211 protein-coding genes, 1 tRNA gene and 2 pseudogenes (2 of these 214 only partly in view) are annotated in these 221,535 nt (G+C 62.5%); 108 read left to right on the top strand and 106 right to left on the bottom strand.

Features of this window, described 5'->3' with window-relative positions; all coding sequences use genetic code 11:
- The 4 genes from AC1DU8_RS00865 to AC1DU8_RS00880 all read left to right on the top strand — a co-directional run.
- Positions 1 to 367, top strand: partial view of a MotA/TolQ/ExbB proton channel family protein gene (locus AC1DU8_RS00865; RefSeq protein ID WP_457281491.1) — the 3' portion only. The gene continues 284 nt to the left of window position 1, outside the view; the window shows 367 of its 651 coding nt (coding positions 285-651); the start codon falls outside the window, past its left edge; the stop codon is at positions 365 to 367.
- 106 nt (positions 368 to 473) lie between these two features.
- Positions 474 to 920 carry an ExbD/TolR family protein gene (locus AC1DU8_RS00870; RefSeq protein WP_477689510.1) on the top strand — a complete coding sequence of 149 codons (447 nt, stop codon included), beginning with the start codon at positions 474 to 476 and terminating at the stop codon, positions 918 to 920.
- Positions 921 to 1,045: 125 nt separating this feature from the next.
- Entirely contained in the window at positions 1,046 to 3,688 is a 2,643-nt protein-coding gene (gene leuS, locus AC1DU8_RS00875; RefSeq protein ID WP_477689511.1) for a leucine--tRNA ligase, read from the top strand.
- A 37-nt stretch (positions 3,689 to 3,725) separates the two neighbouring features.
- Positions 3,726 to 4,232 carry an LPS-assembly lipoprotein LptE gene (locus tag AC1DU8_RS00880; protein ID WP_477689512.1) on the top strand — a complete coding sequence of 169 codons (507 nt, stop codon included), beginning with the start codon at positions 3,726 to 3,728 and terminating at the stop codon, positions 4,230 to 4,232.
- A 13-nt stretch (positions 4,233 to 4,245) separates the two neighbouring features.
- On the opposite strand, the gene rocF is transcribed toward AC1DU8_RS00880, so the two are convergent.
- Positions 4,246 to 5,160, bottom strand: coding sequence for an arginase (gene rocF, locus AC1DU8_RS00885; RefSeq protein ID WP_477689513.1), 915 nt, complete (start codon positions 5,158 to 5,160; stop codon positions 4,246 to 4,248).
- Positions 5,160 to 6,248, bottom strand: coding sequence for an ornithine cyclodeaminase (locus AC1DU8_RS00890; protein WP_457281658.1), 1,089 nt, complete (start codon positions 6,246 to 6,248; stop codon positions 5,160 to 5,162). The genes rocF and AC1DU8_RS00890 overlap by 1 nt, the downstream gene beginning before the upstream one ends.
- A 138-nt stretch (positions 6,249 to 6,386) precedes the next feature.
- Between AC1DU8_RS00890 and AC1DU8_RS00895 the strand changes: the two genes are divergently transcribed.
- The 6 genes from AC1DU8_RS00895 (at position 6,387) to AC1DU8_RS00920 (ending at position 13,980) form a co-directional block, all read left to right on the top strand.
- Complete coding sequence (locus AC1DU8_RS00895) at positions 6,387 to 6,809, top strand: Lrp/AsnC family transcriptional regulator (protein WP_457281486.1); 423 nt, start codon at positions 6,387 to 6,389, stop codon at positions 6,807 to 6,809.
- Between the two features lie 9 nt (positions 6,810 to 6,818).
- The gene (gene holA / locus AC1DU8_RS00900) at positions 6,819 to 7,904 is read left to right on the top strand and encodes a DNA polymerase III subunit delta (RefSeq protein ID WP_457281485.1); all 1,086 of its coding nucleotides are present in this window, start codon (positions 6,819 to 6,821) and stop codon (positions 7,902 to 7,904) included.
- 44 nt (positions 7,905 to 7,948) lie between these two features.
- A complete protein-coding gene (locus AC1DU8_RS00905) occupies positions 7,949 to 9,271 on the top strand; it encodes a glutamate-5-semialdehyde dehydrogenase (RefSeq protein ID WP_477726352.1) in 1,323 nt (440 codons plus the stop codon).
- 86 nt (positions 9,272 to 9,357) lie between these two features.
- Complete coding sequence (locus tag AC1DU8_RS00910) at positions 9,358 to 10,101, top strand: FkbM family methyltransferase (RefSeq protein ID WP_457281483.1); 744 nt, start codon at positions 9,358 to 9,360, stop codon at positions 10,099 to 10,101.
- Between the two features lie 293 nt (positions 10,102 to 10,394).
- Positions 10,395 to 11,690 carry a glutamate--cysteine ligase gene (gshA, locus tag AC1DU8_RS00915; protein ID WP_457281482.1) on the top strand — a complete coding sequence of 432 codons (1,296 nt, stop codon included), beginning with the start codon at positions 10,395 to 10,397 and terminating at the stop codon, positions 11,688 to 11,690.
- Between the two features lie 421 nt (positions 11,691 to 12,111).
- Positions 12,112 to 13,980, top strand: a complete 1,869-nt coding sequence (locus AC1DU8_RS00920; protein ID WP_457281481.1) for a potassium transporter Kup — start codon at positions 12,112 to 12,114, stop codon at positions 13,978 to 13,980.
- Positions 13,981 to 14,148: 168 nt separating this feature from the next.
- On the opposite strand, the gene fusA is transcribed toward AC1DU8_RS00920, so the two are convergent.
- The 3 genes from fusA to AC1DU8_RS00935 form a co-directional block, all read right to left on the bottom strand.
- Entirely contained in the window at positions 14,149 to 16,254 is a 2,106-nt protein-coding gene (gene fusA / locus AC1DU8_RS00925) for an elongation factor G (RefSeq protein WP_457281480.1), read from the bottom strand.
- A gap of 128 nt (positions 16,255 to 16,382) precedes the next feature.
- The gene (locus AC1DU8_RS00930; protein ID WP_457281479.1) at positions 16,383 to 17,087 is read right to left on the bottom strand and encodes a glutathione S-transferase family protein; all 705 of its coding nucleotides are present in this window, start codon (positions 17,085 to 17,087) and stop codon (positions 16,383 to 16,385) included.
- Positions 17,088 to 17,127: 40 nt separating this feature from the next.
- On the bottom strand, positions 17,128 to 17,706 hold the full coding sequence (locus AC1DU8_RS00935) for a methylated-DNA--[protein]-cysteine S-methyltransferase (RefSeq protein WP_457281478.1): 579 nt from the start codon (positions 17,704 to 17,706) through the stop codon (positions 17,128 to 17,130).
- A gap of 315 nt (positions 17,707 to 18,021) precedes the next feature.
- Here AC1DU8_RS00935 and AC1DU8_RS00940 point away from each other — a divergent pair, with 315 nt between their 5' ends.
- Positions 18,022 to 18,585 (top strand): bactofilin family protein, encoded by a 564-nt coding sequence (locus tag AC1DU8_RS00940; protein WP_457281477.1) that lies wholly within the window; start codon positions 18,022 to 18,024, stop codon positions 18,583 to 18,585.
- A 114-nt stretch (positions 18,586 to 18,699) separates the two neighbouring features.
- On the opposite strand, the gene AC1DU8_RS00945 is transcribed toward AC1DU8_RS00940, so the two are convergent.
- From AC1DU8_RS00945 to purU, 7 genes and pseudogenes are all read right to left on the bottom strand, one after another.
- Positions 18,700 to 19,236: an LrgB family protein gene (locus AC1DU8_RS00945; protein WP_477726353.1), complete on the bottom strand. Its 537-nt coding sequence runs from the start codon at positions 19,234 to 19,236 to the stop codon at positions 18,700 to 18,702.
- 109 nt (positions 19,237 to 19,345) lie between these two features.
- Positions 19,346 to 19,645: pseudogene (locus AC1DU8_RS00950) on the bottom strand (CidA/LrgA family protein); the annotation flags it as partial.
- A gap of 46 nt (positions 19,646 to 19,691) precedes the next feature.
- Positions 19,692 to 20,972, bottom strand: coding sequence for a serine hydrolase domain-containing protein (locus AC1DU8_RS00955; protein WP_477726354.1), 1,281 nt, complete (start codon positions 20,970 to 20,972; stop codon positions 19,692 to 19,694).
- A gap of 60 nt (positions 20,973 to 21,032) precedes the next feature.
- Complete coding sequence (locus tag AC1DU8_RS00960; protein WP_477666443.1) at positions 21,033 to 22,535, bottom strand: FAD-linked oxidase C-terminal domain-containing protein; 1,503 nt, start codon at positions 22,533 to 22,535, stop codon at positions 21,033 to 21,035.
- Positions 22,536 to 22,656: 121 nt separating this feature from the next.
- Positions 22,657 to 23,442: a carbonic anhydrase family protein gene (locus tag AC1DU8_RS00965; protein WP_457281473.1), complete on the bottom strand. Its 786-nt coding sequence runs from the start codon at positions 23,440 to 23,442 to the stop codon at positions 22,657 to 22,659.
- Positions 23,443 to 23,708: 266 nt separating this feature from the next.
- Positions 23,709 to 24,608: a LysR substrate-binding domain-containing protein gene (locus tag AC1DU8_RS00970; RefSeq protein ID WP_457281472.1), complete on the bottom strand. Its 900-nt coding sequence runs from the start codon at positions 24,606 to 24,608 to the stop codon at positions 23,709 to 23,711.
- A gap of 142 nt (positions 24,609 to 24,750) precedes the next feature.
- Positions 24,751 to 25,599 carry a formyltetrahydrofolate deformylase gene (gene purU / locus AC1DU8_RS00975; RefSeq protein ID WP_457281471.1) on the bottom strand — a complete coding sequence of 283 codons (849 nt, stop codon included), beginning with the start codon at positions 25,597 to 25,599 and terminating at the stop codon, positions 24,751 to 24,753.
- A 144-nt stretch (positions 25,600 to 25,743) separates the two neighbouring features.
- Here purU and aptA point away from each other — a divergent pair, with 144 nt between their 5' ends.
- A complete protein-coding gene (aptA, locus tag AC1DU8_RS00980) occupies positions 25,744 to 27,084 on the top strand; it encodes an omega-aminotransferase AptA (RefSeq protein WP_457281470.1) in 1,341 nt (446 codons plus the stop codon).
- 30 nt (positions 27,085 to 27,114) lie between these two features.
- Here aptA and AC1DU8_RS00985 read toward each other — a convergent pair whose 3' ends face one another.
- Positions 27,115 to 27,924 (bottom strand): ChaN family lipoprotein, encoded by an 810-nt coding sequence (locus AC1DU8_RS00985; protein ID WP_477707211.1) that lies wholly within the window; start codon positions 27,922 to 27,924, stop codon positions 27,115 to 27,117.
- Between the two features lie 107 nt (positions 27,925 to 28,031).
- Here AC1DU8_RS00985 and AC1DU8_RS00990 point away from each other — a divergent pair, with 107 nt between their 5' ends.
- Complete coding sequence (locus AC1DU8_RS00990) at positions 28,032 to 29,117, top strand: AbrB family transcriptional regulator (RefSeq protein WP_477726355.1); 1,086 nt, start codon at positions 28,032 to 28,034, stop codon at positions 29,115 to 29,117.
- Positions 29,118 to 29,257: 140 nt separating this feature from the next.
- On the opposite strand, the gene AC1DU8_RS00995 is transcribed toward AC1DU8_RS00990, so the two are convergent.
- The 3 genes from AC1DU8_RS00995 to AC1DU8_RS01005 all read right to left on the bottom strand — a co-directional run bounded on the left by AC1DU8_RS00995 (position 29,258) and on the right by AC1DU8_RS01005 (position 31,584).
- Positions 29,258 to 29,539 (bottom strand): BTH_I0359 family protein, encoded by a 282-nt coding sequence (locus AC1DU8_RS00995; protein ID WP_457281467.1) that lies wholly within the window; start codon positions 29,537 to 29,539, stop codon positions 29,258 to 29,260.
- Between the two features lie 156 nt (positions 29,540 to 29,695).
- Positions 29,696 to 30,775: a DUF3108 domain-containing protein gene (locus AC1DU8_RS01000; RefSeq protein ID WP_477666447.1), complete on the bottom strand. Its 1,080-nt coding sequence runs from the start codon at positions 30,773 to 30,775 to the stop codon at positions 29,696 to 29,698.
- Positions 30,772 to 31,584, bottom strand: coding sequence for an IclR family transcriptional regulator (locus tag AC1DU8_RS01005; protein WP_477689653.1), 813 nt, complete (start codon positions 31,582 to 31,584; stop codon positions 30,772 to 30,774). Before AC1DU8_RS01005 ends, AC1DU8_RS01000 begins: the two co-directional genes overlap by 4 nt.
- A gap of 180 nt (positions 31,585 to 31,764) precedes the next feature.
- On the opposite strand from AC1DU8_RS01005, the gene AC1DU8_RS01010 reads away from it, so the two are divergent.
- Complete coding sequence (locus AC1DU8_RS01010; protein ID WP_477689524.1) at positions 31,765 to 32,748, top strand: fumarylacetoacetate hydrolase family protein; 984 nt, start codon at positions 31,765 to 31,767, stop codon at positions 32,746 to 32,748.
- Between the two features lie 100 nt (positions 32,749 to 32,848).
- Here the strand turns inward: AC1DU8_RS01010 and AC1DU8_RS01015 are convergent, their stop codons facing one another.
- The 3 genes from AC1DU8_RS01015 to AC1DU8_RS01025 are packed head-to-tail and all read right to left on the bottom strand — an operon-like array spanning position 32,849 to position 35,056.
- Positions 32,849 to 34,024, bottom strand: coding sequence for a toxin-antitoxin system YwqK family antitoxin (locus tag AC1DU8_RS01015; RefSeq protein ID WP_457281464.1), 1,176 nt, complete (start codon positions 34,022 to 34,024; stop codon positions 32,849 to 32,851).
- Positions 34,021 to 34,626, bottom strand: coding sequence for a MarC family protein (locus AC1DU8_RS01020; RefSeq protein WP_457281463.1), 606 nt, complete (start codon positions 34,624 to 34,626; stop codon positions 34,021 to 34,023). Before AC1DU8_RS01020 ends, AC1DU8_RS01015 begins: the two co-directional genes overlap by 4 nt.
- 7 nt (positions 34,627 to 34,633) lie before the next feature.
- Positions 34,634 to 35,056 (bottom strand): VOC family protein, encoded by a 423-nt coding sequence (locus AC1DU8_RS01025; protein WP_457281462.1) that lies wholly within the window; start codon positions 35,054 to 35,056, stop codon positions 34,634 to 34,636.
- Between the two features lie 297 nt (positions 35,057 to 35,353).
- Between AC1DU8_RS01025 and AC1DU8_RS01030 the strand changes: the two genes are divergently transcribed.
- Together AC1DU8_RS01030 and AC1DU8_RS01035 are read left to right on the top strand one after the other, a co-directional pair.
- Positions 35,354 to 36,205: a PhaM family polyhydroxyalkanoate granule multifunctional regulatory protein gene (locus AC1DU8_RS01030; RefSeq protein WP_457281461.1), complete on the top strand. Its 852-nt coding sequence runs from the start codon at positions 35,354 to 35,356 to the stop codon at positions 36,203 to 36,205.
- Positions 36,206 to 36,242: 37 nt separating this feature from the next.
- Positions 36,243 to 37,520, top strand: coding sequence for an FIST signal transduction protein (locus AC1DU8_RS01035; RefSeq protein WP_477726356.1), 1,278 nt, complete (start codon positions 36,243 to 36,245; stop codon positions 37,518 to 37,520).
- A gap of 114 nt (positions 37,521 to 37,634) precedes the next feature.
- On the opposite strand, the gene AC1DU8_RS01040 is transcribed toward AC1DU8_RS01035, so the two are convergent.
- Positions 37,635 to 38,792, bottom strand: a complete 1,158-nt coding sequence (locus AC1DU8_RS01040) for a hypothetical protein (RefSeq protein WP_477726357.1) — start codon at positions 38,790 to 38,792, stop codon at positions 37,635 to 37,637.
- Positions 38,793 to 39,000: 208 nt separating this feature from the next.
- Positions 39,001 to 39,759 carry a helix-turn-helix domain-containing protein gene (locus AC1DU8_RS01045; protein WP_477701541.1) on the bottom strand — a complete coding sequence of 253 codons (759 nt, stop codon included), beginning with the start codon at positions 39,757 to 39,759 and terminating at the stop codon, positions 39,001 to 39,003.
- 113 nt (positions 39,760 to 39,872) lie between these two features.
- On the opposite strand from AC1DU8_RS01045, the gene AC1DU8_RS01050 reads away from it, so the two are divergent.
- From AC1DU8_RS01050 to AC1DU8_RS01105, 12 genes are all read left to right on the top strand, one after another.
- Entirely contained in the window at positions 39,873 to 40,784 is a 912-nt protein-coding gene (locus AC1DU8_RS01050) for a hypothetical protein (RefSeq protein WP_457281457.1), read from the top strand.
- Positions 40,785 to 40,799: 15 nt separating this feature from the next.
- Entirely contained in the window at positions 40,800 to 42,758 is a 1,959-nt protein-coding gene (locus AC1DU8_RS01055) for an MFS transporter (RefSeq protein WP_457281456.1), read from the top strand.
- Positions 42,755 to 43,111 (top strand): DUF805 domain-containing protein, encoded by a 357-nt coding sequence (locus AC1DU8_RS01060; protein ID WP_457281455.1) that lies wholly within the window; start codon positions 42,755 to 42,757, stop codon positions 43,109 to 43,111. Before AC1DU8_RS01055 ends, AC1DU8_RS01060 begins: the two co-directional genes overlap by 4 nt.
- A 21-nt stretch (positions 43,112 to 43,132) precedes the next feature.
- Positions 43,133 to 44,509, top strand: coding sequence for an FAD-binding oxidoreductase (locus AC1DU8_RS01065; protein WP_477726358.1), 1,377 nt, complete (start codon positions 43,133 to 43,135; stop codon positions 44,507 to 44,509).
- A gap of 15 nt (positions 44,510 to 44,524) precedes the next feature.
- The gene (locus tag AC1DU8_RS01070; protein ID WP_477726359.1) at positions 44,525 to 45,403 is read left to right on the top strand and encodes a methyltransferase domain-containing protein; all 879 of its coding nucleotides are present in this window, start codon (positions 44,525 to 44,527) and stop codon (positions 45,401 to 45,403) included.
- Positions 45,400 to 46,437, top strand: coding sequence for a hypothetical protein (locus AC1DU8_RS01075; RefSeq protein ID WP_457281452.1), 1,038 nt, complete (start codon positions 45,400 to 45,402; stop codon positions 46,435 to 46,437). Before AC1DU8_RS01070 ends, AC1DU8_RS01075 begins: the two co-directional genes overlap by 4 nt.
- Positions 46,438 to 46,492: 55 nt before the next feature.
- A complete protein-coding gene (locus AC1DU8_RS01080) occupies positions 46,493 to 47,446 on the top strand; it encodes an alpha/beta fold hydrolase (protein ID WP_477726360.1) in 954 nt (317 codons plus the stop codon).
- 128 nt (positions 47,447 to 47,574) lie between these two features.
- Positions 47,575 to 48,039 carry a YiaA/YiaB family inner membrane protein gene (locus AC1DU8_RS01085; protein WP_457281450.1) on the top strand — a complete coding sequence of 155 codons (465 nt, stop codon included), beginning with the start codon at positions 47,575 to 47,577 and terminating at the stop codon, positions 48,037 to 48,039.
- A 30-nt stretch (positions 48,040 to 48,069) separates the two neighbouring features.
- Entirely contained in the window at positions 48,070 to 48,528 is a 459-nt protein-coding gene (locus tag AC1DU8_RS01090; RefSeq protein WP_477689529.1) for a hypothetical protein, read from the top strand.
- 13 nt (positions 48,529 to 48,541) lie between these two features.
- Positions 48,542 to 49,357 (top strand): DUF2145 domain-containing protein, encoded by an 816-nt coding sequence (locus AC1DU8_RS01095; protein WP_477689530.1) that lies wholly within the window; start codon positions 48,542 to 48,544, stop codon positions 49,355 to 49,357.
- Between the two features lie 30 nt (positions 49,358 to 49,387).
- Complete coding sequence (locus tag AC1DU8_RS01100; RefSeq protein WP_457281447.1) at positions 49,388 to 50,416, top strand: serine endopeptidase; 1,029 nt, start codon at positions 49,388 to 49,390, stop codon at positions 50,414 to 50,416.
- Positions 50,416 to 51,834, top strand: a complete 1,419-nt coding sequence (locus AC1DU8_RS01105) for an FAD-binding oxidoreductase (RefSeq protein ID WP_477726361.1) — start codon at positions 50,416 to 50,418, stop codon at positions 51,832 to 51,834. The genes AC1DU8_RS01100 and AC1DU8_RS01105 overlap by 1 nt, the downstream gene beginning before the upstream one ends.
- 47 nt (positions 51,835 to 51,881) lie before the next feature.
- Here the strand turns inward: AC1DU8_RS01105 and AC1DU8_RS01110 are convergent, their stop codons facing one another.
- Positions 51,882 to 52,886: an aldo/keto reductase gene (locus tag AC1DU8_RS01110; RefSeq protein ID WP_457281445.1), complete on the bottom strand. Its 1,005-nt coding sequence runs from the start codon at positions 52,884 to 52,886 to the stop codon at positions 51,882 to 51,884.
- A 253-nt stretch (positions 52,887 to 53,139) separates the two neighbouring features.
- Here AC1DU8_RS01110 and AC1DU8_RS01115 point away from each other — a divergent pair, with 253 nt between their 5' ends.
- The gene (locus tag AC1DU8_RS01115; RefSeq protein ID WP_457281444.1) at positions 53,140 to 53,613 is read left to right on the top strand and encodes a hypothetical protein; all 474 of its coding nucleotides are present in this window, start codon (positions 53,140 to 53,142) and stop codon (positions 53,611 to 53,613) included.
- Between the two features lie 47 nt (positions 53,614 to 53,660).
- Here the strand turns inward: AC1DU8_RS01115 and AC1DU8_RS01120 are convergent, their stop codons facing one another.
- From AC1DU8_RS01120 to queA, 6 genes are read right to left on the bottom strand one after another with little or no spacing between them, the layout of a single operon-like run.
- Positions 53,661 to 54,473: a YiiX/YebB-like N1pC/P60 family cysteine hydrolase gene (locus tag AC1DU8_RS01120; protein WP_457281443.1), complete on the bottom strand. Its 813-nt coding sequence runs from the start codon at positions 54,471 to 54,473 to the stop codon at positions 53,661 to 53,663.
- 55 nt (positions 54,474 to 54,528) lie between these two features.
- Positions 54,529 to 56,328 carry an ArnT family glycosyltransferase gene (locus AC1DU8_RS01125; protein ID WP_477689532.1) on the bottom strand — a complete coding sequence of 600 codons (1,800 nt, stop codon included), beginning with the start codon at positions 56,326 to 56,328 and terminating at the stop codon, positions 54,529 to 54,531.
- Positions 56,315 to 56,854, bottom strand: a complete 540-nt coding sequence (locus tag AC1DU8_RS01130) for a GtrA family protein (RefSeq protein WP_457281441.1) — start codon at positions 56,852 to 56,854, stop codon at positions 56,315 to 56,317. The genes AC1DU8_RS01125 and AC1DU8_RS01130 overlap by 14 nt, the downstream gene beginning before the upstream one ends.
- Positions 56,855 to 56,864: 10 nt before the next feature.
- Entirely contained in the window at positions 56,865 to 58,097 is a 1,233-nt protein-coding gene (locus AC1DU8_RS01135; protein WP_477689533.1) for a glycosyltransferase family 9 protein, read from the bottom strand.
- 3 nt (positions 58,098 to 58,100) lie between these two features.
- Complete coding sequence (gene tgt / locus AC1DU8_RS01140; protein WP_457281439.1) at positions 58,101 to 59,264, bottom strand: tRNA guanosine(34) transglycosylase Tgt; 1,164 nt, start codon at positions 59,262 to 59,264, stop codon at positions 58,101 to 58,103.
- Between the two features lie 31 nt (positions 59,265 to 59,295).
- Entirely contained in the window at positions 59,296 to 60,357 is a 1,062-nt protein-coding gene (queA, locus tag AC1DU8_RS01145) for a tRNA preQ1(34) S-adenosylmethionine ribosyltransferase-isomerase QueA (RefSeq protein ID WP_457281438.1), read from the bottom strand.
- A 256-nt stretch (positions 60,358 to 60,613) separates the two neighbouring features.
- Here queA and recG point away from each other — a divergent pair, with 256 nt between their 5' ends.
- From recG to ubiA, 4 genes are all read left to right on the top strand, one after another.
- Positions 60,614 to 62,764, top strand: a complete 2,151-nt coding sequence (gene recG / locus AC1DU8_RS01150) for an ATP-dependent DNA helicase RecG (protein WP_477666455.1) — start codon at positions 60,614 to 60,616, stop codon at positions 62,762 to 62,764.
- Between the two features lie 47 nt (positions 62,765 to 62,811).
- Positions 62,812 to 63,813 carry a LysR substrate-binding domain-containing protein gene (locus AC1DU8_RS01155; RefSeq protein ID WP_477666456.1) on the top strand — a complete coding sequence of 334 codons (1,002 nt, stop codon included), beginning with the start codon at positions 62,812 to 62,814 and terminating at the stop codon, positions 63,811 to 63,813.
- Positions 63,814 to 63,904: 91 nt separating this feature from the next.
- Positions 63,905 to 64,429 (top strand): Dps family protein, encoded by a 525-nt coding sequence (locus AC1DU8_RS01160; protein ID WP_477666457.1) that lies wholly within the window; start codon positions 63,905 to 63,907, stop codon positions 64,427 to 64,429.
- Positions 64,430 to 64,595: 166 nt separating this feature from the next.
- Positions 64,596 to 65,444, top strand: coding sequence for a 4-hydroxybenzoate octaprenyltransferase (gene ubiA / locus AC1DU8_RS01165; protein ID WP_477666458.1), 849 nt, complete (start codon positions 64,596 to 64,598; stop codon positions 65,442 to 65,444).
- A gap of 98 nt (positions 65,445 to 65,542) precedes the next feature.
- On the opposite strand, the gene AC1DU8_RS01170 is transcribed toward ubiA, so the two are convergent.
- Positions 65,543 to 65,755 carry a hypothetical protein gene (locus tag AC1DU8_RS01170; RefSeq protein ID WP_477666459.1) on the bottom strand — a complete coding sequence of 71 codons (213 nt, stop codon included), beginning with the start codon at positions 65,753 to 65,755 and terminating at the stop codon, positions 65,543 to 65,545.
- A 228-nt stretch (positions 65,756 to 65,983) separates the two neighbouring features.
- Between AC1DU8_RS01170 and AC1DU8_RS01175 the strand changes: the two are divergent.
- Both AC1DU8_RS01175 and AC1DU8_RS01180 read left to right on the top strand, forming a co-directional pair.
- Positions 65,984 to 66,211 (top strand): annotated as a pseudogene (locus tag AC1DU8_RS01175) (IS1595 family transposase); the annotation flags it as partial.
- A 167-nt stretch (positions 66,212 to 66,378) separates the two neighbouring features.
- Positions 66,379 to 67,221, top strand: a complete 843-nt coding sequence (locus AC1DU8_RS01180; RefSeq protein WP_477666460.1) for a creatininase family protein — start codon at positions 66,379 to 66,381, stop codon at positions 67,219 to 67,221.
- Between the two features lie 19 nt (positions 67,222 to 67,240).
- Here AC1DU8_RS01180 and AC1DU8_RS01185 read toward each other — a convergent pair whose 3' ends face one another.
- Both AC1DU8_RS01185 and AC1DU8_RS01190 read right to left on the bottom strand, forming a co-directional pair.
- Complete coding sequence (locus AC1DU8_RS01185) at positions 67,241 to 68,665, bottom strand: hypothetical protein (protein WP_457281431.1); 1,425 nt, start codon at positions 68,663 to 68,665, stop codon at positions 67,241 to 67,243.
- Positions 68,665 to 69,948, bottom strand: a complete 1,284-nt coding sequence (locus AC1DU8_RS01190; protein WP_457281430.1) for an SPFH domain-containing protein — start codon at positions 69,946 to 69,948, stop codon at positions 68,665 to 68,667. Before AC1DU8_RS01190 ends, AC1DU8_RS01185 begins: the two co-directional genes overlap by 1 nt.
- Before the next feature lie 208 nt (positions 69,949 to 70,156).
- On the opposite strand from AC1DU8_RS01190, the gene AC1DU8_RS01195 reads away from it, so the two are divergent.
- From AC1DU8_RS01195 to AC1DU8_RS01210, 4 genes are all read left to right on the top strand, one after another.
- On the top strand, positions 70,157 to 70,882 hold the full coding sequence (locus AC1DU8_RS01195; RefSeq protein ID WP_477666461.1) for a response regulator transcription factor: 726 nt from the start codon (positions 70,157 to 70,159) through the stop codon (positions 70,880 to 70,882).
- Positions 70,879 to 73,011, top strand: coding sequence for a sensor histidine kinase (locus AC1DU8_RS01200; protein ID WP_477701548.1), 2,133 nt, complete (start codon positions 70,879 to 70,881; stop codon positions 73,009 to 73,011). Before AC1DU8_RS01195 ends, AC1DU8_RS01200 begins: the two co-directional genes overlap by 4 nt.
- Before the next feature lie 560 nt (positions 73,012 to 73,571).
- Complete coding sequence (locus AC1DU8_RS01205; protein ID WP_457281426.1) at positions 73,572 to 74,030, top strand: Lrp/AsnC family transcriptional regulator; 459 nt, start codon at positions 73,572 to 73,574, stop codon at positions 74,028 to 74,030.
- Positions 74,031 to 74,163: 133 nt separating this feature from the next.
- Positions 74,164 to 75,504, top strand: a complete 1,341-nt coding sequence (locus AC1DU8_RS01210) for a PQQ-dependent sugar dehydrogenase (protein ID WP_477701985.1) — start codon at positions 74,164 to 74,166, stop codon at positions 75,502 to 75,504.
- A 97-nt stretch (positions 75,505 to 75,601) separates the two neighbouring features.
- Here AC1DU8_RS01210 and AC1DU8_RS01215 read toward each other — a convergent pair whose 3' ends face one another.
- The 15 genes from AC1DU8_RS01215 to AC1DU8_RS01285 form a co-directional block, all read right to left on the bottom strand.
- Positions 75,602 to 76,732, bottom strand: coding sequence for a hypothetical protein (locus tag AC1DU8_RS01215; protein WP_477701986.1), 1,131 nt, complete (start codon positions 76,730 to 76,732; stop codon positions 75,602 to 75,604).
- A 93-nt stretch (positions 76,733 to 76,825) separates the two neighbouring features.
- Positions 76,826 to 77,494 carry a histidine phosphatase family protein gene (locus tag AC1DU8_RS01220; RefSeq protein WP_477701961.1) on the bottom strand — a complete coding sequence of 223 codons (669 nt, stop codon included), beginning with the start codon at positions 77,492 to 77,494 and terminating at the stop codon, positions 76,826 to 76,828.
- A gap of 139 nt (positions 77,495 to 77,633) precedes the next feature.
- Positions 77,634 to 78,656, bottom strand: a complete 1,023-nt coding sequence (locus AC1DU8_RS01225) for a threonine dehydratase (protein ID WP_477666463.1) — start codon at positions 78,654 to 78,656, stop codon at positions 77,634 to 77,636.
- Positions 78,657 to 78,711: 55 nt separating this feature from the next.
- On the bottom strand, positions 78,712 to 79,350 hold the full coding sequence (locus tag AC1DU8_RS01230; RefSeq protein ID WP_457281423.1) for a LysE family translocator: 639 nt from the start codon (positions 79,348 to 79,350) through the stop codon (positions 78,712 to 78,714).
- A 1-nt stretch (position 79,351) separates the two neighbouring features.
- Positions 79,352 to 80,065 carry a VOC family protein gene (locus tag AC1DU8_RS01235; RefSeq protein ID WP_477666464.1) on the bottom strand — a complete coding sequence of 238 codons (714 nt, stop codon included), beginning with the start codon at positions 80,063 to 80,065 and terminating at the stop codon, positions 79,352 to 79,354.
- Between the two features lie 15 nt (positions 80,066 to 80,080).
- Positions 80,081 to 80,995, bottom strand: coding sequence for a PhzF family phenazine biosynthesis protein (locus AC1DU8_RS01240; protein WP_457281421.1), 915 nt, complete (start codon positions 80,993 to 80,995; stop codon positions 80,081 to 80,083).
- Positions 80,996 to 81,030: 35 nt separating this feature from the next.
- Positions 81,031 to 81,651: a glutathione S-transferase family protein gene (locus AC1DU8_RS01245; RefSeq protein ID WP_457281420.1), complete on the bottom strand. Its 621-nt coding sequence runs from the start codon at positions 81,649 to 81,651 to the stop codon at positions 81,031 to 81,033.
- Positions 81,652 to 81,672: 21 nt separating this feature from the next.
- A complete protein-coding gene (locus AC1DU8_RS01250) occupies positions 81,673 to 82,866 on the bottom strand; it encodes an aminotransferase-like domain-containing protein (RefSeq protein WP_477726362.1) in 1,194 nt (397 codons plus the stop codon).
- 114 nt (positions 82,867 to 82,980) lie between these two features.
- Entirely contained in the window at positions 82,981 to 83,442 is a 462-nt protein-coding gene (locus AC1DU8_RS01255; RefSeq protein WP_477726363.1) for a DUF6196 family protein, read from the bottom strand.
- Between the two features lie 19 nt (positions 83,443 to 83,461).
- The gene (locus AC1DU8_RS01260; RefSeq protein ID WP_457281417.1) at positions 83,462 to 84,109 is read right to left on the bottom strand and encodes a DJ-1/PfpI family protein; all 648 of its coding nucleotides are present in this window, start codon (positions 84,107 to 84,109) and stop codon (positions 83,462 to 83,464) included.
- Positions 84,110 to 84,216: 107 nt separating this feature from the next.
- The gene (locus AC1DU8_RS01265) at positions 84,217 to 84,546 is read right to left on the bottom strand and encodes a DHCW motif cupin fold protein (protein ID WP_457281416.1); all 330 of its coding nucleotides are present in this window, start codon (positions 84,544 to 84,546) and stop codon (positions 84,217 to 84,219) included.
- Between the two features lie 5 nt (positions 84,547 to 84,551).
- On the bottom strand, positions 84,552 to 85,013 hold the full coding sequence (locus AC1DU8_RS01270) for a RidA family protein (protein ID WP_457281415.1): 462 nt from the start codon (positions 85,011 to 85,013) through the stop codon (positions 84,552 to 84,554).
- 69 nt (positions 85,014 to 85,082) lie between these two features.
- On the bottom strand, positions 85,083 to 85,415 hold the full coding sequence (locus tag AC1DU8_RS01275) for an antibiotic biosynthesis monooxygenase family protein (RefSeq protein ID WP_457281414.1): 333 nt from the start codon (positions 85,413 to 85,415) through the stop codon (positions 85,083 to 85,085).
- On the bottom strand, positions 85,415 to 86,371 hold the full coding sequence (locus AC1DU8_RS01280; protein WP_457281413.1) for a DMT family transporter: 957 nt from the start codon (positions 86,369 to 86,371) through the stop codon (positions 85,415 to 85,417). Before AC1DU8_RS01280 ends, AC1DU8_RS01275 begins: the two co-directional genes overlap by 1 nt.
- Positions 86,368 to 86,979: a LysE family translocator gene (locus AC1DU8_RS01285; protein ID WP_457281412.1), complete on the bottom strand. Its 612-nt coding sequence runs from the start codon at positions 86,977 to 86,979 to the stop codon at positions 86,368 to 86,370. The genes AC1DU8_RS01280 and AC1DU8_RS01285 overlap by 4 nt, the downstream gene beginning before the upstream one ends.
- Before the next feature lie 121 nt (positions 86,980 to 87,100).
- Here AC1DU8_RS01285 and AC1DU8_RS01290 point away from each other — a divergent pair, with 121 nt between their 5' ends.
- The 5 genes from AC1DU8_RS01290 to AC1DU8_RS01310 all read left to right on the top strand — a co-directional run bounded on the left by AC1DU8_RS01290 (position 87,101) and on the right by AC1DU8_RS01310 (position 101,440).
- On the top strand, positions 87,101 to 88,591 hold the full coding sequence (locus AC1DU8_RS01290; RefSeq protein ID WP_477689536.1) for an aminotransferase-like domain-containing protein: 1,491 nt from the start codon (positions 87,101 to 87,103) through the stop codon (positions 88,589 to 88,591).
- A 676-nt stretch (positions 88,592 to 89,267) separates the two neighbouring features.
- Positions 89,268 to 89,768: a hypothetical protein gene (locus tag AC1DU8_RS01295; protein ID WP_477666468.1), complete on the top strand. Its 501-nt coding sequence runs from the start codon at positions 89,268 to 89,270 to the stop codon at positions 89,766 to 89,768.
- 118 nt (positions 89,769 to 89,886) lie between these two features.
- Positions 89,887 to 92,529, top strand: a complete 2,643-nt coding sequence (locus AC1DU8_RS01300) for a beta strand repeat-containing protein (protein WP_457281409.1) — start codon at positions 89,887 to 89,889, stop codon at positions 92,527 to 92,529.
- A 116-nt stretch (positions 92,530 to 92,645) separates the two neighbouring features.
- On the top strand, positions 92,646 to 98,684 hold the full coding sequence (locus tag AC1DU8_RS01305; protein ID WP_457281408.1) for an SdrD B-like domain-containing protein: 6,039 nt from the start codon (positions 92,646 to 92,648) through the stop codon (positions 98,682 to 98,684).
- A 71-nt stretch (positions 98,685 to 98,755) separates the two neighbouring features.
- Positions 98,756 to 101,440, top strand: coding sequence for a hypothetical protein (locus tag AC1DU8_RS01310; RefSeq protein WP_457281407.1), 2,685 nt, complete (start codon positions 98,756 to 98,758; stop codon positions 101,438 to 101,440).
- Between the two features lie 213 nt (positions 101,441 to 101,653).
- Here AC1DU8_RS01310 and proC read toward each other — a convergent pair whose 3' ends face one another.
- The 4 genes from proC to AC1DU8_RS01330 form a co-directional block, all read right to left on the bottom strand.
- Positions 101,654 to 102,490 carry a pyrroline-5-carboxylate reductase gene (gene proC, locus AC1DU8_RS01315; RefSeq protein WP_457281406.1) on the bottom strand — a complete coding sequence of 279 codons (837 nt, stop codon included), beginning with the start codon at positions 102,488 to 102,490 and terminating at the stop codon, positions 101,654 to 101,656.
- A 6-nt stretch (positions 102,491 to 102,496) separates the two neighbouring features.
- Positions 102,497 to 103,681 (bottom strand): esterase-like activity of phytase family protein, encoded by a 1,185-nt coding sequence (locus AC1DU8_RS01320; protein ID WP_457281405.1) that lies wholly within the window; start codon positions 103,679 to 103,681, stop codon positions 102,497 to 102,499.
- A 77-nt stretch (positions 103,682 to 103,758) separates the two neighbouring features.
- Positions 103,759 to 105,252: a glycerol kinase GlpK gene (gene glpK / locus AC1DU8_RS01325; protein WP_457281404.1), complete on the bottom strand. Its 1,494-nt coding sequence runs from the start codon at positions 105,250 to 105,252 to the stop codon at positions 103,759 to 103,761.
- 48 nt (positions 105,253 to 105,300) lie between these two features.
- Entirely contained in the window at positions 105,301 to 106,068 is a 768-nt protein-coding gene (locus AC1DU8_RS01330) for a DeoR/GlpR family DNA-binding transcription regulator (RefSeq protein ID WP_457281403.1), read from the bottom strand.
- 267 nt (positions 106,069 to 106,335) lie between these two features.
- On the opposite strand from AC1DU8_RS01330, the gene AC1DU8_RS01335 reads away from it, so the two are divergent.
- The 26 genes from AC1DU8_RS01335 to AC1DU8_RS01460 all read left to right on the top strand — a co-directional run bounded on the left by AC1DU8_RS01335 (position 106,336) and on the right by AC1DU8_RS01460 (position 123,688).
- Positions 106,336 to 107,421: an ABC transporter ATP-binding protein gene (locus tag AC1DU8_RS01335; protein ID WP_477726364.1), complete on the top strand. Its 1,086-nt coding sequence runs from the start codon at positions 106,336 to 106,338 to the stop codon at positions 107,419 to 107,421.
- A gap of 39 nt (positions 107,422 to 107,460) precedes the next feature.
- On the top strand, positions 107,461 to 108,540 hold the full coding sequence (locus AC1DU8_RS01340; RefSeq protein WP_477689540.1) for an ABC transporter ATP-binding protein: 1,080 nt from the start codon (positions 107,461 to 107,463) through the stop codon (positions 108,538 to 108,540).
- Positions 108,537 to 109,427: a carbohydrate ABC transporter permease gene (locus AC1DU8_RS01345; protein WP_457281401.1), complete on the top strand. Its 891-nt coding sequence runs from the start codon at positions 108,537 to 108,539 to the stop codon at positions 109,425 to 109,427. Before AC1DU8_RS01340 ends, AC1DU8_RS01345 begins: the two co-directional genes overlap by 4 nt.
- Positions 109,424 to 110,245: a carbohydrate ABC transporter permease gene (locus tag AC1DU8_RS01350; protein WP_457281400.1), complete on the top strand. Its 822-nt coding sequence runs from the start codon at positions 109,424 to 109,426 to the stop codon at positions 110,243 to 110,245. Before AC1DU8_RS01345 ends, AC1DU8_RS01350 begins: the two co-directional genes overlap by 4 nt.
- Positions 110,246 to 110,379: 134 nt before the next feature.
- Entirely contained in the window at positions 110,380 to 110,688 is a 309-nt protein-coding gene (locus AC1DU8_RS01355; RefSeq protein WP_457281399.1) for a DUF2160 domain-containing protein, read from the top strand.
- A gap of 85 nt (positions 110,689 to 110,773) precedes the next feature.
- Positions 110,774 to 112,504 (top strand): ABC transporter substrate-binding protein, encoded by a 1,731-nt coding sequence (locus tag AC1DU8_RS01360; protein ID WP_457281398.1) that lies wholly within the window; start codon positions 110,774 to 110,776, stop codon positions 112,502 to 112,504.
- A 128-nt stretch (positions 112,505 to 112,632) separates the two neighbouring features.
- Positions 112,633 to 114,219 carry a glycerol-3-phosphate dehydrogenase/oxidase gene (locus AC1DU8_RS01365; RefSeq protein ID WP_457281397.1) on the top strand — a complete coding sequence of 529 codons (1,587 nt, stop codon included), beginning with the start codon at positions 112,633 to 112,635 and terminating at the stop codon, positions 114,217 to 114,219.
- A gap of 406 nt (positions 114,220 to 114,625) precedes the next feature.
- Entirely contained in the window at positions 114,626 to 114,994 is a 369-nt protein-coding gene (gene rplN / locus AC1DU8_RS01370) for a 50S ribosomal protein L14 (protein WP_007869247.1), read from the top strand.
- A gap of 9 nt (positions 114,995 to 115,003) precedes the next feature.
- Positions 115,004 to 115,324 carry a 50S ribosomal protein L24 gene (gene rplX, locus AC1DU8_RS01375; protein WP_348045257.1) on the top strand — a complete coding sequence of 107 codons (321 nt, stop codon included), beginning with the start codon at positions 115,004 to 115,006 and terminating at the stop codon, positions 115,322 to 115,324.
- Position 115,325: 1 nt separating this feature from the next.
- Complete coding sequence (gene rplE / locus AC1DU8_RS01380) at positions 115,326 to 115,898, top strand: 50S ribosomal protein L5 (protein ID WP_092130238.1); 573 nt, start codon at positions 115,326 to 115,328, stop codon at positions 115,896 to 115,898.
- Between the two features lie 8 nt (positions 115,899 to 115,906).
- Positions 115,907 to 116,212, top strand: coding sequence for a 30S ribosomal protein S14 (gene rpsN, locus AC1DU8_RS01385; protein WP_188709725.1), 306 nt, complete (start codon positions 115,907 to 115,909; stop codon positions 116,210 to 116,212).
- A gap of 18 nt (positions 116,213 to 116,230) precedes the next feature.
- Positions 116,231 to 116,626, top strand: a complete 396-nt coding sequence (gene rpsH, locus AC1DU8_RS01390) for a 30S ribosomal protein S8 (RefSeq protein WP_371436766.1) — start codon at positions 116,231 to 116,233, stop codon at positions 116,624 to 116,626.
- Positions 116,627 to 116,650: 24 nt separating this feature from the next.
- Positions 116,651 to 117,184 (top strand): 50S ribosomal protein L6, encoded by a 534-nt coding sequence (gene rplF, locus AC1DU8_RS01395; protein WP_457281396.1) that lies wholly within the window; start codon positions 116,651 to 116,653, stop codon positions 117,182 to 117,184.
- Between the two features lie 11 nt (positions 117,185 to 117,195).
- The gene (gene rplR, locus AC1DU8_RS01400; RefSeq protein ID WP_457281395.1) at positions 117,196 to 117,561 is read left to right on the top strand and encodes a 50S ribosomal protein L18; all 366 of its coding nucleotides are present in this window, start codon (positions 117,196 to 117,198) and stop codon (positions 117,559 to 117,561) included.
- Positions 117,562 to 117,578: 17 nt separating this feature from the next.
- Positions 117,579 to 118,097 (top strand): 30S ribosomal protein S5, encoded by a 519-nt coding sequence (gene rpsE / locus AC1DU8_RS01405; protein WP_457281394.1) that lies wholly within the window; start codon positions 117,579 to 117,581, stop codon positions 118,095 to 118,097.
- Between the two features lie 12 nt (positions 118,098 to 118,109).
- On the top strand, positions 118,110 to 118,292 hold the full coding sequence (gene rpmD / locus AC1DU8_RS01410) for a 50S ribosomal protein L30 (RefSeq protein WP_122954340.1): 183 nt from the start codon (positions 118,110 to 118,112) through the stop codon (positions 118,290 to 118,292).
- Between the two features lie 13 nt (positions 118,293 to 118,305).
- Positions 118,306 to 118,737 (top strand): 50S ribosomal protein L15, encoded by a 432-nt coding sequence (rplO, locus tag AC1DU8_RS01415; protein ID WP_122954339.1) that lies wholly within the window; start codon positions 118,306 to 118,308, stop codon positions 118,735 to 118,737.
- A gap of 19 nt (positions 118,738 to 118,756) precedes the next feature.
- Positions 118,757 to 120,076, top strand: a complete 1,320-nt coding sequence (gene secY / locus AC1DU8_RS01420; protein WP_457281393.1) for a preprotein translocase subunit SecY — start codon at positions 118,757 to 118,759, stop codon at positions 120,074 to 120,076.
- An 18-nt stretch (positions 120,077 to 120,094) separates the two neighbouring features.
- Positions 120,095 to 120,313 carry a translation initiation factor IF-1 gene (infA, locus tag AC1DU8_RS01425; RefSeq protein ID WP_007869286.1) on the top strand — a complete coding sequence of 73 codons (219 nt, stop codon included), beginning with the start codon at positions 120,095 to 120,097 and terminating at the stop codon, positions 120,311 to 120,313.
- A gap of 30 nt (positions 120,314 to 120,343) precedes the next feature.
- Complete coding sequence (gene rpmJ / locus AC1DU8_RS01430) at positions 120,344 to 120,457, top strand: 50S ribosomal protein L36 (RefSeq protein ID WP_028820150.1); 114 nt, start codon at positions 120,344 to 120,346, stop codon at positions 120,455 to 120,457.
- Positions 120,458 to 120,481: 24 nt separating this feature from the next.
- A complete protein-coding gene (gene rpsM, locus AC1DU8_RS01435; protein WP_074579313.1) occupies positions 120,482 to 120,847 on the top strand; it encodes a 30S ribosomal protein S13 in 366 nt (121 codons plus the stop codon).
- 13 nt (positions 120,848 to 120,860) lie between these two features.
- Positions 120,861 to 121,265 carry a 30S ribosomal protein S11 gene (gene rpsK / locus AC1DU8_RS01440; protein WP_007869288.1) on the top strand — a complete coding sequence of 135 codons (405 nt, stop codon included), beginning with the start codon at positions 120,861 to 120,863 and terminating at the stop codon, positions 121,263 to 121,265.
- 132 nt (positions 121,266 to 121,397) lie between these two features.
- The gene (gene rpsD / locus AC1DU8_RS01445; RefSeq protein WP_457281392.1) at positions 121,398 to 122,021 is read left to right on the top strand and encodes a 30S ribosomal protein S4; all 624 of its coding nucleotides are present in this window, start codon (positions 121,398 to 121,400) and stop codon (positions 122,019 to 122,021) included.
- A gap of 95 nt (positions 122,022 to 122,116) precedes the next feature.
- Positions 122,117 to 123,106, top strand: a complete 990-nt coding sequence (locus AC1DU8_RS01450; protein ID WP_122954336.1) for a DNA-directed RNA polymerase subunit alpha — start codon at positions 122,117 to 122,119, stop codon at positions 123,104 to 123,106.
- 85 nt (positions 123,107 to 123,191) lie between these two features.
- Entirely contained in the window at positions 123,192 to 123,593 is a 402-nt protein-coding gene (gene rplQ, locus AC1DU8_RS01455) for a 50S ribosomal protein L17 (RefSeq protein ID WP_122954335.1), read from the top strand.
- Between the two features lie 18 nt (positions 123,594 to 123,611).
- A tRNA-Met gene (locus AC1DU8_RS01460) sits at positions 123,612 to 123,688 on the top strand.
- Between the two features lie 143 nt (positions 123,689 to 123,831).
- Here the strand turns inward: AC1DU8_RS01460 and AC1DU8_RS01465 are convergent.
- The 8 genes from AC1DU8_RS01465 to AC1DU8_RS01500 form a co-directional block, all read right to left on the bottom strand.
- Positions 123,832 to 124,227 carry a RidA family protein gene (locus AC1DU8_RS01465; RefSeq protein ID WP_457281391.1) on the bottom strand — a complete coding sequence of 132 codons (396 nt, stop codon included), beginning with the start codon at positions 124,225 to 124,227 and terminating at the stop codon, positions 123,832 to 123,834.
- Positions 124,224 to 124,664, bottom strand: a complete 441-nt coding sequence (locus AC1DU8_RS01470) for an acyl-CoA thioesterase (RefSeq protein ID WP_457281390.1) — start codon at positions 124,662 to 124,664, stop codon at positions 124,224 to 124,226. Before AC1DU8_RS01470 ends, AC1DU8_RS01465 begins: the two co-directional genes overlap by 4 nt.
- Entirely contained in the window at positions 124,661 to 126,316 is a 1,656-nt protein-coding gene (locus AC1DU8_RS01475) for a benzoate-CoA ligase family protein (RefSeq protein WP_457281389.1), read from the bottom strand. Before AC1DU8_RS01475 ends, AC1DU8_RS01470 begins: the two co-directional genes overlap by 4 nt.
- Complete coding sequence (locus AC1DU8_RS01480; RefSeq protein WP_477726365.1) at positions 126,313 to 127,494, bottom strand: acyl-CoA dehydrogenase family protein; 1,182 nt, start codon at positions 127,492 to 127,494, stop codon at positions 126,313 to 126,315. The genes AC1DU8_RS01475 and AC1DU8_RS01480 overlap by 4 nt, the downstream gene beginning before the upstream one ends.
- Positions 127,495 to 127,520: 26 nt before the next feature.
- Positions 127,521 to 128,375: an enoyl-CoA hydratase family protein gene (locus AC1DU8_RS01485; protein WP_477701973.1), complete on the bottom strand. Its 855-nt coding sequence runs from the start codon at positions 128,373 to 128,375 to the stop codon at positions 127,521 to 127,523.
- Positions 128,372 to 128,860 carry a MarR family winged helix-turn-helix transcriptional regulator gene (locus tag AC1DU8_RS01490; RefSeq protein ID WP_457281386.1) on the bottom strand — a complete coding sequence of 163 codons (489 nt, stop codon included), beginning with the start codon at positions 128,858 to 128,860 and terminating at the stop codon, positions 128,372 to 128,374. Before AC1DU8_RS01490 ends, AC1DU8_RS01485 begins: the two co-directional genes overlap by 4 nt.
- 37 nt (positions 128,861 to 128,897) lie before the next feature.
- Positions 128,898 to 131,234 (bottom strand): bifunctional salicylyl-CoA 5-hydroxylase/oxidoreductase, encoded by a 2,337-nt coding sequence (locus AC1DU8_RS01495; protein WP_477701974.1) that lies wholly within the window; start codon positions 131,232 to 131,234, stop codon positions 128,898 to 128,900.
- A gap of 156 nt (positions 131,235 to 131,390) precedes the next feature.
- Positions 131,391 to 132,140, bottom strand: a complete 750-nt coding sequence (locus AC1DU8_RS01500; protein ID WP_457281384.1) for a 2OG-Fe dioxygenase family protein — start codon at positions 132,138 to 132,140, stop codon at positions 131,391 to 131,393.
- A gap of 140 nt (positions 132,141 to 132,280) precedes the next feature.
- Here AC1DU8_RS01500 and AC1DU8_RS01505 point away from each other — a divergent pair, with 140 nt between their 5' ends.
- Positions 132,281 to 132,583: a DUF1840 domain-containing protein gene (locus AC1DU8_RS01505; protein ID WP_436156923.1), complete on the top strand. Its 303-nt coding sequence runs from the start codon at positions 132,281 to 132,283 to the stop codon at positions 132,581 to 132,583.
- Positions 132,584 to 132,666: 83 nt separating this feature from the next.
- Here the strand turns inward: AC1DU8_RS01505 and AC1DU8_RS01510 are convergent, their stop codons facing one another.
- The 10 genes from AC1DU8_RS01510 to AC1DU8_RS01555 all read right to left on the bottom strand — a co-directional run bounded on the left by AC1DU8_RS01510 (position 132,667) and on the right by AC1DU8_RS01555 (position 145,304).
- Positions 132,667 to 133,620, bottom strand: coding sequence for a Bug family tripartite tricarboxylate transporter substrate binding protein (locus tag AC1DU8_RS01510; RefSeq protein ID WP_457281653.1), 954 nt, complete (start codon positions 133,618 to 133,620; stop codon positions 132,667 to 132,669).
- Between the two features lie 231 nt (positions 133,621 to 133,851).
- Positions 133,852 to 134,847 carry a tripartite tricarboxylate transporter substrate-binding protein gene (locus AC1DU8_RS01515; RefSeq protein ID WP_457281383.1) on the bottom strand — a complete coding sequence of 332 codons (996 nt, stop codon included), beginning with the start codon at positions 134,845 to 134,847 and terminating at the stop codon, positions 133,852 to 133,854.
- A gap of 190 nt (positions 134,848 to 135,037) precedes the next feature.
- Positions 135,038 to 136,297, bottom strand: a complete 1,260-nt coding sequence (locus AC1DU8_RS01520) for a phenylacetate--CoA ligase family protein (RefSeq protein WP_477701976.1) — start codon at positions 136,295 to 136,297, stop codon at positions 135,038 to 135,040.
- 131 nt (positions 136,298 to 136,428) lie between these two features.
- Complete coding sequence (locus AC1DU8_RS01525) at positions 136,429 to 137,238, bottom strand: ABC transporter ATP-binding protein (protein ID WP_457281381.1); 810 nt, start codon at positions 137,236 to 137,238, stop codon at positions 136,429 to 136,431.
- Between the two features lie 182 nt (positions 137,239 to 137,420).
- The gene (locus tag AC1DU8_RS01530; RefSeq protein ID WP_457281380.1) at positions 137,421 to 138,755 is read right to left on the bottom strand and encodes an ABC transporter substrate-binding protein; all 1,335 of its coding nucleotides are present in this window, start codon (positions 138,753 to 138,755) and stop codon (positions 137,421 to 137,423) included.
- A gap of 126 nt (positions 138,756 to 138,881) precedes the next feature.
- Positions 138,882 to 139,958, bottom strand: coding sequence for a branched-chain amino acid ABC transporter permease (locus AC1DU8_RS01535; RefSeq protein WP_457281379.1), 1,077 nt, complete (start codon positions 139,956 to 139,958; stop codon positions 138,882 to 138,884).
- 137 nt (positions 139,959 to 140,095) lie between these two features.
- Complete coding sequence (locus tag AC1DU8_RS01540) at positions 140,096 to 141,025, bottom strand: branched-chain amino acid ABC transporter permease (protein WP_457281378.1); 930 nt, start codon at positions 141,023 to 141,025, stop codon at positions 140,096 to 140,098.
- A 78-nt stretch (positions 141,026 to 141,103) separates the two neighbouring features.
- On the bottom strand, positions 141,104 to 141,886 hold the full coding sequence (locus tag AC1DU8_RS01545) for an ABC transporter ATP-binding protein (RefSeq protein WP_457281377.1): 783 nt from the start codon (positions 141,884 to 141,886) through the stop codon (positions 141,104 to 141,106).
- A gap of 124 nt (positions 141,887 to 142,010) precedes the next feature.
- Positions 142,011 to 143,957, bottom strand: a complete 1,947-nt coding sequence (locus tag AC1DU8_RS01550) for an AMP-dependent synthetase/ligase (protein ID WP_477726366.1) — start codon at positions 143,955 to 143,957, stop codon at positions 142,011 to 142,013.
- Between the two features lie 147 nt (positions 143,958 to 144,104).
- Positions 144,105 to 145,304, bottom strand: coding sequence for an ABC transporter substrate-binding protein (locus AC1DU8_RS01555; protein WP_457281375.1), 1,200 nt, complete (start codon positions 145,302 to 145,304; stop codon positions 144,105 to 144,107).
- Positions 145,305 to 145,464: 160 nt separating this feature from the next.
- Here AC1DU8_RS01555 and AC1DU8_RS01560 point away from each other — a divergent pair, with 160 nt between their 5' ends.
- Positions 145,465 to 146,181, top strand: coding sequence for a Crp/Fnr family transcriptional regulator (locus tag AC1DU8_RS01560; protein WP_457281374.1), 717 nt, complete (start codon positions 145,465 to 145,467; stop codon positions 146,179 to 146,181).
- Between the two features lie 210 nt (positions 146,182 to 146,391).
- On the opposite strand, the gene AC1DU8_RS01565 is transcribed toward AC1DU8_RS01560, so the two are convergent.
- The 3 genes from AC1DU8_RS01565 to AC1DU8_RS01575 are packed head-to-tail and all read right to left on the bottom strand — an operon-like array spanning position 146,392 to position 148,359.
- Entirely contained in the window at positions 146,392 to 146,748 is a 357-nt protein-coding gene (locus AC1DU8_RS01565) for a hypothetical protein (RefSeq protein WP_477666482.1), read from the bottom strand.
- Positions 146,745 to 147,413, bottom strand: coding sequence for an HD domain-containing protein (locus AC1DU8_RS01570; protein ID WP_477701978.1), 669 nt, complete (start codon positions 147,411 to 147,413; stop codon positions 146,745 to 146,747). The genes AC1DU8_RS01565 and AC1DU8_RS01570 overlap by 4 nt, the downstream gene beginning before the upstream one ends.
- A gap of 4 nt (positions 147,414 to 147,417) precedes the next feature.
- Positions 147,418 to 148,359, bottom strand: a complete 942-nt coding sequence (locus AC1DU8_RS01575; protein ID WP_477666484.1) for a LysR substrate-binding domain-containing protein — start codon at positions 148,357 to 148,359, stop codon at positions 147,418 to 147,420.
- 93 nt (positions 148,360 to 148,452) lie between these two features.
- On the opposite strand from AC1DU8_RS01575, the gene AC1DU8_RS01580 reads away from it, so the two are divergent.
- The 12 genes from AC1DU8_RS01580 to AC1DU8_RS01635 all read left to right on the top strand — a co-directional run bounded on the left by AC1DU8_RS01580 (position 148,453) and on the right by AC1DU8_RS01635 (position 160,911).
- A complete protein-coding gene (locus tag AC1DU8_RS01580; protein ID WP_477701979.1) occupies positions 148,453 to 149,238 on the top strand; it encodes a sulfite exporter TauE/SafE family protein in 786 nt (261 codons plus the stop codon).
- A gap of 13 nt (positions 149,239 to 149,251) precedes the next feature.
- A complete protein-coding gene (locus AC1DU8_RS01585; protein ID WP_477649103.1) occupies positions 149,252 to 149,446 on the top strand; it encodes a hypothetical protein in 195 nt (64 codons plus the stop codon).
- 216 nt (positions 149,447 to 149,662) lie between these two features.
- Positions 149,663 to 149,761, top strand: coding sequence for a potassium-transporting ATPase subunit F (locus tag AC1DU8_RS01590; protein ID WP_457281368.1), 99 nt, complete (start codon positions 149,663 to 149,665; stop codon positions 149,759 to 149,761).
- Positions 149,761 to 151,560, top strand: coding sequence for a potassium-transporting ATPase subunit KdpA (gene kdpA, locus AC1DU8_RS01595; protein WP_477701980.1), 1,800 nt, complete (start codon positions 149,761 to 149,763; stop codon positions 151,558 to 151,560). The genes AC1DU8_RS01590 and kdpA overlap by 1 nt, the downstream gene beginning before the upstream one ends.
- Before the next feature lie 25 nt (positions 151,561 to 151,585).
- A complete protein-coding gene (gene kdpB, locus AC1DU8_RS01600) occupies positions 151,586 to 153,661 on the top strand; it encodes a potassium-transporting ATPase subunit KdpB (protein ID WP_457281366.1) in 2,076 nt (691 codons plus the stop codon).
- 24 nt (positions 153,662 to 153,685) lie between these two features.
- Positions 153,686 to 154,258 carry a potassium-transporting ATPase subunit KdpC gene (gene kdpC / locus AC1DU8_RS01605; RefSeq protein ID WP_457281365.1) on the top strand — a complete coding sequence of 191 codons (573 nt, stop codon included), beginning with the start codon at positions 153,686 to 153,688 and terminating at the stop codon, positions 154,256 to 154,258.
- Positions 154,259 to 154,269: 11 nt separating this feature from the next.
- Positions 154,270 to 154,446 (top strand): hypothetical protein, encoded by a 177-nt coding sequence (locus AC1DU8_RS01610; RefSeq protein ID WP_457281364.1) that lies wholly within the window; start codon positions 154,270 to 154,272, stop codon positions 154,444 to 154,446.
- A gap of 33 nt (positions 154,447 to 154,479) precedes the next feature.
- The gene (locus AC1DU8_RS01615) at positions 154,480 to 157,188 is read left to right on the top strand and encodes a DUF4118 domain-containing protein (RefSeq protein ID WP_477726367.1); all 2,709 of its coding nucleotides are present in this window, start codon (positions 154,480 to 154,482) and stop codon (positions 157,186 to 157,188) included.
- A gap of 19 nt (positions 157,189 to 157,207) precedes the next feature.
- Positions 157,208 to 157,912, top strand: coding sequence for a two-component system response regulator KdpE (gene kdpE / locus AC1DU8_RS01620; protein ID WP_477668642.1), 705 nt, complete (start codon positions 157,208 to 157,210; stop codon positions 157,910 to 157,912).
- A gap of 84 nt (positions 157,913 to 157,996) precedes the next feature.
- Positions 157,997 to 158,857: a pseudouridine synthase gene (locus AC1DU8_RS01625; protein WP_477726368.1), complete on the top strand. Its 861-nt coding sequence runs from the start codon at positions 157,997 to 157,999 to the stop codon at positions 158,855 to 158,857.
- Positions 158,858 to 158,967: 110 nt separating this feature from the next.
- Positions 158,968 to 159,345, top strand: a complete 378-nt coding sequence (locus tag AC1DU8_RS01630; protein ID WP_457281360.1) for a response regulator — start codon at positions 158,968 to 158,970, stop codon at positions 159,343 to 159,345.
- Positions 159,346 to 159,576: 231 nt separating this feature from the next.
- A complete protein-coding gene (locus tag AC1DU8_RS01635; RefSeq protein WP_477726369.1) occupies positions 159,577 to 160,911 on the top strand; it encodes an esterase/lipase family protein in 1,335 nt (444 codons plus the stop codon).
- A gap of 34 nt (positions 160,912 to 160,945) precedes the next feature.
- Here AC1DU8_RS01635 and AC1DU8_RS01640 read toward each other — a convergent pair whose 3' ends face one another.
- The 14 genes from AC1DU8_RS01640 to AC1DU8_RS01705 all read right to left on the bottom strand — a co-directional run bounded on the left by AC1DU8_RS01640 (position 160,946) and on the right by AC1DU8_RS01705 (position 174,883).
- A complete protein-coding gene (locus AC1DU8_RS01640) occupies positions 160,946 to 161,443 on the bottom strand; it encodes a hypothetical protein (protein WP_477726370.1) in 498 nt (165 codons plus the stop codon).
- Between the two features lie 314 nt (positions 161,444 to 161,757).
- Entirely contained in the window at positions 161,758 to 163,851 is a 2,094-nt protein-coding gene (locus AC1DU8_RS01645) for an SdrD B-like domain-containing protein (protein ID WP_457281357.1), read from the bottom strand.
- On the bottom strand, positions 163,848 to 164,675 hold the full coding sequence (locus AC1DU8_RS01650) for a COG1470 family protein (RefSeq protein ID WP_457281356.1): 828 nt from the start codon (positions 164,673 to 164,675) through the stop codon (positions 163,848 to 163,850). Before AC1DU8_RS01650 ends, AC1DU8_RS01645 begins: the two co-directional genes overlap by 4 nt.
- Positions 164,672 to 165,163, bottom strand: a complete 492-nt coding sequence (locus AC1DU8_RS01655) for a hypothetical protein (protein ID WP_457281355.1) — start codon at positions 165,161 to 165,163, stop codon at positions 164,672 to 164,674. The genes AC1DU8_RS01650 and AC1DU8_RS01655 overlap by 4 nt, the downstream gene beginning before the upstream one ends.
- Positions 165,160 to 165,822, bottom strand: coding sequence for a hypothetical protein (locus tag AC1DU8_RS01660; RefSeq protein WP_457281354.1), 663 nt, complete (start codon positions 165,820 to 165,822; stop codon positions 165,160 to 165,162). Before AC1DU8_RS01660 ends, AC1DU8_RS01655 begins: the two co-directional genes overlap by 4 nt.
- Before the next feature lie 86 nt (positions 165,823 to 165,908).
- The gene (locus AC1DU8_RS01665) at positions 165,909 to 166,547 is read right to left on the bottom strand and encodes a hypothetical protein (RefSeq protein ID WP_457281353.1); all 639 of its coding nucleotides are present in this window, start codon (positions 166,545 to 166,547) and stop codon (positions 165,909 to 165,911) included.
- A 35-nt stretch (positions 166,548 to 166,582) separates the two neighbouring features.
- Positions 166,583 to 167,218: a hypothetical protein gene (locus tag AC1DU8_RS01670; protein ID WP_457281352.1), complete on the bottom strand. Its 636-nt coding sequence runs from the start codon at positions 167,216 to 167,218 to the stop codon at positions 166,583 to 166,585.
- 848 nt (positions 167,219 to 168,066) lie between these two features.
- Positions 168,067 to 168,441: a Csu type fimbrial protein gene (locus tag AC1DU8_RS01675; protein WP_477726371.1), complete on the bottom strand. Its 375-nt coding sequence runs from the start codon at positions 168,439 to 168,441 to the stop codon at positions 168,067 to 168,069.
- Between the two features lie 312 nt (positions 168,442 to 168,753).
- On the bottom strand, positions 168,754 to 169,650 hold the full coding sequence (locus tag AC1DU8_RS01680) for a hypothetical protein (protein WP_457281350.1): 897 nt from the start codon (positions 169,648 to 169,650) through the stop codon (positions 168,754 to 168,756).
- A 168-nt stretch (positions 169,651 to 169,818) separates the two neighbouring features.
- A complete protein-coding gene (locus AC1DU8_RS01685; protein ID WP_457281349.1) occupies positions 169,819 to 170,685 on the bottom strand; it encodes a spore coat protein U domain-containing protein in 867 nt (288 codons plus the stop codon).
- The gene (locus AC1DU8_RS01690; protein ID WP_457281348.1) at positions 170,682 to 173,072 is read right to left on the bottom strand and encodes a fimbria/pilus outer membrane usher protein; all 2,391 of its coding nucleotides are present in this window, start codon (positions 173,070 to 173,072) and stop codon (positions 170,682 to 170,684) included. The genes AC1DU8_RS01685 and AC1DU8_RS01690 overlap by 4 nt, the downstream gene beginning before the upstream one ends.
- Positions 173,073 to 173,089: 17 nt before the next feature.
- Positions 173,090 to 173,821 carry a fimbrial biogenesis chaperone gene (locus tag AC1DU8_RS01695; protein ID WP_457281347.1) on the bottom strand — a complete coding sequence of 244 codons (732 nt, stop codon included), beginning with the start codon at positions 173,819 to 173,821 and terminating at the stop codon, positions 173,090 to 173,092.
- A 2-nt stretch (positions 173,822 to 173,823) separates the two neighbouring features.
- A complete protein-coding gene (locus AC1DU8_RS01700) occupies positions 173,824 to 174,378 on the bottom strand; it encodes a hypothetical protein (RefSeq protein WP_477666491.1) in 555 nt (184 codons plus the stop codon).
- Positions 174,379 to 174,415: 37 nt separating this feature from the next.
- Positions 174,416 to 174,883, bottom strand: a complete 468-nt coding sequence (locus tag AC1DU8_RS01705; RefSeq protein WP_348044688.1) for a Csu type fimbrial protein — start codon at positions 174,881 to 174,883, stop codon at positions 174,416 to 174,418.
- Positions 174,884 to 175,157: 274 nt separating this feature from the next.
- Between AC1DU8_RS01705 and htpG the strand changes: the two genes are divergently transcribed.
- Positions 175,158 to 177,047, top strand: coding sequence for a molecular chaperone HtpG (gene htpG, locus AC1DU8_RS01710; RefSeq protein ID WP_477726372.1), 1,890 nt, complete (start codon positions 175,158 to 175,160; stop codon positions 177,045 to 177,047).
- 165 nt (positions 177,048 to 177,212) lie between these two features.
- Here htpG and AC1DU8_RS01715 read toward each other — a convergent pair whose 3' ends face one another.
- From AC1DU8_RS01715 to AC1DU8_RS01730, 4 genes are all read right to left on the bottom strand, one after another.
- Complete coding sequence (locus tag AC1DU8_RS01715) at positions 177,213 to 178,286, bottom strand: serine/threonine protein kinase (RefSeq protein WP_477726373.1); 1,074 nt, start codon at positions 178,284 to 178,286, stop codon at positions 177,213 to 177,215.
- Between the two features lie 146 nt (positions 178,287 to 178,432).
- Complete coding sequence (locus AC1DU8_RS01720; RefSeq protein WP_477666493.1) at positions 178,433 to 179,536, bottom strand: DUF2855 family protein; 1,104 nt, start codon at positions 179,534 to 179,536, stop codon at positions 178,433 to 178,435.
- 156 nt (positions 179,537 to 179,692) lie between these two features.
- Positions 179,693 to 180,109: an organic hydroperoxide resistance protein gene (locus AC1DU8_RS01725; protein WP_477647553.1), complete on the bottom strand. Its 417-nt coding sequence runs from the start codon at positions 180,107 to 180,109 to the stop codon at positions 179,693 to 179,695.
- Between the two features lie 67 nt (positions 180,110 to 180,176).
- Positions 180,177 to 180,635 (bottom strand): MarR family winged helix-turn-helix transcriptional regulator, encoded by a 459-nt coding sequence (locus tag AC1DU8_RS01730; protein WP_477726374.1) that lies wholly within the window; start codon positions 180,633 to 180,635, stop codon positions 180,177 to 180,179.
- 125 nt (positions 180,636 to 180,760) lie between these two features.
- Between AC1DU8_RS01730 and AC1DU8_RS01735 the strand changes: the two genes are divergently transcribed.
- On the top strand, positions 180,761 to 181,690 hold the full coding sequence (locus tag AC1DU8_RS01735) for a class I SAM-dependent methyltransferase (RefSeq protein WP_477726375.1): 930 nt from the start codon (positions 180,761 to 180,763) through the stop codon (positions 181,688 to 181,690).
- Here AC1DU8_RS01735 and pcaQ read toward each other — a convergent pair.
- The gene (gene pcaQ, locus AC1DU8_RS01740) at positions 181,687 to 182,643 is read right to left on the bottom strand and encodes a pca operon transcription factor PcaQ (RefSeq protein ID WP_477666496.1); all 957 of its coding nucleotides are present in this window, start codon (positions 182,641 to 182,643) and stop codon (positions 181,687 to 181,689) included. The two genes, AC1DU8_RS01735 and pcaQ, sit on opposite strands and share 4 nt — an antisense overlap.
- A 140-nt stretch (positions 182,644 to 182,783) precedes the next feature.
- Between pcaQ and pcaH the strand changes: the two genes are divergently transcribed.
- The 3 genes from pcaH to AC1DU8_RS01755 all read left to right on the top strand — a co-directional run bounded on the left by pcaH (position 182,784) and on the right by AC1DU8_RS01755 (position 184,729).
- Positions 182,784 to 183,497: a protocatechuate 3,4-dioxygenase subunit beta gene (pcaH, locus tag AC1DU8_RS01745; protein ID WP_477666497.1), complete on the top strand. Its 714-nt coding sequence runs from the start codon at positions 182,784 to 182,786 to the stop codon at positions 183,495 to 183,497.
- Positions 183,498 to 183,516: 19 nt separating this feature from the next.
- Complete coding sequence (pcaG, locus tag AC1DU8_RS01750; RefSeq protein ID WP_477666498.1) at positions 183,517 to 184,122, top strand: protocatechuate 3,4-dioxygenase subunit alpha; 606 nt, start codon at positions 183,517 to 183,519, stop codon at positions 184,120 to 184,122.
- A 223-nt stretch (positions 184,123 to 184,345) separates the two neighbouring features.
- On the top strand, positions 184,346 to 184,729 hold the full coding sequence (locus AC1DU8_RS01755) for a VOC family protein (protein WP_477666499.1): 384 nt from the start codon (positions 184,346 to 184,348) through the stop codon (positions 184,727 to 184,729).
- A gap of 228 nt (positions 184,730 to 184,957) precedes the next feature.
- Here the strand turns inward: AC1DU8_RS01755 and AC1DU8_RS01760 are convergent, their stop codons facing one another.
- Entirely contained in the window at positions 184,958 to 185,773 is an 816-nt protein-coding gene (locus AC1DU8_RS01760) for a siderophore-interacting protein (protein WP_477666500.1), read from the bottom strand.
- A 367-nt stretch (positions 185,774 to 186,140) separates the two neighbouring features.
- On the opposite strand from AC1DU8_RS01760, the gene AC1DU8_RS01765 reads away from it, so the two are divergent.
- A complete protein-coding gene (locus tag AC1DU8_RS01765; protein ID WP_457281334.1) occupies positions 186,141 to 187,250 on the top strand; it encodes a mechanosensitive ion channel family protein in 1,110 nt (369 codons plus the stop codon).
- On the opposite strand, the gene ddpX is transcribed toward AC1DU8_RS01765, so the two are convergent.
- Complete coding sequence (gene ddpX / locus AC1DU8_RS01770) at positions 187,237 to 187,833, bottom strand: D-alanyl-D-alanine dipeptidase (protein ID WP_457281333.1); 597 nt, start codon at positions 187,831 to 187,833, stop codon at positions 187,237 to 187,239. The two genes, AC1DU8_RS01765 and ddpX, sit on opposite strands and share 14 nt — an antisense overlap.
- Positions 187,834 to 187,918: 85 nt before the next feature.
- Positions 187,919 to 189,418: an AMP nucleosidase gene (locus tag AC1DU8_RS01775; RefSeq protein ID WP_457281652.1), complete on the bottom strand. Its 1,500-nt coding sequence runs from the start codon at positions 189,416 to 189,418 to the stop codon at positions 187,919 to 187,921.
- Positions 189,419 to 189,534: 116 nt separating this feature from the next.
- Between AC1DU8_RS01775 and AC1DU8_RS01780 the strand changes: the two genes are divergently transcribed.
- The 3 genes from AC1DU8_RS01780 to AC1DU8_RS01790 are packed head-to-tail and all read left to right on the top strand — an operon-like array spanning position 189,535 to position 193,571.
- Entirely contained in the window at positions 189,535 to 190,893 is a 1,359-nt protein-coding gene (locus AC1DU8_RS01780) for a S1 family peptidase (RefSeq protein ID WP_457281332.1), read from the top strand.
- Entirely contained in the window at positions 190,890 to 191,888 is a 999-nt protein-coding gene (locus tag AC1DU8_RS01785; RefSeq protein ID WP_457281331.1) for an FHA domain-containing protein, read from the top strand. The genes AC1DU8_RS01780 and AC1DU8_RS01785 overlap by 4 nt, the downstream gene beginning before the upstream one ends.
- A 54-nt stretch (positions 191,889 to 191,942) precedes the next feature.
- The gene (locus AC1DU8_RS01790; RefSeq protein WP_477666503.1) at positions 191,943 to 193,571 is read left to right on the top strand and encodes an alpha/beta hydrolase family protein; all 1,629 of its coding nucleotides are present in this window, start codon (positions 191,943 to 191,945) and stop codon (positions 193,569 to 193,571) included.
- A 127-nt stretch (positions 193,572 to 193,698) separates the two neighbouring features.
- On the opposite strand, the gene gorA is transcribed toward AC1DU8_RS01790, so the two are convergent.
- Positions 193,699 to 195,066, bottom strand: coding sequence for a glutathione-disulfide reductase (gorA, locus tag AC1DU8_RS01795; RefSeq protein WP_457281329.1), 1,368 nt, complete (start codon positions 195,064 to 195,066; stop codon positions 193,699 to 193,701).
- A gap of 60 nt (positions 195,067 to 195,126) precedes the next feature.
- Positions 195,127 to 196,017, bottom strand: coding sequence for a LysR family transcriptional regulator (locus tag AC1DU8_RS01800; protein WP_477666504.1), 891 nt, complete (start codon positions 196,015 to 196,017; stop codon positions 195,127 to 195,129).
- Positions 196,018 to 196,157: 140 nt separating this feature from the next.
- Between AC1DU8_RS01800 and AC1DU8_RS01805 the strand changes: the two genes are divergently transcribed.
- Positions 196,158 to 196,811, top strand: coding sequence for a glutathione S-transferase family protein (locus AC1DU8_RS01805; RefSeq protein ID WP_477647537.1), 654 nt, complete (start codon positions 196,158 to 196,160; stop codon positions 196,809 to 196,811).
- A complete protein-coding gene (locus AC1DU8_RS01810; RefSeq protein WP_457281326.1) occupies positions 196,808 to 197,767 on the top strand; it encodes a pyridoxamine 5'-phosphate oxidase family protein in 960 nt (319 codons plus the stop codon). Before AC1DU8_RS01805 ends, AC1DU8_RS01810 begins: the two co-directional genes overlap by 4 nt.
- On the opposite strand, the gene AC1DU8_RS01815 is transcribed toward AC1DU8_RS01810, so the two are convergent.
- A complete protein-coding gene (locus tag AC1DU8_RS01815) occupies positions 197,764 to 198,687 on the bottom strand; it encodes a LysR substrate-binding domain-containing protein (protein WP_477726376.1) in 924 nt (307 codons plus the stop codon). The two genes, AC1DU8_RS01810 and AC1DU8_RS01815, sit on opposite strands and share 4 nt — an antisense overlap.
- Before the next feature lie 95 nt (positions 198,688 to 198,782).
- Between AC1DU8_RS01815 and AC1DU8_RS01820 the strand changes: the two genes are divergently transcribed.
- Positions 198,783 to 199,076, top strand: coding sequence for a DUF2917 domain-containing protein (locus AC1DU8_RS01820; protein ID WP_477689559.1), 294 nt, complete (start codon positions 198,783 to 198,785; stop codon positions 199,074 to 199,076).
- Positions 199,070 to 199,855 carry a crotonase/enoyl-CoA hydratase family protein gene (locus AC1DU8_RS01825; protein WP_477726377.1) on the top strand — a complete coding sequence of 262 codons (786 nt, stop codon included), beginning with the start codon at positions 199,070 to 199,072 and terminating at the stop codon, positions 199,853 to 199,855. The genes AC1DU8_RS01820 and AC1DU8_RS01825 overlap by 7 nt, the downstream gene beginning before the upstream one ends.
- A 90-nt stretch (positions 199,856 to 199,945) precedes the next feature.
- On the opposite strand, the gene AC1DU8_RS01830 is transcribed toward AC1DU8_RS01825, so the two are convergent.
- Positions 199,946 to 200,746: an IclR family transcriptional regulator gene (locus AC1DU8_RS01830; protein WP_477727025.1), complete on the bottom strand. Its 801-nt coding sequence runs from the start codon at positions 200,744 to 200,746 to the stop codon at positions 199,946 to 199,948.
- Positions 200,747 to 200,852: 106 nt separating this feature from the next.
- Here AC1DU8_RS01830 and AC1DU8_RS01835 point away from each other — a divergent pair, with 106 nt between their 5' ends.
- From AC1DU8_RS01835 to AC1DU8_RS01850, 4 genes are all read left to right on the top strand, one after another.
- A complete protein-coding gene (locus AC1DU8_RS01835) occupies positions 200,853 to 201,824 on the top strand; it encodes a Bug family tripartite tricarboxylate transporter substrate binding protein (protein WP_477726378.1) in 972 nt (323 codons plus the stop codon).
- A gap of 7 nt (positions 201,825 to 201,831) precedes the next feature.
- Positions 201,832 to 203,112: an alpha-hydroxy acid oxidase gene (locus tag AC1DU8_RS01840; protein ID WP_477726379.1), complete on the top strand. Its 1,281-nt coding sequence runs from the start codon at positions 201,832 to 201,834 to the stop codon at positions 203,110 to 203,112.
- A gap of 23 nt (positions 203,113 to 203,135) precedes the next feature.
- A complete protein-coding gene (gene dbpA / locus AC1DU8_RS01845; RefSeq protein ID WP_457281320.1) occupies positions 203,136 to 204,584 on the top strand; it encodes an ATP-dependent RNA helicase DbpA in 1,449 nt (482 codons plus the stop codon).
- 358 nt (positions 204,585 to 204,942) lie between these two features.
- Positions 204,943 to 205,809 (top strand): transglutaminase-like domain-containing protein, encoded by an 867-nt coding sequence (locus tag AC1DU8_RS01850; protein ID WP_457281319.1) that lies wholly within the window; start codon positions 204,943 to 204,945, stop codon positions 205,807 to 205,809.
- A gap of 28 nt (positions 205,810 to 205,837) precedes the next feature.
- Here the strand turns inward: AC1DU8_RS01850 and AC1DU8_RS01855 are convergent, their stop codons facing one another.
- Positions 205,838 to 206,485 (bottom strand): cysteine hydrolase family protein, encoded by a 648-nt coding sequence (locus tag AC1DU8_RS01855; RefSeq protein ID WP_477666505.1) that lies wholly within the window; start codon positions 206,483 to 206,485, stop codon positions 205,838 to 205,840.
- A gap of 121 nt (positions 206,486 to 206,606) precedes the next feature.
- Between AC1DU8_RS01855 and AC1DU8_RS01860 the strand changes: the two genes are divergently transcribed.
- Positions 206,607 to 207,629, top strand: a complete 1,023-nt coding sequence (locus AC1DU8_RS01860; RefSeq protein ID WP_477666506.1) for a GlxA family transcriptional regulator — start codon at positions 206,607 to 206,609, stop codon at positions 207,627 to 207,629.
- 114 nt (positions 207,630 to 207,743) lie between these two features.
- Here the strand turns inward: AC1DU8_RS01860 and AC1DU8_RS01865 are convergent, their stop codons facing one another.
- From AC1DU8_RS01865 to AC1DU8_RS01890, 6 genes are all read right to left on the bottom strand, one after another.
- A complete protein-coding gene (locus AC1DU8_RS01865) occupies positions 207,744 to 208,724 on the bottom strand; it encodes a branched-chain amino acid ABC transporter permease (protein ID WP_457281316.1) in 981 nt (326 codons plus the stop codon).
- A 2-nt stretch (positions 208,725 to 208,726) separates the two neighbouring features.
- Positions 208,727 to 209,611 carry a branched-chain amino acid ABC transporter permease gene (locus AC1DU8_RS01870; protein ID WP_457281315.1) on the bottom strand — a complete coding sequence of 295 codons (885 nt, stop codon included), beginning with the start codon at positions 209,609 to 209,611 and terminating at the stop codon, positions 208,727 to 208,729.
- 172 nt (positions 209,612 to 209,783) lie between these two features.
- Positions 209,784 to 210,977, bottom strand: a complete 1,194-nt coding sequence (locus AC1DU8_RS01875; protein WP_477701686.1) for an ABC transporter substrate-binding protein — start codon at positions 210,975 to 210,977, stop codon at positions 209,784 to 209,786.
- A 77-nt stretch (positions 210,978 to 211,054) separates the two neighbouring features.
- The gene (locus AC1DU8_RS01880) at positions 211,055 to 211,759 is read right to left on the bottom strand and encodes an ABC transporter ATP-binding protein (RefSeq protein WP_457281313.1); all 705 of its coding nucleotides are present in this window, start codon (positions 211,757 to 211,759) and stop codon (positions 211,055 to 211,057) included.
- 142 nt (positions 211,760 to 211,901) lie between these two features.
- Positions 211,902 to 212,675, bottom strand: a complete 774-nt coding sequence (locus AC1DU8_RS01885; RefSeq protein ID WP_477666507.1) for an ABC transporter ATP-binding protein — start codon at positions 212,673 to 212,675, stop codon at positions 211,902 to 211,904.
- Positions 212,676 to 213,220: 545 nt separating this feature from the next.
- A complete protein-coding gene (locus tag AC1DU8_RS01890) occupies positions 213,221 to 215,608 on the bottom strand; it encodes a DUF6600 domain-containing protein (RefSeq protein ID WP_477701685.1) in 2,388 nt (795 codons plus the stop codon).
- A gap of 174 nt (positions 215,609 to 215,782) precedes the next feature.
- Here AC1DU8_RS01890 and AC1DU8_RS01895 point away from each other — a divergent pair, with 174 nt between their 5' ends.
- The gene (locus AC1DU8_RS01895) at positions 215,783 to 215,935 is read left to right on the top strand and encodes a hypothetical protein (protein WP_457281310.1); all 153 of its coding nucleotides are present in this window, start codon (positions 215,783 to 215,785) and stop codon (positions 215,933 to 215,935) included.
- 12 nt (positions 215,936 to 215,947) lie between these two features.
- Positions 215,948 to 217,021: a DUF6352 family protein gene (locus AC1DU8_RS01900; RefSeq protein ID WP_477666509.1), complete on the top strand. Its 1,074-nt coding sequence runs from the start codon at positions 215,948 to 215,950 to the stop codon at positions 217,019 to 217,021.
- Between the two features lie 28 nt (positions 217,022 to 217,049).
- Here the strand turns inward: AC1DU8_RS01900 and AC1DU8_RS01905 are convergent, their stop codons facing one another.
- Complete coding sequence (locus tag AC1DU8_RS01905; protein ID WP_457281308.1) at positions 217,050 to 217,361, bottom strand: cupin domain-containing protein; 312 nt, start codon at positions 217,359 to 217,361, stop codon at positions 217,050 to 217,052.
- 156 nt (positions 217,362 to 217,517) lie between these two features.
- Between AC1DU8_RS01905 and AC1DU8_RS01910 the strand changes: the two genes are divergently transcribed.
- Complete coding sequence (locus AC1DU8_RS01910; protein WP_457281307.1) at positions 217,518 to 218,351, top strand: aldo/keto reductase; 834 nt, start codon at positions 217,518 to 217,520, stop codon at positions 218,349 to 218,351.
- 23 nt (positions 218,352 to 218,374) lie between these two features.
- Here the strand turns inward: AC1DU8_RS01910 and AC1DU8_RS01915 are convergent, their stop codons facing one another.
- Entirely contained in the window at positions 218,375 to 219,103 is a 729-nt protein-coding gene (locus AC1DU8_RS01915; RefSeq protein ID WP_477666510.1) for a hypothetical protein, read from the bottom strand.
- Positions 219,104 to 219,362: 259 nt separating this feature from the next.
- Here AC1DU8_RS01915 and AC1DU8_RS01920 point away from each other — a divergent pair, with 259 nt between their 5' ends.
- From AC1DU8_RS01920 to AC1DU8_RS01930, 3 genes are all read left to right on the top strand, one after another.
- Positions 219,363 to 220,325 carry a Bug family tripartite tricarboxylate transporter substrate binding protein gene (locus AC1DU8_RS01920; protein ID WP_477666511.1) on the top strand — a complete coding sequence of 321 codons (963 nt, stop codon included), beginning with the start codon at positions 219,363 to 219,365 and terminating at the stop codon, positions 220,323 to 220,325.
- A 158-nt stretch (positions 220,326 to 220,483) separates the two neighbouring features.
- The gene (locus AC1DU8_RS01925; RefSeq protein ID WP_457281304.1) at positions 220,484 to 221,224 is read left to right on the top strand and encodes a GntR family transcriptional regulator; all 741 of its coding nucleotides are present in this window, start codon (positions 220,484 to 220,486) and stop codon (positions 221,222 to 221,224) included.
- 36 nt (positions 221,225 to 221,260) lie between these two features.
- Positions 221,261 to 221,535: the beginning of a tripartite tricarboxylate transporter substrate binding protein gene (locus AC1DU8_RS01930; RefSeq protein ID WP_457281303.1), read on the top strand. The gene runs 754 nt beyond the window's last position; 275 of the gene's 1,029 nt are visible here — the first part of the coding sequence; the start codon lies at positions 221,261 to 221,263; the stop codon falls past the right edge of the window.

Consider the following 221,535-nt stretch of genomic DNA (forward strand, 5'->3'; position numbering starts at 1 on the left):
CAAGTCCCAGCAACTCACCCGCGTGTTGCGCGACGCCCTTCATGACATCCTGGACAAGCTGCAGTTCGGTCAGGTGCTGCTGGCTACCGTCGGTTCTACGGCTCCCTTTGTGGGGCTGCTGGGTACGGTCTGGGGCATCTACCACGCACTTGTCGGCATCGCTTCAGCCGGCCAGATCACCATCGACAAAGTCTCCGGCCCCGTCGGCGAAGCGCTCATCATGACGGCGGCAGGCCTGGCGGTAGCGATTCCAGCCGTGCTGGCGTACAACATTTTCGGCCGTCGCGTCGGCCGTATCGAGGCCGACCTCGAAGGCTTTGCACGCGATTTGCGCGAACTGTTTTTATCAACAGCGTCATCAAAATGAAAAGCACATTTTTTCGACGGGCCGCCCCTGGAAAAAATGGCCCCAAAATTTGGGGAAAGGGGCAGCGTACCGCCGCAGGCCCACGAAGTGAAAAGCGTGGGGGCTCATGAGTTTCGGCCGCCTCGAACGTACCCAGGGCCCGCAGCCCATGAGTGACATCAACGTCACGCCGCTGGTCGACGTGATGCTGGTGCTGGTGGTCATTTTCATCATTACAGCTCCGCTGCTGGCCAGCACCATCCGGCTCGACCTGCCAAAAACCGAGGCGGCCAAGCCGGCAGATGCGCCGAAATTCGTCACGCTGGTGGTCGACAGGGCCGGCCAGGCTTTCCTGAATGACAAGCCCTTGGGCCTGGATGAACTTGCCCGCCGGTTGGCGGAAACTGCCGGCCAGAATCCCGACACCGAAGTGCAGTTGCGCGCGGACGAAGCCGTGCCTTACGGGAAAGTCGTGGAAGTCATGGGCGTGGCGCAAAAAGCCGGGCTCAACCGCATCGGCTTTGTGGCAGATCCTGTTCCGTCCGCGGCTGCCAGCCCTGCGGCGGCCCGGTAACCTGCGCAGAGCCGCCCAGCATCTAAAATCGGGGATCGCCCTTTGGCCGCGTGGCCCCGTATGGCGGGGCCGGAGCCTTTCACGGCCTCCATTTTGTTATCCCGTTTTCGCCTTTCCGGTTCTCCATGCAAGACAAATACAACCACCTCGACGTTGAGCGCGACGCTCAAGCCCACTGGACCGCAGCCGACGCCTACCGCGTGACGGAAGACGCCAGCCGCAAGAAGTACTACGCCTGCTCCATGCTGCCCTACCCCAGCGGCAAGCTGCACATGGGCCACGTGCGCAACTACACCATCAACGACATGCTCACGCGCCACCTGCGCATGAAGGGCTACAACGTATTGATGCCCATGGGCTGGGACGCCTTCGGCCTGCCGGCCGAAAACGCCGCCATGAAGAACGGCGTGCCGCCGGCGCAGTGGACCTACGACAACATCGCCTACATGAAAAAGCAGATGCAGGCGATGGGGCTGGCCATCGACTGGAGCCGCGAAGTTGCCACCTGCGACGCGAGCTACTACAAGTGGAACCAGTGGCTCTTTCTGAAGATGTTGGAAAAAGGCATTGCCTACCGCAAGACCCAGGTCGTGAACTGGGACCCGGTCGACCAGACTGTGCTGGCCAATGAGCAGGTGATCGACGGCAAGGGCTGGCGCACCGGCGCCGTGGTGGAAAAGCGCGAGATCCCGGGCTACTACCTCAAGATCACCCAGTACGCCGACGAACTGCTCGACAGCGTCAGCAACAAATTGCCCGGCTGGCCCGAGCGCGTCAAGCTGATGCAGGAAAACTGGATCGGCAAGAGCGAAGGCGTGCGCTTTGCGTTCACGCACGACATCCAGGACGCCTTCGGCAAGCTGATCGGCGAGGGGAAGATGTATGTCTTCACCACGCGCGCCGACACCATCATGGGCGTGACCTTCTGCGCCGTGGCGCCGGAGCACCCGCTGGCGCAGCACGCCGCCGTGTCCAATCCAAAAATCGCCGCCTTCATTGAAGAATGCAAGGCCGGCGGCACGACCGAAGCCGAGCTGGCCACGCAAGAGAAAAAAGGCGCGCCCACCGGCCTCTTCGTCACGCATCCGCTCACTGGCGACAAGGTGGAAGTCTGGGTCGGCAACTACGTGCTCATGAGCTACGGCGACGGCGCCGTGATGGGCGTGCCCGCACATGACGAGCGCGATTTCGAGTTCGCCAAAAAATACAAACTGCCGATCAAGCAGGTGGTCGACGTCAAGGGCCAGGCCTACAGCCTGGACGCCTGGGCCGACTGGTATGGCGACAAGCAGCTGGGCGTGACCATCAATTCCGGCAAATACGACGGACTCCATTTCAAAGCTGCGGTAGACGCCGTGGCCGCCGACCTGGCGGCCAAAGGCCTGGGCGAGAAGAAAACCACCTGGCGCCTGCGCGACTGGGGCGTGAGCCGCCAGCGCTATTGGGGCACGCCCATTCCCATCATCCACTGCGAAGAGCACGGCGCCGTGCCGGTGCCTGAAAAAGACCTGCCCGTGGTCTTGCCGCAAGACTGCGTGCCCGACGGCTCGGGCAACCCACTGCACAAGCACGCGGGCTTTCATGCCGGCGTGGTCTGCCCCGTCTGCGGCAAGCCCGGCCGCCGCGAGACCGACACCATGGACACCTTTGTCGACTCGTCCTGGTACTTCATGCGCTACTGCGACCCGAAGAACGGCGACAAGATGGTGGCCGAAGGCGCCAACTACTGGATGCCGATGGACCAGTACATCGGCGGTATCGAGCACGCCATCCTGCATTTGCTTTACGCCCGCTTCTGGACCAAGGTGATGCGTGACCTGGGCCTGGTGAAGGTCGACGAGCCTTTCACCAAGCTGCTCACGCAGGGCATGGTGCTCAACGAGGCCTTCTCGCGCGTGACCACCGGCAAGCAGTATTTCTGGGCGCACGAGCTCGATATCGTGCGCGACGAGCACGCCAAGGTGATCTCCGCCACTTCCAGGGCCGACGGCTTGCCGGTGCCTTACGAGGGCTGGACCACGATGTCCAAGTCCAAGAACAACGGCGTCGACCCGCAGGACCTGATCGAAAAGTACGGCGCGGACACCGCCCGGCTCTACACCATGTTCACCGCGCCGCCCGACACCACGCTGGAGTGGAACGATGCGGCGCTCGAAGGCTCCTACCGCTTCCTGCGCCGTGTCTGGAACTTCGGCGTCAAGCTCCATGCTATGAATTCAGGAGCTGAGGGCGCAGAGCCATCGGGTGCTACAGCCTCTTTTGACAAGGAAACCAAAGCGCTGCGCCTGGAAATTCACACAGTGCTCAAACAGATTGACTACGACTACCAGCGCATGCAGTACAACACGGTAGTGTCGGGCAACATGAAGTTGCTGAACGCGATGGAGGACTTTAAAGGTGCCTCGTCTGCAGGTGCAAACGCTGCGCTGCGCGAAGGCTTCAGCATCCTGCTGCGCTGCCTCTACCCGGCCACGCCGCATCTGGCGCATGCGCTCTGGTCACAGCTCGGCTACGCGGCGCGGCACGGTGAACTGCTCGACGCCCCCTGGCCCGAAGTCGACGCAGTCGCGCTGCAGCAGGATGAGATCGAGCTGGTGTTGCAGATCAACGGCAAGCTGCGCGGTTCTGTCACCGTTCCCGCCGGTGCCGACAAGGCTGCGATTGAAGCGGCTGCGCTGGCATCCGAGGCATTCGTCAAACAGGCCGCAGGTGCGCCCGCCAAGAAGGTGATCGTGGTGCCAGGCCGGCTGGTCAACATCGTCATCTGAGTCATTTGAGACCGCATCAACCCAAAGAAGGCAGCCCATGCAGCGTCGCACATTCTTTTCCCTGTCGGCTTCTGTTGCCGCCCTGAGCCTGAGCGGATGCGGCTTCGCGCTGCGCAAGGCCCCCACCTTTGCCTTCACCACACTCTATTCGGGCCTGGCTGAAACCTCACCGCTGGGCGTGGAACTCAGGCGTTCGCTGCAGGCGACCCGCAAAGTGGAGGTGATCACGGATGGCCGCAGGATCAATGAGGCGCAAGTCGTCCTCGATGCACTGGGCGATCAGCGCGAAAAAGTTATCCTGAGCCGCAATGCTTCGGGCCAGGTACGCGAGTTTCAGCTGCGCCTGCGTTTTCGCTTCAAGCTGCGTACCCTGGCGGGCAAGGAACTCATCCCCGACACTGAAATCATGCAGCAGCGCGACATCAGCTTCAATGAGTCCGCGGTATTGGCAAAGGAGGCCGAAGAAGCCCTGCTGTACCGCGATATGCAGAGCGATGTCGTCCAGCAGATCATGCGCCGCCTGGCGGCGGTGACGGAACTCTGAAACCTCTATCCTGTCAAGCCCGCATCAGCGTGCTCTTGCCAAATAAACTCTCAATGAGATCCACAGCCACCTCGGCCGTGCCGTTGCGCACATCCAGCGCCGGGTTGAGCTCCATCACGTCGAGTGAGCCGAGCAGGCCTGTGTCGGCAATCATTTCCATGCAGAGCTGCGCCTCCCGGTAGGTGGGGCCGCCTTTGATGGCGGTGTCCACACCTGGTGCGATCGACGGGTCGAGGAAGTCCACGTCAAAGCTCACATGCAGGTGGGTGTTGGCGTCCATGCCCGAGAGCGCTTTTTCCATGGTGTGGCGCATGCCCATCTCGTCGATGTAGCGCATGTCGAACACCTCCAGGCCCTCTTGCCGCACAAAGCGCTTTTCGCCCTCGTCCACGCTGCGGATGCCGATTTGCCGTATCGCCTTGGCGCTCATGGCAGGCACCGAGCCGCCGATGCTGGTGAGCTCGGCCGGGCCGTGTCCGCAGAGCACCGCCACCGGCATACCGTGCACATTGCCGGTGGGTGTGAGCGCGTTGGTGTTGAAGTCGGTGTGTGCGTCCAGCCAGAGCACGCGCAAGGTCTTGCCGGTATCGCGGCAGTGGCGCGCCACCGCGCTGATCGAGCCAATCCCCAGGCAGTGGTCGCCGCCCAGCAAGATGGGCAGGTGGCCGTCCGCCAGGCTTTGGTACATCGCTTCGTGCACCGCCTTGTTCCAGGCGACCACCTCGTCCAGGTGCCGGTAGCCCTCCTCGGGCGGCAGCCATGGGTTGGTGGGGCCGGCCAGGTTGCCGGTGTCGAACACTTCCAGCCCGCGGCCGTGCAGCGCTTCGCGGATGCCCGCCACGCGCAAGGCTTCAGGGCCCATCGAGGCGCCGCGGCTGCCCGCGCCGATGTCGGTGGGAGCGCCAATCAGGTCAACAGACTTGGTCATCAACGTGCCATTTCAGGGATGGGGGAAATGCGGGGCGCCTTGACGGTCGGCGCTGTGGCAGATGCCAGCAGGCCGAACAGGTTTTTGGGGTCGTCAAGATGAGGCACCAGGTCGATCTGGCGGCGGTTGGCGGCGTCGGCCAGTTGCAGCTTGTGCAGATAGCGCAGGGCGGAATAGTCTTCCAGCGCAAAACCGACCGAATCAAAAATGGTGACTTCTTCCGGCGACGCGCGGCCTTGGGCAGTGCCCTTGAGCACATCGGCAAATTCCGCCACCTTGAAGTCTTCCGGCATTTGCTGGATCTCACCCTCAATGCGCGACTGAGGTTCAAATTCGACCACCACACGCGCATCTTTGCGCAGCAGGATGTCGGCGTGCAGCTCGGTCTTGCCCGGGCAGTCACCGCCCACGGCGTTCAGGTGCATGCCGGGCCGGATCATCTCCGGCGTCAGGATGACGGCGTTGCGTTTGTCGGCAGTGATGGTGGTCACGATGTCGGCTCCTTGCACGGCTTGGTCGGCGGACTGGCAAATCGTCACGCTCAGGCCCTGCAGCCCCATCGCATGCAGGTTACGGGCCAGTTTATCGCTGGCGGCCGCGTCAATGTCAAACAGGCGCATCTCGCGTATACCCAGCATGTGGTGAAAGGCGATCGCCTGGAAGTCGCTTTGCGCGCCGTTGCCGATGATCGCCATCACGCGGCTCCCGGGCCGGGCCATCCACTTGGCGGCCAGTGCCGACATGGCTGCCGTGCGCAATGCGGTGGTGATGGTGAGCTCTGACAGCAGCAAGGGGTAGCCGGTGTCCACATCAGCCAGTACGCCGAAGGCGGTCACAGTCAGCAAACCCAGTTCGGTGTTTTTGGGATGGCCGTTGACGTATTTGAAGGAGTACTGGTGCCCGTCGCTGGTGGGCATGAGCTCAATCACACCGTCGGGGGAGTGGATGGCGTGGCGCGCCGACTTGTCAAAGTCGTTCCAGCGCCGGTAGTCGTGCTCTATTTCGCCGGCCAGGCCTTCAATAAAGGCGGCGGCGCCGCGCTGGCGCACGATTTTCTGAATGCTTTCAATGCCAATGTAGTCAACCATCATGGGGCTCCCGGTCTTGTGTTGTTTTCCATTGTCCGCAGGGGCTGTGCCAAATAAAAGTCAGTAAGTTGATCAAATTAATGGCTTAGTTGAGCAAATCAACAGACTAAATTGGCGATTCGACAATAAAATGACGCCATGGACGACACCGACCGCCAACTCCTTTCCCTGTTGCGGGACGACGCCCGAGCCTCGGTCGCCTCCATCGCCAAGGTTTTGCGCGTCTCGCGCGGCACGGTGCAAAACCGGCTGGCCAAATTGGAGGCCGACGGCACCATCACCGGCTACACCGTCCGCCTCAAACCCCAGGCCGAGGGCCACCGCATCCGCGCCTTCATGACCGTGGCCGTCGAAGGCAACCGCACGGACGCGGTGCTGGCCGCCCTGCGCGGCGATCCGGCCGTGAGCGCCCTGCACACCACCAACGGCCGCTGGGACATGGTGGCCGAGTTGCAGGCCGACACCCTGGAGGCCTTTGACCGAGTGCTGAGCCGTATCCGCCTGCTCGAAGGCATTGCCAACACCGAGACCAGCCTGCTACTGTCGACCACCAAGCTTTAAACTCCCCTCATGAATCTGGCCCCCGCCCAACTCCAGGAACACCTCAAGCGCGGTTTGAAAAGCCTGTATACCCTGCACGGCGACGAGCCGCTGCTGGTGCAGGAGTTTGCCGACGCGCTGCGCGGTGCGGCGCGCGAACAGGGCTACACCGAGCGCACGGTGCACACCGTGGCCGGCGCGCATTTCGACTGGAGCGAGGTGCTGGCCAGCGGCGGTTCGCTCAGCCTTTTCGCCGACAAGCAGGTCGTCGAGATCCGCATCCCCAGCGGCAAACCCGGCAAAGATGGCTCCGTCGCGTTGCAGCAAATCGCCGAACGCGCACAGGGCGACGACTCCACCCTCACCCTCGTCATGCTGCCGCGGCTGGACAGCATGACGGCCAAGGGCGCGTGGTTCGGCGCGCTCGAAAGCTTCGGCGTCACCGTCAAATTCGACCCGATAGACCGGCGCAGCCTGCCGCAGTGGATTGCCCAGCGCCTGCAACAGCAGGGCCAGCGCGTGGCCGCCGGCGAAGAAGGCCAGCGCACGCTGCAGTTCTTTGCCGATCGGGTGGAAGGCAACCTGCTGGCCGCGCACCAGGAAATCCAGAAGCTGGGACTGCTGTACCCGGCCCAACCCGACAGCGCCCTGAGCTTTGAGCAGGTGGAAAACGCCGTGCTCAATGTGGCGCGCTACGACGTGTTCAAGCTCTCCGAGGCCGTGCTGGGCGGCCAGTCCGTACGTGTGGCGCGCATGCTCGACGGCCTGCAGTCCGAGGGGGAGTCCGAAGTGCTGGTGCACTGGGCGCTCAGCGAAGACATTCGCAGCATGAAGCGCGTGAAAGACGCTATTCAAGCAGGGCGCCCCATGCCGATGGCGCTGCGCGAAAACCGCGTCTGGGGCGTCAAGGAAAAGTTGTTTGAACGCGTGCTGCCGCAGATCGGCGACACCACGTTGTCAAATCTGCTGCACGCTGCACACAAGGTTGACGGCATTGTCAAAGGTCTGAAGCAGCCCGACTGGCCAGCCGATGGCTGGCAGGCGCTGCACCGGCTGGCCGGTATGGTGTGTGAGCAATGCGCCATGCAGGGGCAGGGCCGCCCCAGGCAGGCATAGTCCCCGCGCACCCAGGCGCGCGTTGAGAAGCCTAAAATGGTGCGATGAACGCGCCTGACTCCCACAAAGCCCTTTCTTCTTCCAGCGACCTCGCCGGCGATGTCCCTGGTCTGATGGAAGCGCTCGGATCCAAGGCAAAAGTGGCTTCAGCCCAGGTAGCACGCGCGCAAGCAGCTATAAAAAACAGAGCACTCCTGAATCTGGCCGCCCTGCTGCGTCAGAACCTGGCGGCGCTGGAAGCCGCCAACCAGCGCGATATCGAGCGCGCCACGGCCTCTGGCCTGGCCGGGCCCATGCTGGACCGCCTCAAGCTCACCCCCAAAATCATCGAGACCGTGGCGGTTGGCTGCGAGCAATTGGCTGTGATGCCCGACGTGATTGGCGACATCGTCGGCATGAAGGAGCAGCCCAGCGGGATTCGCGTGGGGCAGATGCGCGTACCGATTGGCGTGTTCGGCATGATTTACGAGAGCCGTCCCAATGTGACGATTGAAGCCGCGTCACTGGCGATCAAGAGCGGCAACGCCTGTATTTTGCGCGGCGGCTCCGAAGCGATTGAATCGAACAAGGCGCTGGCTGCGCTGGTGCAGCAGGCGCTGGTGGCCGCCGGCCTGCCCGCCGATGCCGTGCAGCTGGTGCCCACCACTGACCGCGAAGCCGTGGGCCATTTGATCGCCATGCCGCAGTATGTGGACGTGATCATCCCGCGCGGCGGCAAAGGTTTGATCGAGCGCATCAGCCGCGATGCCAAGGTGCCGGTCATCAAGCATCTGGACGGCAACTGCCATGTGTATGTCGACGACCCTTGCGACATCGAGATGGCGGTGAAAGTGGCCGACAACGCCAAAACCCAAAAATACAGCCCCTGCAATGCCAGCGAAGGTTTGCTGGTCGCGCGCGGCGTGGCGGCGCAGTTTCTGCCCAAAATCGGCGCCATCTACGCCGCCAAGGGCGTTGAAATGCGCTGCGATGCCGAATCGCAGGCCATTCTGGCTAGCATTAAAGGCGCCAACCTCAAAGCTGCCACTGAGCAGGACTGGTACGAGGAGTACCTCGCGCCCATCATCAGCATCAAGGTGGTGGCGGGCATTGATGAAGCAATCGCCCACATCAACCAGTACTCCAGCCACCACACCGACGCTATTCTCACGCGCGACCACATCAATGCCCAGCGCTTTTTGCGCGAGGTGGATTCGGCCAGCGTCATGGTGAATGCGAGCACCCGCTTCGCCGATGGATTCGAGTTTGGGCTGGGTGCCGAAATTGGCATCAGCACCGACAAATTCCATGCGCGCGGGCCGGTCGGGATTGAGGGGCTCACTTCCCTTAAGTACGTGGTACTGGGGCAGGGCGAAGTCAGGACCTGATTCGTTAACCTGACAAATAGGAATCTGTATTCATGATACTTACGCGCCGCCCATTGCCGTTTGTACTGGCAGCGTCTCACCACGGGATGATGATCGTCAATCGCAATGATTACCAGGATACCCCTGAAGGCAGGTACGGTGTCGGCCACCAGGTGCTTGAATATGCCTCCTTTGATCCTGCTGAAGTTGATGACGTGCTTCAGTTGCTGGACATGCGACACGAATTCTTCGGGGATGGTCTCGTAGCGATCGATGGGGGAGCCAATATTGGCGTGCACACCCTCGAATGGGCCCGGCACATGCAGGGATGGGGCAAAGTAGTTGCATTCGAAGCGCAGGAGCGGGTGTTTTATGCACTCGCCGGAAATATCGCCCTGAACAACTGCTTTAACGCCAACGCCCATTACGCGGCTTTAGGATCGCAGGAAGGCAGCATCACTGTGCCTATGCTGGATTACAGCCAGCCTTCCAGTTTTGGGTCACTTGAACTTCGCAAGAAGAGCCAGAACGAGTTCATCGGCCAGGACATAGATTATTCCGAAGCTGCTGGCAAAAAAGTACGGATGATGACTATTGACGGCCTTGATTTGCCACGCCTTGACTTCATCAAGCTTGACATTGAAGGCATGGAGATCGAAGCGTTGACGGGGGCACTGCAGGCCTTGCAAAAGCACAAACCCATGATGGTGATCGAAGTCATCAAGACCAATCGCTCGGACTTGACGCAACTTCTGGAGCGTTATGGCTACACGACCCGCCCTATGGGCGTCAACATCATCGCGCTCCATTTGACAGATCCCGCCTTGGCCCGTCTGGATTCGACCTCCTGACCTGGGTGGATTTTTCTGTTTTGAAGGTTCCAGTCACGCCTTGTAACCCGCCGGCCCGTCCCAATATCCCTAGAATCCGGTCAGATATAACCGAACACGGGCCTGCCGGGTTCAGGTCTTAAAAGCGAAAATCGACCCTTGGCGAGGACAATTTTTGACGATTTTGCAGGCCCATCTCTGCACATGGGTCAAGAAAGCGGCGAAAAAAATACCGCTGCAGCTGATTTGCAGACGACGACTTTTGAGCCCCGGCAGACTATTGACAACAACATCCCGCAGCAGAAAGTGGCCGCATGGTTCCGCACCTCATCACCGCCCTGAACGGCCCTATCAACGAACTCGAACAACGGGTCCTGGACTCCACGCCGGCGATTGAGCGCTGGTTCCGGCTGGAGTGGATGGAGCACACGCCGCCGTTTTACAGCTCGGTCGACATCCGCAACGCCGGCTTCAAGCTCGCCCCGGTTGACACCAACCTCTACCCCGGCGGCTGGAACAACCTGACGCCCGAAATGCTGCCGCTGGCGGTGCAGGCCGCCATGGCCGCGATCGAAAAAATCTGCCCCGAGGCGCGCAACCTGCTGGTCGTGCCCGAGAACCACACGCGCAACAGCTTTTACCTGTCCAACGTGCTGCAGCTCAAGCGCATTTTTCACCAGGCCGGCCTCAATGTGCGTTTCGGCTCGCTGAGCTCCGACATCAAGGAGCCCACCACGCTGAACCTGCCGACCGGAGAGACCATCACGATCGAGCCGCTGATCCGGACCGACCGCCGCTTGGGCCTGAAAGACTTCGACCCCTGCACCATTTTGCTGAACAATGACCTGTCGGCCGGCATCCCCGGCATCCTGGAAGACCTCAACGAGCAGTACCTGTTGCCGCCGCTGCATGCCGGCTGGTCGGTGCGCCGCAAGTCGCGGCACTTCAAGGCCTACGAAGAAGTTTCCAAGCGTTTCGGCAAGCTGCTGGGCATAGACCCCTGGCTTATCAACCCCATGTACGCCCAGTGCGGTGAAGTCAACTTTGCCGAAGAAACCGGCATGGACTGCCTGACCACCAACGTCGATGCGCTGCTCACCAAAATCAAGCGCAAGTACAAGGAATACGGCATCAACGAAAAGCCTTTTGTCGTCGTCAAGGCGGACAACGGCACCTACGGCATGGGCATCATGACGGTGCGCGACGTGAAAGACCTGGACGCGCTGAACCGCAAGACGAAAAACAAGATGAGCACGACAAAAGACGGCCAGCCGCTGTCCGAAGTGATCATCCAGGAAGGCGTGCTGACCAACGAGCGCGTCAACGACGCCGTGGCCGAGCCCGTGGTCTACATGATGGACCGCTACGTGGTGGGCGGCTTTTACCGCGTGCATGCGGAGCGCGGTGTGGACGAAAACCTCAATGCGCCCGGCGCCAGCTTTGTGCCGCTGGCCTTTGCCGACAGCGGCCGCCTGCCGCAGCCCGGCGAGAAGCCCGGCTCCAGCAGCCCCAACCGCTTCTATATGTATGGCGTGATCGCCCGACTGGCGATGCTTGCTGCGAGTTATGAACTCGAAGCCACCGACCCGGACGCCGAGGTTTACGACTAACACCCCTATCGTTCTCACTTCGCTACGCTTTGTGTAGTGCCGTTTCCCCTTGCAGGGGACGCCGCAAGGCATCCGGCAAAGCCGGCCTGCCCGCGGCCGCTTTCGAAAGTCAGGGAGCTTATGTGTCCGCGGCGGCTCGAATTAGGAGTCTTTTAGGCGTCTGGCCCAAGCAGGCCGTGCGCAAGCAGCTATTAAAAAAGTAGCGCCCAGAATTCACCTGCCTGCGCTGGCTTCCCCGGCATCGGCGGGGCCGGTTTGTTACAAGTTGTTGCGGTGCAACAAAATCGGGATTAGTTGGATTTAGGGGTGTTCGCCGACTTGCAAGCAGGGCACCCGGGCGCAAAATAGCGTTCCCAAAGGTAACCATTCCCGCCGCTTTGGACCCGCTTGAACGGGCCGAGTGCAAAGACGGGAAGTTTTTGTGTCCAGTAAAAAATCATCACTCGCGGCGCTCACCCTGGGCGCCATTGGTGTCGTCTACGGCGACATCGGAACCAGCGTCCTGTATGCCGTCAAGGAAGTTTTCGGTTCCGGGCATGTTCCCTTTACCCCAGACAACGTCTACGGCATCCTGTCCATCTTCTTCTGGACGCTGACCGTCATTGTCTCGATCAAGTATGTGGCGCTGGTGCTGCGCGCCGACAACAACGGCGAAGGCGGCCTGATCGCCATGCTGGCGCTGGCCTCCACCGCGGTGAAAGACAAGCCCCAGCTGCGCAAGACCTTGCTGATCGTTGGCATCTTCGGCACTTCCCTGTTTTATGGCGATGGCGTCATCACGCCGGCGATTTCGGTGCTGTCGGCCGTCGAAGGCCTGGAAGTCGTCTCGCCTGCCTTCAAGCAGGGCGTGATCCCTATCACCCTGGTCATTTTGTTTGCCCTTTTTGCGGTGCAAAAGCACGGCACGGCGGGCATAGGCAAATTTTTCGGCCCCATCACGCTGATCTGGTTTGCCGTGCTGGCGTTGCTGGGCATTTCGCAGATCGTGACCCATCCCGAAATCCTGGTGGCAGTCAGCCCGCACTACGCGGTGATGTTCATGTGGGCCAACCCCGGTACCACCTTCATCATTCTGGGCGCCGTCGTGCTGTGCGTAACCGGCGCCGAGGCGCTTTACGCCGACCTTGGCCACTTCGGCAAAAAACCGATTCGCCTGGCGTGGTTTTCCGTGGTCATGCCTTCGCTGGTGCTCAATTACTTCGGCCAGGGCGCGCTGCTCATCGGCAACCCTGCCGCAGTGAAGAACCCGTTTTTCCTGATGGCGCCCGAGTGGGCGCTGCTGCCGCTGGTGGGCCTGGCCACCATGGCCACCGTCATTGCCTCGCAGGCGCTGATCACCGGCGCCTTCAGCGTGACCAAGCAGGCCATCCAGATGGGCTACCTGCCGCGCCTCAATATCCAGCACACCAGCGTGCGCGACACCGGCCAGATCTACATGCCCTTCGTCAACTGGGGCCTCTTCATCACCATCGTGCTCGCGGTGGTGATGTTTCGCTCGTCCAGCAACCTGGCGGCCGCGTACGGCATTGCGGTATGCACCGACATGCTGATCACCACCATCCTGACTTTCTACGTGATCCGCTACGGCTGGAAGTACCCACTGAGTTTGTGCATTGCGGCGACCGGTGTCTTCTTTGTCGTCGACTTCGCGTTCTTCGCCTCCAACCTCATGAAACTGTTCGCCGGCGGCTGGTTCCCGCTGGTGATTGGGGGTGCGGTCTTCACGCTGATGATTACCTGGAAGGAAGGCCGCCACCTGCTCAATGAAAAGCTGCGAGCCGATGCGATCGATTTACCGAGCTTCCTGGACGCCGTCTTCGTCAGCCCGCCGGCCCGTGTCGAAGGCACCGCCGTATTCCTGACAGCCGAGCCTGGCAGTGTGCCCAACGCGCTGCTGCACAACCTCAAGCACAACAAGGTGCTGCATGAGCAGAATCTGTTCGTGACGGTGCGCAACCATGAGATCCCCTGGATCGGCATGAACAAGCGCCTGGAGATCGAATCACTGGGTCACGACTGCTGGCAGGTCAACGTGCACTACGGCTTCAAGAACGACCTGGACCTGCCCAAGGCCCTGCAGCAGATCAAGGGCCGGGGCTGCGAGCTGGAGTCGATGACGACCAGCTATTTCCTCTCGCGCGACACGGTGATCCCGACCATCGGCAGCGGCATGGCACCCTGGCGCGAGAAACTGTTTGCTCAGATGCACCACAACGCCAGCGGTGCGGCAGACTTCCTGAACCTGCCAAACAACTCGGTGGTGGAACTGGGCAGCAAGATCGAGATCTGAGGGTTTCTGGCCGCTCCGGCTTTGCCAGAGGACTCGTTTTAAATATCTGGCACGCGTATTCCTGCCTGCGTTGAATTGTTGATGCCAATCCATAGCTGCTCGCGCCTGGCCGTATGGGCAAGCCGCATAAAGCATGCTGGTGAAATTGTTAGAGCTTCATGCGCGGAGCTACGTGCCCTTGCCGCGCATGATGGCAGCGGATACATCCGGGGTTGTTTCGGCATAGCGCCTGAACTCCATGGTGTAGGTAGCCCGGCCCTGCGTGAGTGAGCGCAAGGTGGTCGAGTAGCCGAACATTTCCGACAGCGGCACCTCGGCGCGCACCAGCTTGCCGCCGCCGCCCGCAATGTCTTCCATGCCCTGCACCATGCCGCGCCGCGATGAGAGGTCGCCCATCACATTGCCCATGAAGTCTTCGGGCATTTCAACCTCGACCGCCATCACGGGCTCCAGCAGCACCGGCTTGGCACGGCGCATGGCTTCCTTGAAGGCGAGCGAACCGGCCATGCGAAACGCGTTCTCGTTCGAATCGACATCATGGTAGGAGCCAAACACCAGCGTGGCCTTCACATCGACCACCGGGTAGCCCGCAAGCACGCCGGCCTTGAGTGTTTCCACAATGCCCTTGTTGACCGCCGGAATGTATTCACGTGGAATTACGCCGCCCTTGATGGCATCGACGAACTCAAAGCCCTTGCCAGAAGGCTGCGGCTCCAGGTTGAGTACCGCGTGTCCGTACTGCCCGCGACCGCCCGACTGCTTGATGAACTTGCCTTCAACATCGTTCACCGCCTGCCGGATCGTTTCACGGTAGGCCACCTGCGGTTTGCCCACATTGGCCTCTACGCTGAACTCGCGCTTCATGCGGTCGACCAATATCTCCAGGTGCAATTCCCCCATGCCCGAGATGATGGTCTGGCCCGACTCTTCGTCGGTGTGTACACGAAACGAAGGGTCCTCCTGCGCCAAGCGGTGCAGCGCAATACCCATTTTTTCCTGGTCCGCCTGGGTCTTGGGTTCAACGGCCTGTGAAATCACAGGCTCGGGGAAGACCATCTTTTCCAGGATGATGACGTGGGCCGGGTCGCACAGCGTGTCGCCGGTGGTTGCTTCTTTCAGGCCCACGGCGGCGGCGATGTCGCCGGCGTACACCTCCTTGACCTCGTTGCGCTCATTGGCATGCATCTGCAAAATGCGGCCCAGGCGCTCGCGCTTGCCCTTGACGGGGTTGTAGACCGTGTCTCCGGCTTTGACCACACCGGAGTACACACGAAAGAAAATCAGCTGCCCGACATAGGGGTCGGTCATGATTTTGAAAGCCAGCGCCGAGAAGGGTTCATCGTCTTTCGGGTGGCGTTCCGCTTCCCCGTCGTCTTCGGTGTGACCCAGGATGGCCGGCACGTCCACCGGCGAAGGCAGGTAGTCGATCACCGCGTCCAGCATCGCCTGCACGCCCTTGTTCTTGAAGGCGCTACCGCAGAGCATGGGCACGATCTCGTTGGCCACTGTGCGCTGGCGCAGCCCCTGTTTGATCTCGTCTTCGCTCAACGGCTCGCCCGCGAGGTACTTGTTGAGCAACTCGTCATTGGCTTCAGCGGCCGCCTCAATCATCTTGGTGCGCCACTCGTTGGCGGTCTCCACCAGGTCTGCCGGAATGTCGCCATACTCGAAATGCAGGCCCTGGCTGGTGTCGTCCCAGATGATGGCCTTCATCTTGACGAGGTCTACCACGCCTTGAAAATGGTCTTCCGCGCCCACCGGAATCTGCACCGGCACAGCCACGCCTTTGAGACGCTCGCTGATCTGGCGTTGCACGCGAAAAAAATCGGCACCGACCCGGTCCATCTTGTTGACGAATGCCAGGCGCGGCACCTTGTATTTGTTGGCCTGGCGCCAGACGGTTTCTGACTGCGGCTGCACGCCGCCCACGGCGTCATATACCATCACCGCGCCGTCGAGCACACGCATGGAGCGCTCCACCTCGATGGTGAAGTCCACGTGGCCGGGCGTGTCGATGATGTTGATGCGGTGCTCGGGGTAGTTGCCGGCCATGCCTTTCCAGAAGGCGGTGGTCGCTGCCGAGGTGATGGTGATGCCGCGCTCCTGCTCCTGCTCCATCCAGTCCATGGTGGCCGTACCTTCATGGACTTCGCCGATCTTGTAGTTCACACCTGTGTAGAACAGGATGCGTTCGGTCGTGGTGGTCTTGCCGGCATCGATGTGCGCGCTGATGCCAATGTTGCGATAACGCTCGATAGGGGTGTGGCGGGGCATGGCGAACTCCTTTTTTGCCGGTCCGCGCTTGTTGGATTTGTTTGCACGGCCAGTTCACCAGTTTGCGCCAAAGCGCCGGTCTTTGCTCGGTTTTCCCCGAGCACCCACGTCGGGTGTGGGCCCTGGCGTCAGGCCGCTTGCAGCATTTCGGCCATGAAGGCAGGCAGAGGCCTGCCGTCCGACAACAGGTATTTCGCCATGGGGATCACCGCGCTCTGCACCGAAGGCCGCGCACTCATCCTGTCGCGCCATGCCAGCAGCAACGGCGTAGCCGGTGTAAGGGGCGCGCCCAGGCGTTCGCCAAACAGCATCGCCATGTACAGCGCGATATCGGCAAACGAGAAGCTCTCCATCACGAACTCCCGCCCTTGCAGGAGATTTTCAAGCCGCGTGTAGAAGGCCCGCGCACCATCAATTGCGGCTACCGCTTGCGGATCGTCCAGGCTGTGCTGCAGGCCCATGAGCCGGATGATGTGAGGAAAGTAAACCTCGTCCGACATGTGCTCCATCTGGCGGGCGCGGGCGCGGGCGGCGATGCCGGCCGGCCACAGCGCGGGCTGGGGCTGCAGGTCTTCAAGGTATTCCAGGATCTGCGTCGAGTCAAACAGCTCCAGGTCGCCGTTGATCAGTACGGGCACCTGTTTTTTCGGGTTGATTCGCACGACCTCCGGATGCTTGGGTGAGTAGCCCTCGGTCTGCGAGAAGGGCACCATGACGATATTGAGCGGTATGCCTTTTTCAAACGCGGCGATCTGCACCTTGGCGCCGAACATGCTGAGGCGGGCTGAATAGAGACGAATTGCGGGCGTTTTGTCTGTAAAGGTGTGCGGCATGGGTGGGTGAGTTTCGTAGTGATGGGCGTTTGTTCAATGACTATGACGTGGAGGGCGGCGGCTCACGGTCAAACAAGCCGGGCGCGCCGCCGATTTCCGCGCCTTCAATCAGCAGCATGCGCAACTTGGTCGAGACGCCACCCGGCGCTGAGAAGCCGCCCGACTGCGCGCCTGCGGCCAGCACGCGGTGGCAAGGCACGATGATGGGAAACGGGTTATGCCCCAACGCCTGACCCACGGCACGCGCCGAGCCGGGTTCGCCAAGCTCGGTGGCGATATCGCCGTATGTGCATGTTTTGCCCGGAAGGACTTCCTGTGCAATCGCATAAACCCGGCGGTGAAACGGGGGAATGCGGCGCAGATCCAGTATGCAGAACCGCAAATCGCGGGCGTCACCTGCCAGCAGGGCTGTCATGGCGTCTATGGCCAGCTGCATGTCCTGTGGTGGCGTGGCGGGCGCGAGCGGCGCAAACTCTCCCCGCAGACGGGACAACATGCGGCGCTCCGATGTTTCGGGCAAGCGCACGGCTGCAATGCCGTGTGCGTTCCATACCAGCGCGCACTGCCCAACAGCAGTGTCAAAAAGCGCGAATGTGTGGAGTTCATTGTCAGCGGCCATGGTGCCCGACATGCTACACGCGACCGGTATCCGAGGTTTGAGGCATTTCGACATTGGAAGATCGGCGCTGCCACTGCGTCAAAAAAATCCATCGCATGTACCGAAACGAAGTGAGCGAATCTCCAGCGCCAATTGGATGGAGTTTTCCTCATGTGTTGCTGGCCGGACGTAGGCGCACGTAAGGTCTGTTGTTCTTGCCGCATCGTCAATGCAAACTGGTGAATGTAAGAATTAATTTCGTTACCTATCTTGCACACCACTGAAGCTTTTAATTTTCTGCAGACGTACCATGCGTTCTTTTTGAAGGAACTCACAATGGCAACACCGTTCTTTGGCAAGCGAGAAAACGAGACACCAACGGGCTTGCGTCATGGCCCGGGAAATGGTTATGGGACCACGGGCACGTCCAGTGCTTCCGGCGCGCTGCAGTCGGGTGCATCGTCTTCAAATGTGAACCAGCAAAACACCGCCAAGGCGGTCAATGAAGCGCCTGCGAGCACGGGAAAAGAAGGCGGCAGCAAGTTGACGGTCGGCCCCAATATCAAACTGAAGGGCGTGGAGATCACGGACTGCGATACGCTGGTGGTCGAAGGCCTGGTGGAAGCCACCATGGATTCGCGAGTGATCCAGATTGCCGAGCAGGGTGCGTTCAAGGGCTCCGCAGAAATCGACGTGGCGGAAATCCGTGGGGAATTCAACGGCAACCTTACAGTGCGGCAGAAACTGGTGATTTACTCGACCGGGAAAGTCACGGGCATCATCCGCTACGGCAAGCTGGTGATTGAAGAAGGCGGCCAGCTCTCAGGCGAGATCCTGTTCGGTGCGCTGGCTGCGGCCAAGCCGGCGAGTGCGGTCAAACCAGGTTTGCAGGCGGTGTAGGAGACTTAAAGCAAAAACAGGGCGCGTTTCTAACGCGCCACCGAAACCTCCACATCACTTTCCTGCTGCTCGCGGCAGGAAAGTGATGCGGGGTTTTCGTGTTCGCCGTTCTGGCTACTGCCACCGGAACGCCAGCGGTACCAGCGCGGACGCCAGAACCACCTGCAGGCCCAGCGCCAACCCGGCGGAGCGCCCGCGTCGGCATTGACCTGCAAGGCCCGCGCGGCGCCCAGCCCGTGAGATGCCGTGCCCAGCGCAAAACCACGCGGCCCAGCCTGCAGCGTCAACGGGAATTCGCAAGGCGTCAAACAGGTATTTGCCGCTGAGCGCACCCACGAGGCCAGTAACCACGGCAAACATAGCCGCCAGCGCAGGGATTCCGCCGATCTTTTCCGCAATACCCATGGCGACTGGTGCGGTGACAGATTTGGGCGCAAGCGACAGGGTAACTTCGACGGGCAAGCCTGCGGCCCATCCCTGCAACAATGCCGATCCGCTGGCCGCAGCACCACCGGCTACGGCCGCAAGCAGCAGCCGACCCCGGCGCAGTTCTTCGCGCCGCAACCATAGTGGCCATGCCAGTGCCACCACCGCAGGGCCGAGCAGGAAATGGATGAACTGGGCGCCCGCAAAATAGGTGGGGTAAGGCACGCCGGTGGCCAGCAGGGCACCGGCCAGGCAGACGACCGTCCAGGTGCAGCATCAGCACGGTCACGAGCAAACCCGCCGAAGTGGACGCCACCACGACCAGCAGCATGCGTGCGCCGTACTGGCTGACCAGTGACGGACGGGTCATCATCCCGACGTCGACGGGTACAAAGAGTAACGAAAGGTGCGAGAGCAAGAAGTCTGCGCACACTGCCACAGGGCTGCGCACCGTGTCTGACTGGAGGCCCGGCAGAAGCAAAACCACGCCAATCGCAGGGCCCGAAAACGGCAGGGAAAACCGCGGGAAAGAAGTTCCCCTGCGGACTGAAAAACGAGTAACCAGGCCAAATTCCGCGATGCTGTCATGACATGATTTCCACGGCAGGTGGGTGCACTCTCGATGCGAGGGCATCGCCGGGAATTGCTGGGATGGTCATGGCAATACCCATCTGGAAAGTTTAAGGGCTGGAAAAAAGATCTCCTTGCGGCCACTCCCGCACCGCATTCGCCGCGCCCCACAGTGCCTGGTCGATGTCTTTGAAGAATGCGCGGCGCCCGGATGGGTCCGGCCTGGAATTGAAGGCTACCACCCATGCATAGCCTTGCCGGGTCCGAAGTGCCAGGGTCTGCAGGCCCGGCTGGCTGCCCGTGTGCCACCAGTTATCACCTTTGTCACTCCTGACGACGTGGATGCCTGCCGCATAAAAGCTGCGCGGATTGCCATCTTTTTCCAGCATCGGCTCGCTGCGCATGGTTTGCAACGATTCCTCATTCAGAAGCCGTTTCCCCCGTGCGCCGTCGATCGCCAGGAAAAACTTCAGCACATCTGTTGGCGTTGCAATCCAGGCGCCCAGCGCGTCCATGTTTTCGACGGAGTAGGAGCCGTAAGGGCTGGGCACATTCGCGTTCGTAACACCCGGTGCGCCGCGCTGCAGCGGCTCTCCGGGATACGCGTAGTACTTCGTCTCGCCCTGCCGGCTCTCGGTGCTGCTTGCGGCCTGAAAGCCTTTGCCGGTGGACGGCATCAGAAACTTCCGGCTGCTGAAGGTACGGTAGGACTCGCCGGTGACGACTTCCACAACCCTTCCGAGCATGCAGTAGCCGGTATTGGAATAGGCGAAGCGCTCGCCGGGCGCGAAATCCAGCTTGTCCTGAAGGGAATCCCGGATGATCGCATCGCAGCTGACGGGTGCCACGCCTTGCCGGCGGGCAACGGCTCCGAGCCGGGGCTGAAAAAACGGATCACCAGAGCGCTCCCGATCGAATCCGCCTGAATGCTGAAGCAGGTGCCGGATGCTGATGTCCTTGACGCGCGGGTCGGCGGGGGAGGAGGGTGCTATTCCGGCTTTTTCGAAAAGGGGCAGCACCGGGTCGTCCAGCTTCAGCTTTCCGTCCTCCGCCAGCTTGAGCACCATGACTGCTGTCAAGGTCTTGTTGATGCTTCCCATGCGGAACAGGGTTTGCGGCGTCATGGCTTCCTGCTTGTCCCTGTCGGCATAGCCGTAACCTTTGGCAAGGAGCAGCTTGCCGTCCTTGGCCACGACCAGGCTGGCGCCCGGGACATCGTATTTCTTCATGACTTCCAGCATGGCCTTGTCGAAGGGCTCGAGGTGGGGCAGTGACTGCCCCACCTCGAGGCACCAGCCCCACGGCGAAACGAACGCCAGCAAGGCGCCTGCCAGGCCACGGGAGACCTGGCGGCGCATGGTGGAAAAACCGATGGACAGCGTCGTATGCATTTTTTGGGCCGTGGGTTGCCCGCGCAGTCTATGAGGTTTTCATGCGGCTGCGTCTTTCGCCTAAAAGCGCGGTAAATCGGGGTGCTTGATCTGCCCGCCCCGTACCAGCATTTTTCCGTATTCGGCGCAGCGGTTCAGCGTCGGGATCACCTTGCCCGGGTTGAGCAGGCCTTTGCTGTCGAACGCGCGTTTGACACCGAACATCTGCTCGTTTTCCTCGGCGGAGAACTGCACGCACATGGAGTTGAGCTTTTCCACGCCCACGCCGTGTTCGCCCGTCACGGTGCCGCCCATCGCGACACTGGTTTCCAGGATGTCTGCGCCGAAGAGTTCACAGCGGTGCAATTGGTCGGGATCATTGGCATCAAACAAAATCAGCGGGTGCAGATTCCCGTCGCCCGCGTGGAACACATTGGCGCAGCGCAGCTGGTATTTCTTTTCCATCTCGGCGATAGCCAGCAGGATGTCGGCCAGGCGCTTGCGCGGGATGGTGGAGTCCATGCACATGTAGTCGGGGCTGATGCGTCCCGATGCGGGGAAGGCGTTTTTGCGGCCACTCCAGAAGCGCAGGCGTTCAGCCTCGTCCTGGCTCACCGCAATGGCCGTGGCGCCACAGCGGCGCAGCACGTCGGTCATGCGGCCGATTTCTTCTTCAACTTCCTCCGGCGTGCCGTCGCTTTCGCACAGCAAGATGGCTTCGGCGGTGAGGTCGTAGCCGGCGTGCACAAAGTCTTCCACTGCGGCCGTCATCGGCTTGTCCATCATCTCAAGGCCGGCGGGAATGATGCCCGCCGCAATTACGGCGGCTACGGCATCGCCGGCTTTGCGCAGGTCGTCAAAGCTGGCCATGATGCAACGCGCCAGCTGAGGCCTGGGTATCAGTTTCACCGTCACCTCTGTGGTCACGGCCAGCATGCCTTCGCTTCCGATGATGACGCTCAGCAGGTCATAGCCTGCTCCATCGAGTGCATCACTGCCGAATTCAACTTCCTCTCCTTCAATGGTGAAGCCTCTGACCTTGAGCACGTTGTGTACCGTCAGCCCGTACTTGAGGCAATGCACGCCACCCGAGTTCTCGGCCACGTTGCCGCCTATGGTGCAGGCTATTTGGCTGGAAGGGTCGGGCGCGTAATAAAGGCCCAGCGGCGCGGCCGCTTCGGAAATGGCGAGGTTGCGCACGCCGCCCTGCACCACGGCCGTGCGGCTGATGGCGTCGAGTTTGAGAATCTTGTTGAACTTGGCCAGCGATAGCGTGACGCCCAGCTTGTGCGGCATGGCGCCGCCGGAAAGCCCGGTGCCGGCGCCACGCGCGACCACCGGCACTTCCAGCGCATGGCAGCTCTTGAGCACGGCCTGCACCTGGTCATAGGTCTCGGGCAAAGCCACAACCAGCGGCCGCTGGCGGTAGGCGGTCAGGCCGTCGCACTCGTAAGGTGTGGTGTCTTCGTTGTTCCACAGCAGGGCATGAGCCGGCAACACCGCCCGCAGCGCTCGCACGACCTGCGACTGCCGTTCCGAGCGTTCAAGCTGGCTTTGCTGTTTGAGCGAGGCGGGGGCGTTCATGGTCTGTCTGGCTCCGGGGTTGAAACCAGACTGTAGGGCAAGCGGCGGCGGCCGGGTTGAAGAAATTTAATGCCGGGTGTGAAATGCCGGCCGCCAGAATCCGCTCAAAACGGGAAGAGCTTCAAGACTTCGTTCCCGGAGCCTTGCCGGCGCCGGGCGTGTCGTAAAACTTGACCTTGCCGGTCTTCACGTCGTACATGGCCCCCACGATCAGGATTTCTCCCTTTTGCTCCATCTCGCGCAGGATGGGGCTCTTCTCGCGAATCGTTTCCACTGTGAGATGCACATTGCTCTCCGCCACCATCTCGACAAAGGCATAGTTCTTGGACGTGCGATCCTTGATGTCGGCGGACACCAGGTTCGCGGCTGGCTTGATCTTGCCGATGAGTCCCGTCAGGTTGCCCAATTGGGCGTCGTCGCAAGCACCCTTGATGGCACCGCAGCTGGTGTGACCCATCACCACCAGCAGTTTGGCGCCCATGACTTTGTGTGCGAATTCCAGGCTACCCAGGATGTCTTCGTTGACGATGTTGCCTGCCACGCGTGCGTTGAAAAGGTCACCTATGCCCTGGTCAAACACAATCTCGGCCGGTGCGCGCGAATCAATGCACGACACTATGCTGGCCAGTGGGAACTGGCCGTCCGCGGTGGCCTTCACTTCCTTGAGGTAGTTTTGGTGGCGCGGCTTGCCGGAAACGAAACGCGTATTGCCGGCCTTGAAGCGCGACAGGATTTGCACGGGCGTCACAGCGGCCTGGCACTCCTTGGCGTCCTGGATGGGACAGAAGGTGCCGGGCTTGACGGCCTTGGCCGCGGCCGCCTTACCCTCGGCATGAACCGCAGGCGACAGGGCGAGCATGGAGAGCAGGACGCCGGCCACGCCGACGGCCAATTGATTTTTCCTCATAAGATTTTCCCTCGTTGAACGGGTTGGTTTTTTTGGCTATGTGCAGCCGGCCGGGCCCTCCCCCGGTGTCACGGCCAGCCCATCATAAGCATGAGCCGGTACGGACGCAAAACCACTTATCGGACGGCGTCAGGACCTGTTAGTGCTATTTGTTTACGCAGGATGCGCTGCATGTCAAAGGCCTTGAGCAAGGCACAAAACTCAGGGGCCCCGTCAAGGCTTTGCAACGCCGAGCGGCGGCCTTCTCATTAACAGGCCTTGGGGCCCTAACCCAGGCTTTTGCGCAGCCAGTCGGCAAAAGCCGCGCATTCCCAGCGGTCCATGGTGCCGGTGCGCCAGCACAGGTAATGTGCGTGCGGGCTGGGAATATTACCGGCGAACACTTCGTTGCTGCCCAGCCGCACCAGCGAGCCGTTTTCCAGCCAGGGCGCGCCCAGCTTGAGACGTATCAACGCGATGCCCATGCCGGCCGCGGCGGCATCGCACATCAGGCCGATGTCGTTGAACTGGGAGCCGTCGGTGGGTTCGGGCCAATCAAGTTTGTGGGCGGCAAACCACGTGCGCCATGGCTCCAGCGGCGAGCGCAACAGGCTTTCGCCTTCGAGATCTTCAGCCGCCTCAAAGGGGCCGTGTTCGCGCACAAAAGCCGGTGAGGCGAGCGGCGCGACTTCGTCCTTGCTGAGGCAGACGTGCTCCAGGTCCGCATAGCGGCCGGTGCCGAAGCGCACGATGAGGTCGGCATCCTCGGCCACCACGTCCAGCAGGGGGATGGACACCTGCAGCGTCAGGTCGATTTCAGGATAGGCATCGGTGAACTGGCGCAGGCGTGGAATCAGGATGGAGCGTGCGAACGTGGGCGTGACCGCCAGCCGTAACTTGCGCTTGCCGGGGGCGGCGCTTTGCCCGGCAGCGCCGGGAAATTTCTGCAGTGTGGCCAGGCCTTCGCGCACATGCGCCAGGTATTCGCTGCCTTCGGTGGTCAATGAAAAATCGGCACGGCCAAACAGCTTGGTGCCGATGATCTGCTCCAGCTGCTTGACGCGGTGGCTGACCGCACTGGGCGTGACGCAGAGTTCTTCGGCCGCCTGGGTCACGCTACGCAGCCGCGCCAGCGCCTCAAAGGTCAGCAGGCATTGAATGGGTGGGATTCGGGCAGGAGTAGCCATGTCTACTAGTGAACGCTACGCGTCGTTTGCGACGCTTCTTTGCAAGCAGGAGCCGCGGAACCGGCTTTGCCGGGCCGCAGGCGCAGCGGCCCCCGAGGGGGGCAGGAAGCTACACGCAGTGAGCGACCGTGGGGGCTCATGGCTATTTAAAGATGACAGTCTTGTGGCCGTTCAAAAGCACACGATGTTCACTGTGCCACTTGACGGCGCGTGCAAGTACCCGGCTTTCGGTGTCCTTGCCGCGGGCGGTCAGGTGTTCGACTGTGTCCTTGTGATCAACCCGGGTCACATCCTGTTCGATGATCGGGCCTTCATCAAGGTCTGCCGTAACGTAATGCGCCGTCGCGCCTATCACCTTCACACCGCGTTCATGTGCCTGGTAATACGGTCTGGCGCCCTTGAAGCTCGGAAGCATGCTGTGGTGGATATTGATGGCACGTCCCGAGAGCGAGTTGCACATGTCGTTGCTGAGCACTTGCATGTAGCGCGCCAGCACGACCAGTTCGGCACCCTCTGCCTCGATGATTTCAAGTTGCTTTGCTTCGACCTGCGCCTTGGTGGCCGCCGTCACCGGGATGTGGTGGAAAGGAACGTTGTAGCTTGCCGCCAGCTGGTAAAAATCGCGGTGGTTGCTGATGATGGCGCGCACATCCAGCGGCACCATGCCGGACTTCCAGCGAAACAGCAGGTCGTTGAGGCAATGGCCGTCGCGGCTGACCATGATCACGGTACGCATGGCAGCTTCTGTCGAGTGAAGCTTCCACTTCATGCTGAAAGGTGAGGCGAATGCTTCGAGCTGCACCTTCAGTTCTTCCTGGGTCAGCTGGTCGCAGGCAAACTGAACCCGCATGAAGAAGAGTCCGGTGTCGTGGTCGTTGTACTGCGCAGCTTCCTCAATATTGCCGCCGTTCTGCAACAGGAAGCCAGAGACCGCGTGAACAATGCCCATACGGTCCGGGCAGGACAGGGTAAGGATATAAGCGTGATTCATAGGGGGTGAATTGTCGCAGGTGAAGACTGTGTCTGCCCGGCCGGCGGGCAATTGACGGTGCAGGGCGGCGGCAAGAGTGCCAGAATGCAAGATCAAGCGCTGCTATCCCAGCTTCACTCCTTTCGACGCAGGAAAGAAATCACCATGGCCTACCAGAATTTCAACATGGAGCACCAGTGGCTCCCGTTCACGCCCAACCGCAGCTTCAAAAAAGACCCGCGCGTGTTTGTGGCCGCAGACGGCATGCATTTCACGACGCACGACGGGCGCCAGGTGATCGACGGTATTTCCAGCCTGTGGTGCGTGGGCGCCGGCCACAATCGCAAGCCCATCAACGACGCCATAAAGAAGCAGCTCGATACGCTGGACTACGCGACCGCTTTCCAGGCCAGCAACGACCAGGCCTTCAAGGCCGCCGAGATCATCGCAGGCATGGCGCCCGGCGACCTCAACAAGGTGCTGTTTTGCAATTCGGGCTCAGAAGCCGCGGACACGTCGTTGAAGGTCGCGCTGGCTTACCACCGTGCGCGGGGCGAAGGCCACCGTAATGTATTCATCGGCCGTGAAAAGGGCTACCACGGCGTTGGTTTCGGCGGCATGAGCGTGGGCGGCATTCCGGCCAATCGCAAGGTGTATGGCGCCGCGTTGCTGCCTCGCGTGGACCACATGCGTTTCATCCATGACCCGGTCAACCACGCCTACATCAACGGTACTGAGCCCGTATGGCAGGAAGACCTGCTGCTGGAGCTGGAAAATCGCATCCTGCCGCTGCACGACCCGAGCAACGTGGCTGCCGTCATCGTCGAGCCGGTATCAGGAAGCGCCGGATGGTACCTGCCGCCCAAGGGCTACCTGAAACGCCTGCGCGAAATTTGCGACAAGCACGGCATCCTGCTGATTTTTGATGAAGTTATCACGGGTTTCGGCCGCCTGGGCACCGGTTTCGGGGCGGACTATTACGGTGTGGTGCCCGACATGCTAAATTTCGCCAAATGCGTGACCAACGGTGTCATCCCGCTGGGCGGTGTGATCTGCTCCGACCGCATCTATGACGGCATGATGAATGCCAATGCCGGTGCGCCCGAGCATGCCGTGGAGTTCTTTCACGGCTATACCTACTCCGGCCACCCGGTCGCTTGCGCGGCCGCAATCGCGACGCTGGAGCTGTTCAAGGAAGAACAGTTGTATGAACGTGCCGGCCAGATGGGCAAGGTATTGGGCGACGCGATGCACAGCGGCCTGAAGGGCCTGCCCAATGTGATCGGTATTCGCAGCCTGGGGCTGGCCGGCGCGGTCGAGCTGGCGCCGGTGGCGGGTGTGCCGGGCAAGCGTGCCTATGACATCTTCATGGACTGCTTCCACAACGGTGTGCTGGTGAGGCCGGCGGCTGACAACGTCGTGGTCTGCCCACCCTACATCGTCGAAAAAGAACATATCGACCGCATCGTCAATGTGGTTGCCGACGCCATCCGCAAAAACGCTTGATTCACCGATGGAGGAGCCTCAAAAGGCTCTTCAGGGTTTGGGTACCAGCTGCTTCTGCAGGCCCGCGCAATAGTCGGTCTCCGGGAGCGGGGCCGTTGCCCACACCGCATCGAAAGCGTCTGCCCTCTCGGCATTCGCAGGGTTCCCGGCAAGCAGGCGCACTACTTTGGCTTTTATGTCCGTCGGCAGATGCAGCGGTACGCCCAATTGCCGGTTCGCATGGCCGCTTCCGGCCAGCAGCAGCACTGTCTTGCCGGGCAGCACGGCCTGCCCCAGGGTGTTGGCCATGGTGATGTCCTTGGCAATCTGGATACGTGTCATGGGCGTGATCTGGCTCTCGGGCAACAGGTTGCAGTGGCCGAGACGGATCAACTGCTGTTGGGCTTTGAGGGCGGGGCCTGGCAAGCGGGCGTCAAGCCGGCTGTCAGCCATGCTGTCTGGCATCTGCACCCGGGGCAGATTGGCGCCCATCACGGGGACACCGGCGCGCACCGCGGTCATCACGGCAGGACCGTAGGCTGTCCAGGGCCAGCCCTTGTCGTTCCAGTTGAGCGCATTGCGGGCCTGCTGCTCGGTGGCACTGGGCCTGAGCGCGGAAGTGCTTGCACCCGTGTCGGCCATCTCAAGGGCTACGGCAGCCAGCACCCCTTTGGCCGCCAGGGCGGCGACCACCTGTTGTTCGATTGTCTGGTGCTCAACGGCATCGTGCTGCTCCCCGAGGATCAGGACGTCGGCAGGGAGCAGCGCCTCCAGCCGGGTGGATGTTTGTGCGGCTTCGCTGCCCTGCGCCTGCAGAATGGGTGCTTCAGGCCGGCCCGCGCAACCGCCCGCCAAAGCCATCGTGGCAGTGCAGACAAGGCATGCCAAAGCACGAGGGGTGAAGAAATGGCGCATCGGTGGATACTACCGCTTCCAGCGGCTTCTGTTCCGCGCCGTTACGCTCTGCCATGCCTTCCTTGCCCCACCGCGCCGCCCAGTCCCCGCCCGTGCGTGTCGTCCTGACCTTGTTGCTGGCCTGGGGTGCCGCTTCTTTGTGTATTGCGCTGCGCACGCCTTTGCCCTGGATGATCGGCCCCTTGCTGGTGACGGCGGTGGTCTCCATGCTGGGCGGACCCACGGCCAGCTGGACGCCGCTGCGCAACGTCGGGCAATGGATCATCGGTTGTGCATTGGGGTTGTACTTCACGCCGCAGGTGGTGGCGTTGCTGGGGGGCCTGTGGTGGGCGATTGCGCTGAACATTGTGTGGGCACTGGCACTGGGCCTTGTTTTTGGGGCATGGCTCTACCGTGTGCATCACGGCCCGGGTCGCCTGCATGTTGCTGGCCTGTCACGCATCACCACCTATTTCGCGGCGCCTATCGGTGCCGCATCGGAAATGACGCTGATGGCAGAGCGCCACGGTGCGCAAACCGATCTGGTGGCGTCGGCGCACAGCCTGCGGGTGTTGCTGGTCACATTGGTCATTCCTTTCGGATTTCAATGGGCGGGGCTGCATGGGTTGGACGCTACTTTGCCGGGTGCGCGCGTGGTTCAACTGCCGGGCCTTGTCCTGCTGGCCTTGTTGACGGGTGCCGGTTGTTGGGTCATGCTGAAACTCGATCGCACCAACCCCTGGTTTATCGGTGCGCTACTGGTGTCGCTGCTGCTCACGGCCTGCGGCGTCACGCTGTCGGCCTTGCCGCAAGGCATGACCAATGCAGCGCAGCTGGTCATCGGCATCAGCCTGGGCGTGCGGTTCACCCGCAGGTTTGTGCACGTGGCGCCGCGCTGGCTGGGTTCGGTGGCGCTGGCGACGGTGGGAATGATTGGGTTGTGCGCCGCTTTTGCATGGGGGCTGGCTCAGTTTGCCGATCTTCACTGGGCCACCTTGCTGTTGGGCACCTCACCCGGCGGTATCGCCGAGATGGCCATTACGGCCAAAGTGCTGCAACTGGGTGTGCCAGTGGTCACGGCATTTCATGTCACCAGGCTGGCCGCCGTGCTGGTGCTGGCCGAGCCTATGTACCGTTGGTTTTACCAAGCCGAGTCATAAGCTCGCCCCGTCCAGGCTCACTGCGTGTAGCCCGTTCCCCCTTCCAGGGGCGGCGCCTGCGGTCTGGCAAAGCCAGTCCCGCAGCACCCACTGGTCGTTCTTGCAGAGTTCTTTAAGCCAGAAGTGAGCGACTGCGGGGCTTAATGAAGTGAAATTGGGGTGTTGGCCAGCCCGCTGTAGCCTTCCAGCGTGTCTTCGATTTCTTCTTGCGTGGGGGTGTTTTGCGCCCAGGCGCTCAAGCGCTGCTGGAACATTTCAGCCCAGGATCCATCCAGATAGACCTCTTTGCCCGAACGTTTGTCGACGATTTCGAAGCCATGCCGGGCCAGTTGCGGAACGGCCGGGACAGGCGCGGATTCTTCCGGCGCATTGGCGTGAATCTGCATGACAGCAAAAGATTCCGAGTCGTAAAGCATTTGCATGGTGTAGGTCCTTTAGCTTCAGATAGCAACGATGAGGCCAAGTTCAAGGGCTCGGGGGGTTAAGTGCGAAAGCATGCGGTAAAGGCGCGTAGTGCGTGTAAAACCGCACATAAAACGGGCACCTCCGTGCGGCATAACAACGCCGGTTGGTTGAACTCAGCTCTTGGTGATCGCGCTGAGCTGCTGGTCAATGAAATCCCCGTTCTGCTGGGTGATCCTGCTGCGAACGGGAAGATACCCCAGTGACGGGGCATACCATAGTTCCACTTTCTGATCGAACTCACGCCGGGGCTGACGAGTGAGTTTGAGCGTATTCAGCTCGCCATAGGGAAGTGCCATTTTCTCTTCGCCTTCCACCCGGAAAGTCCAGGTGTCTGCATCCCGCGGTCCCACGGTGTAAATCGAAATGGTGGAGCCCGCCGGAAAGCCGGTGGGGTTGCCCGCGAGCATGGCAGCCAGCTGGATGAAGACGCTGACCCGGTCCTGCGCACCCTTGATCCAGGGGGCCGCCGGCGTATTGGCGCTGAAGATGATCTGCCCCTTGTCTGCTTCAAAATGCGCGGCCACTTCGCTTCTTGATTTGTCCGAAAAACGGGTCGGCGCCAGGCCTTCCGGACCCACCTGCCCGGTGCTTGCCATGCTGCGTGAGCCCAGAAACAGTGCGCTGACGCGCATGGAGGCGCTGTAGTTGTTGCCTGAATAGCGCCATCCCAGTTCTGCGTCTGCGTGGTAGTTCAGGCCTTTTGCGCTGCCGGTCATTTTGTATTCCAGTCGCGCGCTTTCCGGCAAGACCACCGCCGTCACCGCCGACTGGCCTGGTTCGGCTATCGCGGGGGCGCTGGCAGCCGCAATTGTGGGCGTCGCCTGCGCGGGCAGGCTTTCCGGATTTTTTGCCTCGGGTGCGCTGGATGTCATCACCTCGGAAGAGGGCGTTGCTATTAAATCAGTAGCAGGTTGCGCTGGATTTTCCTGGGCTTCAACGGGTTTCTTCCTAAAAATCCTGGGTTTTGGAGGCGGCGTGGAGGGCGCGGGTGCCAGCGCTGTCGGTGCAGGAGACGGTGCGATGCTGCGCGTTGCGAAGGCCGGGCTGCGAGGGGAGGTGGCAGTTTGCTCGGGGCCGAATCGTACCGGCGACGACTTCAGCATCAGCGTGTGGACAGCCAGCACCCCTGCAGCCAGCGCTGCAAGCACACGCCAGCGAGGCGCCGAAGGATAGCGGTCGGTGGACGTGGTCACGCCTGTGTGAATCCAAGATCACCGGAAAGTTGCCGGGCGGCGGCGGCCAGCGGCCGTGCCACCGCGCCGTCCCAGTCCGGATCAAACGTTGCAAGCGAACCCAGCGCCACAATGCCGAGCGCGAGGTGGCCGTCGGCATCGAACACCGGCGCACAGAAGCCGGCTACGCCGGGCAGCAGGGTATTGACTGCCCGCGCCATGCCGCGGCGGCGGATATCTTCCAGCAAGGCATTCAGCTCGGCCATGGTGGCGGGAACATCTTTTCGCGCCAGCTTCTGGTTGCGTGTCAGTTCAGCCCTGACCAGCAGCGCCAGCCGCCCCTGTGGTTTGGCTTTAGCCTTGGGCCGGCTGGAAGACAAAAATGCGGCAAAGCACAAGCCCGTGGCGGACGACAGCAGCGGCATGACATCGCCCAGCCGCAGATTAACCGTCACAGACTGCGGCGATTCTTCCCAGTGGACGAGGGTCGGTCCCTGGTTGCCCCAGACCGCCAGTGCCAGGGTCTGGCCGGTTTGCACCATCAGGCGCGGCATGAGCTGGCGGGCCAGCTTCACGCTGTCCAATCTCGAAAGGGCAGCGAGTCCTAACTTGAGCGCAGCCGGGCCGAGGTCGTATCGGGCGGTTGCCTCGTCCTGGACGACCAGTGCCAGCCGCTGAAAACTGACGAGATAACGGTGCGCCTTGGCCGCGCTCATGCCCGCTGCGGCTGCCAGGTCGCGAAGCATCAGCGGGCCGGGTGAGGTAGAGAGTGCCTCCAGTAAGCTGAAGCCAACCTCGACCGACTGGATACCCGCGCGTTGCGGCGGCAGGCTGCTGCGTGCTGTGGCGGGTGTGCCTGGGCTTGCTTTCATGGCTTGTCTAGAATTTCGGGTTAGCCGTCGGTCAATGAATGCAGGGATCGTAACGCGAGGGGGCGCAATGTCGGCCGGTCGCCAGCCACGGCACAATTGACCCTTCGGTAACACCGACAGCCACCAATCAGGATATTGATGAAACTTGCCACTTACAAAGACTCTTCACGCGACGGCCAGCTGGTCGTGGTGTCGCGCGATCTTTCAACAGCCCATTATGCGACGGGCATCGCGGGCAAATTGCAGCAGGTGCTGGACGACTGGAACTTCATGTCGCCGCAGTTGCAGGACTTGTACGAAGCATTGAACCAAGGCAAGGCACGGCACGCTTTCCCGTTTGAGCCGTCGCGCTGCATGGCGCCATTACCGCGCGCCTACCAGTGGGCAGACGGCTCGGCCTACATCAACCATGTGGAACTGGTGCGCAAGGCGCGCAACGCCGAAGTGCCGGAAAGTTTTTACACCAACCCGCTGATGTACCAGGGCGGCAGCGACGATTTCATTGGGCCCTGCGACGATGTGGTGGTGGCGAGCGAGGAGTTCGGCATTGACTTCGAGGCCGAGATCGCCGTGATCACCGGCGATGTGCCCATGCGCGCCACCCCCGAGCAGGCGCTGGAAGGCGTGCGCCTGCTGATGCTGGCCAACGACGTGTCCTTGCGCAACCTGATTCCCGATGAGCTGGCCAAGGGCTTCGGTTTCTTCCAGAGCAAACCGGCAACCGCTTTCAGCCCGGTTGCCGTTACGCTGGACGAAGTCGGCGACGCCTGGGACAAGGGCCGCCTGCACATGACGCTGCAAAGCACCTGGAACGGCCGCAAGGTCGGTATGTGCGAAGCCGGCCCCGAGATGACATTCAGTTTCGGCCAGCTGATTGCCCATATCTGCAAGACCCGCAACGTCCGTGCCGGCAGCATCATCGGTTCAGGCACCGTCAGCAACAAGGACTGGAGCCACGGCTACAGCTGCATCGCCGAAAAGCGCGCGATCGAAACCATCGAGGATGGCAAGCCCAAAACCGAGTTCATGAAATTCGGCGACACCATTCGCATTGAAGCCAAAGGCAAAGACGGGCAATCGGTGTTTGGCGCGATTGACCAGAAGGTTGTAGCCTTGGTCTGAGCTGCGCAAAGGGGCCTTCCCTGCCAGCATGAGCCGCGGAACCGGCTTTGCCGGGCCGCAGGCGGGCGGCCCCCTCGGGGAGCGTGGGGGCTCTATTTTTTTATCTGGAATACGCTTTTCTTGAGCCGTCTTCAAAGACGGCATCGTCGCGCAGCAGCTTGCCGTCATCGTCCCAGGCCTTTTCGCGCGTGATGCGGCCGCGCTCGTCGTAGCTCGATTCGGCTACCAGCCTGCCGGCTTCGTTAAAACGCTGATGCGTACCCTGGGGCAGTTGCCGGTAGCGGTTGGAGGCTGTGTAGCGGCCGGTGGCGGCGATTTTTCCGCTGTCGAAGAAGTCGGTAGTCTGCAGCCAGGCGGTGTCGCCTTCACCACCGTACTCGGTTTTGCTGCGCGGCTGGCCGTTCAGGTAGTAAGTCTGGTCGCTGACCGGCTTGCCGGCCGACCAGCGCCTGTCGCGCGTCAGCGCGCCGCTGTCGGCGAACTCCTGCTCGCGTTCCTTGAACGAGGTTTTTGACGGGTTGGCTTCCAGCAGCCACTGGACTTCGCGGCGTTTCACGCCGGCATTGTTGAAATAGCGTTCAGTGCGAATGTTGCCCGATACTTCATCCAGGTAATCTGGTTTTCCACCGTCACCCAGCGTTTCATGGCGAATTCGTTTACCGGCCAGGTAACTGCTGCTGCCGTTCAATATCCCCTTGCCGCTGAACAGTTCGACCTTCGAGGTACCCCCCGAAAAACCGCACCAGCGGGCATCGTCTGCCGCCGGCGCGAGCAATGGCTTGTCGCCGCAACGCAAAGCCTGCAACTGGCCGCGGTCATTAAATTCGGCATACGCCTGCTCTACGCTACCGCCTGCGCGTGGCCCGTAAAACACGATGCGCCGCAATTGTCCATTGGTGTGAAAGCTGCGCGCCAGGCCGGCCTCGGTGCCGTTTTCGTAGACGGAGTCGCGCAGCACCTGGCCGTCCGGTGCGAATTCGCGCGCGCGGCCATGGCGGTTGCCACGCTCGTTTTCGCTGTATTCCCGCTGCAGTTTGCCGTTCTGGTAGTAGCGCATCAAGCCCATGAACTTGCCGCCCTGCAGCTCCTGCTCGCGCACCAGCTGTCCGGAGTCGCGGTCCTTGCAGCGCATGATGCCGGTCTTGCCGGCGGTGGTGCCGCCGTGGTTTGGGTTGACGCTTTCGCCGCTGACTTCACAATCCTGCACGGCATGCACCGAGGCTGAGGCCAGCGCGCAGGCACAAAGAAGGGCCAGGCGCTGCGCGGCGTTCTTCATGACGTGGCTCCGGTCTGGGTGATGAACAGCCGTATACCGCGCAGGAACATTTCAACTGAAATGGCCACAAGGATCAGGCCCATCAGGCGCTCGAAAGCCATCATGACGCGGTCGCCCGCCACCCGCTGGATCCGCTCGGACAGCACCAGCACCACGGCGCACACCGCCATGGTCACGCACAGCGCCGCGATCCATTCGAGCCGCCGTGCCGGCGCCTGGGACACCAGCAGCATGACCGTGGCCAGCGCCGAAGGGCCGGCCAGTGCGGGAATCGCCAGCGGCACAATCAGCGGCTCGCCCTGCAGCGGCGCGGCCTCGGGCTGGTCCGACGGGAAAATCATGCGCAGCGCGATCAGGAACATGACCACCGCGCCGGCAATCTGCAGCGACAAATCGCTGAGGTTCATCAGGCGCAGGAAGCCGTCGCCGACAAACATGAAGGCCAGCAGCAGCAAAAACGCGATCAGCACCTCACGCAGGATGACGCGCATGCGCCGCTCCGGCGCCACACCCTTCAGGGCATTGACAAAAATCGGAATGTTGCCGAACGGATCGGTGATCAGCAGGAGCAGCACCGTGGCGGAAGCAAAGGTATAGGCCATATATATCTCAGGCCGGGTTGGCCGAGTAAAGGGCTTCAAGTGATTGGAAACCCTTGATCTCGATGGGGTTGCCGAAGGGGTCGCAGAAAAACATGGTCCATTGCTCGCCGGCTTCGCCGGCAAAGCGCACTTGCGGCTCCAGCACAAACTCCATGCGGGCCGCCTGCAGGCGCTGCGCCAGGGCCTGCCAGTCGGCCAGGGCAAGCACCAGGCCGAAATGCGGCATGGGAACGAGCTTGTCGCCGACATGGCCGGTGCGCTCCGTCTTGAACGGTTCGCCCAGGTGGAGCGACAGCTGGTGGCCGAAAAAGTCGTAGTCGACCCAGGTAGGGGCCGAGCGGCCTTCCGCGCATCCCAGGATCCCGCCATAAAACTGGCGGGCCACGTTGAGGTCTCTGACATTGAAGGCAAAGTGAAAGAGGCTTTTCATGGTGCAAGCTTATCAGGGCATTGTCCGAAAGAGACGCTTTTGCAGCCTGGCCGGCAACAGGCATGGCGCCAGGTCTGCCGATGAATGCTATGAAATAGATAGCTGCTTGCGCTTGTCAATAAAGGTCTGTGGGTGTTTTTTGCTTGAATCCGTATCGAGACCGGTTCGACCCTGGTGTTTGCCTGGTGAAAACACAAAAAGCGGTTGACGCGCTGCTGCGGCGTTGCACAATGAAGGCGTGCGCTGGATCATCCAGCCGCCCGATGCAAATCGTGCACAACCTGCCAGGAGACATTCATGAGTGACGCGGACAACCCTTCTTTCCCCGGTTTCGGCAAGCTGGTGCCCGGCTTTGACTTTTTGCAGAACCTGGCCAAACAGGCGGCAGGCAGCGCCACACAAAGCATTCCGCAGCTGCCCAATCTGGGCAACTGGGTAGCGCCCACGCTGAATGTCGAAGAGCTCGACAAGCGCATCGATGAACTCAAGGCCGTCCAGTTCTGGCTCGACCAGAACGCCACAGCGCTCAAGGCGACCATCCAGGCGCTGGAGGTGCAGAAAATGACGCTGGCTACCCTCAAAGGCATGAACTTCAACATGGGCGACGTGGCCAATGCCTTCAAGCTCAAGGTGGCCGACAGCGTGGCCGGTGGCGTGCAGCGTGTGGCCGACAAGGCCCGCACGTTTTCGGGGCTGGAGGTTCCGCCAACGAGCTTTGGCGCAGACAAGCCGGCCGCAAAATCCAAGCCACCCGCCGCGGCCAAGGCCGGCGCGCAGCCGGCCGGCGTGGTGGACCCGATGCAGTGGTGGGGCGCGCTGACCCAGCAGTTCCAGACGATTGCGGCAGATGCCATGAAGGATGCCGCCAAAAAAACGGCCATGGACACCACCAAAAGCCTGGCGACCGGCCTTGCCAAGGACGCGATGAAGACCGCCACCGGCATGGCAACGGGCATGGCCCGCAACATGGCGGAGTCCGCCGGTAAAACCGTGGCGGGCGGCGCACGCGCGGCCATGAACACGGCCCTGCGCAGCAGCCAGGCCTGGCCTACACCGGCCGCCGGCAAAACTGCCGCCAAAACGAAACCCAAGGCCAAGGCGCCAGCGCGCAAGGCTGCAACCAAAACCGCACGCAAAACCACGCGTTGATACAGGCTGACTTTTCACTGAATTTCACCAGGACCCCATGAAGCTTTTCCCCTACGGCCACGCCACCCATCCGCAATGGCAGATGGCGGCAGGCCTTGTGCTGGCGCAACTGCGCGCCTACCTCGCATTGCCCGGCTACGCCAAATCGCCCACGCTGGCGCTGCTCTACATCACCGATCACTATGCGGCACATGCGCAGGACATTCTTGACCACCTGAGCGCCGAATTGCCCGACATCACCGACTGGAGCGGCACGGTGGGTGTGGGTATCGCCTCCAACAACGTCGAGTACTTTGACGAGCCGGCGCTCACCGTCATGCTCTGCGAGCTTCCGCACGACCAGTACCGTGTGTTCTCCGGGGTGTCGCCCTTGCCCCCGGCCAGCCAGGGAAGGTTCAAGGCGCATACGGCGCTGGTGCATGCGGACGCCGGAACGCCCGACGTTGCCGAACTGATCGACGAAATGGCACAGCGCACCGGCAGCGGCTATGTGTTTGGCGGCCTGGCCTCCAGCCGCTCCAGTACGGTGCAGTTTGCCCTTAGCGGGCATGGCAATGTCAAGGGGCAGGGCGCGGCCGGCGGTGTCTTCACCGGGGGGCTCAGCGGTGTGGCTTTTGGCCAGGGCGCGGCACTGATGTCGCGCATTACCCAAGGGTGCCGGCCCGTGTCTGCGCATCATGAAATCACGGCCTGCGAGTCCAATGTGGTGACGGAGCTCGATGGCCAGCCGGCACTGGAGGTGATGCTGGCGGACCTGGACGTGTCGCTTGATGAGCCGCGGGAGGCCCTGGCCAAAGTGCGGACCACGCTGGTCGGCCTGAGCCGCCCGGCAGACGTTCCCCATGACGGCGCCGGCCGGCACGGCCAGTTTGGCGCAGAGGTACTGGTACGCCACCTGATCGGGCTGGATCCGGCGCGCAAGGGTATTGCCATTGCGGAGGTGCCCGTCGTGGGCATGAAGCTGGCTTTCTGCGAACGCAACATGGAAGCCGCGCGCGCCGACCTGGTGCGTGTGTGCGCCGAGATTCGTGAAGAGCTGGAACCGGAAGAAGTTACGCTGGAAGTTGCCAGCGCCTTGAGTGCGTCAGAGGCCGAATCCGCGCCGCACGCGGCCCGGCGCATAGCCGGCGCGGTGTATGTCAGTTGCTCCGGCCGTGGCGGCCCGCACTTTGGTGCGCCCAGTGCCGAACTGCAGATCGTGCGGCGGGCCCTGGGCGATGTGCCGCTGGTTGGCTTTTTCGCCGGCGGCGAGATCGCCCGGCACCACCTTTACGGCTACACCGGTGTGCTGACGGTGTTTACGTCGCCTGCCTAGGTTTACCCCTATCGGACGCTCACTGCGTGTAGCGCCTTTTCCCCTTCCAGGGGACGGGCTCCTTGCGGCCGGCAAAGCCGGACCGCGGCCCCCGCTTGCTCGACGGTAAGGGACTTACGAAACCTGGGCTTCAAGCAGCTCCACCGGATCGCCGTAACGCGCCGCCAGTGCCACCACCGACGGGTCGCGCAGCGCGCACAAGAAGCCGTCCTTGATCAGGGTGCGGTCCCCTGCAGTCACGGTGCCGTCCAGCGTGATCAGGTCCATGTGCACCGGCGGCTCTTCCCAGTCAGGCATGACGCGGCGTATGTAGTCGCTGGGTTGTGCCAGGTCGATGCCGAAGTGCAGCGCGCCGGGCGCGTTCGAGCCGGCTGGGTACACCGTGTGGCGCGGTGCCTTGGGGTTGAAACCGCAGCCGCCGCCTTCGATCATTCGGCCGCCGACCAGCATCTCGCGCAGGATCACCGCTTCTTCTGAAATTCCATCGACCGAGGAAATCGTGTCGCCTTCAAAATGCACGGCGATTTTTTCCTCAAACGGTTTGGCAAAACCGACCGCCCATTGCGGGTAAAGCACGCCCGCCATGGGCACCACGGCCTTGAAATCATTTTTGACCGAGTTGTGATCCCACAGATTGGGGCCGTGTGTCGGCAGGTAGTGCACATAACAGCCGTCTTCCTCGGCTGTCATCTGGCCGCGCCAGCGGTTGGTGGCCAGCTGGCTGGCGCGCATCGCCTGCGTGAAGCTGATGCGGAAGTCGCTGCCGCGAGAGTCGGTGAAGCGCAAGTCGAAATCGCCTTCGATCGGGTAACGGCTGGCCGTTTGGCGGATGATCTCGCCGATGAGGTCGACCGGAAAGCGCGCCTGCGGCGTGTGCAGCAGGTCCAGGTTGCGAAAGTAGGTGATCTTGACCCAGCGCTGGCCGGCGCGGCGCAGGTTGATGCACAAAGGGTCGAGGATGGAGCAGAACCAGGTAGACACCACAAAAGTGGCCTTCTTCAGCATGGCGTGCACTTCTTCAGGTACGGCGGTCACTTGCGTGCTCGGCTCCATATAAACGCGCGCCTCGGCGCCGCGCGATTTGGCAATACCGATCACGGCGTCGATCACACGCGGGTCCAGCAGAGGGTCGGCCAGCATCAGGACCCGGTCCCCGGGGCGTATCGCCATCACGCGCGAGAAGTTGTCCAGCGCCTGGAAGAAGTATTTGGTGTCGGTCAGATTTGCAGCGACCGGGATGGGCAGGCCAACGTAGGTGGAGGTGGGGTTCATCGTGCTTCTGATGGAAATTGCATGCATAAATCAGTCTTGCAGGTTGCAATTCGCTGAATATTATCAGTAAACTCCGAATTTTCTTAGTCAACTAATATAATTGCGTGCAATAGGCCGCGGGCGACGATCTGAACTGAATACCAGCAGGCCCCGCGGAACCGGCTTTGCCGGGCCGCGGGGGGGGCGCCCCTTTGAGGGGGGGGACGGGCTACACGAAGTGAGTCCCGGACGGGGGTGTTCGTCGTAAATTAGCGAAGGCCTCGAACTCCCAGCTCCGCATGGCCAGCAGCAAGGTGAATCCTTCGCGGTCCTTGTCGCCCAGCTTCTGGTCGGTCTGGTGCTGTTGGGCAAAGTCCTGCGCCACCCGCTGCATGCGCTCAAGGAACGAAGGCGCCAGGCCGCGGCTGATGGAGCCGTGCACCAGCAACAGGCCTTCGCCGTTGCCGTCAAATCCACCGGAAAAATAGTCAAGCAGGGCGTTTTCGCGGAAGTAGTCCATGACCGGCCCGTGTGGTCGCCAACGGAAGGTCTTGGCGAGCTTGAGCCGGTAGCGGTTCAGCGGCTTGAGCTCGATGATGCCGATACGGTCCAGTTGCGCAAGGTATTTGATGCACTCGGCTTCGGTCAGCCGGTAACTGGTGGTGATTTGCTCCAGCGTCCATTGCGACAGCACACAGATGGCGGCCAGCAACAGCTTCTTGTCGGCCACCACGGCTTTTTCCTGTGCTTCGGTCAGCTCCGCCAGCAGCGGCTGGGTGTCGGCGATGCGCCTGGCCAGGTCGGCAAAGTCCAGCTTGAGCGCGCGGCAGATCGCGTCGATACGCGAGAGGGGCATATCGCCCCTGGCCAGCATGCGCTTGACGCTTGACTCGGCCATGCCAAGTTTGACGGCCAGGTCGGCGTACGTCATGCGCGCAGCCTTGAGCTCTTTTTTGAGGACGGTGACAAGATCTGCGGTAGTGCTCATGAGTATCGATTATCGGTACTTTAAGGTTGAACGGTGAGAACTGGTTCTAATTTCGGTGCTTTTTTCGGGACATGGCCTGCACAGTGCGGCTTCATTCACACAGGAGCTGCCCCATGCCAATCAGCCTAAAAACCGCCCACCGCCGTGTTGTGCCACCGCCTTCCTGGTTCGCACAGATGAAGGTATCGGGCTGGAACGCACCGGCCTGCCGCCGCGAATCCGCGCTCGCCGGCGTGTTGCTTGCGATGCTGGCGGCGGCATTGCTGGGGCCGTCGGTGGCGCAGCCTTTGCACTATCACGACTTCGCCGACCAACGAGCCTGGGGATGGTTGCCGCATGCGATGGACGTCCTCAGCAACCTGCCGTTCGTGCTGTGGGGCATGGCGGGTGCCTGGGCCCTTGTGCGTGCCGTGAAGGCGCGGGCTGTCAGCGCCGCAGCCGCAGGTTTCGCAGGGCTGTTCTTTTCCGGCTTGGCCCTCACCTCCGTGGTTTCTGCGGCCTACCATCTGCAGCCGGGAGATGCCGGGCTGGTCTGGGATCGCGGCGGCATGGTGTTTGCCTTCGCCGGCCTGCTCGGGCTTGGCACCATGCAGGCCGTCAGCACCCGTGCCGGTATGGCGGTTGCTGCAATGGTCCTCGTTCTCGGACCGTTGTCCGTGCACCTGTGGTCGCAGACGGGCAATGTGCTGCCCTGGGCCGTTTTGCAACTCGGTGGCATGTTGCTGATTGTCGGCGTCGCCTGTTTGCGGCCCACGCTGGCAGGGCGGGTGTTGCCCATCCGCTGGATGCTGGTGGTGGCCATTTATGCGCTGGCCAAGCTGCTCGAGCTGGGTGACCACGCGGTGTTCGAATGGACGGGTCAGCTGGTTTCGGGCCACACCCTGAAGCACGTGGTGGCCAGTTGTGCTGCCTGGCCCGTCGTTGCGGCGCTTCTGGACGCCCGGAAATTCAAGGCAGAATCCACAGCAGCATTCAAAAACAGAGCAGGCAGGCCATCTCGCCACAGCTTGCCGCACAACAACTGAAAAGAGGAGTCAAGCATGCCTGTTGATATGGCCGCCGCGGTGTCGCCACCCCCCGTTCACGAGCATCCGAACCAGTTCGCGCTCCTCAAGCAGCGCCGCTTCGCCCCTTTCTTCTGGACGCAGTTTTCAGGCGCGGCCAACGACAACCTTTTCAAGTTTGCCTTCACCGTGATGGTGACCTACCAGCTCAGCGTGAGCTGGCTGCCTCCCGCGCTGGCGGGGCTGGCCATTGGAGCTTTGTTCATCCTGCCGTTTCTGCTGTTCTCGGCCACCAGCGGGCAGCTCACGGACAAGTTCGAGAAGACGCGCGTGATCCGTTTTGTCAAAAACCTGGAAGTGGTGATCATGCTGATCGCTGCGGTCGGCTTCATGAGCAGCAACGCCAATGTCCAGGTGCCCGTGCTTTTGGGGTGCACGTTTTTGATGGGGCTGCATTCCACGATATTCGGCCCGGTCAAATTTGCCTATCTGCCGCAGGCGCTCAACGAGCGCGAGCTGACCGGCGGCAACGGCATGGTTGAGATGGGCACCTTTGTGGCCATTTTGCTGGGCCAGGTGGTGGGTGGGCTGATGGTGGCCGTACCCCAGGTCGGGCCGGACTATGTGGCCATTGCATGCATCGGCCTCGCACTGGTTGGCCGGCTTGTCTCGCAGTTCATTCCGCTGACGCCTGCGACTGACCCGGGCCTGAAAATCAACTGGAACCCGGTGACAGAAACCTGGCGCAACCTCAAGCTTGCCAACGGCAACCTGGTGGTGTTCCGCTCCATGCTGGGTATCAGCTGGATGTGGTTTTTTGGTGCGGTATTTCTGAGCCAGTTTCCGAGTTTTGCCAAAGAGGTGCTGCACGGCAATGAACAGGTGGCGTCTTTGCTGCTGGTCGTTTTCTCCATCGGCATCGCGACCGGATCGCTGCTCTGTGAGGTGCTCAGCAAACGCCACGTCGAGATAGGGCTGGTTCCTGTGGGAGCCATCGGCATGAGCGTGTTTGCGGTTGACCTTTACTTCGCCTCGCGCGGCTTGCCGTCAGCGCCCGTCATGACCTTGGGCGCCTTCATGTCGCAGCCTGCGCATTGGCGCGTAATGATCGACCTGGCCTTGCTCAGCCTCTTTGCCGGCCTTTACAGCGTGCCGATGTACGCGCTGATCCAGTTGCGCAGCCAGTCCACGCACCGGGCGCGCATCATCGCGGCCAACAACATTCTCAATGCGCTGTTCATGATCGTCAGCGCCATCCTGGCCGGCGCCCTGCTCAAGGCCGGGTTCAGCATTCCGCAAATATTCCTGTTCGTTGGACTGGCCAATGCAGTGGTGGCGTTCTACATTTTCATGCTGGTGCCCGAGTACCTGCTGCGTTTTATCGCACTGATTGCTTCGCGCCTGGTCTACCGCTTCAAGATCACCGGTGACGACAACATCCCTGCCGCCGGCGCCGCCGTGCTGACCTGCAACCACGTCAGCTTTGTCGACCCGGTGCTGCTGATGGCCGCCAGCCCGCGCCCCATCTACTTTGTGATGGACCACCGCATCTTCAAAATGCCGGTTCTGGGCTGGCTGTTCCGGCTGGCCAAGGCGATCCCGATTGCACCGCGGACGGAAGACCCGGCGTTGTACGAGGCGGCTTTCGAAGCCGCCGCCAAGGTGCTGCGTGACGGCGATTTGCTCGCAATATTTCCCGAGGGCGGTATTACAAAAAATGGCGAACTGCAGGAGTTCAAAGGCGGCGTCATGAAGATTCTGGAGAATGCCCGGCGTGATGGTGTGCAGGTCAATGTGGTGCCGATGGCGCTGACCGACTTATGGGGTTCATTTTTCAGCCGCGCCGAAAAAGGAGTCGCCATGACCAGACCCTTTCGGCGCGGGCTCTTCAACCGGGTGGGCCTGAATGTAGGCATGCCAATTGCTGCGGACAAAGTGGAGCCTTCGGATCTGAGGGCGAAGGTGGAACAACTTCTGGGACAGGACAAGACATGACTGCGCTTCAATTTTTTAAAGCTGGCGGCAGGATTTCTCGCGGTGGCTTCTGGCTGCATGGCCTCATCGCGTGGGCGGTTTTGTACCTGGCCTGGGCAGCCGCAGGGCCGGCCCCTTCGGTGGTGCTGGCCTGGCTCATCAATGGTCCGGTACTGGCGGCGCTGATATTGCTCTGCATCCGGCGCCTGCATGACCGTAATCGTTCGGGCTGGTGGCTGCTGCTGGTCCTGGTGCCGGTGGCCGGTGCGTTGTGGCTGGCGTGGCAACTGGCCTTCAGGCGCGGCCTGCCGCAAGACAATCGCTGGGGCCCCGACCCGTTGGCGCCGCGCGGCGACTATCTGGTGGTGCGGTAGAGGATGACGCGGGACCACAACATGCACAACAACACTTTGATCGTGAACGATGTGACCGGCCTCAACCCGGTTGCCGTCTGGGCCATCAGCAAACCCAAAACCGTGGAAGAGGTGTGCGATGCCGTGCGCCGTACCGATGGCCCGCTGTCGGTGGGCGGTGGGCATTTCAGCATGGGCGGGCAGACTGCCAGCCCCGGCAGCCTGCACCTGGACATGCGTGAACTCAACCAGATCATCCGCTTTTCGCCGATGGAGAAAACCATACGCGTGCAGGCTGGCATTCGCTGGTGCGACATCCAGCGCTTTGTCGATCCGCACGACCTTGCTGTGAAAATCATGCAGACCTATGCCAATTTCACGGTAGGTGGCGCACTCAGTGTGAACTGCCATGGCCGCTACATGGGCCTGGGTGCAGTGGTGATGTCGGTGCGGGAGATCCGGGTGGTGCTGGCCGACGGTAGCGTGCAGGATGCTTCGCCTTCCGTCAATGCGGAACTCTTTTACGCTGTGATCGGCGGCTATGGCGGTGTGGCCGTGATCGTTGAGGCCGAACTGGACCTGGCGGACAACACCAAGGTCAAGCGGCTGGCCCGCAAGATGAGCGCGGCCGAATACATCAGCCACTTCAAGGCCAAGGTCAGGTATTTCCAGGACGCGGTCTTTCACAATGCCGACCTGTACCCGCCGCATTACCGCAAGGTGCGCTCCGTCACCTGGGCGCGCACTGACGAAGCCACCACCGAGCCAAGACGTTTGCAGCAAGGCGGCGAAACCTACTCTGTGAACCGCTACTTTGTATGGGCCGTGACCGAGACCCCCCTGGGTAAATGGCGGCGCGAATACCTGATCGACCCCCTCCTTTATTTTTTCCGCAAGGTGCACTGGCGCAACTTCGAGGCGGGTTACGACGTGGCGGAGCTTGAGCCGGCTTCGCGCAAGTACACGACCTATGTGCTGCAGGAATACTTCATTCCGGTGGAGCGGTTTGACAACTTCGTGCCGATCATGGCGGAAATCCTGCAGCGCTATCGCGTCAATGCGCTTAACGTGTCGGTGCGGCATGCGCGCCCCGACCCCGGCACCCTGCTGGCATGGGCCCGGGGTGAGACCTTTGCGTTTGTCCTCTATTACAAGCAGCGCACCCGGGACAACGCCATCAACCGCGTGTCGGTCTGGACGCGCGAGCTGATTGATGCGGCCATCAGTGTCGGCGGCAGCTACTACCTGCCCTACCAGCCGCATGCAACGCCGGAGCAGTTCCACGCCGCCTATCCGCGGGCCAAAGAGCTGTTCGCCCTGAAACGCAAGCTCGATCCGCAGTTCCGCTTGCGCAATGTGCTCTGGGACAAATACTACGCCCCCACATTGAACCCCACGCTGAACGATTCCAACACCTGAACGACAGGACCTGCCATGACCACCACCTCACCCGTCTCGGAATTTCGCGCCGTTTTCAGCGTCACCCGCTGGCACGACGGCTTTTACAAGTTCCTGCAGAACATCTACCGCCTTTATCCCGAGGACCGCTTTCACACACTGATAAAGAACACCTCGGCCGAGCTTGACAACGATGAAGCCATTTACCGCAGGCTCCAGCGTGAGCTGCCGAAGATCAAGCCCTTTATGGCGGACCTGACCCTGGCCTTGCCGGCGCTCTTCAAGCAGAAGAAGGAAATGGCCGACCAGACCCAGCGGCTCCTGGGCGACAAAAAGCAGATTGACGGTTATGTCGAGATCGGCTCCACCGGCCGCTATATCAGCGAGCTGAAAAAGCGCATCAAGGTGACGGGCCCCGTCACCCTGGTGAATGATGTGGCGCCCACTAACTCGCCGGTGGATATCGCAGAGCGCGGCGGCCTGTTCAAGATCGGCGGCTTTGTGCCCATGAACGACTATGACCCGCTGCCAGCGAGTCTTCCCGATGCCAGCGTGGACCTGGTGACCTGCTACATCGGCCTGCACCACTGCCCGCTGGACAAGCTCGATGCCTTTGTGGCTTCCGTCGTGCGCGTGCTCAAGCCGGGCGGCATGTTCATCCTGCGCGACCATGACGTCACGACACCCGAGATGTTCACGTTTGTCTCACTGGTGCACACCGTCTTCAATGCCGGTCTGAACGGCGCATGGGAAACCAATCAGCGAGAGCTGCGCTACTTCCGGCCTGTCGCCGAGTGGGTGGCTTACCTTGGCGAACGTGGACTGAAAGACAGCGGCAAGCGCGAGCTGCAGGCGCACGATCCCTCCGACAACGTGCTGCTGGCGTTCACAAAATCCGGCGAGGCTGCCGCGTGATGCGCTGGCTGCGCAATCTCACAGTTGCGGGCGCCTTCGCCGCGCTTGTCGGAATGGCGCCGGCCGCCGGCCCTGCGCCGGTGGCGGGGTCCGAGCATGTGCGCGGCGTCGAGCAGACGCTGCTGACTTATCCCGAGTGGTTCCTGGTATTCAGCCCCTATGAGTACGGCGAGTTCATAGGTGCCAGTGCGCCCAGCCGCTTTCCTTTTTATGGCCACATCGGCCAGTTCTGGGAAAGCTACAAAGCCGTCTTTGACGAGACGAGCCGCCGCGGGCTCGACCTCAACCCCGGCTATCACCTGATGATCATGGTGATAGGCACCAGCACGACGGTGGAATATGCGCTCAAGTCGGCCTATGAGACGCTCGTCGGACGGCTCGCCGAATCACTGGCCGGCCGGCCCACGCCCGAGGACAGGCATGCGGCCAGCGTTGCGCAGGACTATGTGCGGTTTATCCGCGTAGAGCCCTGGTACCTGTATGACTTCGACAAGGCGCTGGCAGGCCTTTGGCGCGATGTGCCTCTCACCGGGCCGGACATGGTCCGCAAGTGGGAACGCCGTTTTGCCCTCACGACCGAATACCTGGTCAAGGCGGGTTATGCCCGGCTGATCAAGTTGGGTACGCAGACGATCTACGATGCGCCCTTGCCGGTCACTGCCGTGGTGGCAAAGCCTGTGCCGCGGGCCGACGCCGCGCTGCCGGAACTCAAAGTGCTCTCACCGAAGCCCGACGGTTCGGCCCTGGTCACCATCCCCCGCTATGAGGCATTCATGCGCTATGCCCAGGCATTGGCGGTGCAAGGCGTCAATTTCAGCGAGATCGCAGGCAATGATTCATTCATCCTGGTCAGCGTACTGGCGCCAGGCACCTGGGAGCCCACCAGCCCCGCCACGCCACTGCTGAGGCAACCCATCCTCACCCGGCCCGGCATCCAGCGGGTGGTGTTGACGGTGCCCGTCAAACACCTGGCCGAGTCGTTGCGCCAGTGGCAAGCCGGCAATCTGCAGGTGGAGCACATTTTTGACTATTAAGCGGCGAGAGCAGAAGCCAGGGCGCACCTGGCTTATTTACCCGTGGCGCGTACTCATGGCGCTGGTGGCCTGCCTGTTGCTGGTCGTGGTTTTTTCCTGGGCCCGCATGCTGTGGGTTGAGGACCACAGCCCGCGTGAGGCGGCACCCAGGGAAGGGCGCTGGCTGCATGCGCATGACGTGGACCTGTATGTGCAGGAATTCGGCGACCCGGCCGCGCCGCCCCTGGTACTGACCCACGGCACCGGCGCATGGAGCGGCACCTGGGACCAGAACGTGAAGGCCATGGCGGCCGCCGGCTATCGCGTCATTGCGGTGGACCTGCCGCCCTTCGGCTTCAGCACGCGGCCTGCTGCGCGCGACTACAGTCGCAACGCACAGGCGCGCCGCATCATCGGCTTGATTGATGCGCTGAAGCTTGGCCCGGTGACACTGCTGGGCCACTCCTATGGCGGCGGGCCCGCGGCCGAAGCCGCCATGCTGCAACCCGACCGCGTGCGCCATCTCATCCTGGTCGACGCGGCAATCGGCCTGATGGAATATCCCGCACCAGCGAAAAGCGGTGGCGTGGCGGCGAGCCTCTTTGGCATTCGCCCGCTGCGCACGGCACTGATTGCCACGGTGGGCACTCAGCCCTTGTTCAGCGAATTCTGGTTGCGCCAGTTCGTGGCTCGCAAGGAGGTCGTCACGCCTTCGCGCACGGCAATTTATCGGCAGCCTTTCGTGCTGGACGGCTTCACCGCCAGCCTGGGCGACTGGGCCGCGCAATTTGCCGGCGAGAGCGGCAAGTCCTTGAGCGAGAAACCTGAAGGTTTCCGCGAGCTGCCCATGCCGCTGACCTTGGTCTGGGGGCAAGAGGACACGATCACGCCGCTGTCCCAGGCCGAAACCCTGCAGCGCCTGGTCGCCGGATCAAGACTGCTGGTATTGACTGGCGTCGGTCATATTCCGCAAATTGAGGATCCGGCCTTGTTCAATATGCGCATGACCGAGGCGCTAAGACATCCTTGAACCGGTTCCTTGGATAAGTATCAAAATTCGATACTCTTCGATCATTGCTGAGGATCTGTATCGTTACTCGCGTGATTTTGCAGCGTTGGCCCGCACAGTAGCGGCACCTCAACAACCGCAAGGTTTTTATGCAGACGCTGATACACCGTGACTCCAAACCCTGGCAGGTTCAGGTGTGGGCCTCGTTCGTGATTGCAGTTTTCCTTTGCGCTGTGGGCTTGTCCTGGCTGCCCGGCAAGGACCTGGACCGCGCTTTCATGATCATGGGGTATTTCTTCTGCCTGTCGGCCGCTTTCGTGCTGGCCAAGTATGTGCGTGACCAGGAGCAAAGCCGGGCCGAAGGCCGGCTGACGGACACCCCGATGTTCAAGCTGGTGGTGTGGGGTGGCTTCTTCCTGGCGATGTCGCTGACGGGCTGGGGTTTGTGGCGCATGGAGATCAATGAAACCTACAAGGCTTTCCTGGGCGTGAGCTGGCTCTACCTGATCACCTGCAGCTTTACCCTGGCCAAAACCCTGCGCGACCGGCACGAAGCCGACTTGAGCGAAGCCCGTATGGGCCGCGGGCCCCGCGGTCACGCGGCCAGCGACTAAGTAACAACACCTCTGCTTCTGGAACGCATCATGAAAAAGTCATTTGCTACATATTTAATAGCTGTTTGCGCAATATTGGCGGGTGCTACGGCATCTTTTAATGCGCAAGCCCAATCGGAGGCTTCCGCTCTCAGTGCCGTCTCGGCACTGCCGGTAGCCTCCGTCGTAGTCACGGCCAGCGCCGCGGTGGGTGCAGTCGTCGCTGTGCCTGTGGTTTTGTCTACGGCCGGTACGGTGCTGGTGGTCAAAACGGTGGAGAGCACGGCAAGGGGAACGGTGTACGTGCTGGAGCGCGCCTCCGACGGTGCCCGCGCCAGCATCGAGGTGGTCGGCCGGGGCGTTGCCGGCGTTTCCATGGTCGTCGGCACCGCCGTGGTGGTCAGTGTGGTAAGCGCCGGGGTGGTGCTGTCGGCGGCCGGAGAGGCCATTGCCTTTATTCCCAATGCGCTAGGCCGCGCGTTGCTGCACAACGAGCGGTTGACCCAATAAGGCGGAGTACCCCATGAAAATCACTCGAGTCTTCCTGCCGTTGTTGCTGGCGGCTTTTTTCCTGGGCGCCACCCCAACTGTCCATGCCGGGCGTTCCTGCGAAGCGCGCAAGACCAACCCTCAGACCGTTGAGCGCGGCATGACACTGGCCGAGAAGACGCTGGCGTCGCTCAATGCCAGCGGCGAGAAGGTGGTGGTGCTGGCGCGGGCAGGCCAAGACCTGGGCAAGTACGGCATTCGCTATTCGCATCTGGGCCTGGCCTATCAGCTGCCCGACGGTCAGGGCGGCATAACCTGGCGGGTGGTGCACAAGCTCAACACCTGCGGCACCGGCGACTCAGCGGTGTATCGCCAGGGACTGGGCGAGTTTTTCCTGGACGACCCGTGGCGTTACGAAGCCGCCTGGGTGGCGCCTGCGCCGGAAGTCCAGGCACGCCTCCTGGCGCTGCTGCAAGACCCGGGCCGGTTGACAGCCATGCACCACAAGCCTTACAGCATCGTGAGCTACGTGTGGGGCCGCAAGTACCAGCAGTCCAACCAATGGGCGATTGAAACCGTGGCCGCCGCGATGGAACCCGGGGTGACCACACGTGAGAAGGCTCAGGCCTGGCTGCAATTCAAGGGCTACGAGCCCACCACGCTCAAGCTGGGCCCTTTGACCCGCCTGGGCGGGCGCGTGACCGCGGCGAATATCGCGTTTGACGACCATCCCAACGACAAACGGTTTTCTGACCGCATTGAGACCGTCACGGTGGATTCGGTGTTTGACTGGCTGCAACGCGCACAAATGACGGTGCCCGGCAAGCCCGTGACGGTCATCAAACTGTGAAAACCTGTTTTCCAGAAAACGGAGATAACCATGGCCAACACTTTGCGATTGACGGAAAAATGGATGCACCGCGGCCTCTGGCTGGTGGCTTTGGTGTTTGCCGGTTTCCTGATCGGTTTGGGTGGCACGGTGGTCGGCGATTTGCCGAAAGTCGAGAAGCAGCTCTCGGTCGACGACTACATGGACGCCACGGCCAGCAATGCGCTGCGCGGCACCATCAAAACGGCCGAGCGGGCCGAGCGTGACGCGCAAACCGCGCTGGAGCAAGCCCAGCTTAAACGCCGGGCAGCCCAGGCGGATTCGGCCGCAGCGCGTGAAACCTTCGACAACTGGCTGTCTACACGGCGTGCCACGCAACTGGCTGAACAGGACACCGAGTTGCTGTCGCGTACGCGGGCGCTGGACGGGCTGAAAGACCGTGAACGCGCGGCGGGCGTCGCTGTAGAAGCTCAGCAGCAGGCGGCACTGGATGCCCGGCAGGGTGCGACGCGCGAACGCCGCAAGCTGGCGGAGATGGAAGAGGCTGCCCAGGTGCAACTCAACGCCGAATACCGGCGTGTGGAACTGCGCGTCTTTCTGTATCGCCTGGCCCTGACTCTCCCGTTGCTGGTGGCGGCCGGCTGGCTGTTTGCGAAAAAGCGCGAGACGACTTACTGGCCCTTTGTGTGGGGGTTTATCTTCTTTGCTGTGTTTGCCTTCTTCGTCGAGCTGGTGCCTTACCTGCCTAGCTACGGTGGTTATGTGCGTTATATCGTGGGCATTGTCGTCACGGCGCTGGTGGGCCGGCAGGCCATTGTTTCGCTGAACCGATACCTGGAAAAGCAGAAGCTGATCGAGCAGCTGCCGAACGTGCAACGCCGCGAGGAACTGAGCTACGACACGGCGCTGACAAGGCTTTCCAAAGGCGTGTGTCCGGGCTGTGAGCGGGTGGTGGATCTGAAAAATCCGGTGATTGACTTCTGTCCGCACTGCGGCATTGGCCTGTTCGACCATTGTGCGAAGTGCTCCACGCGCAAGAGCGCGTTCGCCAGGTTCTGCCATTCCTGCGGTGCCAGCTAATGCGCTTTGACCCATCGCGCAGGAGGGCGCTATCGGCAATCGCGGGTGGTGCTGCGCTGACGCAACTGAATGCCGAGGCGAAATGCCCGGTCGATCCGTTGAGTGTGTGCAATGTCACGCATCTGAGTTCTGTGACGGTGGCCGGGATCGCGGAAATTCGTGGGTCCGATGATGTCCGGCAGGCTTTAAAAAAATGGCAAGGCCGCGTGAGTGTCGGCGGCGGCAGATTCAGCATGGGTGGACAAACCGCAATTCAAGGCGGACTGCAACTGGATATGCGCTCCATGAATGCAGTGGTGAAATTCGACCCTGCCAAACGAACCGCCAGAGTCCAGGCCGGTATGCGGTGGCGCGACTTGCAAACAATCATCGACCCGCAGGGGCTGGCGGTCCAGACCATGCAGAGCTACGCCAGTTTCACGGTGGGAGGTTCGGTGTCGGTGAATTGCCATGGGCGTTATGTCGGGCACGGGCCTGTGAGCCGTTCCGTCAGGGCCCTGCAGATCGTTTTGCCTGACGGTGAGGTGGTTGAAGCCAGCAGGCAAATCAATTCAGAACTTTTTCATGCCGCCATGGGCGGATATGGAGGGGTTGGCGTCGTCACGGAGATTGAACTCAATCTCGATGAAAACTTTCGCATAGAAAGATCAACGAACCGCATTTCCATTGAAGACTATCCGGGCTGGTTCCGCGAGAAGATCCAGTCTGACCCGAACGTGTTGTTGCACAACGCCGATTTATTCCCGGACCGGTTTGGCTATCCGCATTGCGTCACGTGGTCACGCACCGACAAGCCCTTGACCATCCAGGAGCGGCTGACGCCGCCGGGTCGCCCCTACACGAAAGAGAAATTTTTCTTCTGGGCCATGACGGAGTTGCCTGGCGGAGCTTTGCTCCGGGGAAAAGCCGCTACTTCCATCGAAGATACCCCGGCCGTGGTGTGGCGCAATTATGAAGCCAGCCTTGACGTTGCGCAGCTGGAGCCAGCGAGCCGGGATTTTTCCACTTATGTTTTGCAAGAGTATTTTGTTCCGGAGCGCCACTTCACGAGCTTCGCGCGAAAGATGGCAGACATCTTGCAAACGATTCCTACGGGAACGGTGAATGTTTCAATACGCCACTCGCCGCCTGATCATGCGGTACTGATGGCTTGGGCGCGGCAAGATGTATTTTCTTTCGTGATTTACTATAAGCAGGGCATGTCGGTCTATGCGCAGCGACACGCTGCGCAATGGACTCGCTCAATGATCGATCTGGCCTTGGCACATGAAGGTACCTACTACCTGCCGTATCAGCTGCACGCGACAAAGGAACAATTTCTTCGTGCTTACCCTCAGGCGCCAAGGTTCAGCAAGTTGCGTGAGCATATTGGCGCGTCGCGGTTCACGAATGCTTTGTGGTCGCAGTACCAGATCTGATGTGAAGCCGTTCCCGAAAGGCCGACAGAAGCCGCAGGTTCCTCGACTCAGGCCATCGGCCGCCCAAAAAATGGGTAACCCGGGTCGTTGTAGCCGTGGCTGGACGCGTGGCCGGGCACGACCAGATCATCAATAAAGGTTTCGTCGTCCTTGTCCAGCACAAGTTCCACCGCACCATACACATCCTCCAGGTGCGACAGGGTGCGCGGGCCGACGATGACCGAACTGATCAGTGGATTGGCCAGCACCCAGGCTGCGGCGAACTGGCCGGGCACTTGTCCCCGGGCTTCGCAGCGCGCCTTGATCTTCTGCGCGATAACGAGTGACTCTTCGCGGAATTCGGTCTCAAGGATGCGCTTGTCGCCGCTGCCCGCGCGCGTGCCTTCGGCCGGCGGCTGGCCTGGCGGGTACTTGCCGGTCAGCACGCCGCGCGCCAGCGGGCTGTAAGGCACCACTCCCATGCCGTAGTGGCCGCAGGCCGGCAGGATTTCAACCTCCGGGCCGCGGTTGAGCAGGTTGTAGTACGGCTGGCACACCACGGGTTGCGGCACGCCCAGCGCTTTGCACAGGTGCACCACCTCGGCAATGCGCCATCCCCTGAAATTGGACAGGCCGAAGCTGCGGATCTTGCCCACGCGGATCAGGTCGCCCAGCGCACGCACCGCCTCCTCCAGGTTGGCGTCATGGTAGTCACGATGCAGGTAAAGAATGTCCAGGTAGTCGGTTTGCAACCTGGCCAGGATGGCCTCCGTTTCCTGCACCAGCCAGCGGCGGGAGTAGTGGCCTTCATTGATGGCCTCACTGACAGGGTTGCCCAGCTTGCTGGCCAACACCCAGTGGTTCCGCTGGCCCGCGAGCAGCTTGCCCAGGTCTTTTTCGGACTGGCCCTGGTTGTAGACATCGGCCGTGTCGATGAAGTTGAGCCCGTGCTCGCGCGCCGACGCCACGATGCGGCCTGCTTCTTCAAACGGCGTCTGCTTGCCGAACATCATGGTGCCCAGGCACAGGACGGAGACTTTGAGGTTGCTGTTTCCAAGGCGGCGGTATTGCATGGTCATCTTTGCAAAAAAAGTGGGCAGGATCGCTGATGGTGCCTGAGCCTGAATCTTTGCGCTGCACGTCGGCTATTTGGTGACTGCGGCCCCCGCCATGAAGACCTGCTGTTTATATGTCGGTTTTCGGTGAGGTATCCTTATTTGATGCTAATCGTACTAATTTAATGATCTTGTATCTTTAAACGAAACTTTTAGGGCATTCCGCTCCACACTGCCTCTACAAGCATGTGCTTGGGCCTTCGGGTTATTTATGAAGATCGATTCCTCCCTGTTCTCCCTGTCACGCCTGACGCGTCGCACGGCTTTGGCCGCTGCGGTGTTGGGTGCCACTGCCCTGACGGGCTGCTACGTCGTGCCGGTCCAACCCGGCCATCCGCCGGTTTCCTCCACGGTGTATGTCACACCGGCCATGCCGGCAAGCACGACCTTTGCGGCGCGGCTGTACCCGGCGAACGACACCGCCCAGGCCTACGGCATGGTGGGCGCGGTGGTGACCAATGACATGAACGGGCGCGGCACCTTCACCACCAACATCAACGGTGAAAGCTTTAACGGGGAAGCTACGCGCATCGCAGGCTCTTCAACGCGCGAAGGGGTGGCCAACGGCTCCGGCAGCCGGGGCAGCTATATCAGTTGCCGCTACCAGATGAACTCGTCAACGATGGGGACGGGGCAGTGCAAGCTCTCCAACGGCGCGCAGTTCACGATGCACATCGGCGGTTGAATCAACTGAAATGGCCGTCGCCATAACGACCGCAACAGCGGCGCCGGTTACTGCTGCATCTGCTCGACGGCGACGATCTGGGGCGCCGCCTTGAGGTGCCCCACGTACCTCAGCGGCTTGTGAATCATGATGGAGGGCACATCGCCCTCCCGCATGTGCAGCAGGTCGCCGGGGTTGATCAGCCGGGGGTCGGCGTCGGTCAGCGGCAGGCCGGCGCTGCGGTAGGCCTCCAGGATGAATTGCGAACAGAAGAACTGGTCATTGCGACCCAGCCCCAGCTGCACGGCTGCGATGCCGCGAATACAGAAGTCGCGCACCATGGAAGGTACCAGCGGCAGCTCGCACATGCGGCGCTCCAGCGCGAAAGGCGCCTGCAGCATCACGCCGACATAGTTGTATTTCTTGCCTTCATGGCTGGCAGCGAAGGTGTTGATCTTGATGGCCTGTTCGGCGGTGAGGTCGGGATGGCGAAACGCCACCACCGTCGCCTCATCATTGAGCAGCGCGTCCACGCTGCGCACGCGAATACCTGAGCCCACGGCTTCAGCGATCTGCCGGTTGCCCATATATATCGCAGCATGGCTGACCGGCGATAGCGTGATCAGGCGAATGCCCACCGAGTTGATGCCGTTTTCAGCGGTGAGGATGATGTCGCCCGGTAGCAGGACGTCGGGCCTGATCAGCTCTCCACCATTGCCCGGGTTCAGGGCCATGTTCTGAAAACCCAGCATAGGCGCACCCGTCTCCGCATGCGGCTTGATGGCCGTGGCGCAGCCGCCAAGCGCAAGGAGCAAGCTGCCCAGGACAGTCACCAGGGACAGCAGTCGGGCCATCGTGGCCTGCGGTGAGGTTTTCGGCATGCGCAGGGCTCCAGTCAAATACGGGGTTGGAATGAACAAAACAAGCAGCGGGCGCTCAGGGCGCGGCGCGCTCGACCAGGTATTCTCGGGCGTACCAGAAGGTTTCGGGCGACTTGAACGCGCCCAGCGTGCCTTCTTTTTCGTCCTGCCGTGAGCGCAGGTCCCAGCGCTGGTCGATGATGCGGCAACCGTCGCAGGGCTTTTGCCCGGCACGGCGCTGCACCAGGGCGTAGCGCGTGTTCTTGAACAGGGCATTCACGTCCTCGTAGTCCACCGGTTGCGCGGCAAAGTAGGGAACGATTTTGGCACCCGGAATGATGAACTCGTAGCGCTCAAAGTGCCCGTTGAAGTTGCTCGGCACCGACACGGACTGGCCTTTGAGCAATGCGTCGGTCTCGGGTCGGAAGTGGCCCATGTCGCCATTGAAGGGCAGGGTCACCCATGCCAGCGCAAAGAGTACGGCGAAGCTGCTCAGCGCAGCGACCGGGCGCGTCAGCTCACGTCTGATCATGCCCGCAATACAGGCCACGGCCAGAGCCCCAATAAAGAGCCAGTAGAGCGATGAGTACAGTCCGGCATTCTGTGTAGCCCGCACCCCGCCAAAGCCGATCAGTCCCATGGCCAGCGCGCCGCCCAGGCAGATCAGCAAGGTCAGGCTGAACCAGATACGCGAGATGCGCTCCCAGTACAACGCGATCAGTACGGCCAGCGCGGGCATGGCGGGGATCAGGTAGCGGGTGGAGCGCTGGGTGGGCACCATGAACACCAGCGCAAAGGCCAGCATCCAGAGCCACATGGTTTTTTCTGCATCGCTGATGGTCTTGCCAGTGCCCTTGCGCTGCCGCCAGGCGCGCCACGCCGCCACAAAGCAGCCCACGGCGACGGGTAGCAGGAAAAGGGCGTTGGAGAAGTAACCCGTCAATATCGTCAACACGCCGCTGCTGCCGCTGAACGCGATGGCGAAGTAGCCCTTGGACGAGTTCATCTTGCCGGCGTTTTCGCCGACGACGAACTCGCGCCAGACTTCTCCTGGTTGCGGGTCGATGGCAAACCACAATCCGAAGATTGCAAGTGCCAGCACGCAGATGGCTGTGACCTTGATGCCGTCGGCGACGATGCCGGGCCGGGAAATTGCCCAAGGGGCTTTTTGCGCACCCAGCATCTGGTAACACAAGGCCAGGCCGAACCCGACCGGCACCACCATGACAAACGATTTGTAGAGGCAGCCTATGCCGACGGCTAAGCCGGCGAGCAATGGAAATTTCCAGCGAGAGGCCAGCAACTTTGCCGGCGCCCAGGCAACGGCAAACAACACGCCAAACAGCCAAAAAGTTTCGGGTGCACTGGTGAGGTAGGGCCTGCCATAGCGGTAGGTGCTGAAGAACGACAGGTACACGATGGTCGCGATGGCGCCCATCGTCAGGGCATGGCGGCTGCTATCGGTTGAAGCGGCATGGCTGACCGACTCTTCAGCGACAGTGCCGGTAGCCGTGTTGCGAACGATCTTCCAGGTCAGCAGCCCGACCATGAGCGAAATTGCCCACGTATAGACCACACTCGGCAGGCGCAGGTTGAGCAGCGTCCAGTGCCCGCCCCATCCGCCGGCGACCATCGCCTGCCAAAACAGCACGGGTGGCTTGGTGTTGCGCATGAAATCGTAGGAGCTGACCAGCGGAAGCCACTTGCCGGTCGCAGCCGTCAGCCGGGCGATATGGGCATAGACCAGCTCATCGCCATTTCGCGGAATGTGGTCACCGGCAAGGCCAAACAGGTAAGCCAGCGCGACCAGCAGCGCCAGCGCTATCCAGATGCGGTGGGCCGGGACGCGGTTTTTCAGGGACTCAAGACTTGTCATGGATATCGGTGGATGGCGGCGCAGCGCCATCGGCATCAGGGGCCACGATTTTCGCGCGCCGGCGGCGAAATGTCATGCGGTCATTGGCCACAAAATTACACACGCTGGACAAGACAATCGCCAGCACATTGGCCAGCAGATAGTGCATGTACAGCGCCAGCCATTTGGTCAGTAGAGACTGCAGCACGATGGCCAGGCCAGCCGCCATCACGTACTTTGAAAAAAGGAAAAGTGCCGAGTGGTGCACCTCATGCTTGCGGTCGCGCCAGGTCAGCCGCCGGTTCCAGTAAAAGTTGCTGATGGTGGCGACCGTGATGGCCAGCGCGATGGAGTAGTTCAGCCGTGAATGGAAGTCGGCAATGTGGCTGAACAGGAATTCCTGGGCAACATACAGCACGGCGACATTCACCACCGTGCCGCTGGCGCCCACCACGCCGAACTTGATGAAGCGCCAGCGCGCCATGGGTTGCAGGCGCTCAGGCAGGCGGCTGACAAGAGCCTCTGCTATGGATCGGAGTGTTGTCATCGGAATGAGGTCAGGGCGTTGCCAGGCACTCGCGCGCCTTGGCCAGTACGGCTTCGGGCGCAATGACCTTGAGGCACTGGTTGTCGCCGTCGCAATAGGACGAGCGGTGGTTATAGGCAGTGAGGCAAGGCGAACACGGCCACCGGCTGTAAAAGGAATGGCACTGCGGTGTAAGCGGCGCATACAGGCCCGGGGTCTCGGGGCCAAACAGCATCAGTGTCCAGATGGGCGTGAGCGCCGCGAACTGCCCAGGCCCGCCGTCGTTGGTGACCAACAGGCTTGCCACATGAAAGAGCGCCAGCAGTTCGGAAATGGATCGCGTATAGCCAGTCAGGTCAATCACGGGGCTGCCCGGGAAGGCAGCCTGCACATTGGCCACCAGCTGCTGCGCCAGTGCCTGGTCGTCTTTCAGGCCGATCACGGCCACGGCGCAGCCGTCGGCCACCAGGCCTTCACACAAGGCGGTGTAGGAAGCCAATGGCCAGGCGCGTATCGGCAAGATGCCCCCGCCCGGGTAGACCAGCACGAGAGGCTTGCCGGCAATCGCGGGAAAGTCCTGAGCCAATCGCGTCCGGATGCCTGGCACCAGCGCCGCATCCAGCTGTACGTGCGGCGGTGGTTTTCCGGTGCCTGCCGCGGCCAGATTCGCGGGCAGTTTGGACTTGGGAACGGCCGTGGAATCAATCGCGCGCGCCAGCGTCAGAAACTGCGCGCTGATGTGCTGGTAGGGGTTGTAGGGAACGGGTCGGTTGATGTGCGAACCGCGGTACAGGCCTTCCTGCGTGTGGCGGTGAAAGCCCACGCGGATGCGCGCGCCGCTGGCATACGACAGCAGGCTGCTGATCCGCGAGAACAGCTCGCAGTCAATCGCCACGTCAACATTCGCGCGCCGCAGCTCGCCAATCGCCTTCCACAGGCTGGACAGCAGGCCGCCCAGCGACTTGTCGTCCACCGTGTGCACGTTGGCCGGGTCCACCACCTGCATGAGGTCGAGGATTTCGCGGTTCTTGCCGAAGAGCAGGGCATGCAGCGGCGCGTCGGGATACCGCTGCTTCAGGCGTGCGAACATGTCGTGGGCCAACACCAGGCTGCCCATCTCCGACAGCAAAATGACCACGATGGCGCGCGGCGCGGGGTCGGCGCCGGAGCGGAATTGCCGCAGTACGGCATCGACGCCCGATACCGCTGCGCACAGCGGTATGCCAACCCAGCGGTCAATCCAGCGTTGCAGGTCGATGTTCATCGTTTAAACGCCACGCTGCCTGTCGGCGTGGAACTGCGCGGTGAATTCACCAAAACGGCCGGCGTCCAGTGCGTCGCGGACTTCCTGCATCAGGTTCAGGTAGTAATGCAGATTGTGGATGCTCGACAGCATGGGGCCCAGCATCTCGCCGCAGCGGTCCAGGTGGTGCATATAGGCACGCGAGAAGTTCTTGCAGGTGTAGCAGCCGCAGGTCGCGTCGACCGGCTGGTCTTCGGTCTTGTAGCGCGCATTGCGGATCTTCAGGTCACCGAAACGCGTGAACATGTGGCCGTTGCGCGCATTGCGGGTCGGCATGACGCAGTCGAACATATCGACGCCGGCGGCCACGCCCTCGACCAGGTCTTCAGGCGTGCCCACGCCCATCAGGTAGCGCGGTTTGTTCGTCGGCAGGCGATGCGGCGTGTGCGCCATGATGCGCTGCATTTCTTCCTTGGGTTCGCCCACACTCACGCCGCCTATGGCGTAACCGGGCAGATCCAGCTCGACCAGGGCATCGAGCGATTCCTGGCGCAGGTTTTCAAACATGCCGCCCTGCACGATGCCGAAGAGTGCGTTGGGGTTCTCCAGTTTTTTGAATTCGGCAATGCAGCGGCCGGCCCAGCGCAGGCTCAGCTCCATCGAGCTGCGCGCTTCGCTTTCGGTGGTGATGTGGCCCTTGGTGTCGTAAGGCGTGCATTCGTCGAATTGCATCACGATGTCGCTGTTAAGCACCGTCTGGATCTGCATCGAGATCTCGGGGGTCAAAAACAGCTTGTCGCCGTTCACGGGCGAGGCGAACTTCACACCTTCCTCGGAAATCTTGCGCATCTCGCCCAGCGACCAGACCTGGAAGCCGCCGCTGTCGGTCAGGATGGGCTTGTTCCAGCTTTCAAACTTGTGCAGGCCGCCGAACTGCTGCATCACGTCCAGGCCGGGCCGCATCCAGAGATGGAAGGTGTTGCCCAGGATGATTTGCGCGCCCATGTCGTGCAGCGACTGCGGCATCACGCCCTTGACCGTGCCATAGGTGCCGACCGGCATGAAGATGGGGGTTTGCACCACACCGTGGTTGAGCGTCAGTTTGCCGCGCCGGGCGTAGGAGCCGAGGTAGGCGCCGGCCCCTTCGCCGGCCGGGGCGTCGGTCTTCAGAACTTCAAATTCGAGCATCTTGGGATTGTCGCAGGTGTATAGGGGTGTATCAGGCGCCTGCCAGAGGGGTTTTACGGGCCAGCAGCATGGCATCGCCATAGCTGAAAAAGCGGTATCGCCCGGCAATCGCATGCCGGTACAGCGCCATGATGTGTTCGTAGCCCGAAAACGCGCTGACCAGCATCATCAGCGTGCTTTTGGGCAGGTGAAAGTTGGTCAGCAGCAGGTCAACCACGGCAAATTCAAAGCCCGGGGTGATGAAGATGTTGGTGTCGTTGCAGTCGGGGCCGAATTTGGCGTGCGACTCCAGCGCCCGGACAGTGGTGGTGCCCACGGCCACCACGCGGCCACCACGCGCCTTGCACGCGGCAATGGCTTGCTGCGTGGCCAAAGGGACCTCAAAACGCTCGAAATGCATGGTGTGGTCTGCAATGTTTTCGGCCTTGACGGGCTGGAAGGTGCCGGCACCCACATGCAGCGTCACGCTCGCGCGCTGGATGCCGCGCGCTTCGAGCTGCGCCAATATGGCTTCATCGAAGTGCAGTGCCGCGGTGGGCGCGGCCACGGCGCCCGGGTTTTTGGCAAACACCGTCTGGTAGCGCTGCTCGTCGTCCGCGGAGTCGGTATGGGTAATGTAGGGCGGCAGCGGTACGTGGCCATGCTGCGCCATCAGCGCATAGGGGTCACTGCTCAGGCGGAAACGATACAGAGGTCCGCTTTCCTCGGGCCAGCGGCCCAGCAGCGTGGCGGTGAAGCCACCGTCCATTTGCAGCACCGCGCCCGGCAGGGGTTTTTTGCTGACCTTCATGTGGGCGGCGACTTCATGGCCGGCATCCGCATGGGGCGACAGCACGCGTTCGATCAGTAGTTCCAGTTTGCCGCCGCTGGCTTTCTGGCCGAAGAGGCGGGCTTTGACGACTTTGGTGTCGTTGAACACCAGCAGGTCGCCCGGCAGCAACAGGCCGGGGAGTTCGGTGAACCGCCGGTCCACTGGCAGGTCTTCACGCCCGTCAAGCAGGCGCGAGCCGCTGCGCTGGGCGGCAGGGTGTTGGGCAATGAGTTCTTCGGGCAGCGTGAAATCAAAATCGCTGAGGGTGAAATGGGGCTTCATAAACCTAGAAACCGCAGTTGGATGCGCCCGAGTGTGCCGCCCGCGCTGCGCCAGGCAAGGCGCGACAACGCTGTGGGCTGTTGCCCACAAGGCGGAGCAACGCCGCATGGTGCTGTGCGGGTGGCGCAATCGGGTGCATAGCGTTGTTATGCACAAGCTGAGTGCCAGCGAAGGGAGGGGTGACGGTATTCAAGCGGATTCTGAGAGGTTTGCAAGAGGTCAACTGCGGTTGCTAGGTTGACGGCACAATTGTCCCATGTCGCCTCCTGGTGCCTCCGTCCGAAAAACTGTCCCGCCTGAGACTGCAGTCGGGGACAACGCTGTGCTCCGCCCGCAGGTTGAGAAAGCCCCGCCCAAATCCCCTGCGCAAAAAGCCCTGGAGAAGCTGGGCCTGCGCCGCGACATCGATCTGGCCTTGCACCTGCCCCTGCGCTACGAGGATGAAACCCGCATCGTGCGGCTGGCGGACGCGCGGGACGGCGATCTGGTGCAAATCGAAGGCCAGGTGACGCACAGCGAGATCGCCTTTCGCCCGCGCCGACAGCTGCGGGTGACGGTAGACGACGGCAGCGGCACCTGCGTGCTGCGCTTCATCAATTTTTACCCGGCTCACCAGAAAACGCTGAGCACAGGCGCCCATGTTCGGGTGCGGGGTGAAATCCGCGGCGGCTTCCTCAGCCGTGAAATGATCCACCCCAGCTTCAGACTGGCCGGCGGTGAGCTGCCCGGCGCACTGACGCCGGTGTATCCCACCGTGGCCGGACTGCCGCAAACCTACCTGCGAAAAGCCGTGCTCAGCGGCCTGGCGCGGGCTGATCTCCGCGAGACCTTTCCGCCTGAGGTTTTAGGTGAAAACAGGCTGCAGCCCTTATGGAATCTGCGCGAGGCGCTACAGTTTTTGCATCACCCCACGCCAGATGTCTCGCTGGCCACGCTGGAAGACCGCAGCCACCCGGCCTGGCAGCGGCTCAAGGCCGAAGAGCTGCTGGCCCAGCAGCTGTCGCAGCTGCAGGCCAGGCGCATACGCGCAGCCATGCGCGCACCTTCGCTGGTGGGCCCGCCCATGCGCGGCACGCAGTGCACGCTGCATGACCAATTGCTGGAGCGCCTGCCTTTCCGGTTGACCGCCGCCCAGCAGCGCGTGTGCAACGAGATTGAAGCGGACCTGAAAAAAAACATCCCCATGCACCGCCTGTTACAGGGCGACGTGGGCGCCGGCAAAACGGTGGTGGCGGCGCTGGCTGCGGCACGCTGCATGGATGCGGGCTGGCAATGCGCGCTGATGGCGCCTACGGAAATCCTGGCCGAGCAGCACTTCAGCAAGCTGATCGGCTGGCTGGAGCCGCTGGGCATCAAGACCGCCTGGTTGACCGGCAGCCAGAAAACAAAAGAGCGGCGCGAGATGCTGGCGCTGATCGAGAGCGGGGAGGCCGGTCTGGTCATAGGCACACACGCTGTGATCCAGGACAAGGTGAAGTTCAAAAACCTGGCGCTCGCCATCATTGACGAGCAGCACCGCTTTGGCGTGGCGCAGCGGCTGGCCCTGCGCAGCAAAATGACTGAAGGCGGGCAGGAACCCCATCTTTTGATGATGACCGCCACGCCGATTCCGCGCACGCTGGCGATGAGTTATTACGCTGACCTTGACGTCTCCACCATCGACGAGCTGCCGCCCGGCCGCACGCCCATCGTGACCAAGGTGGTGAGCGACGCGCGGCGCGACGAAGTGATCACGCGCATACGCGGGCAGCTGGCGGAAGGGCGGCAGATTTACTGGGTCTGCCCACTGATCGAGGAAAGCGAGTCCATCGACCTGGTCAATGCCACGCAAACGCATGAAGCGTTGAGCGCGGCCTTGCCAGGCGTCAGCGTGGGGCTGCTGCATTCGCGTATGCCGGTTGCAGAAAAGAAGGCCGTAATGAGCCAGTTCACCGCCGGGAAAATGGGCGTGCTGGTGAGTACGACGGTGATCGAGGTGGGCGTTGACGTGCCCAATGCTTCGCTGATGGTGATCGAGCATGCCGAGCGCTTTGGCCTGAGCCAGTTGCACCAGCTGCGCGGCCGTGTCGGGCGCGGCGCGGCAGCGTCGGCATGCGTGCTGCTGTATTCGACCGGCGAAGCGTCCCGGCTCGGCGAGATGGCGCGCGAACGCCTCAAAGCCATGGCGCAAACCAATGACGGCTTCGAAATCGCCCGGCGCGACCTCGAAATCCGTGGGCCGGGGGAGTTCCTGGGAGCGCGGCAGTCGGGGGCGCCGCTGTTGCGCTTTGCCGACCTGGAAACCGATGCCGCGCTGCTGGCCTGGGCGCGCGAGCGGGCTCCGCTCGTGCTGGACCGGCATGCGGAGCTGGCCCACCGGCACATCCTGCGCTGGCTGGGCGGCAAAGCCGATTACCTGAAGGCCTAAGCAACATCTGGCGATGCAGCGATTGAGAAAAGCAGCACAATAAGCCCATGACGCTGACCGAACTCAAATACATCGTCGCTGTGGCCCGGGAAAAGCATTTCGGCAAGGGCGCAGACGCCTGTCACGTCTCGCAGCCCACCCTCAGTGTGGCCATCAAGAAGCTGGAAGAAGAGCTGCAGGTCAAGCTCTTTGAGCGTAACGCCAACGAAATCACCGTGACGCCTCTGGGCGAAGAAATCGTGCGCCAGGCCCAGAGCGTGCTGGAGCAAGCCGACAACATCCGGGAAATTGCCAAGCGCGGCAAAGACCCGCTGGCCGGTGCGCTGCGGCTGGGCGTGATCTATACGATTGGCCCCTACCTGTTGCCCGACCTGGTGCGCCAGGCGATTGCGCATACGCCGCAGATGCCGCTGATGCTGCAGGAAAACTTCACCGTCAAGTTGCTGGAAGAGTTGCGTACCGGTGAAATTGACTGCGCCATCCTGGCCGAGCCCTTTCCCGACACCAACCTGGCCATTGCGCCGTTGTATGACGAGCCTTTCATGGCGGCGGTGCCCAGCGCCCATGCGCTGGCGTCCCGCAAAAGCGTGACGGCCGAGGAGCTCAAGAAGGAAACCATGCTGCTGCTGGGGACCGGCCATTGCTTTCGCGACCACGTGCTCGAGGTTTGCCCCGAATTTGCACGCTTTTCCAGCAGCGCCGAAGGCATCAGCAAAAGCTTCGAAGGTTCGTCGCTGGAAACCATCAAGCACATGGTGGCGGCGGGCATGGGCATCACGCTGGTGCCCCGACTGGGCGTGCCCAAGGAGGCTCTGGCCGAGCAGGCCGCAGCTGCCGGGAAGCCCGCCAAGGGAAAACCCGCCGCAAGCCGCAGCAAGGTGGCAGCAGAGCAACCTTCGTTCATCAAATACCTGCCGTTTGACGGCGATGTGCCGAGCCGGCGCGTGGTGCTGGCCTGGCGTCGCAGCTTCACGCGATACGAGGCCATTGCCGCGCTGCGCAACGCCATCTACGCCTGCGAACTGCCCGGCGTCATCCGCCTGTCTTGAATCCCGTCTATGACCGGCATTGACGGCGGCTGTTGCGGCCGTCGTCCTGATTTCGTTAAAGTTATCCCTGAATTTTAAAAAAGGAAACACCATGGCCAAGTCTTCTGCCAAACCAGCCGGCAAAACCACCGGCAAGCCCGCACCTTCCATCAACATTGGCATCAATGAAAAAGACCGCGCAGCGATCGCCAAGGGCCTGAGCCGCCTGCTGGCCGACACCTACACGTTGTACTTGACCACCCATAACTTCCACTGGAATGTGACGGGGCCGATGTTCAACACGCTGCACCTGATGTTCATGACGCAGTACACCGAACTGTGGGCCGCGGTTGACCCGGTGGCCGAGCGTATCCGCTCGCTGGGCCATCCCGCACCGGGCTCTTACGCTCAGTTCGGCAAGCTGGCGTCGATTCCCGATGTACCTGTGGTGCCGCCCAAGGCGCTGGAGATGGTGCGTATCCTGGTGCAGGGCCATGAAGCCGTCGCACGCACGGCACGCGAATTATTTCCACTGGCCGACAAGGCCAGTGACGAGCCGACCGCGGACTTGCTGACGCAGCGCCTGACGGTGCACGAGCAGACGGCCTGGATGCTGCGCTCCTTGCTCGAAGAGTAAGTCTTGCATGCGCGTTTCAGACGAGGCTGATAACGGCAAATCAGCACCGCTGCAGGCAAACAGCGCGAGGGACGCTTCTTCGCCAGCAGGGGCCGCGGAACCGGCTTTGCCGGGCCGCAGGCGCAGCGCCCCCTCGGGGGGCAGCGCATTACACGAAGTGAAAAGCGTGGGGGCCAATTATTTGCAACTGATCCGCTGGAATCGCCCGGCGGGCTGGTTGCTGCTGCTGTGGCCGACCCTGTCGGCGCTGTGGGTAGCTTCGCACGGCTTTCCGGGCTGGCATCTGCTGGCCGTGTTTACCTTGGGCACCTTCCTGATGCGCAGCGCGGGTTGTTGCGTCAACGATGTGGCCGACCGCGATTTTGACCGCCACGTCAAACGCACGGCGCAGCGGCCCGTGACCAGCGGCGCCGTCTCCGTCAGGGAGGCGCTGTTGCTGGGAGCCGTGCTGGCCCTGCTGGCTTTTGGCCTGGTACTCACCACCAATACCGTCACCATCGCCTGGTCATTCGCCGCGCTGGCTGTAACGCTGGTCTATCCGTATGCCAAGCGTTATGTCTCCATGCCGCAGGCGGTGCTGGGGGTCGCTTTCAGCTTTGGCATTCCGATGGCTTTTGCCGCCGTACAGTCGCGCATTCCGCTGCTGGCCTGGGTGCTATTGCTGGGCAACCTGTTCTGGGTGATTGCCTACGACACGGAATACGCCATGGTCGACCGTGACGACGACTTGAAGATCGGCATGAAAACGTCGGCCATCACACTGGGGCGGTTCGATGTGGCGGGCGTCATGCTCAGCTACCTGATTTTTCTGTTAATTTGGGCTGTAGCCCTTATGGATATTGCGCAACCAGCTATTTATTTAATAGCAATTGCGATGGCGCTCGGGCAGGCGCTGTGGCACGGCTGGCTGATCCGCAAGCGCGAGCGCGATGACTGTTTCAAGGCGTTTCGGCTCAACCATTGGCTGGGCTTTACGGTATTTGCGGGAATTGCGCTGTCGTACCTGGGCCGTTGAGCCTGCGCCGAAACAGACGGCCATAAAAAAGCCCGCATCTGCGGGCTTTTTCAATTCCTGCCGCCTGATCAAGGGCTCAGCGGAACTTCATCCGCAAATTACACCGATTTTTTGGCTTTTGCCTTGGCCTTGTGCTTGACCTTGTGTTTGGCTTTTGCCTTGGCTTTTGTGGGCGCGGCGGCTTTTTCGGCAGGTGCGGCGGCAGGGGCTGCTGCGGGTGCGGCGGCCTGGGCCGCTGCTGGCGTGGAGATCACGGCCAGGGGCATGGCGAGGACGGCTGCGCTGATGAGGGTGGACAGTAATTTGTTCATGGGGAAGCTCCGGATGTTGGAAAAGTTATGGTGCGGGTGTTGCCGGGTGAACTGTCCACGAAGGACCAGGGCAGCCGTGACAGACGCTCTTCTTCAACGTCTTCCCTCGCAGGGCGGTTGACTTGCCCGGCCGCGGTCATCCGCAAATCCCATGGCCACGTGCTGCCACGACAAAAGAATCATATTGCTATTAATTCAGGGGCTTAAGAGGCAAAGTTCATCACCAGAAGACACCTGCGGGTCAACCGCGGCAACAATGAGTTTGCCCGGGGCTCAGTTCACGTCAACGGTATCGAGAGCTTCTGGCGCTATGCCAAGCGACGTCTGGTGCAGTTCAGCGGTGCACTCAGGCACACCTTCTAACTGCACTTGAAGGAAACCGGGTTCAGGTTCAACCACCGCCACTGCAGCCTGTACAAGTCGCTGCTATCCTTGCCGGGAAACAATCCTCTTTAACGGGATTTTTGCTTCTTAAGCCCCTGATTGATGGCGATCGGTGCGCTTTCACGCTCGGTTGAGCCGCCAGAGCCTGGGGATTTGCCCGCTCGCCAGAACTGTTTCGATTCGCCACCAGCCAGAAGTCCCCAGCCCCCGGCATCGCCAGATAGCTCAAAATACCCTCCATGACCTTCGATGCAGCCAACCCACCCCGTTTCTGGCCCGACCTGAAAAGCCCTGACTTTTCGCGCCTGGACTTGGCCCGCTGTATTGCGGTGCTGCCGGTGGCCGCGGTGGAGCAGCACGGCCCGCACCTGCCGCTTAATGTGGATGCGACGTTGGTGGAAGGTGTGATTGCAGCCGCTTTGCCGCATTTACCCCCAACGCAGCCGGTGCTGTTTTTGCCCACGCAGGCGGTGGGCTTTAGCCCCGAGCACGATCGCTTTGCCGGCACGCTCACGCTAAAAGCCGAGACCGTGATCCGGCTCTGGACCGAGCTGGCCGAATCCGTTGCGCAAACGGGGGTCAAGAAATTGGTGCTGCTCAATTCGCACGGCGGCCAGGTTGGCCTGCTGGACGTGGTGGCGCGCGACCTGCGGGCCCGGCTGGGCATGCTGGTCTACAGCGTGAACTGGTTCAACCTGCCGCTCACAGGTGAGGATGGCAAGTCCGTGAATGATTTGTTCAGTGCCGAAGAGCACCGCTTCGGCATCCACGCCGGCGAGATCGAAACCTCCATGATGCTGGCGCTCAAGCCGGGTCAGGTCGACATGGCCAAGGCGCAGAACTTTCACTCCACTTCACAGGACAGGGCTGCGAAGTTCAGCATCCTGGGTGACGGCCGCAGCGCCAAGCTGGCCTGGCAGATGCAGGACTACAACCCGCAGGGTGCGGTGGGCAATGCGGCTGCCGCTACAGCAGACAAAGGCCGCGCCCTGCTGAATGCAGCGGGGCGCAGCCTGGCGCGGCTTCTGTCGGAGATCGACCAACTGCCGGCTGATACGCTGAGCGATAAAACCGCGTTCTAGGCTGTTGCGGGGCGGGTATTTAGCGCAGGATCACGGTCTGGCGCTTCCACGCGGCGTCCTGCGAACGGGCGAAGGCCGCCAGCGTTCCCGGGTCACCGGCCTGCTTCTCGGCCGTCAAGCTGTCCATGCGCGCCACCTCGAAACTGCGGCGCAGGCGCCCGGCAATGCGGGTCTCGCGGGCCAGCAGCATGTGAGGCGTGCCGCGCACCCAGCCGGCAAATTCCACATAGCCCAACTCGGGGCCATTGCTGGCGGGCGGCAGCACCTCAATCGTCCATTGCCCGGATCTTTTGCGAAACACCCACAGCTCGCGCCAGGCGTCCAGCGGCTGCACCGCGAGCGCCAGGGCCTGGCCATCCGGGTGGGCGCTGGCGGACGCGGTCCACACGATGCCGTAGGTGCAGCGCCTGGCCACGGCCTCCTTGCCGGGTTTGCCGTCGGCCTTGTTTTCGTACAGCGCCACGCAGGTTTCGCCGGCCTGGCCCGTCTCGGTGGCTACCGTCAGTTTGGCGAAGCGGGGTAGCGCGGTTTCAGCGCCCCATCGTGAGGCGCCCACTCGAATCGCCGCGTCGTTGTAGTCCTGCCTGTCGTTGTCCGTCAGCTCCAGCTTGTTCACCGCCGCGAGTTCCGCCAGGGCGCGCTGGGCGGCTGCCGTGGGTGCTTCGGCCCGGCGCGCCTGCTCAAACGCCAGGCTGGCGTGCACGCCGGCACGGCGCAGGCGCAAACGGTTTTTGCTGACTTCAGGCAACTGGGCGAACTGCGCGGCGCTGACCTTGTCCAGCACTTCGGCGCGCCACTGGTCTTGCGTGAAGCGGTCCTGCGGATGCAGGTCGGGGCTCATGCAGTCGGGGCGGGTCACGGCCAGCGCGGCGCGTGCGCGTTGCTCGGCGTCGGATGGCAGCGCCAGCACACGGCGAAAGGCCTCGCCGTTGTAGCAAAGCTGCATGCTTCCGTTCTGCTCATAACCCTTAAAGTTCACGCCATAAAAGGTGGCCACTTCCATGTGCGCAGAGATCACGTCACTCGTGGCCTTGCCGTGCTTCATGGAGGCGCGGCGCGCCAGGCGTTCGGCCATGGTGCCCAACGCATCAAAGGCTTCCGCGCCTATGGCGTCTGCCGGCGCGGCCTTGAGGTAAGCGGCCGTGTACGCAATGCCCAGGGCTTCGGCGCCCGGGCTTTCGCGCAGGAAGCGCACCACCGAGAGGAGCTGCGGCGCGTCCTCGGGCTGCAGCGAGACCGTGCGAACCTGACTCACGTGGATGAAGCCCGCGCGTTCACGCCTGTGGTCGTAGACCTGCAGGTAATCCATGCGCTGGCCGCGGATCTCGAGCGCGTCGCCTTGCCACAGGGCCGCCTGCTGTGCGGCCGAATCACGCGGCGCGGCGCGCAGGGTGGCCTGGTCCTGCGTCACGATGGCGAGGGTAAGAAGTGCGGTGGTGATCATTATTCGGCCTCTTCTTTGTCGTTGTTGTCTTGCGTGCCGGCGTCGCGCGGCGCTTGCGCCACGGTGCGGCCGGCCTTGGGCGCGCCGCCCAGCAGGCCCGCGCCCACAAAGCCGCCGCTGGTGGAGGGCGGGGCGATGATCACGGTGATCTTGTCGCTGAGCTTGTCGGCCATGGTCTTCTGGATCAGCAGCGGGTGGCGCGTGATCAGCACGCCTTCACGTGCCATCTGCTCGCTGTTGATCTTGCCCACGCGGTCCAGCCGGTAGGCTTCGGCATCCGCCAGTTTCTGGCGCGAATCGGCTTCGCCCGATGCCTCGATGCGCCGCGCCTGGGCGCTGCCCTCCGCCGTGCGTATGCGTGACTGCTTGTCGGCTTCGGCTTCGAGCTGGCGCTGCTCGATCTGCTTTTGCTTGAAGGGCAGGACATGTTTCATGGCTTCTTCCTGCGCTTTGGCTGCAATTACCTGTTCACTGGCGGCGGCCTGCGCATTGGTTTCACGGCGTATTTTTTCGGCCATCGCGTCCAGCTCGGTTTCCTTGACGCGCTTTTCCTTCAGGGCCAACGTGTAGCGCATCTTTTCCGTGGCCAGCTCTTCGGCCAGCAGCTTGTCCATGCCCTGGCGGTAGTCGGCGGGCAAGTCGACCTTGCCCATCTGCACCGTGCGCAGCAGGATGCCGTCGGCCGCGAGCTTGGGTTTGAGTTCGGCTTCGATGAGCTGCTGGATCTCGGCACGCTTGCTTGAGAAGATCTCCCGTACGGTGTAGCGGGTGAAGGTCTTGTAGATCACGCCTTGCACGGCGGGCTGTACGATCTGGCCGGCAATGTCGTCAGGCAGGTTTTTCGACAGTGCGTTCACCTTGGTGGGGTCCAGTGCATAACGCACCGTGATGTCCACACCCAGCGACATGCCTTCAATCGACTGGAAGGGCGAGGGGCCGTCGGCACGGCTGCTGCCTTCAGGGCGGTAGACCTGGTCGCGCAGCGAGAAGGTACGCACCTCGTGCAGGCCGGGCAGCAGCAGCAGGGAACCTTCGCGGAATTCGTCGACGCCGCCGGTCAGCTGGTTGGTGCGAATCGCCACGTCGCCGCGCGCCACCGATTCCATGGGAGGGTGCACCCACAGCAGGTAGCCGACCGCGCCCGCCGCGGCGGTGGCGATCATCAGGCCGCTGGCGCTGGCGGCGCGCTGCACCCCTGTGGCAGCGATACGGCGGGTGCCGCGCACCCCCCTGGAAAAGATGGCGCGGATGCGCAGGGAAATACGGCTAAGGCGTGGGTTCATGATGGGCTCCTCCGGTTGGTTTGGCGAGAGGCGCGGGTTGCGCTTTCTCTGGCCTCCATTGTTCGAATCGGGCCCGGAGCATTCAATGCGCCTGCGCGGTGTCTTTGCACGGTTTGGCGGCGGCAACCCTCCGCCAACGGAAGAAACACTCACACGGCCTGGCGCAGGCCACACCCATAATGGCGACACCCCATCCTCTTGAGGCCTCATGACCAAAATTGCCGTGATCGAAGACGACCTGCCCATGAGCAACCAGCTCAAGGGCTGGATTGAATCGGCCCGTCCGGGCATCCAGGTCGACCAGTGGTTCAACCGCGACGATGCCGAGGCCGCCGTTGCCCGCGAAGGCTATGACGCCGTGGTGCTGGACATCGAACTGGGGCGCGAACGCCATGCCGGCGTGGCCATCATCAACGCCATCAACAAGCAGCGGCAGGGTACGCCCGTGCTGGTGGTGTCCGCCATGCCGGCCGCCATCTACCGCAGCATCATGAAAGCTCTGGACGCCTGGGACTATCTGCAAAAAACCACGTTTGAGGAGGCCGACTTCATCGAGACCTTCCTGGACATCCTGCGGACCGCCAAGGCCAAACCCGCAGGCAGGGCGCCAGCCGGCGACAGCCAGGAACTGCAGCTGGACCCGCTGCGACAGAACACCGCCATCTGGCGCGGGCAGCGCGTGAATCTGCCGCTGACGGCGCAACGCATCCTGGCAGCGCTGCACGCGCGCCGCGGCGAGGTCGTGAGTTACGACGACCTCTACCAGGTGGTCAAGAGCGGCCGCAACCGCGACAACATCCGCAAGCACGTCAGCACGATTCGCGACGCGTTCAAGGAAATCGATGCGGCCTTTGACGGCATTGAAAACATCCCGATGCGAGGCTTTCGCTGGGCTGAGGCGCCGGAGCCCCCGCGCGGCAGAGGCAAGGCGTGAAGCTGCCCACCCGCCTGGATGTCGAGCGCCTGCTGCCGGCGCGCGTACCCTTCGGCCTGCGCGTATTTTTTCGCGGCGCTTTTTTTCTGCTGGCATTGGCCACCGTCGCCCTGGCCATCGCCGTGTTGCAAGACGAAAAGGAGCGCAGCTACCGCAATTACCAGGACGGCTTTCGCAAGAACCAGGCGCAGATCGCCGCCAAGCTGCGCCATCCCACGGGCCAGCTGGTGCTGCTCAACCCCACGGCCTACGAGCATGAGGTGACGCCGCTGCGCCCGTTGGTGCTGCCTTTTTCGGCCCTCGATTTCGACGATCGCAACAAGGCCCAGCAGGCAGTGGAGATGGCCGGCTGCCTGGTGCAATACCCCGACGCGGCGTCGATGTGCGTGGCCGTCGGCAACAACCCCTTTGCCGGCGGTTTTCTTTATGCCGTCGGCAGCTTCAACAGCGGGCCCCTGGTGTCGCACATCTCCGGAACGCTGGACTTAAGCCAGGCGCACCGCGCCCGCATCACGGTCGACATGCGCGGGCAGCGCTCCCGCTGGATCGCACCTTTCCAGGCCATGCAGGCCATGGACGAGGGGCGCAACGCCTCGCCTCTTGCCAATGCCAGAGGCCGGCTGGTCGGCTTTGCCGATGAGGGCCCGATCACGCCGGCCAGCCGGCCCGTGCGCGACTTCCGCGGCTGGCTTTGGCAAGACAGCCGCTGCGTGGACGGCACGCTGGCGGCAGACCCTGATTGTGCCCGGCGTGCCTTTGTCAGCGTGCGCCTGCCGGTGGAGCTTTTTCGCGAAGCCCTGTTTACCAAAGGGCCTGCGGGCATCGTCTGGCCGCCGGCTGACCTGGACCAGATCAAGGTGCAGGTGGAAATGCTGGCCCCCGGCGAGGGCAAGCCGTTGTTTGACAGCAATGCCGCAGGCGCCACGGCGCCATTCTCATGGGCTGAGCTCACCCCCTTGCTGTTGCCCGGCGAAAAGCTGCGCATCCGCAAGCTGGGCGCCGCCGGCGCCAGCACTGACATCGTGGCGCTGTCCGGCGCAGAGGCGACAGAGCGCTCCTCCCCCCTGATCGCTTACCTGATACGCCGGCTGCAAGTCGATGGCTACGACGCACCCATCACCAGCACCGACATCATCAGCACGCCGCTGGGGCGCTATGAGCTCACGCTGACCGGCGACATCCGCACCGTCAACAAGGCCCTGACGGCTGTGGCCACCCGTGTGTCCTGGTTTGTGGGGGCCATGCTGCTGGCCATCTTTGTGACCTGGCTGGCCATTGAGCTGCGCATCATCCGCCGCATCACCGAACTCACCCGCCGCGCCGCTACCGTGTCCAAGGGCGTGCGCGCCAGCGACAACCTGGCGACGGTTGACCTGGCCGACCTGCGCGGCGGCGACGAGCTGGGTGTGCTGGCCGGCGGCCTGCAAGACCTGCTGCAGCGCGTCAATGAAGACGTGCGCCGCGAACAGATCCGCGTCGCCCAGGAAAAAGACACCTGGCACGCGGTAGGCCACGAAATCATGTCGCCCCTGCAATCGCTCATGGTGCTGCACGGAAGTGCCGACGACCCGGCGCACCGCTACATCAGCCGCATGCAGCAGGCCGTGCGCGTGCTCTACGGCAGTGCGTCGCCCAGCGAAGCCTTTGAATCCACCGCGCTCAATCTGCAGACGCTGGATGCCAATGAATTCCTGAGCCATGTGGCGCGCAACGCTGAGGCCGCGGGCATTCCCGGTGTGGCTTTTGATCCGCTGGCCCAGCCGGTCAGAGTGCGTGCCGACGAGTATTCGCTGGAAGATGTCGTGTCACATGTGCTGCGCAACGCTGATCGCTACCGTTTGCCCGGCAGCCTGATTCGCATCACGCTGTCGCGGCAGGCACAGGAAGGCACAGCGCCCGAGGCAGTGATCAGCATCAGCAACCAGGGCCCGCAGATCGAGGCCGGCCTGTTGGACAAGATTTTCGAGTACGGCGTGTCTGACCAGCCAGATACCGGCGTGGCGGGACAGCGCGGGCAGGGCCTGTTTGTCGCCAAAACCTATATGGCCAAGATGGGCGGCACCATCACCGCGTACAACCGGGATAGCGGTGTTTGCCTGGAGTTGCGCCTGCAGTGCGCTGTCGGCTGATCCCTGATTCCATTGCTAATTCGCTGCGAGAGTAGGCGCGCCGCCGCAGACAGTGCTTAGGGCCTGCCAATGCCATTTATGCAGATGCGTTGCGAGTCAAAAAGGCCTTGAGCAAGGCGCAAAACGCAGGCGGGGTAGACCCCGTCAAGGCTTTGCAACGCCGCGCAAGGCCTTTTTGATCGCAACCCGGAGGGAATGGGGTGAAAACGGCGCCACTCGGCGTTGCGCTTCTAGCCAGACAAAAGTCTGGGCGTCGTCGCGCGCCTTGATTGGCACCGTTTTCACCCCATTCGCATTTGCATAAATGGCATTGGCAGGCCCTGGCACGGCAAGGCGGCGTAACGACCTATCGCAGCGAATTAGCAATGGAATAAAAATCAAAGCCCCCAGTGAGCGGTAACTCGCTGGAGGCCTTGTCTTGCCAGACGGACCGGTAAGTCCGCTGCCATGGAAGAAAGTATCTCCCGGGAGTGGCCGAATAATTTGCCTGATTTGCTGCTGAATTTCCCATAAACAGATAAAAAATCTGTAAAACAGAAAATTTCAGATAAATTACCTGAATGGATACTTTAGACCGGAAAATCCTTCAGGTTTTGCAGGCTGACGCGCGCACCAGCCTGCAAGACATCGGTCAGGCCGTGGGCCTGAGCCCCTCGCCCTGCTGGGGCCGCATCAAGAAGATGGAGGAAGCCGGCGTGATCGAGGGCTACACGGTGCGCCTCAATGCGCAGGCGCTGGGCCTGGGCGACACGGTGATGGTGCAGGTCACGCTGGACAGCCATTCCGACAACACGTTGGAGAAATTCGGCGAGACGCTGGCGGCGATCCCCGAGGTGATAGAGGCTTATCTGGTGTCCGGCGAATACGACTACCTGCTGCGCATCGCGGTGCACGACACCAAGGACTACGAGCGCCTGCTGCGCGAGCGGCTCTACAAGATCAAAGGCATACGCCACAGCAAGTCCAGCTTTGTGCTGCGCACCCTCAAGAAGGCTGACCTGCCCCTGCTGACGGGCTGAGCCAGGCGAAGGTCAGCGCTGACAGCGGCCGTTGGGGCCGGCTGACAGCTGCGCGAACCTCACCCGCCCACACTGACGAATGCCCTGCATCATGCAGGGCGCGGGCATTGCCGTCATTTCTTCAGGGGGTTTTATGCGATCGATTGCCTGTCAACGCGTCTGGCATGTTCTGGCGCTGTGCGCGGCATTCGCCTGTACGCTGGCCGCGTGCGGTGACACCGCCCTGTTGCCGCCGGAGGCCGGTATGGGCGCCAATCCAACCCTGCCCAAACCCAACAAGACCTTGTTTCCCACGGTGAACATTGCGCCGGCCAAGGGCTGGCCCGAGGGTGCTATGCCCACGCCCATGGCGGGCCTGGGCGTGACGGCCCTGGCTGGCGGCCTGGACCATCCGCGCTGGGTCTACGTGCTGCCTAACGGCGACGTGCTGGTGGCTGAAAGCAATGCGCCACCCAAGCCGGAAGATGGCAAGGGCATCCGCGGCTGGTTCATGAAAAAGGTGATGGGCCGGGCCGGCGCCGGCGCGCCCACGGCCAACCGCATCACCCTGCTGCGCGACGCCGACGGCGACGGAAAGGCCGAAAGCCGCAGCGTGTTTCTGGAAAACCTCAACTCGCCTTTCGGCATGGTACTGGTGGGCAACGATTTCTACGTGGCCAACACCGATACTGTTGTGCGCTTTCCTTACCAGCCGGGCCAGACCCGCATCACGGCGGCGCCCGTCAAGGTGGTGGACCTGCCGGCCGGCCCCATCAACCACCACTGGACCAAAAATATCATTGCCAGTCCGGACGGCAGCAAGCTGTATGTCACCGTCGGCTCCAACAGCAATGTGGGCGAACGCGGCATGGAGGCCGAAACTGGCCGCGCCGCCATCTGGGAGGTCGATGCCAAAACCGGCAGCCACCGCGTGTTTGCCTCTGGCCTGCGCAATCCGAACGGCATGGGTTGGGCACCCGGCAGCGGCGCACTTTGGACGGTGGTGAACGAGCGCGACGAGATCGGCAGCGACCTCGTACCCGACTACCTGACTTCGGTGCGCGATGGTGTGTTTTACGGCTGGCCCTACAGCTATTACGGCCGGCACGTGGACGACCGCGTCAAGCCGCCGCGTCCGGACTTGGTGGCGCAAGCGGTTTCACCCGACTACGCGCTGGGCTCCCATGTCGCGCCATTGGGCATGGTGTTTTCAGAAGGCAATGCGCTGCCGCCATCACTGGCCATGGGAGTTTTTATCGGTGAACACGGTTCCTGGAACCGCGTGCCGCACAGCGGGTACAAGGTGGTGTTCGTGCCTTTTCGCCAGGGCTTGCCGGCCGGTTTGCCGGTGGATGTGCTCACGGGTTTCCTGAGCCCCGAAGGCCATGCCTACGGCCGGCCGGTGGGCGTGGCGATGGACAAGCGCGGCGCGCTGCTGGTGGCTGACGATGTGGGCAACGTGGTCTGGCGGGTGAGCGCTAGCCAGCCGAAATAGAAGGTTTGGGTTTCTTAAGGGGAAAGTGCCTGAAGCCCTTATTTTATGAGCGCAAGCAGCTATTAATTTAATAGCGACTATGCTGCCTGAAATTGCATCAGGCTGTAGGCAACACCATGTCGGCGGTACCCGGGCAGACCCAGCGGGGATGTTCCCGCGAAGTGTCTATGCACCCGCCCGATGCATACACGCCCTTGGGTTCACGCATGCGCAGCATCAGTTCCAGGATTCGTGCCGTCTCGGCCGGGTCGGTGCTGGAGGCCTTGACGCCGGCTTCCACGATGCTTTCATTGATACGCAACTCGCCGGCTTCGTCGGTGTAGGTGGCATGCCGCCAGTGAAACAGCTCCAGGCATTTGGCCGTCAGGGTGTAGGGCTGCTCGCGTTTCCAGAAGTTGGTGAACTGCCCGTTGCCGATGTAGAACACCCAGGAGCCTTCATAGCCCGAAACGTCCGAAGAGTGTTCATCGGGGTTTCGGAACCATAGCCGGTCGCCGGGCACGTAATACCTGGGCGGCAGGGGTTGTTCCATCGTGCCGTATTCGCGCAGGAACACGTCGTGGAATTTGCCCGACATGATGGCCTGGCGCTCCCAGCGCTGCTGCAGCGCGGCCAGCAACGGCGGGTTGCAGGTTTCGAGTTCCTGCGCGATGGCCAGCAGGATCACGTATTCGGTCGCGCGGTAGCAGGAAAAGGAATACAGCTTGCCCGAGGCCTCGGGTTGGGTGGCTTTTTCCAGGGCGGGAATCAATGCGTGACCGGGCTTGACGGTAAAGCCAGCGTCTTCCGAGTAGACCCAGCAGTCCTCCGGCCGGTTGACTTCGGTGGTGTGAAATTCCAGTGCAGTCTTGCGCGCAGCCAGCACGATGTTGCGGCGTATGCGCACTGCCGATGCCAGCTCCGCATGGCTGGGAAATTCAAACGCGACCGGGCTGAGCAGCATGGCCAGAAGAATCTCTCGTTCCAGGTCTTCGCTGTTGTTCAGCGTATCCAGCTGCAGCCGTTCTGCCAGGCCCAGGGTGTCCAGGCCGGGCGCCCATTGTGCGGCGAGGCCGTCCGGCAGGCAGAAGCTTCTTGCGGCGGTGGAGCCCGGAAAAATCTCCCTGGTTTCCACGGCGTCCTGCAGGCCGAGCTTTTCAAGCTGCACCAGGAAACTGTAAGTGGAAGCTGCCAGCGCGCCGGTTGTTTCACCGTGAAGGCGAATTCCGACAGGACGAAGGCTGGGCATCAGGGCGGCGGTCATATTGCCGCAAAGTATCTTTGCTTGTGGTCGATTCGGCAATGGCGGAAAAACCACGAAGCCGGCTGCTCGCGGGCACGGTCAGGCGTAAGTAATCCAGCTTGCGTGTTCGGGCGCGTCCAGGTGTGGCAAGGTGTTGTAGGTCACCAGCATGTGCCGCTTGGGCGTAAAGGCAAACTCGGTAAGTGAGCAGTTGCGTATGCGCAGGTTCAGCTCTATCGTGGTTTCAGGGCTGGTGCCCAGCACATGGCCCACAGCGGTCGAGATGGGTCCGCCGCTGGAAACCAGCAGCACATTGCCGTTGTAACTGGCACGAATGTGGTTCAGGACAGAGGTTACACCCTCAACAAACTCGGTGTAGCTTGGCATGCCCTGGGGGCTGACCACGCCGGCCATCCACTGTGCCAGCCCGTCACGCAACAGCCGGAAGTGGCCGCGGTATTCCTCGGGCGTGGTGGGTTTTTCGAGCTTGTGCGGGTGAATGGCGCCGATGACTGCGTGGCTGTCATATTCATTGAGCCCGGGACGCTGTGTGGCTTGCATGGTGATACCCATGCCTTCACAGATCCCGGCAAAGGTATTGATCTGCCGCTGCAGCGTGCCGGTGAAAGCGGCGTCAAAGGTGATGCCCTTGTACTTGAAGTACTCGCCCAGACGCACGCTTTGCTGGCGCCCCATGGGGCTGAGCACGTCGTAGTCGTCTTCGCCAAATGAGGCCTGGCCATGGCGCACGAGGTAGAGGGTTCCCATGGCTGGAATTGTGTCGTGCGTGGCAACTGCGGCCAGTCACGCGTGCGACCGGTGCCGGCACCCAAAGGCCAATCCAGCCGGGGCCGCGGAACCGGCTTTGCCGGGCCGCAGGCGCAGCGCCCCCTCGGGGGGCAGCGCACTACGCGAAGCGAGAAGCGTGGGGGCCGGCAGCTAGCACCTTGGCGACAGTCGCCGTGTCCACATTCCCGCCGCACAAGGTGGTGCCCACCACCAGGCCTTTGAGCCGGCCGCGCTCCTGCATGGCCGCAGCAAAACTTGCCGCACCCGCGCCTTCGGCCACGTTGTGTGTGTCGGCATAAAGGTCGCGCATGGCCTGGGCTACTTCGTCGTCCGTCACCTTCACGACGCGTTCCAGGTGCGGCAGCAAAATATCAAGTGCTGCCTGGTCGGCGACGCGGCAGGCCATGCCGTCGGCCAGGTAGGTAGTCACCGGTGCTTCAATCACGCGCCCCGCGGCCAGCGAGTCGGCGTAGGTGGTGGCGTGCGCGCTGACCACGCCCACGATGCGCAGCTTGCGGCCCAGCGCCAGCTTGGCGGCAACGGCCGAACACGCGCCCGAGCCCTGGCCTATCGGCACATACACCACGTCGAGTTGCGGCACCGCCAGCATGAATTCCCACCAGTAGGTGCTGACGCCGCGCAGCAAATCCGCATGAAAGCTCGGCACCATGTGGGCGCCGCGTTCGGCAGCCAGCCTCTTTGCAAACTCGCGGCTTTCCTGGAAGTCGTTGCCGTGCTCGATCAGTGTGACGCCCAGTGCGCGCATGGCGGCGTTTTTCTCCACCGCATTGCCATGCGGAACCACGATGGTGCAAGGCACGCCGTGCGCGCGGGCGGCCCAGCCTATGCTCTGGCCGTGGTTGCCGCGTGTGGCGCTGATGGCTTCTCGCGGCAGCTCGCCGCGTTGCCTGAGTGCCTCAAAGTAGGTGAGCCCGCCGCGCAGCTTGAACGCGCCCACCGGTGTGTGGTTCTCGTGCTTGATCCAGCAGTCGGCGCCCAGCCGCTGGCTGGACAGGCCCCAGCGGTACTGCGGCGTGGCCTGGAACTCGCGGTAGACGACACGGGCCGCATCTTCAATCTCCTGCAGCGAAGGCAGCATGCTGTTCCCCAGCTCCGGCGCGCGGTCGAGTACCGTGCTCATTGGGTGGCCTCCGCTTTGCGAGCTGCGGCATTCGCCTTGGGAACGGCCCGGCGGCTCATGCGGCCACCCGCTTTTCAGTCAGCAGGCGCAGCGCCAGCAAGCCCAGCACGGTGCCCATCACATAGCGCTGCACGCGCATCCAGCTGATATTGCGGTTGAGGAAACCGGCAATCGCCGCGGCGAAGCAGATCAGCACTGTGTTCACACCCGTGCTGACGCTGATCTGCACGGCGCCCAGCGTCAGGCTTTGCAGCAGCAGGTCGCCGCGTTCTGGGTGCAAAAACTGCGGGAAGAACGAGAGATAAAACATGGCGACCTTGGGGTTGAGCAGGTTGGTCATAAAACCCATGAGGAAGAGAGTGCGCGGCGGGTCGTGCGGCAGCTCGCGCGTTTCAAAAGGCGCCAGGCCCCCGGGCTTGACGGCTTGCCAGGCCATCCAGAGCAAATAGGCCGCGCCCGCCACCTTGATCGCATCAAAGGCCAGCGGCACGGCCAGCAGCAGTGCGGTTAGCCCGAACGACGCGGCCAGCAGATGGACGACAAACCCCAGCGCCACGCCGCTAAGCGATACCAGCCCGGCGCGGGGGCCCTGGCACAGCGTGCGTGAGATGCAGTAAATCATGTTAGGCCCGGGCGTGAGCACCAGCACCAGGGCGGCGAGAGCAAACCAGGCGAGTTCAGTGGACGTCAACATTTCAGGCTCCTTTGGATTCCAGGGTGACGAGGCCGCGCGGCGTCTGCAGCGTGGCGATGAGATTGGGCGGGCCTTGCGAGAGGCCTACACCGGCCAGCCCTATGGCCTCGTAGCCGCCGCGCAATGCGTCGGGGCGCGGGTGGCTGGCGTGCAGCGATTGCAGCGTGACGCCTGAGGGCGCCATGCCATCGGCCGGATGCACGTCGCCCCACTGGATCAGCGTGGGCAGCGCACCGTAAAACAGCCTCTGACCATCTTCACGCACGGTGATTTTCCAGCTGAGCTGGCCTTGCGGCGTCATGCGCGAGACGTCCAGCGCCTCACCGCGATCCAGCCCCAGGCGGGAAAGCGCCCGCACCGCCGCGATCACACGGGGCGTCGAGGCGACAAAGTGCGCGAGCTGCGGGCCGGTCTTGCTCAGCCGCAGCTGCAACTCATGATCATCCAGGTCATACCAGCGTCTGGCCGGTGCCGTACGCGGGGTTTGCTTGTCCGGATTGATTGCAATGATTTCGAAATAGGCGCGTGGAAAGGCCGGCGAGGCCACTGTGAAGAGCCGGTTGTGCGTGCCCATCAGCGGATGCTCGCCGCCCGGCCCGGGCGTGATGCCCAGCACGCGTTCGCACCACTGCACGCCTTCGGCGAGGCCGGCCGCCACCACCACGAGGTGGTCGACCTGTGAGGCCAGCGGCGGGAGTGCGGTGCTGCGTTCCATGGTGAGGGCTGGTTCCTAAAGCGTCACGCTTCCGTCAATGCAGGTGACCGATTCGCCGCCCACCCACACCTGGCCGGCTGCATCGCGCTCGATATGCACCTGACCGGCGCGGCCCAGGCAGACACCTTGCGAGGCGGTATAGCGCTCGGGCGCGTGGCCTTCGGCAATCAGCCACTGGGCCAGGCTGGCATTGAGGCTGCCGGTGACGGGGTCTTCGTCGACGCCGATGGGAGCGGCGAAGGCCCGCACTTCGAAATCAGGGGTTGTTTCAGGTGCGGAGGCTGCGAACGCCTTGGCTTCGCGGTTGGCGCGTGCAATCAACGGCGCGGTTTCCTCACGTGGGTAGCGCGCCACCACGCCGACTTTGGTGCCCAGCTTGGCCAGCGCCTTGTGATCGGGCGCCAGTTGCAGCACGGTCTCCGGGCTGTCCAGCAGCAAGCCCAGCCACATCGGGCCGTTGTCCAGGCACTGGGCGGCGAGGATGCTTGTCGCTTTTAATCCCAGCGCGCCGGCTACCTGTGCCAGCAACGAGGGGCTGGGCGCGGAGCGCTTCAGGGCCGGCGCGGCAAATGCGAGGCGCCTTGTGCCCGTCTCGCGGCGAATCTTCACCAAGCCTACTTTGCACTCCTGCACGATAAAGTCTTTGCTGTGCGGTTGCCCACCGGCTTCCAGCCAGCTGTGGCAGCTGCCCAGCGTGGGGTGGCCGGCAAAAGGCAGTTCGCCGCCGGGTGTGAAGATGCGCACGCTGTAATCAGCCGTGGCGTCTGCGGGTGGCAACAGGAAAGTGGTTTCCGAGAGGTTGGTCCACTTGGCAAAGCGCTGCATGGCGGCGTCATCCAGGCCGCTGCCGTCGATTACCACGGCCAGGGGGTTGCCGAAGTAAGGGGTGGGTGTGAACACGTCGACTTGCTTGAATGCGCGCTGCTTCATGGGGTTTCTCGGTTTTCCAGGATAGGTTTGAAGATTTATGACAAAGGCAGGTCCAGCACGCCGCGCGTGGCGGGCCGTGCCAGGAGGGTTTGGTACCAGCGGTCCAGGTGGGGCCGAATGGGCCGCGGCTGCGGCAAGCCGAACCAGCGGTGCATTTCGCAGCCCAGCGGGATGTCGGCCATGCTGAACTGGTCTCCGCCCATGAACGCATGGTCAGCCAGGTGCGCATCGAGCAGTGCCAGCAGCGCTTCGGTGGCGGCTACGGACTGCGCGATCAGTTCTGCATTGCGCTGCTCCGCAGGCGTGCGAATCCACTGCACGAAAGCCGTGCGTCCGGCCGGGTTGAAGGTGGTCTGCTGCCAGTCCATCCACTGCTCGGCGGCAAAGCGTTGCGGCAGCGCTGTGGGATAAAAATTGCCTGGCGAGTGCTTGGCGCACAGGTAGCGCACGATGACATTGGACTCCCAGATGAGCACTTCACCGTCTTCCATCAGCGGGACCAGCGCATTCGGGTTCTTGCGCCGGTAATCGGCCTCCTTGACGATACCGAACTGGCCCCCGGCGTCGGTTCGCTGCATCGTGAGCCCCAGCTCCTGCGCGGCCCACACGACTTTTCGCACGTTGATGGAGCTGATGCGCCCCCAAAGATGAAGCATGTCAGACCCCTTTCGCGTTCATCATGCTGCCGCGCGCAGTTGAGGCACGCCGGCAGGTAGTTGCTCGCGTATGGCCGCAGCCAGCGCGGCGATGCCGATGTTGATCTGCTCGACGCTGGACGTGACGAACGAGAGGCGCAGCGTGCGGGCGTCGGCATGGTCGGCGTAGAAGGCCCAGCCGGGCACAAAGGCCACGTTGCGCTCCACGGCCTTGGGCAGCAGGTCGATGGCGTTCATGCCTTCAGGCAGGCGCACCCACAAAAACATGCCGCCGGCCGGTGTGTTCCAGCTCACACCTTCGGGCATGCCCTGCTTCATCGCGGCCAGCATCGCGTCGCGCTGCGATTTGTAGAGCGCGCGAATGGTCGGCACGTGGCGGTCCAGGAAGTTGTTCTTCATGGTCTCGACCACCATGCGCTGGTTAAAGCCCGGCGTGTGCAGGTCGGCCGCTTGCTTGGCTTGCAGCAGCTTGGGGTAGAGCGACTTGGGCGCGACCAGAAAGCCCAGGCGCAAACCCGGCGCCAGGATTTTCGAGAACGAGCCCATGTAGACGCAGCCTTCCGGGTTGCGCGCGGTGAGCGGCAGCGGCGGCGGCGTGTCAAACCACAGGTCGCCATAAGGGTTGTCTTCGACGATGGGCAGGCCCAGGCGCGCAGCCTCGGCGCTCAGCGCGGCACGGCGCGTCTCGGTCATGGTGCGGCCGGTCGGGTTCTGGAAGTTGGGCAGCACGTAGAAGAAGCGCGCGCCAGCAGCTTTGCTGGCGAGATCCTTGATGTCGACGCCTTCGTCATCGCTGGCCACGCCGACGATTTCGGGCTCCATCGGTGTGAAGGCCTGCAGCGCGCCCAGGTAGGTGGGCGTTTCCACCAGCACGCGGCTACCGGCGTCGATCAGGATCTTGGCGATCAAATCCAGGCCCTGCTGCGAGCCGGTGGTGATCAACACCTGCGCTGGGTCCACATCCCAAGGCAGCATGGCGGCCACCATCTCGCGCAGCGGGGCGTAGCCTTCGCTGGCCGCGTATTGCAGCGCGGCATGGCCGTCTTCGCGCAGCACCTTGTCGCACGCTTCACGAAAGGCGGCGACCGGAAAGGTCTTGGGCGAGGGCAGTCCGCCGGCAAAACTGATGATGCCGGGCTTCTCCGTGACCTTGAGGATCTCGCGGATCACCGAGGGGTTCATTTTTTTGGCGCGCTGCGCTTGGGTCCATTCCATTTCACTCTCCTCCTGATGGGCTGTCAAAGACAAGCCTGGTCACAAAAACTTCTGCAAGGCATTTAGCTAAAGCGCTGCCGCGACGGCGGCCGGCGGCAGGGTGAGTCAACGCGTTCATTCTGCACCCCTTCCTCGCGCCTGCATGGCGTGAATCAGGCTCACGGCCTGCGGCGCCACGCTTCCCGGAATTCCCCAGTAATCAAAGACGCCGCCGTCGGCCGCGTGGTGCCCGCAGACGACAAACACCCCCGTTCCCAGCTGCTGCTTGAACTCGCTGGCGAGCCAGCCTACAAAGCCGCTGTTGGGAATATCGGGCGCGAAATGCAGGCACACCACGGCGTAGCGGTCCTCGGCTTTGGTGGATGCCGATGCGGGCAGCAGCGCGCTCCAGACCGCATGGTCGCGGACCAAAGCGAGCGCTTCGCTGGCAGGGTTTGCGACCAGATGTACAGGAAACTGCGCCAAGGGAAACTCGGCGAAGGTGTAGTCGCCCGGGAGCATGTCCACACGCGCGTGCGCCATCACGCGCAAAAGCCGTTTGTGTGTTTGTTCGGGGGGTTCCGGCGTCACGTCCATTGGCTTGGTTCCGCTGTTGTCACGATGGCACGCCGGACGTTTCCGGCGTCATGGGCCGCTCCTGCAAATTCGCCTCCAGGTGAGCAAGTCCCCGCGCGACGTATTCTTCCTTTTCACCGACCGGGGCAAAGTAGTGCAGCACCTCACGGGCTTCGTCAATGCCCTTCAGCCGGGCAATCAGCCATGCGGAAATGTATTGCGCGGACATGCAGCCGCCCGCGGTCGCCAGGTTACCCTTCGCAAAGAAGGCCTGGTTCAGGATGCTCACCCCGGCTGCCTGAACCCAGGGCTTGCTGGTCAAGTCCGTGCACGCCGGCATTTGGCCGACAAGCCCCAGCTTGGCGAGCAAAAAGGTCCCGGAGCACTGCGCTGCGATGAGCTGCCTTTGCGGATTGAGCTGCAGTTGGCCGAGGATGGATGCATCGTTGGCGACTTCGCGCGTTTTCATGCCGCTGCCTATCAGCACGGCATCAGCCTGGTTGGCTTCCCTCAGGTTGATATGTGCATCGATGGTGAGGCCGTTCATGGACGTCACCCGCTCGGTGGGACTGGCAATGCTGACTCTCCAGTCGGCATCACCCCGCAGCGAAATGCGGCTCAGCATTCCGTAGGCTATCAAGGAGTCCAGTTCGTTGAAGCCGTCGAAGGTAAGGATGGCGATATGCATGAAAGCTGTCCTGATGCGGGTTGAAATAGCTACTTCACTGAAAGAAGAAAAAAACGTTGTGGTGAATCGGTCTATCGGTACCGGGGGTGGAGACGGTTCGCGACGGGTCAGTCCACGATAAACAGTTTGGCCCCCGAAGGCGAGGTCGACCGGTGGGCCTCGGCGCCGTCTGCCACCTGGTAGCTCATGCCGGGCAACAGCACATGCACACTGCCGTTATCCAGTTCCGTCTGCAACTCGCCTTCCAGGCAAAGCAGGATGTGGCCTTTGCTGCACCAGTGGTCGGAAACATATCCGGGTGTGTACTCCACCATGCGCACGCGCACGTCGCCAAACTTGCGAGTGCGCCAGAAGGCCTTGCCTTCCAGGGCGGAATGTTCGGTGCGCTCCACGTTGGACCAGTCGGTGGTGCCGAAGGGGATTTCGTTGATTTGCATGCTGATTACTCCGTGACCGACACGATGGCTTCGATTTCCACTGCAAATCCGCGCGGCAGGGAGCCCACACCGACTGCCGAGCGCGCATGGCGGCCGGCCTCACCGAATACCTGCACCAGCAGATCTGAGCAGCCGTTGATGACTTCGGTATGACCCATGAAGTCGGGTGTTGCGTTGACCATTCCCAGCAGCTTGACCACGCGCCGCACGCGCGAAAGTTCGCCCAGGGCGGCCTTCATGGTGGCAATCAGGTTCAGTCCGACGTCGTGGGCATGGTCGCGGGCTTCCTCCGCGCTGATCTCGCGCCCGACCTTGGGCACCACGGCCAGGTCTTGCCGCAGCGGCGAGCCCTTGCCCGACAGGTACAGCATGGAACCGTCGAGCACCCAGGCATCGAAATTACCGCGAGGTGTCACGACGGGCGGCATGATCAGGCCGAGTTGCTGCAGGCGTTGTTCGGGAGTCATCGATGGTTCCTTGTTATAGGAGATATCCTGGAAAGAGGTGCAAAAGCGGCGGGCCGCCTCAAGCCCACTTCATGCCCGTTTCCGCTGGTTGGGCGTGATGTGTGCAATGGTGCCGTCGCCGTAAGAGCGCAACACCTGTGAGATGACGATGTGAAAACCTTTGTACCACTGCGTGTACTGGCGTTTGGCTTCCAGGTGCTTGGGGTGTGCTGAAAAAACGCGCAGCGATTCTTCGGTTTCCCAGAAGTAAGTGGCATTGGTCAGCACGCCATCCGGCGAGCGCCAGGACTCCGCGCCCAGGTAGCCAGGCGTGGCCTGGGCGGCTTCTTCGATCAGCGCGTCCAGCGTGTGGAACCGTTCGTCGTAGGTGCCGGGTTCAAAAATAAAGGCGGCTGAGTACATCACAACTTTCTGGTGTTAAGCAAAGAGCCAGGTTCGGCGGCCCGGACGCGAGCGCCTGACTGCACCGGCATTTTTTTTCCGATGAAAACGGTGGCAATCACGGCCAGCCCGAAGCCGACGGTGACGGCGTCCAGGTGCTCGCCAAGCAGCGGCACAGAAAACAACATGGACAAAAACGGCTGCACCAACTGCACCTGGCTGACACGCACCGTACCGCCGAGCGCCAGGCCGCGGTACCAGGCAAAAAATCCCAACCAGGCCGAGAACACCGCCACGTAGGCAAAGCCGGCCCAGGCGCTGACCTTGAGTGGTGCTGTGGGCCAGCTGAAAAGAGACAGGGGCAAAGTCAAGGGCAGCGAGAGCACCAAGGCCCAGCAGATCACGTGCTCGGCGCGCATGTGCTGGGACAGCCGCGCACCGTAGCCGTAACCGACGGCCGCGCACAAACAGGCGGCCAGCAACAAAAGGTCAGCAAAATGGATGGACAGCCCGCCCACACTGTTTGAACGCAGCATGGCGAACAGAACCACCAGCGCGCTGCCCAGTGCCGCACACAGCCAGAAGCCGGCAGACGGACGCTGGCGGTGCAGCAGGGCGCCCACCGCCGCGGTGGCCAGGGGCAGCACGCCGAGAATGACGCTTGCATGCACGGCTTCCACGTAGCGCATGGCGATCGAGGTGAAGAGCGGAAAACCAAACACCACGCCGCCCGCGGTGACGGCCAGCGGCAGCCAGTCCTTTCGCTGCGGCAGCGCTGCGCGGGTGGCCAGCAAAAACACCGCCGACAACACGGCCGCCACCGTGGCCCGCCCGAGCGCGATGAAAACGCCCGACATCTGCGGCGCATCCGGCGTGCCCACGGCCAGGCGTGTCATGGGCAGCGTGACGGCAAAAATCACGATGCCCAGCAAGCCGAGCCATAGCCCTTTGGTTGTGTCGGCAGATGTGGACGTCATATAAAAAGCATCCAGATGGCGGTAGCCACGAGTACCAGCGCCATGGCGCGGTTGAACCACTGGAGCCGACGCCCGCTGCCGGACGGGCCGGTCAGCCACTCGCGCAACAAAGATCCGGCGAGCGCGTAAGTGAGGTTGCTCACAAAAGCGTAGGCCAGCATCACAGGTAATACGATGGCCAGTCGCGCGGCCGGCGCCTCGCGGCCGGCAATCCAGCCGCTCACGATGGCCAGCGCCAGCATCCATGCCTTGATGTTGACAAACTGCAGTGCGGCGCCTTGCCAGAAAGTGACGTTCAGGCGCGCCGCGTCCGCCTCGCTCAACTGGCGCGACTGTGAAATCTTCCAGGCCAGCCACAGCAAGTACGCCACGCCGATGATCTTCACGGCCCAGCTCAGCAAGGGCACGGCCAGCACCAGGGCGCCCAGCCCCAGGGCACACACCAGGAGCAGTACGCCCCAGCCGACCGGCACCGCGCAGACAAAAGGCAGCGCGCGTTTCAACCCATGGTTGGCTCCCAGTGCGGTTGATAGCGTCGTGTTGGGTCCCGGCGAAAAGCTCATCGCCGTTGCCAGCACCAGTAAGGCCGTAAATTCTTGCCAGTTCATGCTTTCAACTTTATAGTTGAAAGCAATACACCACCAGTACAGTTGTTGGTACAAATTCCCAAACTGTATTGGTTAAATTGTCAGCACACATGCCGCCAGCAGGGCGTGCCAAGGCCACACCATGTTGATGAAAACCGCTTCACAGTCCCTGACCGAACAGCTGTCGGCGCGCTTTGCCGAGCGCATCCGTAGCCGGCTGTTGGCCCCTGGTGCTCGCCTGCCTTCTGTGCGGCTGTGCGCCGAGCAGCAAGGTGTAAGTGCCTCCACCGTGGTGGCGGCTTATGACCAGTTGCTGGCGCAAGGTCTGGTGGTGGCGCGCAAGAACCGCGGTTTTTTTGTCCGTGATACTTCGCTTAATGCGGCGCTGGCACAGGCTCCCAAAGCGCCGGTAGCTATAAAAAATATAGCAGACGCAAAAACTGGTACGCCCGCGGGCCACACCCCCCCGGGCGCCTGGAGCACTGCGACCTGGATGGCCACGCGCCAGGCGCCGGTGGATGCGACGGCGCTGATCCGCGGGATGTTCCACAAGGTCAGCAACAAGCCGCAACCCGGCATGGGCGTGTTTCCACCAGACTGGCTCGAAACCACCTTCATGCCGGCCGCCGTCCGCAAAGTCACCAGCGTCAGCGCGTTGCGGGACTTTTCGCTCCAGTACGGTGAACCCATGGGCGACAGCGGCCTGCGCCGCGCGCTTTCGCAGAAGCTCAGTGCACTCAATGTGCACGCCGCGCCCGAGCAGATCATCACCACCGTTGGCGCCACCCATGCGCTCGACATCGTCAGCCGGACGCTGCTGCGTGCCGGGGACTGTGTGATGGTGGAGGAGCCCGGCTGGGCGGTGGAGTTCGCCCGGCTGGACGCTTTAGGCATGCGCATCCTGCCGGTACCGCGCCGCGCCGACGGCCCGGACCTGGCGGTGATGGCCCAATACTGCGAAATCCACCAGCCCAAGCTGTTTGTCAGTGTCAGCGTATTCCACAACCCGACGGGCTACTGCCTCACGCCCGGCAGCGCCCACCGCGTGCTGCAGTTGGCGATGCAACACAACTTCCACATTGTTGAAGACGACACCTACAGCCACCTGGCGCCTGAGCATGCCACGCGGCTATGCGCCCTCGATGGGCTGCAGCGCACGATTTATGTCAGCGGCTTCGCCAAGATCCTGGCACCCGGCTGGCGCGTCGGCTTCATGGCCGCACCCCCCGACCTCATCGAGCGCCTGCTAGACACCAAACTGCTGGCCACGCTAACCACGCCAGCCCTGCTGGAGAAGGCGCTGGCCTGGTGCATAGATCAGGGCCAGTTACGCCGGCATGCCGAGCGTATTCGCACCCGGCTTGACGGCGCGCGTGCACGCAGCGTCAAATTGGCCCTGGCTCACGGCTGCACATTTGCTGCGGAGCCCGCCGGCCTGTTCGGCTGGGTGGACACGGGCGTCGATACCGATGCGTTGTCCCAGCGCATGCTGGACGAGGGCTACCTGATTGCGCCTGGCGGCTTGTTTCACGCGGCGCGCAAACCCAGCACATTGATGCGCATCAACTTTGCAACCACGCAGGAGGCTGCGTTCTGGAAGGTGTTTGCGCGCTTGCGTGATGCCGTGAGGTAACTTTCCTCCTTCTTTCGCGGCTTGCCCTGGCAGAACGGGGCCGGCAGTGAAGAAGCGAGCTTTGAGCGAGCTTAGTGCCGAGTTCGGGCCGCTTGTCTTCGCCACGCTGCCCGCCGGGAACGGTCGCGACTATGCGGGTATGTCTTCCGCCCGCCATGCTCCGCGTTGGAGTTCGCCTGGCTTGTTGCGCCTGGGGCGTTGCTCTTTCCTCCCTTTTCTCCTTGTTTTCCTCATCCTCCGGCTTCCCGTTGGCGCTGCCCGGCTACCTATCCCCTTTCGAAAATGACACTCGGCTTGGCCGGTAATCTGATAGTCGTTTCTATTGGTTACGAGTTAACTCTAATTGATCAGCTGAAGATCCGGCTTTAGTTAATTTCCATTAGTTTCTTCAGAGTTTTTGGTGGATTTCCAATGTTTTAACGTGTAACTTACTGTTTCAATTGATCAAATTGAAGGCTGAAATTCAACTAAATACGGACATTTATGCGATTTTTCTCACGGAATTTTTGTTTTTATTCACATCTGTTGCGTTCATGTGAAGTAATCGAGGCTCTGAAAGTTGATAAGTAACATAAAGTTACGTCTCAAATACATATCGATGCGCATATGTTGCCGGCCCTACATGGATCTGCCTCCGAGCCAGCCATTTGCCGAGAGTCACGAAAGGACGTTACCCATGAAATCTGCCCTGAAACTTTGTATTTTTGCCGTCGGGCTGGTGTTTGGCCAGGCCGTGCTGGCCCAAGCCTCGCCGGTGTCTTCCCAGCTCCTGGCGCAGCGCGTGGAGATGGTGGGCGGCAAGCCCGTGCTCAAGCCTGCCGGCGATGGCAAACCGGGGGATGTCCTGCAGTACAGCGCAACCTACCGCAATACCAGCGCCGCTGCAGCCGGCAAGCTTCTGGCAACCATACCGGTGCCTCCGGGCACCACCTTTATCGCGGCAAGTGCCGAACCTGCACAGGCCCTGGCCTCCACGGATGGAACTGTCTTCGCACCCATGCCACTGACGCGCATGGTCAAGCAGGCCGACGGCAGCGTGCGCAAAGAGCCCGTTCCCCTGGCTGACTATCGCGCCTTGCGCTGGGAAACCGGCACCTTGGCCGCAGGCGCCAGCACCGTGGTCAGTCTGCGTGTGCGTATCGATTCACCTGCGGCCGCACTGGCTGCCAAACCGTGATGACGGCCAGCTTCCTTCGCAGCTGCGCCTCCCGCCATGCGGGCGGCGCATTTCGCCTTTCCGTTCCCCGTTAATTGTTTGTTGATTCACCGTTGTTAAGTAGCCAGGAGAAAAAGCCATGTATGCCAATCCTTCGAGTCCGCAGCCTTTAGGGTTGCAGCACTTCTTCACCCACTGGATTGTGGGATTGTTTGTCGCGCTTGCGCTGGCTCTGGCCGGCCTGGCGGCCCATGCCGCGCCGCCGCCGGCGGGCACGTCCATCAGCAACCAGGCCTCGGCCACGTACTCGGATGCATCCGGCATAACGCGCACGGTCACGTCGAACGTGGTGCAGACCACGGTGCAGCAGATTGCGAGCTTGACCCTGGCGGCCAATGGCGCGCAGAACGCGACACCCGGCAGCGTGGTGTACTACCCGCACACCCTGACCAACACGGGTAACGGCACGGACACGTTCAACCTGACCACCAGCAATACCGGTGGCTTCTCGATGGCCAGCGTCCAGATTTTTGCCGACAACGGCAGCGGCACACCAACGGGCCCGGCGATCACTTCGACGGGCGCACTGGCGGCAGGCGGTCTCTTCAAGTACATCGTGGTCGCCACCTTGCCGGGCACGGCTACGGCGGCACAGACCAACACCATCACGGTGACCGGCACCAGCGTATTTGACCCGACGAAAACCCAGTCGAACACCGACGTGACCACGGCCACGACCAACGCAGTCGTCACGCTGACCAAGTCGGCCAGCGTATCCAGCGGCTCCGCCGGCACGGCCATCACCTACACCCTGACCTACACGAACACCGGTAACAGCACGGCCACCGCCGTGGCGATCACCGACGTTCTGCCGACAGGCCTGACCTATACCGCAGGCTCTGCACGTTGGAGCGTGACGGGCGCCACGGCGCTGAGCGACGCTGGTGCCTCCAGTGGTTCTGCACCCAACACCCTGACTTCGGGCTACACCCTGGGCACCAAGACCTTGCTGGTCACGCTCAACCAGGTAACGGCTGGCCAATCTGGCACCATCAGCTTCGGCGTGACCGTGGCCGGGGGAACTGCACCCGGCGTGCTGAACAACACCGCCACGACGTCCTACAACAACGGCGCTACCACGGTAACGGGCGGCTCCAATACGGTGCCGTTCACGGTGCTGCAGACCGCCGCCGTGACGCTGACCGGCACCACGGTGCCTGGCCCGGCCGCGCCCGGCTCGACGGTAAGCTTCACCAACACGGTGACCAATACCGGTAACGGTTCCGACACCTTCAACATGACGCTGAGCACGGGCAACTTCCCGGCCGGCACGACCTTCCAGCTTTACAAGAGCGACGGCGTCACGCCGTTGGTCGATACGAATAGCGACGGCACGGTTGACACCGGCCCGCTGGCCGCAGGCGCCACCTACAACGTGATCCTCAAGGCCACGCTGCCGCCGAACGCGACCAACACCGGTGCGCCTTTCATCATTGCCAAGACGGCCACCTCGGTGTTTGACCCGACCAAGACGGCCACAACCAACGACCAGTTGACCGCCGTGACTGCCGCGGCAGTTGATGCGACCAACAATCTGCCGACCGCCGTGGGTGTTCCCGGCGTGGGTGTGTTTGCCAACGGTGAAGGTGCCGCGCAGGTCACCAACACGCTGAACCCGGGCGCTTCGACGGTCTTCACCATCGTGGCCAACAACACCGGCCCGTCGCCGGACAGCTACAACCTGGGCGCCAGCACGGTGAACACCTTCGCCAGCGTGACGCTGCCCGCTGGCTGGACGGTCAGCTTCCGCGCCGACGGCGGCGTGGGCAACTGCTCGACCACCGGCGCGACCATCACCAACACCGGCTCCGTGGCCGCCGGCGGCAACGTCGTCGTCTGCGCGGTGGTGGGTGTGCCGGCCGGCTTTGCGGCAGGCACCACGCAGCTGTATTTCCGCACGCTGTCGCCCACGTCGAACGCTTCAGACACGCTGCATGACGCCGTGATCGTGAGCGCTGTCCGCTCGGTCACCCTGACGCCCAATGGCGCCGGCCAGACCTACCCGGGCGGCTCCTACGTCTACAGCCACACCTTGACCAATACCGGCAACGTGCTGGAAGGCAACGGCACAGTCAGCACGCTGACCCTGGCCGGCGCCGACAACCAGGCCGGCTGGACTTCCGCGCTGTACTACGATGCCAACGCCAACGGCGTACTCGACGCGACCGACCCTCAGATCAGCAGCACGCTGCACGCCGCGGGCGTCCTGCCTGCGGGTCTGGCTCCCGGTGCATCGATCACGGTGTTCAACAAGGTGATCGCTCCTAGCGGTGCAACCCCCGGTGCAGTGGACGCCACGACCATCACGGTCACGACCACCAATGGCAGCTACGCGACGACGGTTCCTGCCGTGGCTACTGCGGTTGACAGTACGACCGTGATCGCCGGCAACCTGACGCTGACCAAGGCGCAATCCCTGGACACGGCTTGCGCAGGCGCCAACGGCGGCACGGTCTACGCGGCGGCTACCCTCAGCGCCCGTCCCAACCAGTGCGTGCTGTACCAGATCACCGTGACCAACGTGGGATCCGCGAATGCGACCTCCGTTGTGGTGTCCGACGCGACGCCTAGCTACACCACCCTGAGCAGCGCTGCGGCAAGCACGGTAGGTACCGTGACCGGCCCCTCCGCAGGCGCAGCGGGCACCGTCACCGCGACGATCGGCACCCTGACCCCTGGTCAGTCGGCTGTCGTGACTTTCGGTGTACGCATCAACCCCTAACCCGGGACTGACCTCAAGCGCGGGAAGCGAAAGCTTCCCCGCTTTTCAAAGGGCACGGCCGCGTGCCCTTTGGAAAGCGACGCCCTGTCGAAAACCGAACAACAAGCCCATCAACCATGCTTCCTCGCCCGCTGCGCAAGCTGCTGATCTCCTGCATGTTGCTGCTCTTCTGGGCAGCAGCACAGGCAGCGCCGACCCCGGCGGGGACGGTGATCAGCAACACGGCGACGGCGACTTTTGTGGACACGGCGACGGGCCTGACGGTTCACCTCAACTCCAACACCGTGAACACCACGGTGGCGACGCTTGAAGCGCTCACGCTGGCATCCAGCCAGAACCTGTTGATCGGCGTAGGTTCGTCATTCACGATCAACCATAACCTTGCCAACACCGGCAACAGCACGACGAACTACCTGATCACGGCCAGTGTGTCCGGCGGCAGCGCCTTCACACCGCTCAATGTCCAGGTGGTGCTGGACGTCAATGGCAACGGTCTGGTGGATGCGGGTGAACCCGTGGTTCCTGCCGGAAGTCCCGTGATGGTTGCCGTTGGCGCCAATGCCGGATTGCTGATCACGGGCCAGATCCCGCCGGGCGCGACGCCTGGCCAGACGGCCCAGATTACCCTGAGTGCGTTGAGCCAGGTCCAGGGGGCCAGCGCGACCAACACCGATACGATCAATCTCACCAATGGTGCGGCAATCCAGGTCAGCTATTCAGCCTCGTCGGCCACCGCTACTCAGGGTGGTGCTCTCAGCTTTACCGCAAGGGCCATCAACAACGGAAACATGGCGGCCAGCCCGGCGAATGTGCTTGTCAATGGCGCACCGGTGGCGCTATTTATCCTGCGCGCCCCGGTGCCGGTCAACACGGCCTTTGTCTCGGCCCTGCCGTCTACCAGTCCCGGTGCCCAGACGCTGTATCACCTGCTGGGCGGAGCGACCAACAGCTATGTCACGGCAATACCCGGTGGTGCCACGGTGGATGCCGTTGCCTGGGGCATTGCCGCGTTGCCCCAGGGCGGATTGTTCCAGGGAACATTTAATGTCAGCGTGAACGCCAACGCGTCCGGCAATGTGTCGGGCACGGCCTATGCGGACTGGACTGACGCCGCTGCACCGTTGACCACCACCAGCAATATGGTGGTGCTGCCGTTGCCGGCATACGCGGCAGACATCCTTTTCTACAGCAACGCCTCTTATGCCAACCGGACCGCCCTCGGTACGCCGGGCCATCCACTGTTTGTGCAGGCCAATGCTGCTGTGTGCAATGCTGACTCCACGACAGTAGGTACGGTGCCCATCACGCTGGTGAGCCGGCTTACGGGAGATTCGGAAACCTTTACGGCTGTGGAAACCGGCCCCAACACTGGCATCTTCCGCATCATGCCGAATGTTCCCACAGCCAATGCGGCGACGCACATCGTGGCTTCCGGCGACGGCATACTGGAAGTGCTGCGAAACGACACGGTGACGGCCACGATTTCCTCCTGCGGCGGCATCACCGTCTCGGCGACGACCACGCTGCTGGTGGATCCTTCCGGCATCGTGTTCAATTCATCCACCAACCAGCCTGTTGCCGGCGCCACGGTAGCGCTGATCGACGTCACCGGTGCCGGCAATGGCGGGGTTCCCGGTGGGCCAGCCGTCGTGTTCCAGATAGATGGGGTAACGCCGGCTCCCAGCGTTGTCGTGACAGCTGCCGACGGGTTTTATGAATTTCCGCTGGTGGCCAACAGCACATACCGGCTGGTAATCACCCAACCGGCGGGCTTCACCTTTCCATCGCTGCTTCCTGCCGGGGTACAGCCTGCGGGTCGGCTGATCGATACACCGGGCTCTTACGGGGGCAATTTCGTCGTGGCGGGTGTGCCTGTGCATTTCGACGTACCCCTGGATCCAGGTGCGAATGCGGGTGGCCTGTTTATCCAGAAAACAGCCAACAAGAAGACAGCAGAAGTCGGGGACTTTGTTGACTACTCGATCAAGTTCAACAACGTCAGCGCAGGGGCACTCCCCGGTGTTGTGGTCAGCGACAGCCTGCCTGCCGGCTTTGCCTATGTGCGCGGCACGGCACGGCTCAACGGCGTGCCCCTTTCAGACCCTTCAGGCGGTGCGGGTCCCAGCCTTCAGTTTGCGGTGGGTGCCATCGCCTCCGGCTCGCAGCCGACGCTGACCTACCGCGTGCGCGTCGGCGTGGGCAGCCAGGGCGGCGACGGCATCAATACGGCGCAGGCCGCCAGCGGAGTGGTGCGGTCCAACCGGTCCAGCGTTCGCGTCCAGGTCGTCGGCGGTGTGTTTTCCAACAAAGCCTATGTGATCGGCAAGGTGTTTGCCGATTGCAGCCGTAATGGTGTGCAGGACGCGGGTGAGCCAGGCATTCCGGGCGTTCGGATCTATCTGGAAGACGGCACCTATGCCGTGACGGACGAGGAAGGCAAATACAGTTTCTACGGCCTCGAGCCACGCACCCATATCGCCAAGATCGACAGCATCACATTGCCTGCAGGTGCTTCGCTCCAGGTGCTCAACAACCGGAATGCCCTGGATGCAGCCAGCCGTTTTGTGGACTTGATCAATGGCGAACTCCACAAGGCCGACTTTGCCATCGCCGAATGCACGCCTGCCATTCAGGAGCAGATCGCGCTTCGCCGAAAGGCCTTGGGCAATCCGTCGGAGATCGCCCAGGCTGCAGGCCAGTTGCTGCAGTCCAGCCGTGCAGCCTCGGTGGACAGCCGGACGCTTCCCTCCAGCGGCGTGCTCGGTCTGCCCGGAGCACAGAAAAACAATACTCCCGCAGGTTCGGTGGCACCGCTGCCGGGCACCTTGGGCGCAGTGGGCGATCCGGGCGGACCATACGCGCCTAACGCCCAGGGGTTGCCCAAACCTATTTACACGCCTTTGGAGGTCGCGTCGGAGTCTGTGCCACCTTCCGCGGTTTCCGCTGCCGAATCACTACAGGCAGTCGTTCCACTGGAAGATCTCCTGCCGGAGCTCAATGGTGAAACGGGTTTTGTCGGGCTGGTCAACGAGCAGGTGTTGCCTTCAGCCCAGACCCGCGTCCGGGTGAAAGGCCCGCTAGGCGCCACGTTTGAGGTCACCCTCAATGGGCAACTGGTACCCGCCACACAGGTAGGCAAGAAGAGCAGTCTTGAGAAGAACCGCGTCGTCGCCTGGGAATACATCGGTGTTGACCTCCGGCCCGGCCGCAACACGCTGGGTGTGCGCGCTGTTGACGGTTTTGGCAATGCACGTGGAACGGCGCAAGTCACGATCCTGGTTCCCGGTGCCCTGGCAAAGATCGAAGTTGGCGCGCCTGCGCAGCTGATTGCTGACGGTGCGACTGCCGTCCCTGTCACCATTTCGCTGCGCGATGCGCAAGGGCTGCCGGTGGCCGTGCGAACCCAAGTGACGCTGCAGGCAAGCCTTGGCCAGTGGCAGACTCCCGACCTGGATGCACGCCAGCCCGGCACGCAGGTCTTCGTTGAAGGTGGTGAGGGCCGCTTTTTGTTGTTGCCACCAGCCCAGCCCGGAAAGGCGGAGCTTGGTATTGCCAGCGGCACCGTCAAGTCTGTGGCGGCCATCGAGTTCATGCCCAACCTGCGGCCCATGATTGCGGCCGGTATTGTGGAGGGCACCCTCAACCTGCGCAGCCTCAATCCTTCCGCATTGCAACCCGCGCAAAGCGGCGATGTTTTTGAACGGCAGATCCGGAGCACGTCGCGCAGCTTTGCGGGCGGCAAGGGCGAAGCGGCTGCGCGGACTGCGCTGTTCCTCAAAGGCAAGGTGCTCGGCTCTTCCCTGCTGACGCTGGCCTACGATTCCGACAAGCCTTCCGATACGGCGCTGTTCCGCGATATCCAGCCCAACCAGTTTTACCCGGTGTATGGCGATTCGTCGGCGCGTGGCTTTGACGCCCAGTCCACCGGCAAGCTCTACGTGATGCTGCAAAACGGCACCAACTACGCACTGCTGGGCGACTATTCAACCCAGAGCGACAACGCCGCACGTCAGCTCACGCAATACGCGCGCGCCCTGAACGGTGTCAAGGGCCGTTACCAGGAAGGCGCAGTGACCGTGGAAGGTTTTGCAAGCCGCACGGCGACGACACAGCTGGTGCAGGAATTCCGCGCCAATGGCACTTCCGGGCCGTTCCGGCTCAACATCAACGGCGTGGTTAATAGCCAGCAGGTCGACATCCTCACGCGAAGCCGCAGCCAGGCGTCGGTCATCATCAATGACGCGCCGCTGGCGCAGTTCACCGACTACGAAATCGAACCTTTCAGCGGCCAGCTCCTGCTCAAGACTCCGGTTCCGAGCGTGGACGCCGACCTGAATCCGATCTTCGTGCGGGTCAGCTATTCGGTGGACTCGGGCGGCCCCAAACATACGGTCGCCGGCGCCGATGCGCGCCTGGAAGTCCTTCCGGGTATATCGCTCGGCGCGACGGCGGTGCAGGACACCGACCCCGCCAATCGCCAAAACCTCAGCGGGTTGAACGTGACGGCGAAGCTGGGCGAAAAGACCGTGGCCACCGGTGAAATCGCCCGCAGCAGCACAGATCTGCAGGGCAACGGCTCAGGCCAGCGCGTGGAAGTCCGCCATGATGACCAGGCGCTGCAGGCGCGCGTCTGGGGTGCGCGCACCAGTGCGGGTTTTTACAACCCCAACAGCGTGCAGTCGGCCGGGCAGTCTGAATACGGCGCAAAAATCGGTTACGCGGTGGATGACAAGAACAGGCTTGTCGCTGAAGCGCTGCGCACCGCAAACAGCGTGACAGGCGCGGCACAAACCGGCGCGGACCTGAAGCTCGAACACAGCCTGCCCGGAAATGTGAAGGTGGAAGTTGGCGTGCGCTACAGCAGCGCCAACACCGCCGCTGCGCTTTCCGGTCCGGCCTTGCCTGGCAGTACCGTTCCGGTGACGCCTTCCGCCACGGCGCTGGCTTCAGGCTCGTCCGAGGAGGTGGGTTACACCACGGCGCGGGTCAAGGTGACGGTGCCGGTTCCGGATGTGCCCCAAGCCGACGTCTACGGCCTGGCCGAATACGCGATCGACGGCAGCGGCGGCCGGGAGATCGGCGTCGGCGGCAACTATGCCATTAATTCCACAACGCGTCTGTATGCGCGCCATGACTTCATCAATAGTCTGAAAAGCATTTACACGCTCAATGCGTCGACTTCGCAATACACCACCGTTGCCGGTATCAACACAGAACTGTCGGACAGCACGCAGCTGTTCAATGAATACCGCATGGGCGACAGCATCAACGGCCGCAGCAGTGAAGCAGCTGTTGGCCTGCGCAGGCTCTGGCGCCTGGACAGCGGCGTCGGTCTGACAGCCAGCTTGCAACGCATCAAGCCGTTGTCGGGTGTGACCATTGACGATTCCAGCGCCGTCACCATCGGGGCCGACTACACGGCCGCGGCCACCTGGAAAGCGTCCGGCCAGGTGCAGTGGCAGACATCGACCACTTCGAGCAGCTGGCTGCTGACGGGCGCGCTGGCCAACAAGCTGGACGACAGCTGGACCCTGCTCAATCGCGGCCTCTACAGCGAGCAGACCAACCTCGGCGCCACGGGCGGCAAGCGTGAATTGATTACAGCCCAGTCCGGCGTGGCCTATCGCCCGGTGAGCACTGACGTGTGGAATGCGCTGGGTCGCATCGAATACAAAAAGGATTCGGACAGCACCCTGGGCCCGGGCGTCAGCCGCGATGAGTCCGGGCTGATTCTTTCCACACACCTCAATATTCAGCCCAGCCGCAGCTGGGTGACGAGCGCGCGCTATGCCGCCAAATGGGGCCGCGACAAGTCCAACGGCATCAGCAGCCGCTCCTTTACACAGTTGATCGGCGGCCGCTCCACCTGGGACCTTACCGAGCGCTGGGACGTCAGCCTGCAGGCCTACCGCATGTGGGGTAACGGTGCTGCGGAGACCGCGGTGGGCGTGGAAGTCGGCTACCTGGCCTGGAAAAACATGTGGGTGTCACTGGGCTACAACATCAAGGGTTTCAGGGCCGCTGACCTGGCGGGTGAAGCCTACACCCAGCGCGGTGTCTACCTGCGTGTACGCTTCAAGTTTGACGAGAATGTGTTCGAACCCGCTGGCACGGCTACTGCCTCACCTACCAACACGGCGGGCCCCAAATCATGATGTTCTTTCAGCGTCCAGGCTTCTCCCTCCATGCGCTTCGCCTGCGCCCGCAGTCCCGCAGGGTGGGGCGCATGGCATGGGCCGCTGTCATCATGCTGGTGGCAGCGCCGTGGGCGATGGCTCAGACGACCCTTAATTACACCGGCGCCCTGCAGACCTACACCGTTCCTGCGGGGGCGGGCGGCGTGATCATCCAGGCCAACGGCGCGGGCGGCGGCAGCGGTGGCAATGATTTGAACGGCGACGGCGGCGCTGGCGCCGCGGGTGCGCGGGCCACCGGCACTTACTACATCGCTCCCGGCACCGTGCTCAACGTGGCCGTCGGACAGGGTGGCCGGCCCGGCAACACATCGCAAGGTGCTTTTACCTGCGCCAACGCGGCGGGCGCGGGCGGCCTTGCGGGCGGTGCTCCGGGCTGGGCCGGCGGCTCCGGTGGCCAGGCCGGCTGCAGCGGCTGGTCCGGCGGCGGTGCTGGCGGCGGTGCCGCCAGCGTGGTGGCCACGGCCGCCAATGCCAGGCTGATCATCGCCGGCGGCGGTGGCGGCGGGCAGGGCGGCGCGCTCGACGTGCCGGGCCGCGCCGGCCTGCCGGCAGCGATAACGATCGGCACCTTGCAAGGCGGGGCCGGCACCGCCGGCACGACGCGTGTCGGCGACGGTTCCGGCGGCGGCGGTGGTGGCGGCGGTTGTGCGGCCGGTGTGGGTGGCGCGGAACTGGTGGACAGCAGCGGTGCCAACGCCACCCGCCAGGCCACGGGAGGCGGCTCCTGCCGCGACACGGTGCTGATTTCAGCCTTCACCGCGAGCGCCTCGGCGGGCGGCGCGGGCGGCGCTTCCGTAACCGGCACAGCGCCGGGTACAGGCAACCCCGGCGGCAATGGCTCCGTCACCATCACGCCGATCTACCCCACGCTGACCGTCAGCAAGTCTCAGCCCAGCCCGGCGCTGCAGGTGGGCGCCAACAGTGTCTACACCCTCACGGTGGCAACCACCACCACGACGCCGGCCTTTGTGGCGCGCGTGGTCGACCAGCTCCCTGTCAACATGACCTACGTCAGCAGCAGCGGCACCGGCTGGACCTGCTCGACCGCGGCCAATGCCGGCGGCACGCTGGTGACCTGCGATTTCGTCGGCACCATCGCCGCGAGCGGCGGCACCTCGACCCTGCAAATTACGGCAAGACCGACGAGCAACATCACGGTCACCAATTACACCGCCGTGGATCCGGCCGGCGGCACCAGCCCGCCGACAGCCACCACCTGCACTGCCGCCAACACGCCGAGCGCCGGCTGCGCTGCGCCCGTGGTCAGTACGGTAGCCCTGGGTTTCGGCGGCAACGTTTACAGCGACCCCAACCACAACAGCAACCTGGACGCGGGCGAGGCTGGCATTGGCGGAGCCAGCGCGCTGTGGGTCAAGCTTGCGCCGCGCACGGGCGGCACTTGCACTGGGCCGGCCACCGTGGCTGCATCGGTCAACCTCACCACCGGCGCCTACAGCTTCACCAACATACAGCAGGGCAACTATTGCCTGATCGTGGACGGCAACAACACGCTGAGCGACATCGCGGCTGCGTATCCGGCCGGCTTCATCGGTACGCAGAACCCCACCGGCGTGATTCAGTTCAGCATCGTAGGCGCGCCGCCCCCACCGCAGAACTTTGGTCTGTACAGCGGCAGCACGCTGAGCGGCAACGTGTTTGCCGACAACGGCGCGGGCGGCGGCACTGCCAACAACGGCGTGAAGGCCGGAACGGAGCCCGGCCTGGCCGGCATCACCGTCAACGCCATGCAGGGTGCGACGACGGTGGACACCGAACCCACTGCCAGCGATGGCAGCTTCATTCTGTGGATTCCCGGTGTCACCAGCGGCACCGTGGTCATCACGCCCGTGCTGCCGGCCGGCTACACCGCCACCGGCGGCTCGGCCGGTACCACGGGCGGCAGCTACACCCGGCCCAGCGTCAGCTACACCGCCGGCGCTGGCCTGGCCCGCACCGGCATCAGCTTCGGCATGGTGGCGCCCAACACCCTGAGCCCCAATGGCGCGCAAACCGCCCAGCCCGGCACGGTCGTGTTTTACGCCCACACCTACACCGCCGGCACCGGCGGGCAAGTCACCTTCTCGATGGCCAACACCGCCACGCCGGCCAGCCCTGCGTGGAGCCAGGTGCTGTATCAGGACAGCAATTGCAACGCAGCGCTGGAGGCCAGCGAGGCGCAGGTCACCACAGCTCTCACCGTCACCGCCGGGCAGACCGTCTGCCTCATCGTCAAGCAGTTCGTGCCCGCTGGGGCCGGCCAGGGCGCGCAGAACAGCGTAACCTTGAGCGCGGCCTTCAGCTACACCAACGCCAGCCCGGCGCTCAGCGTCAGCACCCTGCTTGTCACCGATATCACCACCGTCGGCCAGGCTGGCGACCTGTCGCTGGCCAAGCTGGTGAGCAACGTCACCCAGGCTATCGCCTCGGCCACCAGCGTAAACGCCAGCCCTGGCGACACGCTGCAGTACACGTTGACGGCCACCAACAACGGCACACAGGCGCTGTCCACGCTGTTTGTGAGCGACTCGACCCCGGCGTTCACCGGCTTCGTCTCCACCGCCTGCCCAGGCGTGCTGCCCACGGGTATCACGGGCTGCACGGTGACCACGCAACCGGCCGTGAACGCGCAGGGGGCATTGAAGTGGACTTTTACCGGTTCGCTGGCCTCTGGGGCACAAATCGTCGTCACTTACCGTGTCAAGGTTGATCAGTAGGCTTCCCTGGTGCTCACAGAGGCGGAAAACGGCTTTTTTCAGGCTGTTCTGTAGTTTTGGCCATTGACATCGAATATGTGCCTGAGCAGCTATTAAGTTGGGGGCTTGGGAAGCAAAGTTCATCACCAGATGAGCTGAGTTCCTAAGCTCCTAAATAGATAGCTGCTTGCGCTTTCCTACATTGGGTTGCAGGAGGTTTTCTCTTAAACCTCTTCAGCCCGCACCAAACTCATCACCCAATTCACCGGCTCGCTGCCTCGCCGTGTGGATGGCGCGCATGAACAGCATCTTGACGCGGTCCTGCTCCATGGAGGTCAGCGCGGCGTAGGTGGTGCCCCCTTTGGACGTGACCTGGGCGCGCAGGGTCTGGGGCGTCTCGTCGGACGCCTGCAGCAGCGCCGAAGCGCCTACAAAGGTGCCGACGGCAAGCTTGCGCGCCTGTTCCGGCGCAAGGCCCATGTCCGTGCCTGCCTCGATCATGGCTTCCACAAAATAAAAGACGTAGGCCGGGCCGGAGCCCGAAATGGCGGTGACCGCGTCCAGATGGGCTTCCTCGGTGAGCCACAGGAAATCCCCTGTGGGCTTGACCACCTGCTCGACGGCCAGCCTGTCATCGTCTGTCACGGCATCCCGCGCAAACAGCGCCGTCATGCCTTTGCCGACCAGCGCCGGCGTGTTGGGCATGGCGCGCACCACGCGCTCGGTGCCCAGCCAGCGCGCGATGCTGCTGGACCGCACGCCGGCTGCCACGCTCAGGTGCAGGGCGGTTTTGGTGTGAAAGCGTGTTTGCAGGGCTGCATCCTTGAAAGTCTGCGGTTTTACAGCCCAGACCACCAGGCCGGCGCTGGCCAGTGGCGCGCCGGGTTTTTCATGCACCTGCACGCCGAATTGCCGGGTGAGCTTGTTGCGTTGCTCCTCAAAAGGCTCGACCACCTGGATCTGGCTGGCTGGCATGCCCTGTTTAAGCAGGCCGCCAATGATGGCGCTGGCCATGTTGCCGCCGCCTATGAAGGCAATGTGTTCGTTGCTTGTGCGGGAAGTGGAGGTCATGCGTTGTCAATCCAAAAATTCAAAGGCCAGCCACTGGCTGATTTGCCGGGAGCTGAAATTGTCGTCGCTAATGAAGACCAGGCTGCGATTTCCGTTGGGCAGTACCGGGCCCCAGGCCATGCCTTCCGTATTGTCCAGACGTTCCAGCCGGAGGCCGGGCCCCGGGCCGGTGAAGGTGGAAAAGTCGGCGATCAGTGTTTTGTCCACCGCGCGATAGGTGCCAGTCTGCAGGACAGGCGTTGCGAGCGTGTCGGATCCCTGCCGGGTGTCGATAAGGTACAGGCGCAGCGAGTTACCTGCTTGCGGGCCCCAGCCGGCCATATAGGCCCGCTCGAGCACCAGCATGCGGTCGGCATCGAGCATCAGGATTTCCACCACACCGTTGTCGGCATAGGTGGCTGGTGCGACAGGTGCGCGCGGAATGGCGTCGGGCACATACGCGATTTGCCGCAATGCTTTCCCGCTGGCAAGGTCAATTTGGGTGAAGCGGCAGGGCCCGCCCTTCGCTTTCACCGTGGGTACGGGTCCATCTTGACGGAAAGCGTTTTCCATGGCGATCCAGGCTGTCTTGTCATCGGGTGTCAGCGCCAGGCCTTCCAGCGCCAGATTGACGCGCGGCCCCCGGATGAGATGAAACTCAAACATGGGCGGCAGCGTAAATTCGCGAACCATCGTGCCGTCAGCCCGGCTTTCGCGCAGCTCCGGTGCCACGCCCGCCAGGGAGTGCCCCTCACTGGTCCACAGCAGCGTCTGGCTGGTGGGGCGCCAGCGAATCGCCTCCGGGTCGGGAATCTGGATGCCCCGCAATACGGCCGCATACGCGTCGCCATTGCCTTCGCGCAGGGTGGTGACGCTCAGCAATTCCGGCTGGCCCAGGCTGTTCATGTCCAGCGCGATGCGTGCGGTGTAAAACCGCGCGGGGTTGATGTTGGAGGCGTCGTCGCTGATCAGGTAATACAGGTCGCTGGCGGCGTCGTAGTCGATGCCCGAGAGCCCGCCCACCGTGGTGCCCTGGAATTGCAGCCGGTGTGGAATGCGGGATTCACCGATCAGGCGCAGGCGTGTTCGAGGCGGCTGGGTGGCTGCGGCCACCGGTTGCGGCGCTCCGCAACCGGCCAGGCCCAGCACAGCGGCCGCGCCGGCTCCGAGGACCAGCCGGCGCCTGGAGGGTGTTGTGGAGTAAGGGTTCATGCGGCCAAGTCTAGCGGCCGCGCTTGAGGGGAGTGTGACAAGCGCAGGCGCGCAAATCGTGTCGGGCAGGGCCGCGCTTACTGCAGCACGGTCTGCCGCACTGCCTGTTCCCACCGCGCCATCAACTCAGCGGCCCGGTCCGCGCCCAGAGTCGGCAAAAACTTGCGCTCGGCGCGCCACATGCCTGACAACTCGTCGGTGCTGCCGTACACGCCGCTGGAAAGCCCCGCCAGGTAGGCGGCGCCCAGCGCGGTGGTTTCAATCACGGCCGGACGGATCACCGGTATGCCCAGCAGGTCGGCCTGGAATTGCATCAGCAGGTCGTTGACGCAGGCGCCGCCGTCTACACGCAGCTCGGCCACAGGCGCTGCGCCGGCACTGACCGCGTCGCGGCTCATGGCCTGCAACAGCGCTGCGCTTTGGTAGGCGATGCTTTCGAGTGCGGCGCGTGCGATGTGGGCCACCGTGGTGCCGCGCGTGAGGCCGGTGATGGTGCCGCGCGCGTCCGGTTTCCAGTAGGGTGCACCCAGGCCGGTGAAGGCCGGAACCATCATCACGCCGCCTGAATCAGGCACGCTTTCGGCCAGCGCCTGCACTTCGGCGCTGCCTTTGATGGCGTGCAGGCCGTCGCGCAGCCACTGCACCACGGCGCCGCCAACAAACACGCTGCCTTCAGTGGCGAACTGCGTTTGGGTTGTTGCCTGGGCTGCGCTGGTGGTAAGCAGACCGTTGTGTGAGGTTTGAAACTGGCTGCCCGTGTGCATCAACATGAAGCAGCCGGTGCCGTAAGTGTTCTTGGCCATGCCGGCCTTGAAGCAGGCCTGACCGAACAGTGCGCTTTGCTGGTCGCCGGCGACGCCGCCGATGGCAATGGCGTGACCCAGCAGGTCGGGCCGCACGTCACCGTAATGCGCACTCGACGGCAACACCCTGGGCATGAGCGAGGCCGGTATGCCCAGCAGGTCAAGCAACTCATCGTCCCACTGGTTGGTGTGCACATTGAACAGCATGGTGCGTGACGCATTGCTGACATCGGTGGCGTGCAACGCGCCGCCGGTGAGTTGCCACATCAACCAGCTGTCGATGGTGCCGAAGGCCAGTTCGCCGCGCTCGGCCTGCGCGCGTGCGCCGGGCACGTTGTCCAGCAGCCATTTGAGCTTGGTGCCAGAAAAATAGGCATCGATCAGCAGCCCGGTTTTGGACTGGATCAGCTTTTCCTTGCCGCGCTCACGCAACTCGGCGCAGGTGGCTTCCGCGCGCCTGTCCTGCCAGACGATGGCGTGATGAACCGGCAGGCCGGTCTTGCGGTTCCAGAGGGCGGTGGTCTCGCGCTGGTTGGTGATGCCCAGCGCGCGGATGTCACTGGCCTTGATATGGGCCTTGGCCAGCACCTCGCGGGCCGTGGCCAGCTGCGTGCGCCAGATCTCCATCAGGTCGTGCTCGACCCAGCCTGGCCTGGGGTAGATCTGCGGCAACTCCTGCTGGGCCAGGGCCACGATGTGGCCGTGTTCGTCAAACACGATGCTGCGGGAACTGGAGGTTCCCTGGTCGAGTGCGAGAAGGTATGTCATGCGCTGGAGTGTATGAAAGGGTGGCAGGCGCGCACAAGTGCGCGGGGCTCAGGAATGGGCCACTTCACAGTTGACGTCCGCCTCTTCCAGCAAGGTGGGGAATGGCTCGGGCGGAGGCATGTCGGTAAACAGCCGGTCAATCTGGGAAAGCGTGGCCAGCTCCACCATGGCGGGCCGGTTGAACTTGCTGCTGTCTGCCGCCAGCCAGACTTCGCGGGCATGCTCGATGATGGTCTGGGCAACTTTGACTTCGCGGTAGTCGAAGTCGCGCAGGGAGCCGTCAGGCTCGATCCCGGAAATGCCGATGATCGCGATGTCTACCCGGAACTGGCGTATGAAGTCGACTGCCGCTTCGCCCACGATGCCGCGGTCGCGTGAACGCACTACACCACCGGCGACGATGACTTCGCAATCGGTATTGCTGCACAGGATGCCGGCCACGTTCAAATTATTGGTGATGACCCGCAGTCCCTTGTGGTGCAGCAGGGCCTTGGCGATGGCTTCGGTGGTGGTGCCGATATTGAGGATCAATGAGCAGTCGTTCGGAACACGCCGGGCCACCGCGCGCGCGATGCGCGCCTTGCCTTCGGCGTTAAGGCTTTCGCGCTGGCGGTGCGCAATGTTTTCGATGGTGGAGCTGGGCACCCGCACGCCGCCGTGAAAGCGCGTCAGCAAGCCTGCTTCCGCCAGGCGCTGCACATCCCGCCGGACGGTCTGCAGGGTCACGTCCAATTTTTCTGCGAGCTGCTCGACGGAGGCCGAGCCATGGGTTCGCACGACGTCGAGGAGCTTGATTTGCCTGGGATTGGAGTTCACGCGGGTTCAAGTTTGATGGAATCGTGGAGGTCTGGAAACTTTATATCGAAACAAAAGGAAACAGATAAGGGAAAACAATTAGATAAAACAATCACAAAAGAAGAAAAATAGAAAAAAACCGAACTTCGTCCAAGTTTCGCCGGGAGCCCTTCTCTTGTCTACTGCTTCTTTTTGTTTGCCTGCCGCTGCCCCGGCACAGAGGCTCCACCGCCGTTTCGGGTCGCTGCGACGCATTCTCAATGGCCGGTTGCACAGAGGGGGCGCGTGATGCAGCTGTCCCTGGACCACGTCAGCAAAAAAGTCGGCGCCGAACAATGGCTTTATGAAATGAACCTTGCGCCGCGCAGCGGCGAAGTCACTGTGTTGCTGGGCGCGACGCAGGCCGGGAAAACCAGCCTGATGCGCATCATGGCGGGTCTGGATGTCCCCACGCAGGGAAAAGTCCTGGTGAACGACGCCGATGTGACCGGCATGCCGGTTCGCGAGCGGAACGTCGCCATGGTCTACCAGCAGTTCATCAACTACCCGTCGCTACGGGTGGCGGACAACATCGCCTCGCCCCTCAAGTTGCGCGGCGAAAAGAACATTGACCAGACGGTGCGAAAACTGGCCGAACGCCTGCATATCGAGATGTTTCTGGACCGCTACCCTGCGGAGCTGTCGGGCGGGCAACAGCAGCGGGTGGCCCTGGCGCGTGCACTGGCCAAGGGGGCTCCCCTGATGCTGCTGGACGAGCCGTTGGTTAACCTGGACTACAAGCTGCGCGAGGAACTGCGCGAAGAGCTGACCCAGCTTTTTGCCGCCGGCGATTCCACCGTGATCTACGCCACCACCGAGCCTGGCGAAGCCTTGTTATTGGGGGGCTACACCGCCGTGATGGACGGTGGTGAACTGCTGCAGTACGGCCCGACCGCCGAGGTCTTCCACTCGCCACGATCCTTGCGCGTTGCGCGTGCGTTCAGCGATCCGCCCATGAATCTGATAGCGGCCCTGCCCGCAGCGCAAGGCCTGCAGCTGGCGGCAGGGCCTATCCTGGCGCTGGCCTTGCCCGATGCGCCGGCGCAAAACCTGGCCACCCTCACGGCCGGTGTTCGCGGCAGCGCCCTGCGCGTCCAAGAGCGTGAGGGTGATGTGGCGCTGCCGGGAAAGGTCGAGTTGGCTGAAATTTCGGGTTCCGACACTTTTGTCCACGTTGCCACGGCGGTGGGTGAGCTGGTGGCCCAACTGACCGGCGTGCACTACTTCGAGCTGGGTGCGCCCATCACCTTGTTTCTCAGCCCCGCCCAGGTGTATGTCTTTGATGCGACCGGTGCCTTGCTTTTGGCGCCAGAGCGCAAGGGAGGACTTGCATGAAGCACCTTTTTGCAACGACTTCTGTGCTGCGGAGGCCTTATGGCGCGTATTGATCTCGACCTGGCCCACGCCTACCGGCCGAATCCGCGCGAAGACAGCGACTACGCGTTGCTCCCGCTCACCATGAGTTTTCGCGATGGCGGCGCTTATGCGTTGCTGGGCCCGTCGGGCTGCGGCAAGACCACCATGCTCAACATCATGTCGGGCTTGCTTGTGCCGTCGCAGGGCACGGTCAAGTTTGACGGCGTAGATGTGACGCACGCCTCGCCGCAGCAGCGCAATATTGCGCAGGTGTTCCAGTTTCCGGTGATCTACGACACCATGACGGTGGCTGAAAACCTGGCGTTTCCGCTGCGCAACCGCAAGGTGCCGGAAGACCAGATCAAAAAACGCGTTGGTGAAATTGCCGAGATGCTGGACATGAGCGGCCAGCTCAACCACCGCGCGGCTGGGCTTGCGCCAGATGCCAAGCAGAAAATTTCGCTGGGCCGCGGCCTTGTGCGGCCCGATGTGTCTGCTGTGCTGTTTGACGAGCCGCTCACGGTGATCGACCCGCACCTGAAATGGCAACTGCGGCGCAAGCTCAAACAGATTCACCATGAATTGAAGCTCACCCTGATTTATGTGACACACGACCAGGTTGAGGCATTGACCTTTGCCGAAGAAGTGGTGGTGATGACGCGCGGCCGTGCTGTGCAGACGGGCTCGGCCGATGCGCTGTTTGAGCGCCCCCGCCATACGTTTGTAGGCCACTTCATCGGATCGCCCGGCATGAACTTCTTGCCGGCCACCGTCGTCGGTGGCGCGCTACGCGTCGCGGAGCGGCCGTTGGCGCTGCCACCCGAGCGCGCCATGCCCGACGGTGAGCTCAAGCTGGGCGTTCGACCTGAATACGTGGTGAAGACAGCGCCCGGCGATCCGGCCGCATTGCCTTTTACTGTCACGCTGGTGCAGGACATCGGCACGCACTGGATGCTGACGGCGCGGATCGGTGAACACACGATCAAGGCCCGGTTGAACCCTGCTTCCCGCGCGCCGCAAGTTGGCGAGGAGGTCTGGCTGCAGGTGATGGGGCCACACACCTGCCTGTACCTCAATGACGAACTGGTGGATGCATGAGCACGACGACTAAGCCCGTTAATCAGAAGGCCTGGCTGCTGGTGCTGCCCGTCATCATCTGCGTGGCGTTCTCCGCCATTCTGCCGCTGATGACCGTGGTTAACTATTCGGTGCAGGACATCATCTCGCCCGAGCGGCGCGTGTTTGTCGGCACTGAGTGGTTTGTATCCGTCATGCGTGACGAAGAACTGCATGCGGCGCTCTGGCGGCAACTGACGTTCTCGCTGGCCGTGCTGGCGGTCGAAATTCCGCTGGGCATCGCACTCGCGCTGTCCATGCCGGCGCAAGGCTGGAAGGCCTCGTTGGTGCTGGTGCTCGTTTCGCTCTCGCTGCTGATTCCGTGGAACGTGGTGGGCACTATCTGGCAGATCTATGGCCGGGCTGACATTGGCCTTTTGGGCGCGATGCTGCAAAAGATGGGCTTTGACTACAGCTACACCGGCAATGCCACGCACGCCTGGGTGACGGTGCTCATGATGGATGTCTGGCATTGGACGCCGTTGGTGGCGCTGCTGGGCTATGCCGGTTTGCGTTCCATTCCCGACGCTTACTACCAGGCCGCGCGCATCGACGGGGCCAGTAAATTTGCGGTGTTCCGTTATATCCAGCTACCCAAAATGCGCGGTGTGCTGATGATTGCCGTGCTGCTGCGCTTCATGGACAGCTTCATGATTTATACCGAGCCTTTTGTGTTGACGGGCGGCGGGCCGGGCAATGCCACGACATTCCTTTCGCAATATCTCACGCAAAAAGCCGTCGGCCAGTTTGACCTGGGCCCGGCGGCGGCGTTCTCGCTGATTTACTTTTTGATCATCCTGCTGCTGTGCTTCATCCTCTACAACTGGATGCAGCGCGTGGGCACGCAAGAGAAAGAGGGCGTGGAATGAACTCACCTAACGCACCCAGATTCCAGGCGCGCACGCTGTTCCTGATCGCGTACATCCTGTTTGCGCTGCTGCCCATCTACTGGATGGTCAACATGAGCTTCAAGACGAATGCTGAAATTCTGTCGAGCTTCTCGTTTTTCCCCCAGGACTTCACCTGGAACAACTACAAGACCATCTTCACCGACCCGTCCTGGTATTCGGGCTACATCAACAGCCTGATTTATGTGGCCATCAACACCGTGATTTCGGTCACTGTGGCCCTGCCGGCCGCCTATGCGTTTTCGCGGTACAGCTTTTTGGGCGACAAGCATGTGTTCTTCTGGCTGCTGACCAACCGCATGACACCGCCGGCGGTGTTTTTGCTGCCCTTCTTCCAGCTCTACACCACAGTAGGGCTGATGGACACCCACATCGCGGTGGCCCTGGCGCATCTGCTGTTCAACGTGCCGCTGGCGGTGTGGATCCTGGAGGGGTTCATGAGCGGGATCCCGCGCGAGATTGACGAGACCGCGTACATCGACGGCTATTCATTCCCCCGCTTCTTTGTCCGCATCTTCCTGCCGCTCATCAAGGCCGGTGTCGGTGTGGCGGCGTTCTTTTGCTTCATGTTCAGCTGGGTCGAATTGCTCCTGGCGCGCACACTGACCAGCGTCAATGCCAAGCCCATCGTCGCGACCATGACACGGACGGTGTCGGCATCCGGCATGGACTGGGCCACGCTGGCGGCGGCCGGCGTGCTGACCATCGTACCGGGCGCCATCGTGATCTGGTTTGTGCGCAACTACATCGCAAAAGGCTTCGCAATGGGCAGGGTATGACCCCGCGCGAAGGAACAGGAGAGACCCTATGACTATCACTCGGTATATCAAGCGGCCGCCGCGGATCTGGCTTTGCCAGGCCGCTTGCGGCGCCCCCTTGAGGGGGAGCGCCGAAGGCGTTCGGGGGGGAGCCCATGTTTGACTGGATGGCCTGGACGACGCCAGTGGCAATTTTCTTTACGTGCATCGTGCTGATGCTGGTGGGCATGACGGTGTGGGAATTGAAATCTCCGACAACGATACGGCGCGGCTTTTTGCCGCTGGAAACCACCCGCGGTGACCGGCTTTTTATCGGCCTGCTCAGTGCGGCCTACGTCAACCTGATTTTTGTCGGCATCAGCGGCAAGCTGGCCGGGTGGCTGGGTCTGGAGGGTGATCCGTCGATCTGGATCAGTTTTTTGCTGTCGATGGCCCTGCTCGCACTTGTCATGCGCAAGGGATAGAAATCTTGAAAAGGAACCCGGCTCATATTCCCCGGAGCCGAATAAGCCTTCAACCACGGGGAGTGAACCAATGAGGAGACAAATCATGAAGATGCGTTATACGGCCCTGGCAGTGGCCGCAGTGTGTGCCATGGCCAGCCCGGGGTGGGCCGACGAGGCGGCTGCCAAGAAGTGGATTGACAATGAATTCCAGCCCTCTACCCTGAGCAAGGACAAACAGCAGGCGGAAATGAAATGGTTCATTGACGCGGCCAAGAAACTGCAGGCCAAGGGCGTGAAGGAAATCTCGGTCGTGTCCGAGACCATCACCACCCACGAATACGAATCGAAGACGCTGGCCAAGGCCTTCGAGGAAATCACCGGCATCAAGGTCAAGCACGACCTGATCCAGGAAGGCGATGTTGTCGAGAAGCTGCAGACTTCCATGCAGTCCGGCAAGTCGATATACGACGGCTGGATTTCCGACTCGGACCTGATCGGCACCCACTACCGCTATGGCAAGGTGATGAACCTGACCGACTACATGGCGGGCAAGGGCAAGGAATACACCAACCCGGGCCTGGATCTCAAGGACTTCATCGGCACGAAGTTCACCACCGGCCCGGACGGCAAGCTGTACCAGCTGCCTGACCAGCAGTTTGCCAACCTGTACTGGTTCCGCGCCGACCTGTTCGCGCGCAAGGACTTGCAGGACAAGTTCAAGGCCAAATACGGTTACGAGCTGGGCGTGCCGCTGAACTGGAGCGCCTATGAAGACATCGCCGAGTTCTTCACCAACGACGTGAAGACCATCGACGGCAAGCCGATTTACGGCCACATGGACTACGGCAAGAAGGATCCGTCGCTCGGCTGGCGCTTTACCGACGCGTGGCTGTCCATGGCCGGCACGGCCGACATCGGCACGCCCAACGGCCTGCCGATTGACGAATGGGGTATCCGGGTGGCGGCCGACAAGTGCACGCCGGTGGGAGCCTCGGTAGCGCGCGGTGGCGCGACCAATTCACCGGCTGCTGTTTACGCGTTGACCAAGTACGTCGACTGGATGAAGAAATATGCGCCTAAGGAGGCCACCGGTATGACCTTCGGGGAAGCCGGCCCGGTGCCGGCCCAGGGCCAGATCGCCCAGCAGATTTTCTGGTACACGGCCTTCACCGCCGACATGACCAAGAAAGGCCTGCCCGTGGTGAATGCCGACGGTACGCCGAAGTGGCGTATGGCCCCCGGCCCCAACGGCCCCTACTGGAAACAGGGCATGCAAAACGGCTACCAGGACGTGGGCAGCTGGACTTTCTTTGCCGCGCACGACGAGAACAAGACGGCCGCCGCCTGGCTGTACGCGCAGTTCATCACCGCCAAGACCACGTCGCTGAAAAAGACCATTGTTGGCCTCACACCGATCCGCGAGTCGGATATCCAGTCCAAGGCCATGACCGACATGGCGCCCAAGCTGGGCGGCCTGGTCGAGTTCTACCGCAGCCCCGCCCGAGTGGCCTGGTCGCCGACTGGTACCAACGTACCCGACTACCCCAAGCTTGCGCAGCTGTGGTGGAAGAACGTGGCCCAGGCAGTGACCGGCGAGAAGACGCCGCAGGCAGCCATGGACACGCTGGCGGGCGAGATGGACGACGTGATGGGCCGCCTGGAGCGCGCCGGCATGGCCAAGTGCCCGCCCAAGCTCAACCCCAAGGGTGATCCCGCCAAATGGCTGAGCGACAAGTCGGCGCCATGGGCCAAGCTGGCCAATGAAAAACCCAAGGGCGAAACCATCAACTACGACAAGTTGCTGCAGGCCTGGAAAGACGGAAAAGTACGCTGATCGGATGGCCGTGCGGTGCGTGAGCGCTGCACGGCTTTTTTTCTGGATTCAGGTTATTGCAACAAGCGCAGGGTAAGCTCGGCGCACTTTTTACCAATGGGTTTGTATGGAAACGGGAAGCAAAGCCCATGACGACTGAATTAGCGCCTGCGCAAACGCGGCGCCAGGATTTAATGGCCCGGCTTGCCGAGCCGTACCACTACGACATCGCGATCATTGGCGGCGGCGCTACCGGCCTGGGGGTCGCACTGGATGCGGCCGCCCGCGGGTTTTCTGTCGTGCTGGTCGAATCGCACGACTTTGCCAAGGGCACATCGTCCCGCGCCACCAAGCTGGTGCATGGCGGTGTGCGCTACCTCGCGCAGGGCAATATCTCGCTGGTGCGTGAGGCCTTGCACGAACGCACCACGCTGCTGGCCAACGCGCCGCATCTGGCGCAGCCCTTGCCCTTTGTCATGCCTTCCTACAAGTTCTGGGAGGCGCCGTTCTACGGTATCGGGCTCAAGATGTATGACGCGCTGGCTGGCAAGGCGGGTCTGGGCGCCACGGAATTCCTGAACCGGCAAGAAACTCTTGCCTGCCTGCCGACAGTGCAGGCTCAAGATCTCAAGGGCGGCGTCAAGTACTGGGATGGCCAGTTTGACGACGCGCGGCTGGCGTTGGCGCTGGCCCGCACGGCGGCGCGCCAGGGGGCGTTGCTGGTGAATTACTGCGCGGCAACGGGCCTGATTCATGAGGGCGGCAAGCTGGTCGGCCTGCATGCACGGGACCAGGAAACGGGCCGCACATTCGAAATCCGCGCCAACTGCGTGGTGAACGCGGCGGGTGTCTGGGTGGACCAGTTGCGGCTGCAGGATGGGCAGGCCATAGGGCGGGACGCCAAGCCCATGGTGGCACCCAGTCAGGGTGTTCATATTGTGGTGGACCGCTCGTTTTTGCCTGGCGACCACGCCCTGCTGGTGCCCAAGACGGCCGACGGCCGGGTGCTGTTTGCCGTCCCCTGGCTGGGTAAAACCATTTTGGGAACCACGGATACGCCGCGCCACGACCTGGCCCGCGAGCCGCTGCCTTTCCGCGAAGAAGTTGACTTCATCCTGCGCGAATCGGCTCGCTACCTGAGCCGCGCGCCCGGTCCGGCTGACATTAAAAGCATCTGGGTGGGGTTGCGGCCCCTGGTCAAGCCGCCGGATGAGGATGCCGGAAGCACCCAGGCGTTGTCGCGTGAGCACACGGTGCTGGTCAGCAAAAGCGGCCTGGTCACGGTGACCGGCGGCAAGTGGACGACCTATCGGGCGATGGCTGAAGATGTCCTGGCTAAGTGTTTTGGCGCGGCGTTGCTGCCAACACGCGGGGCCGGCGTCACCACAAACTTGAAGTTAGTTGGCGCTCACAATTCGAATCACAAAATTAGCGAGGCACCAGGGTCTCATCTGTATGGCAGCGAGGCGTCCGCCATGGAAAACCTGCCGGGTGCCAGCCGCGAATTAGGCGGTGGGCTGACGGAGGCAATGGTGCGTTTCGCTGCCCGCCATGAATATGCCCGCACCGTTGAAGACGTACTGGCACGGCGTTCCCGTCTGCTGTTTCTCGACGCGGCACTGGCCAGAACCCTGGCGCCGGAAGTGGCCACTCTGCTACAGCAGGAAAACGGCGTGGATCCCCAGCTGGACGAATTCCTGACGCTGTGTGGCCAATACCTCAGCCTGCCAGCCTGAATTGCCGCCAGTTGCCGTCCTGCAAAGGAGGAAGGAGGCGGGCGAAATTGGATGCCCGGGCAGATTTTGCTCTCTTTTTGATAGCTGGTTGCGCGCATCCCTATTGGTCTGAGGCCGGATTTAATGCCGAAAATCCGCCCGTGGCATAAGCGCGAAGCGTGGCCGGTACCCGAGGGCTCCCCGGGCTTCTGGAGGTACCGCCGCTTTATTGTGGGGATATTTTCACAACAAGCGGTTGACAGTGGCTTTTCGCTCAGTCATAATCGTGGGCTTCGCTCTAAAAAGGCGAGGAATTCTGCCTAACGGAAGCATTGCAAGTGGTTTGCAGTGTGGACGACGGGCCCAAGACTGATTGGCTGGTAATCCCAAGGGGTTGCCTTCCGGTGCAAGTTGGGAACACATTTAAATGATTCAAACGCAATCCAAGCTCGATGTTGCTGACAACACGGGTGCCAAGTCCGTGATGTGCATCAAGGTTCTGGGCGGCTCCAAGCGCCGGTACGCCAGCGTTGGTGACGTCATCAAGGTGAGCATCAAAGAAGCCGCTCCGCGTGGCCGCGTCAAAAAAGGCGAGGTTTACAGCGCTGTGGTCGTTCGCACCGCCAAGGGCATTCGCCGTGGCGATGGTTCGCTCGTCAAATTCGACGGCAACGCAGCAGTGTTGCTTAACGCCAAGCTGGAGCCAATCGGCACCCGCATCTTCGGACCAGTGACGCGCGAGCTGCGCACTGAAAAGTTCATGAAGATCGTGTCCCTGGCTCCTGAAGTTCTGTAAGGACTCGCCATGAACAAAATCCGTAAAGGCGACGAGATCATCGTGATCGCTGGTCGCGACAAAGGCAAGCGCGGCAAGATTTCGCTGCGCAAAGATGATAGCTACGTGCTGGTGGATGGGATCAACCTGGTGAAAAAACACACCAAGCCCAACCCCCTCAAGGGCACCACCGGTGGCATCGTCGAAAAAAGCATGCCGATTCACCAGTCGAACGTGGCAATTTTCAATGCCGCTACCGGCAAGGCGGATCGCGTTGGCATCAAGCTCCTGGCAGACGGCAAAAAAGTGCGCGTCTTCAAGTCCAGTGGCGAAGAAATCAAGGTTGCATAACATGGCAAAGACCGCACCTGTACAAGCTGCTTCGCAGGCCCGCCTGCAAGCCCAGTACCGCGAAAAAATCGCCCCCGGCCTGATTGAAAAATTCGGCTATACCTCGCCTATGCAGGTTCCCCGCATCACCAAGATCACGCTCAACATGGGTGTGAGCGAGGCTGTTGCCGACAAGAAGGTCATGGACAACGCCGTCGGCGACATGACCAAGATTGCCGGTCAGAAGCCTGTCGTGACCAAGGCCAAGAAGGCTATCGCCGGCTTCAAGATCCGCGAAGACTTGCCTATCGGCTGCATGGTGACCCTGCGCGGCGTGAAGATGTATGAGTTCCTCGATCGTTTCGTCACTGTGGCCCTGCCGCGTGTGCGTGACTTCCGCGGTATTTCCGGCCGGGCCTTCGATGGCCGCGGAAACTACAACATCGGCGTGAAAGAGCAGATCATTTTCCCTGAGATCGAGTACGACAAGGTTGATGCCTTGCGTGGCCTGAATATCAGCATCACCACAACGGCAAAGACCGATGAAGAGTGCAAGGCACTCCTCACCGCCTTCCGTTTTCCGTTCAAGAACTGAGGCGGGACATGGCAAAACAAGCTTTACTGCAACGTGAACTGAAGCGCGAGAAACTCGCCGCGAAGTTCGCCAAGAAATACGCTGAACTCAAGGCGACGTCCAACGACGCCAAGCGCTCTGACGAAGAGCGTCAGCTGGCTCGCCTCGAGCTGCAAAAACTGCCCCGCAATGCGAACCCGACCCGCCAGCGTAACCGCTGCGCGATCACGGGCCGCCCACGCGGTACTTTCCGCCAGTTCGGCCTGGCTCGCGCCAAGATCCGTGAGTTGGCTTTTGCTGGTGATATCCCTGGTATCACCAAGGCAAGCTGGTAAGCATAGGAGAACCACAAAATGAGCATGAGTGATCCTATCGCCGACATGTTGACCCGCATCCGCAATGCACAGATGGTTGAAAAAGCCGTCGTGCTGGTGCCGTCGTCAAAAGTCAAAGTTGCCATCGCGCAGGTTCTGAAAGATGAGGGCTACATTGATGGCTTCTCCGTCAAGACCGACGAAGGCAAGTCCCAGCTGGAAATCGCCCTGAAGTATTACGCAGGCAAGCCCGTGATTGAGCGCATTGAGCGCGTCAGCCGCCCAGGCCTCCGTGTTTACAAAGGCCATGGCGCCATCCCCCAGGTCATGAATGGCCTTGGTGTGGCAATTGTCACGACCCCGCAAGGCGTCATGACCGATCGTAAAGCCCGCGCTACCGGTATCGGTGGTGAAGTGCTTTGCTACGTGGCCTAACGGCGGCATTGAGGAGAAACTGAAATGTCTCGTGTAGGAAAAATGCCAGTGACCGTGCCTCAGGGTGTGGACGTGGCCATGAAAGCAGACCAGATCAATGTCAAGGGTGCCCTCGGCACCCTGGCGCTGACGCAGAACGCGCTTGTCACCATCAAGAATGATGCGGGCAAGCTGACTTTTGTGCCGGCCAATGATTCGCGTGAAGCCAATGCCATGAGCGGCACGATGCGTCAGCTCGTGAACAACATGGTGACTGGTGTGACCAAGGGCTTCGAAAAGAAGCTCAGCCTGGTCGGCGTGGGCTACAAGGCCCAAGCTCAGGGCGCCAAGCTGAACCTGACCGTGGGGTATTCGCACCCTGTGATCATGGACATGCCTGCTGGCATCACCGTTGCAACGCCGACTCCCACGGAAGTGGTGATCAAGGGTTCCGACCGCCAGCGCGTCGGCCAGATCGCCGCTGAAGTTCGTGCTGTTCGTCCTCCCGAGCCTTACAAGGGCAAGGGCATCCGCTATGTGGATGAGAAGATCACGATCAAAGAAACCAAGAAGAAATAAGGAGCTGCATCATGTTGACCAAAAAAGAGCAGCGCCTTCGTCGTTCACGTCAGACCCGCATTCGCATTGCTACGCAAGGTGTTGCCCGTTTGACCGTGAATCGCACCAATCTGCACATCTATGCCAGCGTTATTTCTGGCGACGGCACCAAGGTCCTGGCTGCTGCTTCCACCGCGGAAGTGGAAGTCCGCAAGGAAATCGGCGCTTCGGGTAAAGGTGGAAACGTTGCTGCTGCGCAAGCCATTGGCAAACGCATTGCCGAAAAGGCAAAAGCAGCAGGTGTTGAAAAAGTGGCGTTTGATCGCGCCGGTTTTGCGTACCACGGCCGCGTCAAAGCGCTGGCTGAGGCGGCTCGCGAAGCTGGTTTGCAGTTCTAAGCAGACTGGAATTAAGTATGGCTAAGTTTCAAGCAAAACAGCAAAACGACGCTCCAGACGATGGTCTGAAGGAAAAAATGATCGCGGTTAACCGCGTGACCAAAGTCGTAAAGGGCGGCCGTATCCTCGGTTTCGCCGCGTTGACCGTCGTGGGTGACGGCGATGGCCGCGTCGGCATGGGCAAAGGCAAGTCGAAAGAAGTGCCGGCAGCCGTGCAAAAAGCGATGGAAGAAGCGCGTCGCAACATGACCAAGGTTTCGTTGAAAAACGGCACCATCCACCACAATGTTTTCGGTCACCACGGTGCAGCCAGCGTCATGATGGCGCCGGCTCCCAAGGGTACCGGCATCATCGCTGGCGGCCCAATGCGCGCCGTTTTCGAAGTCATGGGCATTACCGACATCGTGGCGAAGAGTCATGGTTCGAGCAACCCTTACAACATGGTGCGTGCCACCATGGATGCACTGAACAATTCCACGACCGCTTCTGAAATTGCGGCCAAACGTGGCAAATCGGTCGAAGAGATCTTCGGCTAAGGCGGCATTGAAATGACCAAAGAAACCAAAGTCAAAGTCCAGCTGGTTCGCAGCCCGATTGGCACCAAGGAATCGCATCGCGCCACTGTGCGCGGTCTGGGCCTTCGTGGTGTCAACAGCGTCAGCGAATTGCAGGATACGCCCGCAGTGCGCGGCATGATCAACAAGATCAGCTATCTGGTCAAGATTGTCTGAGCGGAGACTCAAAATGGAATTGAACGGAATCAAGCCTGGCCAAGGTGCCAAACATGCCAAGCGACGCGTCGGTCGTGGCATTGGCTCCGGTCTGGGTAAAACATCTGGACGCGGCCACAAAGGCCAGAAATCACGTGCTGGTGGCTACCACAAGGTCGGCTTCGAAGGCGGTCAAATGCCTATGCAGCGCCGTTTGCCAAAGCGTGGCTTCAAGTCGCATCTGCTCAAGTTCAACGCCGAGGTTACTCTGAGTGCGCTGGAGCAGCTGGGTCTGGCTGAAGTCGATCTGCTGGCACTGAAGACTGCCGGCCTGGTGGGCCAGCTTGCCAAGAACGTCAAGGTCATCAAGTCGGGTGAGCTGTCCAAGGCTGTCAAGCTGAACGGCATCTCCGCCACGGCGGGTGCCAAGGCCATTATTGAAGCCGCCGGCGGCTCTGTCGCTTAAATACCTGACTGGAAAATCAGTGGCAACCAACTCAGCTCAAATTGCGAAAACCGGCAAGTACGGTGATTTGCGTAACCGGCTTGTGTTTTTGCTGCTGGCTCTCGTGGTGTACCGCATTGGCGCGCACATCCCGGTGCCAGGGATTGATCCTGGCCAGCTCAAGGAGTTGTTCAAGGGCCAACAAGGCGGCATATTGAATTTGTTCAATATGTTTTCTGGTGGTGCCCTGTCGCGCTTTACGGTATTCGCCCTGGGCATCATGCCGTACATCTCGGCATCGATCATCATGCAGCTACTGACGTACGTCGTTCCGACGTTCGAGCAGATGAAAAAAGAAGGCGAAAGCGGCAGGCGCAAGATTACGCAGTACACACGTTACGGCACGCTGGCTTTGGCATTGTTCCAGTCCATGGGCATTGCTGTGGCGCTGGAAAGCTCGCCAGGCTTGGTGTTGGCGCCCGGCTTTGGTTTCCGCATGACGGCAGTGTTCAGCCTGACGGCCGGCACGATGTTCCTGATGTGGCTGGGTGAGCAGATTACCGAGCGTGGTTTGGGTAACGGCATTTCGATCCTGATTTTTGCAGGCATTGCGGCAGGTTTGCCGAGCGCAATGGGTGGCTTGCTGGAGCTGGTGCGTACCGGCGCCATGAGCATTCTGGTGGCCATTGTGATCGTCGCGGTGGTTGTGCTGGTGACCTATTTCGTGGTGTTCGTAGAGCGTGGGCAGCGCAAGATTCTTGTGAACTATGCGCGGCGCCAGGTGGGTAACAAGGTTTACGGCGGGCAGTCATCGCACTTGCCGTTGAAGTTGAACATGGCGGGTGTGATCCCCCCGATTTTCGCTTCATCGATCATTTTGCTGCCTGCTACCGTCGTGGGCTGGTTTAGCACCGGTGAAAGCATGCGCTGGCTCAAAGACATCGCCAGCACGCTGACGCCGGGCCAGCCAATCTACGTAATGCTGTATGCCAGTGCGATCGTGTTCTTCTGCTTCTTCTATACGGCGCTGGTGTTCAACAGCCGTGAAACGGCGGACAACCTGAAAAAGAGCGGTGCGTTCATTCCGGGTATTCGGCCGGGCGATCAGACGGCGCGCTACATTGACAAAATCCTGGTGCGTTTGACGCTGGCAGGTGCGGTTTACATCACATTCGTGTGCCTGTTGCCGGAGTTTTTGATTTTGAAATACAACGTGCCGTTTTATTTTGGCGGTACGTCGTTGATGATTATTGTCGTGGTGACCATGGATTTCATGGCCCAGGTACAGAACTACATGATGTCGCAACAGTATGAGTCGTTGCTTAAAAAGGCGAACTTCAAGACGTCACTGGGCGGTTAACTGGGTATTTGATGGGATATGTCTAAAGACGATGTGATCCAGATGCAAGGTGAGGTTGTAGAAAACCTTCCCAATGCGACTTTCAGGGTGAAGCTGGAAAATGGACATGTTGTACTGGGGCACATCTCGGGAAAAATGCGTATGCACTACATCCGCATTCTTCCCGGTGACAAGGTAACGGTTGAGTTAACGCCTTACGATTTATCGCGCGCGCGAATTGTTTTCCGTGCCAAGTAAGCACAGAGTGAAAGTTTAGGAGTAATAGAAATGAGAGTTTCAGCTTCGGTCAAGAAAATTTGCCGTAACTGCAAAGTTATCCGTCGCAAGGGCGTTGTCCGTGTGATTTGCACGGATCCGCGTCACAAACAGCGTCAAGGCTGATTTCAAGAGTTTTAGAGGACGAACATGGCTCGTATCGCTGGTATCAATATTCCGCCGCAGCAACATGCCGAAATCGGCTTGACTGCTATCTTTGGCATCGGTCGCACGCGCGCTCGCAAAATTTGCGAAGCATGTGACATCGCTTACGCCAAAAAGGTCAAAGATCTGACCGATGGCGACCTGGAAAAAATCCGTGAGCAGATCGCCCTGTTCACCATCGAGGGTGACCTGCGTCGTGAAACCACGATGAACATCAAGCGCCTGATGGACATCGGTTGCTACCGTGGTTTCCGCCACCGTCGCGGCCTGCCCATGCGTGGCCAGCGCACCCGGACCAATGCCCGTACCCGCAAGGGCCCGCGCAAGGCCGCTGCAGCTTTGAAGAAATAATTGAGAGGTCGTCATGGCAAAATCACCAAGCAATAACGCCGCACAACGCGTTCGCAAGAAAGTTCGCAAGAACGTGGCCGATGGTATCGCCCACGTCCACGCTTCTTTCAATAACACGATCATCACTATCACGGATCGCCAGGGCAATGCCTTGTCCTGGGCGTCTTCCGGTGGTCAGGGTTTCAAAGGTTCGCGCAAATCCACCCCTTTCGCAGCGCAGGTCGCTTCCGAAGTGGCTGGTCGCGCCGCCATTGAGCAAGGCATCAAGAATCTTGACGTCGAAATCAAGGGTCCTGGTCCAGGCCGTGAATCATCTGTCCGCGCTTTGGGCGCACTCGGCATCCGGATCAATTCGATTGCCGACGTGACCCCGGTTCCGCATAACGGCTGCCGCCCGCAAAAGCGCCGCCGCATTTAATTCCCCGTGCCCAGGCATCCGGCGGGTTGTTTCAGCCCGTCAGATACCAGGCATTTTTACCAAGCCCACCGCCGCAGGTTACGACCTCCGGCTCCTGCAATTCATTGCAGCAGATGACAAAAGGACACTCAAGTGGCACGTTACCTAGGCCCCAAGGCCAAACTATCCCGCCGTGAAGGCACCGACCTGTTCCTGAAGAGTGCACGCCGCGCCATCAGCGACAAGGCCAAATTCGACTCCAAGCCAGGTCAGCACGGCCGTACCTCTGGTACCCGTACTTCCGACTTCGGCTTGCAATTGCGCGAAAAGCAAAAAGTCAAGCGCATGTATGGTGTGCTCGAAAAGCAGTTTCGCCGTTATTTTGAAGAAGCGGATCGTCGCAAGGGCAACACCGGCGCCAATCTACTGTTCATTCTTGAGTCGCGTCTGGACAACGTTGTGTATCGCATGGGCTTCGGTTCGACCCGTGCTGAAGCGCGCCAGCTGGTTTCGCACAAGGCCATCACGGTCAATGGCGGATCTGTCAACATTCCTTCGTACATGGTCAAGGCCGGCGACATTATTGCCGTGCGTGACAAGTCGAAGAAGCAGACCCGTATCACGGAAGCCCTGGAGCTTGCAAAACAGGTCGGTCTGCCCGCCTGGGTCGATGTGAACGCCGACAAGGGAGAAGGCACCTTCAAGAAGGTACCTGATCGCGACGAGTTTGCCGCCGACGTCAACGAATCGTTGATTGTCGAGTTGTACTCACGCTAATTTTTCGTTCCTGCGATACGGGGCACCGTATCGCCAGGGTGTGCTTCGCCGGCCTTATCGGTGTAACGAACCGAGGGTATTGAGAGGAAGACTGCATGCAGACCAATTTGTTGAAACCAAAAACCATTAATGTTGAGCAGCTCGGCGCCAACCGCGCCAAGGTGACTCTGGAGCCGTTTGAGCGTGGCTACGGCCATACGCTGGGCAACGCGCTGCGCCGCGTACTGTTGTCTTCCATGGTCGGCCACGCCGCCACCGAAGTCACCATCGCGGGCGTCCTGCACGAGTACTCATCCATCGACGGTGTGCAGGAAGACGTCGTCAACATCCTGTTGAACCTCAAGGGTGTGGTGTTCAAGCTCCACAACCGCGACGAAGTCACGCTGAGCCTGCGCAAGGACGGCGAAGGCCCAGTTACTGCCGCCGACATCCAGACTCCGCACGACGTGGAAATCATCAACCCTGAGCACGTGATCGTGAACCTGTCGCACGGTGGCAAGATCGACATGCAGATCAAGGTTGAAAATGGCCGCGGCTATGTGCCGGGCAACCAGCGCCGCTATGGCGATGAGTCGCCAAAATCGATCGGCCGTATTGTGCTGGACGCGTCGTTCTCGCCCGTCAAGCGCGTGAGCTACATCGTTGAAAGCGCCCGCGTTGAGCAGCGCACCGACCTCGACAAGCTCGTGCTGGAAATCGAAACCAACGGCGCGGTGACGGCTGAAGATGCTGTCCGTGCCTCGGCCAAGATCCTGGTGGAGCAGCTGGCCGTGTTCGCACAGCTCGAAGGCAATGAACTGGCCGCGTTTGACGCACCCGTTCAGCGCAGCTCGCAGCAGTTCGATCCGATTCTGCTGCGCCCTGTCGACGAACTCGAACTTACCGTTCGTTCGGCGAACTGCCTCAAAGCGGAAAACATTTACTACATCGGCGATCTGATCCAGCGCACTGAGAATGAGCTGCTGAAGACGCCGAACCTGGGCCGTAAATCGCTCAACGAAATCAAGGAAGTGCTTGCCTCGCGCGGCCTGACTCTTGGTATGCGCCTGGAAAGCTGGCCACCCGCCGGCCTCGACAAGCGTTAATTTGAACCACAAGATCCCGCCGGAAAGGGGATCTCGCACGGGCAGTACCTGATACGGCTGCCTGGATTTTAAAAAAGGAAACACTATGCGCCACGGACACGGATTACGTAAACTCAACCGCACCAGCGAGCACCGCCTCGCCATGTTGCGCAACATGATGAACTCGCTGCTGCAGCACGAAGTCATCAAGACCACCCTGCCCAAGGCCAAGGAATTGCGCCGCGTGGTCGAACCCATGATCACCCTTGGTAAAGAACCTACTCTGGCCAACAAGCGCTTGGCATTTGATCGCCTGCGTGACCGCGATATGGTCGTCAAGCTGTTCGCAGAGATCGGCCCACGCTACAAGGCACGTCCCGGCGGCTACACCCGCATTCTGAAGATGGGCTTCCGCGTTGGTGACAATGCGCCCATGGCACTGGTTGAACTGGTGGATCGTCCTGAAGTGTCAGAAGACACTACAGCTGACACGGCCAAGGCAGAGTAAGCTACAATACATAAATACCGCGCGGTGGAGCAGCCTGGTAGCTCGTTGGGCTCATAACCCAAAGGTCGTAAGTTCAAATCTTGCCCGCGCAACCAACACGTTAGCCTTTCGAGGCCAACAGCAAAACGCCTGCATCAAGCAGGCGTTTTGCTTTCCGGCTTTCATCGGTGTTCAGCGATTCTGCTGCCAGTGACGTCGCCGGCAGTCATTGCTTGCAGCAAGCCTGTATAGCTGTTGCTCAGTCCGGCACAACCGCCGTCACTTCAATTTCCACCTGGGCGCGGTCTTCAACCAGGCCCGCAACCTCGACACATGTCATGGCCGGAAAATTCTTTCCCATGACTTCGCGGTAGACAGCACCCAGTTCCTTGAGCCTGGCCACGTACTCGACACGATCCAACACATACCAGGTCATGCGGACCATATGCTCCGGTCCGGCGCCACCGGCCTTCAGCACGGCCGCAATGTTCAGCAGCGCCTGGCGCGTCTGCGCGATGAAATCGTCGCTCTCGAACTGTTGCTGTGCATTCCAGCCAATCTGGCCTCCCACAAAAAGCAAGGCGCCGCGTGCAAGGATGCCGTTGGCATAACCTTTGGGCTCGGCCCAGCCGGGCGGTTGTAGTTTCTTGATCATGAGCTTCCTGAGGATGTTTTCAAATAAGGTAACAGGGCGCTGCGCATTCGTTCGGGAAGCGGCAGGGGTTTGCCATTGGGGAGCTCTGAATAGACCACCACGCCATGCGCTTTCAGCTTGATGACTTCGGCGCCGTCTGGCGAGGCTGGGCTGCCATGAATCTCGTATTGCATACCCATGCTCGCGTTACCCAGGCGAGTCAGTTCCAGCGTGATTGTCAGCGGGTCGCCATGACGGCACATACCGAGAAATTCGACCTTCAGATCCACAATCGGCACGCCTGTGCCACCGGCAATCAGAACATGTTCGGGAAAGCCGATGTGCGCCAGGAAATCCTCTTGCACCTCATGCAACAGATAGAGAAACTGCGGATAAAAAACGATGCCGGCCGGATCGCAATGGTGAAACCTGACGAGCTTTTGCGCGGTGAATTTCATGATTCGCGCAGCTTGAAGCGTTGCAGCTTGCCGGTTTCGGTGCGCGGCAGTTTGGTAACGAATTCGATCTGACGGGGATATTTGAAAGGCGCAAGCGCCGCCTTGACGTGGTCTTGCAGGGCCTTTGCCATGGCGTCATTTGCTGCCTGGTCAGGCTTGAGCACAACAAAGGCCTTGACGACCATCCCCCGGTCGTCGTCGGGCAAGCCCACAACACCGCATTCAGCCACGGCAGGGTGCTTGAGCAGGGCATCTTCCACCTCAGGGCCCGCCACGTTGTAGCCCGCGGTAATAATCATGTCGTCGGCGCGCGCCTGGTAGAAGAAATAACCGTCGGCGTCCTGCATGAAGGCGTCGCCCGGGTAGTTCCAGCCGTCCTTCACATAGTTGCCCTGGCGCGCATCGTCCAGGTAGCGGCAGCCCGTGGGCCCCACCACCGCCAGCTTGCCGATGGTGCCGCGCGGCACTTCCGCGCCGGTGTCGTCCACCACCCTGGCGGTGTAGCCTGGCACCACCTTGCCGATGGCGCCGCGGCGCACGTCGGCGCCGGCTGCGGAGATAAAGATGTGGAACATCTCGGTCGCGCCTATACCGTCGATCATCTCAATGCCGGTAGCGTCCTTCCATAGCTGCCGCGTGGCGTCAGGCAGGCTCTCGCCGGCACTCACGCACATCCGCAAGCCGGGCACGCCGTGCTGTTTGGCGAACGCAGCCATCTGCCGATAAAACGTCGGTGCCGTGTAGCAGACCGTTGCGCCGACCTGGTTGATCAGCTTGACCATCGCTTCTGGCGTATAGGCAATGGAGGGGTAGTAAACAGAGGCACCGGCCCACATCGGGAAAATCAGCATGCCGCCCAGGCCAAAGGTAAAAGCCAGCGGTGGCGAGCCGATGACGATGTCGTCCGGCTTGGCCTTGAGCACATGGCGCGGCCACGCCTCGCAGGCGGCCAGCACGTCGCGATGCGTGTGCACCGCGGCCTTGGGCTTGCCTGTAGTGCCGGAAGTGAAGGCCATCAAGGCGATGTCGTCGGCGGCCACCGGGCAGGGCGTAAATTTGCCGTCCTTCTGCGCCGACAGCACCGCCAGCGAGCCCGGCGCGTCCATCAGGTTGAAGGGCACGACGGTGGGCAAGGTATCGCTTTGCGCCTTTGCCGCCTGCAGCTCATCCAGCAGCGTTGCATCGCACAATGCCAGCGCGGGCCGGGCCTTTTCAATGATCTCGCTGAGTTCCTTGGCGCGCAGCAGCGGCATGGTCGCCACCGCCACCAGCCCGGCCTGCACCACGCCCAGCCAGGCCAGCGCCATGCCGATCGAGTTGCCGCCGCGCAGCAACACCCGGTTGCCGGGTTGCAGGCCGAAGTCGTCGATCAGCACCTGTGCGATGCGGTTCACGCGCTCCAGCGCGTCGACATAGGTCAGGGTGATCTTGTCCGAGCGCAGCATCGGTTTGTCCGCGCGTCCCTCGCGAAAGGCCTTGTCAAACAAGGCCTGCACCAGATTGGCCTGCGCCGGTATGCGCAGCTCGGGCAGCGCGTACACCATGCGGGGCAGTTGCCCGGGCTGCGGCAGGCGGTCATGCACAAAGCGGTCTGCCTGCGCGGAGGGCGCCGCGGACACTTTTTCTACTGGGTCGGAGACAGAGGTGCTCATGATTGCAGTACGGCCTTTCCAATGATGAGTTGCTGCACTTCGGTCGCGCCTTCGTAAATGCGCAGCGAGCGGATATCGCGGTACAGGCTTTCCACCTTGGTGCCCACTTTCACGCCCAGGCCGCCGTGCATCTGCAGCGCCATGTCGATGACCTTTTGCGCGTTCTCGGTGGCCGTCATCTTGGCCATGGCCGCTTCGGCGGTGATACGCGCACCGCTGCCCAGGCGTTCGCTTTCGTCGCGCATCCAGGCGGCGCGGTAGGTCAGCAGCGCAGCGGCGTCCACCAGTGCCGCCATCTCGCCAAGCTTGGCCTGCGTGAGCTGGAAGTCGGCCAGGGTCTGGCCGAACATCTTGCGTTCCTTCGAGAAATGCACCGCCTCGGCCAGCGCGCGGCGCGCCATGCCCAGTGCGGCGGCGGCCACGGAGGCACGGAAGATGTCCAGCGTCTGCATCGCCAGCTTGAAGCCGCCGTGCAGCGCGCCCAGCTGCGCATCCCTCGGCAGCTTGCAATGCGCGAACTTCAGCGTGGCCAGCGGGTGCGGCGCCATCACGGCGATGTGCTCGCTGCTGTCCAGGCCTTTGTTCGCCGCATCGACGATGAAGGCCGTAATGCCGCGCGTGCCGCCCTGCGGGTCCGTCTTGGCGAAGGTCACGTAGAAATCCGCGATCCCGCCGTTGCTGATCCATGTCTTGCTGCCGTTCAAGGCCCAGCCCTCACCCGTGTCTGTGGCGGAGGTCACCATGGCGCCGGCATCGGAACCGGCGTCGGGCTCGCTCAAGGCGAAGGCCGCGATCTTCTTGCCGCTGGCCACCTGCGGCAGGTAGGCAGCCTGCTGCGCCGGTGTGCCCGCCAGTGTGATGGCGCCGCTGCCCAGTCCCTGCATCGCAAACGCGAAATCGGCCAGTGGCGAATGAAAGGCCAGCGTCTCGCGCAGGATGACAAGCGCGCGGGAGTCCAGCTTTTCCAGTGCGCCGCCCAGGGTGCCGTCCTTACCCGCCGGTACGCAATAGCGCAGCCAGCCGTTGGCACCCAGCAGGCTCACCCACTCCTTGCAGGCCCGGCGGTCATCGCTTTCGTCGATGTGCTGCTGCGGCATCCAGTCGGCCAGGCGCTGCGCCAGGTCGCGGTGAACCTCGTCAAAAAAAGGCAGCGCCAGGTGGGCGGTGGTCGATCTCATGCGTGATCCTTGTCGTCCTGCCGCGCTCAGTCGCCGCGGAACACTGGTTTCTGTTTGGCTGAAAAGGCCTCGTACGCCCGTGTGAAGTCTTGCGTCTGCATGCAGATGGCCTGGGCCTGCGCTTCGGCTTCTATGGCCTGGTCCAGCGTCATGGCCCATTCCTGGTGCAGCATGGTTTTGGTCATGCCGTGCGCAAAGGTCGGGCCGTCGGCCAGCTCTTGCGCCAGCTTTTGCGCCTGCGCCAGCACATCTTGCGGCTCGTGCAGCGCGTTGAAGAAGCCCCACTGCAAGCCTTCCTGCGCGCTCATGGATCTGCCGGTAAACAGCAGTTCCGATGCCCGCCCCTGTCCGATCAGGCGCGGCAGCAACGCGCAGGCGCCCATGTCGGCACCGGCCAGGCCGACGCGCGTGAAGAGGAACGCCGTCTTGGCCTGGGCCGTGCCCAGCCGCATGTCGGCGGCCAGCGCCATCATGGCACCGGCGCCGGCGCAAATGCCGTCAATTGCCGCAATGATGGGCTGCGGGCACAGGCGCATGGCCTTGATCAGGTCGCCCGTCATGCGCGTGAACTCCAGCAACTCGGGCATGGTCATCTTGGTAAGCGGCCCGATGATCTCGTGCACATCGCCGCCCGAGCAGAAGTTGCCGCCGGCGCCGGTGATGACCACGGTCTTCACGTCAGTCGCGCTGTTCAGCGTGCGAAACAGGTCGCGCAGCTCTGCGTAGGAGTCAAACGTCAGCGGGTTCTTGCGCTCGGGGCGATTGAGGGTCAGCGTTGCCACGCCTGCGTCGAACGAATAGGCGAAGTGTTCGGCCTGGTGATGGGCCAGCGCATCGAACTGCGCGTGCATGGGGTTACCCAGCTTGATGTAGTGCTTCATGTCGTTTCCAGTTTGCTGTCAGCCAGCAGGGCGTTGTGGTGTTGCTTGACCTTGCCCAGCAGTTTGTGCAGGGACTCCACCTCGCGTGGTGACAAAGCCTCAAAGGCCGCGACGATCCAGGCTTCATGCTCGTTTGCCATTTCGTCGAACAGCTTTCGTCCTCGGGGGGTCAGGCGCACGCGGTAGGCCCGGCGGTCGCCCTCCACGTCCACACGCTCCACCAGTCCTTCGTTCACCAGCTGGTCGGTAATGCCCGTCACGTTGCCGCCGGTCACCATCATGCGGCGCGACAGCTCGTTCATCTTCAGCCCTTCCGGGCTGCGCTCAAGTTGCGCCATCAGGTCAAAGCGCGGCAAGGTGGTGTCGAACTGCTCGCGCAATTGGGTACGCACCTGCTTCTCGACCAGCTGCGTGCAGGTCAGCATGCGCAGCCAGAGCCGCAAGGCCTCGGGGTGTTCGCTGTGCCCTCTTGCTTCCATGTCCATGGCTTGTCTCCTTGATGGTGTAATTCGTTGTCGCTATCTATTTGATAGCTGCTTGCGCCCGTTCTTCCTGGGCTACAAGCTCTTTTTTCTTTGAGAGTTCACGGTAGAGCTGGTCGCGCCCGCTCAGGTAGGGCAGAGGCCAGTCCACATGCCGGCTTTGCAGCCTGGCGGCCTCGTGCAGCGTCCAGGCGGGGTCAGCCAGGTGCGGCCGGGCAATGGCGCACAGGTCGGCACGGCCGGCGGCGATGATGCTGTTGACATGGTCGACTTCCGAGATCGCGCCCACGGCGATGGTCTTTATGCCCACCTCGTTGCGGATGCGGTCGGCAAACGGCGTCTGGTACATGCGGCCGTAAACCGGCCTGGCCGCGCGCGTGGTCTGGCCCGACGAGACGTCGATGAAGTCGCACCCTGCTGACTTGAACATCCGGGCGATGGCCACAGCGTCATCCGCCGTGTTACCGCCCGGCGCCCAGTCGTGCGCCGAAATGCGCACGCTCATCGGCAGATGCGCCGGCCACACTTCACGCATGGCGGCAAACACTTCCAGCGGAAAGCGGCAGCGGTTTTCCAGGCTGCCGCCGTAGTCGTCCGTGCGCTGGTTGGTCAGCGGCGTGATAAAGCTCGACAGCAGGTAGCCGTGCGCGCAATGCAGTTCCAGCCAGTCAAAGCCCGCTTCGGCTGCGTAATGCGTGGACTGCACGAACTCCGCCTTGACGCGGTCCATGTCGGCGCGCGTCATGGCTTTCGGCACCTGGTTGGTGGGGCCGTAAGCCACGGCGCTGGCCGCCAGCAGCGGCCAGTTGCCGGTGGCGAGCGGCTCATCGGGTTGCTCCCAGCCGACTTGTGTCGAGCCCTTGGGGCCGCTGTGGCCGAGCTGCATGCCAATCCTGGCGCCAGCGCCCGAGGCGTGCACAAAATCCACGATGCGTTTGAACGCCTTGGCTTGCGTCTCGTTCCAGAGGCCCGGGCAGCCGGGGGTGATGCGGCCCTCTGCGCATGGCGCGGTCATTTCCACAAACACCAGTGCAGCGCCGCCCAGCGCGCGTGCGCCAAGGTGCACCAGATGGAAGTCCTGCGGCACGCCGTCTACCGCGCTGTAGGTAGCCATGGGAGAAACGACGATGCGGTTCTTCAGATTCAGTTCGCGGGTCTTCAAAGGCAGCAGCATGGGCGGCGGCGCATGCGGTGCGCTGCTTTTAGCCAACCATTGCTCATAGCCCTGCAGCCAGGCGGCATCGCGCACACGCAGGTTCTCGTGGCTGATGCGCTGCGAGCGTGTGAGCAGCGAATAAAAGAACTGCTCGGCTTCCATGCCGCTGTAGCGGTCCACATTCTCGAACCACTCGGTCGAGTTGCGCGCCGCGTTTTGTATCTTCAGCACCTCGACCGAGCGCAGCGCTTCATAAGCCTGCAGCGCCGCGGTGGCATCACCGTGCTGGGCAAAGCAGTTGGTCAGCTCAATCGCGTCTTCCAGTGCCAGCTTGGTCCCGCTGCCAATCGAGAAATGCGCCGTGTGCGCCGCATCGCCCATCAACACAATCGGCACCTGCTTGCCATTGATGGCGACCTCATGTACCCATCGCTCGCATACCACACGCGGGAAACGTATCCAGATGGCCGAGCCGCGCACGTGCGTCGCGTTGTTCATCAGCGGGTTGCCGTCCAGGTATTTGGCAAACAGACGTTCACAAAATGCGATGCCGTCTTCCTGGCTCATCTGGTCCAGGCCGTGCGCCTTCCACACGGCCTCGGGTGTCTCGACGATAAAGGTCGAAGTGTTCTCGTCAAACTTGTAGGCATGCGCGGCGAACCAGCCATGCTCAGTCTGCTCGAAGGCAAAGGTGAAGGCGTCGAACGTCTTGTGCGTGCCCAGCCAGACAAAACGGCAGGCGCGCAGCTCCACGTCGGGCTTGAAGGTCTCCGCATACCGGTTGCGGATGCGGCTGTTCAGACCGTCGCTGGCGATCACCACGTCGGCGTTGTATTGCGCAGCGATAGCCTGGTCGTCCTGCACGTCGGTTTCGAACACCAGGTCCACGCCTAGCGCGATGCAGCGCTCCTGCAGGATGTTGAGCAGACGCTTGCGGCCGATGCCGCAAAAACCGTGGCCGCCGGAGCGCACCGAGCGCCCCTTGAAAAACACCTCCACGTCATCCCAGTGGTTGAAAGCGTCGCCGATCAGTTGCGCGCTGACCGGGTCGGCCAGGCGCAGGTTGCCCAGCGTCTGGTCCGACAGCACCACGCCCCAGCCGAAGGTGTCAAAAGGCCTGTTGCGCTCGACCACCGTCACCTGATGCGCCGGGTTTTGCAGCTTCATCAGCAGGGCGAAATACAAGCCTGCGGGACCACCGCCCAGGCAAAGAATGTGCATGAATGCGTACTCTCTGGATTAATTTGACCTTAATTGTTTAGGTTTAAACTAAATCCGTCAAGCGGGTTTTCCGGTGTTTTCCGCAACACCGGAAAACGGGTGTTACCGCACCGGCAGAGGGATGCCGGTATTTACGGCTGCCGCACCAACCGCATATCAGGGTGCCTGAAAGCCGGCTGCCCGGTAAGTGAGCACCAGCGTATCCCGAAAACCGCCGCCGGTCCGATCGTCTGCCGGCAGTATGGGCGTGGTTTCGTGAATCACCCGTGCGTCGTCCAGCAGCAGCGCTGTCAGCGGCTCCTGCATCACAAAACGCACGCCGTGCGGGCCGTTGGCGTCAAACACCCGGGTCTCGCCGCCCTTCACGCCGTGGCGCCCCACCATCATCACCACCACAAAGTCCACGCCGTCGCGGTGTGCGCCTTCCGGCGTGGGCCGGCCTACGCCGCCCGCGGTGTCGATGCGGAACTGGTGCGCTTCAATATGCCAGCGCCCGGCGGGCTGTACTTGCGCAAACAGCTTGCCCAGGTTGGCCAGCAGGTCCGTCCACGCCTGGGCTGTAGCTACCGCTGGCTCGACCGGGTCGAACCAGCGCTCGAAGCCGCCGTGCAGGGCGTTGTAATCGGTGGGTTGCCAGTGGGCGCGATGCGGGGTTTGCGTGAGCGTGCCTGTGGCCAGTTCCTGGACGAAGCAGGAATGGCGGCGCTTGCGGTAGTGGCCGCCGTCCTTCAGATGGGCGTCAGGCGGCAAGCGGTTCCAGGAGTCTGTCAGCGCCTGCCAGCCTGATGTCCATGCCGGCGTCGGCAGTTCCAGCGTGGCCGTCAGCTCGGCAGGGTTGAGCAGGCTCAGCCCATCCTGGCTGAGAGCCTGGCGAGCCGACTTGGGGACAGTGGCGATATTGAACATGGGCCCTATTTTGCTTGAGCCGCGCGGCCGGCCCGGCGGCCGCAGCCGGAACCCCGAGGCCGCAACAGGTGAAACCTGCCTACATACACGCGTCCGAAAACTTTCCATAATGGCCTGTCTGTCCAACTAGAGGAGCATCCATGCTTTACAAATTCAAATCAAAAGACGCCGGCGATGTGATCATGCTCGAAGCCAACGGCCGCAAGGTCCTCGAAATCATCGGCAAAGACCCCGCCCCCAAAGGCATCATCCTGCCCGAGCAAATGCCCGCCGCGATAGCCGCCCTGCAGGCAGCGATCGCGCATGAAGAAGCCCACGACGCCAATGCCGAAGACGGCGTCGTCCCAGGCGACGGCCTGGGCCTGCGCCAGCGCGCCGTGCCTTTTATTGACATGCTGCAGCGCAACCTGAAGTCGGGGCATGAGGTGGTTTGGGGCGTTTAGGCTCAGCAGGGCCAGCGGTCGCGCCGAGCCATATTAAAAAAGCCCTGGTGACAGGGCTTTTTGCGTGGTGAGTTGATATGCACTCAGTCCACCTTCGCCCCCGAAGCCTTCACCACCTGCGCCCACTTCTTGTGTTCGGCGTTAATAAAAGCCGTGAACTGTGCCGGCGTATTGCCGCTCGGAATCGCACCCTGGGCCAGCAGTTTTTCTTTCATCGCAGGCGTGCCCAGCGCCTTGGCGGTTTCCTGCTGGATGCGATTCACGATGTCGGGCGGCGTGCCGGCGGGGGCAAGCAGGCCGAACCAGGAGCTCGCGTCGAAACCTTTCATGGCCGGGCCGCCGGCCTGTTCTATGGTGGGGACGTCAGGCAGGGCGGCTGAGCGTTCTGAGCTCGTCACGGCCAGGGCTTTGAGCTTGCCGGACTTGATGAGCTGCATGGAAGACGGCAGGTTGTCGAACATCACATCCATGTCGCCACCCACAAGCGCCAGCAGTGCCGGGCCGGAGCCGCTATAGGGGAAATGGGTCATGTAAGTGCCGCTCATGGTCTTGAACAGTTCACCCGCCAGGTGGATGGACGTGCCGTTGCCGCTGGAGGCCATGTTGAAAGTGCCGGGCTTGGCTTTGGCCGCGCGTATGAAGTCCGTGACATTGTTGATGCCGGCGGCTTTCGCCTTTTCGGTATTCACCACCATCACGTTGGGTACGCCCGCGACCAGCGTGATGGGCGCGAAGTCCTTTTGCGGGTCGTAGGCCATCTTGCTGTACAGCGACTTGTTGATGCCATGCGTGCCCACGGTGCCCATCAGCAGGGTGTAGCCGTCAGGTGTGGATTTGGCGACCACGTCTGCGCCAATGTTGCCGCCGGCACCGGCACGGTTCTCAACCACAAAGGGCTGGCCGAATGCCTTGGAGAGTTCAGGTGCCATGGCGCGGGCCAGGATGTCGGTGGTGCCGCCTGGCGCGAAGGGCACGACGATTTTGACGGGCCTGGTGGGCCAGCTGGCGCTTTGCGCCCAGGCGGAGGGCGTGGCCATAAAGGTGGCGACGGCGGTCAGCGCGGTGGCCAGGAAAGCGCCGTAGCGACGGGAAAGAAAGGGCTTGCTGTTGTTGTTCAAGAGGGGCTCCAGGGATGGCCGGCGCGGCCGGGGGTCACATGAAGATAGCGTGCGTGGGTCCATGCTTCAAGAGGGTTTCAACCCAGCCACCCAAAAAAAGAAAAGCCGCCCGGCGTGAACCGGGCGGCTGGCAATCAAACGGTCAACGGATCAGTCGGCGAACTTGCCGGCGGCGTCGATCACGGGCTTGAGCTTGTTGATCTCGGCCGATACAAAAGCCTTGTGGGCGGCAGGTTCGACGCGCTTGTCGGTCACCACCACGGCGCCAAGGCCTTCCTGCTTCTTGATGAAGTCGGGGTCTTTGAGCGCCACTTTCAGGGCGTTGTTGAGCTGGGTCATCACGGCCGGCGGCGTTCCCTTGGGGGCGTACATGCCATGCCAGATCGTCAGGTCGAAGTTTTTGAGGCCCATTTCCTGCAGCGTCGGGTAGTCCTTGAGCAGCTTGTTGTTCTTCAGCGGTTTGGCGGTCGTGACCGCAAACGCCTTGACGCGGCCGGCTTCAATCTGGCCGGTGGTGTTGGTGGTCTGGTCACACATCATGTCGACCTGTCCGCCCACCAGTGCATTCATGGCTGGTGCTGTACCGCCGAAGGGGATGGTGGTCATCGCGTCCTTGGCGTTGATGGCTGCCTGCCACATCAGGCCACAGAGGTGCGATGCGGAACCCAGGCCGGCATGGGCGATGTTGAGTTTGCCGGCATTGGCGCGAATGTAGTTCTCGAAATCGCGGTAGTTGTTGGCCGGTAGCTGCGGTTTGCCGATGATGGTCATCGGTACTTCGTTGATCATGCCCAGGAACTCGAAGTCGTCCAGCACCTTGTAGGGCAGCTTGCGGTACAAGGCCGGCGCAGCCGCCATGCCGATGTGGTGCACCAGCAGGGTGTGGCCATCGGGTGTTGCGCGGGCTACCTTGGCCGCACCGATGGTGCCGCCGGCGCCGTTGACGTTTTCCACCACGAAGTTGGCACTGCCGCCCATGGCTTTGCGCATGGCTTCGGCCAGGTCGCGTGCCACACGGTCGGTTGGGCCGCCGGCCGCGAATGGGACCACCAGAGTGACTGGCTTGGAGCCGGGGAAGGCGGGGGCTTGCGCGTGGGCTGCAAACATGGCCGTTGCAGCAGCGGCGAGGACTAACAGGCGTTTCATGAGCGTCTCCTTGTGATGAACGCGCCAAGTTTACGGTCCGCTTACTGCGCAAACATCGCGGGAACTACGTAAGGGCTAGCCCCCGGTCGCTTTGCGGGCAGCGCGCAACCCCGGGCTTTGGGAGTTCAGGCCAGCAGGGGCTGCGGGACTGGCTTCGCCAGACCGCAGGCGCAGCGACAAGCTGGGGGCTCTACTTGTAACTACGTGCATCCTCAATAACCTTTCCGTCGTTGGGGAGACTTCCCGGGGCCATTAGCTGGACCGTTCCACGCAGTTTGGTGACGTCACGGATGGCGTCGCCGATACGCTGTTCCAGGCCATCCGGGGCGGAAGCGGTTTCTACCTGGAAATGCATGTTGTCGCTCGCCATCTCTCCGCTGACGACCAGCCTGGCCTTGATCACTTCCGGAAAGCGCCGGGCGATATCGGCGACCTGTCCGGGGTGTACAAACATCCCGCGGACCTTGACGGTCTGGTCGGCTCGTCCCATCCAGCCCTTGATGCGCGCATTGGTGCGTCCCGTGGGGCAGGTGCCCGCCAGGATGGCGGAAAGGTCGCCCGTACCAAAGCGAATCAGCGGATAGCCGGGATTGAGGGTGGTCACCACCAGCTCTCCCACTTCGCCCTCAGCCACCGGGTCACCCGTTCCAGGGCGCACGATTTCCACGATCACGCCCTCATCCAGCACCAGGCCTTCCCGCGCTTCGGTTTCATAGGCAATCAGGCCCAGGTCGGCCGAGGCATAGCACTGGTAGCCCGCAATGCCGCGCTCACCCAGCCAGTCGCGCAGGCTGGGGGGAAACGCCTCGCCTGAAACCAGTGCCCGCGTCACGGTCGGCAGTTCCACCTTCATTTCGGCGGCCTTCTCCATGATGATTTTCAGGAAGCTTGGTGTGCCGATGTAGCCGGCCGGCCTGAGTTCCGCCATGGCGTGTACCTGCTGCTCCGTCTGGCCGGTGCCGCCCGGGAACACGGTGCAACCGAGGGCATGCGCGCCGGTTTCCATCATGGAGCCCGCCGGCACAAAGTGGTAGCTGAAACTGTTGTGAATCAGCTGGCCGGCGCGAAAGCCGGCGGCATACAAGGCCCTAGCCATGCGCCAGTAGTCCTTGCGCTTGCCGCCGGGCTCGTAAATGGTGCCAGGGCTGGCAAAAACATGGGGCATATGCGCGCCGTAGCGCAAGGCGCTGAAACCGCCAAATGCATTGCCACTGCCACCGGGCGCGCGCTCGGCCTGCTGGCGCTCAAGCAACTCATGCTTGCGCGTGACGGGCAATTGCGCCAGTTCCGCACGTGATGTGATGGCCTGGGCGTCAACGTCTTTAAGGATGGCTGTGAATGCGGGGGCCCGGGTCTTGGCATGGGCAATCTGCTGCGGCAAGGCGGTCAGCAGCGCCGCCTCGCGTTCCGCAGGGCTTCGCACTTCCAGTGAGTCGTAATGTGTGGTCATATTTGGAGAAAACCTGGGCAAGGAGAGGTCTTAAACCAGCCGGGGCCGCGGAACCGGCTTAGCCGGGCCGCAGGCGCAGCGGCCCCCTCGGGGGGCAGCGCAGTACACGAAGTGACAAGCGTGGGGGCCATTCAGGCCAGCCACCGTTTGCGGCGCTTGTAGCTCTTCACATCCTTGAAGCTCTTGCGCTCGCCGCCGCCCACGCCAAGGTAGAACTCCTTGACATCCTCGTTATTGGCCAAGTCGCTGGCCGCGCCATCCATCACCACGCGGCCGCTTTCCATGATGTAGCCGTAGTCGGCATATTTGAGTGCCATGTTGGTGTTCTGCTCGGCCAGCAGGAAGGTGACCTGCTCCTTCTGGTTCAGGTCCTTCACGATGTTGAAGACTTCTTCGACGATCTGCGGCGCCAGGCCCATGGAGGGCTCGTCCAGCAGCACCATGGAAGGGCTGGCCATGAGCGCACGGCCGATGGCGCACATCTGCTGCTCACCGCCAGACGTATAAGCCGCCTGCGAGGTGCGCCGGGTTTTCAGGCGCGGGAAATAGTTGTAGACCTTCTCCAGGTTGGCCGCCACTTCGGCCTTGCTGCTGCGCGTGTAGGCGCCGGTCAGCAGGTTTTCCTCGATGGTCAGGTGGGCAAAGCAGTGCCGCCCTTCCATCACCTGCACCACGCCGCGTTGCACCAGGTCGGCCGGCGAGAGGTTTTCAATGCGCTCGCCGCGCAGCTCAATGGAGCCTTTGGTGACTTCGCCGCGCTCACCCCTGAGCAGATTGGAAATCGCGCGCAGTGTGGTGGTCTTGCCCGCGCCGTTGCCGCCCAGGATGGCCACGATGCGGCCCTGCGGGACTTGCAGCGAGACGCCCTTGAGCACCAGGATCACGTGGTTGTAGATAACCTCGATGCCGTTGACATTGAGAACGATGTTAGGTGTGTCCATATTTTTTCCTGACCAATTGGAAGACCTGCGTGCAGGCCTTCCAATTGGCGGCTCGCGAGAGCCGCACCCCTCCCGCCTGGCGGAAGGATTTCAAGGCAAGGGCACCGTGGATCCGGCTTTGCCGGTCCACCAGTGCCGCCCCTTGAGGGGGAGGCGGCGCAGAGCGCCGCCACGGGGGGAGCCTAGCTTTGGCAGTCAGCGGGTGTGCGCGCCGTCAGCTTTTTCTCGGTGGCGTACTTGGCGGCGGTGGACTTGACCAGGGGCTTGATCACCTGCTCATCAGCCTGCAGCCAGTCGGAGGTAAATTTCCATTCCTTTCCATCCCAGGTATGGATGCGCGCCCATGCCGAACCCATGTGGTCGGTGCACGAGGTGCTGATAGGCCGCATCACGCCGGCAAAGCCCAGCGCATCCAGCTTGGCCTGCGTCAGGTTCAGGTTTTCCAGGCCCCAGCGCACTTGCTCGCCGGTCATGATTTTTCCCTTGCCGAAACGGTCTTGCGCGGCGCGCAAACCTTCCACGCCCAGCATCGCGCTCATGGCGCCACGCATGTAAAGCACCTGGCCGACTTCTTCCTTGGGGCCTGTGCCCTGGCCTTTGCCGTGCACCAGGGTCAGCATGTCTTTGGCCAGCTTGGAATTCGGCTCGGCGCCGTGCTGCATGGTCACGGCGTTGTAGCCCTTGGCGCCTTCAGCCACGTCTTTCACGTCAGGCTCTGCGCCGGCCCACCACACGCCGTACATCTTCTCGCGTGGGTAGCCGGTGGCTTGCGCTTCCTTGATGGCGGTGGTGTTCATGATGCCCCAGCCCCACAGTGCAACGTAGTCTGGGCGCGACTGGCGAACCTGCAGCCAGGTGGCTTTTTGCTCGACACCGGGCGCGGTGACGGGCAGCAGCTGCAGCGTGAAGCCGTGCATGGCGGCGCGTTCCTGCATCAGCGGAATGGGTTCTTTGCCGAACGGCGAGTCGTGATAGACCAGCGCAATGCGTTTGCCCTTGAGCTTGTCGAAGCCGCCTTCCTTCTTGGCGATGGCCTGGAGGATGGCGTCGGCGGCGACCCAGTAGGTGCCGGCAATCGGGAAGTTCCATTTGAAGATGGAGCCGTCTGCGCTCTCGCTGCGGCCATAGCCCACGGTCACCACCGGAATTTTGTCGACGGGGGCTTTTTCTGTGATGGCAAACGTCGCACCGGTAGACAGCGGTTGCACCAGCGTGGCGCCGCCGTTCTTGCCTTTCAGGCGTTCGTAGCATTCGACACTGCGCGCGGTGTCGTAGCCGGTTTCGCACTCTTCAAACGAGATCTTCACGCCATTGATGCCGCCGCGGGCATTGACCAGCTTGAGGTAGTCCACATAGCCGTTGGCCCAGGGCACGCCGTTGGGCGCGTAAGGCCCGGTGCGGTAAGACAGCACCGGAAAGAATTGCTCTTTGGCCTGTGCGAATGCGCTGGTCGCCACGAGGGACGAAGCGCCGGTGGCGAGGATCGCCACCGCCAACATCACGTTACGAATCTTCATTGTTGTCTCCTGGAAAATTTATAAACACCGCGAAAAAAACTGACACCTCAGTAAACGACCTAACAATCCATTGCGCATTGGTGATTTCGAGTAATTCTTAACCCTAGGCCTGGCGTATCGGAGCGCTCAGTGGGGGAATGGCCATAGCCGTAATTTCTGCTTTCCAACGGCCCACAGCTTGGCCAGCCCATGCGGCTCGACAATCAAAAACCACACGATCAACCCACCAAAAATCATCAGTTCCGCGTGCGAGATGCCCGCCGTGGAGATCGATATACCCAGCCAGCCGGCAAGCACCGGCAGCAGCTGGCTCAGCACAATCGGCAGCACCACGATGAAGGCCGCGCCGAAGAAGCTGCCCATGATGGCGCCCATGCCGCCGATGATCACCATGAACAGCAGGCGGAAGGAGTAGTCCACTGAAAAGGCGGCAGGCTCCCAGGCGCCCAGGTAAATAAAGGCCCACAGGCCGCCAGCGATGCCGATGATGAAAGAGCTGACTGCAAAGGCGCTGAGCTTGGCGTACATCGGGCGAATGCCGATCACGGCGGCTGCCACGTCCATGTCGCGAATGGCCATCCACTCGCGGCCGATCGCGCTGCGCACCAGGTTTTTGGCCAGCAGGGTGATCACCACCACGATGGCCAGGCAAAACAGGTATTTGCTCAGCGCGCTTTCGATGGGCAGTCCAAACACCTGCAGGTTGGAGACCGACACCGAACCCGAAGGCGTGTCCATCGTGAACCACTTGATGCGCAAAAACATCCAGTCGCTGAAGAACTGCGCGGCCAGCGTGGTCACCGCCAGGTACAGGCCTTTCACGCGCAGGCTGGGCAGCCCGAACAGGATGCCGAACAGCATGGCACACAAGCCGCCCAGGATCAGTGCTGGAATCAGCGGCATGCCGGGAATACGCACAAAGAAATTGTAGGCGCCATAGGCCCCCACCGCCATAAAGGCACCCGAGCCCAGCGAGATCTGTCCGCAATAGCCGACCAGGATGTTCACCCCAACGGCTGCCAGCGAAAAGATCAGGAAGGGAATCAGGATGGCGCGGAACAGGTAGTCGCTGGCCAACAATGGCACGACAACGAAGGCGAACGCCAACAGCAAGCCGATGGCGATCCGGTCCTGCAGGATTGGGAAGATCTGCTGGTCAGCCCGGTAGTTGGTTTTGAACTGGCCGTTTTCTCTGTAAAACATAAAGGTGAGCCGCCGTTAGATCGCAATAAAAGAAGTTGTGCGCTGGGCTTTGCCGCGCCGTAGGCGCATCGGCCCCAATTCACATGTAAGGGGCAGCGCGCCGAAGGCTCGAAGTGACAAGCGTGGGGGCTTCATGTCTATACGCGATCGATGATTTTTTCGCCGAACAAGCCCTGAGGCCGGACCAGCAAGACACACAGCGCAAGTACATACGCAAACCAGATCTCGATACCACCGCCGACGTAAGGGCCGAGAAAGACTTCGGCCAGTTTCTCGCCAACGCCCAGAATCAGCCCACCCACAATCGCGCCAGGCACCGAAGTCAGGCCACCCAAAATCACCAGCGGCAGCGCCTTGAGCGCCAGCACCGACAGCGAAAACTGCACGCCCAGCTTGCTGCCCCAGATCACGCCGGACACCAGCGCGACGAAGCCGGCAACGCTCCAGACGATGACCCAGATGCGGTTGAGCGGAATGCCGATGGATTGCGCGGCCTGGTGGTCGTCGGCTACGGCGCGCAAGGCCCGGCCTGTACTCGTGTACTGGAAGAAGGCGGCCAGTGCCGCCACCAGGGCGGTGGCGATCAGCGCGGCGACCAGGTCTTCCTGGTTCACCAGCAGGCCGCCCTGGAAGACACCTTCCAGCAGGAACATCGGATCCTTGGGCATGCCCACGTCAATCTTGTAAATGCTGGAGCCAAAGATGGTCTGGCCGAAGCCGTCCAGGAAATACGAAATGCCCAACGTCGCCATCAGCAGCGCGACGCCTTCCTGGTTCACGAGTTTGCTGAGCACCAGCTTTTCAATCAACCAGGCCACCACGACCATGATGGCCAGCGCGACTGCAAAGGCCAATGCATTGTTGATGAACTTGCTGTCCAGTCCCGTCCACTGCGGAATCCACTCGGAAAAACGCGCCATGGCCAGCGCCGCGAACAGCACCATCGCGCCCTGGGCGAAATTGAAGACACCCGAGGCTTTGTAGATCAGCACAAAGCCCAATGCGACCAGCGAATACAGCATGCCCGACATCAGGCCGCCAATAATCGTCTCTAAAAATGAACCCATCACTGGCTCCCTTCGCTGGGCGGAGACGTCGTGGGTTGCTGGGAAGGCTGCGATTTCATCTTGGTGTTCTCGTCCATATCAGTGGCTGGTTCCGAGGTAAGCCCGGATCACGTCTTCGTTGTTGCGTACTTCGTCGGGGGTGCCGTCGCCGATTTTTTTGCCGTAGTCGAGCACCACGACGCGGTCGGAGATGTCCATCACCACGCCCATGTCGTGCTCGATCAGCACGACGGTGGTGCCGAACTCGTCGTTCACGTCGAGTACAAAGCGGCACATGTCCTGTTTTTCCTCGACGTTCATGCCGGCCATGGGTTCGTCGAGCAGCAACACCTGCGGCTCCATCGCCAGCGCACGGCCGAGGTCCACGCGTTTTTGCAAACCGTAGGGCAACTGGCCCACGGGCGTTTTGCGATAGGCCTGAATTTCCAGGAAGTCGATGATTTTTTCGACAGCCTCGCGGTGCATGATTTCTTCTTTTTCGGCAGGACCGATGCGCAGCGCCTGCAGCAGCAGGTTGCTTTTGATCTTGAGGTTGCGGCCCGACATGATGTTGTCGAGCACGCTCATGCCCTTGAAGAGCGCCAGGTTCTGGAAGGTGCGCGCCACGCCCATGACGGCCACCTGGTGGCTGTTCATATGCTTGAAGGTCTGGCCGCGAAAGGTGATGGAGCCCTGCTGCGGCGCATAGACGCCGTTGATGCAGTTGAGCATGGAGCTTTTGCCGGCGCCGTTGGGTCCGATGATGGCGCGGATTTCATGCTCTTTCACATTGAAGGAAATATCGGACAGCGCTTTCACGCCACCAAAACTCAGGCTGATGTTGTTGACGTCGAGGATGACATCGCCGATCTTCTTGGTCATGCTGCCCCCACGCTTGTCACTGCGTGTACTGCGCTACCCCCCGAGGGGGCCGCCCGCCTGCGGCCCGGCAAAGCCGGTTCCGCGGCTCGAGCTGGTATCTGGGGGACTTGCTGTCGCTTGTTGTTCATGCTGCTGCCTTTACTGGCGCAAAAGTCTGGGTGTCGCTGATCTTCAGGGTCGCGCTGACGCTGCCAGACCGGCCGTCCTCAAACTTCACGACGGTTTCAATGAATTGCTCAGTCTTGTCGCCATAGAGCGCATCGATCAGCGGCAGGTATTTCTCGGCAATGAAGCCGCGTCGCACCTTGTTCGTTCGTGTGAGTTCACCGTCATCTGCGTCCAGCTCCTTGTGCAGCACCAGGAAGCGGCTGACCTGTGAGCCGGCCAGCAGGGCGTCCACGCTGAGGTCGGCGTTGACTTTTTCGACGCACTCCTTGATGAGCTGGTAAACCTCGGGCTTTTGCGCCAGGTCGGTGTAGCCGGCGTAAGGCAGATTGCGGCGTTCGGCCCAGTTGCCCACGGCGTCGAAGTCGATGTTGATCATCACGCAGACTTTTTCGCGGCCGTCGCCGTAGGCCACGACTTCCTTGATGTGCGGGAAGAATTTGAGCTTGTTTTCCACGTACTTGGGCGCGAACATGGCACCGTCGTTGGTGCCACCCTTGATGCGGCCCACGTCTTTCACGCGGTCGATGATCTTGAGGTGGCCGGCGGCATCGATAAAGCCCGCGTCGCTGGTGTGATACCAGCCGTCGGCGCTCAGCACCTCGGCCGTCGCCGTGGGATTTTTGTAATATTCCTTGAGCAGGCCGGCGGACTTCACCAGGATTTCCCCGTTGTCGGCCACCTTGATCTGCACGCCGCTGATCGGCACCCCTACCGTATCGGCGCGTGCTTCGTTGTCCGGCTGCAGGCACACAAACACGGCGGTCTCGGTCGAGCCATACAGCTGTTTCAGGTTGATGCCGATGGAGCGGTAGAAGGTAAAGAGGTCCGGTCCAATCGCTTCACCCGCGGTGTAGGCCACGCGAACGCGCGAAAAACCCAGCGTATTGCGCAGCGGGCCATAGACCATCACGCTGCCCAGTGCATATAGCAGGCGGTCAAGCCCGCCCACCGGCTTCCCGTCCATCAATGCGGGGCCGGCGCGTTTGGCCACGCCCATGAAATAGTTGAACATGCCGCGTTTGATGCGGCCCGCGTCTTCCATGCGGATCATCACGGTGGTCAGCAGGCTTTCGAAAATCCGCGGTGGCGCAAAGTAGTAGGTCGGGCCGACTTCTTTCAGGTCGATCATCACGGTGCTCGCGCTCTCGGGGCAATTCACCACATAGCCGCAGGCCAGCCACTGCGCATAGCTGAAGATGTTCTGGCCGACCCACGCGGGTGGCAAGTACGCCAGCACTTCCTCGCCGGAGGTGAGTTTGTCGAAGTCGGCGCCGGCCTTGGCGCGGTCCAGCAGGGTGTTGTGGGTATGGACCACGCCCTTGGGATTGCCCGTGGTGCCCGAGGTGAAAAACATCGCGGCCACATCATCCGGCCGGGATTTTTCGACTTCGCTCTTGAAGAAGCCGGGTTGTTTCGCGGCAAAGGCTTCGCCCTTTTCCAGCAAGGCGTCCAGCGATTGCAGGCCAGCCTCGGCATAGTTGCGCAGGCCGCGCGGGTCGTCATAAATGATCTGGTCCAGTTGCGGGCACTGGCTGCGTATCTCCAGCAGCTTGTCCACCTGCTCCTGGTCTTCCACCAGCGCAAAACGTACGTCGGCATTGTTGATGGGAAAGACACACTCGGCGCCCACGGCGTCCTGGTAAAGCGGAATGGGTATGGCGCCCAGCGACTGCGCGGCCAGCATGGTGGCGTACAGGCGCGGCCGGTTGGCGCCGATGATGACCATGTGCTCGCCACGCTGCAGCCCGGCTTCATGCAGGCCGCAGGCGATGCGCTCCACCAGCTGCGCCATGCCGGCCCAGCTGTGCGCCTGCCAGATGCCGTACTCTTTTTCGCGCATGGCGGCGGCGCCGGGGCGTTCGGCCGCATGTTTGAGCAGCAATCGTGGGAACGTGGTCTGCATTCGCTTTCTTGTCTCCGTTCTTGTGCGGCTTCTCGTTGAAAGCCGCTGGTATGCAATGAATAGTAGGACCGGCTTTGACGTTACGGTGTCATTGCGACGACAATTTCCGGGTAAGTCCTACTGGGGTGTGCCCGGGGTCGGCGCGGTTTATCGGATAAAGCGCCCGTCGCGCGAAACCATGGTGAGTTCCACAAAGCGTGAGGCATTGCGGGCCGAGTCGCTGAAGCTCACTTCAAAGCCGCCCAGGTCATAGCGCTTCAAATTCCAGGTGCCGTCGATGAAGCCGGCGCGCGTGGGGTTTTTGCCTGCACGCCGCAGCGCCTCGGCAAACACGCGGGCATTGATGTAACCCTCCAGCGCCAGGTGTGAAGGCTCCAGCGTCACGCCCGCGGCTTTCCAGGCCTGCTGGAATTCGCGCACCATAGGCACCACGGTATTGCCCGGCAAGGGCACGACTTGAGACACGGCAATGCCGGTGGCGTCGTCACCCATAGCCTTGAGTGTGGCGGCTGCGCCCATGATGGACAGCGCATAAAGCGGCAGTCCCTTGCGCTGCACGCGTATCGCTTTCACGAAGTCGATGGTCGGCTTGCCGGCCAGGCCCACCAGCACGGCTTCCGGGTTGGAGCCCGCAATTTTTACCGCTGCCGGGCCGGTATCCGAAGAGTTGTTTTCCACCGTGACAATCGCGGTCGCTTCCAGCTTGTGTTTGGCCATGGAGCGCTGGGTGGCGTCGAAGACTTCTTTCCCAAAGGAGTTGTTCTGGTAGACGATCGCGATGCGCCGGATCCCGATGGTTGCCAGGTGCTGCACCAGCTGCTCGGCTTCGTCGGCGTAACTCGCGCGGATGTTGAACACATTGCGCGCATTGGCCGGCCGTGCCGACAGCGCACCGGAAAACGGTGCGAAGAAAGGCATGCCCGACTCCATCACCTGAGGCAGCATGGCTTCGATCATGGGTGTCCCCATGCAATTGAAGAGCGCGAAATTGCTTTTGTCGTCGATGAAGCCTTTCACATTGGTCAGCGCGCGTTTGACGTCGTAGCCGTCGTCGGCCACGGTGAGTTCGATCAGCCGGCCGTTCACGCCGCCCTTGGCGTTGATGCTGGCAAAGCAGGCTTTTGCACCCTGGTGCATGGCTTGGCCCAGCTCGCCCAGCGGCCCGCTCAGCGCGATGGATTGCGCGATGTGCACCGGGCCGGTGTCCTGAGCGCGCGCCGGCCCGTAAAGTGCGGCGGGCACGGCGGCGAGTGCGCCCAGCATGCGGCGGCGTGTCAGGCGGGTGCGCTGCGGGTCGATGCCTGCAGGAAATGAATCGGTCGGCGAAGGTGTGCGGTTTTCGGTCATGGCGGGTCTCCTGGCTTTCGTTGTTGGTTTGCTGTCTCAGCGGGGCCGATGCTATGCTTTGGATTGGCAATGAAATGTCTATCCGACGACAATCCAAGGGTTGCGCCCGCCCCGGACTTTCCCTGACCTTTCACTGACTTTCACCCGAATGCTGTGAGCCATGTCCACTGAACCGCCTCTTCACCAGCGCCGCAGGAACCCCACGCCCGACGAGCTGCGCGGCATTCCCTGGCTGCCCTTGCTGCAGCCTGAAGAAAGGGCACGTGCGCTGGCGGGGCTGCAGGTAGGCGACGCCGCGCCGGGCGACTATGTGTGCCGTGTGGGCAAGCCGGTGACCTACTGGTTTGGCGTGGTCGAAGGCCTGCTCAAGATGAGCAGCGACAACGAGCAGGGCATGACCATGACGTTCACCGGCGTGCCGCCCGGCGGCTGGTTCGGTGAAGGCACGGCGCTCAAGCGCGAGCCCTACCGCTACAACATCCAGGCGCTGCGCAAAAGCGTGGTGGCGGGCCTGCCCGTTGAAACCTTCCACTGGCTGCTGGACCACTCCATCGGCTTTAACCGCTTTGTGATGAACCAGCTCAATGAGCGGCTCGGTCAGTTCATCGCCGCGCGCGAGATCGACCGCATGAACAACCCCGACATCCGTGTGGCGCGCAGCCTGGCCTCGCTGTTCAACCCGGTGCTGTATCCGGGTGTGGGCGAAATCCTGCGCATCACGCAGCAGGAACTGGCTTACCTGGTGGGTTTGTCACGCCAGCGCGTGAACGAGGCGCTCAATGCCTTGCAGGCCCAGGGCCTCATCCGCATCGAATACGGCGGCCTGCGCGTGCTGGACCTGGGCGCCCTGCGGTCCAGTGTTTTTTCAAGCAAATAATGGCTGCAGGCCAATGGGGGAAAGCGCAAGCAGCTATTGAATTAATAGCAATTTGTAGAGAGAAAACTATCCTGGGAAGCCATCTTTGGCACTTGGCGTGTGGTGCCCGACATTTTTTTGATGTCAAAAGTGCCTTCGGACCAATCAGGATATGCGCTGGCAGCTATGAAATTGATAGCGTTATGGTGCGACAGGTGGGGGCACCGTCCCTCAGGAAAGAAACGAAATAAAGATGGAAACCGCGGCGACCACCCAATTGGCGCGGTTTGCAGCCTGGGCGTTTTCCTTGAGGATCGGCCAAAGCGCTTCGCGCTGCCATGCCCACAGGTTGTAGGCCGCTGCCAGCAGTCCACCCGACAACCCGGCCAGCCATGAGCTGGTCAAAAAACCGGCAAGGACGGCAAGCATCAACAGGACGGATGTCAGGATAAATGTGCCGCCGGCGGCGCTGGCCAGAACATGCGAGAGCCCTCCGCACACGGTGCAGGTGGCGGGGTTGCCGCGGCTGGAGAAACGTTTTTCCCAGATCTTGATTCCAGCCTGACGGCAGTGGGGGCAGATGTTCATCGTGCTGAAGGGCTGGTTGCCGATGTCGCGCCGGCAATCGCCTTGCGCAGGTTCTCGCGCGCACGCGCTTCCAGTGTTTCGTGGAAATGCGCCGTGCTGTAGATCACAGGCCGGTCCAGGAAACTCTGCAGGATTTCGCCCCGCTTTTGCCGGAACACGGCCGCGGGTACAAAAGCGTATTCGTCCCGGATCTGCTGCTCGTATTCGGCAAACCTGGCTGGGCCGGCGCCCAGGATGGACAGGTCGATATCGACCAGCAGCTGTTCGTCGGGCGAGTCCGGCAGCGCCGTATGGCGGGTGGCCATGACCAGGTCATGAACGCGCTGCGCGGCGGCTTCGGCGGTGCCGTGCGCCAGCAGCACCTCGCGAGCCCAGTCGGCACTTTTTTCCTCGTTGTCGTGGCGCTGCGTGTCGTAAATCGCATCATGGAACCACAGTGCCATCTCGACTTCTGCGGGCTGTTCAGCCAGGTCGCGGACGCCTTCGAAATGCGAGAGGCATTCGCCCAGGTGCTGCACGGTGTGGTACTTGCGGTGCGGCTCTGAGTAGCGCGCCACCAGTCCGTCGAACACCGCCCGCCCGATTGGCCGGACGGCAAGGGCATCAGCGCAAAGCCGCCAGGATCTGGCCAGCAGGTCTGTGGGTTCAGGGGTTTGCATGGGCATGACTTTATCGCTTGGGTGTTGTGTGCGCGTGTGAGCGCTCCGGCGGCGCGGCAGGCGCGCACAGCGACTCGACCAGTCTTAGCGCCGGCAGCGACAGCTGGTCAAAGCGGCGCGCGCAGATCAGCAACTGCCGGTCGGCCCAGGTGTCGGTCAGCTTGAGGATGCGCAGCTTGCCTGCCTCCGCATGGCGTTCGGCCGCGATGGCCGGCACCACGGCCACACCGACCCCGGCCTCCACCATGCGGCAGACCGCCTCAAAGCTGCGAAGCCGTATGCGGGTGCGCATGCGCAGCCCCAGGCGCTCGGCCTGCAGGTTCAGGTGCTGTTGCAGGGCGCTGTCTTCCTCCAGGCCGACGAAGTCATGGCTCAATGTTTGCCCGAACGGTATCTGGCGCTGGCGGCCGAAGCCGCTGCCGGCTGGAACCACCAGCACCAGCCGGTCGCGCCGGAAAGGTTTTGATTCAAGGCTGGAGATGTCGGCGGAGTCTGCCACGATGCCGAGGTCGGCCGCCTGGCCCAGCAGCTGCGACACGATCAGGTGGCTGGGGCGCTCCTCCAGGTCGACGTCGATGGCCGGATGCGTGTTGAGGAAATCCGCGAGTGCTTGCGGCAGGTAGTCGGTGATGGCGGCGGTGTTCGACAGCAAACGCACCTTGCCGGCCAGCCCGCCGGCATAGTCGCCGATCTCGCCGTGCATGCGCTCGATTTGCTGCAACACCAGCCGCGCATGGTGGGCCACGGCCAGGCCGGCCTTGGTCGGCTTCACGCCGGCGCGCAGGCGTTCCAGCAGCGGCACACCCAGGGCGTCTTCCATGCCGCGTATGCGTGCGCTGGCCGAGGCGAGCGCCAGGTGTGAAAGCTTGCTGCCCGCCGTGATGCTGCCGGTATCGACGGTGTGCAGAAACAGCCGAAGGTCGATGAGGTCAAAGCGAAGGGTGGCGGGCATGGGCTGCAGGCGTTTTAGCCTTCGGCAACGGCGAAGGCTGTGAACGGATATTACCGCTTGAGCGCAAACGCGCCGCTGCGCAGAATCGGCGACATGAACTCGATGAACAACTTCGTGAGCGCAGGGAACGACACCCTCTTGATGGCCGTCGTCGCCGGCGTATTCCTGCTGGCCGGCCTCGTCAAGGGCGTGGTGGGCCTGGGGTTGCCGACGCTCTCCATGGGCTTGCTGGCCGGCGTGATGCCGCCTGCGCAGGCAGCCGTCATCCTGATCCTGCCTTCGTTGCTGACGAATGCCTGGCAGATGTGGGACGGCGCCGCGCTGGCAAGCCTGTTGCGGCGCCTGTGGCCGCTGCAGGCTGGCGTGATCGCCGGAACGTTGTGGGCACCGGTCAGCCTGGTCACCCTTGATGCGGACCTCGCCTCGGCAGGTCTGGGCGCCGCGCTGATCATTTATGCGCTGCTGGGGCTGTGCGCGCTGCCGCTGGTGGTCACGCCGCGCGGCGAGCGGGTTTCTTCCTTCGCTGCCGGCCTGGCGACCGGCGCCATCACCTCGGCCACCGGCGTGTTTGTCTTTCCGGCCGTGCCTTACCTGCAGGCCTTATCGCTCAAGAAAGACGAGCTGGTGCAGGCGCTTGGCCTGTCTTTTACCGTGTCCACCGGCGCACTTTTTCTGCGCCTGGTGATGGAGGGCTCTTTTGCCATGGGCAGTATGCCGGGTGGCTGGAGTTTGCTGCTGCCATTGCCCGCTGCCTTGTTGGGCATGGTCGCCGGCCAGAAGCTGCGCGGGCGGGTGGGCGAGAAGGGTTTCAGGCGCCTGTTTTTCACCGGTCTGCTGCTGATAGGCGTTTACATGGTCACCCGCAGCGCGATGCGATAGCCACGCCGGTGCGATGGAAAACCACAGCGAGGTTTCGCAGGCTATGGAGGCGCTCCATGCCAAAGCCGCGCGTCTGGTCTTGCTGTTGGAGGAAGCGGGCGATCAGGGTGATCCCTTGCTGCCTTTGGCCTCGTCCCTGCTGGACGACATTGACGCCCTGCGCGCGCTGCACCTGCGCGTGGTGATGCGGTCTCACGCATCGGCTTGAACAGGGTTTAAACCCCTGATTTTTACGCTTTCTTTATACCGGCTACCGGTCTTTCATCCCCGTTTTTACACGTCGGATCCGAAACTTCTTCCATCGTTTGTTGTTGGAGAAAGTCATGGATCTCGCGTTTATTCTTGGCGCCGCCGCCCTCTGGGGTGTGATGGTCTTGCTGGTCTGGGGCTTCCAGAAGCTTGAAAAATCCGAAGGAGGCCGTTCATGATCAGCCTCGACGTTTTGTACGGCTTCGGCGGCGTCTGTGCTGTCCTGCTGCTCACTTACCTCGTCTATGCGCTGATCTGCGCCGAGGAGTTTTGATGAGCAACGTGTCATGGGGGCTCCTCGCCCTCTTCCTCGGTGCGCTGCTGGTCACGGCCTGGCCGCTGGGTATCTGGCTGGCCCGCCTGTATTCCGGTAGCCTCCCCAACTGGATGCATAAGGCGGAAGCGCCGCTGTATCGCCTCGCCGGTACATCGGCCGATACCAACATGAAATGGTCGCAGTACGCGTTGGCCTTGCTGGCCTTCAACGCGCTCGGCGTGCTGGCTGTCTATGCCCTGCAGCGCCTGCAGGTCTGGTTGCCGCTCAACCCTGCCGGCATGGCCGCGGTGACGCCCGACTCGGCCTTCAACACCGCCGTCAGCTTTGTTTCCAATACCAACTGGCAAGGCTATGCCGGCGAGTCCACCATGAGCTACCTCACGCAGATGTTGGTGTTGGCTGTGCAGAATTTCTTCTCCGCAGCCACCGGTATCGCCGTGGTGTTTGCGTTGTTCCGCGGTTTTGCCGCGCGCGCGACCGGCGCCATCGGCAACTTCTGGGTGGACATCACGCGCATCACGGCCTGGCTGCTGCTGCCGTTGTCGCTGGTGTTTGCCGTCTTTCTTGTGGGGCAGGGCGTCATCCAGAACTTTGATGCCTACAAAGACGTGAGCACACTGGAAGTGACCAGCTATCAGCAGCCGAAAAACGGCCCTGATGGCCAGGCGCTGAAAGACGACAAGGGCAATACCGTGATGGAGGATGCCAAATCCGACAAGCAGACCCTGGCCATGGGCCCGGTCGCGTCTCAGGAAGCCATCAAGATGCTGGGCACCAACGGCGGCGGTTTCTTCAACGCCAACTCGGCCCACCCTTACGAAAACCCGACGGCGCTGAGTAATTTCTTTCAGATGCTGTCCATCTTCCTGATTCCGGCGGCGCTGTGCTTCGCCTTCGGCCGCGCGGTGGGCGACCAGCGCCAGGGCTGGGCCGTGCTCGCCGCCATGACGGTGATGTTTGTGATCGCGGTCGTGGCCATCACGCCCGCCGAGCAGGCCGGCAACCCGTTGCTCCCGCCTTTGGGTGTGGACCAGACGGCCAGCGCGCTGCAGGCCGGCGGCAACATGGAAGGCAAGGAAACCCGCTTCGGCATCAATGCCTCCAGCCTGTTCGCGGTCATCACGACGGCGGCGTCCTGCGGCGCGGTCAATGCCATGCACGACTCCTTCACGCCGCTGGGCGGCATGGTGCCCATGGTGATGATGCAGCTGGGCGAAGTGGTGTTTGGCGGCGTTGGCACGGGGCTTTATGGCATGCTGATCTTCGCCATCCTGGCGGTGTTCATCGCCGGCCTCATGATTGGCCGCACGCCGGAATACCTGGGCAAGAAGATCGAGGCGCATGAGATGAAGCTGACCTCAATCGCCATCCTGGTCACGCCTGTCCTGGTGCTGGCCGGCACCGCCATCGCCGTATTGGCCGGCGCAGGCAAGGCGGGCATTGCCAACCCCGGTGCGCACGGCTTTTCTGAAATCCTTTACGCGCTGAGCTCGGCCGGCAACAACAATGGCAGCGCCTTCGCGGGGCTGTCGGCCAACACGCCGTTCTACAACACGCTGCTGGGCATCGTGATGTGGCTGGGGCGCTTCGGCTTCATCGTTCCGGTGCTCGCCATTGCCGGTGCGCTGGCCACCAAGAAACGCCTGCCGGTTACGGCCGGCACCATGCCCACGCACGGCCCGCTGTTCGTGATGCTGTTGATAGGCACTGTGCTGCTGGTGGGCCTGCTCAATTACGTGCCCGCCCTGGCGCTGGGCCCGGTGGTCGAGCACCTGATGCTGTGGCCAGGCCAATAACCGCGAGGCTCAAAGAGAAACCCATATGAGTACCCAAAAAACTTTAATGCTGCTGGATCCCGCGCTGCTCAAGCCGGCCATCGTGGCTTCGTTCACCAAGCTGAGCCCGCGCGTGCAGTGGCGCAACCCCGTGATGTTTGTCGTCTACATCGGCAGCATTCTCACAACCTTGCTGGGCCTGCAAGCCCTGCAGGGCCAGGGCGAAGCGTCTGCCGGATTCATCTTTGCCGTGGCCGTCTGGCTGTGGTTCACCGTGCTGTTCGCCAACTTTGCCGAAGCGCTGGCCGAGGGCCGTAGCAAGGCACAAGCGGCGTCGCTGCGGAGCCTGAAAAAAAGCACCTGGGCCAAGAAGCTCAAGGAACCCCGGCATGGCGCCACGTTCCTGCCGCAAGAAGCTGAAAATCTCCGGAAAGGGGACGTGGTGCTGGTCGATGCCGGCGACATGATTCCGCTGGACGGAGAAGTGATTGAAGGCGTGGCCTCGGTCGACGAAAGCGCCATCACCGGCGAATCGGCCCCGGTGGTGCGCGAGTCGGGCGGCGACTTCTCCGCCGTGACCGGCGGCACGCGCGTGCTGTCAGACTGGCTGGTGGTGCGCATCACCGTCAACCCCGGCGAATCCTTCCTGGACCGCATGATCAGCATGGTCGAAGGTGCCAAACGCCAGAAGACGCCCAATGAAATCGCCTTGACGATTTTGCTGGTGGCGCTGACCATTGTTTTCCTGGTGGTTACTGTCACGTTGCTGCCGTTCTCCGTGTTCAGCGTGGGTGCGGTGGGGGCGGGCACGGTGGTGAGCATCACCGCACTGGTAGCGCTGCTGGTCTGCCTGATCCCGACCACGATTGGCGGCCTGCTGTCGGCCGTGGGTGTGGCCGGCATGAGCCGCATGATGCAGGCCAATGTCATCGCCACTTCGGGCCGCGCGGTCGAGGCTGCCGGCGACGTGGATGTGCTGCTGCTCGACAAGACCGGCACCATCACTCACGGCAACCGCCAGGCTTCAAGCTTTTTGCCCGCACCCGGCGTGTCTGAAAAAGTGCTCGCCACCTGCGCCATGCAGGCATCCTATGCCGACGAAACGCCGGAAGGCCGCAGCATCGTGGCTTTGGCCCTGAAGCTGGCCGTCAGCCAGTCGCCCATGCAGGCCGTGACCGAGGTTCCCTTTACTGCGCAAACCCGCATGAGCGGAATGGACGCCTTGAACCCCGATGGAAGCAAGCGGCAACTGCGCAAGGGCGCGGTCGATGCGATGCGCAAGCATGTGGAAGCACTGGGCGGCAGCGTCCCGTCTGAAGTCCTGCGTGCTTCAGATGACGTGTCGCGCCGCGGCAGCACGCCGCTGGCCGTGGCCGACGGCAGCACGGTACTGGGCATCGTGGAGCTGAAAGACATTGTCAAGGCCGGCATCAAGGAACGCTTCGGCGAGCTACGCCGCATGGGCATCAAAACGGTGATGATCACCGGTGACAACAAGCTCACGGCCGCCGCCATTGCCGCCGAGGCGGGCGTCGATGACTTCCTGGCAGAGGCCACGCCCGAAGACAAACTCAAGCTGATACGCCAGTACCAGGCCGAAGGCCGGCTGGTGGCGATGACGGGCGACGGCACCAACGACGCGCCGGCCCTGGCCCAGGCCGACGTGGCGGTCGCCATGAACAGCGGCACCCAGGCCGCCAAGGAAGCCGGCAACATGGTGGACCTCGACTCCAACCCCACCAAGCTGCTGGAGATTGTGGAAACCGGCAAGGCCCTGCTGATGACGCGTGGCTCGCTCACCACGTTTTCAATCGCCAACGATGTGGCCAAGTACTTCGCCATCATCCCGGCGATCTTTGTGACCACTTACCCGCAACTGGCTGCACTCAATGTGATGCGTCTGGGCAGTCCGTCGTCGGCGATTTTGTCGGCGGTGATTTTCAACGCCCTGATCATCATGTTCCTGATCCCGCTCGCGCTCAAAGGTGTGAAATACCGCGCTGTGGGCGCCGCTACGCTGCTGCGCCGCAACCTGCTTATTTACGGCCTGGGCGGTCTCATCGTGCCCTTTATCGGAATCAAGGCGATTGACTTGCTGCTGGTAGCAATGAACCTCGCCTGAACACCTGCATATCAAGGAATCCTCATGACAAATATTCTTCGCCCCGCAATTGTGATGTTCACCGTGCTGACCCTGGTCACCGGCGTGGCTTATCCCCTGGTGGTGACCGGCGCCGCGCAATCGTTGTTTCCGGCGCAGGCCGGCGGCAGCCTGATCCAGCGTGACGGCAAGGTTGTCGGCTCTTCGCTGATCGGGCAAAACTTCAGCGATCCCAAAAATTTCTGGGGCCGCCCATCGGCCACGGGGCCCATGCCTTACAACGCATCGGCTTCCAGCGGCTCCAACCAGGGCCCGCTGAATCCTGCGCTGGTCGACGCGGTCAAGGGCCGTGTCGAAGCGCTGAAAGCGGCCGATCCGGGCAACACGGCCCAGGTGCCGGTGGACCTGGTCACGGCGTCTGCCAGCGGGCTGGACCCGCACATCAGCCCGGCTGCGGCGCGCTACCAGGTGGCCCGTGTGGCCAAAGCGCGTGGCCTGGCGCTTGAGAAGGTTCAGGCCCTGGTCGGGCAGTACACCGAGCAGCCTTTGCTGAGCTTTCTGGGCGAGGCCCAGGTGAATGTGCTGCAACTCAACCTCGCGCTGGAAGCGCTTCGTTAAGAGAAATGTCCATGGACTCTGATCTTCTGCGGGTCTTGTGTGCGCTGGCCGCCTTTGGCGTGCCGCTGGCGGTGGCCTGGTGGATCGCGGGCCGCGGTGAAAGGCGGGAGTCCGGCATGCCAAAAGATGGCGAGTCAGGCGAACAGGAAAAACACACCCGGTGTTACCCTTTGCGAGGCGATCTTTGAAACTTTTGAATCACCCAGGAATAGCGCAACGGCATGGCCAGTTTTTCCGACTCCCGCCCTGACCCCGACGAACTTCTCGACCGTCTGCGCGGCGAGGAGGAAAAAGCGCGCCGGGGACGTTTGCGCATCTACTTCGGTGCCAGTGCCGGCGTGGGCAAGACCTACGCCATGCTCAGCGCCGCGCAGCGCGAGCGCAAGGCCGGGCGGGATGTATTGGTCGGTGTGGTCGAAACCCATGGCCGCAGTGAAACCATGGAACTGCTGACCGGGCTTGAGCAACTGCCCTTGCAGGAGGTAGCCTACCGCGGGCACAGGTTGAAAGAGTTCGACCTGGACGCGGCGCTGGCGCGCAAGCCGGCACTTCTGCTGGTCGACGAGCTCGCCCACAGCAATGTGGAGGGCTCGCGCCATGCCAAGCGCTGGCAGGATGTGCAGGAGCTGCTGGAAGCCGGCATCGACGTCTGGTCAGCGGTCAATGTGCAGCACCTGGAAAGCCTCAATGGCACGGTGGGTGCCATCACCGGCATACGCGTGCATGAAACGGTCCCGGACACGGTGCTGGACGGCGCCGATGAAATCATCCTGGTCGACGTCACGCCTGACGAACTGATGGCGCGGTTGAAAGCCGGCAAGGTCTACCTGCCGCAGCAGGCCGAGCGCGCGGCGCAGAATTTTTTCCGCAAAGGCAATTTGATCGCACTGCGCGAGATTGCATTGCGGCGCACGGCCGAGCATGTGGAAGACGACGTGCGCAGCTACCGCGTCGAAAAATCCATCGCCCCGGTCTGGAACACCGAAGGCGCCATCCTCGCCTGCATAGGCCCGCGTGAAGGCGCCGAGCAGACCGTGCGCACGGCGGCGCGCCTGGCCGGCCAGCTCAATGTGCGCTGGCATGCAGCGTATGTGGAAACGCCGCGCCTGCAGCTGTTGGAGGTTGCCAGGCGCGACCGCATCCTGGCCGTTATCCAGCTGGCCGAAGAACTGGGCGCGGCCACGGCGGTACTGACCGGCAGCGATCCCGCCGCCGAACTGGTAGCGCAGGCGCAGCAACTCAATTGCGCCACGCTGGTGGTGGGGCGCCCGCAGCTGCCGGGCTGGCGCGCGCTGTGGGCCGGATCCACCATGACGCGCCGGCTGGCAACGCTGGCGCCCACACTGGACATCGTGGAGGTGGGCCATGCCGACAGTGCGCGGCGGCTGGCGCGCGCCGTGCAGCGTTCTGCCGACGATGATGCCGCCGCGGCCTGGCAGGAGAGCCTGCCGCGATACGCATGGGCAATGGCTGGTAGCGCCGCAGTCACCTTGCTGGCTTTGCCTTTGCTCAGATTTTTTGACCTCGCCAACATCGTGATGCTGTTTCTGCTCGGTACGGTGCTGGTGGCGCTGAAGTTCGGGCGCGGGCCGGCAGCGCTGGCGGCTTTCCTCAATGTGGCGGCGTTTGACTTTTTCTTTGTGCCGCCCCGCCTGTCGTTTGCCGTCAGCGATGTGCAGTACCTGCTGACATTTTCCGTCATGCTGATGGTGGGGCTGCTAACCGGGCAACTCACGGCAGGCCTGCGTTTTCAGGCGCGCATTGCGGCCGGCCGCGAGCGCCGCGCGCAGTCGCTGTTCGAGCTCACGCGCGACCTGTCGGCGGCGCTGCTGAGTGAGCAGGTCATGGAACTCGGCGAAGCGGCCGCGCAGCGCAACTTCGGCGGGCAGGCGGTGGTGATGGTGACCGACAGCCACGACCAGTTACTGCCGCCCGCCAAACCGCCCGCGGATTTCGATGCCAGCGTGGCCGACTGGGTGTTCCGCAACGAACAGCCGGCGGGGTTGGCCACCGCCACCTTGTCGGCCCAGGCATGGCATTACATCCCGCTCAAGGCACCGATGCGCGTGCGCGGCGTGCTGGCGCTCAAGCCTGCGCAGGCGCGCTGGCTGCTGATTCCCGAGCAGATGCAGCAGCTCGAAACCCTGGCGCGGCAGATCGCCATCGCGCAGGAGCGCGTGCACTATGTAGAGGTGGCCCAGCAGGCGGTGGTGCAGATGGAGTCCGAGAAATTGCGCAACATGCTGCTCGCGGCGATTTCGCACGATGTGCGCACGCCGTTGACCGCGTTGATCGGCCTGGCCGACTCCCTGCAGCGCACGGCGCCGCCACTGAGTAGCGAACAGTCGCAGGCGGCGCGCGCCATCGCCGGCGAAGCGCGGCACCTGAGCGCGCTGGTCAACAACCTGCTGGACATGGCGCGGCTGCAAAGCGGTGCCGTTAACCTGAGGAGCGAATGGCAGTCTGTCGAGGAAATTGTCGGTTCGGCGATCCGCCAGGCGCAGCACGCGCTGGCCGGCAAGGCTGTCACGGCGGCGCTACCCGCCGATCTGCCGCTGGTCGAATTTGACGCGGTGCTGATGGAGCGCGTGTTGGTCAACCTGCTGGAAAACGCAGCCAAGTACGGGCGGTCGCCTATAGAAATCAGCGCAGAGGCGACGGAGCAGGCGCTGATGCTGGCGGTGCGTGACCACGGGCCCGGCCTGCCCGCCACCCTCAAGGGCCGCGAGCACGAGCTGTTCGAGAAGTTCACGCGCGGCGAGACCGAATCGGCCACGCCGGGCGTGGGGCTGGGCCTGGCCATCTGCCAGGCAGTGGTGCAGGCGCACCGAGGGCAGATCACGGCCGCCAATGCGCCGGGCGGTGGTGCAGAATTCACCATCACCCTGCCGCGCCGCCCGCCGCCGCAGGGCCTGCCTGAACCCGCCTGACCTTTCTTCCTCTTTGCCCATGTCCCACCCCGCACCCGTTGCCGTTGTGATTGAAGACGAGCCACAGATACGCCGCTTTGTACGCGCGGCGCTGGAGGCCGAAGGCTGGCAGGTGTTCGAGGCGGACACCGGCAAGCGCGGGCTGACCGAGGCCGGCACGCGCAAGCCCGACCTGCTGGTGCTGGACCTCGGTTTGCCCGACGGCGACGGGTTGGAGGTGATTCGCGACGTGCGCGGCTGGTCGGCCGTGCCGATAGTGGTGCTGTCGGCGCGCGCCGACGAGGCAGACAAAATTGCCGCGCTGGACGCCGGCGCCGACGACTACCTGACCAAGCCCTTCGGCGTGGGCGAACTGCTGGCCCGTGTGCGTGCCAACCTGCGCCGCCCGCGCGCTGCCAGCGCTGACGGAACGCCTGACGAGCCGCTTTTTACCTTCGGCGATGTGGTGGTGGACCGCCAGGCGCGGCTGGTGCGCCGCGGCGGTGTGGAGGTGCACCTCACGCCTATTGAATACCGCCTGCTCACCGTGTTGATGACCAACGCCGGGCGGGTGCTGACACACCGCCAGCTGTTGCGCGAGGTGTGGGGCCCCGCCCATGCCGGGCAAAATCACTACCTGCGCATCTACATGGGCCACCTGCGCCAGAAGCTCGAGGCCGATCCGGCGCAGCCCAAACACCTGCTCACGGAAACGGCTGTGGGATACCGCCTTTGGGTGGCCTGAGAGCCGTACCCGGTGGCATTTAAGAGCCAAATACGCCTGTAGCCCACGAATAACCTGCGCGAGCAGCTATAAAATAGATAGCAAATGACTGAACCTCTCAAACCCGGCCCGAGGCCTGTCGGCGCCGCCGTACGAATCCAGAAAGCCGCGCCGGCAGCGACTGCACCAGGCGCACCGGCCCCCACCGTGCGGCTGAACAAGCGCATGGCCGAGCTGGGCCTTTGCTCGCGCCGCGAGGCTGATGACTGGATCGCCCGCGGTTGGGTGCGTGTGAACGGTGCACCGGCCGTCATGGGGCAACCGGTGGCCGTGGACGCACGTATCGAGATCGACCGCCAGGCCGAGCAGCAGCAGCGCCAGCAGGTCACCATCCTGATCAACAAGCCGGTCGGTTATGTCAGCGGCCAGGCCGAAGACGGGCATGAACCGGCCGTGGTGCTGGTGCAGCCGCAAAACCGCTGGCGCGAATGCAACAGCCGCATGCGCTGGGGCCATGAGCAGTTACGTGGCCTGGCGCCGGCCGGGCGGCTGGACATTGACTCCATCGGGTTGCTGGTGCTGACGCAGGATGGCCGCGTGGCGCGCCAGCTCATCGGTGAAGACTCGGAGATCGAAAAAGAGTATTTGGTGCGCGTTAGCTATAGAACCGAAAAGGGGGACGAAACTGCCAATGTGCAGGCCTTGTTCCCGCGTGAAAAGCTGGCGCTGCTGAACCACGGCCTGAGCCTGGACGGGCAGGCACTCAAGCCCGCGCAGGTGTCATGGCAAAACCCCGAGCAACTGCGTTTTGTGCTCAAGGAAGGCAAAAAGCGCCAGATTCGCCGCATGTGCGAGCAGGTGGGCCTCTTTGTCACCGGCCTGAAGCGCGTGCGCATCGGCAATGTCAACCTGGGCCACCTGCCGGTCGGCCAATGGCGCTACCTGGCACCGCACGAGCACTTCTAGTCTGCCCTGTCAGGCTCTGCCCGTCCTGTGGGCCGTGCGTCCCTCTGTCCTACCCGGATGCGCGTCAACGGATGGCAGTTTCCCGTAGGCCAAAGCCTAAAGTGGGTTGTATGGCACTAATTACTTACCTGGTAGAAGACAACGAAATCGTTCTTGAGAACCTGATAGAGGCGCTCAAGGAGATTGCCGCTGTCCAGGTAACGGGCCACGGCGCCACCCAGACCGAGGCCACCCGCTGGCTGAAGCTGCACAACGGTGAGTGGCATCTGGCCATCGTGGACCTTTTCCTGAAGGAAGGCAGCGGGCTGGGCGTGCTCGCAGGCTGCCGCAACCGTGAGCCCTACCAGAAGGTGGTCGTCCTGAGCAACTACGCGACGGATGAAATCCGCAGGCGCGCCGCCGAACTCGGGGCTGATGCGGTGTTCGACAAGTCCAGTGAGCTCGAGGGCCTGTTTGACTATTGCCAGGAGCAAACGACCTTGCACTAGGTGGGGATCAAGGGCGCGTACTCTTGGCATTCCCCCTGGAACGGCGCGCTGAAAGGTGGCATCTTGCGGTCTGGTGGCTCGTCTTAGCCACCAACACCGTAGTTCTTCTGCTATTAAATTAATAGCTGATTGCGCTGGTCCTGCTTGGCTTAACGCCATTTTTTCCTTATAAAACTGCTGCGGTGGAACGACCCGCTGGCGCATGGGCTCCCATAGCGCCACAATCGCGCCATGAGCACACCAGAACGGCCTGACGCCACGGCCACCATCCCCAAACCCGGGTCTTTCAGGTTGCCGACCTGGCTACATGTTTCCGACATCCAGGGGCTGGCCCAGCTTGCCACGCAGGCCACCCTGGGCGTCACGGGCCTGGCAGAAACCGTGCAGGGCAATGTGTACAAAGCCGTTGCCGCACCGTTTGGCCTGCTGGGTTCAAGGTTTGTCGACAGTGCGCCGGGAAGCAGCGGTGTCAAGCCTTCCGGCATCACGGGCTGGGTCTACGGCAGCATCAGGGGCGTCACGCGGCTGGCTGGTGGGGCGGCCAATGCGGTGTTGTCGCGCGCAGTGCCGCTGGCCGGCGCGCAGGCTTCTTCACCGCAGCGCGAAGCCATGCTTTCGGCCCTGAACGGCGTCCTGGGAGACCTGCTGCTGGACACGGGCAACCCGTTGGCCATCCACATGAGCTTGCGCCATGAAGGCCAGCCGCTGGTGCTGGACCCAGAGGCGCTGGCTGCGCGGCTGCCGCGCGCGACGGGAAAGATTCTGGTGATGGTTCACGGGCTGTGCATGAATGACCTGCAGTGGTGCGGCAACAGCGCGCTGCCGCAGGGCCATGGCGGCCAGCTGGCGCGCGAGCTGGGTTACACACCGGTATACCTGCACTACAACACGGGGCTGCATACCTCGGCCAATGGCGAGCAATTGGCCGGCCTGTTGCAGCAGCTGGTCAAGGCCTGGCCGCAGCCGGTGCAGGACGTGACGTTGCTGGTGCACAGCATGGGCGGCCTGGTGGCGCGCAGCGCCTGGCACCACGCAGCCCAGGCGGGCCACAGCTGGCTGCAGCAGCTCAAGGCCATGGTGTTTTTGGGAACACCCCATCACGGCGCGCCGCTGGAGCGTCTGGGCAGCTGGGTCGACAGCGTACTGGGCAGCAACCTGGTGACGCGGCCCTTCGCCAGGATCGGCCAGGTGCGCAGTGCCGGCATCACTGACTTGCGCCACGGCAACGTGCTGGAAGCCGATTGGCGGCAGGCGGGGCGTTTTGAGCGTGGCCCCGACGTGCGGGAGGTCGTGCCCCTGCCCGCGGGCGTGGATTGTTATGCGGTCGCCGCCACCACGCTGTCAGCCGGCCGCGGCCCCCTGGTCCCGGTCAGGGAGGCACTGGCGCGCAAGATGGTGGGCGATGGGCTGGTGTCGCTGGAAAGCGCCCTGGGCCTGCATGAAGAGGCGGCCCGCACGCTGGCGTTTGCGCCGGAAAACCAGTGGGTGGCGCAGGGCATGAACCACATGGAATTGCTGGGCCGCCCCGAGGTGACGCGCCAGCTGGTGCAATGGTTGGGCCGCTAGCCTTCCTGGCGGCCGGGGGTTTTACGCAATCTGGTCAGGGGGTGACCAGGCTCACACTGACGGGCCAGCTGAAGTTGGAGGCCGAGGCGTCTGCGCCGGGTTTGCGTTCCTTCAGGCTGAAGGCGTGTTGCAGTGCCAGTTCAAAACGGCCGGGACGCAGTGCGCAGACCCGGTAGCCGCCATCGGCAGCCTCAACGCGGGTGCCCGTGCTGCCGCTGACGTTCAGCTGCCAGCCCGCTACGTGCTGCTGATTGAGCTGCAAGTCCATGCAGAAGCCCTTGCCCAGGGTCGATACCAACACCATGCGCTGCGTGGCGGAAATGAGGGATCCCGTGGTGTCGGCAGAAAGCAGGGCTGCCGGGTGGCTGTTTTCCAGGATACGAAGCACAGCTGGAATGACGATGGCGAAATCCAGCTTTGTGCTGGCTTGGGGTTTGTCAACACTCAGCATCTCGCCAGCTCGTGAACTCTGCGGTATGCAGAACATGGCCACCAGCAGCGCCGACAGCGCCATGAGGCGGCTGAAAGACATTGGGTAGGTGCTGCAGGAGGACACGGAGCTGAGCCTGTGAAGTGATTAAGTACGCCTCAATAGTAACTAAATTGATAAAAGTGATGCAAGACATTAATGCCAGCAAATGTGTGACTTATTTACCGGTTTATTCGGTTTTTCAGCAAATTTCAGTTTGATTTTGATTGTTTCATCAAATTCCTGCCAGGCGAACCCATCGATTTGTCAATTTTTGAGTTTTCCGAGGGCTGCCGCGGCCCCGAGCTCAGACGTTCTGAGTCTTGACGCAGCTATCTCAGCTCACACGGGCTCTCCGTGGAGTGGAGGCGGTGTTTTCAGCGTTCGCGCTGCACGGCGAAGTCGAGTGAATTGGTTTGGCGTACCAGAATGACGGTCTTCGCAGGATCGCGAAGAACCGGGCTCCAGGGCAGCGGGACGTTGTCTGGAGAAACTTCGATCAAATGCTCTCCGGCTGCCACGTAGGGAAACTCGTAGCGGCCCTGGCTGTCGGTTCGTGTCACATAGCGCCGGTCGAGGATGACGGTGACGCCAGGCACGCCGCCTTCAGACGCTTCCCTGCGGCCATTGCTGTCTGCGTCGAAAAACACCGTGCCTGTGAGCCCGCCGGAGCCGGTTCCGGGCAGGCCGCCTAGCGGTGCTGTGGAGGTGCCGGCCCGGTCCTCGTAGCGCAGCAGCAGCTGGATGCTGCGGTTGGTCTGGGTGGTTGCAATGGCCTGCTGCGTTGCTGCCGTCAGGGCCGAGACCACCAGTGCCGGAAGCGGTTCCTGCCCGCGTGACTCGGTATACCGGAGGGAAAGCGTCCAGCCGCCATAAGGCTGCCAGCTCACGCCGACGTTTGCATTGACCGACTCGCCTCCGTCGCTGCGGCGCGCACCTCGCACCGACCCATCCAGCGACCATTGCGACCACGGCGACAGGGTGCCGAGAATGCCCCAGATCAGCCCGGTAGTGGGACTCACATTGCCGCTCATCCGCTCCCATGCCAGCGACGTACCGAAGGTGGCCGGCAAGACAACCGGCCAGCTTTGGTCTACCCCGAGCCGGGTCGTCCGGACGCCGGATGCGTTGGCCAGGTCGGCGCGCCATTGGGTTTGGCCCCAGTCGCTGGCGCGACTCCAGGACAGCTGCGCCGACTGGCCGGGGCTGGTGATGGTGCGAAAGCTCAGCGCCGCGCCCACCGAGTTGCGCGAATCGAGCAGATAGCGGCCGTTGACGTTGATAAAAGCACTGCGTCCCGACGCACCGCTGCCTGCGCCGGCACGGCTCACGCTGTCGCTCAGCTCGACCGCATACCCGGCTTGCCACTGCCGGGTAGAGGTGTCGGCCTGCCAGTAGACGCCTTGCAGGTCGCTGGCGAGAACTGTTGTGCCCCAGCGCAAATTGGGTTCAAAGCGGAAAACACCGGCCGTGTTGCGCCAGCGTTCGGTTCGCCATGCGGCATCCAGCCAGAGGCCGGTTGCGACGCCGCCCTGCGTGCTGTCACTGCGTACCACGTTGGCCTGCATGCGCAAGCCGCCGATGCGCTCACTGGGCGACCCATAGCCGGTAGCCAGGCCCGGGCCCCACGGCGCTGCGCCTTCCCAGGACGCAGCAGCAAAGTAAGCGCGGGTGTTCAGTGCGTTGCCGAAGCCCGCGCCGTCCGAAATGTTTTTGCCGTCGATCAGCTGGAATGCGGCGTCAGTGCGGCTTCCCGCCCCCAGTGCATCCCCGGTGGGCAGGCGAAATTGCGCACCGGCAGACCCGATGCTGCCGCCGGAGGTCTGGAACCCGGCGGCATCCAGCCCGCTAAAGAGGCCGGTACGTCCCGCGGCTGCGTTCAGGTCTACGGCGTCGTTCAGGTACCACTGCCCACCAATACCCCGGATGGGCGTAGCCGGCACCGATACCCTCCCGGTACCGCGGGCCAGCCGGGTGCTGACGGTATTGATGTCACCCGCGTTGTGGTTGGCAAACCAGCCGTCGTCCAGCGGCAGGGCGCGCTGATCAATGCGCCAGGTGCTGCCGCTGTTTTGGGCCTGGTTGCCCGGCGCATTCGATTGCTGCTGGACCAGGTTGGCATTGACCGAGAGTGCGCCGTGGTTCGGTGTGTCCACGAAGCCGCCTATGCCCAACGCGCGGGAGGTTGTGTCGCCGCCGCCGCTTTGTTTGAACAGGGAGTAATCAACACGCCAGCTGCGCGGCCAGCCGGCTTCGTTGTATTCGCTGGACTTCAGCTGCAGGGCGCCGTCAGGATCCGGCACGCCCTCCATGACACGGTCTACATAAGGCTGATCGGTAGCGGGTGTGGCGGTTGCCTGCGCCAGGGCCGTAGCCGTTGCAAATCCGGCGCCAAGCCCCACGAGGCCGATGCGCCACCACTTCGGTGGGAAGGAAGAAGGGATGATCGGCGTGTGCGCCCGTCGCTTCATGGGGCGAAGCGCTGCTCAATACTTTGTGTTTGGCCTTTGCCCCACTCGAGCTTGCCGCGCACCGTGACGGGATAGCGGATTTGCGCGGCGGTGTCCTGGTCTCCCGGCCTTGTGGCACTCAGCGAAATCGTGCGCGTTTCGCCGGGAAGTATGGGGGTGTTGGCAGGTGAGAATTCCAATGAGGTGTTGGACGCATCGGTGCCGTTCAGAAAACCGGTGATACGGCCGTGGGCGGTGCCGCTGTTGCGGATCTGCAGGACCGGTGTGGGCTTGCCATTCACGGTCTGGACGCCCGAGCCGGCGACGCTCAGCTCTGGTGTGGCGCCGCCGATGGCAACGTAGACCACCACGCCGAGACGGGCGGAAAAAGGAATGGGCGGGCCCGACTCCATGCGGGTGACCTGTTCCTGGCCTTCCAGCATGATGGCAAAACGGCATTCACCGGGCTTTGCGTCGGGCGGCACGTTGACCTCAAAACGAAACCGGTAAGGGCGCCCACCCGCGACGGTGAGTTCGCGCCGCTCGATGGACACCCATGGGCGGCAGCTGCCGGGCCCCAACTCCTCAGTGAAAGTGACGGAGTTGTCCATGCCAAACCGCCAGTCCGCTGTCTTGATGCTGAACGTGTTGGCAATTGAGGAGGCATTGGTTATTTCCATGACCTGGCGGATTCGCTCGCCTGGTTTGACTTCAAGCTCAAACCGGGGAGGCGACACTGCCAATGCAAATTCGCTTGCCGTCGCGACAGGTGCAATCAGGGCAAAGGCCAAGCCAAGAAAGCCAGCGGCATACCGCGGCATGGCAGGCAATTGGAGACGGGTCATGGCGTATCTACCTCGAAATAAAACTGCAGGGCCTGGGAAGACGTCAGCGCGCGCCCATCTGTTCTGAGAAGCAGCTCAACGGTTTCTTCCAGGGAAGCTGCACTGACGACACCGTCGAAGATCAGGGTGCGCCCGCCGGAGCGCAGTGAGCCAGGCAGCAAACGCCCCTGGGTTCGCCAGGTGACAAAGATGGGCTCGCCCGCGACTGGGGCAAGTCCCATGTAAAGCCTGACCGGCTGGTTCAGCCAGCGAGAGAGGTTCAGGCGCAGGGCGACCCGCAGGCTGGCCTCCACGGAGTTGTCGGCACCGCGGCCGGGAACCAGTTGCCGCCAGCGCATGGGGACGACGCTCTGGGTCGCGACGGTGCCGGTGTCATCCACGCGGGTCGTGGTGGCGGCTGCGTGTTGCGCAGTCAGCACGTTGGCAAGCAGCAGGAGGGCGGCAAATCCGATGAGGTGTGACAGGCTGACCGGTCTTTTCATCATCATGGGGAGGTCAGGGTGTAGCTGACGCGGCCGGTAAAGGTGCCCGAACCCACCAGTTGGGTATTGGCGTAGTTGAACTGCAGGCAGCTTTCAAACCAGGTGTTGCGTGTAACGCTGAGCAGCGTTTGTGATGCACCGCCTACAAACGTTCCGCTGGGGATGGTGGCGGTTGGGTCTGATGCGCCGCCGGAAACCCAGGAGATCGTATTGAACGGAATGGTGTCGCCCGTGGCATTGACCAGAGAGGCCGGTGCGGTGGCGGTGAGTGTGGCGTTGGCGCCGGTGCCTGGTGTGCGGTAAAAGCCGCCGACGTAAACCTGCGCGGGCACCGTGCAAAAGGCAAAGCTGTCATAAGGGCTGGCCGTAACGGTGCTGTCGGTTGTCATGGCGCTGGTGCCGGCTCCGATGTTGGCCGCTGGAATGGTGACCGAAACGCGATTGATGGTGGAATTGTTGCCGGGCGTGCCCCCTGTACTGAAATTGCCGCCGGTCATGGTTCCGGCGCCTACCTGCAAAAACAATGACTTGGTGCCTGCTGTGATGGTGACGACAAAGGCCTGGGCGCCCACGCATGCCAACGCGCTGCCTGACAATGTGACGATGCGCAGCATTGGCAACACACTGCTGCGAGTGGGCAGGAGGAGCTTTGATGGTGCGCGCATAAGTGTCACTTTACGCTAACTGACAAGCATTAACAAAAAAAGCCCCGTCAGACGGGGCCTCCATTCAAGCGCTCATGTGGCGCTGCTTACATCTGGGTGGCGGTGTAAGTGACGCGGCCACCATTGGCAGATGTGCCGTAGGTACCAGCCGCAGGCAGCGTGGAGTTCAGGTAGGTGTAAGTCCACTTGCCTTCGACGCGAACCAGCCTGTTGGTGGCGGTCAAACTGGTCAACGTGCCAGCTCCACCGGTCGCGTTGAACGTGGGATGGGTAATGGCGGCGTTGGTAAAGCCGGGTGTGGTGGCTGCCAGTGCGGCGCTGGCCACACTGATCTGGCTCCAGGGGATTGCTTCGGCGGCGACACCGGTCGTCAACTGGCCGGTGGTGTTTGAATTGAGGTTGATGTTGCCACCGTTGCCATAAACACGCACTGTCACGGCACCTGCGGTCAGGTCGCCGCCGACACCGGCGATCACGGTGCTGTCGCCCACATTGGCGCCGGGCACAGTAAAGGAAATACTGTTGATGGTGCCATCGGTAGCCGTGTTGCCACTGCTGGTGCCGACGCGCAGGAACAGCACTTGCGGAATCACGATCGACATGTCCACGCGCGCGTTGGCTGTGGAGCCGGTCACCGCGGCTGGGACGTATGTGGATTCCGCATGGGCGGTAGCGCTGAACAGGCCAGTCAAGCCCAGGGTGCTGACAAGAAGGAGTTTTTTCATGATGGTTCCTAAGGGATAAATGGTTAAGGGTTAAGTTACATCTGCGTGGCGGTATAGGTAACACGACCACCGTTGGTGGAAGTGCCATAGGTGCCGGCTGCGGGAAGGGTGGCGTTGAGGTAGGTGTAAGTCCACTTGCCTTCGACGCGAACCAGCCTGTTGGTGGCGGTCAAACTGGTCAACGTGCCAGCTCCACCGGTCGCGTTGAACGTGGGATGGGTAATGGCGGCGTTGGTAAAGCCGGGTGTGGTGGCTGCCAGTGCGGCGCTGGCCACACTGATCTGGCTCCACGGAATTGTTTGGCCGGTGGCGTTTGTGAGCGGACCGGTGGTGTTTGAGTTCAGGTTGATGTTGCCACCGTTGCCATAAACACGCACTGTCACGGCACCTGCGGTCAGGTCGCCGCCGACACCGGCGATCACGGTGCTGTCGCCCACATTGGCGCCGGGCACAGTAAAGGAAATACTGTTGATGGTGCCATCGGTAGCCGTGTTGCCGCTGCTGGTGCCGACGCGCAGGAACAGGACCTGCGGGATGACGATTGAAAAGTCCAGGCGCGCAGTGGCTGTTGAACCAGTTACTGCGGGCGTGGTGAATGTGGACTCTGCATGGGCCGGTACGGCCAACAAGCCAGCGAGGCTCAAGGCGCTTACTAAAACAATTTTCTTCATTAAGTTTCTCCAGATCATGGTGATGAGGTGAATCGGGTGTTCAGGCTTTTTTTGAACGTGAGTGGACTGTAACTAGGCGTTTCGAAAAAAGGTGGCTTTACATTCGTAACGCGGGCGACAAATGGTAAATACGTCACGCTTAAGTCATTGAAAACAATGGATTTATGCGAAATGGCGACAAGAAAGAAGCCTGCTGAGAGAGGTGTAACGAAAGCCGATGGTCGCTAACTGTGAGATATTTCCCAAATTACTGTAACGAGTCAGAAACAAATTACCGTCACCTGCTCGGCGGATGTTTTTCTCTGCTTTTCGCGAAGCAGTACGGTTGCTTGAGGGGTGGCGCTCTGCTCTTGTGTGAGCGATGAGCGGTGGCATTGGTCGATGAGCCCGTAGAACGCGCTGCTTGAAGCGCCAGCTCGAAGCGGGCATTCAAGCGATCACGAGAGAAGGGAGCTTGGTTTGGAGCAGGTTGCCTGCGCCCCTAACGAGAAGGTCTGGCGCGCGAAGCTTGTGAGGGTCTTTGTCCGTGGAAGCGATGAGTGCGCCGCTGGGATCGCGTGCTGCATTCGCAGGCGCGCAGACAACACAACAGCAGAGGCTGGATCGCTGATCTGTTGGCTGTGTAGCGTGCGAAGAGTGATCGGCAGAACTGCAACGCTCAGTGTCGGCGTCACGGTAGATGCTGTGGGGACGTGTATTCCAGGGGCGCCAGCAGGTCGCCGTTCCTTTTGCGGAGATGGCGGTCAGGCGGTCAGGCGCGTAGCCGCACGCATGCTGATTGCCAACAGCAGCTTGAAGGCCGGATTCGCGAGGCGCGGAGCGAAGATGGGGCGGTGCGTCGCCTGCCGCTACCAGGAAATGGTCAATTCAACCGGGTCGCGGGAATTCATGGGTTTGCCCGCCACCACAGCCAGGCGGCTACCTGCGCCGGAATCAGACATGGTGTTCATGCGTTGTGTCTGACCGCTTCTATTGGTCGATGCGGCAGCAATGGCCTGAATATCCACGGTCGCCGGGCAACTGATGCGCAAGGTGCCAGCCTGGCCGTCTGGCTGGCCGCGATGGGTGCAGCGATGGTCTGCCGTGACGGCTTCGCTGAAACTGCGCAGCATGATGGTCACACCGAAGGAGCCGGAACTGGTTTGCGCCTGGGCTGCACCGTGAATCCCGAGCAGGGACTGGGCGGCCAGGACGGCGATAAAAGCAAATTTGATGGTTTTCATGGTGCAACTCCTTAAAACTATCAGTTGTTGCAGTCATGCTATCGAATTTATTAATTTGAATCAATTGGTAAAAGTCACCTCATAACTGTTAATTAGTGACATTTCACACAAATTGATTTTTTAATTTGATTTATTCATTTAATTGATGAAATCCCAATTTTATTGGGGTTTTCTTCAGTATGAGGGGTGTCAGCCTCAATTGGGGCGCGACAGGGCTGTGGAATGCTGCCCTTATTGGGCATAAAAACAGCAAAGCGCCCGGCGGCAGGCGCTTGCTAATAGCGCGCCAGGGATGCGCGCTGGCCGTTAGTGTTAATAGGTGACGGTGACCGTAACCCCGGTCTGGGTGGCAGTGCAGGTGGCTGTGGAACAGGTGCCCGCCTGGCCGGCTGCAATGGTGCCTGTCACCGTATAGGGCTGAGCCCGGCCATCGCCCGTTGCGCTTGCACTGCTGAGTGCCAACGTGTAGTTGAGACCCAGCAATGTGCCCGCTGCCGGCGATAGCGCCAGGGCATAACTGGTGCCGCGAGTGCAGTCGACCGTGAAGTTCATGGTACTGGTCTGGGGGGTGGGCGCAAAAGAGATGTAGTTCAGCGTCAGTGTGGACGGAGAAATGGCGCCCGGGGCCGTATTGCCTGCAGCCACCTGCCCCACAAAGCATTGGGCGATGATGCTCACGGTGGGTGTAAAGGTCGTGGTGGCAACGACGGGGCCGGCAGTGGCTAGCTGAAGGGTCGTGATAAAGGTTTCGTCATAAATGCCTGCCGTGTTTCCGGTTTGTCCGGCCACCACGCGGAAGTTGTAGGTCAGGGTGGTGCTGGCGCTTAGCGCAGCGCCAAAATTCAAGGTCCCATTCACCCGCCCGGTGCCGGTATTGACCCAGTCGGTCGTGGTCGCATTCTTGTAGATATTGACATCGAGCCGGTCGGCATTGATGGTGCCGCCGCCGTGACGGAAAACCCGGCGGGAGAGGCCCGTGCGGCTGCCGTAATCAATGCTGACCCAATAAGTGGTGCTGTTGGCGTCCGTCGACAGCCGGGTGCAGTTCACGGTGATGGTGCCGCTGGCATTGGCGGCGGCGGCCCCGTTGGTGTAATTGAGGTCTACAGACGTGGCTGCGAGTGTGCAGGTAATGGCTGCTTTAGCTTGCAGCGCGCAGGTGCACAGCAGGGCTGCCAGGGCAATGCGCAATGCGTAAGAGACAATCATCGATGGGCTCCGTTAATCGCCCGGGCCTTCGCTGGCGGGACGACTTCTAACTGCTGATGGTAACGTTTTGTAGCAGTACTGTGCATGGTGCCGTATTGCGTCGTTCCCGTGGGTACTGGTGTCGAAAAATCGTGACAAAAATCACGCCGGCGGAAAACAAGATGGATGTCAGTAAGTAATGGTCAGGGTCCGCATCTGCGTGCTGGTGCACGCGCCCGTTGCACAGGTGCCGGATTGGCCGCCTGGGATGGTTCCGTTGATCGCGAAATTCTGCGGAAAACCCGTGCCAGTCTGACCTGCGGGATTGCTCAAAGCCAGGGTGTAATTGAGCGCGAGCAGGTTTCCCGCCGTCGCGTCCAGCGCCATGGTGTAGGTTTCGCCGATGGTGCAGCGCACGGCATATGCCGTGCTGGCTGCGGCCGCGGCGAGCTGAAAGGAGGCGTAGTTGAACTGGATGTTGCCCGGCGGCGTGCTGAGCAGACAGACGGACTGGTTGTTGATGCTCACGGGGAATGTGGGGAAGACATCCACGTTGCCGGGGCCGTTGTCATAGCGCAGACGCATGGTCACGGTGTCGGTGAAGAGTTTGGCGCTCTTGTTAAGCCCGGCCGCTATGCGGCTGTAGAAGACATGGGTGGCACTGGCCGTCAGGGCGCCGCCGAAGTTGACCGTTCCGGCGAAGTCAGTGGCCGTGGTTCCGCCCCATGCGCCGTTGCCTGGTGCCGTCCTGTAAAGCTCGTAAGCGATGCGGTTGGTCTGGCCGTTGCCGTTGACCGCCTGGTTGGTGTTCCCGGTGGGGTTGAAGCCGTTATCGGCCTGCAAGGTGTAGTCTGAGCTGGCTGGATCTGTGGGGCCGCGCGTGCAGTTGATCGTCACGGTCCACGCGCCGTCTGTGGGATTCGGGTCGTTCTCAAAGTACACCGTCTGCACAGGCGTCGCCGTGGCGTTGCAGATCAGCGCGGCCCAGGCCGGTGCCGCGCCCAGCAGGGACAGGCAGGCCGCAGCGGCGAGGCGCCAGGGTTTGGTGTCAATCATCGTTTGACACCACTGCAGCGTACCGGGCCTACCCGGGCGATATCCTCAAGGTTGCCGGGCGGCAACTCCACCGCAAATGTGCAGGTAGCCCCGTTCCATTTCAGGCGCAGGCGGTTCTGGGCCTGCAGCCCGGTGACAAAGGCCTCGCCGCGGCGAGCGGTAAAAAACTCTTTCTTGTCGCCGATCAGCTCAACCTCTGCACCCGAGGGCGCCGGCTCGCCATCGTCCAGCTCAATACGAATCAAGGCGCCCCGTCCTGAGCGGACGGGAAACGCGATCTTGACCGCCCCCCGAAGCGCCGGCACGGCTTCGAGCTCGATGGAGTCGAGTTCGGCGCTGATCGGCAGCTCGCTCGGATCCAGGCGTACGCTGTTGCGCTGGAACGGTAGCAGGCGCGGCAGCAGCGCGACGCCGTCTGAATTGGTTCGGGTCAGGGTACTGCCCTGGAAGCCCACGCCCACGTTGGCATAACCTGGCACCTCGACAATGGCAAAGCTTTCCTGTACGCGGCGCGTGGCAAAGACTTGGCCTTCGGCCGCCACCATGCCCCCGATCAGGCCCAGGCGCAGGTTTTGCTGGCTCTCTCCATTGCTGACGTCAGCCGAAAACAGGCCTTTGGTGCCCTGGTAATAAGCGCCGCCTTCCGCATAGCGGCCGTCCGCACGGGAGCCCAGCGCCGTTCGCCAGCCCCAGCCGGTTTCGGCACTCACTGCTCGGCTGGCGTTTACATATCCTTCGGTGCTTCCACTGCGGGTAGTGACACCTGCGGCGATGGTGACCCGATTTTCAAGCGGCACGATCAGGGTGGCGCCCACTGAAGTCCCCGAGCTGATGCCGCTGAGGCGGGTGGCGCTCAAAGTCAGGGCTGCGCGTTGACCGAGGCGCAGGGTGTAATTCACACTGAGAGTGTTGAGCTTTCCGAGGTCGTAGTTGTCAAAGCCAGCGTAACTCACGTTGAAGGCGCCGAAGTTGTCGCTGCTGTAGCTGTAACTGGCGGTGGTTTGCAGGCGGGGCGATGGCGTATCGATACCGATTTGCCGGTAGCCGCGCGATGCGCCTTCCGCGCTGAGTGACACGCCGTGCCGCAGTCCGCTGCGCTCGACCCCGACCATCCAGTTGGTGCCCTGGCCCGCCGCGTCACTGCGGCTGGCCGAAAACGCCGTCTGTCCCAGCATCTGGAAAGGCAGCTCATAGCTGGCGCCGGCGCCGGCACGCATCAGAGACTTCGACCATTCGCCGTTGGCCTCGACCGTGAGGCTTTTGCTCAGGCCCTGGCGCCAGAGGCCTGAAACGAAACGATCCCCATAGTCGGCATTCTCGAGCCCGAGGTCGCGGCGTACGGCCCCCAGCTCAAAGCTCCAGTCGCTGAGGTTTTCTTCCAGCAGGTTGGCATTGCTGAAAAAAGACTGGGTAATGACGGTCTCCCGGCCCAGGATGTCGCGCACCACCACGCGGGCTTCCCCGGCGCCGGTCAACGCGGGAAAGTTGTCGATGCTGAAGGGGCCGGATGGGACCTTGGAAGTTTGCCGCAGTGCGTCGTTGACATAGAGCTCAACGGTGCTGGGCGCCGCCGACAGGCCGGTCACCGTGGGAATGGGCTGGGTGACGAAGCCTGGTTGCAGCGAGAAGTTTTTGCTGAACTGGATCCCGCCGAAATACACCTGGCGTCCCGAAATGCCGGTGCGCGTGCTGCTGTCACCCAGTCGCAGGGAGCTGTTGCTGTCCAGGAAATTCCGGGTGTAGGTGGTTTCAAGCCGACGCCATGAGGCCTTGAGCGTCGGGTCCTGGCTGATGAGGTTGCGACCCACGTAGCTGCTTGTCAACAGCCCCATCTCGCCCGACACGCCGAATTCAGTCAGGGCACCCAGGTCTTTCGAGTCCATGGTGTTGCCGCCGACGCGGTTGCGGGTGGTGATGTAGTTCAGGTCATAGTTGGCAAATGCGGCGGGAATCGACGGTGACAGCGGAGGGCGCATGGCCGATTCCTGCGTCAGGCGCACGGCGTTGAAGGCGGCCGGCGAAAACACCAGATCCACTGACTGGTCGGCAAAATTCAGCCGCGCTTCGAATCCCGGAATAGCAGACAGCGGAAACCACTTTTGGCCCTGGAAATCAACGTCCTGCGCGCTGGGCCGATGGTTCAGCCGCCACTCTTCAAAGGCATCTTCCGGCGCATACAGGATGCCGTTGCGCTCAAGCAGGGTCCAGACGCCGCCCTTGGTGCTGTTGATGAAGACTTCCAGCGGAAGGAGCCGGTCGCTGGATGACCGGGCCGCTGGCGGCGCATTAGAGGAGGCGGGTGTCTGGGCGTGTGCCAGCAGGCCGTAACAAAGGCCTGCAATGCCAATCGCTACGGGGTGTTTTCGTAAAGTCCACCAGCGCCTCATTGAAATCGGGTACCAAATCAAGGCAGCGTGATGCTGGTCGTCAGGCTTTGTCCGTCATCAAAGGTCACCACCAGTTGGGCGTCCCCTTTTGTAAGGGCCTGCTCTGCCTTAAGCCCGACCGTTTTACGGGCACCGGGCAGGATGTAACTGCCACCCTCAAACCGGGCCAGGACTTGTGTGCTGCGCGTAACGGTCGCTTCCCGTATCTGGGCGTAAGCCGTACCGGTATTGCTGCATTGCAGGTTGAGGGTTTTGGCGTCCGCCAGCTGGTTAGTGCAACTAACCTGGCGTTTGGCCACAGGGGGCGTGATGAACACGGGCATGCTCAAGGCCAGCGCGATGGGAACCTGAATGCCAGTTGCGGGTACAGCTTCAGGAACTTCGCGAATGATCATGCGATAGGTCAGCTGCCGGCTTGCATCTGCGGGTTTCAGCAGGGCAAGGCGTACCACTTGCCGGGCCTTGGGTGCCAGCTTGATGATGGGAGGGGCCAGGATCAGGTCTTCGGTCAGGACGAGTTCGTCAGTACCGTCGGGTTTCTGGGTCCAGGTGTTGATGTCAGCCTGCAGCACGACTTCGGTATCGGCTTCGTTGGACAGTGTGACGGCGATGGCGCGATCGCGCGGGGTCATGTAGAGCCGCACCGGTGTCACGGAAAAAACGCCTGCCGTAGCAGCCGCCCAAGGCCCCAGCAGGCTTAGCAGGAAGGCGTAGGTAACAAGCTTGCTTCGGCGCTGTGAGACGTTCATCCTCAGAAGGATACCAGCATCTCAACCGATTTAGAGAGGTTACCGGCATGGGCGAGGTGCAGTGCCGTCACGGTACCGCGGTCATCCTGAAGCCGCAAACGGGCCTGTTTTTCAACCGCTGCGGCATCTGTGTCAAGGGCGTAACGCCGGCTTTCGATTTCCCAGCCGTCATCCGATTCTTCATCGGCCGTGGCCACCTGGCGCTGGTCTTGAAGCCGGCAGGTATAGCGGGCGCCAGGGTCGTTGCGGGACAACTCATTGCGGCAGTAGTCGGGCAGCAGGGAGTCCCGCGTGGGCCGGTAACCGGGCATGAAGCGGGCATCCCCTAGGCTGCGGACTTGCGAGATATTGACAAAGACATTCGAATTGCAGGTCACCTGTACCGAGGCGCCGCTGCCGCCAGAGCCGGTGGCGCTGGTACAGGCGTTGCCATTGCCGGTGGTGTTTCCCGGGACGTTCAGCGTGATCTGGACCGACAACTGCCCCGCCGCCGCGCCCGCAAAGCAGGCAGCAGCGGCAAGCATCAGGAGAACACCGAAGGCGGCCTTGCGGATCATGACTGTCGACGTGGCTGACATCAAGCCCGGGGGGCGATCAGTAGGTGATCGTCAGGGTCTTGGTCTTGTTGGTCGCGGCGGTATTGGTGCAAGTCGCCGTGGCGCAGGTACCAGCCTGGCCGGCGGCCATGGTGCCGTTGACCGTGAAGGCCTGGTCGGTGCCGTTGCCGGTGCCCGCAGCAGCGCTCAGTGCCAGGGTATAAGCCAGGTTGACGGCATCATCGGTCACGCCGGAGTTGCTCAGTGCCAGGGTGTAAGGCAGGGAGTTGGTGCAACGAACATTGAAACCGCCGCCGGTGGAGGTGGCCGCCGTGGTCTGGAACGAGGTGTAGTTGAACACCACGTTGTTGATGACCGCGCCGGTGGCGGCGTTGGTGGAGTTGATCTCGCACTTCGAGGTCAGGTTGATCACCACGTTGAAGGTGCCGGCAGCCGTGGCAGCGTAAGCAGGCAGGGTGGCGATAGCGGCAAGGCCGAGGGCGATTACTAAAATGAGCTTTTTCATGACTGTTCTCCAGTTAAAAAACGAATAACAAACAAGGGAAATGTGAAGGTGAATGGACTGTAACTAGATATTTCTGAAATCGGGTGATTTGTATCTGTAACAGCGCACTCTAGTGGGGAATTTGTCACGTCAAACCGTTGAAATTATTGGATTTATTCATAAATAGAGTCAAAAGACTTACAAGTAACAAGCGTAAATACTGCCGTCTGAAACGGCTTTTTCTTTCCGGATCCAGTGAATCAGTAACAAACCTGAAACAACCATGCCTCAAACCATGCAGAAACAAACCCTGTCTTTTCAAGCCGAAGTCGCGCAGCTGCTCAAGCTGGTCACGCACTCCCTGTACTCGAACCCGGACATCTTCTTGCGCGAGCTGGTTTCCAACGCGTCGGATGCCTGCGACAAGCTGCGCTTCGAAGCGTTGAACGATGCGTCGCTGTATGAAAGTGATCCCGAGCTCAAGGTGAAAGTGAGCTTTGACAAGGCGGCCGGTACGTTGACCATCACCGACAACGGCATCGGCCTGTCGCAGCAGGAAGCCATCGACAACCTCGGCACGATTGCCAAGAGCGGCACGCGCGACTTCATGGCCAAACTCTCGGGCGACCAGAAGAACGACGCGCAGCTGATCGGCCAGTTCGGCGTCGGGTTTTATTCGGGCTTTATCGTGGCCGACCGCATCGCAGTGGAAAGCCGCCGCGCCGGCCTTCCGGCAAACCAGGGTGTGCGTTGGAGCAGCGACGGCACTGGCGAGTTTGAAGTCAGCGAGCTCGACCGCGCCGAGCGCGGAAGCAGCATCATCCTGCACCTGAAAGAAGAGTCGCTCGACTACCTGAACGCCTGGAAACTCAAAGGCATCATCAACAAATACTCCGACCACATTTCGCTGCCCATCCTGATGCAGAAAGAAGCATGGAAGGAAGGCGAAAACGACCAGCCCGGCGAGATGGTGGTGACCGGCGAATGGGAAACCGTCAACCAGGCCGCGGCGCTGTGGACGCGCGCCAAAAAAGACATCACGCAAGACCAGTACGACGAGTTCTACAAGCAGATCAGCTACGACAGCGAAGCGCCGCTGGCCACCACGCACAACCGCGTGGAAGGCGCCACCGAATACACGCAGCTGCTGTTCATCCCGGCCAAGGCGCCCATGGACATGTTCAACCGCGACAAGGCCGCGGGCGTCAAGCTCTACGTCAAGCGTGTCTTCATCATGGACGACGCCCAGGCGCTGATGCCGACCTACCTGCGCTTCGTCAAGGGCGTGGTGGACTCGTCCGACCTGCCGCTCAATGTCTCGCGCGAATTGCTGCAGGAAAGCCGCGCCGTCAAGGCAATCCGCGAAGGCTGCACCAAGCGCGTGTTGTCGATGATTGAAGACCTGGCCGCCAATGACGCCGACAAGTTCAAGGCTTTTTATGGCGAGTTCGGCGCTGTGCTCAAGGAAGGCCTGGGCGAAGACTTTGCCAACCGCGAGCGACTGGCCAGGCTGCTGCGCTTTGCCAGCTCAACGACGGATACCGTCAGCGTGGGCTTTGCCGACTACAAAGCCCGCATGAAGGAAGGCCAGGACGCGATCTACTACATCACCGCCGACACATTGGCCGCCGCCAGGAACAGCCCCCAGCTCGAAATCTTCCGCAAGAAGGGCATCGAAGTGCTGTTGATGGCCGACCGCGTGGACGAGTGGGCGCTCAATTACCTGCACGACTTTGACGGCACGCCGCTGCAGTCGGTCGCCAAGGGGGCGGTAGACCTGGGCAAGCTGCAGGACGAAGACGAGAAGAAGGCCGCCGAAGAGGCGCAGACACAGTTCAAGCCCATCCTCGACAAGCTGAAAGAAGCATTGAAAGACAAAGCCAAGGATGTGCGCGCCACCTCGCGCCTCGTCGACTCACCTGCCTGCCTTGTGGTGCAGGACGGCGACATGTCGACCCAGCTGGCCCGCATGCTCAAGCAGGCCGGCCAGGCCGTGCCCGAGTCCAAGCCCATCCTGGAAGTCAATGCCCAGCACCCGCTGGTCAAAAAGCTCGAGGCCGGTGTGGACGGCACGCATTTTGACGACCTGGCCCACATCCTGTTTGACCAGGCCTTGCTGGCCGAAGGCGGCATGCCTGAAGACCCGGCGGCATACGTGCGCCGGGTGAACGCGTTGCTGGTGTAGGCACCGCGCGCCGGCTGAGCGAATACAGGGCCTCCAGAAAGGCGGAGAGAGGCCTTTTTGTGAGTCAATTCGGCCTCTGGCCCTTTAAGGGTGTGCGCGAGCAGCTATTAAATTCATAGCGACAGCATGGACATGGCTGACTGCCTGGAGAGAGCCAGCAGTCCCTCAGCACACCAGCGGCGGATCCTGCATGGCCTCGGTTTGCTCTTCCAGCATGTCGACCTGGCTCTTCCAGTAGTCGCTGGAGCCGAACCAGGGGAAGTTGATCGGGAAGATCGGGTCATGCCAGCGCTGCGCCAGCCAGGCGCTGTAGTGCACCAGGCGCAGCGTGCGCAGCGGCTCGATCAGCGCAAGCTCACGCCGGTCGAATTCGCGAAACTCCTCATACCCGTCCACCAGCGCGCCCAGCTGGCGGGTGCACTGCGCGCGGTCGCCTGACACCAGCATCCACAAATCCTGCACCGCCGGCCCCGTACGCGCGTCGTCCAGGTCGACAAAATGCGGGCCGGCCAGCGGCAGGCCCTCGGGCGTCCACAAAATGTTGCCGGGGTGGCAGTCACCGTGCAGGCGCAGGTTTTTCACGTCGCCCACGCTTTCAAACACGGTTTGCGCCACCAGCATGGCTTCATCAAAGGCCTTGCGCCAGCGCGACTCCATGTCCAGCGGGATGTAGCCGTGGGAACCTTTGGCACCATGGTCGCTGCCCGCCAGCAGGATGTCGCGCGAGGCATAGCCAAAGGTTTGCAGGTTCAGGGCCGGCCGGTGCGCAAAGGGCTTGGCGCTGCCGACGGTGTGGATGCGGGCCAGGAAACGGCCTATCCACTCCAGCACTTCCAGGTTGTCCAGCTCGGGCCTCCGCCCGCCGCGGCTGGGCGAAACGCTGAAACTGAAGCCCTTGAAGTGGTGCACGGTGCGGCCTTCCAGTACCAGCGCGCCCACCACCGGTATCTCGGCGGCCATCAGCTCGGCGGCAAAGGCGTGTTCTTCGGCAATCTGTTCGTCGGTCCAGCGGTCCGGCCGGTAAAACTTGGCCACCACGACATCGCCCGCCAGGTCGGCGTCACCCACGGGGCTCTCCAGGTGAATCTGGTAAACCCGGTTCTCGTAGCTTGAAAGTGCCATCAGGCGGCCGTCGCCCAGCAAACCGACGCTGGCCAGCGCATCGAGCACCACGTCGGGTGTCAATGTCTCGTACGCGTGCAGCGTTGCGTGCGCCTCAGCCTTGTGTTTTTCTGTCATGCCTGATTGTCGGCGCAGATGATGGTGCGCTGCCAGCAGGGGCTTGTAATCGCCTGTTTCTCGGATGAAAAAGGCCTGTGGCCCAATGAAAACGAGCGCGAACAGCTATAAAAACCATAGCGCCTGTCCGTTGAAGGCGGAAAGAATCAGGGCTGCAGGATGTGGCCGGTGCGCGGGTCTCCCTTGCCGGCCAGCACTTCCTGGTAAGCGGCTTGCACCGCAACTTGCCCGGCATGCCGCTGGGCGATGAGCCAAGGCGTTTTGGCGCCCGTCACTTGCCGCGTGAAATCCCGCCAGGCGCGCACCAGCTGCTTTCCAAAGCCTTCTTTGCCCCAGTCGGTGATGCGTTTCTTGACCTGCGAAGGCGCAAAGAACAGCGTGGGCCGGGGGCCGGGCAACTCCTTGGCGCTGCCTTTGGCGGCCAGGTCGTCCACATGCGTGCCGCCTATCGAGCAGTTGTAGCGAAGCTGGCCAAAGCGGCTGTGAATGCGCTGGCGCAGGCTGGCGCTGCCCGCGAAGTCGACGTAAACGCAAGCCGTGTCGGCGCCAATCGCGTCGAGCTGGTCATAGGTCACCACACGGCTGTAGCACCCCAGGCTTTCACAAAAAGCGACGTTGCCTGGCGACGTGAGGGCGATCACCTCGATGCCCGGCCGCTTGGCCAGCTGGAAAGCCGTGCCATACGCCGTCTTGCTGGAGGCGCTGGACAGCAGCATGGCATTGGCACCAAAGAAGTCGTTGTCCGCCAGGAAGTCGTCAATCAGGAAGGAGGTGATGAACAGCGGGCGCAGCAGCGACTGCACATCTTCGGTGGCCGCGTCATAAAACGGGTCCGCGCTGCAGCGCATGTACTGGTTGTAGGCGACCGGCAGGGGCCGCCGGTGCGCAGCGCCGTCGAAAAAACCGGCGGGCGTCACGCGCGCCGGCTGCAGCACCAGCTCGCTGGCCATGGGGTAGTAGCCGTAAAACTTCTCCCCCACAGCCACGCCTTCGCATTGCGACTCCGCCACCACGGCAAAACCCCAGACGGGGATGCTGCCCCAGCCCTCTTCCCCGGTCGGGAAAAACTGCCAGTAATTCATAGCGTCGCCAAAGGCCGCATAGGTGATGTTGTTGGAGGTCAGCGCAAATGATTCGATGCCGAGCCGCACCTGGCCGGGCGTGAGCGGCAGAGGCGCATCGGTATGCCAGCGGGTTTCGGCAAGGGCGTCCTTTCGGACCTGGAAGGTGGTTGAAGCTGCGGTGTTCATGCGCACACCGTAAATGAAACGGCCCGCCGGTTCAACACCGGCGGGCCGCGTAGGTGACAACCACCCCCGTCCAGGCTCACTGCGTGTAGCCTGTTCCCCCCTCGAGGGGGCGGCGCCTGCGGTCTGGCAAAGCCAGTCCCGCGGCCCCTGCTGGCTTTATTTCAGGGTAATGGTCACGTCAATATTGCCGCGGGTCGCGTTGGAGTACGGACAAACCTGGTGGGCTGCATCCACCAGCGCTTGTGCAGCGGCGCGGTCCATGCCGGGCAGGGTGATGTCCAGGCGCACGGCGATGCCGTAGCCGTTCGGGATCTTGCCGAGGTCAACGCTGGAGTCGATGGAAACGTCTGCAGGCACGTCGATTTTCTTCATGCCGCCGACAGCCTTCATCGCGCCGATGAAGCAGGCTGCGTAGCCGGCAGCAAACAACTGCTCGGGGTTGGTGCCGGTGCCGGCGGTGCCGGGCGAGCTCAGCGTGACGTCCAGGCGGCCGTCGTCGGTCTTGGACTTGCCGTCACGGCCGCCGGTGGTGTGGGCGTGGGCGGTGTAGAGAACTTTTTCGAGTGTGGTCATGGTGACTTCCTTTGGAAAATACCCCGGATCGGGGCGGGTTAAAAATTCAGTGAAATGGTGAAAGAAATCAGGCGGTGAGGCGGTTGCGAAACGACTGCACCTGCTGCGTCAGCGACACCAGCTCGGGAATCGAGCATTGGGTGGCGCTCAGGATGCAGCCCGGAATTTTGGCGGCCCTGGCCTTGAGCTTGCGGCCGGCCGCCGTCAGCGTGATGTGAACGCGGCGCTCGTCTTCCACCGCGCGGATGCGTGAAAGCAGCCCGGCGGATTCCATGCGCTTGAGCAGCGGGGTCAGCGTGCCCGAGTCCAGGTAAAGCCGTTCACCAAGTTCCGAGACCGTCAGGCCGTCTTGTTCCCACAACACCAGCATCGCGAGGTATTGCGGGTACGTGAGGCCCATCTCTTCGAGCATGGGCTTGTACAGCTTGGTCATGGCCAAAGAGGTGGAATACAGCGCAAAACACAGCTGGTTGTCCAGCTGCAGCATGGCGTCAGTGGCATTGGCGGTGTCGGTTTTGTTGGGCATGGGATGAATTATAGCGAGCAATTGAATTGTGTGCAAGTTAATTGTCACCGGATGTTCCATGCCGACTTCCAGGGGCTTTGCACCGGGGCCGCCTGTACCGGGGGTACGCCACTAAACTTGAGGCCATGCAAACACCCAGCACCGCGCGCGCGGCAAAGCCTTCGAAGGGCTCCGGAAAGCCCGCCCCCGCAGCACAAGTCATCGAAGAACTTCGTCCTGGCCAGTCGATTGAGCTGCTCAAGGAGCTGCACATCCTTACGCGCGAAGGCAAGCTCAACCAGGACACGCGGCGCAAGCTCAAGCAGGTCTACCACCTGTATCAGTTCATCGAGCCCCTGCTCAATGAGGTGGCTGCGGAGAAGGCCGCCTTCAGCCTGGCCGACCACGGCGCCGGCAAGTCCTACCTGGGCTTCATCCTGTACGACCTGTTCTTTAATGTCGCGCACCGCGGCGAAAAAACCGCAGGCCATGTGTACGGCATTGAAACGCGTGCCGAGCTGGTTGAAAAGTCACGCGTGCTGGCCCAGCGGCTGGGTTTTGCGCGCATGTCGTTCCTGAATCTGTCGGTGCAGGAGGCTACCACTTCGGCTGAACTCCCGCCCACCGTGGACATCGTCACCGCCCTGCATGCCTGCGACACCGCCACCGATGACGCCATTGCATTCGGGCTGGCCAAAAATGCCCGCCACATGGTGCTGGTGCCGTGCTGCCAGGCCGAAGTGGCCGGTGTGCTGAAGAAAAGCCGTGCCCTGTCACTGTCCCGCACGCCGCTGGCCGAACTCTGGCGGCACCCGCTGCACACGCGTGAATTCGGCAGCCAGATCACCAATGTGCTGCGCTGCCTGCAGCTCGAAGCCAACGGCTACCAGGTCACCGTGACCGAGCTCGTGGGCTGGGAGCATTCGATGAAGAACGAGCTCATTCTTGCCAGCCGGCCTGCGCAGCCGCAGGCCGGTAAAACCCGTGCCGCCCAAGCGCGTTTGCGTGAGGTGCTTGAAGAGTTGGGCCTGGGTGAACTGACCGCCCGCTTTGCGGTGCAGGCCGAGCCAGCCTAGAGCAGGGCCGGCGCTTCGCTGCGGCGCTCTGCCGCCAGCACCCGGATGGTGGTGATCAGCTGGTGCTGAGCCTCGGTGGGCGCCATGTCGGCGCGCAGCGTCAACCCCACCAGCTCTTCGGTGCCGGCCATGCTGACGGGCAGGCGCACCAGCGTGCCCTTGTCCAGGTCCGGCCGCACAGCCCCCAGCGGCGAAAGCCAGACTGCATCGCTTTGCTGCGTGTAGCCGCGTGCGATGGACACCGACAGCGTTTCGACCAGGCGCACGGGGGGCGGCAGGCCGCGTGTGAGGAAAAATCCGTCGGCGGTATGGCGTATGGCCGTGCCCTGCGTGGGCAGGATCGTGGTGAAGGCCTGCAAGCCGACCAGCGGATCGGCCTTGCGCCCTGCTTGCGCCAGCAGCGGGTGGTCGGGGCGTACCGCCAGTACCAGTGGGTCGGCATACAGGTGCTCAAACGTCAGGCCCAGCATATGGGCCGGTTCGGCAAAACGCCCAATCACCAAATCCAGCGCGCGCTGGCGCAGGCTGGCCAGCAGTTCTGGGTTGGCGCCGGTCTGGATGCGCAGGCTGGTGTGCGCATCCGGCCCGGACTGGGCCTCTTGCCGCGCCAGCAGCAAGGGCATCAGCCACGGTGCCACCGTCGGCAGCACACCGATGGCAATCACCGCGCTGCCCTGCCGCCGCGTCTGCGCAACGCTGGCGACAGCTTCGCGCAGCGCGCTCACGCTGGCGCCGGCATGCCGCAAAAAGGCTTCGCCCTCGCGCGTGGGCACGGCGCCCTTGCGCCCGCGCTCAAACAATCGCACCGCCAGCAGGCCCTCAAGTTCTTTCAGGGTTTTGGATACGGCGGGCTGCGTGATGGCGAGCACGTCGGCCGCCTTTTGCAGGCTGCCATGCTGCGCCACCGCCAGAAAGCACTGCAGGTGCCGGTATTTGATGCGTTCATCGACCATGCTCCAATTTGACCATTTGGTTATGGATAAGTCGAGAAAATGTCAATATACATAACCATTGAGGCCGATTAAAGTCGCGGCAGCGTAGAAAAGCGCGCCGCGACCAGGGCGCCAGCGCATGCAACCCATTGGAGACATCGATGAAACCCGACCTGAACAACAGTTTTCTGGCCCCACGCGACTGGACCAGCCATTCGCCCCATATTTATCCCGGCTACAAATCCACCTTGCTGCGCGGCCCCAAGCAGCCGCTGGTGCCCATCAAGCAGGCGCTGGCGCAGCTCAATGCGCCCGTCTATGGCGCCGGGCAGTTCGGCCCGCTGGACAGCGACCTGACCAAAAACGCCGTCATGAATGGCGACCCGCTGGGTGAACGCATCATCGTCACCGGCCGCGTGCTGGACGAAGACGGCCGCCCCGTGCGCAACACGCTGGTGGAAGTCTGGCAAGCCAATGCGGCGGGCCGCTACGTGCACAAGGTCGACCAGCACGACGCGCCGCTGGACCCGAACTTCCTGGGTGCCGGCCGCTGCATGACCGACAACGAAGGCCGCTACAGCTTCAAGACCATCAAGCCCGGTGCCTACCCCTGGGGCAACCACCCCAACGCCTGGCGGCCGCAGCATATTCACTTCTCGCTGTTTGGTGATTACTTCGCCAGCCGCCTGGTGACGCAGATGTATTTCCCCGGCGACCCGCTGCTCGGCTACGACCCCATGTACATGGGCGCGCCCGAAAGCGTGCGCGACCTGATGGTCTCGAAATTCAGTCTCGACGTGACCCAGCCCGACTACGCGCTCGGTTATGTGTTCGACATCGTGCTGCGCGGCCCCAAAGCCACGCGTTTTGAATAAGCGGCAGGAAGACAACGCCATGACGACTACAAGCCCACTTAAACAAACCCCTTCGCAAACCGTCGGCCCCTTCTTTGCCTATGGCCTCACACCTACGCAATACGGCTACGACCTCAAAAGCCTGTTCACGCCCGTGCTGGCCCAGCCGAATGCCAAGGGCGAGCACATCCGTATCACCGGCCAGGTGTTTGACGGCGCCGGCAATGCCGTGATGGACGCGATGGTCGAGATCGCGCAGCCCGACGGCAGCGGCCTGCCCATTACCTCGGTGGCCGACGCCGAAGCGCGCGGCTTCACCGGCTTTGGCCGCTGCGGCACCGGCACCCTGCCGCAAAGCCATTACGAATTCTTCACCGTCAAGCCCGGCGCTGTGGCGGGGCAAGCACCGTTCATCAACGTCTGCGTCACCATGCGCGGCCTGCTGGTGCATACCTTCACGCGCATCTACTTTGATGATGAGGCGGAAGTGAACGGCAAAGACGCGGTGCTGGCCAGCGTGCCGGCCGAACGGCGCAACACGCTGATCGCCCGGCGCGACATGACGGGCGCCGGACCGGTTTACCGATTCGACATCCGCATGCAGGACAGCGCGGCCGGCAAGGAGACGGTGTTCTTCGACCTGTGAGTGTGGACCGGGGTTGTGCGGCCGGTCTCAGTTGCTATTAATTGGATAGCTGGTTGCGCTCGTCCCTATTGGTCTGCAGCCATTTTTCTTATAAGAACTGCCCGTAAGGCTACAGCCATGCGGCCATGGCGGCAACGCCGCCATGAAGGTTGTTACGCACGCTGGTGTACAGGCGCGGCCCGCACACGCTATAAAACAGGCCATCACCATCAAGAGGCCTGCCATGACCATTCATCTGGACCACTTCATCGTATCGGCGCGAGACAAGGTGGCTTCGGCCAGGTTTTTGGCAGAGCTGCTCGGCGTGCGGTGGGCTGAAACCACGATAGGGCCTTTTTCAGCCGTCTACATCAACGACGGCTTGACGCTGGACTTCATCGACACCGACGAAGACTTTCCCGTCGAGCATTTCTGCTTTCGCGTGAGCGAGCAGGAATTCGATGCGATCCTGGGGCGCATCCAGGCGGCAGGAATCCAATACCGCAGCTCGGTTCGCGGCCCCATGGACATGCAGGTCAGCACATACCTTGGCGGCAAGGGCATCTACTGGAATGAGCCCGAAGGGCACCAGTGGGAGATGCTCACGGTGAGTTATGCGCGTGGATGAGATCCACCCCCGTCCAGGCTCACTGCGTGTAGCCTGTTCCCCCCTCAAGGGGGCGGCGCCTGGGGCCGGCGAAGCCGGACCCTCGGCCCCCGCTGGTAAATAACTTCGCCCCTGTTACGCTCCTGAATTCTTAACCCAGCATGAGCCGCGGGACTGGCTTTGCCAGACCGCAGGCGGGCGGCCCCCTTGGGGGGCAGGGAGCTACACGAAGTGAGCGACCGTGGGGGCTCAGTCACCCTCCCCGTAATCGTGATCCGGGTGATTGACGGTGCCCAGCTTCCAGTAACCGCGGCCCACGATGTGTCCACGCTCCATGCCCAGCTCTTCAATCAGCAACTTGCGAATGCGGCGCATGGCCGCGGCCTCGCAGGCCAGGTAAATGCGCGTGCCGGGTGCGGGCGCGCCGGCTTTGCGCAACGCGGCTTCCAGTGCCTGGCCAGCCTGCGTGTTGTCACTGCCGCGTGCGGTCCAGTGCGCTTCTACTTTGGCAGCACTGTGCAGCGCGCGTTCTTCCGCCGCATCCACCACTTCGACCAGCACGCGCGCCTGCGCCGTGGCGGGTAGGGCGGCCAGAATGGTTTCAAACGCGGGCAAGGCACTGTCGTCACCGATCAGGAAATGCGCAGGCGCATCCAGCTGAACTTTGTAGCCAGGGCCGGGGCCCATCAAATACAGCACCTGGCCCGGTTGAGCCTGCGCAGCCCAGGTGGAGGCAGGGCCGTCGCCGTGCAGCACAAAATCCACATCGACCTCGTGCACATCGTTGCGCACTGCCAGCGGCGTGTAAGTGCGCATGGACTTCGGCCGCGGCCCATCGGGCAGTGGGCGCTCGGGCTCGGTCTGACCTGGCTCAGGAAAAATCAGTTTCATGTAGCAGGCCGGGTCGGCCACCTCAAAGCCTTCCAGCTCAGCGCCTTGCAGCGTGATGCGGCGCATCAGCGGGCTCAAGGTTTGCACGCGGGTGACCTGCACATGGCGCGGCGGCCGGCGCTTGCGCGGCGCGGCGTCGGGAGAAGGGACGGCTGCTGAGGGTGTTGTGGACATGGTGTCTTTCAGGGAGGGCGGCGCATGCTGCGGCCCACAGGTTAAAACTCTAATTGAGAATAATTATCATCTGATTGCAATGGACTGATGGTTTGCAGGGGAAAGACTGGCACGCGTCCTACTTGAGGCGCAACTCTGCTGCAGTAGAGTAAGGACGGGCAAAGTAAAAAGCTCGGGCGTGAGCTGTTACCCATGCCCCAAGGCCTCCGGCCCCCGGCGTTACCCCATTCCCCGTTTTCCGTCCCCCGTTTCCATTTGCCACTTCATCTCCAGCGTATGACCACCATCGGAACCTCCGCTTTCCCCGCGCCACCCAAAGTCGTGCAGGGCCGTCGGAGAGCTGAAGGGTGAACGAGGGGGCCACTGAATGAACTTCGCAGAACTTCTTTCCTGGGCGGACGACTCTTCGCTGCACGTGCTGCTGGCGGCCGGCATCAGCATCGTTCTGGCGCTGGTGGCGCACACCATAGGTGCTGTCGTTGTCCTGCGGCTGACGCGTTCCATGCCTGTGATGGCCCGGGTTGCCGAACAATGCCGCTCTCCGGTGCAGGTGCTGTTGCCCCTGATTGCCCTGCAGGCCGTGTGGCACGGCGCGCCGGATACCTTTCCGCTGATCAACGGAGTGCGCCATGCCAATGGCCTGTTGCTGCTCGCCGCCCTGACCTGGGCGGGCATGCGCGCGGCGCGCGGGGCTGCGCTGGGCGTGATCGGCCTGCACCCGGTTGACGTGGAGGACAACCTCAATGCCCGCCGCATCCATACGCAGACCCGCATGCTGGCGCGCACCGCCATGTTCATCGTACTGCTGACCGGGCTGGCCCTGATGCTGATGACCTTTCCCGGCGCCCGCCAGTTCGGGGCCAGCCTGCTGGCTTCGGCGGGTGTGGCGGGGCTGGTGATCGGTATCGCGGCCCGGCCCGTGTTCAGCAACCTGATTGCCGGCCTGCAGCTGGCGCTGGCGCAGCCCATCCGCCTGGACGACGTGCTGATCGTGCAGGGCGAATGGGGCCGGGTGGAGGAGATCACCGGCACTTATGTGGTGCTGAAAATCTGGGACGAGCGGCGCCTGATCGTTCCGTTGCAGTGGTTCATTGAAAACCCGTTCCAGAACTGGACGCGCACCGGCGCCCAGATCATCGGCACCGTGTTCATCTGGGTTGATTACCGCATGCCCCTGGCCCCGTTACGCGACGCGGCGCGGCGCGCCTGCGAGGAGGCGCCCGAGTGGGACAAGCGGCTGTGCCTGCTGCAGGTGGTGGAATCAGGCGAGCGCAGCATGCAGCTGCGGGTGCTGGTGACGTCCGCCAACTCCAGCCTGAACTGGGACTTGCGCTGCAAGGTGCGCGAGGCGTTGGTGGATTTCATGCAGCGCGAATACCCGCAGCATTTGCCGCTGGTGCGTACGGAGTCGGCCGAGTCGCGGCAGCCGGCGGAACTGCCGGTGGCCGGCCCGGCCGGCGAGCTCAGGCGGCCCTGAGCCGGGCGGGCTGCTGGCCCTCGCCCACGCAGCGCATGAAGGCATGGCTGTCGATCAGCGGAAAGCCTTTGGCGTCCGGCAACTGGTAGTGCCACCATTCGTTGGGGTGGTGCACAAAGCCTGCTTCCAGCATGACCGTGAGCAGCCGCATGCGGTTGACCTGGACGGCCACAGGGTGTGCCGTGTGAAAGTGATGGGACCCGTGCGTCATGGTGTCGACCGGCGTGCCCATGTCCAGCTCCTGCCCGTCGTGCGCCAGCAGCGTGACATCAAGCGCCACGCCCCGTGTGTGGTTGGAGCCCTTGGCCGGATCGGCGATGTAGGCGGGGTTGGGCGCCACGGCCCAAAGTGCCTCCTGCGCTTCCTGCGGCCTGAAGGCGTCGAAAATCTTGAGCTGAAAGCCCATGTCTTTTGCGGCCGCTATGGCTTTGCGCAGGCCGGCGTCTGCCTGCGGATGCAAGAAGCACAGCGGGCTGTCATAAATCACCTGGCCGGTGAAGTTGTTGGTGCTTGCGTAGATCAGGTCGATCACCACGCCATGACTGGCTTCTGTGACAGGAACGAGCGGTGAAAGATTTTCCATGGGCGGGTGATATTTATAAAAAATAAGGCTGCAGGCCAATAGGGTCGTGCGCAAGCAGCTACCAAAAGTATAGCAACTGACGGACCTACTGGAACGCGACTTCCGAAAAGCTGCGCAGCTTGCGGCTGTGCAGCTGCGTGATGCCTTCGGCGCGCAGTAGCTCGATGGCACGGATGCCGATGCGCAGGTGCTGGTCGACGCGCTCGCGGTAGAAATGGTTGGCCATGCCGGGCAGCTTGATCTCGCCGTGCAGCGGCTTGTCGCTCACGCACAGCAGGGTGCCGTAGGGCACGCGAAAGCGAAAGCCGTTGGCGGCAATCGTCGCGCTTTCCATGTCCAGCGCCACGGCGCGGCTCTGGCTGAAGCGGCGCTGCGGCTGGTTGCCGGGCAGCAGCTCCCAGTTGCGGTTGTCGGTGGAGGCCACGGTGCCGGTGCGCATGATGCGCTTGAGGTCGGGGCCGACGGCGTGGGTCACGTCGGCCACGGCTTTTTCCAGTGCGACCTGGATTTCGGCCAGCGCCGGGATCGGCACCCACAGCGGCAGCTCTTCGTCCAGCACATGGTCTTCGCGCACATAGCCGTGCGCCAGCACATAGTCGCCCAGCTGCTGGCTGTTGCGCAGGCCGGCGCAGTGGCCCAGCATGATCCATGCGTGCGGGCGCAGCACGGCGATGTGGTCGGTGATGTTCTTGGCGTTCGCCGGGCCCACGCCGATGTTGACCATGGTGATGCCGGTGCGGTCGGCGCGCAGCAGGTGGTAGCCCGGCATTTGCGGCAGGCGGGGCGGCTGCACGCCAAGCTCGTCGCCGGCCTCGGCGGGCAGGCCGGCGCGCCGGGTCACCACGTTGCCGGGCTCGATGAAGGCGGTGTACTCGCTGTCCGGGTCGGCCATGGCTTCATGGCCCAGGCGCACGAACTCGTCGATGTAGAACTGGTAGTTGGTGAACAGCACGAAGTTCTGGAACCAGTGCGGCGAAGTGCCGGTGTAGTGGCGCAGGCGCTGCAGCGAATAGTCGACGCGCGCCGCGGTGAACAGCGACAGCGGCTGCGGCTCGCCGGGCAGGGGTTCGTAGGTGCCGTTGGCAATGCCGTCGTCCATGGCGGCCAGGTCGGGCAGGTCGAACACGTCGCGCATCAGCATGCGGCGCGCTGCATCCATGCTGCCTTCAATATGGTCGTTTTCCGCAAACGAAAAATGGATGGGGATGGGCTGCGTGCTGGTGCCTATTTCCAGCTCCACATCGTGGTTCTGCATCAGCAGGCGGAATTGTTCAAGGTAATAGTTGCCGTAGAGGTCGGGCCGGGTCAGTGTGGTTTCAAAGCGGCCGGGACCGGCCACAAAGCCAAAGCTCAACTGCGAAATGTCGGGCGTCTCCAGGATGGCCCGGGCCACGGTGTCGGTGTGGATGCGCACGAAAGGGTAGCAGGCGCGCACATGGCCGGGCAGGGTCTCGCCGGCCACATAGCGCTGCATTGCATCGCGCAGGTGGGCAATCTGCTGGTCATAAATGGCGCGAACCTGTGCCAGTGCGGCGGCCGGGTCGCTGTAGCGGGTCGGGGCTATGAAAGGCGGCAGATAGGGCATGAAAAAAGCCTTGTTTTTATGGTGAAGGTCCATCAGGTGGTTTTCGCAAAGCGTAGCACCGCAGGGCATGCACATCATTGTGCGGCAAGTGCCGCGGCACACCCTAGAATGCCCTGATGAAACACCACAACCTTTCGGGGCACCTGCGCACGCTGGCGGCAGTCTTGCTCGGTACCCTGTGCCTGCAGGTGGCCCAGGCGCAGGCCCCGGCACCGGGCCGTGCCCCGCAGGCGCCTGCTGCCGCCGCACCGGCGCAGATCTCCCGTGACGCCCAGCGCGCCTATGAAACCACGCGCGACAAACTGGTGCAGATCCGCACCCTGCTGCGTAACTCCAACACCCAGGCCAGTGTGGGCTCGGGCTTTTTTGTCTCGGCCAACGGGCTCATCATTACCAACTTCCATGTGGCCAGCCAGCTGGCGCTGGAGCCCGAGCGCTACCGCGGCGTCTACGTGCCGGTGGACGGCAAGGAGGCCGAGGTTGAATTGCTCGCCTTTGACGTGCGCAACGACCTGGCGCTGCTGCGCGTGAAGACGCCGGCAACGGGAATGCCGCAGCTGGCTTTTCGCGGGGCGGACAGGCCCCTGGCGCGCGGCGAACGCATTTATTCACTGGGCAATCCGCTGGACATCGGTTTTGCGGTCACGGAAGGCACCTACAACGGCCTCGTGCAGCGCAGCTTTTACCCGCGTATCTTTTTCGGCGGCGCGCTCAACCCCGGCATGAGCGGCGGCCCGGCGCTGGACGATGCCGGCCAGGTGGTCGGTATCAACGTATCCAAGCGGCTGGACGGCGACCTGCTGAGCTTTCTGATCCCTGCCGAATTCGCCCAGGCATTGTTGGCAAAGGCCGCTTCGGCCAAGCCCATTACCAAGCCGGCGCATGCCGAGGTGGCGCGCCAGCTGGGCGAGCACCAGGCACTGCTGACGCAAAAATTCACCGCGGTGCCGCTCACGGCGCAAAAGCACGGTGGCTACAGCGTGCCCGTGCCCGAAGATTCCCTGGCCCGCTGCTGGGGCCGCGGGCGCGAGCCCGACTTCAAGGCCTTTGACCTGGAGCGCACCGACTGCCAGATTGACAGCCACGTGTTCGCGGGCGATTTCAACACCGGCTACATCCGCCTGCGCTACGAAGCCTACAACGCGCCCAAGCTGGGCCCTCTGCGTTTTGCCGTCATGTATTCGCAAAGCTTCGGTAATGAGTACTTCTCCACCCGGGGTTCACGCAAGGCCACGGCGGCCGAGTGCTCTGAACGCTTCGTCGAAACGGGCGGCATGCCCATGCGCGCCGTGGTGTGCATGAGTGCCTACCGCAAGCTGCCGGGTCTGTATGACGTGTCGGTGCTGACGATGTCCGTCAACCAGTCCACACGCGGTGTGCAGGGACGCATGGACGCGCAGGGCGTAAGTTTTGACAACGGCCTCAAGCTGGTGGCGCATTACCTGGGCGGTTTTAAATGGGAGGCCGCACCATGAGCGCCGGCAATCTCGCCCTGCTGCAGGCCACCGACCGCAATGGCGCACTGGTGGGCCGCCTTGACGTGCGGCACTGGCCCGTTACCGTGGGCCGTGCACTCACCGCCGACCTGGTATTGGATGACGGCCATGTGGCCGCTGAACACCTGCGCATAGACCGCACGCCGGAAGGCGAAGTGATGGTGCAGGTGCTGGACACGGTCAACGGTGTCGCGCTGAACCGGACGCTGCATGGCCAGGGCACGCAGTTCAGCTGGCCTGCCGGCGAGGCCCTGACCCTGGGCCGGCTGAAGCTGGGGCTGCGCCTGGCGGAAGCGCCGGTGGCCGCTGAAGAGCGGCTGCCGCACTTTCCGTGGCGCACGACCGGCTGGACTTTGCTGGCATTGGCCGCCATGCTGACCCTGGTGGTGGGGCAATCGTGGCTGACCCTGACCGAGCCTTCCCAGCTGGCGCGGCAATTGCCCGGCCTCATGGCGATGGTGGCCATGGCGATCACCGTGTGGGCGGGCCTGTGGGCTCTCGCCACCAAGCTATTTACCGGCCATCTGCAGTTCTGGCGCCATGTCCGCATTGCCTGCACCAGTTCCGTGGCGATACAGCTGGCGGCCACGCTGGCCGGCCTGCTGGCTTTCATGTTCTCGCTCGAAAGCCTGGCGCGCTTTGAAACGCCGCTGCTGCTATTGGGGGCGGCTGCGGCCATCTATGTGCACCTGTCGGTCATCGTCCCGCAGCGCCGCCGTGGACTGGCGGGGCTGGTGGCCGGCGTGACCGTGCTGGGCATTGTGGCCATGCTGGGCACCAACTGGCTGCAGAACAAGCGCCTGTCCAACAAGCTCTACATGTCCACCCTCTACCCGCCGTCCCTGCGCATGGCGCCGGCTGTGCCCCTGGTGCAGTTTCTCGGAGAGGCCGGCACCATCCGCCAGCGCCTCGACGAACGCCTGAAAGACCGCGAGCCGGATTCGGATACGCCTGAAGATCCGGACGCGGACTAGGCAAAGCCTCCGGCCTGTTTCATGCAAGTTCAAAGTCGAGGTGGAGCCCGGGAAATGCAATCACGTCATCTGATGGTGCTTTCCGCCTGCATTCGTTTTGCATTGGCTGTGCTGCTGCTGGGCGGCGCTTTGCAGTCGAAGGCCCAGGACTGGACCGTGCAGACTTTGTCCACCCGTGTATCGCCAACCGGACAGAGTGTCACGCTGGCCATTGCCCTTTACGGCGATGCGGTTGGGGGCAACCAGCCGGTCAGGCACGTGCTGGTCTACCCGCAACCCGGCGGTGTACCCCAACTCAAGGTTGCCAACGGCCCTGCCGCGTTAACCCTCGGCGGGCCCTGGGTGCGTGGGGCGGTTCAGCTGCAGGCCCAGGGTGTGGCCCTGGTGTACGTGGACCCGCCCAGCGATGCCGAACGCCGTAACCTCAACGCCAGGCCGCGCCGGGAGGTGCGGCAAGACCTTGCCGCGGCGCTCAAGCAGGCGCAGCAGTCGTTTCCCGGAGCGCAGGTTCATCTGGCCGGCTTTTCCCTGGTGGCTCCGCTGCTGGACATCGCCGACGACCTGGAAGGATTCGGGAAGATCGTCGTGGCCTCCAGCGTATTGAAGAACAACCGCACCAGCGACTGGAGCGCCTTGCGCAAGCCCGTACTGATGCTGCACGCGCCTGGCGCTCAATGCGACAGTGCACCTTTTCCGGAGGCGCAAATCCTGGCCCAGCGCAGCCGTTTTACTTTTGTCCAGGTAGGTTACGAGCAGCAGGACGGCAAGGATGATTGCGGGCGTGGTAGCCAGCACGTGCTGCAGGGGCAGGAGGCCATTGTGGCCAAGGCCGTCGCCGGCTGGCTTGAGGGGCAGGAACCGGCCCCTGTTATCGGCTATGCCAGCCCGCCCATTGCCTGGCGAGAGGAAGTCATCACTTACCAGGTGCCCGGCACCTTCGGCACCAACCGGCTGGAAGCCACTTTGCTGTTACCCGAGGTCCGTCGTTTTGGCGGGGGCCCTTATCCGGTTACGGTATTCAGTCACGGGGATATCGTATTCAATCGCGACAAGGAACGGTTCCGCGATATGGTGGTTGCGCGCGAGTTTCTGCAAATGGGCGTGGCCGTGCTGATGCCCGCACGCCGTGGCGTGGGCATGTCTGAAGGCACTTATCCGAAAAACTTTTCCCATGAGGACGGCGACGCCACTTACAAGGCGCGTGTACAGTCCGAAGACGTCTTGCCCGCATTGGTCTGGCTCAAGACCCGCCCGGAGCTTGATGCCAGCCGGCTCATCCTCTCGGGCCAGTCGGCCGGAGGCTACCTCTCGATGTACCTCGCCAGCCAGAGCCCGACGGGGCTCATCGGGACCATCGATTTTTCAGGCGGGCGAAACGATATAAGAAAAATCGGCAGCGGCCCCGGCCACCTCAACCGGATGATGGTGGATGGGTTCGCGGAGTTCGGAAAAACCACGCGCGTTCCCACGCTCTGGGTCTTCGCGGAAAACGACAGCCGCTATACCGCCAACACCATACGCGCTTCCTACGAAGCGTTTCAGGCGGCAGGGGGCAAGGGACGCTTGCTGCTTCAGCCCCCGATCGAGGGTGACGGACATCATATTTATCACAAACCTGCTTTATGGCGCACCGCCCTCAAAGAGTATTTGAGCGAGATCGGAGTGGCGGCGCGTGCTAACTGAAGTTTCGGCGGTCTTGCCATTTTTTCGTGGCGATGTCGTGCATCAAAGACCTTGAAACACAGCTGCATCGGCCCGCCAACGTGCGTGCCGGGCATTGCGTTGAGATTGCACCGGGAGGGCGCTGAAATCAGTCCTTGACCGGCTCGCGCATCGTCACAAACTCTTCCGCCACCGTGGGGTGGATGCCGATGGTGCTGTCAAATATTGCCTTGGTCGCACCGGCCTTCATGGCCACGGCAAAACCCTGCACGATTTCGCCGGCGTCCGGCCCCACCATGTGCAGGCCGACCACACGGTCGGTGGCGTCTTCGACCAGCAGCTTCATGAGCGTGCGTTCGGTGCTGCCGCTCAGCGTGTGCTTGAGTGCCTTGAAGTCGGCGCGGAACACCGTGACCTTGCCGAACTTTGCGCGCGCATCGGCCTCTGAATAGCCAACCGTGCCGATGTTGGGATGGGTGAAGACGGCGGTCGGCACAAACTCATAACTCATGTTGCGCGGCTTTTTGCCGGCGGCCGGCCCGAAGAGCTGGTCCACCACCACCATGGCTTCGCCCAACGCCACCGGTGTCAGCTGCATGCGCGCCGTCACATCGCCCAGCGCATAGATGGACGGCACCGAGGTCTGGTAGTGCGCATTGACCTGGATCGCACCGGCTGCGTTGACGGCCACACCGGCAGCTTCAAGCCCGATGCCATTCGCATTGGGAACCCGGCCCGTGGCGTAGAGCACGGTGTCCACCTCCAGGCCGCCGCCGTCCTTGAGCGTCACCTGCAGGCCTGTGGCGGTTTTGGCGATAGCGGCGATCTCTGCGCCCAGCTGCAGGGTGATGCCGGTCTTGCTCATCTCGGCGGCAATGAAGCGCCGCACATCATCGTCAAAGCCGGTCAGCAGCATGTCGCGACGATGCACCTGGGTGACCTGTGAGCCCAGCCCATTGAAGATCGAGGCGAATTCGCAAGCGATGTAGCCGCCGCCCACCACCAGCAGGCGCTTCGGGAAGGGGTTGAGGTCAAACATGTGGTCCGAGGTCACCACATGTTCGCGTCCCGGCACGGCAGGCACTGTGGCGGTACCGCCTGTGGAGATCAGGATGTTTTTGGCCGTGAACTTTTTGTCGTCGACCTCGACGGTGTGCTCGTCAAGCAGCCGTGCCCAGCCGGTGATGATCTGCACGCCGGCGCTTTCAAGCAGCTGCACATAAATGCCGTTGAGCCGCGAAATCTCGCGGACACGGTTGGCCTTGAGCGTGTCCCAGTCAAACACCGGCGCCTCGCCGGTCCAGCCGAAGCCGCGCGACTCTTCAAAGCTGTCGCCGTAGTGGGCCGCATAGCTGTAGAGCTTTTTGGGAATGCAGCCCACGTTCACGCAGGTGCCGCCCATCGCAGCGAATTCGGCCAGTCCCACACGGGCGCCGCGCTGGGCCGACATGCGCGCGGCGCGCACACCGCCGCTGCCGCCGCCGATCACGAAAAGGTCAAAATCAAAAGTCTGCATTCGCTGTCCTTGTTCTGGTGTCTGCTGACGTTGCTTTTTCGGGTGCCTTGATGCCGGCTCTCAAGACTGGAATTCCCGGAGCTCTTTTTTCATCCACTCAATGAACACTCGCGTGCGCATGGGCAGCAGCCGGGCGTGCGGGTAAACAATGTTGATGGGCCGGGGCGGCGGCTCGAAACCCTCCAGCACGGTGCGCAATTGTTTGGTTTTTAAAAACGGCGCCACCTGGTAAGACAAAAAAGAACCGAATCCCACACCCGCCGCGCAGGCCGCCACAGCCGGTGCGATCTGGTTGAACTCCAGATTACCACTGACGGCAAGCCGAAGCGGTCGGCCCTGGTCTATGAACGGACCCCATGTGGGGGAATGGTCCGTCAGTCGCACGCAGTTGGCCTTGAGCAGGTCCTTGGGGTGTTTTGGTACGCCGTGGCGGCGAACCCAGGCCGGGCTGGCCACCACCAGGCGGCGGATGGTGCCCACCTTCTGCGCCACCAGGCTGGAGTCTTCAGGCTCGCCGATGCGAATACCGACGTCGATGCCTTCTTCCAGCAGATTCACCACGCGGTCCAGCAGCACCATGGAGCAGCGCATCTTGTCGTGGTGCTGCACAAAGCGCGTGACGGCGGGCGCCACATGCATCTGGCCGAACAGCATGGGCGCGGTAATGGTCAGGTGTCCGGCGGGTTCGGCCGCGTCGGCCGTCAGTGCCGCTTCTGCGTCCGCGAGTGTGGCCAGCACCTGCCGGCAGCTCTCCAGGTGGCGCCGGCCTTCCTCGGTCAGTGAGATGCGGCGCGTCGTGCGGTTGAAGAGGCGCACGCCCAGCTGCGCCTCGAAGCCGGCGAGCGTGCGCACCATCGCCGGTAACGAAGATTCCATGACCTGGGCCGCGGCCGTAAGGCTGCCTTGTTCGGCAATGTGAATAAAGGCCTGCATGGCCCGGAGTTTGTCCATGGCGACATGCTACGCCTGTTGCGGGGATTCATCCACTTAATGGATTAGTTAAATATCATCAGAGCCATTTATTCAAGATAACGGTTCAAACAGAATCCTCTCCCGAGAGCAAGATTTTTCAACCTGCCGAAAGCCCCGCCATGAGCACACCCGCCGCCAAAGCCCAGCCCGCACAACCCATACGCCTGTACCGCGTCGCCATCTCCGGCCATTCACACCGGGTGGAGCTGTTTCTCTCGCTGCTGGGCCTGCCCTTCGAGCGCATCGAGATCGACCTGGCCACCAAAGGGCACAAGACGCCGGCCTTCCTGGCCATGAACGCCTTCGGCCAGGTGCCGGTGATCCAGGACGGTGAAGTCACGCTGGCCGATTCCAACGCCATCCTGGTCTACCTCAACGCACGCTACGCGCCGGATGCCGAGCAATGGCTGCCGCGCGACCCGTTGGCCGCTGCGGCGGTGCAGCGCTGGTTGTCGGTCGCTGCGGGGCAGCTCGCCTCCGGCCCGGCCGCCGCGCGCGTCATCCAGCTGTTCAAGCGGCCGGAAAGTCCGGAAGCCATTGAGCGCGCGCATGCCCTGTTCGCGGTGATGGAGCAGCAGCTGGGCCAGTCGGCTTTTCTCGCGGGCAGCACCCCCACACTGGCCGACATCGCCAACTACAGTTATTCGGCCCATGCGCCGGAGGGCAAGGTCTCGCTGGAAGCCTACCCGCGCATACGCGCCTGGCTGGCCCGCATAGAGGCCTTGCCGCGCTTTGTGCCCATGGTCAGGACGCCGATAGGGCTGGCCGCATGAGCACCGCCACTTTCCACGAAGGCGAGCGCGCTGCGCAAGCGCGCGTGGGCGCGGCCGTGCGCGCGCGCATGGCGGAAATCGGCCCGCGCGTGATTCGCGACTTCATGCCCGACCAGCACCGTGAGTTTTTTGAGCAACTGCCTTTTGTGGTTGCCGGCACGGTGGACGCGAGCGGCCAGCCCTGGGCCTCGGTGCTGGCCCAGCCGCCGGGTTTTATCCACTCGCCCGATGCGCATCACCTGGTGGTGCGCACGCAGCCGCTCGCAGGTGATCCCCTGCAAGGCACGCTGGCAGACGGCGCCGCGATAGGCCTGCTGGGCATAGAGCCGCACACGCGCAGGCGTAACCGCATGAACGGCATCGTTCGCGGCGTGAGTGCCTCGGGCTTCGCTGTGGAGCTGAGCCAGAGTTTCGGCAACTGCCCCAAATACATCCAGGCGCGCGAGCCTGTCTATGCGGACCGTCCCGCGCCCGCAGCCGGGCCGGTGGTGCACGCGTCGGCGCAGCTCAATGACGCGGCGCGCCGCATGATTGAACAGGCGGACACGCTGTTCATCGCCACAGCCTATGAGGGCAACGGTGAGCAAGCCGGCCGCGCCGGCGGCGTGGACGTGTCGCACCGCGGCGGCAAGCCCGGCTTTGTGCGCGTGGAGGCCGACGGCACCCTGACCGTGCCGGACTTCGTCGGCAACTACTTCTTCAACACCTTGGGCAACCTGGTAGTGAACCCGCGTGCCGGCTTGCTGTTCATTGATTTCGACAACGGCGACCTGCTGTACCTGGCCGTCACGGCCGACATCATCTGGGACGGGCCCGAGGTGCAGTCCTTCACCGGCGCGCAGCGCCTGATGCGTTTCAAGGTGCAGTCCATGCGGTTGGTGGAATCTTCCTTGCCGCTGCGCTGGGGCGAGGCGGAACTCTCCCCGGTGCTGGAAGCTACCGGCGCCTGGGCTTAGCCTATGGCTTCGAGCGCGAGTTCGCGCTCCAGCCACGCGCGAAACTTCTGCACGGCCGGCCGCTCAGTGCTATGGGCAGAAGTCACGATGCGGTAGCCCAAACCCGGCACCGTCTCGCCGGGCAAGACAACTGTGAGCTGGCCGCTGCGCAGCAGCGGCAGCACCAGCGGCGTGCGCCCTATGGCAATGCCGGCGTCCTGCAAGGCAGCGGTCAGCACATGCTCGTACTGCGAAAAATAGAGGCAGGGCTGCTGCGCCGATTGTTTCAAGCCCAGGCGCTCGTACCAGTCCGGCCACGACATCCAGGGGAAACGCGTGGCCGGGTCGTAATAGACCAGTAGCGGTGTGGCCGTGATGTCGGCGGCGTTACGAATGCGCGTCGCGACGGCCGGCGCCGCCACCAGCAGGGCCTGCTCCTGCAGCAGGGGTGGCGGGTCTTCGCCGCCCGGCAGCACAGGGTAGAGCCGCACGGCCAGATCCATGCCTTCGCGCTCCAGGTTGACGCGCGCTTCCGTGGCGTCGACGCGCACATCGATGGCGGGCTCCAGCAACTGGAACCTGGCGAGTTTGGGCGCCAGCCACAGCGCGGCGAAAGAGGGCGTGGTGGTGACAGCCACAGAGACCCTGTCCACCGCCAGCAGGCGGTCCACGGCCGAGGCCAGCTGCGCCAGCGCGGCGCGGGCCGTCTCATAAAGCTCACGGCCTTGCGGCGTCAGGCTCAGGCCCTTGCCGCCACGCAGGAACAGCGTCGTGCCCAGCGCATCTTCCAGGCTTTTCACTTGCTTGCTCACGGCCGACTGCGTGATGCAAAGCTCTTCGGCCGCCGCCGTAAAGCTCAGGTGCCGTGCCGCGGATTCAAAACCGCGGATGGCATCGAGCGACATGGCGCGCAATGCGCTGGTGGAAGGGCTGCTCAGCATGGCATGAATGATTGGAATACCCCGTATGACAAACCATCCGGCCACGCGGGCCGGCTCCGTTGAAGAATCAAACCACACTTTTCAAGGAGTCCGCCATGCATGCCCTGCAAACCCTACAAACTCCACAGACTCCGCTGAAGCTCGGGCCCATCCCCAAACCCTTGCGCTTGCCGCGCGGCCAGGTTTTGGCCTGCACTGGGGGTTGCCTCTGGATCACCAGCGATGCGCTGGCTGGACGCCGGGACAGCGACGTGGTGCTGGAGAACGGCCAGTCCTTTGTCACGCCGCAAGCCGCGACTTATTTTGTGGGTGCCCCGCGCGGTTGCGGTGTGTTGTCATTCGTATCCCCCGACGCTATTGCCCGAAAACCTGAGGAGACACCATGCTGATAGAAACTGAGCGCCGCGGCCAACACGTGATACTGACCCTGAATCGGCCCGAGAAACTGAACGCACTGAACTACGCCCTGATCGATGAGCTCATGGACAGGCTGAACGCCCTGGAGCGCGACGACAGTGTGCGCTGCCTGGTGTTGACGGGGCAGGGCGACAAGGCTTTCAGCGCGGGCGCCGACATTGCGGGCTTTGCGCCGGACATCGCCTCCTCGCCCGAGGCAGCGTGGCGCAACTTCGTGATGCGCGGCCAGGCCATGACGCGGCGCATCGAAAACTATCCCAAACCCATCATCGCGGCCGTCAACGGCATCGCCTTCGGCGGCGGTTGCGAAACCATGGAAGCCTGCAGCCTGGCCATCGCGGCGGAACATGCCAGCTTTGCCAAACCCGAAATCCGGCTGGGCTTTCCGCCGCCCTTTGGCGGCACGCAGCGCCTGCCCCGCCACATCGGCCGCAAGCGCGCCAACGAAATGATCCTGACCGGCGACGCCATCAGTGCCGAGGAAGCCCTGTTGATAGGCCTCATCAACCATGTGGTGCCGGCCCATGACCTGCTTCCGGCGTGCCTGCGAATGGCCGACCGCATCGCCGAAAACTCCGCAGTGGCGGTGACGGCCTCGCTACGCGCGGTGACGCGGGGCCTGAATGTTTCCATCGACGAGGGCCTGGCCATAGAGGCCGCGCAGTTCATGATCGCAGCGGCTTCCCCAGACGCACGAGAGGGAACGGCAGCGTTTGTGGAGAAGCGGCAACCGGTATTCCTTCATCGGTGACGACTGCATTTTTTCGCAGGCCGCACAGGATAGTGCATCACATCACATCAGGTGCGCCCGGGTGACATTTCGCGTCGTTTGCGACGCAGATCACGGATGCCAAGTTGCCCGCAGCGCCGTGGAAGGCATGGCGCCGAGCGCTTGCCCGAGCTGCTTCGCCGCCAGAACCGTGGCGGGCGCGTAACGCGCGAGTACCGCACCCGTCAGTCGTTCCACCGGGCCCGCCGTGCTGACAGAGCCCAGCACGGCGCCATGGCGTCCGCGCACGGCCGCGGAGACGCTCGCGATTTTCGAGTTCCGCTCGCCGCGGGTGATGTGGAAACCGCATCGACGGATGCGCTCATTCAGATTGCCCGGTTCGCCCAGGGCGGCCAGAATCACCCGGCCGGCGGATCCGCGGTCCAGGGGAAAAACCTCGCCAGAGCGAATTTGGCTCTGAACACCTGCCGTTCCCTCGCAACGCATCAGGCAGCTGCGCAGGTTGCCTTCGAAGACGAAGAACGAGGCGCTTTCTCCCGTGGCCGTACCAAGCTGGCGAAGGATGGGTTCGATGGCGGAGTCGAGGTCGAACTGCGCCTGGTAGCGGGAGCCCATCCAGCCTACTGCAGGGCCGAGCCGCCACGCACCGTCTTCGCGCCTGACGAGGAATCTGGCTGCAGCGAGCGTGCGCGCAAGCCGCAGCACCGTGGGTTTGTGCATGCTGGTACGGCGTGCGAGCTCCGCCAGCGGGAGAAAGAGCTCGTCGCCTTCGAAGGCAGTGAGGATAGCCAGCGCACGCGCCACGGCCGTGACGTTCTCGTCGCCTGGACGCGTCGAGGTTCCCACCGGCCCGTCCGCGAGAAGTCGCTTCGGCGTCGCATGCGGCGGCTTGAATCTGGACTCTTGCGGCATGGCCGGATTGTATTCAAGCCCGCGCACCGTTACGTCAGGCGTAACGCATTGCCTATCCTGTATCTTTGTTCGGATCATGCGCTCCTTGATCCAGGAGACACGTTCCATGACAAACATGCACGCCAGGCGCCGTAGCTTCCTTGCTTCGGCGGCTGCAATCGCCGCGTTCGGCGCCCGGGCGCAGGGCGCCTCTTCGGTTTCGACCAGGATGGTGATTCCATTCGCCGCCGGTGGCGCGACGGACGTCCTCGGCCGCGATCTGGCCCAGGCCATGAGCGCCGCCCTGGGACAGCCTTTCATCATCGAGAACGCCGGCGGCGGCGCCGGCGTGCCTGCCATGCAGAAGGTGACAGGCTCGAAGGCCGATGGCCATACGCTGCTCTTCGCCGCCTCCGGCAACATCACGGCACAACCCCTGCTGCAGAAGCCGCGTGTGGACATCCTGACCCAGCTCACGCCGGTGGGGATGATCGCCACGGCACCACACGTGCTGGTGGTGACGGCGAAGATGCCGTTCAAGACGATCGCGGAGCTGGTTGCGTATGCCAGGGCACATCCGGGCCAACTGAACTTCGGCTCTGCCGGCGTCGGGGGATTGGCTCACCTCGGCACGGAACTGTTCGCGCGCGCCGCGCAGATCGACATCAAGCACGTGCCGTACCGCGGGGCTTCGGCGGCGACCACGGACCTTGTCTCCGGCCAGATCCATGCGATGTTCGGAACCATGCCTTCGTTCACCGGCATGGCCCAGAACGGCTCGCTGCGCGTCATCGGCCTCACCGCCCCCAGCGCCGCAGCACCTCTGAAGGGGATCCCCTTGATTTCGAACACCGTTCGCGGCTTCGGCTACAAGAGCTGGAATGCCATCTTCGCGCCCAACGGAACGCCGGCGCCCGTCGTCGCGCGCCTCTATGCGGCGATGAAGAAGGCGTCGCTCGACCCTGGGGTGGCCAGGCGTTTCGAAGAACAGGGGGTCGACATCGAGCTTGCGGACGCGGCCGAGCTCACCGACATGATCCGCAAGGAGACCGGACTTTGGGACAAGGTGATCCGCGAAGCAAACATCCAGGTGAACTGATCTCCATATGTCGCAATTCGCCTCTTCCGAGGCCGTGCCGAGGGTGACGCGCCTGTCACCGGGAGCACGTCCCGTCGCGGTACCGAGCTTGCGAAAATTCCTGTCGTTGCAGGATTTCGAAACAGGCGCCCGGCGCCACCTGCCGCGCCCGCTCTTTGAATACATCGCCGGCGGAGCAGAAGACTCGGCGTCGCTGCACGATAACCGCGCAGCGTTCTCGGAGTTCGGTTTCATCACGCGAGTGCTGCGCAACGTGTCCGGCCGCAGCCAGGCGGTCGATCTTCTGGGGAGGCGCTACGCATCACCGTTCGGCATCGCGCCGATGGGCATCAGTGCGCTCAGTGCGTATCGCGGCGACCTCGTGCAGGCCCGCGCAGCGGCGGCCGAGGGCGTGCCGATGATCATGAGCGGCTCCTCACTCATCCCGCTGGAAGAGGTGATGGCCGCGGCCCCGGAGACGTGGTTCCAGGCTTACCTGCCGGGCGAGACCGCCAAGATCGAGGCGTTGATCGACCGCGTTGACCGTGCGGGCGTCAAGACGCTCGTGCTGACGGTCGACACCGCTGTGCTCGCCAACCGCGAGAACAACATCCGTGCAGGCTTTTCCACGCCCCTGCGACCGGGCTTGCACCTGGCGTGGGAGGGGCTCACCCACCCGCGCTGGACGATCGGCACCTTCCTGCGGACGCTCGTTACCCACGGGATGCCGCACTTCGAGAACTCGTACGCGACCCGTGGCGCTCCGATCCTCTCGTCGCGGGTGGCACGTGACTTCGGTGCCAAGGACCACCTGGATTGGGAGCACCTGGCCCTCATCCGCCGCAAGTGGAAGCGCACCCTGGTGGTCAAGGGCATCATGAACCACGAGGACGCACGCAAGGTGCGGGACATGGGCGCCGACGGTCTGATCGTGTCGAACCACGGCGGCCGCCAGCTCGATGGCACGGTCTCGCCGCTGCGCGTACTGCCCGAGGTTGTCCGGGCGGTTGGCGCCGACTTCCCGGTCATGATGGACAGCGGCATCCGGCGCGGGACGGACGTCCTGAAGGCGCTCGCACTTGGCGCCAGGTTCGTGTTTGTCGGCCGCCCGTTCAACTATGCGGCCGCCGTCGCCGGCGAAGAGGGCGTGCGCCATGCAATCCGCATCCTGGCCGACGAAGTCCGGCGTGATCTGGGCCTGCTCGGTCTGACCTCCATTTCGGAAGTACACGGTGCACAGTTGCGCGAGCTGGCACTCGCGAGGGATGGTGGCCATGGGCTGCAAATGCAGTCTGGTTCAGGCCGCTGAAGGCCCGGCACCGATAATGGGGGATGAGCTCCTCTCCTTCCCCTTCCTCCTCCTCTTCCGCCGGCAATACCGACTTCGCCAGCCTGCCCCTGAATGCCGCCGTGCTGGCCAACCTGCGGCAGCTCGGCTACCTCAGCATGACGCCCATCCAGGCTGCCAGCTTGCCGGTGGCGCTGCTGGGCAAAGACCTGATTGCCCAGGCCAAAACCGGCAGCGGCAAGACCGCCGCCTTTGCGATACCTCTGCTGGCCAACCTCAATGCACGGCGCTTTGCCATACAGGCCATGGTGTTGTGCCCCACGCGAGAGCTGGCCGACCAGGTGGCGACCGAGATCCGCCGTCTGGCGCGGGCCGAGGAAAACACCAAGGTGGTGGTGCTGTGCGGCGGTGTGCCGCTACGCAACCAGACCGCCAGCCTGGAAAACGGCGCGCACATTGTGGTGGGCACGCCCGGCCGCATCATGGACCACCTGGCGCGCGGCAATTTGACCCTGGAAGCGCTGAACACCCTGGTGCTCGATGAAGCCGACCGCATGCTGGACATGGGATTCTTCGAAGACATCGTCACCGTCGCCAAGCAGTGCCCGAAAGAGCGGCAGACACTCCTGTTCTCGGCAACCTATCCTGAAGGCATTGCCAAGTTGAGCCAGCAATTCATGAAGGCGCCGCAAACCATCACGGTGCAGGCGCAGCATGAAAAAACCAAAATCCAGCAGCGCTGGTACCAGGTGCCGGACAGCGACCATGACGAAGCCCGCCTGGGCGCCGTCGCGCAGGTGTTGCGGCATTTCCGCCCGGTCAGCACGCTGGCGTTCTGCAACACCAAGTCGCAGTGCCGCGCACTGGTGGCCTATTTGAAAGAGCAGGGTTTTAGCGCGCTGGCGCTGTTCGGCGAGCTGGAGCAGCGCGAGCGCGACCAGGTGCTGGTGCAGTTTGCCAATCGCAGTTGCTCGGTGCTGGTGGCCACCGATGTGGCTGCCCGCGGCCTGGACATCGCGCAGCTTGCGATGGTCATCAACGTCGACGTGACGCCCGACGCCGAGGTGCACATCCACCGCATCGGCCGCACTGGCCGCGCTGATGAAGAGGGTTGGGCCATCAGCCTGGCCAGCATGGACGAGATGGGTTATGTCGGGAAAATCGAGGTGCTGCAAAAGGCTGAATCCGAGTGGCACAAATTGACCGAACTGACACCCGCCAGCAATGAACCGCTACTGCCGCCCATGGTGACGCTGCAGATCGTGGGCGGGCGCAAGGAAAAAATCCGCGCCGGCGACGTGCTGGGCGCGCTGACCGGCGAGGCCGGCTTCACGCGTGAGCAGGTCGGCAAGATCAACGTCAACGAGTTCTCCACCTATGTGGCGGTGGACCGTGCGATTGCTGCCGAAGCCCTGCACAAGCTGTCCACCGGGCGGGTCAAGGGCAAAAGCGTGAAAGTGCGGCTGCTGGATGACGAGCCTGAGGGCCGCTGACCTGGATTTTTAAGCAAAATCGGCCCTCAGCCCATACCTGAATTGCGCGAGCAGCTATTAAATTTATAGCGAAGAGAGTGCTGATTCGTGCCGGCAGCCCTGACGTGTAGGCGCCCATGCCACCCGCAAGCCGGACGCCGCGTGGTCATGGCGGACGCCAAAGCCGCAAACCGCCGCAAATCGCCGGTATCCGCCTCGAAGAGGTCCACAATGACTGGTACCCCAGATCAGCGCGCTTTTGCGCAGGTGCCCGCCTGCGGCGAGCGCCACGCTGAGAGGCTCCCTTCATTGATTGACGATTGCGCGGCGGCAGGCTTGCTCCAGGCCTGACCCTTGCGCAACGGCAAGGAAAGAATCCATGGTCAGGCTCCAGTTTTCCGTCGAACTCAACTACGACGTCGCGCCTCCGGGCGGCGACTTCATCTTCAACGTCCACGCGGCGCACACGCAGCAACAGATCGTGCAGGCCGAAAACCTGCAGGTCAGCCAGCCGGTGCCCTTCACCATCGACACCGACCCGGCGAGCCGGAACCGCTACCTGCGCCTGCAGGCCCAGCCCGGCCCACTGAGCGTGCGCTATGAAGCCACCGTAGACATTTACCACTACACAGCGGCGCCCGGTGAGTTGGGCGAGGTGCCGGTCTGCCAGCTTCCCGGTGCCGTGCTGCCCTACATCTACCCGAGCCGCTACTGCCAGTCCGACCGGCTGCAGAAGCTGGCCTCCAACGAGTTCGGTCATTTGCAGCAAGGCTACAGCCGGGCAGAAGCCATCTGCCAGTGGGTGCAGCAGCGCGTGAGTTTCGAGTCCAACAGCTCGCACGGCAGCACCTCGGCGATCGACACGGTGGTGGAGCGCGTCGGGGTTTGCCGCGACTTCGCGCACTTGATGATCGCGCTATGCCGCGCCCTCAACCTGCCGGCGCGTTTTGCCACCGGCATTGATTACGGCGCCGACCCTGCGCTCGGCCCCACCGACTTCCATGCCTATGTCGAGGTCTACCTGGGCCATCGCTGGTACCTGTTCGATCCGTCAGGCACCGCCATTCCCATGGGCTTTGTGCGGTTTGCCACCGGCCGTGATGCGGCCGACGCGGCTTTTGCCATGTTGTTCGGCAGCGTCACGTCCAGCGCACCCATCATCCACATCCAGGCTGTGCCCGATGGCTATGGGCAACTGGTCGTGCCGCAGCGCGTGAACCATGCGCTTTCGACCGACGGCCTTTGAGCACGGGAGTCGGTAGCCGGCTTGGCTGCTAGCGTGCTGCGAGCGCCGCGCGGTTCGACGCGAGGACGTTGTTCTTCTCCAGCCGACCGCCGGCCTGGACCGCGGCGATCCAGGCGTCGGTGGAGCCTGTGGCGGCAAAGCGCGAGTGAAACACCACGCTGAAAACGCGGTGAATTTCCTCGGCACTGGCCCGGCCAGCCTCGTTGGCATACGGCAGTGCGCCACTGGCATCCTGCAAGAACTCCACATGCAGGCCGCGGTGCGTGGCCTCAAAAATCGTGGAAGCGTCGCAGTTGTGTGTCATGTAGCCGATCACGGTGAGGGTGTCGATGCGGTTTTTTTCCAGCCATCCGGCGAAGTCGGTGCCGGTGTAGACGCTGGGCCAGGATTTTTCAACGTAGTGGTCGCGCGGGCGGCTCGCCACGGTCTCATGCAGTTCCCACAGGGGGGAGCCTTTGGCGAACAGCGGCGACGCGGCCGATTCGCTGTGCTGCACCACCACCACCGGGATACCCGCAGCGCGCGCCGCGTCCATGGCGCGGCCGATATTGGGCAAGGTTTTTTCCACCGGCGGGTATTCGATGAGCAGGCCGCCGCCGCTGAAATATTCCTTTTGCACATCGATGACGACGAGGGCGCGGCGTGGTGCTGCGGGCTTTGAGTTCGGGATGGCCATGTGTTTGCTCCTGCGGGTTGTTGCTGAATCAAGTGATCAACGAATGCTGATGGTGTGATTGTTGGGCTGGGGGAGCTTTCATGAAAGTGGCCCAATTGACAATATTCGATAGAATCGGGTCATGTCGAAAAACACACTTTCACAGGTGCCGACAGCTGGCAAGTCACGCATCAAGTCGCGCACCACAAGTCAGCTCAGCACGGTCGCTGTGGTGGCGTTTGACGGCATCAGTCCGTTCCACCTCTCCGTGCCGTGCATGGTGTTTGGCAACGATTTTTCAGGGCCAGACCTGCCGCGCTTCAGGCTGCTGGTGTGCGCCGAAACGCCGGGCAGCCTGCGCACGACCGCCGGTTTCACCATTGCGGTGGAGCACAGCTTGAGCGTGCTGGCCAAGGCGCAAACCGTGGTGGTGCCGTCGTGGCGGGACCCGATGGAGCGGCCGTCCGAAGCCCTGCTCAAGGCTTTGCGTGCGGCGCACAAGCGCGGCGCGCGCATCGTCGGGCTGTGCCTGGGGGCTTTTGTGCTGGCCGAGGCCGGCTTGCTGGACGGCCGGCCTGCCGCCACGCACTGGGCGCTGGCGCCGGCTTTTGCCGAGCGCTATCCGCAGGTCAGGCTGCAGCCCGATGTGCTGTATGTGGACGACGGTGACGTGCTGACCTCGGCAGGCACGGCCGCCGGCATTGATTGCTGCCTGCATTTGCTGCGCCGGGACTTCGGCGCAGAAACCGCCAACCGGGTGGCGCGCCGCATGGTGGTGGCGCCGCAGCGGCAGGGCGGCCAAGCGCAGTATGTGGAGCAACCCCTGCCTGCCACAGGCTCCGACCACCGGCTGTCGGCCATCCTGGCGTGGGTACAGGAAAACCTGCGCCAGCCCCACAGCCTCGACACGCTGGCGGCGCGTGCCCTGATGAGCCGGCGCACCTTCACCCGGCATTTCCGGCACATCACCGGGACCACCGTGGGCCAGTGGCTGACCAGCCAGCGCCTGGCGCTGGCGCAGCGGCAACTCGAATCAACCGGCCGCTCGATGGAGCAGATTGCCCTGGATGCGGGATTCGGCTCGGCGGTATCCCTGCGGCAGCACTTTGCGGCGACGCTTGGTACCTCGCCGTCGATGTACCGGCGCGAGTTCCGGGGTGACTGATGTTGAGAAAATGAGGCTGTTAGCCAATGGTGACAAGCGCAAGCAGCTATTAAAATAATAGCAAATGAAGGACTTTAAAAGCAGCCGGACGGGACGGCCGCCCGGCCCTGCCGGTCAGGGTTTTGCCGCGGCAGCCTTGGCCGCGGCGCGGCGGCGTTCGAGGAAGGCCTGCAACTCACCGATCACGCCCTTGCGGAAGGCGAGCACGCACAGCACAAAGATCGCGCCGATGATGACGGTGACCCAGGAGCCGACCTTGTCGGCCAGCAGGTTCTGCAGCGCGATCACGATGCCCGAGCCCATGACCGGGCCGAAGAAAGTGCCGACGCCGCCCAGCAGGGTCATCAGGATGACCTCGCCCGACATGGACCAATGCACATCCGACAGCGTGGCAAAACCCATGACCAGGGTCTTCATCGAACCGGCCAGGCCGGCCAGCGCGGCCGACAGCACAAAGGCCAGCAGCTTGTAGCGGTCGACGTTGTAGCCCAGCGAGATGGCGCGGGGTTCGTTTTCGCGGATCATCTTGAGCACCTGGCCGAAGGGCGAGTGCACGATGCGCGAGATGAACAGAAAGCAGGCCACAAAAATCGCCACCACCACGTAATACAGCGTGACGTCGGATTCAAGCGGCAGCAGGCCGAACAGCTTGCCGCGTGGCACGCCCTGCAGGCCGTCCTCGCCGCCGGTAAAGCTCGCCTGCAGGCAGACGAAGTAGACCATCTGCGCAATCGCCAGCGTGATCATGGCGAAATAAATGCCCTGGCGGCGGATGGCCACCAGGCCGACCAGCAGGCCGATCAGCCCGGCCGCCACCGCGCCGGCCAGCAGAGCCAGTTCGGGTGTCCAGTTTTGCGACTTGATGAACCAGCCGGTGACATAAGCGGCAGAGCCGAAGAATGCGGCATGGCCGAACGAGAGCAGGCCGGTAAAACCCAGCAACAGGTTGAAGGCGCAGGCGAAGAGCGCAAAGCACAGCAGCTTCATCACAAACACCGGGTAGAGACCCAGGAAGGGCGCAGCCAGCGCAAAAGCCAGCAGGACGAGGTAAGTGATGCGCAGCATGTTGGCGGCTTTGGTGGAGAGGGCGCTCATGGTCAGGCTTCCTTTCCGAAGAGGCCGGCGGGCCGGAACATCAACACGATGACCATGATGACGAATACCACGATGTTGGACGCTTCAGGATAAAACACCCGGGTCAGGCCTTCGACGATGCCCAGGCCCAGGCCGGTGATGACCGAGCCGAGGATGGAACCCATGCCGCCGATCACGACGACGGCAAAGACCACGATGATCAGGTTGGAGCCCATCAGCGGGTTGACCTGGATGATGGGCGCGGCCAGCACGCCGGCCAGGGCTGCCAGGGCGGCGCCCGCGCCGTAGGTCAGCATCACCATCATGGGGACGTTGATGCCAAAGGCCTGCACCAGCGGCGCGTTTTCGGTGCCGGCGCGCAGGTAAGCGCCCAGCCGGGTGCGTTCGATCAGGAACCAGGTGCCCAGGCAGACTACCAGCGACACCACGACTACCCAGGCGCGGTAGATGGGCAGGCGCATGAAGCCGAGGTCCATGGAGCCGGCCAGCAGGTCTGGCACGTTGTAGTTCTGGCCCGAGACGCCGTAGATTTCACGGAAGACGCCCTCGAGCACCAGCGCCAGGCCGAAGGTCAGCAGCAGGCCGTAGAGCGGGTCCAATTTGTACAGATGCTTGAGGAAGAGCCGCTCAATGATGACGCCGAGAATGCCGACCGTCAGCGGCGCCAACACCAGCGCGAACCAGTAATTCATGCCGAACTGGTCCAGCATGATCCAGGCGGCGAAGGCGCCCAGCATGTAGAGCGCGCCGTGCGCAAAGTTGACGATGCCCAGCAGGCCGAAAATCACCGCGAGCCCCAGGCTCAGCATGGCGTAGAAGGCGCCATTGACCAGGCCCAGCATCAGCTGGCCCATAAACGCTTGCAGGGGAATGCCGAAAATTTCCATGGGAACCTGTCAGGACACCGATACCGTGAGTTGTGGCGGGAGCGCGAAGGTCTTTTAAGGAAGCAGCCGGTCATTCTGCATTTCTGCGAAATGACCGGCTGGATCGAACCCTCGTTCTACCCCGTTTTTTGTTTTTTCGTCAGTTCAACGTTTACGCAGTTGCAGTGATGCTTTACTTCTTGAGCGCCGAGCACTTGGAGTCGGCCACCGTGGTGAAAGCCTGCTCGCCCGGCACCTTGGCGATGGTCTTGTAGTAGTCCCATGGCGTGCCCGAATCCTTGGAGCTCTTGACTTCATACAGGTACATGTCGTGGATCATGCGGCCGTCGGCGCGGATCTGGCCCTTGTTGTAGAAGTCGTCGATCTTCATGCCCTTGAGCGTGCTCATGACCTTGTCGGAATCGGTTGTGCCGGCGGCCTGTACGGCCTTGAGGTAGCTCATGGTGGCGGAATAGTCGGCCGCCTGCAGGCTGGAAGGCATGCGCTTGTATTTATCGAAGAAGCGCTTGGCAAATTTGCGCGAGGCGTCGTCCTGGTTCCAGTACCAGCTGTCGGCCAGTTGCAGGCCTTCGGTGTTGGCCAGGCCCAGGGAGTGCACGTCGTTGATGAACACCAGCAGGCCGGCAACCTTCATGGTCTTGCCGATGCCGAATTCCTTGGCGGCCTTCATGGCGTTGGTGAAGTCGCCGCCGGCATTGGCCAGTGCCAGGATTTGCGCCTTGGAAGACTGCGCCTGCAGCAGGAAAGACGAAAAGTCCGAGGCGTTCAGCGGATGGCGGACGGTGCCGGCGACGGTGCCGCCGTTGGCCTTGACCACGGTGGAGGCATCGCCTTCGAGCGAGTAGCCGAACGCATAGTCGGCGGTCAGGAAGTACCAGCTCTTGTTGCCGGCCTTGACCAGCGCGGAACCGGCGACCTTGGCCAGCGAGACCGTGTCGTAGGCGTAGTGGATGGTGTAGGGCGAGCAGTCTTCATTGGTCAGGCGGGCCGAGCCGGCGCCGATGACGAGGAAGGGCTTTTTCTTTTCGGTGGTGACTTTGGACATGGCCAGCGCCGTGCCGGAGTTGGTGCCGCCAATCAGCATCTGCAGGCCATCCTTGTCGATCCACTCACGCGCCTTGGATGATGCAACGTCGGCCTTGTTCTGATGGTCGGCGCTCAGCACTTCGATGGGGCGGTTCAGGACCTTGCCGCCGAAATCCTGCACGGCCCACCTCAGCATTTCAGCGCCGGCGGGGCCGTCGATGTCGGCGTAAAGGCTGGACATGTCGGTGATGATGCCGATCTTGATCGGGCCGGTGTTCTGTGCGAAGGCTGCGCCTGTGAGGCCAAGGGCGAGTGCGGCGGCAAGTGCTTTGAGTTTCATGATGTCTCCTGTTATGGATGGGGGGTGAACTGGGGGGGACCAAATGAGGACTGAAAAGGGATTCGGCGCACCCGGCCTCAGACGCCGAGGTATTCCTGCAGCATGCCCATGTTTTGTGTCAGCTCGGACTGCGCAAATTGCTTGACGATGCGGCCGTGCTCCATGACATAGAAGCGGTCGGCCAGCGGCGCGGCGAAGCGGAAGTTCTGTTCGACCAGCACGATGGTGTAACCCTTGGCCTTGAGCGTGAGGATCATCTCTGCCAGCTTCTGCACGATGACCGGCGCCAGGCCTTCGGAAATTTCATCGAGAAGCAAGAGGCGCGCGCCTGTGCGCAAAATGCGCGCCACGGCCAGCATCTGCTGCTCGCCGCCGGACAGCCGCGTGCCGGGGCTGCTGGCGCGTTCCTTGAGGTTGGGAAACATTGCGTAGATTTCGTCCAGGCTCATGCCGCCGGGCGCTATGGTGGGCGGCAGCATCAGGTTTTCTTCGGCTGTCAGGCTGGCGAAAATGCCGCGCTCTTCAGGGCAGTAGCCCACGCCCAGCCGGGCCACCTTGTGCGGCGCCAGCTTGATGGCTTCTTCGCCGTTGATGCGGATCGAGCCCTTGCGTGCACCCGTCATGCCGACGATGGCGCGCATGGTGGTGGTGCGGCCGGCGCCGTTGCGGCCCAGCAGTGTTACCACTTCGCCTTCGTTGACGCTGAGGTTCACGCCATGCAAGATGTGCGACTCGCCGTACCAGGCGTGCAGGTCTTCAATTTTGAGAAGTTCTTTGGTCATAGGGCCAACATCCTGGTCGCCACAGAGGCAAGAGGTGTAGTGCAAGCAGGGGCCGCGGAACCGGCTTTGCCGGGCCGCAGGCGCAGCGCCCCCTCGGGGGGCAGCGTATTACACGAAGTGAAAAGCGTGGGGGCCAGCATCTCTAGTGCGCCCCTTGAAGCTCGGTGTTCGCTGTGCCCATATAAGCTTCGATCACCAACGGATTCGCTGACACTTCTGCATAAGGCCCGTCGGCAATGATGGCGCCGCGCTGCAGCACCGTGATGCGATCGGCGATCGACGACACCACGTTCATGTTGTGTTCGACCATCAGGATGGTGCGGCCGGCCGAGACTTTCTTGATCAGCTGCGTCACGCGGTCCACGTCTTCGTGGCCCATGCCCTGCGTGGGTTCGTCCAGCAGCATCAGTTCGGGTTCCAGCGCCAGCGTGGTGGCGAGTTCGAGCGCACGCTTGCGGCCGTAGGGCAGGTTCACGGTGAGCTCGTCGGCGAAGTCGCTGAGGTCGACCTCGGCCAGCAGCTCGCGAGCACGGCCATGCAGGTGAAACAGGGTGTCTTCCGCTTTCCAGAAATGGAACGAGGTGCCGAGGTTGCGCTGCAAGGCGGCGCGCACGTTCTCCAGCACCGTCATGTGCGGGAAGACCGCAGAGATCTGGAATGACCGCACGATGCCGCGCCGCGCGGTCTGCGCGGGTTGCTCAAACGTGATGTCATTACCGTTGTAGACAATGCTTCCGCGCGTGGGGATGAGGAACTTCGTCAGCAGGTTGAAGAAAGTCGTCTTGCCGGCGCCGTTGGGCCCGATCAGCGCATGGATATGCCCGCGCTGGACTTTCAGGTCCACGTTGTTGACCGCCACGAATCCCTTGAATTCCTTGGTCAGCCCTCGTGTTTCGAGAATGAACTCCACTGACAAATTGGTTCTCCGGAAGATGGGTTGGATATCACGGGCGCAAGGTGCCGCGGCGGCTGATGCGGCAGCAGGCGCGAACCCGTGAAACACAGGTGGTCATCCTAGCCACCCACCCTCCGAGGCGGTACCGGGTCAGACCCTTAAGTAGTTTTGCGTGATCCCCTAAAGCCCCCACGCTCCCCATTGCGTGTGGTTCGCGAGGCCTTGCAGGCCGCAGCTTGCGAGACGCTTCGCCTCTGTCGCCCGTCCAAGCCTGCGCAGGCAGGCTTGGAGCCGCGGGCTCCAGCCCCTCGGGGGCGCTGCGCCTGCGGCCCGGCAAAGCCGGTTCCGCGGCCCCTGCTGGTTTAAGAGTTCAGCGGGCCCAACCAAACGGGGGCCGAGGGTACGGCTTTGCCGGCCCTAGGCGCCGCCCCCTTGAGGGGGAGCAGGCTACACGAAGTGAGCCTGGACAGGGGTGGGCTTGTTCTGCCCGGCAAAGCCGGTTCCGCGGCCCCTGCTTGATGAAGAGTGCCCCCTCCGGTAGGAAACCGGCGCCCGTATTGGCTTTTTTATTGCTCGCGGTTGCGGCCTGGGCCGCCTTCGCCGCGCTGGCCGCGCGGATTGGTTGCGTCGGCCTGGCGGGACGGTTTGTCTGGGGTGGCGTCGCGTTGTGACTGCTGTTGCTGCTGCTGTTGCTGCAATTGGTGTTGCCGCCGCTGTTGTTGTTCCTGGGCTTGGGCCTGGCGCTGCTGCTCCTGCTGCGCACGTTGTTGCTGTTGTTGCAAATGCTGCTGTTGTTGCAAATGTTGTTGCTGCAGTTGCTGTTGGTGTTGCTGCTGCTGCTGCTGCTGTCTTTGCGCGGCCTGTTGCTGGCGGGTGTTTTCCTGGTCGCGCTGGGCCTGTTCGCGCAGGGCGCGCTGGCCTATGGATTCTTCACCGGAACGGCGCTGCTGTTCCAGCTGGGGACCCTGAAGCTTTTCTCGTTGTTCCTGTTGCTGGCGCAGCTGTTCGCGCTGCGCTTGTTGCTGGCTGCGACGGGCCTGTTCGGCGGCATGGCGGTCGGCGTTGGCGCGTGCATCGGCATTGGCATCCGCGGCCTGGGCGCGTTCCTGCGCTTCCTGGCGGGCCCGCGCATCGCGCTGGGCTTGCTCGCGCAGGGCGCGCTGGCCTATGGCCTCTTCGCCCTGGCGGCGTTGCTGTTCCAGCTGGGGGCCTTGCAGGCGTTCTTTTTGCTCCTGCTGCTGGCGCTGCTGCTCGCGTTGCGCGCGCTGGCTGGCCTCGAGGGCGCTGCGGTCCGGTGCGGGCGAGGGCCGTGCGGCTGGCGCTGCGCCGACAGGCGCGGCGGGGGAAGCGGGAGCGGCGGCTTGTGACCGGGCGTCGTGGTCCCTGCCGGCGGCGGGACCGGCGCGGTGCTCGTCCCGGTTGTTGTTATCGCGCCGGCCGTCCCGGCGATCATCCCCGCGGTCGTCGCGGCTGCTGACCACCGGCCGCGTGGCCACGGCGGGCGGCGGCAATGCGGCGGCGGCCACGGGGCGCTGCTGCGCGTGCAGCTCCGACGGATTCGGGCGCTGCGGCAGGGCGCCGCGGTCGGCCACGAGTTGTGCGCGGCCCAGGTCGGCGCTGCTCAGCCGGTGGGGATTGCCGTGCACCGGCCGGCCGCGCTCGAAGTCCTCGCGGCTGACAGCCGTCACCGCTGCAGGCTGGCGCTGGTAGCGGTAAATGTTGGTCACGTTGACGGTGTTGTTGACCACGATGTTGTGGTTCACCTGTGTGACGTAGCGCGGGCTCACGCGGTAGGCCGGGCGAAAGGCTTCGCCGGGCGCCAGCGGGAACCAGCCCACACCGGGCCGCGGTGAACCACCGATGGAGATATTCCAGTTCACACCGCCGCTGCTGCCGCCCACAAAAGCGACGAGGGCGGGCGCATAGACAGGGCGCGGTGCCAGCCGGCCCGGTACCCAGGCCCAGCGCGGGCCGATCTGTGCCCAGCGGCCATAGTGAAACGGCGCAAACCCCCAGGGCGCGTCATCGACCCAGGTCCAGCCCCAGGGCGAAACCCAGGCCCAGTGGCCGACGCGGTAGGGCGCCCAATTGGCGGGCACGGCGCGCGGTATCCAGACGGCGCCGTAACCCGGGTCCTGGCTCCAGGTGCCATAGCTGTCGAGCTGCTGGTAGCCCACGGTTTCGCGCGGTATGTAACGCGCTGAAACTGACTGGTCTTCACGCCGGTCGCGGTCAGCGGCCCACAGATCAAAGCTGTCCTGCTGTGCGGCGCCCGGTGCCGCCGGGGTGAGCTGCGTGCCGCTGAAGTTGGCCTGCTGTCGGCTTTCCAGTGTCACAGGGGCGACGCCGTCGCCGTAGATCACGCCGCTGCCCGACTGGGCCACCACGCGCGTCGTGTTGCCGGCAGGGTCGACGTCCAGCCGGTAGTCACCTGGCTGCGACACCACAAACGCGAGGTTGGGCGTATCCACTTCCAGCCGCTGGCCTTCATAGAGGGCCCGTACGCGCAGCTTGAGCGTGCCCTGGGCCAGGCGCAACTGGGTGGTGTTGTCGTCCAGTGCCTGGAAATCCAGGCTGGTCTGGCCGTTCATGCGCAGCGCGGTAGAGCCCACGTACAGCTCCGAGCGGGCGCCGGGGCCCGTCCACAGCCTGTCGCCGGCTGTCAGCGGCCGGTTCAGCACGGCGGGTGTCCAGGCCGACGCTCCTGCCGGGTTGTTGCCGTCACCCGGTGCGAAGCTCACGGCGCCTTCGGCCAGGTTAAGCCGGGCGACCCGGCCGGGTGGATCCAACTGGGCGCCCTGAGGCGCAGGCTCCTGCGCCCAGGCAACGGGCTGCAGCAATGCCAGCAGGACTGCAAAGGCCAGCAGCGTGAGGTAGCCGTAAAGGTGCGAAGGCCGGAAGGCCATGTGATCGGTATGGGACACGTTTGTGTCGCCGGTGTCGATTGCTGTCATGTTGAACGCTCTCTTCCTGTCTTGCGGGACATGGATGGACTGGAAGGCGGGCTGACGTAACCGTCGTGATCGCATCGTGATCGCCGCCTGATGAGGAGACCTTACCCAGTACAACGTGCGTGACGATGGATGGAGTGCTAACAGGCGGTAAAGATTGCGAAACAGAAGGCTGGAATGAAACGGGATGTAATGCCTGCAGCGGCCGATCGTTCTGTTAATGACACTTTTGTTAGAGAAAAATGTCTGCAGGCCAATGCAGATGGGCGCAAGCAGCTATCAAAAAAGGAGCGACAGGACTGCGGCGAAAAAATGGCGCGTGCAATATGAGACGATTGCCCCATGCAAGATTTCTGGCCTTCCAGCGGCTTTTCCCGGCTCCAGCGCAACGCACGCGGCTGGCTCGCACCCTCCGACGACTATCTGCGGCTCTTCCTCGCGCGGCCCGAACTCGCGCCGGTGGCCGAGTCATGCGATGCCGAACGTGCCCTGCACGCCGCGCTGGTGGCTGCACCCTCCCGACCGGTAGAGCCCGCCGAATTGGCGGCCCTGCAAGATGCGGATGCGCGTGACAACTACAACCTGTTTTTGCGCTTTCGCGATGGACTGCTCGCCGCCGGCACGCTGGAGGCGTACTACCTGGGCCTGTTCCCGCGAGACGGAACGGGCCGCATCGACATACCGCCGTTGTTCATCGACCTGATTGCCCAGGCGGTTGTCCACAATGTGTTGCAGGGTTCCACCGACGCATATGAAGTGCGCGCCGCCGAAATACTGTTTCGCCCCCAGCGCATCAGTACGCAGGACGGCCAGGTGCTAAGCGGCGACCAGGAAGTGATCGACATGTTCAATGAGACCGGCGGTGTGGGCGACTTCGGCCGCTTCCTGGCGGAGGCCAAGGCGCCGGTGCCCGTGGTTGAACTGCAGGTGCTCAATGACGATAACGTTTTCACGTATTGGCAGCAGCCGGGCCGCCACCGTTTTCTGCTGGACCTGACGCATGAGGTCAGCAACGACCTGAGCCACGGCCTGGTCTTCACCATGGTGCGCGCCCGCTCAGGCCTCAAGGCGCTGGCAAGCGTGTTGCAGAAGTGGGTGAAGCATTTTCTCGGCGTTGAAGTCACCATCCGGCCGGTGCAGAAAGTGGACGATGAAGCCTGGCGCTGGCATGTAGGGCTGGACGTGGAGTCCACAGCCTTGCTCAATGACCTGTATGAGGGAATGGACGTTGCGCCCGACCGGCTGCAGCGCCTGGTCAGCCTGTTCCGGCTGGAATTTGTGGACACGCGGGAAATGCGCAGCGATGTGGCGGGCAAGCCGGTGTACCTGGGATTGATGATGAACGCCGACGGGGTGGTGAGGCTCAAGCCGCAAAACCTGCTGGTGAACCTGCCGCTGCTGCCTGCAGCGTCCTAGGGGCGTGCGCGGATCAAGCCGGATCGTTTCAGTCGCTGCCCTCCACTTCCACCACCAGCACGCGGGCCTCGCCCACCGGTGAGGCGACATGCTCGGTGCCCACGCTCGCGAAAAAGATGTCGCCGGTTTCCAGCATCACGGAGCATTGCCCGCAGTTGTCGCGGTAGCGCATTTCCACGCGGCCATCGAGCACCGCAAACACTTCTTCGCCCTCGTTGATATGCCATTTGTAGGGTTTGTCGGTCCAGTGCAGCCGGGTGGTGATGCCCTGCATGTTGGCTACCGTCACCGCGCCCCAGGCGCGTGCTGCGGTGAAATCCTTGCTTCGGATGATCTTCATGTCGGTCTCCATCAGGTGAGCGCGCTGGCGCAGTGAAAGCTCCGCCATGCTACGTCGCGGGGCCGGCGGAACCATGAATTCTTCGGGGGCCATTGATTCCGTATCCGCATCACTGAAATGCGCCGTTCGGGACTGCGCGGCGCTAAGATGCTTTGCATGAAAAGCGTATTGCTTCCCTGCGGCGAAGCCGTTCCCGCCCTGGGCATGGGCACCTGGAACATGGGCGACGTGCCGGCGCGGCGCGCCGACGAACTCGCGACTCTGCAGCTGGGCCTGGACCTGGGCTGTACGCTGGTTGATACCGCGGAAATGTACGGTGAGGGGCTGGCCGAAGAACTCGTTGGCGAGGCGCTGCAGGGAAGGCGTGACGAAGCCTTTATCGTCACCAAGGTGTATCCGCACAATGCCTCAAAGGCGGGAACAGTGGCCGCGTGCGAGCGCAGCCTGCGCCGTTTGCGCACTGACCGCATCGATCTTTATCTGTTGCACTGGCGGGGTTCGGTTCCGCTGGCCGAAACCATGCAGGCTTTGATGGCGCTGCAAAAGGCCGGCAAGATACGTCATTACGGCGTGAGCAACCTTGACCTCTCCGACATGCAGGAGCTGTGGCAAGTGCCCGGCGGTCAGGGCGTGCAAACCAACCAGCTGCTGTACAACCTCACGCGCCGCGGCATTGAGTGGGATCTGCTGCCCTGGCTGCGCGAATGCAGCGTGCCGGTCATGGCGTATTCACCGATCGAGCAGGCGCGCCTTCTGCGCCATGCAGGCCTGACCGGCTTCGCCGTGCGCCACGGCATGCAACCCGCCCAGGCGGCGCTGGCCTGGGTGCTGGCGCAGGACGGCGTCATCGCCATTCCCAAAACGGGCCATCCGGAACGGCTGCGCGAGAACGCCGCGGCGGCGCAAATCCGGCTCAGCGATGAACAACTGGCTGCACTGGATGTGTTGTTCAAGCCGCCTTCCCGCGCCACCTCGCTGGAGATGATCTAGACCTTTCCAGGGGTCAACGCGTGTCAACGCGTCAGCCACATCCCTGCTGCCAGCAAGGCCGCCTGGACGGCCATGGCGATGTAGAGCGGCTTGCGGGAAGGCGTAGCGGCATCCTGAAGCGTCTGGCCAATACGCTGCGCGAGCAGAGTGCGCAACACCGGGTCAGGCGAACCTGGTGCTGGCGCAGGTGCGGCCTCGGCGGCGCGGGCCTGCTGCCATTGCGCCAGTACATCAGCCAGCGGCAGGCGGTTCACCACGAAATTGATCATGCCGCGCACGGCGCGTCCCTGGCCCAGCACGGGCGCCAATTGCTGACCAATGGCATCGGCCGACAGCATCTCTGACACCCGTTCGAGTGCACCCTTGGTTCGCGGCATGGCCTCGATACGTCCGGCAATCGCGTCTGTCAATCGCTGCGACATGGCCTCTCCATGACCCGTCACGACTTGTTGTATGGCCCGGCTGCGGCCACGCGCCACGCCCAGCATCAGGTAAATCGGAACAAAGGCCAGCAGCAGCATGCTGACCAGCAAGGGCGGTGAAAACAGCAAGGCGAGGATGGCGCCGGCGCCGCCTGCATGCGCAGCGGCGGGCATGCCAGGGCCGGACAGCCGGCTCAGGTAGAAGAAGAACACGCCACCGCCCAGCAGGAAAGCCAGCAAACCTCCCATGGCGACAGAACTGGCAAACGCCACACCGGCTTTGGCGCCGGTGCGCACCATGGACGGCGCGGCAGAAGAGTTTGATGACATGCAAGGCCCTCTTATTTTTTAAAGGGCTGATCATAAGCGGCGCTTGCGGGGGCGCTGGTGGTGCATGGCAGGCGCTGCAGCCCGCCCAGGGCATCGCCGATCGAGACGCCGGACCCCGCGGATCACGGTCCGGCCTCGCTACACCGCCATGTTGTATAGACAGGCCGGCGAATAAAATTGAAGGTCAAACCGGCTGCAAGCGAGTGCGTCTTTTTCATTCGCCTTATGCTTGGCAAGCCCCATAAGGAGACCTTCCCCCATGCTTCGCAAGTTTTTGTCGTTCATTGCCCTCGCGCTCGTGCTCTGTGCCGCGCAGGCCCAAACATACCCGGCCAAGCCGATCCGCCTGATCGTTCCGTTCCCGCCCGGCGGCGGCACCGACATCCTGTCACGCCTGGTGGCCACCAAACTGGCGGAGGCCAGCAAGTGGACCGTGGTGCCCGATAACCGCGGCGGCGCCGGCGGCACCATCGGCATTGCAGAGGCCGTACGCGCAGCGCCCACGGGCTATGACATGGTCATGGGCCAGAAGGACAACCTGGTTGTTGCCCCCTGGCTGTACAAAAACCTGAGCTACGACCCGACCAGGGATTTGGTGGCAGTGGCCCACGTCGCCTACACGCCGGTCGTGATCGTCACGGGCGTGCAGTCGCGCTTCAAGACGCTGGCCGACGTGGTGGCGGCAGCCAAAGCTGCGCCTGACTCCATCACCTACGGTTCGCCCGGCAACGGCACGACCATCCATCTGGCGGGCGAGATTTTTAACGGCGCGGCCAACATCAAGCTGCGCCACGTGCCCTACAAGGGTTCCAACCCGGCCATGATGGATGTGCTGGCGGGCAATGTGGACCTCATGGTGTCCTCGCTGCCCTCGGCCATCGCCCAGATCAAATCGGGCAAGCTGCGCCCGCTGGCCGTCACCTCGGCCCGCCGCAGCACCTCGCTGCCGGATGTGCCCACGGTGGCCGAACTGGGCTACAAGGATTTTGACGTCAGCACCTGGTATGGCCTCTTCATGCCGGCCGGCACGTCCAAAGACATCGTTGCCACGGTCAATGCCGAGGTCAACAAGCTGCTGGCCACACCCGAAATGAAGGCGGCCATTCACGCGCAAGGCGCTGAGGTACAAAACATGACGCCCGAGCAGTTCTCCGCGTTGCTCAAGAGCGACTACCTCAAATGGAAGGGCATTGTGCAGGCTTCCGGCGCGACCATCGAGTAAGTGGTTCGCTGCTTCTCCGCAAAGAGGCGGCGCCCTGATGGGCGCCGCTTTTTTTTTTCGGAGAAGGCCGCTCCTGGTCCCGAAAACTACGTGAAAACCCTGAGAACAGATGCGGGGACGCATGACATGATCTAGTCATCTATAGGACTAGATCAATTATGCATAAGCCCACCCTCACTGTGGTCCCCGCCGAACCGGGCCAAAGCCGTTATGCCGCCCTGGCCGCCGCTATGCGCGCGCGCGTGGTGGCGGGCGAGTGGCCGCCGGGCAGCGCCTTGCCGGCCGAGCAGACCCTGGCCGCCGAGCACGGCGTGGCCTTGGGCACGCTGCGCCGCGCGCTGGAACTCCTGGCCGACCAGGGATTGATCGAACGCATCCACGGCCGCGGCACCTTTGTGCGTGCCGGCATGACGGGCGGCACCATGATGCGGTTTTTCCGCTTCGGCGAGGGCACGGGTGAAGTGCCAGCCTCGCACATCGTCTCGCGCCGGCTGCTGGTCGCACCCGCCGAGGTGGCGCGGCGCCTCGGCCTTGCACGCGGCGATACGGCGCTGCGGCTGCAACGCGTGCGCTCGCTCTCTGGCCAGCCCTGTGTTTACGAGGAAATCTGGCTGCCCCCGGCCCTGTTTGCCGAGCTCGCCGAGAGCGATACCGACAGCTGGGGCGACCTGCTCTACCCGATGTTTGCCGAACGCTGCGGCGTGCACGTGGCCCGCGCGGTCGATGAAATCGGCTTCGGCGCGTTGACGGCGGCGCAGGCCGGCCACCTGGCCCTGTCGGCCGGCCATCCCTGTGCGCTGGTCACGCGCTGCGCCTACGACCTTGCCGGCCATTGCGTCGAAGTGCGCTACACGCGGGGCGACGCCCACGCCTTTCACTACACCGTCACCATCACCTGAACACACCCTGAACACACCCTGGAACTGGAGAAAACCATGCCACACCCAAGCAACAACCCTTCAAATGCCGCGCAGCCGCTGAACCGTTCGCGCCGCCTCGTGCTGCAGGCCGCGGGCGCGGCCGTCGCTGCACCCTGGACCTTTGCCGCTCATGCCGCGGGCCAGATCGCCGGTGGCAAGCCGATCACGCTGGTCGTGTCTTATGCCGCGGGCGGCGGCGCCGATCTGATGGCGCGGTTGATCGCACCGCGCATGGCGGAGTTCCTGGGCCAGCCCGTGCTGGTCGACAACAAGCCCGGCGCCGGCGGCCA

This window comes from Polaromonas sp. P3_A5 (assembly GCF_056403055.1).

What these genes read in the sequence shown, in the direction of transcription:
- AC1DU8_RS01080 (WP_477726360.1), top strand. Translation starts at nt 46,493, where the DNA reads ATGGCGCTGGTGGCCTGCCTGTTGCTGGTCGTGGTTTTTTCCTGGGCC.
- AC1DU8_RS01590 (WP_457281368.1), top strand. Translation starts at nt 149,663, where the DNA reads ATGATCAGCCTCGACGTTTTGTACGGCTTCGGCGGCGTCTGTGCTGTC.
- AC1DU8_RS01635 (WP_477726369.1), top strand. Translation starts at nt 159,577, where the DNA reads ATGAGCACACCAGAACGGCCTGACGCCACGGCCACCATCCCCAAACCC.
- AC1DU8_RS01870 (WP_457281315.1), bottom strand. Translation starts at nt 209,611, where the DNA reads ATGGAAATTTTCGGCATTCCCCTGCAAGCGTTTATGGGCCAGCTGATG.
- AC1DU8_RS01265 (WP_457281416.1), bottom strand. Translation starts at nt 84,546, where the DNA reads ATGCAAATCAACGAAATCCCCTTCGGCACCACCGACTGGTCCAACGTG.
- AC1DU8_RS01790 (WP_477666503.1), top strand. Translation starts at nt 191,943, where the DNA reads ATGCAATCACGTCATCTGATGGTGCTTTCCGCCTGCATTCGTTTTGCA.
- AC1DU8_RS01910 (WP_457281307.1), top strand. Translation starts at nt 217,518, where the DNA reads ATGAAAAGCGTATTGCTTCCCTGCGGCGAAGCCGTTCCCGCCCTGGGC.
- AC1DU8_RS01895 (WP_457281310.1), top strand. Translation starts at nt 215,783, where the DNA reads ATGAAACGGGATGTAATGCCTGCAGCGGCCGATCGTTCTGTTAATGAC.
- AC1DU8_RS01505 (WP_436156923.1), top strand. Translation starts at nt 132,281, where the DNA reads ATGCTTTACAAATTCAAATCAAAAGACGCCGGCGATGTGATCATGCTC.
- AC1DU8_RS01115 (WP_457281444.1), top strand. Translation starts at nt 53,140, where the DNA reads ATGAAGATCGATTCCTCCCTGTTCTCCCTGTCACGCCTGACGCGTCGC.
- rpsM (WP_074579313.1), top strand. Translation starts at nt 120,482, where the DNA reads ATGGCTCGTATCGCTGGTATCAATATTCCGCCGCAGCAACATGCCGAA.
- AC1DU8_RS01155 (WP_477666456.1), top strand. Translation starts at nt 62,812, where the DNA reads ATGACGCTGACCGAACTCAAATACATCGTCGCTGTGGCCCGGGAAAAG.
- AC1DU8_RS01545 (WP_457281377.1), bottom strand. Translation starts at nt 141,886, where the DNA reads ATGACCAAGAAGATCGGCGATGTCATCCTCGACGTCAACAACATCAGC.
- gorA (WP_457281329.1), bottom strand. Translation starts at nt 195,066, where the DNA reads ATGCAGACTTTTGATTTTGACCTTTTCGTGATCGGCGGCGGCAGCGGC.
- AC1DU8_RS01610 (WP_457281364.1), top strand. Translation starts at nt 154,270, where the DNA reads ATGGACTCTGATCTTCTGCGGGTCTTGTGTGCGCTGGCCGCCTTTGGC.
- AC1DU8_RS01045 (WP_477701541.1), bottom strand. Translation starts at nt 39,759, where the DNA reads ATGAGCACTACCGCAGATCTTGTCACCGTCCTCAAAAAAGAGCTCAAG.
- AC1DU8_RS01875 (WP_477701686.1), bottom strand. Translation starts at nt 210,977, where the DNA reads ATGAAACTCAAAGCACTTGCCGCCGCACTCGCCCTTGGCCTCACAGGC.
- AC1DU8_RS01850 (WP_457281319.1), top strand. Translation starts at nt 204,943, where the DNA reads ATGGTCAGGCTCCAGTTTTCCGTCGAACTCAACTACGACGTCGCGCCT.
- AC1DU8_RS01510 (WP_457281653.1), bottom strand. Translation starts at nt 133,620, where the DNA reads ATGGCCACGCCCTCCGCCTGGGCGCAAAGCGCCAGCTGGCCCACCAGG.
- AC1DU8_RS01755 (WP_477666499.1), top strand. Translation starts at nt 184,346, where the DNA reads ATGACCATTCATCTGGACCACTTCATCGTATCGGCGCGAGACAAGGTG.
- AC1DU8_RS01700 (WP_477666491.1), bottom strand. Translation starts at nt 174,378, where the DNA reads ATGATCCGCAAGGCCGCCTTCGGTGTTCTCCTGATGCTTGCCGCTGCT.
- AC1DU8_RS01860 (WP_477666506.1), top strand. Translation starts at nt 206,607, where the DNA reads ATGTCGAAAAACACACTTTCACAGGTGCCGACAGCTGGCAAGTCACGC.
- AC1DU8_RS01680 (WP_457281350.1), bottom strand. Translation starts at nt 169,650, where the DNA reads ATGATTGTCTCTTACGCATTGCGCATTGCCCTGGCAGCCCTGCTGTGC.
- AC1DU8_RS01915 (WP_477666510.1), bottom strand. Translation starts at nt 219,103, where the DNA reads ATGTCATCAAACTCTTCTGCCGCGCCGTCCATGGTGCGCACCGGCGCC.
- AC1DU8_RS00905 (WP_477726352.1), top strand. Translation starts at nt 7,949, where the DNA reads ATGAACGCGCCTGACTCCCACAAAGCCCTTTCTTCTTCCAGCGACCTC.
- AC1DU8_RS01560 (WP_457281374.1), top strand. Translation starts at nt 145,465, where the DNA reads ATGTCCACTGAACCGCCTCTTCACCAGCGCCGCAGGAACCCCACGCCC.
- AC1DU8_RS01785 (WP_457281331.1), top strand. Translation starts at nt 190,890, where the DNA reads ATGAGCGCCGGCAATCTCGCCCTGCTGCAGGCCACCGACCGCAATGGC.
- AC1DU8_RS01530 (WP_457281380.1), bottom strand. Translation starts at nt 138,755, where the DNA reads ATGAAGATTCGTAACGTGATGTTGGCGGTGGCGATCCTCGCCACCGGC.
- AC1DU8_RS00895 (WP_457281486.1), top strand. Translation starts at nt 6,387, where the DNA reads ATGGACGACACCGACCGCCAACTCCTTTCCCTGTTGCGGGACGACGCC.
- AC1DU8_RS01905 (WP_457281308.1), bottom strand. Translation starts at nt 217,361, where the DNA reads ATGAAGATCATCCGAAGCAAGGATTTCACCGCAGCACGCGCCTGGGGC.
- AC1DU8_RS01355 (WP_457281399.1), top strand. Translation starts at nt 110,380, where the DNA reads ATGTTTGACTGGATGGCCTGGACGACGCCAGTGGCAATTTTCTTTACG.
- AC1DU8_RS01250 (WP_477726362.1), bottom strand. Translation starts at nt 82,866, where the DNA reads ATGGAATGGACCCAAGCGCAGCGCGCCAAAAAAATGAACCCCTCGGTG.
- AC1DU8_RS01065 (WP_477726358.1), top strand. Translation starts at nt 43,133, where the DNA reads ATGCACAACAACACTTTGATCGTGAACGATGTGACCGGCCTCAACCCG.
- AC1DU8_RS01880 (WP_457281313.1), bottom strand. Translation starts at nt 211,759, where the DNA reads ATGACCAAAGAACTTCTCAAAATTGAAGACCTGCACGCCTGGTACGGC.
- AC1DU8_RS01190 (WP_457281430.1), bottom strand. Translation starts at nt 69,948, where the DNA reads ATGAACCCACGCCTTAGCCGTATTTCCCTGCGCATCCGCGCCATCTTT.
- AC1DU8_RS01520 (WP_477701976.1), bottom strand. Translation starts at nt 136,297, where the DNA reads ATGACCACACATTACGACTCACTGGAAGTGCGAAGCCCTGCGGAACGC.
- gshA (WP_457281482.1), top strand. Translation starts at nt 10,395, where the DNA reads ATGGTTCCGCACCTCATCACCGCCCTGAACGGCCCTATCAACGAACTC.
- ddpX (WP_457281333.1), bottom strand. Translation starts at nt 187,833, where the DNA reads ATGGAAAATCTTTCACCGCTCGTTCCTGTCACAGAAGCCAGTCATGGC.
- AC1DU8_RS00970 (WP_457281472.1), bottom strand. Translation starts at nt 24,608, where the DNA reads ATGGCTACTCCTGCCCGAATCCCACCCATTCAATGCCTGCTGACCTTT.
- AC1DU8_RS01665 (WP_457281353.1), bottom strand. Translation starts at nt 166,547, where the DNA reads ATGAAAAAACTCCTTCTTGTCAGCACCCTGGGCTTGACTGGCCTGTTC.
- AC1DU8_RS01340 (WP_477689540.1), top strand. Translation starts at nt 107,461, where the DNA reads ATGGCGCGTATTGATCTCGACCTGGCCCACGCCTACCGGCCGAATCCG.
- AC1DU8_RS01615 (WP_477726367.1), top strand. Translation starts at nt 154,480, where the DNA reads ATGGCCAGTTTTTCCGACTCCCGCCCTGACCCCGACGAACTTCTCGAC.
- rplF (WP_457281396.1), top strand. Translation starts at nt 116,651, where the DNA reads ATGTCTCGTGTAGGAAAAATGCCAGTGACCGTGCCTCAGGGTGTGGAC.
- AC1DU8_RS01815 (WP_477726376.1), bottom strand. Translation starts at nt 198,687, where the DNA reads ATGCTGAGCAGCCCTTCCACCAGCGCATTGCGCGCCATGTCGCTCGAT.
- rplO (WP_122954339.1), top strand. Translation starts at nt 118,306, where the DNA reads ATGGAATTGAACGGAATCAAGCCTGGCCAAGGTGCCAAACATGCCAAG.
- rpmJ (WP_028820150.1), top strand. Translation starts at nt 120,344, where the DNA reads ATGAGAGTTTCAGCTTCGGTCAAGAAAATTTGCCGTAACTGCAAAGTT.
- tgt (WP_457281439.1), bottom strand. Translation starts at nt 59,264, where the DNA reads ATGCTCGAATTTGAAGTTCTGAAGACCGACGCCCCGGCCGGCGAAGGG.
- AC1DU8_RS01775 (WP_457281652.1), bottom strand. Translation starts at nt 189,418, where the DNA reads ATGCCCTATCTGCCGCCTTTCATAGCCCCGACCCGCTACAGCGACCCG.
- AC1DU8_RS01235 (WP_477666464.1), bottom strand. Translation starts at nt 80,065, where the DNA reads ATGGAACGCAGCACCGCACTCCCGCCGCTGGCCTCACAGGTCGACCAC.
- AC1DU8_RS01055 (WP_457281456.1), top strand. Translation starts at nt 40,800, where the DNA reads ATGCCTGTTGATATGGCCGCCGCGGTGTCGCCACCCCCCGTTCACGAG.
- AC1DU8_RS01765 (WP_457281334.1), top strand. Translation starts at nt 186,141, where the DNA reads ATGAACTTCGCAGAACTTCTTTCCTGGGCGGACGACTCTTCGCTGCAC.
- AC1DU8_RS01210 (WP_477701985.1), top strand. Translation starts at nt 74,164, where the DNA reads ATGCGATCGATTGCCTGTCAACGCGTCTGGCATGTTCTGGCGCTGTGC.
- AC1DU8_RS01320 (WP_457281405.1), bottom strand. Translation starts at nt 103,681, where the DNA reads ATGAACCCTTACTCCACAACACCCTCCAGGCGCCGGCTGGTCCTCGGA.
- AC1DU8_RS01010 (WP_477689524.1), top strand. Translation starts at nt 31,765, where the DNA reads ATGAAACTTGCCACTTACAAAGACTCTTCACGCGACGGCCAGCTGGTC.
- AC1DU8_RS01540 (WP_457281378.1), bottom strand. Translation starts at nt 141,025, where the DNA reads ATGGGTTCATTTTTAGAGACGATTATTGGCGGCCTGATGTCGGGCATG.
- AC1DU8_RS01650 (WP_457281356.1), bottom strand. Translation starts at nt 164,675, where the DNA reads ATGACCCGTCTCCAATTGCCTGCCATGCCGCGGTATGCCGCTGGCTTT.
- AC1DU8_RS01260 (WP_457281417.1), bottom strand. Translation starts at nt 84,109, where the DNA reads ATGCATATCGCCATCCTTACCTTCGACGGCTTCAACGAACTGGACTCC.
- AC1DU8_RS01350 (WP_457281400.1), top strand. Translation starts at nt 109,424, where the DNA reads ATGAACTCACCTAACGCACCCAGATTCCAGGCGCGCACGCTGTTCCTG.
- AC1DU8_RS01100 (WP_457281447.1), top strand. Translation starts at nt 49,388, where the DNA reads ATGGCCAACACTTTGCGATTGACGGAAAAATGGATGCACCGCGGCCTC.
- AC1DU8_RS01810 (WP_457281326.1), top strand. Translation starts at nt 196,808, where the DNA reads ATGAGCACCGCCACTTTCCACGAAGGCGAGCGCGCTGCGCAAGCGCGC.
- AC1DU8_RS01480 (WP_477726365.1), bottom strand. Translation starts at nt 127,494, where the DNA reads ATGAGATCGACCACCGCCCACCTGGCGCTGCCTTTTTTTGACGAGGTT.
- kdpA (WP_477701980.1), top strand. Translation starts at nt 149,761, where the DNA reads ATGAGCAACGTGTCATGGGGGCTCCTCGCCCTCTTCCTCGGTGCGCTG.
- rpsK (WP_007869288.1), top strand. Translation starts at nt 120,861, where the DNA reads ATGGCAAAATCACCAAGCAATAACGCCGCACAACGCGTTCGCAAGAAA.
- AC1DU8_RS01170 (WP_477666459.1), bottom strand. Translation starts at nt 65,755, where the DNA reads ATGAACAAATTACTGTCCACCCTCATCAGCGCAGCCGTCCTCGCCATG.
- AC1DU8_RS01570 (WP_477701978.1), bottom strand. Translation starts at nt 147,413, where the DNA reads ATGCCCATGCAAACCCCTGAACCCACAGACCTGCTGGCCAGATCCTGG.
- AC1DU8_RS01660 (WP_457281354.1), bottom strand. Translation starts at nt 165,822, where the DNA reads ATGCGCGCACCATCAAAGCTCCTCCTGCCCACTCGCAGCAGTGTGTTG.
- rpsE (WP_457281394.1), top strand. Translation starts at nt 117,579, where the DNA reads ATGGCTAAGTTTCAAGCAAAACAGCAAAACGACGCTCCAGACGATGGT.
- rocF (WP_477689513.1), bottom strand. Translation starts at nt 5,160, where the DNA reads ATGACCAAGTCTGTTGACCTGATTGGCGCTCCCACCGACATCGGCGCG.
- AC1DU8_RS01290 (WP_477689536.1), top strand. Translation starts at nt 87,101, where the DNA reads ATGTTGATGAAAACCGCTTCACAGTCCCTGACCGAACAGCTGTCGGCG.
- AC1DU8_RS01485 (WP_477701973.1), bottom strand. Translation starts at nt 128,375, where the DNA reads ATGAAGCACTACATCAAGCTGGGTAACCCCATGCACGCGCAGTTCGAT.
- kdpC (WP_457281365.1), top strand. Translation starts at nt 153,686, where the DNA reads ATGACAAATATTCTTCGCCCCGCAATTGTGATGTTCACCGTGCTGACC.
- kdpB (WP_457281366.1), top strand. Translation starts at nt 151,586, where the DNA reads ATGAGTACCCAAAAAACTTTAATGCTGCTGGATCCCGCGCTGCTCAAG.
- AC1DU8_RS01725 (WP_477647553.1), bottom strand. Translation starts at nt 180,109, where the DNA reads ATGACCACACTCGAAAAAGTTCTCTACACCGCCCACGCCCACACCACC.
- AC1DU8_RS01865 (WP_457281316.1), bottom strand. Translation starts at nt 208,724, where the DNA reads ATGAGCGCCCTCTCCACCAAAGCCGCCAACATGCTGCGCATCACTTAC.
- AC1DU8_RS01270 (WP_457281415.1), bottom strand. Translation starts at nt 85,013, where the DNA reads ATGACTCCCGAACAACGCCTGCAGCAACTCGGCCTGATCATGCCGCCC.
- AC1DU8_RS01565 (WP_477666482.1), bottom strand. Translation starts at nt 146,748, where the DNA reads ATGAACATCTGCCCCCACTGCCGTCAGGCTGGAATCAAGATCTGGGAA.
- AC1DU8_RS01720 (WP_477666493.1), bottom strand. Translation starts at nt 179,536, where the DNA reads ATGAACACCGCAGCTTCAACCACCTTCCAGGTCCGAAAGGACGCCCTT.
- AC1DU8_RS01360 (WP_457281398.1), top strand. Translation starts at nt 110,774, where the DNA reads ATGAAGATGCGTTATACGGCCCTGGCAGTGGCCGCAGTGTGTGCCATG.
- AC1DU8_RS00990 (WP_477726355.1), top strand. Translation starts at nt 28,032, where the DNA reads ATGCCTTCCTTGCCCCACCGCGCCGCCCAGTCCCCGCCCGTGCGTGTC.
- AC1DU8_RS01800 (WP_477666504.1), bottom strand. Translation starts at nt 196,017, where the DNA reads ATGGACAAACTCCGGGCCATGCAGGCCTTTATTCACATTGCCGAACAA.
- AC1DU8_RS01900 (WP_477666509.1), top strand. Translation starts at nt 215,948, where the DNA reads ATGCAAGATTTCTGGCCTTCCAGCGGCTTTTCCCGGCTCCAGCGCAAC.
- AC1DU8_RS01220 (WP_477701961.1), bottom strand. Translation starts at nt 77,494, where the DNA reads ATGGGAACCCTCTACCTCGTGCGCCATGGCCAGGCCTCATTTGGCGAA.
- AC1DU8_RS01310 (WP_457281407.1), top strand. Translation starts at nt 98,756, where the DNA reads ATGGCATGGGCCGCTGTCATCATGCTGGTGGCAGCGCCGTGGGCGATG.
- AC1DU8_RS01205 (WP_457281426.1), top strand. Translation starts at nt 73,572, where the DNA reads ATGGATACTTTAGACCGGAAAATCCTTCAGGTTTTGCAGGCTGACGCG.
- AC1DU8_RS01655 (WP_457281355.1), bottom strand. Translation starts at nt 165,163, where the DNA reads ATGATGATGAAAAGACCGGTCAGCCTGTCACACCTCATCGGATTTGCC.
- recG (WP_477666455.1), top strand. Translation starts at nt 60,614, where the DNA reads ATGTCGCCTCCTGGTGCCTCCGTCCGAAAAACTGTCCCGCCTGAGACT.
- AC1DU8_RS01735 (WP_477726375.1), top strand. Translation starts at nt 180,761, where the DNA reads ATGCAAACACCCAGCACCGCGCGCGCGGCAAAGCCTTCGAAGGGCTCC.
- aptA (WP_457281470.1), top strand. Translation starts at nt 25,744, where the DNA reads ATGGCCTACCAGAATTTCAACATGGAGCACCAGTGGCTCCCGTTCACG.
- AC1DU8_RS01580 (WP_477701979.1), top strand. Translation starts at nt 148,453, where the DNA reads ATGAACTCGATGAACAACTTCGTGAGCGCAGGGAACGACACCCTCTTG.
- AC1DU8_RS01575 (WP_477666484.1), bottom strand. Translation starts at nt 148,359, where the DNA reads ATGCCCGCCACCCTTCGCTTTGACCTCATCGACCTTCGGCTGTTTCTG.
- AC1DU8_RS01670 (WP_457281352.1), bottom strand. Translation starts at nt 167,218, where the DNA reads ATGAAGAAAATTGTTTTAGTAAGCGCCTTGAGCCTCGCTGGCTTGTTG.
- AC1DU8_RS01015 (WP_457281464.1), bottom strand. Translation starts at nt 34,024, where the DNA reads ATGAAGAACGCCGCGCAGCGCCTGGCCCTTCTTTGTGCCTGCGCGCTG.
- AC1DU8_RS01585 (WP_477649103.1), top strand. Translation starts at nt 149,252, where the DNA reads ATGGAAAACCACAGCGAGGTTTCGCAGGCTATGGAGGCGCTCCATGCC.
- AC1DU8_RS01500 (WP_457281384.1), bottom strand. Translation starts at nt 132,140, where the DNA reads ATGTTCAATATCGCCACTGTCCCCAAGTCGGCTCGCCAGGCTCTCAGC.
- AC1DU8_RS00935 (WP_457281478.1), bottom strand. Translation starts at nt 17,706, where the DNA reads ATGGCCGCTGACAATGAACTCCACACATTCGCGCTTTTTGACACTGCT.
- AC1DU8_RS01185 (WP_457281431.1), bottom strand. Translation starts at nt 68,665, where the DNA reads ATGATCACCACCGCACTTCTTACCCTCGCCATCGTGACGCAGGACCAG.
- AC1DU8_RS01230 (WP_457281423.1), bottom strand. Translation starts at nt 79,350, where the DNA reads ATGTTGACGTCCACTGAACTCGCCTGGTTTGCTCTCGCCGCCCTGGTG.
- AC1DU8_RS01715 (WP_477726373.1), bottom strand. Translation starts at nt 178,286, where the DNA reads ATGACAGAAAAACACAAGGCTGAGGCGCACGCAACGCTGCACGCGTAC.
- rpsH (WP_371436766.1), top strand. Translation starts at nt 116,231, where the DNA reads ATGAGCATGAGTGATCCTATCGCCGACATGTTGACCCGCATCCGCAAT.
- AC1DU8_RS01335 (WP_477726364.1), top strand. Translation starts at nt 106,336, where the DNA reads ATGCAGCTGTCCCTGGACCACGTCAGCAAAAAAGTCGGCGCCGAACAA.
- AC1DU8_RS01035 (WP_477726356.1), top strand. Translation starts at nt 36,243, where the DNA reads ATGAAGCTTTTCCCCTACGGCCACGCCACCCATCCGCAATGGCAGATG.
- AC1DU8_RS01070 (WP_477726359.1), top strand. Translation starts at nt 44,525, where the DNA reads ATGACCACCACCTCACCCGTCTCGGAATTTCGCGCCGTTTTCAGCGTC.
- AC1DU8_RS01240 (WP_457281421.1), bottom strand. Translation starts at nt 80,995, where the DNA reads ATGAAGCAGCGCGCATTCAAGCAAGTCGACGTGTTCACACCCACCCCT.
- AC1DU8_RS01105 (WP_477726361.1), top strand. Translation starts at nt 50,416, where the DNA reads ATGCGCTTTGACCCATCGCGCAGGAGGGCGCTATCGGCAATCGCGGGT.
- AC1DU8_RS01120 (WP_457281443.1), bottom strand. Translation starts at nt 54,473, where the DNA reads ATGCCGAAAACCTCACCGCAGGCCACGATGGCCCGACTGCTGTCCCTG.
- AC1DU8_RS01225 (WP_477666463.1), bottom strand. Translation starts at nt 78,656, where the DNA reads ATGAGCACGGTACTCGACCGCGCGCCGGAGCTGGGGAACAGCATGCTG.
- AC1DU8_RS01215 (WP_477701986.1), bottom strand. Translation starts at nt 76,732, where the DNA reads ATGCCCAGCCTTCGTCCTGTCGGAATTCGCCTTCACGGTGAAACAACC.
- rplQ (WP_122954335.1), top strand. Translation starts at nt 123,192, where the DNA reads ATGCGCCACGGACACGGATTACGTAAACTCAACCGCACCAGCGAGCAC.
- AC1DU8_RS01180 (WP_477666460.1), top strand. Translation starts at nt 66,379, where the DNA reads ATGACCTTCGATGCAGCCAACCCACCCCGTTTCTGGCCCGACCTGAAA.
- AC1DU8_RS01920 (WP_477666511.1), top strand. Translation starts at nt 219,363, where the DNA reads ATGCTTCGCAAGTTTTTGTCGTTCATTGCCCTCGCGCTCGTGCTCTGT.
- AC1DU8_RS00995 (WP_457281467.1), bottom strand. Translation starts at nt 29,539, where the DNA reads ATGCAAATGCTTTACGACTCGGAATCTTTTGCTGTCATGCAGATTCAC.
- AC1DU8_RS01825 (WP_477726377.1), top strand. Translation starts at nt 199,070, where the DNA reads ATGCTGATAGAAACTGAGCGCCGCGGCCAACACGTGATACTGACCCTG.
- AC1DU8_RS01630 (WP_457281360.1), top strand. Translation starts at nt 158,968, where the DNA reads ATGGCACTAATTACTTACCTGGTAGAAGACAACGAAATCGTTCTTGAG.
- AC1DU8_RS00955 (WP_477726354.1), bottom strand. Translation starts at nt 20,972, where the DNA reads ATGCATACGACGCTGTCCATCGGTTTTTCCACCATGCGCCGCCAGGTC.
- pcaQ (WP_477666496.1), bottom strand. Translation starts at nt 182,643, where the DNA reads ATGGTCGATGAACGCATCAAATACCGGCACCTGCAGTGCTTTCTGGCG.
- AC1DU8_RS01475 (WP_457281389.1), bottom strand. Translation starts at nt 126,316, where the DNA reads ATGAGCACCTCTGTCTCCGACCCAGTAGAAAAAGTGTCCGCGGCGCCC.
- dbpA (WP_457281320.1), top strand. Translation starts at nt 203,136, where the DNA reads ATGAGCTCCTCTCCTTCCCCTTCCTCCTCCTCTTCCGCCGGCAATACC.
- AC1DU8_RS01280 (WP_457281413.1), bottom strand. Translation starts at nt 86,371, where the DNA reads ATGACGTCCACATCTGCCGACACAACCAAAGGGCTATGGCTCGGCTTG.
- AC1DU8_RS01470 (WP_457281390.1), bottom strand. Translation starts at nt 124,664, where the DNA reads ATGAAATTCACCGCGCAAAAGCTCGTCAGGTTTCACCATTGCGATCCG.
- proC (WP_457281406.1), bottom strand. Translation starts at nt 102,490, where the DNA reads ATGACCTCCACTTCCCGCACAAGCAACGAACACATTGCCTTCATAGGC.
- rplR (WP_457281395.1), top strand. Translation starts at nt 117,196, where the DNA reads ATGTTGACCAAAAAAGAGCAGCGCCTTCGTCGTTCACGTCAGACCCGC.
- AC1DU8_RS01135 (WP_477689533.1), bottom strand. Translation starts at nt 58,097, where the DNA reads ATGAACATCGACCTGCAACGCTGGATTGACCGCTGGGTTGGCATACCG.
- AC1DU8_RS01855 (WP_477666505.1), bottom strand. Translation starts at nt 206,485, where the DNA reads ATGGCCATCCCGAACTCAAAGCCCGCAGCACCACGCCGCGCCCTCGTC.
- AC1DU8_RS01730 (WP_477726374.1), bottom strand. Translation starts at nt 180,635, where the DNA reads ATGCCCAACAAAACCGACACCGCCAATGCCACTGACGCCATGCTGCAG.
- AC1DU8_RS01095 (WP_477689530.1), top strand. Translation starts at nt 48,542, where the DNA reads ATGAAAATCACTCGAGTCTTCCTGCCGTTGTTGCTGGCGGCTTTTTTC.
- AC1DU8_RS01695 (WP_457281347.1), bottom strand. Translation starts at nt 173,821, where the DNA reads ATGAACGTCTCACAGCGCCGAAGCAAGCTTGTTACCTACGCCTTCCTG.
- AC1DU8_RS01525 (WP_457281381.1), bottom strand. Translation starts at nt 137,238, where the DNA reads ATGGACACACCTAACATCGTTCTCAATGTCAACGGCATCGAGGTTATC.
- AC1DU8_RS01195 (WP_477666461.1), top strand. Translation starts at nt 70,157, where the DNA reads ATGACCAAAATTGCCGTGATCGAAGACGACCTGCCCATGAGCAACCAG.
- AC1DU8_RS01255 (WP_477726363.1), bottom strand. Translation starts at nt 83,442, where the DNA reads ATGGACGTGACGCCGGAACCCCCCGAACAAACACACAAACGGCTTTTG.
- AC1DU8_RS01625 (WP_477726368.1), top strand. Translation starts at nt 157,997, where the DNA reads ATGACTGAACCTCTCAAACCCGGCCCGAGGCCTGTCGGCGCCGCCGTA.
- AC1DU8_RS01020 (WP_457281463.1), bottom strand. Translation starts at nt 34,626, where the DNA reads ATGGCCTATACCTTTGCTTCCGCCACGGTGCTGCTCCTGCTGATCACC.
- AC1DU8_RS00880 (WP_477689512.1), top strand. Translation starts at nt 3,726, where the DNA reads ATGCAGCGTCGCACATTCTTTTCCCTGTCGGCTTCTGTTGCCGCCCTG.
- AC1DU8_RS00940 (WP_457281477.1), top strand. Translation starts at nt 18,022, where the DNA reads ATGGCAACACCGTTCTTTGGCAAGCGAGAAAACGAGACACCAACGGGC.
- AC1DU8_RS01295 (WP_477666468.1), top strand. Translation starts at nt 89,268, where the DNA reads ATGAAATCTGCCCTGAAACTTTGTATTTTTGCCGTCGGGCTGGTGTTT.
- AC1DU8_RS01820 (WP_477689559.1), top strand. Translation starts at nt 198,783, where the DNA reads ATGCATGCCCTGCAAACCCTACAAACTCCACAGACTCCGCTGAAGCTC.
- AC1DU8_RS01110 (WP_457281445.1), bottom strand. Translation starts at nt 52,886, where the DNA reads ATGCAATACCGCCGCCTTGGAAACAGCAACCTCAAAGTCTCCGTCCTG.
- rplN (WP_007869247.1), top strand. Translation starts at nt 114,626, where the DNA reads ATGATTCAAACGCAATCCAAGCTCGATGTTGCTGACAACACGGGTGCC.
- AC1DU8_RS01090 (WP_477689529.1), top strand. Translation starts at nt 48,070, where the DNA reads ATGAAAAAGTCATTTGCTACATATTTAATAGCTGTTTGCGCAATATTG.
- AC1DU8_RS01550 (WP_477726366.1), bottom strand. Translation starts at nt 143,957, where the DNA reads ATGCAGACCACGTTCCCACGATTGCTGCTCAAACATGCGGCCGAACGC.
- rplE (WP_092130238.1), top strand. Translation starts at nt 115,326, where the DNA reads ATGGCAAAGACCGCACCTGTACAAGCTGCTTCGCAGGCCCGCCTGCAA.
- AC1DU8_RS01305 (WP_457281408.1), top strand. Translation starts at nt 92,646, where the DNA reads ATGCTTCCTCGCCCGCTGCGCAAGCTGCTGATCTCCTGCATGTTGCTG.
- AC1DU8_RS01125 (WP_477689532.1), bottom strand. Translation starts at nt 56,328, where the DNA reads ATGACAAGTCTTGAGTCCCTGAAAAACCGCGTCCCGGCCCACCGCATC.
- rpsN (WP_188709725.1), top strand. Translation starts at nt 115,907, where the DNA reads ATGGCAAAACAAGCTTTACTGCAACGTGAACTGAAGCGCGAGAAACTC.
- AC1DU8_RS01345 (WP_457281401.1), top strand. Translation starts at nt 108,537, where the DNA reads ATGAGCACGACGACTAAGCCCGTTAATCAGAAGGCCTGGCTGCTGGTG.
- holA (WP_457281485.1), top strand. Translation starts at nt 6,819, where the DNA reads ATGAATCTGGCCCCCGCCCAACTCCAGGAACACCTCAAGCGCGGTTTG.
- AC1DU8_RS01890 (WP_477701685.1), bottom strand. Translation starts at nt 215,608, where the DNA reads ATGACAGCAATCGACACCGGCGACACAAACGTGTCCCATACCGATCAC.
- AC1DU8_RS01130 (WP_457281441.1), bottom strand. Translation starts at nt 56,854, where the DNA reads ATGACAACACTCCGATCCATAGCAGAGGCTCTTGTCAGCCGCCTGCCT.
- fusA (WP_457281480.1), bottom strand. Translation starts at nt 16,254, where the DNA reads ATGCCCCGCCACACCCCTATCGAGCGTTATCGCAACATTGGCATCAGC.
- AC1DU8_RS01050 (WP_457281457.1), top strand. Translation starts at nt 39,873, where the DNA reads ATGCCAATCAGCCTAAAAACCGCCCACCGCCGTGTTGTGCCACCGCCT.
- AC1DU8_RS01675 (WP_477726371.1), bottom strand. Translation starts at nt 168,441, where the DNA reads ATGAAAACCATCAAATTTGCTTTTATCGCCGTCCTGGCCGCCCAGTCC.
- AC1DU8_RS01025 (WP_457281462.1), bottom strand. Translation starts at nt 35,056, where the DNA reads ATGAAAAGCCTCTTTCACTTTGCCTTCAATGTCAGAGACCTCAACGTG.
- AC1DU8_RS01760 (WP_477666500.1), bottom strand. Translation starts at nt 185,773, where the DNA reads ATGTCCACAACACCCTCAGCAGCCGTCCCTTCTCCCGACGCCGCGCCG.
- AC1DU8_RS01830 (WP_477727025.1), bottom strand. Translation starts at nt 200,746, where the DNA reads ATGCCGCAAGAGTCCAGATTCAAGCCGCCGCATGCGACGCCGAAGCGA.
- queA (WP_457281438.1), bottom strand. Translation starts at nt 60,357, where the DNA reads ATGAAGCCCCATTTCACCCTCAGCGATTTTGATTTCACGCTGCCCGAA.
- AC1DU8_RS00985 (WP_477707211.1), bottom strand. Translation starts at nt 27,924, where the DNA reads ATGGCTTTGGCGGGCGGTTGCGCGGGCCGGCCTGAAGCACCCATTCTG.
- AC1DU8_RS01535 (WP_457281379.1), bottom strand. Translation starts at nt 139,958, where the DNA reads ATGTTTTACAGAGAAAACGGCCAGTTCAAAACCAACTACCGGGCTGAC.
- AC1DU8_RS01465 (WP_457281391.1), bottom strand. Translation starts at nt 124,227, where the DNA reads ATGATCAAGAAACTACAACCGCCCGGCTGGGCCGAGCCCAAAGGTTAT.
- AC1DU8_RS01690 (WP_457281348.1), bottom strand. Translation starts at nt 173,072, where the DNA reads ATGAGGCGCTGGTGGACTTTACGAAAACACCCCGTAGCGATTGGCATT.
- rplX (WP_348045257.1), top strand. Translation starts at nt 115,004, where the DNA reads ATGAACAAAATCCGTAAAGGCGACGAGATCATCGTGATCGCTGGTCGC.
- AC1DU8_RS01555 (WP_457281375.1), bottom strand. Translation starts at nt 145,304, where the DNA reads ATGACCGAAAACCGCACACCTTCGCCGACCGATTCATTTCCTGCAGGC.
- infA (WP_007869286.1), top strand. Translation starts at nt 120,095, where the DNA reads ATGTCTAAAGACGATGTGATCCAGATGCAAGGTGAGGTTGTAGAAAAC.
- glpK (WP_457281404.1), bottom strand. Translation starts at nt 105,252, where the DNA reads ATGACATACCTTCTCGCACTCGACCAGGGAACCTCCAGTTCCCGCAGC.
- AC1DU8_RS01835 (WP_477726378.1), top strand. Translation starts at nt 200,853, where the DNA reads ATGACAAACATGCACGCCAGGCGCCGTAGCTTCCTTGCTTCGGCGGCT.
- AC1DU8_RS01060 (WP_457281455.1), top strand. Translation starts at nt 42,755, where the DNA reads ATGACTGCGCTTCAATTTTTTAAAGCTGGCGGCAGGATTTCTCGCGGT.
- AC1DU8_RS01245 (WP_457281420.1), bottom strand. Translation starts at nt 81,651, where the DNA reads ATGCTTCATCTTTGGGGGCGCATCAGCTCCATCAACGTGCGAAAAGTC.
- AC1DU8_RS01840 (WP_477726379.1), top strand. Translation starts at nt 201,832, where the DNA reads ATGTCGCAATTCGCCTCTTCCGAGGCCGTGCCGAGGGTGACGCGCCTG.
- AC1DU8_RS01030 (WP_457281461.1), top strand. Translation starts at nt 35,354, where the DNA reads ATGAGTGACGCGGACAACCCTTCTTTCCCCGGTTTCGGCAAGCTGGTG.
- AC1DU8_RS01515 (WP_457281383.1), bottom strand. Translation starts at nt 134,847, where the DNA reads ATGAAACGCCTGTTAGTCCTCGCCGCTGCTGCAACGGCCATGTTTGCA.
- AC1DU8_RS01085 (WP_457281450.1), top strand. Translation starts at nt 47,575, where the DNA reads ATGCAGACGCTGATACACCGTGACTCCAAACCCTGGCAGGTTCAGGTG.
- AC1DU8_RS01490 (WP_457281386.1), bottom strand. Translation starts at nt 128,860, where the DNA reads ATGGACATGGAAGCAAGAGGGCACAGCGAACACCCCGAGGCCTTGCGG.
- AC1DU8_RS01685 (WP_457281349.1), bottom strand. Translation starts at nt 170,685, where the DNA reads ATGATTGACACCAAACCCTGGCGCCTCGCCGCTGCGGCCTGCCTGTCC.
- AC1DU8_RS00930 (WP_457281479.1), bottom strand. Translation starts at nt 17,087, where the DNA reads ATGCCGCACACCTTTACAGACAAAACGCCCGCAATTCGTCTCTATTCA.
- rpmD (WP_122954340.1), top strand. Translation starts at nt 118,110, where the DNA reads ATGACCAAAGAAACCAAAGTCAAAGTCCAGCTGGTTCGCAGCCCGATT.
- AC1DU8_RS01160 (WP_477666457.1), top strand. Translation starts at nt 63,905, where the DNA reads ATGGCCAAGTCTTCTGCCAAACCAGCCGGCAAAACCACCGGCAAGCCC.
- AC1DU8_RS01805 (WP_477647537.1), top strand. Translation starts at nt 196,158, where the DNA reads ATGAGCACACCCGCCGCCAAAGCCCAGCCCGCACAACCCATACGCCTG.
- AC1DU8_RS01285 (WP_457281412.1), bottom strand. Translation starts at nt 86,979, where the DNA reads ATGAACTGGCAAGAATTTACGGCCTTACTGGTGCTGGCAACGGCGATG.
- AC1DU8_RS00965 (WP_457281473.1), bottom strand. Translation starts at nt 23,442, where the DNA reads ATGAGGAAAAATCAATTGGCCGTCGGCGTGGCCGGCGTCCTGCTCTCC.
- pcaG (WP_477666498.1), top strand. Translation starts at nt 183,517, where the DNA reads ATGACGACTACAAGCCCACTTAAACAAACCCCTTCGCAAACCGTCGGC.
- AC1DU8_RS01645 (WP_457281357.1), bottom strand. Translation starts at nt 163,851, where the DNA reads ATGAAGCGACGGGCGCACACGCCGATCATCCCTTCTTCCTTCCCACCG.
- htpG (WP_477726372.1), top strand. Translation starts at nt 175,158, where the DNA reads ATGCAGAAACAAACCCTGTCTTTTCAAGCCGAAGTCGCGCAGCTGCTC.
- AC1DU8_RS01300 (WP_457281409.1), top strand. Translation starts at nt 89,887, where the DNA reads ATGTATGCCAATCCTTCGAGTCCGCAGCCTTTAGGGTTGCAGCACTTC.
- AC1DU8_RS01925 (WP_457281304.1), top strand. Translation starts at nt 220,484, where the DNA reads ATGCATAAGCCCACCCTCACTGTGGTCCCCGCCGAACCGGGCCAAAGC.
- purU (WP_457281471.1), bottom strand. Translation starts at nt 25,599, where the DNA reads ATGAATCACGCTTATATCCTTACCCTGTCCTGCCCGGACCGTATGGGC.
- AC1DU8_RS00960 (WP_477666443.1), bottom strand. Translation starts at nt 22,535, where the DNA reads ATGAACGCCCCCGCCTCGCTCAAACAGCAAAGCCAGCTTGAACGCTCG.
- AC1DU8_RS01275 (WP_457281414.1), bottom strand. Translation starts at nt 85,415, where the DNA reads ATGTACTCAGCCGCCTTTATTTTTGAACCCGGCACCTACGACGAACGG.
- AC1DU8_RS00870 (WP_477689510.1), top strand. Translation starts at nt 474, where the DNA reads ATGAGTTTCGGCCGCCTCGAACGTACCCAGGGCCCGCAGCCCATGAGT.
- AC1DU8_RS01705 (WP_348044688.1), bottom strand. Translation starts at nt 174,883, where the DNA reads ATGAAAAAGCTCATTTTAGTAATCGCCCTCGGCCTTGCCGCTATCGCC.
- AC1DU8_RS00890 (WP_457281658.1), bottom strand. Translation starts at nt 6,248, where the DNA reads ATGGTTGACTACATTGGCATTGAAAGCATTCAGAAAATCGTGCGCCAG.
- AC1DU8_RS01640 (WP_477726370.1), bottom strand. Translation starts at nt 161,443, where the DNA reads ATGTCTTTCAGCCGCCTCATGGCGCTGTCGGCGCTGCTGGTGGCCATG.
- pcaH (WP_477666497.1), top strand. Translation starts at nt 182,784, where the DNA reads ATGAAACCCGACCTGAACAACAGTTTTCTGGCCCCACGCGACTGGACC.
- AC1DU8_RS01495 (WP_477701974.1), bottom strand. Translation starts at nt 131,234, where the DNA reads ATGCACATTCTTTGCCTGGGCGGTGGTCCCGCAGGCTTGTATTTCGCC.
- AC1DU8_RS00910 (WP_457281483.1), top strand. Translation starts at nt 9,358, where the DNA reads ATGATGATCGTCAATCGCAATGATTACCAGGATACCCCTGAAGGCAGG.
- leuS (WP_477689511.1), top strand. Translation starts at nt 1,046, where the DNA reads ATGCAAGACAAATACAACCACCTCGACGTTGAGCGCGACGCTCAAGCC.
- AC1DU8_RS01365 (WP_457281397.1), top strand. Translation starts at nt 112,633, where the DNA reads ATGACGACTGAATTAGCGCCTGCGCAAACGCGGCGCCAGGATTTAATG.
- AC1DU8_RS01780 (WP_457281332.1), top strand. Translation starts at nt 189,535, where the DNA reads ATGAAACACCACAACCTTTCGGGGCACCTGCGCACGCTGGCGGCAGTC.
- AC1DU8_RS01040 (WP_477726357.1), bottom strand. Translation starts at nt 38,792, where the DNA reads ATGAACCCCACCTCCACCTACGTTGGCCTGCCCATCCCGGTCGCTGCA.
- kdpE (WP_477668642.1), top strand. Translation starts at nt 157,208, where the DNA reads ATGTCCCACCCCGCACCCGTTGCCGTTGTGATTGAAGACGAGCCACAG.
- AC1DU8_RS01450 (WP_122954336.1), top strand. Translation starts at nt 122,117, where the DNA reads ATGCAGACCAATTTGTTGAAACCAAAAACCATTAATGTTGAGCAGCTC.